Annotated in this window: 191 protein-coding genes, 1 tRNA gene, 2 rRNA genes and 3 pseudogenes (2 of these 197 only partly in view); 109 read left to right on the top strand and 88 right to left on the bottom strand. The window is 60.4% G+C overall.

Annotation, left to right across the window (positions count from 1 at the left end):
* Positions 1-174, top strand: the final stretch of a protein-coding gene (locus IPK17_RS26690) for a TetR/AcrR family transcriptional regulator (protein WP_343420738.1). Its footprint begins 444 nt before the window's first position; 174 of the gene's 618 nt are visible here — the last part of the coding sequence; its start codon lies beyond the left edge, outside the window; it ends in the stop codon at positions 172-174.
* Between the two features lie 130 nt (positions 175-304).
* Here IPK17_RS26690 and IPK17_RS26685 read toward each other — a convergent pair whose 3' ends face one another.
* From IPK17_RS26685 to IPK17_RS26660, 6 genes are all read right to left on the bottom strand, one after another.
* Positions 305-1,531, bottom strand: a complete 1,227-nt coding sequence (locus IPK17_RS26685) for a rhodanese-like domain-containing protein (protein WP_343420737.1) — start codon at positions 1,529-1,531, stop codon at positions 305-307.
* Between the two features lie 10 nt (positions 1,532-1,541).
* Entirely contained in the window at positions 1,542-2,111 is a 570-nt protein-coding gene (locus IPK17_RS26680) for a YeeE/YedE thiosulfate transporter family protein (protein ID WP_343420736.1), read from the bottom strand.
* A gap of 47 nt (positions 2,112-2,158) precedes the next feature.
* Complete coding sequence (locus IPK17_RS26675; RefSeq protein WP_343420735.1) at positions 2,159-4,612, bottom strand: cytochrome b/b6 domain-containing protein; 2,454 nt, start codon at positions 4,610-4,612, stop codon at positions 2,159-2,161.
* Positions 4,609-6,039, bottom strand: a complete 1,431-nt coding sequence (locus tag IPK17_RS26670; RefSeq protein WP_343420734.1) for a tetrathionate reductase family octaheme c-type cytochrome — start codon at positions 6,037-6,039, stop codon at positions 4,609-4,611. Before IPK17_RS26670 ends, IPK17_RS26675 begins: the two co-directional genes overlap by 4 nt.
* Positions 6,040-6,043: 4 nt before the next feature.
* A complete protein-coding gene (locus tag IPK17_RS26665) occupies positions 6,044-6,397 on the bottom strand; it encodes an ArsR/SmtB family transcription factor (protein WP_343420733.1) in 354 nt (117 codons plus the stop codon).
* Between the two features lie 115 nt (positions 6,398-6,512).
* On the bottom strand, positions 6,513-7,436 hold the full coding sequence (locus IPK17_RS26660) for a LysR family transcriptional regulator (RefSeq protein WP_343420732.1): 924 nt from the start codon (positions 7,434-7,436) through the stop codon (positions 6,513-6,515).
* 165 nt (positions 7,437-7,601) lie between these two features.
* Between IPK17_RS26660 and IPK17_RS26655 the strand changes: the two genes are divergently transcribed.
* Positions 7,602-10,106: a U32 family peptidase gene (locus IPK17_RS26655; RefSeq protein ID WP_343420731.1), complete on the top strand. Its 2,505-nt coding sequence runs from the start codon at positions 7,602-7,604 to the stop codon at positions 10,104-10,106.
* A 44-nt stretch (positions 10,107-10,150) separates the two neighbouring features.
* Here the strand turns inward: IPK17_RS26655 and IPK17_RS26650 are convergent, their stop codons facing one another.
* Positions 10,151-11,017 carry a discoidin domain-containing protein gene (locus tag IPK17_RS26650; protein ID WP_343420730.1) on the bottom strand — a complete coding sequence of 289 codons (867 nt, stop codon included), beginning with the start codon at positions 11,015-11,017 and terminating at the stop codon, positions 10,151-10,153.
* A 148-nt stretch (positions 11,018-11,165) separates the two neighbouring features.
* Here IPK17_RS26650 and IPK17_RS26645 point away from each other — a divergent pair, with 148 nt between their 5' ends.
* Positions 11,166-12,986, top strand: a complete 1,821-nt coding sequence (locus IPK17_RS26645; RefSeq protein ID WP_343420729.1) for a sensor histidine kinase — start codon at positions 11,166-11,168, stop codon at positions 12,984-12,986.
* 78 nt (positions 12,987-13,064) lie between these two features.
* Complete coding sequence (locus IPK17_RS26640; RefSeq protein ID WP_343420728.1) at positions 13,065-14,861, top strand: histidine kinase N-terminal 7TM domain-containing protein; 1,797 nt, start codon at positions 13,065-13,067, stop codon at positions 14,859-14,861.
* A gap of 40 nt (positions 14,862-14,901) precedes the next feature.
* Here IPK17_RS26640 and IPK17_RS26635 read toward each other — a convergent pair whose 3' ends face one another.
* From IPK17_RS26635 to IPK17_RS26625, 3 genes are all read right to left on the bottom strand, one after another.
* On the bottom strand, positions 14,902-15,732 hold the full coding sequence (locus IPK17_RS26635) for an SDR family oxidoreductase (protein WP_343420727.1): 831 nt from the start codon (positions 15,730-15,732) through the stop codon (positions 14,902-14,904).
* A gap of 70 nt (positions 15,733-15,802) precedes the next feature.
* Positions 15,803-16,846: an alanine racemase gene (locus IPK17_RS26630; RefSeq protein WP_343420726.1), complete on the bottom strand. Its 1,044-nt coding sequence runs from the start codon at positions 16,844-16,846 to the stop codon at positions 15,803-15,805.
* Positions 16,847-16,906: 60 nt separating this feature from the next.
* Positions 16,907-17,767 carry an alpha/beta fold hydrolase gene (locus IPK17_RS26625; protein WP_343420725.1) on the bottom strand — a complete coding sequence of 287 codons (861 nt, stop codon included), beginning with the start codon at positions 17,765-17,767 and terminating at the stop codon, positions 16,907-16,909.
* A 130-nt stretch (positions 17,768-17,897) separates the two neighbouring features.
* On the opposite strand from IPK17_RS26625, the gene IPK17_RS26620 reads away from it, so the two are divergent.
* On the top strand, positions 17,898-18,914 hold the full coding sequence (locus IPK17_RS26620) for a YihY/virulence factor BrkB family protein (RefSeq protein WP_343420724.1): 1,017 nt from the start codon (positions 17,898-17,900) through the stop codon (positions 18,912-18,914).
* A 335-nt stretch (positions 18,915-19,249) separates the two neighbouring features.
* Here the strand turns inward: IPK17_RS26620 and IPK17_RS26615 are convergent, their stop codons facing one another.
* A complete protein-coding gene (locus tag IPK17_RS26615; RefSeq protein WP_343420723.1) occupies positions 19,250-21,160 on the bottom strand; it encodes a glycoside hydrolase family 3 protein in 1,911 nt (636 codons plus the stop codon).
* Positions 21,161-21,550: 390 nt separating this feature from the next.
* Between IPK17_RS26615 and IPK17_RS26610 the strand changes: the two genes are divergently transcribed.
* The 7 genes from IPK17_RS26610 to mnhG all read left to right on the top strand — a co-directional run bounded on the left by IPK17_RS26610 (position 21,551) and on the right by mnhG (position 28,885).
* Positions 21,551-23,017: an ammonium transporter gene (locus tag IPK17_RS26610; protein ID WP_343420722.1), complete on the top strand. Its 1,467-nt coding sequence runs from the start codon at positions 21,551-21,553 to the stop codon at positions 23,015-23,017.
* 85 nt (positions 23,018-23,102) lie between these two features.
* Complete coding sequence (gene mbhE, locus IPK17_RS26605) at positions 23,103-25,925, top strand: hydrogen gas-evolving membrane-bound hydrogenase subunit E (RefSeq protein ID WP_343420721.1); 2,823 nt, start codon at positions 23,103-23,105, stop codon at positions 25,923-25,925.
* Positions 25,922-26,260 carry a sodium:proton antiporter gene (locus IPK17_RS26600; RefSeq protein ID WP_343420720.1) on the top strand — a complete coding sequence of 113 codons (339 nt, stop codon included), beginning with the start codon at positions 25,922-25,924 and terminating at the stop codon, positions 26,258-26,260. The genes mbhE and IPK17_RS26600 overlap by 4 nt, the downstream gene beginning before the upstream one ends.
* A gap of 6 nt (positions 26,261-26,266) precedes the next feature.
* A complete protein-coding gene (locus tag IPK17_RS26595; RefSeq protein WP_343420719.1) occupies positions 26,267-27,757 on the top strand; it encodes a complex I subunit 5 family protein in 1,491 nt (496 codons plus the stop codon).
* Positions 27,758-27,760: 3 nt separating this feature from the next.
* Positions 27,761-28,261, top strand: coding sequence for a Na+/H+ antiporter subunit E (locus tag IPK17_RS26590; protein WP_343420718.1), 501 nt, complete (start codon positions 27,761-27,763; stop codon positions 28,259-28,261).
* Positions 28,254-28,529: an MrpF/PhaF family protein gene (locus tag IPK17_RS26585; protein WP_343420717.1), complete on the top strand. Its 276-nt coding sequence runs from the start codon at positions 28,254-28,256 to the stop codon at positions 28,527-28,529. Before IPK17_RS26590 ends, IPK17_RS26585 begins: the two co-directional genes overlap by 8 nt.
* Entirely contained in the window at positions 28,529-28,885 is a 357-nt protein-coding gene (mnhG, locus tag IPK17_RS26580; RefSeq protein WP_343420716.1) for a monovalent cation/H(+) antiporter subunit G, read from the top strand. The genes IPK17_RS26585 and mnhG overlap by 1 nt, the downstream gene beginning before the upstream one ends.
* Positions 28,886-28,954: 69 nt before the next feature.
* Here mnhG and IPK17_RS26575 read toward each other — a convergent pair whose 3' ends face one another.
* The 3 genes from IPK17_RS26575 to lysA form a co-directional block, all read right to left on the bottom strand.
* Positions 28,955-29,875, bottom strand: a complete 921-nt coding sequence (locus IPK17_RS26575; protein WP_343420715.1) for a carbohydrate kinase family protein — start codon at positions 29,873-29,875, stop codon at positions 28,955-28,957.
* The gene (locus IPK17_RS26570; protein WP_343420714.1) at positions 29,872-31,236 is read right to left on the bottom strand and encodes a family 4 glycosyl hydrolase; all 1,365 of its coding nucleotides are present in this window, start codon (positions 31,234-31,236) and stop codon (positions 29,872-29,874) included. Before IPK17_RS26570 ends, IPK17_RS26575 begins: the two co-directional genes overlap by 4 nt.
* A gap of 91 nt (positions 31,237-31,327) precedes the next feature.
* Positions 31,328-32,584, bottom strand: coding sequence for a diaminopimelate decarboxylase (lysA, locus tag IPK17_RS26565; protein WP_343420713.1), 1,257 nt, complete (start codon positions 32,582-32,584; stop codon positions 31,328-31,330).
* Between the two features lie 113 nt (positions 32,585-32,697).
* On the opposite strand from lysA, the gene IPK17_RS26560 reads away from it, so the two are divergent.
* The 5 genes from IPK17_RS26560 (at position 32,698) to IPK17_RS26540 (ending at position 36,965) form a co-directional block, all read left to right on the top strand.
* Complete coding sequence (locus IPK17_RS26560; RefSeq protein WP_343420712.1) at positions 32,698-33,303, top strand: VOC family protein; 606 nt, start codon at positions 32,698-32,700, stop codon at positions 33,301-33,303.
* Positions 33,304-33,359: 56 nt separating this feature from the next.
* Positions 33,360-34,352: an L-glyceraldehyde 3-phosphate reductase gene (gene mgrA, locus IPK17_RS26555; RefSeq protein ID WP_343420711.1), complete on the top strand. Its 993-nt coding sequence runs from the start codon at positions 33,360-33,362 to the stop codon at positions 34,350-34,352.
* Positions 34,353-34,486: 134 nt separating this feature from the next.
* Entirely contained in the window at positions 34,487-34,675 is a 189-nt protein-coding gene (locus tag IPK17_RS26550; protein WP_343420710.1) for a Nif11 family protein, read from the top strand.
* A gap of 116 nt (positions 34,676-34,791) precedes the next feature.
* A complete protein-coding gene (locus tag IPK17_RS26545) occupies positions 34,792-35,799 on the top strand; it encodes an SRPBCC family protein (RefSeq protein WP_343420709.1) in 1,008 nt (335 codons plus the stop codon).
* Complete coding sequence (locus IPK17_RS26540) at positions 35,796-36,965, top strand: zinc-dependent alcohol dehydrogenase (protein ID WP_343420708.1); 1,170 nt, start codon at positions 35,796-35,798, stop codon at positions 36,963-36,965. The genes IPK17_RS26545 and IPK17_RS26540 overlap by 4 nt, the downstream gene beginning before the upstream one ends.
* 122 nt (positions 36,966-37,087) lie before the next feature.
* Here IPK17_RS26540 and IPK17_RS26535 read toward each other — a convergent pair whose 3' ends face one another.
* Entirely contained in the window at positions 37,088-38,149 is a 1,062-nt protein-coding gene (locus IPK17_RS26535; protein ID WP_343420707.1) for a response regulator, read from the bottom strand.
* Between the two features lie 81 nt (positions 38,150-38,230).
* Here IPK17_RS26535 and IPK17_RS26530 point away from each other — a divergent pair, with 81 nt between their 5' ends.
* The 6 genes and pseudogenes from IPK17_RS26530 to IPK17_RS26505 form a co-directional block, all read left to right on the top strand.
* Positions 38,231-39,319 carry a sugar ABC transporter substrate-binding protein gene (locus tag IPK17_RS26530; RefSeq protein WP_343420706.1) on the top strand — a complete coding sequence of 363 codons (1,089 nt, stop codon included), beginning with the start codon at positions 38,231-38,233 and terminating at the stop codon, positions 39,317-39,319.
* Entirely contained in the window at positions 39,312-40,544 is a 1,233-nt protein-coding gene (locus IPK17_RS26525; RefSeq protein ID WP_343420705.1) for a sugar ABC transporter permease, read from the top strand. The genes IPK17_RS26530 and IPK17_RS26525 overlap by 8 nt, the downstream gene beginning before the upstream one ends.
* 42 nt (positions 40,545-40,586) lie before the next feature.
* Positions 40,587-42,197 carry an ATP-binding cassette domain-containing protein gene (locus tag IPK17_RS26520; protein WP_343420704.1) on the top strand — a complete coding sequence of 537 codons (1,611 nt, stop codon included), beginning with the start codon at positions 40,587-40,589 and terminating at the stop codon, positions 42,195-42,197.
* 13 nt (positions 42,198-42,210) lie between these two features.
* Positions 42,211-43,335: a M24 family metallopeptidase gene (locus IPK17_RS26515; RefSeq protein WP_343420703.1), complete on the top strand. Its 1,125-nt coding sequence runs from the start codon at positions 42,211-42,213 to the stop codon at positions 43,333-43,335.
* 8 nt (positions 43,336-43,343) lie between these two features.
* Positions 43,344-44,303 carry an NAD-dependent epimerase/dehydratase family protein gene (locus tag IPK17_RS26510; RefSeq protein WP_343420702.1) on the top strand — a complete coding sequence of 320 codons (960 nt, stop codon included), beginning with the start codon at positions 43,344-43,346 and terminating at the stop codon, positions 44,301-44,303.
* A 15-nt stretch (positions 44,304-44,318) separates the two neighbouring features.
* Positions 44,319-46,286: pseudogene (locus tag IPK17_RS26505) on the top strand (YjhG/YagF family D-xylonate dehydratase); the annotation flags it as partial.
* A 21-nt stretch (positions 46,287-46,307) separates the two neighbouring features.
* On the opposite strand, the gene IPK17_RS26500 reads toward IPK17_RS26505, so the two are convergent.
* Together IPK17_RS26500 and IPK17_RS26495 are read right to left on the bottom strand one after the other, a co-directional pair.
* On the bottom strand, positions 46,308-47,117 hold the full coding sequence (locus IPK17_RS26500; protein WP_343420701.1) for an SDR family NAD(P)-dependent oxidoreductase: 810 nt from the start codon (positions 47,115-47,117) through the stop codon (positions 46,308-46,310).
* Positions 47,118-47,138: 21 nt separating this feature from the next.
* Positions 47,139-48,977: an ArnT family glycosyltransferase gene (locus tag IPK17_RS26495; protein WP_343420700.1), complete on the bottom strand. Its 1,839-nt coding sequence runs from the start codon at positions 48,975-48,977 to the stop codon at positions 47,139-47,141.
* Between the two features lie 146 nt (positions 48,978-49,123).
* On the opposite strand from IPK17_RS26495, the gene IPK17_RS26490 reads away from it, so the two are divergent.
* Positions 49,124-49,606: a hypothetical protein gene (locus IPK17_RS26490; RefSeq protein WP_343420699.1), complete on the top strand. Its 483-nt coding sequence runs from the start codon at positions 49,124-49,126 to the stop codon at positions 49,604-49,606.
* A gap of 13 nt (positions 49,607-49,619) precedes the next feature.
* Positions 49,620-51,527 (top strand): D-apionate lactonase family protein, encoded by a 1,908-nt coding sequence (locus IPK17_RS26485; RefSeq protein ID WP_343420698.1) that lies wholly within the window; start codon positions 49,620-49,622, stop codon positions 51,525-51,527.
* Between the two features lie 75 nt (positions 51,528-51,602).
* On the opposite strand, the gene IPK17_RS26480 is transcribed toward IPK17_RS26485, so the two are convergent.
* The 3 genes from IPK17_RS26480 to IPK17_RS26470 all read right to left on the bottom strand — a co-directional run bounded on the left by IPK17_RS26480 (position 51,603) and on the right by IPK17_RS26470 (position 55,588).
* Positions 51,603-53,396 (bottom strand): glycoside hydrolase family 3 protein, encoded by a 1,794-nt coding sequence (locus IPK17_RS26480; RefSeq protein WP_343420697.1) that lies wholly within the window; start codon positions 53,394-53,396, stop codon positions 51,603-51,605.
* Between the two features lie 120 nt (positions 53,397-53,516).
* The gene (gene ansA / locus IPK17_RS26475; protein WP_343420696.1) at positions 53,517-54,545 is read right to left on the bottom strand and encodes an asparaginase; all 1,029 of its coding nucleotides are present in this window, start codon (positions 54,543-54,545) and stop codon (positions 53,517-53,519) included.
* Positions 54,542-55,588 (bottom strand): LacI family DNA-binding transcriptional regulator, encoded by a 1,047-nt coding sequence (locus IPK17_RS26470; RefSeq protein WP_343420695.1) that lies wholly within the window; start codon positions 55,586-55,588, stop codon positions 54,542-54,544. The genes ansA and IPK17_RS26470 overlap by 4 nt, the downstream gene beginning before the upstream one ends.
* Before the next feature lie 260 nt (positions 55,589-55,848).
* On the opposite strand from IPK17_RS26470, the gene IPK17_RS26465 reads away from it, so the two are divergent.
* The 6 genes from IPK17_RS26465 to IPK17_RS26440 all read left to right on the top strand — a co-directional run bounded on the left by IPK17_RS26465 (position 55,849) and on the right by IPK17_RS26440 (position 63,206).
* Positions 55,849-56,922 carry a LacI family DNA-binding transcriptional regulator gene (locus IPK17_RS26465; protein WP_343420694.1) on the top strand — a complete coding sequence of 358 codons (1,074 nt, stop codon included), beginning with the start codon at positions 55,849-55,851 and terminating at the stop codon, positions 56,920-56,922.
* A gap of 56 nt (positions 56,923-56,978) precedes the next feature.
* Positions 56,979-58,364, top strand: a complete 1,386-nt coding sequence (locus IPK17_RS26460; protein WP_343420693.1) for an ABC transporter substrate-binding protein — start codon at positions 56,979-56,981, stop codon at positions 58,362-58,364.
* A gap of 144 nt (positions 58,365-58,508) precedes the next feature.
* A complete protein-coding gene (locus IPK17_RS26455; protein ID WP_343420692.1) occupies positions 58,509-59,477 on the top strand; it encodes a carbohydrate ABC transporter permease in 969 nt (322 codons plus the stop codon).
* Between the two features lie 62 nt (positions 59,478-59,539).
* The gene (locus IPK17_RS26450; protein ID WP_343420691.1) at positions 59,540-60,565 is read left to right on the top strand and encodes a carbohydrate ABC transporter permease; all 1,026 of its coding nucleotides are present in this window, start codon (positions 59,540-59,542) and stop codon (positions 60,563-60,565) included.
* Position 60,566: 1 nt separating this feature from the next.
* On the top strand, positions 60,567-61,901 hold the full coding sequence (locus tag IPK17_RS26445) for a hypothetical protein (protein ID WP_343420690.1): 1,335 nt from the start codon (positions 60,567-60,569) through the stop codon (positions 61,899-61,901).
* Positions 61,902-61,988: 87 nt separating this feature from the next.
* Complete coding sequence (locus tag IPK17_RS26440; protein ID WP_343420689.1) at positions 61,989-63,206, top strand: mannosyltransferase family protein; 1,218 nt, start codon at positions 61,989-61,991, stop codon at positions 63,204-63,206.
* Between the two features lie 223 nt (positions 63,207-63,429).
* Here the strand turns inward: IPK17_RS26440 and IPK17_RS26435 are convergent, their stop codons facing one another.
* The 3 genes from IPK17_RS26435 to IPK17_RS26425 all read right to left on the bottom strand — a co-directional run bounded on the left by IPK17_RS26435 (position 63,430) and on the right by IPK17_RS26425 (position 69,340).
* Positions 63,430-64,329 carry a hypothetical protein gene (locus IPK17_RS26435; protein ID WP_343420688.1) on the bottom strand — a complete coding sequence of 300 codons (900 nt, stop codon included), beginning with the start codon at positions 64,327-64,329 and terminating at the stop codon, positions 63,430-63,432.
* A complete protein-coding gene (locus IPK17_RS26430; protein ID WP_343420687.1) occupies positions 64,330-66,834 on the bottom strand; it encodes a glycoside hydrolase family 9 protein in 2,505 nt (834 codons plus the stop codon).
* Between the two features lie 70 nt (positions 66,835-66,904).
* Complete coding sequence (locus tag IPK17_RS26425; protein WP_343420686.1) at positions 66,905-69,340, bottom strand: glycoside hydrolase family 94 protein; 2,436 nt, start codon at positions 69,338-69,340, stop codon at positions 66,905-66,907.
* 250 nt (positions 69,341-69,590) lie between these two features.
* Between IPK17_RS26425 and IPK17_RS26420 the strand changes: the two genes are divergently transcribed.
* Both IPK17_RS26420 and IPK17_RS26415 read left to right on the top strand, forming a co-directional pair.
* Positions 69,591-70,910 carry a glycosyltransferase 87 family protein gene (locus IPK17_RS26420; protein ID WP_343420685.1) on the top strand — a complete coding sequence of 440 codons (1,320 nt, stop codon included), beginning with the start codon at positions 69,591-69,593 and terminating at the stop codon, positions 70,908-70,910.
* A gap of 14 nt (positions 70,911-70,924) precedes the next feature.
* Positions 70,925-72,184 (top strand): putative hexosyltransferase, encoded by a 1,260-nt coding sequence (locus IPK17_RS26415; protein ID WP_343420684.1) that lies wholly within the window; start codon positions 70,925-70,927, stop codon positions 72,182-72,184.
* 83 nt (positions 72,185-72,267) lie between these two features.
* On the opposite strand, the gene IPK17_RS26410 is transcribed toward IPK17_RS26415, so the two are convergent.
* The 5 genes from IPK17_RS26410 to IPK17_RS26390 all read right to left on the bottom strand — a co-directional run bounded on the left by IPK17_RS26410 (position 72,268) and on the right by IPK17_RS26390 (position 78,539).
* Positions 72,268-75,525, bottom strand: a complete 3,258-nt coding sequence (locus tag IPK17_RS26410; protein ID WP_343420683.1) for a tetratricopeptide repeat protein — start codon at positions 75,523-75,525, stop codon at positions 72,268-72,270.
* 103 nt (positions 75,526-75,628) lie between these two features.
* Positions 75,629-75,820: a hypothetical protein gene (locus IPK17_RS26405; protein ID WP_343420682.1), complete on the bottom strand. Its 192-nt coding sequence runs from the start codon at positions 75,818-75,820 to the stop codon at positions 75,629-75,631.
* 11 nt (positions 75,821-75,831) lie between these two features.
* Positions 75,832-76,329 (bottom strand): hypothetical protein, encoded by a 498-nt coding sequence (locus IPK17_RS26400; RefSeq protein WP_343420681.1) that lies wholly within the window; start codon positions 76,327-76,329, stop codon positions 75,832-75,834.
* A gap of 371 nt (positions 76,330-76,700) precedes the next feature.
* Positions 76,701-77,801: a Gfo/Idh/MocA family protein gene (locus tag IPK17_RS26395; protein ID WP_343420680.1), complete on the bottom strand. Its 1,101-nt coding sequence runs from the start codon at positions 77,799-77,801 to the stop codon at positions 76,701-76,703.
* Between the two features lie 9 nt (positions 77,802-77,810).
* Positions 77,811-78,539, bottom strand: coding sequence for a sugar phosphate isomerase/epimerase family protein (locus IPK17_RS26390; RefSeq protein WP_343420679.1), 729 nt, complete (start codon positions 78,537-78,539; stop codon positions 77,811-77,813).
* A gap of 272 nt (positions 78,540-78,811) precedes the next feature.
* Here IPK17_RS26390 and IPK17_RS26385 point away from each other — a divergent pair, with 272 nt between their 5' ends.
* The 13 genes and pseudogenes from IPK17_RS26385 (at position 78,812) to IPK17_RS26325 (ending at position 94,165) form a co-directional block, all read left to right on the top strand.
* Entirely contained in the window at positions 78,812-79,723 is a 912-nt protein-coding gene (locus IPK17_RS26385) for a DUF3179 domain-containing (seleno)protein (protein ID WP_343420678.1), read from the top strand.
* Between the two features lie 30 nt (positions 79,724-79,753).
* Positions 79,754-80,248 (top strand): annotated as a pseudogene (locus IPK17_RS26380) (ankyrin repeat domain-containing protein); the annotation flags it as partial.
* Between the two features lie 38 nt (positions 80,249-80,286).
* The gene (locus IPK17_RS26375; protein ID WP_343420677.1) at positions 80,287-81,465 is read left to right on the top strand and encodes a WD40 repeat domain-containing protein; all 1,179 of its coding nucleotides are present in this window, start codon (positions 80,287-80,289) and stop codon (positions 81,463-81,465) included.
* Between the two features lie 249 nt (positions 81,466-81,714).
* The gene (locus IPK17_RS26370; protein ID WP_343420676.1) at positions 81,715-82,170 is read left to right on the top strand and encodes a MarR family winged helix-turn-helix transcriptional regulator; all 456 of its coding nucleotides are present in this window, start codon (positions 81,715-81,717) and stop codon (positions 82,168-82,170) included.
* A gap of 90 nt (positions 82,171-82,260) precedes the next feature.
* A complete protein-coding gene (locus tag IPK17_RS26365) occupies positions 82,261-83,253 on the top strand; it encodes an ATP-binding cassette domain-containing protein (protein ID WP_343420675.1) in 993 nt (330 codons plus the stop codon).
* A 25-nt stretch (positions 83,254-83,278) separates the two neighbouring features.
* Positions 83,279-84,118: an ABC transporter permease gene (locus IPK17_RS26360; RefSeq protein WP_343420674.1), complete on the top strand. Its 840-nt coding sequence runs from the start codon at positions 83,279-83,281 to the stop codon at positions 84,116-84,118.
* A 147-nt stretch (positions 84,119-84,265) separates the two neighbouring features.
* On the top strand, positions 84,266-86,947 hold the full coding sequence (locus tag IPK17_RS26355; RefSeq protein ID WP_343420673.1) for a hypothetical protein: 2,682 nt from the start codon (positions 84,266-84,268) through the stop codon (positions 86,945-86,947).
* A gap of 171 nt (positions 86,948-87,118) precedes the next feature.
* Positions 87,119-88,459 (top strand): L-fucose/L-arabinose isomerase family protein, encoded by a 1,341-nt coding sequence (locus tag IPK17_RS26350; RefSeq protein ID WP_343420672.1) that lies wholly within the window; start codon positions 87,119-87,121, stop codon positions 88,457-88,459.
* 51 nt (positions 88,460-88,510) lie between these two features.
* Positions 88,511-89,794, top strand: coding sequence for an ABC transporter substrate-binding protein (locus IPK17_RS26345; protein ID WP_343420671.1), 1,284 nt, complete (start codon positions 88,511-88,513; stop codon positions 89,792-89,794).
* Between the two features lie 72 nt (positions 89,795-89,866).
* The gene (locus IPK17_RS26340; RefSeq protein WP_343420670.1) at positions 89,867-90,922 is read left to right on the top strand and encodes a carbohydrate ABC transporter permease; all 1,056 of its coding nucleotides are present in this window, start codon (positions 89,867-89,869) and stop codon (positions 90,920-90,922) included.
* A gap of 12 nt (positions 90,923-90,934) precedes the next feature.
* Positions 90,935-91,987, top strand: a complete 1,053-nt coding sequence (locus IPK17_RS26335) for a carbohydrate ABC transporter permease (protein ID WP_343420669.1) — start codon at positions 90,935-90,937, stop codon at positions 91,985-91,987.
* 13 nt (positions 91,988-92,000) lie between these two features.
* Complete coding sequence (locus tag IPK17_RS26330) at positions 92,001-92,666, top strand: transaldolase family protein (RefSeq protein ID WP_343420668.1); 666 nt, start codon at positions 92,001-92,003, stop codon at positions 92,664-92,666.
* A gap of 65 nt (positions 92,667-92,731) precedes the next feature.
* Positions 92,732-94,165, top strand: coding sequence for a family 4 glycosyl hydrolase (locus IPK17_RS26325; RefSeq protein WP_343420667.1), 1,434 nt, complete (start codon positions 92,732-92,734; stop codon positions 94,163-94,165).
* Between the two features lie 117 nt (positions 94,166-94,282).
* On the opposite strand, the gene IPK17_RS26320 is transcribed toward IPK17_RS26325, so the two are convergent.
* Entirely contained in the window at positions 94,283-95,761 is a 1,479-nt protein-coding gene (locus IPK17_RS26320) for an NAD-dependent succinate-semialdehyde dehydrogenase (protein ID WP_343420666.1), read from the bottom strand.
* A gap of 112 nt (positions 95,762-95,873) precedes the next feature.
* On the opposite strand from IPK17_RS26320, the gene IPK17_RS26315 reads away from it, so the two are divergent.
* The 4 genes from IPK17_RS26315 to IPK17_RS26300 all read left to right on the top strand — a co-directional run bounded on the left by IPK17_RS26315 (position 95,874) and on the right by IPK17_RS26300 (position 100,216).
* Positions 95,874-97,142: a lactate racemase domain-containing protein gene (locus IPK17_RS26315; RefSeq protein ID WP_343420665.1), complete on the top strand. Its 1,269-nt coding sequence runs from the start codon at positions 95,874-95,876 to the stop codon at positions 97,140-97,142.
* 239 nt (positions 97,143-97,381) lie between these two features.
* Positions 97,382-98,770, top strand: coding sequence for a TIM-barrel domain-containing protein (locus IPK17_RS26310; RefSeq protein ID WP_343420664.1), 1,389 nt, complete (start codon positions 97,382-97,384; stop codon positions 98,768-98,770).
* Positions 98,676-99,506, top strand: coding sequence for a TIM-barrel domain-containing protein (locus IPK17_RS26305; protein WP_343420663.1), 831 nt, complete (start codon positions 98,676-98,678; stop codon positions 99,504-99,506). Before IPK17_RS26310 ends, IPK17_RS26305 begins: the two co-directional genes overlap by 95 nt.
* On the top strand, positions 99,503-100,216 hold the full coding sequence (locus tag IPK17_RS26300) for a sulfite exporter TauE/SafE family protein (protein ID WP_343420662.1): 714 nt from the start codon (positions 99,503-99,505) through the stop codon (positions 100,214-100,216). Before IPK17_RS26305 ends, IPK17_RS26300 begins: the two co-directional genes overlap by 4 nt.
* A 4-nt stretch (positions 100,217-100,220) precedes the next feature.
* Here IPK17_RS26300 and IPK17_RS26295 read toward each other — a convergent pair whose 3' ends face one another.
* Entirely contained in the window at positions 100,221-100,841 is a 621-nt protein-coding gene (locus IPK17_RS26295) for a LuxR C-terminal-related transcriptional regulator (RefSeq protein ID WP_343420661.1), read from the bottom strand.
* Positions 100,842-101,050: 209 nt separating this feature from the next.
* Between IPK17_RS26295 and IPK17_RS26290 the strand changes: the two genes are divergently transcribed.
* The 7 genes from IPK17_RS26290 to IPK17_RS26260 all read left to right on the top strand — a co-directional run bounded on the left by IPK17_RS26290 (position 101,051) and on the right by IPK17_RS26260 (position 107,584).
* On the top strand, positions 101,051-102,082 hold the full coding sequence (locus tag IPK17_RS26290) for a poly(R)-hydroxyalkanoic acid synthase subunit PhaE (RefSeq protein WP_343420660.1): 1,032 nt from the start codon (positions 101,051-101,053) through the stop codon (positions 102,080-102,082).
* Positions 102,079-103,176 (top strand): class III poly(R)-hydroxyalkanoic acid synthase subunit PhaC, encoded by a 1,098-nt coding sequence (gene phaC / locus IPK17_RS26285; RefSeq protein ID WP_343420659.1) that lies wholly within the window; start codon positions 102,079-102,081, stop codon positions 103,174-103,176. Before IPK17_RS26290 ends, phaC begins: the two co-directional genes overlap by 4 nt.
* A 2-nt stretch (positions 103,177-103,178) precedes the next feature.
* Positions 103,179-104,705, top strand: coding sequence for a class I adenylate-forming enzyme family protein (locus tag IPK17_RS26280; protein WP_343420658.1), 1,527 nt, complete (start codon positions 103,179-103,181; stop codon positions 104,703-104,705).
* Between the two features lie 73 nt (positions 104,706-104,778).
* Positions 104,779-106,029 carry an MFS transporter gene (locus IPK17_RS26275; RefSeq protein WP_343420657.1) on the top strand — a complete coding sequence of 417 codons (1,251 nt, stop codon included), beginning with the start codon at positions 104,779-104,781 and terminating at the stop codon, positions 106,027-106,029.
* Between the two features lie 219 nt (positions 106,030-106,248).
* Positions 106,249-106,707: a response regulator gene (locus tag IPK17_RS26270; protein ID WP_343420656.1), complete on the top strand. Its 459-nt coding sequence runs from the start codon at positions 106,249-106,251 to the stop codon at positions 106,705-106,707.
* 3 nt (positions 106,708-106,710) lie between these two features.
* The gene (locus IPK17_RS26265; RefSeq protein WP_343420655.1) at positions 106,711-107,193 is read left to right on the top strand and encodes a type II toxin-antitoxin system death-on-curing family toxin; all 483 of its coding nucleotides are present in this window, start codon (positions 106,711-106,713) and stop codon (positions 107,191-107,193) included.
* Positions 107,174-107,584, top strand: coding sequence for a type II toxin-antitoxin system death-on-curing family toxin (locus IPK17_RS26260; protein ID WP_343420654.1), 411 nt, complete (start codon positions 107,174-107,176; stop codon positions 107,582-107,584). Before IPK17_RS26265 ends, IPK17_RS26260 begins: the two co-directional genes overlap by 20 nt.
* On the opposite strand, the gene moaA is transcribed toward IPK17_RS26260, so the two are convergent.
* Positions 107,581-108,591, bottom strand: coding sequence for a GTP 3',8-cyclase MoaA (moaA, locus tag IPK17_RS26255; RefSeq protein ID WP_343420653.1), 1,011 nt, complete (start codon positions 108,589-108,591; stop codon positions 107,581-107,583). The two genes, IPK17_RS26260 and moaA, sit on opposite strands and share 4 nt — an antisense overlap.
* Positions 108,592-108,836: 245 nt before the next feature.
* On the opposite strand from moaA, the gene IPK17_RS26250 reads away from it, so the two are divergent.
* Genes IPK17_RS26250 through IPK17_RS26240 form a run of 3 tightly spaced genes read left to right on the top strand, consistent with a single transcriptional unit; the run spans position 108,837 to position 112,992 of the window.
* Positions 108,837-109,781, top strand: a complete 945-nt coding sequence (locus tag IPK17_RS26250; RefSeq protein ID WP_343420652.1) for a FecR domain-containing protein — start codon at positions 108,837-108,839, stop codon at positions 109,779-109,781.
* The gene (locus IPK17_RS26245) at positions 109,781-112,033 is read left to right on the top strand and encodes a CHASE2 domain-containing protein (RefSeq protein ID WP_343420651.1); all 2,253 of its coding nucleotides are present in this window, start codon (positions 109,781-109,783) and stop codon (positions 112,031-112,033) included. Before IPK17_RS26250 ends, IPK17_RS26245 begins: the two co-directional genes overlap by 1 nt.
* On the top strand, positions 112,030-112,992 hold the full coding sequence (locus IPK17_RS26240; protein ID WP_343420650.1) for an SH3 domain-containing protein: 963 nt from the start codon (positions 112,030-112,032) through the stop codon (positions 112,990-112,992). Before IPK17_RS26245 ends, IPK17_RS26240 begins: the two co-directional genes overlap by 4 nt.
* On the opposite strand, the gene IPK17_RS26235 is transcribed toward IPK17_RS26240, so the two are convergent.
* Complete coding sequence (locus IPK17_RS26235; RefSeq protein WP_343420649.1) at positions 112,989-113,966, bottom strand: Rieske (2Fe-2S) protein; 978 nt, start codon at positions 113,964-113,966, stop codon at positions 112,989-112,991. The two genes, IPK17_RS26240 and IPK17_RS26235, sit on opposite strands and share 4 nt — an antisense overlap.
* 163 nt (positions 113,967-114,129) lie before the next feature.
* On the opposite strand from IPK17_RS26235, the gene IPK17_RS26230 reads away from it, so the two are divergent.
* On the top strand, positions 114,130-114,351 hold the full coding sequence (locus IPK17_RS26230; RefSeq protein WP_343420648.1) for a hypothetical protein: 222 nt from the start codon (positions 114,130-114,132) through the stop codon (positions 114,349-114,351).
* Positions 114,348-115,001, top strand: coding sequence for a response regulator (locus IPK17_RS26225; protein WP_343420647.1), 654 nt, complete (start codon positions 114,348-114,350; stop codon positions 114,999-115,001). The genes IPK17_RS26230 and IPK17_RS26225 overlap by 4 nt, the downstream gene beginning before the upstream one ends.
* Before the next feature lie 47 nt (positions 115,002-115,048).
* On the opposite strand, the gene IPK17_RS26220 is transcribed toward IPK17_RS26225, so the two are convergent.
* The 8 genes from IPK17_RS26220 to IPK17_RS26185 all read right to left on the bottom strand — a co-directional run bounded on the left by IPK17_RS26220 (position 115,049) and on the right by IPK17_RS26185 (position 124,608).
* Positions 115,049-116,137, bottom strand: a complete 1,089-nt coding sequence (locus tag IPK17_RS26220; protein WP_343420646.1) for a YeiH family protein — start codon at positions 116,135-116,137, stop codon at positions 115,049-115,051.
* Positions 116,138-116,146: 9 nt separating this feature from the next.
* Positions 116,147-116,272, bottom strand: a complete 126-nt coding sequence (locus tag IPK17_RS26215; RefSeq protein WP_343420645.1) for a hypothetical protein — start codon at positions 116,270-116,272, stop codon at positions 116,147-116,149.
* Positions 116,273-116,364: 92 nt separating this feature from the next.
* On the bottom strand, positions 116,365-117,252 hold the full coding sequence (locus IPK17_RS26210; RefSeq protein WP_343420644.1) for a LysR family transcriptional regulator: 888 nt from the start codon (positions 117,250-117,252) through the stop codon (positions 116,365-116,367).
* A gap of 77 nt (positions 117,253-117,329) precedes the next feature.
* The gene (locus IPK17_RS26205; protein WP_343420643.1) at positions 117,330-119,783 is read right to left on the bottom strand and encodes an alpha-ketoacid dehydrogenase subunit alpha/beta; all 2,454 of its coding nucleotides are present in this window, start codon (positions 119,781-119,783) and stop codon (positions 117,330-117,332) included.
* 2 nt (positions 119,784-119,785) lie between these two features.
* Complete coding sequence (locus IPK17_RS26200) at positions 119,786-121,126, bottom strand: dihydrolipoyl dehydrogenase family protein (RefSeq protein WP_343420642.1); 1,341 nt, start codon at positions 121,124-121,126, stop codon at positions 119,786-119,788.
* 10 nt (positions 121,127-121,136) lie between these two features.
* Positions 121,137-122,411, bottom strand: coding sequence for a dihydrolipoamide acetyltransferase family protein (locus tag IPK17_RS26195; protein WP_343420641.1), 1,275 nt, complete (start codon positions 122,409-122,411; stop codon positions 121,137-121,139).
* Positions 122,412-122,414: 3 nt separating this feature from the next.
* Entirely contained in the window at positions 122,415-122,840 is a 426-nt protein-coding gene (locus tag IPK17_RS26190) for an RbsD/FucU family protein (protein WP_343420640.1), read from the bottom strand.
* Between the two features lie 127 nt (positions 122,841-122,967).
* On the bottom strand, positions 122,968-124,608 hold the full coding sequence (locus tag IPK17_RS26185) for a fucose isomerase (RefSeq protein ID WP_343420639.1): 1,641 nt from the start codon (positions 124,606-124,608) through the stop codon (positions 122,968-122,970).
* Positions 124,609-125,057: 449 nt separating this feature from the next.
* Here IPK17_RS26185 and IPK17_RS26180 point away from each other — a divergent pair.
* Positions 125,058-126,544, top strand: a 16S ribosomal RNA gene (locus IPK17_RS26180).
* Positions 126,545-126,748: 204 nt separating this feature from the next.
* Positions 126,749-129,507: ribosomal RNA gene (locus tag IPK17_RS26175) — 23S ribosomal RNA — on the top strand.
* Together the 16S and 23S rRNA genes form the textbook arrangement of a ribosomal RNA operon.
* A gap of 335 nt (positions 129,508-129,842) precedes the next feature.
* Here IPK17_RS26175 and IPK17_RS26170 read toward each other — a convergent pair.
* The 8 genes from IPK17_RS26170 to IPK17_RS26135 form a co-directional block, all read right to left on the bottom strand.
* Complete coding sequence (locus tag IPK17_RS26170) at positions 129,843-130,082, bottom strand: ChaB family protein (RefSeq protein ID WP_343420638.1); 240 nt, start codon at positions 130,080-130,082, stop codon at positions 129,843-129,845.
* 68 nt (positions 130,083-130,150) lie between these two features.
* The gene (locus IPK17_RS26165) at positions 130,151-133,189 is read right to left on the bottom strand and encodes an alpha-mannosidase (RefSeq protein WP_343420637.1); all 3,039 of its coding nucleotides are present in this window, start codon (positions 133,187-133,189) and stop codon (positions 130,151-130,153) included.
* A gap of 163 nt (positions 133,190-133,352) precedes the next feature.
* Positions 133,353-134,207, bottom strand: coding sequence for an ABC transporter ATP-binding protein (locus IPK17_RS26160; protein WP_343420636.1), 855 nt, complete (start codon positions 134,205-134,207; stop codon positions 133,353-133,355).
* A gap of 12 nt (positions 134,208-134,219) precedes the next feature.
* A complete protein-coding gene (locus IPK17_RS26155) occupies positions 134,220-135,125 on the bottom strand; it encodes a hypothetical protein (protein WP_343420635.1) in 906 nt (301 codons plus the stop codon).
* Positions 135,122-135,805, bottom strand: a complete 684-nt coding sequence (locus tag IPK17_RS26150) for a hypothetical protein (protein WP_343420634.1) — start codon at positions 135,803-135,805, stop codon at positions 135,122-135,124. The genes IPK17_RS26155 and IPK17_RS26150 overlap by 4 nt, the downstream gene beginning before the upstream one ends.
* A 13-nt stretch (positions 135,806-135,818) precedes the next feature.
* Positions 135,819-136,592, bottom strand: a complete 774-nt coding sequence (locus IPK17_RS26145; protein WP_343420633.1) for a hypothetical protein — start codon at positions 136,590-136,592, stop codon at positions 135,819-135,821.
* Entirely contained in the window at positions 136,579-137,118 is a 540-nt protein-coding gene (locus IPK17_RS26140) for an RNA polymerase sigma factor (protein ID WP_343420632.1), read from the bottom strand. The genes IPK17_RS26145 and IPK17_RS26140 overlap by 14 nt, the downstream gene beginning before the upstream one ends.
* A gap of 49 nt (positions 137,119-137,167) precedes the next feature.
* A complete protein-coding gene (locus IPK17_RS26135; protein WP_343420631.1) occupies positions 137,168-140,704 on the bottom strand; it encodes a serine/threonine-protein kinase in 3,537 nt (1,178 codons plus the stop codon).
* Positions 140,705-140,806: 102 nt separating this feature from the next.
* Between IPK17_RS26135 and chrA the strand changes: the two genes are divergently transcribed.
* Positions 140,807-141,922 carry a chromate efflux transporter gene (gene chrA / locus IPK17_RS26130; protein ID WP_343420630.1) on the top strand — a complete coding sequence of 372 codons (1,116 nt, stop codon included), beginning with the start codon at positions 140,807-140,809 and terminating at the stop codon, positions 141,920-141,922.
* 2 nt (positions 141,923-141,924) lie between these two features.
* On the opposite strand, the gene IPK17_RS26125 is transcribed toward chrA, so the two are convergent.
* Positions 141,925-142,959 carry a 4Fe-4S binding protein gene (locus tag IPK17_RS26125; protein WP_343420629.1) on the bottom strand — a complete coding sequence of 345 codons (1,035 nt, stop codon included), beginning with the start codon at positions 142,957-142,959 and terminating at the stop codon, positions 141,925-141,927.
* Positions 142,960-143,117: 158 nt separating this feature from the next.
* Here IPK17_RS26125 and IPK17_RS26120 point away from each other — a divergent pair, with 158 nt between their 5' ends.
* On the top strand, positions 143,118-144,209 hold the full coding sequence (locus tag IPK17_RS26120; protein WP_343420628.1) for a L,D-transpeptidase: 1,092 nt from the start codon (positions 143,118-143,120) through the stop codon (positions 144,207-144,209).
* Between the two features lie 66 nt (positions 144,210-144,275).
* On the opposite strand, the gene IPK17_RS26115 is transcribed toward IPK17_RS26120, so the two are convergent.
* From IPK17_RS26115 to IPK17_RS26095, 5 genes are read right to left on the bottom strand one after another with little or no spacing between them, the layout of a single operon-like run.
* A complete protein-coding gene (locus tag IPK17_RS26115; protein ID WP_343420627.1) occupies positions 144,276-144,992 on the bottom strand; it encodes a class I SAM-dependent methyltransferase in 717 nt (238 codons plus the stop codon).
* Entirely contained in the window at positions 144,992-145,948 is a 957-nt protein-coding gene (locus IPK17_RS26110; RefSeq protein WP_343420626.1) for an asparaginase, read from the bottom strand. Before IPK17_RS26110 ends, IPK17_RS26115 begins: the two co-directional genes overlap by 1 nt.
* A complete protein-coding gene (locus IPK17_RS26105) occupies positions 145,945-147,066 on the bottom strand; it encodes a DegT/DnrJ/EryC1/StrS family aminotransferase (RefSeq protein ID WP_343420625.1) in 1,122 nt (373 codons plus the stop codon). Before IPK17_RS26105 ends, IPK17_RS26110 begins: the two co-directional genes overlap by 4 nt.
* A 43-nt stretch (positions 147,067-147,109) precedes the next feature.
* Complete coding sequence (locus tag IPK17_RS26100) at positions 147,110-148,879, bottom strand: ABC transporter ATP-binding protein (RefSeq protein ID WP_343420624.1); 1,770 nt, start codon at positions 148,877-148,879, stop codon at positions 147,110-147,112.
* A gap of 2 nt (positions 148,880-148,881) precedes the next feature.
* On the bottom strand, positions 148,882-150,738 hold the full coding sequence (locus IPK17_RS26095; protein ID WP_343420623.1) for an ABC transporter ATP-binding protein: 1,857 nt from the start codon (positions 150,736-150,738) through the stop codon (positions 148,882-148,884).
* A gap of 150 nt (positions 150,739-150,888) precedes the next feature.
* Here IPK17_RS26095 and IPK17_RS26090 point away from each other — a divergent pair, with 150 nt between their 5' ends.
* On the top strand, positions 150,889-152,262 hold the full coding sequence (locus IPK17_RS26090) for an ATP-binding protein (protein WP_343420622.1): 1,374 nt from the start codon (positions 150,889-150,891) through the stop codon (positions 152,260-152,262).
* Here IPK17_RS26090 and recJ read toward each other — a convergent pair.
* From recJ to IPK17_RS26065, 5 genes are read right to left on the bottom strand one after another with little or no spacing between them, the layout of a single operon-like run.
* Positions 152,259-154,508, bottom strand: coding sequence for a single-stranded-DNA-specific exonuclease RecJ (gene recJ, locus IPK17_RS26085; protein WP_343420621.1), 2,250 nt, complete (start codon positions 154,506-154,508; stop codon positions 152,259-152,261). The two genes, IPK17_RS26090 and recJ, sit on opposite strands and share 4 nt — an antisense overlap.
* Entirely contained in the window at positions 154,505-154,972 is a 468-nt protein-coding gene (locus IPK17_RS26080; RefSeq protein WP_343420620.1) for an NUDIX domain-containing protein, read from the bottom strand. The genes recJ and IPK17_RS26080 overlap by 4 nt, the downstream gene beginning before the upstream one ends.
* A gap of 8 nt (positions 154,973-154,980) precedes the next feature.
* Positions 154,981-155,808 (bottom strand): PD-(D/E)XK nuclease family protein, encoded by an 828-nt coding sequence (locus IPK17_RS26075; protein WP_343420619.1) that lies wholly within the window; start codon positions 155,806-155,808, stop codon positions 154,981-154,983.
* Entirely contained in the window at positions 155,805-158,057 is a 2,253-nt protein-coding gene (locus tag IPK17_RS26070; RefSeq protein WP_343420618.1) for an ATP-dependent helicase, read from the bottom strand. Before IPK17_RS26070 ends, IPK17_RS26075 begins: the two co-directional genes overlap by 4 nt.
* The gene (locus IPK17_RS26065) at positions 158,044-160,272 is read right to left on the bottom strand and encodes a UvrD-helicase domain-containing protein (RefSeq protein WP_343420617.1); all 2,229 of its coding nucleotides are present in this window, start codon (positions 160,270-160,272) and stop codon (positions 158,044-158,046) included. The genes IPK17_RS26070 and IPK17_RS26065 overlap by 14 nt, the downstream gene beginning before the upstream one ends.
* 147 nt (positions 160,273-160,419) lie before the next feature.
* Here IPK17_RS26065 and IPK17_RS26060 point away from each other — a divergent pair, with 147 nt between their 5' ends.
* From IPK17_RS26060 to murI, 12 genes are all read left to right on the top strand, one after another.
* The gene (locus tag IPK17_RS26060) at positions 160,420-161,289 is read left to right on the top strand and encodes an RNA polymerase sigma factor (protein WP_343420616.1); all 870 of its coding nucleotides are present in this window, start codon (positions 160,420-160,422) and stop codon (positions 161,287-161,289) included.
* Positions 161,192-162,073 carry a pentapeptide repeat-containing protein gene (locus IPK17_RS26055; protein ID WP_343421510.1) on the top strand — a complete coding sequence of 294 codons (882 nt, stop codon included), beginning with the start codon at positions 161,192-161,194 and terminating at the stop codon, positions 162,071-162,073. Before IPK17_RS26060 ends, IPK17_RS26055 begins: the two co-directional genes overlap by 98 nt.
* 81 nt (positions 162,074-162,154) lie before the next feature.
* Positions 162,155-163,417 (top strand): MFS transporter, encoded by a 1,263-nt coding sequence (locus IPK17_RS26050; protein WP_343420615.1) that lies wholly within the window; start codon positions 162,155-162,157, stop codon positions 163,415-163,417.
* An 87-nt stretch (positions 163,418-163,504) separates the two neighbouring features.
* Positions 163,505-163,834 (top strand): hypothetical protein, encoded by a 330-nt coding sequence (locus tag IPK17_RS26045; protein WP_343420614.1) that lies wholly within the window; start codon positions 163,505-163,507, stop codon positions 163,832-163,834.
* Between the two features lie 6 nt (positions 163,835-163,840).
* Positions 163,841-164,662 carry an undecaprenyl-diphosphate phosphatase gene (locus tag IPK17_RS26040; protein WP_343420613.1) on the top strand — a complete coding sequence of 274 codons (822 nt, stop codon included), beginning with the start codon at positions 163,841-163,843 and terminating at the stop codon, positions 164,660-164,662.
* Positions 164,663-164,797: 135 nt separating this feature from the next.
* A complete protein-coding gene (locus tag IPK17_RS26035; RefSeq protein WP_343420612.1) occupies positions 164,798-166,699 on the top strand; it encodes a sensor histidine kinase in 1,902 nt (633 codons plus the stop codon).
* Positions 166,700-166,706: 7 nt separating this feature from the next.
* Positions 166,707-167,831 (top strand): hybrid sensor histidine kinase/response regulator, encoded by a 1,125-nt coding sequence (locus tag IPK17_RS26030; RefSeq protein WP_343420611.1) that lies wholly within the window; start codon positions 166,707-166,709, stop codon positions 167,829-167,831.
* A gap of 190 nt (positions 167,832-168,021) precedes the next feature.
* Positions 168,022-168,852, top strand: a complete 831-nt coding sequence (locus IPK17_RS26025) for a LysM peptidoglycan-binding domain-containing protein (RefSeq protein WP_343420610.1) — start codon at positions 168,022-168,024, stop codon at positions 168,850-168,852.
* 2 nt (positions 168,853-168,854) lie between these two features.
* Positions 168,855-169,385: an NUDIX domain-containing protein gene (locus IPK17_RS26020; protein ID WP_343420609.1), complete on the top strand. Its 531-nt coding sequence runs from the start codon at positions 168,855-168,857 to the stop codon at positions 169,383-169,385.
* Positions 169,386-169,455: 70 nt separating this feature from the next.
* The gene (gene rplS, locus IPK17_RS26015; RefSeq protein ID WP_502749067.1) at positions 169,456-169,827 is read left to right on the top strand and encodes a 50S ribosomal protein L19; all 372 of its coding nucleotides are present in this window, start codon (positions 169,456-169,458) and stop codon (positions 169,825-169,827) included.
* Between the two features lie 3 nt (positions 169,828-169,830).
* Positions 169,831-170,574 carry a gamma-glutamyl-gamma-aminobutyrate hydrolase family protein gene (locus IPK17_RS26010; RefSeq protein WP_343420607.1) on the top strand — a complete coding sequence of 248 codons (744 nt, stop codon included), beginning with the start codon at positions 169,831-169,833 and terminating at the stop codon, positions 170,572-170,574.
* Between the two features lie 11 nt (positions 170,575-170,585).
* Complete coding sequence (gene murI / locus IPK17_RS26005) at positions 170,586-171,377, top strand: glutamate racemase (RefSeq protein WP_343420606.1); 792 nt, start codon at positions 170,586-170,588, stop codon at positions 171,375-171,377.
* Here murI and IPK17_RS26000 read toward each other — a convergent pair.
* Together IPK17_RS26000 and IPK17_RS25995 are read right to left on the bottom strand one after the other, a co-directional pair.
* Positions 171,372-173,609: an ATP-binding protein gene (locus tag IPK17_RS26000; RefSeq protein WP_343420605.1), complete on the bottom strand. Its 2,238-nt coding sequence runs from the start codon at positions 173,607-173,609 to the stop codon at positions 171,372-171,374. The two genes, murI and IPK17_RS26000, sit on opposite strands and share 6 nt — an antisense overlap.
* Positions 173,610-173,628: 19 nt before the next feature.
* Positions 173,629-175,002 carry an ATP-binding protein gene (locus IPK17_RS25995; protein WP_343420604.1) on the bottom strand — a complete coding sequence of 458 codons (1,374 nt, stop codon included), beginning with the start codon at positions 175,000-175,002 and terminating at the stop codon, positions 173,629-173,631.
* A gap of 159 nt (positions 175,003-175,161) precedes the next feature.
* Between IPK17_RS25995 and IPK17_RS25990 the strand changes: the two genes are divergently transcribed.
* Genes IPK17_RS25990 through IPK17_RS25980 form a run of 3 tightly spaced genes read left to right on the top strand, consistent with a single transcriptional unit; the run spans position 175,162 to position 177,366 of the window.
* On the top strand, positions 175,162-176,187 hold the full coding sequence (locus IPK17_RS25990; RefSeq protein ID WP_343420603.1) for a radical SAM protein: 1,026 nt from the start codon (positions 175,162-175,164) through the stop codon (positions 176,185-176,187).
* A complete protein-coding gene (locus IPK17_RS25985; protein ID WP_343420602.1) occupies positions 176,184-176,771 on the top strand; it encodes a hypothetical protein in 588 nt (195 codons plus the stop codon). The genes IPK17_RS25990 and IPK17_RS25985 overlap by 4 nt, the downstream gene beginning before the upstream one ends.
* Positions 176,722-177,366 (top strand): class I SAM-dependent methyltransferase, encoded by a 645-nt coding sequence (locus IPK17_RS25980; protein WP_343420601.1) that lies wholly within the window; start codon positions 176,722-176,724, stop codon positions 177,364-177,366. Before IPK17_RS25985 ends, IPK17_RS25980 begins: the two co-directional genes overlap by 50 nt.
* Here the strand turns inward: IPK17_RS25980 and IPK17_RS25975 are convergent.
* From IPK17_RS25975 to IPK17_RS25960, 4 genes and pseudogenes are all read right to left on the bottom strand, one after another.
* A complete protein-coding gene (locus IPK17_RS25975) occupies positions 177,356-177,577 on the bottom strand; it encodes a hypothetical protein (protein WP_343420600.1) in 222 nt (73 codons plus the stop codon). The genes IPK17_RS25980 and IPK17_RS25975 overlap by 11 nt on opposite strands.
* Before the next feature lie 173 nt (positions 177,578-177,750).
* Positions 177,751-179,463 (bottom strand): annotated as a pseudogene (locus IPK17_RS25970) (glutamine--tRNA ligase/YqeY domain fusion protein).
* 263 nt (positions 179,464-179,726) lie between these two features.
* Positions 179,727-180,539 carry a c-type cytochrome gene (locus IPK17_RS25965; protein WP_343420599.1) on the bottom strand — a complete coding sequence of 271 codons (813 nt, stop codon included), beginning with the start codon at positions 180,537-180,539 and terminating at the stop codon, positions 179,727-179,729.
* A gap of 61 nt (positions 180,540-180,600) precedes the next feature.
* Positions 180,601-182,103: an alkaline phosphatase PhoX gene (locus IPK17_RS25960; RefSeq protein WP_343420598.1), complete on the bottom strand. Its 1,503-nt coding sequence runs from the start codon at positions 182,101-182,103 to the stop codon at positions 180,601-180,603.
* A gap of 408 nt (positions 182,104-182,511) precedes the next feature.
* Between IPK17_RS25960 and IPK17_RS25955 the strand changes: the two genes are divergently transcribed.
* From IPK17_RS25955 to IPK17_RS25840, 24 genes are all read left to right on the top strand, one after another.
* Positions 182,512-183,153, top strand: coding sequence for a response regulator (locus IPK17_RS25955; protein WP_343420597.1), 642 nt, complete (start codon positions 182,512-182,514; stop codon positions 183,151-183,153).
* Positions 183,154-183,177: 24 nt separating this feature from the next.
* Complete coding sequence (locus tag IPK17_RS25950) at positions 183,178-186,042, top strand: GAF domain-containing sensor histidine kinase (protein ID WP_343420596.1); 2,865 nt, start codon at positions 183,178-183,180, stop codon at positions 186,040-186,042.
* Between the two features lie 96 nt (positions 186,043-186,138).
* Complete coding sequence (locus IPK17_RS25945) at positions 186,139-187,017, top strand: DUF6438 domain-containing protein (protein ID WP_343420595.1); 879 nt, start codon at positions 186,139-186,141, stop codon at positions 187,015-187,017.
* Positions 187,018-187,204: 187 nt separating this feature from the next.
* Positions 187,205-188,971 (top strand): ABC transporter substrate-binding protein, encoded by a 1,767-nt coding sequence (locus IPK17_RS25940; protein ID WP_343420594.1) that lies wholly within the window; start codon positions 187,205-187,207, stop codon positions 188,969-188,971.
* A gap of 109 nt (positions 188,972-189,080) precedes the next feature.
* Positions 189,081-190,181, top strand: a complete 1,101-nt coding sequence (locus IPK17_RS25935) for an ABC transporter permease (protein ID WP_343420593.1) — start codon at positions 189,081-189,083, stop codon at positions 190,179-190,181.
* A 2-nt stretch (positions 190,182-190,183) separates the two neighbouring features.
* Positions 190,184-191,365, top strand: coding sequence for an ABC transporter permease (locus IPK17_RS25930; protein ID WP_343420592.1), 1,182 nt, complete (start codon positions 190,184-190,186; stop codon positions 191,363-191,365).
* 1 nt (position 191,366) lies between these two features.
* A complete protein-coding gene (locus tag IPK17_RS25925; protein WP_343420591.1) occupies positions 191,367-192,383 on the top strand; it encodes an ABC transporter ATP-binding protein in 1,017 nt (338 codons plus the stop codon).
* Positions 192,380-193,423 (top strand): ABC transporter ATP-binding protein, encoded by a 1,044-nt coding sequence (locus IPK17_RS25920; RefSeq protein WP_343420590.1) that lies wholly within the window; start codon positions 192,380-192,382, stop codon positions 193,421-193,423. Before IPK17_RS25925 ends, IPK17_RS25920 begins: the two co-directional genes overlap by 4 nt.
* Positions 193,405-193,599, top strand: a complete 195-nt coding sequence (locus IPK17_RS25915; protein WP_343420589.1) for a hypothetical protein — start codon at positions 193,405-193,407, stop codon at positions 193,597-193,599. The genes IPK17_RS25920 and IPK17_RS25915 overlap by 19 nt, the downstream gene beginning before the upstream one ends.
* Positions 193,600-193,640: 41 nt before the next feature.
* Positions 193,641-195,170: a beta-N-acetylhexosaminidase gene (nagZ, locus tag IPK17_RS25910; RefSeq protein ID WP_343420588.1), complete on the top strand. Its 1,530-nt coding sequence runs from the start codon at positions 193,641-193,643 to the stop codon at positions 195,168-195,170.
* The gene (locus IPK17_RS25905) at positions 195,167-196,303 is read left to right on the top strand and encodes an exo-beta-N-acetylmuramidase NamZ family protein (protein WP_343420587.1); all 1,137 of its coding nucleotides are present in this window, start codon (positions 195,167-195,169) and stop codon (positions 196,301-196,303) included. Before nagZ ends, IPK17_RS25905 begins: the two co-directional genes overlap by 4 nt.
* Positions 196,304-196,555: 252 nt before the next feature.
* Positions 196,556-197,263 (top strand): ferritin family protein, encoded by a 708-nt coding sequence (locus IPK17_RS25900; protein WP_343420586.1) that lies wholly within the window; start codon positions 196,556-196,558, stop codon positions 197,261-197,263.
* Between the two features lie 171 nt (positions 197,264-197,434).
* A complete protein-coding gene (locus tag IPK17_RS25895) occupies positions 197,435-198,307 on the top strand; it encodes a hypothetical protein (RefSeq protein WP_343420585.1) in 873 nt (290 codons plus the stop codon).
* Positions 198,308-198,330: 23 nt separating this feature from the next.
* Positions 198,331-199,731 carry a cytochrome b N-terminal domain-containing protein gene (locus tag IPK17_RS25890; protein ID WP_343420584.1) on the top strand — a complete coding sequence of 467 codons (1,401 nt, stop codon included), beginning with the start codon at positions 198,331-198,333 and terminating at the stop codon, positions 199,729-199,731.
* On the top strand, positions 199,731-200,222 hold the full coding sequence (locus IPK17_RS25885; protein WP_343420583.1) for a QcrA and Rieske domain-containing protein: 492 nt from the start codon (positions 199,731-199,733) through the stop codon (positions 200,220-200,222). Before IPK17_RS25890 ends, IPK17_RS25885 begins: the two co-directional genes overlap by 1 nt.
* Positions 200,219-201,280, top strand: coding sequence for a c-type cytochrome (locus IPK17_RS25880; RefSeq protein ID WP_343420582.1), 1,062 nt, complete (start codon positions 200,219-200,221; stop codon positions 201,278-201,280). Before IPK17_RS25885 ends, IPK17_RS25880 begins: the two co-directional genes overlap by 4 nt.
* 30 nt (positions 201,281-201,310) lie before the next feature.
* Positions 201,311-201,997 (top strand): response regulator transcription factor, encoded by a 687-nt coding sequence (locus tag IPK17_RS25875; protein WP_343420581.1) that lies wholly within the window; start codon positions 201,311-201,313, stop codon positions 201,995-201,997.
* Between the two features lies 1 nt (position 201,998).
* Positions 201,999-203,411 carry a sensor histidine kinase gene (locus IPK17_RS25870; protein ID WP_343420580.1) on the top strand — a complete coding sequence of 471 codons (1,413 nt, stop codon included), beginning with the start codon at positions 201,999-202,001 and terminating at the stop codon, positions 203,409-203,411.
* A 76-nt stretch (positions 203,412-203,487) separates the two neighbouring features.
* Complete coding sequence (locus tag IPK17_RS25865) at positions 203,488-203,886, top strand: hypothetical protein (RefSeq protein WP_343420579.1); 399 nt, start codon at positions 203,488-203,490, stop codon at positions 203,884-203,886.
* On the top strand, positions 203,883-204,821 hold the full coding sequence (locus IPK17_RS25860; RefSeq protein ID WP_343420578.1) for an FAD:protein FMN transferase: 939 nt from the start codon (positions 203,883-203,885) through the stop codon (positions 204,819-204,821). Before IPK17_RS25865 ends, IPK17_RS25860 begins: the two co-directional genes overlap by 4 nt.
* Complete coding sequence (locus tag IPK17_RS25855) at positions 204,818-205,933, top strand: SH3 domain-containing protein (protein ID WP_343420577.1); 1,116 nt, start codon at positions 204,818-204,820, stop codon at positions 205,931-205,933. The genes IPK17_RS25860 and IPK17_RS25855 overlap by 4 nt, the downstream gene beginning before the upstream one ends.
* Positions 205,934-206,000: 67 nt before the next feature.
* Positions 206,001-206,462, top strand: coding sequence for a heme-binding domain-containing protein (locus IPK17_RS25850; protein ID WP_343420576.1), 462 nt, complete (start codon positions 206,001-206,003; stop codon positions 206,460-206,462).
* A 59-nt stretch (positions 206,463-206,521) separates the two neighbouring features.
* Positions 206,522-207,217 (top strand): hypothetical protein, encoded by a 696-nt coding sequence (locus IPK17_RS25845; protein WP_343420575.1) that lies wholly within the window; start codon positions 206,522-206,524, stop codon positions 207,215-207,217.
* Positions 207,218-207,311: 94 nt separating this feature from the next.
* The gene (locus IPK17_RS25840; RefSeq protein ID WP_343420574.1) at positions 207,312-208,211 is read left to right on the top strand and encodes a cation diffusion facilitator family transporter; all 900 of its coding nucleotides are present in this window, start codon (positions 207,312-207,314) and stop codon (positions 208,209-208,211) included.
* Here the strand turns inward: IPK17_RS25840 and IPK17_RS40720 are convergent.
* The 9 genes from IPK17_RS40720 to IPK17_RS25800 form a co-directional block, all read right to left on the bottom strand.
* Positions 208,141-208,461, bottom strand: a complete 321-nt coding sequence (locus IPK17_RS40720; protein WP_350341657.1) for an ATP-binding protein — start codon at positions 208,459-208,461, stop codon at positions 208,141-208,143. The two genes, IPK17_RS25840 and IPK17_RS40720, sit on opposite strands and share 71 nt — an antisense overlap.
* Complete coding sequence (locus tag IPK17_RS25835; RefSeq protein WP_343420573.1) at positions 208,458-209,621, bottom strand: sensor histidine kinase; 1,164 nt, start codon at positions 209,619-209,621, stop codon at positions 208,458-208,460. Before IPK17_RS25835 ends, IPK17_RS40720 begins: the two co-directional genes overlap by 4 nt.
* Before the next feature lie 5 nt (positions 209,622-209,626).
* A complete protein-coding gene (locus tag IPK17_RS25830) occupies positions 209,627-210,322 on the bottom strand; it encodes a response regulator transcription factor (protein ID WP_343420572.1) in 696 nt (231 codons plus the stop codon).
* A 94-nt stretch (positions 210,323-210,416) separates the two neighbouring features.
* Positions 210,417-211,088 (bottom strand): MIP family channel protein, encoded by a 672-nt coding sequence (locus tag IPK17_RS25825; RefSeq protein WP_343420571.1) that lies wholly within the window; start codon positions 211,086-211,088, stop codon positions 210,417-210,419.
* Positions 211,088-211,825, bottom strand: a complete 738-nt coding sequence (locus IPK17_RS25820; RefSeq protein ID WP_343420570.1) for a metallophosphoesterase family protein — start codon at positions 211,823-211,825, stop codon at positions 211,088-211,090. The genes IPK17_RS25825 and IPK17_RS25820 overlap by 1 nt, the downstream gene beginning before the upstream one ends.
* A gap of 14 nt (positions 211,826-211,839) precedes the next feature.
* Positions 211,840-212,592, bottom strand: coding sequence for a metalloregulator ArsR/SmtB family transcription factor (locus tag IPK17_RS25815; protein ID WP_343420569.1), 753 nt, complete (start codon positions 212,590-212,592; stop codon positions 211,840-211,842).
* On the bottom strand, positions 212,589-213,029 hold the full coding sequence (locus IPK17_RS25810) for an arsenate reductase ArsC (RefSeq protein ID WP_343420568.1): 441 nt from the start codon (positions 213,027-213,029) through the stop codon (positions 212,589-212,591). Before IPK17_RS25810 ends, IPK17_RS25815 begins: the two co-directional genes overlap by 4 nt.
* A 169-nt stretch (positions 213,030-213,198) precedes the next feature.
* Entirely contained in the window at positions 213,199-214,308 is a 1,110-nt protein-coding gene (locus IPK17_RS25805; protein WP_343420567.1) for a flavin-containing monooxygenase, read from the bottom strand.
* Positions 214,309-214,373: 65 nt separating this feature from the next.
* Positions 214,374-214,700, bottom strand: a complete 327-nt coding sequence (locus tag IPK17_RS25800) for an ArsR/SmtB family transcription factor (RefSeq protein ID WP_343420566.1) — start codon at positions 214,698-214,700, stop codon at positions 214,374-214,376.
* Between the two features lie 152 nt (positions 214,701-214,852).
* Here IPK17_RS25800 and IPK17_RS25795 point away from each other — a divergent pair, with 152 nt between their 5' ends.
* The 3 genes from IPK17_RS25795 (at position 214,853) to IPK17_RS25785 (ending at position 217,679) form a co-directional block, all read left to right on the top strand.
* Positions 214,853-215,626 (top strand): FAD-dependent oxidoreductase, encoded by a 774-nt coding sequence (locus IPK17_RS25795; RefSeq protein ID WP_343420565.1) that lies wholly within the window; start codon positions 214,853-214,855, stop codon positions 215,624-215,626.
* On the top strand, positions 215,542-216,321 hold the full coding sequence (locus tag IPK17_RS25790) for an NAD(P)/FAD-dependent oxidoreductase (RefSeq protein WP_343420564.1): 780 nt from the start codon (positions 215,542-215,544) through the stop codon (positions 216,319-216,321). The genes IPK17_RS25795 and IPK17_RS25790 overlap by 85 nt, the downstream gene beginning before the upstream one ends.
* A gap of 95 nt (positions 216,322-216,416) precedes the next feature.
* On the top strand, positions 216,417-217,679 hold the full coding sequence (locus IPK17_RS25785; RefSeq protein WP_343420563.1) for an MFS transporter: 1,263 nt from the start codon (positions 216,417-216,419) through the stop codon (positions 217,677-217,679).
* Here the strand turns inward: IPK17_RS25785 and IPK17_RS25780 are convergent.
* The 14 genes from IPK17_RS25780 to IPK17_RS25715 all read right to left on the bottom strand — a co-directional run.
* A complete protein-coding gene (locus tag IPK17_RS25780; RefSeq protein WP_343420562.1) occupies positions 217,663-218,715 on the bottom strand; it encodes a permease in 1,053 nt (350 codons plus the stop codon). The genes IPK17_RS25785 and IPK17_RS25780 overlap by 17 nt on opposite strands.
* A 30-nt stretch (positions 218,716-218,745) precedes the next feature.
* Positions 218,746-219,000, bottom strand: a complete 255-nt coding sequence (locus IPK17_RS25775) for a thioredoxin family protein (RefSeq protein ID WP_343420561.1) — start codon at positions 218,998-219,000, stop codon at positions 218,746-218,748.
* Positions 219,001-219,008: 8 nt separating this feature from the next.
* Positions 219,009-219,347: an ArsR/SmtB family transcription factor gene (locus IPK17_RS25770; RefSeq protein ID WP_343420560.1), complete on the bottom strand. Its 339-nt coding sequence runs from the start codon at positions 219,345-219,347 to the stop codon at positions 219,009-219,011.
* Positions 219,348-220,281: 934 nt separating this feature from the next.
* A tRNA-Gln gene (locus IPK17_RS25765) sits at positions 220,282-220,352 on the bottom strand.
* Between the two features lie 37 nt (positions 220,353-220,389).
* Positions 220,390-222,063 (bottom strand): glutamate--tRNA ligase, encoded by a 1,674-nt coding sequence (locus tag IPK17_RS25760; protein ID WP_343420559.1) that lies wholly within the window; start codon positions 222,061-222,063, stop codon positions 220,390-220,392.
* Between the two features lie 13 nt (positions 222,064-222,076).
* A complete protein-coding gene (locus tag IPK17_RS25755; RefSeq protein WP_343420558.1) occupies positions 222,077-223,180 on the bottom strand; it encodes an FtsW/RodA/SpoVE family cell cycle protein in 1,104 nt (367 codons plus the stop codon).
* 73 nt (positions 223,181-223,253) lie between these two features.
* Entirely contained in the window at positions 223,254-223,571 is a 318-nt protein-coding gene (gene minE, locus IPK17_RS25750) for a cell division topological specificity factor MinE (protein ID WP_343420557.1), read from the bottom strand.
* 2 nt (positions 223,572-223,573) lie between these two features.
* A complete protein-coding gene (gene minD / locus IPK17_RS25745) occupies positions 223,574-224,371 on the bottom strand; it encodes a septum site-determining protein MinD (protein WP_343420556.1) in 798 nt (265 codons plus the stop codon).
* A 23-nt stretch (positions 224,372-224,394) separates the two neighbouring features.
* Entirely contained in the window at positions 224,395-225,078 is a 684-nt protein-coding gene (minC, locus tag IPK17_RS25740) for a septum site-determining protein MinC (RefSeq protein ID WP_343420555.1), read from the bottom strand.
* Positions 225,079-225,136: 58 nt separating this feature from the next.
* Positions 225,137-226,282: a hypothetical protein gene (locus IPK17_RS25735; protein ID WP_343420554.1), complete on the bottom strand. Its 1,146-nt coding sequence runs from the start codon at positions 226,280-226,282 to the stop codon at positions 225,137-225,139.
* Positions 226,279-228,567 (bottom strand): penicillin-binding protein 2, encoded by a 2,289-nt coding sequence (locus tag IPK17_RS25730; RefSeq protein WP_343420553.1) that lies wholly within the window; start codon positions 228,565-228,567, stop codon positions 226,279-226,281. Before IPK17_RS25730 ends, IPK17_RS25735 begins: the two co-directional genes overlap by 4 nt.
* Positions 228,568-228,580: 13 nt before the next feature.
* Complete coding sequence (gene mreD, locus IPK17_RS25725) at positions 228,581-229,078, bottom strand: rod shape-determining protein MreD (RefSeq protein ID WP_343420552.1); 498 nt, start codon at positions 229,076-229,078, stop codon at positions 228,581-228,583.
* Positions 229,075-229,941 (bottom strand): rod shape-determining protein MreC, encoded by an 867-nt coding sequence (gene mreC, locus IPK17_RS25720; RefSeq protein ID WP_343420551.1) that lies wholly within the window; start codon positions 229,939-229,941, stop codon positions 229,075-229,077. Before mreC ends, mreD begins: the two co-directional genes overlap by 4 nt.
* Before the next feature lie 12 nt (positions 229,942-229,953).
* A protein-coding gene (locus tag IPK17_RS25715; RefSeq protein ID WP_343420550.1) for a rod shape-determining protein crosses the window boundary here: on the bottom strand, positions 229,954-230,686 show its 3' portion. It continues 329 nt past the right edge of the window; the window shows 733 of its 1,062 coding nt (coding positions 330-1,062); its start codon lies off the right edge, out of view; its stop codon occupies positions 229,954-229,956.

Here is a 230,686-nt window from a genome sequence, read left to right as displayed (position 1 = left end):
GCGCGACCGAACATGCGACCGGAAGATCTGCGCAAGTACAGTCTCGTGTGCATGGTGATCATGAAGGGGCTGTTGGGGCTGGCGCACCATTCGAGCGAACTGACGCTCGACGAGGTGTTCGAGGAATTGGAAGCCGTGTATCTGCGCTATTTGACACCACTGATGGGGGAGTAGGGCAACCTCCCCCCGTTTCGCTGCGCTCAACTGCCCCTCTCCAGAGGGCGAGGGGCAAGAATGCGCGCTTGATGTCCCTCTCCCCACGGAGAGGGACGGCTTGCGCAGGAAGCAGGGTGAGGTGAGGCTTTTAGCCGCAGCCGCCGCTGGCCGGCCCGCGTTTGATCGACAGCACAACGTGTTCTTCGTAGGTCAGGTCAAAGCGATCCGCGTGTGGTGACGCCGCCACGTGATTATCGCCGTAAGCCATCGCGAATTGAAAGTCGAGTTGATCGTCGGCAGCGAGGGCGGCATCGGCGCTGGGGAAAGCGTTTTCGCCGAACACCGTGATCCAGTTGTTGACGCCACCATCAAGAATGTAGACGTTGACGACACTCTCCGCGAGCAGATATTTCCACGCTTCGGTCGCTTCCGCTTCATCATTGCTCATAACGAACACGACCGCGTTCTGGGGTAGGGCATGGAATTCCTCAACGATGGTGCTGAGTTGATCATAGGGTACATTGCGCGCGTCACGGATGTGGAACAAGTTGTAGTCCGATTCGGAGCGCACATCGACCAGCATGGTGACGATCTCGTGATCTGCCATGTAGTGCAGGACTTCAGCCGGATGTGCATAGACGGCGCGGGAGTCGAGCTGCGGTTGTTTATCCGCCGCGATGCGATTCCAGCGGTCGGCGTTGGTGGGCTGACCAATGACGAGCACGACGACCGCCAGTGCGATGCCGCCGCCCGCCAGACCAATGCGCCAGCGCGGCTGCTTCTGCGTCTGCTTACCGATGACACGCTCGGCATACTCCGAGGCGACGAACGCCAGCAGTGCCATGATCATCACTGCGAGCACGATCACGCCGGTGTCCGTGCCGAAGAAGTCCATGAGCGTAATGCGCCCCATGTAGGTTGAGTACCAGAATTCCTCGAAGTAGCCGACCGTCTCGCCGAACAGGAAGATGCCGAAGAACGCACCGAGCGCGAACAAAATGCCATCGATCTTGAGTGTCGCGGCGCTGACGAGTGACGTGCCCGGGCAGAAGCCGCCGAGGATGAAGCCCACGCCCATGATCAAGCCGCCGACGATGCCGGGAACGAGATACGTTTCGTTGACATACACAAGGTTGTAGTCGAGCAGGCCGAGGCCGCTGGCGAGGAAGACCAGCACCATCGCCGTGATGATGCCCGTGAACATCACCTTGAGCACGGTCAGGTCCTTAAAGTAGAACTGCGCCGCCAGCTTGGACGAAACGGCGAAGCCCGCCATTTCCAGCACCGCGCCAAATGCGAAGCCGATCAGCAGATAGACGAGGAAGTACTGCGGTGAGCCGAGTAACTGCGGCAGATTCAGTGGGAAAGGTGCCATGATTGCCTCCTCAATTCCACAGCTTGCGGACGAAATAAGCGAGCATATACGCGCCGCCGAACACGGCGAACATGAACACCCAACTGCCGAGCGACAAGACCGAACCGCCGCTCAAGGCTTGGCCGCTGGTGCAGCCGCGCGCCATGCGCGCGCCGTAGCCCATGAGTGCGCCGCCGATGAACGCCATGATCCAGCGGGTACGGGTGGAGGTATTTGGCCCTTTGACCGTCTCCAGTTTGACGCGCCCGTTGAGGAAACCGCTCACGAAACCGCCGATGATCGTGCCGAAGGTGACGAACACGACCCAGCTTTCGAGCGGATTGCGGCCGCCGCCAGCCATCGAGATCAGGTAGGGTGTGCGGTCGATGTGCGCGGGAAAGAACCAATCTTCAAACAAGACGGTGATGCGGTTCATGCCGCCCGACGCGCCCAGACCGTTCCCCGTGAAGAAGAACGCCGCAAATAAGACCAAACCGAGCAGGACGCCCGCTGCATACGGGTGCATGTAGGGACGTGCCGCCCGCGCCGATTTCGTTTTGGTGGGAACTGCGAGTTTTTCTGCTGAACTGTAAGTTGCCATCAGGATTAGCCTTTGTGGGGACGCTCACCTGAGCGTCCCCGGATAATCTAGGACTCAGAGTGCTGTGGGTGGGTTTCGACGTCGTCGTAACCCATGATCATGGCCTGAATGTTCGCCAGCGGCGTGTGTCCGGTCGTGGTCATGTAGACATGCACGATCACAAAGGTCACCAGCAGCCACGCGATCAACGTGTGGAAGGGCGCGAGCACGGGCAGTCCGCCGAGCGCCGTGGCGATCTGCGGGAACTGCTGAATGCCCCACATCAGGACGCCCGTAAGGATTTGCAGCGGCAGGAGCACATTCAGCAGACCAAAGTACGTCAACTGCTGGATGGGGTTCATCTTCTGGTCGCGCCGCTTCTCAAACGGATGTGGGTCGCCGCGGAAGATACCGCGCAGGTAGAACACGGCCTGTTCCATCATGTGATCGAAGAAGCCGTAGGGGCGCGGGATGAACTGCTTGATTTCGCCGCTCACCAGATGGTAGAAGAACGCGAGCGCCGCATTGATCACCAGCAGCAGCGCGAACAGGTTGTGCACGTCGACCATCCACGCGAAGTTGAACAGGCTGAACATGTCCGGCTTGTGGACGACCAACCCGGTGAAGGTCAGGCCGAAGATCACGAACGTTTGCAGCCAATGCCACTGACGTTCGTACATGCTGTACATGTACACGTGCTTCAGCGCGGGTTCGGCATGTGTGGCCTGCCGCCGTCCGACGATCACGCGCAGACCGGCATGCACGAGCACACCAACCGATGCGCCGAGCACGATCAACACGCCGAGCAGATCGATGATTTGCACGCTGTCGCGCCCGAAAATATAGAGTGTGGCCGCGGGCGTCTGCGTTGCTGGTTGGAACAGCAGTATGCCGTCGCTGGTCTGGCTGATCGAACCATTCCAGTTCACAGTTTCGCTGCTGACGAACGTCGGTTGGACGCCGCCCGGCGCGCGGTTGCTCAGCGGGAGGGCCGCGACGATCCGCGAGTCTTGGCTGTGGCAGGTCTGGCAGTCGCGGGTCGCCCATTCGCCGCCGATCACATCGTGGTGGATGGCGTAAGGGACGACTTCGCCGACAATGCGCGGATCGGTGAGGCCCTGCGCCGTCAGTCGTTCGGCGATCAGATTGAGCTTGGAATCTTTGTCGAGCGTGAGTTCGGTGTCGCTCAGCGTACCGTCGCCGTCCGCGTCGAACGCCGTCAGTACGTCGGCGGCATAGGCAGCCCCGTCAAAGTAGGCCGCGCGCAGCGCCTCGTCAGTCACCGCTTGCGCGTCATCTCCGGCCACCCAGTAGTAGACCGTGACGAGGTTGTAAGGCGAAAGCTGCTGTGAGCCGTCCGCGTCGATCTGCTGGAGCAGCACGGGCTGATACCCGGTAACCAGCGTCGAGACGGTATTCGCCGCGACCGGACCGAGGCCGCCTTCCACGCCGCGGTATTGATCGACGGGCGAACCGTCGGCGTGCATGACGGTTGCGTCGCGTACTGCGAGCGCCGGAGCGTACAGCGTCGGAACATGGCAGGTTTCGCAGGCGAGCGCTTCCGTGTGCTGCGACCAGTAGGGCAGCCACGCATGGGAACTTTCGGCATCGTGACAGGTGCTGCACGAGCGCATCGTGTCCGTCCCCGCCGCGAATTCGTGTGACGGGCGTTCGATGTATTCGCCAAGGTCGGCGCGGCGCGGGTCAAACACGAGATGTTCTGGCGCTGTGCTGCTGTTCGTCTGCACGTAGATTGGGTTGTTGACCGAATAGTGACAGTCAACACAGTTAAGCACGCGTTCGGCATGGACATCCCACGGACGCGTGAGATCGCTGCGCCCGCTGATATTGCCGCCGCCGTTCGAAATGCGCTGCGGTGAGACGACTTGCCCGGTGGTGAACGTGCGCCACTGGGATGCATCGGCAGCGGCGGGGACGAGTGGCGTTTGGTTGTCGAGATGCACTTGCCCGTGACATGCGCCGCAGTTGTCGCTGCGCGGGTCTTGTATTGTGACGAATTCCGGCTTGAGCAGACCAGCGGCGTCGAAAGCGTCAGCATTGTAGCGGTATACGCCATCTGTCAGCGTGACGATGCCGTTTCCGGCCAGGGTCGCTGTGTTCGCCCAATCAGCTTGTCCGCTGGCGAGCGCGCCCAAGCGAGCGTCGTTATTCGGGTCTGGCATGTGGCAGAGGAAGCAGTCCATTTCGACATCGGTCGAGACCAGTTCCGCGGGCGGGAGCACCCCAGAGACGACGCGCCCACCATCGCCATGCAGCGTGTGGCTCGTGATGTAGGCGACATCATGGCAGGTGCCGCACGTTTGCAGCGTCGAAATGGCCGCGTCGCTCACGCTGACATTAGTACCTGTCGCATCGAGCAGCGCGAAGGTCGGGTGCATCGGGGCGGGTTCGGGCGTTGCCGCGACCGGGACAGGCGTCACTTCGGCTTCCTGCGCCAGTACAGCCGCCGCCGTGAAGCACAGCGCGGCAACGAGAATCAGGGAGATAACGGTGCGTTTCATTGCGTGCGTCCTCCCCAGACCATCGGGTCGCCGGGGTAGCCGAGGGCTTCCCAGTCGAGACGGCCATTTTCGCCGTGACAATCGGTGCAGGTCAGTGCGTTGGCGGCGGGCTGCACCATGTGCGTCTGCATCCAGTACATCGCCGTATAGGCGAAGCCATACTCGCCGCTGTAATCCAACCCGGCGGTTTCCGCGCCGATTTCCAACGCCGACTCCCAATCGAAGGTTGTCCAATAGCCCGTTTCGCCCACCGTGTTGGGCTGGAGTAGGATGTTGTTGACGGTATCGTAGGGCTGATAAGCGTAGTGAATCTTGAACGGATAGATCAGCGCGCTCAGGTCGTTCAGTTCACCGAGCGGTAGATTGATGTTGGTGACTTCGTTCGGATTCATTTCATCGCCGAGCAAGTAGCGATTCAGGTTGCCGTTGAACCACGCATACTGCGGCTCGTAGTTGTTGGTGTAGACGAACTCGCCCTTGATGCGCAGATATTCGTGCGGGTCTTCTTCGCGGCCTGCTTGTCCCGCCTGTGACCAATCCCATTCGACTTTGGTTGGGTCGACGAGCGCTGTAGCCGGGATATGACAGGTTTGGCAGGCGACCGTATCGAGATGCTCATTGATGCGGGCGTCTTCGTGCAGATCGCTTGCATGGCAATCGGTGCACGCGACGCTGTTCTCGCTGTCAACGCTCACGCCGAGCGAGCGCCCGCTGATCACGTGATCCTCGGTCTGGTGGCAGTCGACGCACAGGAAGTCATAGCGCCCCATGTGCACGTCGACGCTTTCGGGAGGGAAGTAGAGGCTTTCGTCAAGATCGCCATGCTTCACGCCGTTGCCGCCGCCGCCGTCGAAGTGGCAGCCGCCGCAGTTTTCACGGGTAGGCGTGCCGACATGACCCGCGACGTAGGTCAAATCGACCCCTTCCGCGACCTGACCGGAAGAACCTTTGACGTACGAGCCGGTCTGATCATGGCAGACCAGGCAGTCGACGTTTTCGACGTTGGTGAAGTCGTAGTTGGCATCTGACCACCCGTAACCGGCATGGCAGCGCGTGCAGCCTGTCCAGTTGGATTGCACGCCAATGCAGAAGTTGTTGAGCAGGTTGGCTTTGCCGATGCGGATGAGTTCGTCGCTGCCATTGACCGAAACCGGGTCGCCCAACCATTCAAAGTGAGCCGTATGCGCAACCTGATCGCCGGCCTCCTCATGGCACGTCAAGCACGCGCGGGTGACATCGCTGCCGGTCTCGTAGGTGCCAGCCATCAGCGTTGTGTGATCGGTGTGGGCGACGGAACGATCCGGGACGTAATCCCACGGATCAGCGGAAACAACCGGGGTATCGAGGGTAAACAAGAGGAGTGGGACGCCGATTATCAGCAGCGTGATACCCAACCCGACGAGCCAGATATATTTTGAATCGCGCATAGGGTTACTCCGGAGTAGGGGCAGTCTCCAGACTATTCGCTTGTCGGGCGACGATAGTGCGGAGGATGGCACGCATAGAGTCGATGACGTTGATCATGTCCGGGACGGCGAGGTGATAGATGACGGTGGTACCGTCGCGGGTGCTGGCGACGACACCGCTTTCGCGCAGCACCGCCAGATGGCGCGAAATGGTCGGCTGTGGGGCATTGAGCAGTTCGGCAAGTTTCCCGACGCTGCACGGCATGTGCGACAGAGCGTACATGATTTGCAGGCGTTTAGGGTCGCCCACCGCGCGGCACAGCTTGGCGTGGAGCAAGTCGATTTCTTCAAATGGAATGTTTATGGATGGTTCGTTCATTCGCATATCCGAATATAAGAGTATGCTTTGAGTCTATTGCGTGTATTTTCACAAGGGGGAGGACAAATGACAGGGGTGTCGTATGATATGTGTCATATTATGGTGTGACTGTTAACTATTGTGGTTTGAGCGCCGCGCTGAGACTCGGATAGTCCGTGGTGAGAAAGTTGATGAAAGCGCGGACAATCGGCGAAAAACGGACGTCGCGATCCCACACCAGCTTGATCTCGCGGACGAAGGGGCGCCCCGCGACGGGAACCGCATGCAGGGTGCGCGCATCGATTTCATTCTGCACAACATAAGCGGGCAGTACGGCGACACACGTCCCCGCCGCGACCGCGCGCTTGATCGATTCGAGATTATCGAACTCCGCGCCGATCAGCGGTTCGATGTTCAGCCGCTTCAGCGTCCGCTCCAACCAGATGCGCGATTGGCTGTTCTGCTGGCGCGTAATGAATGACTGCGCGCGCAAATCCGCCGGGGTTATCTGCTGGGTCTGCCAGAACGGATGCTTGCTGCCGACGACGATCTGCTGTTCGACCTGACTCATGATGAGATGTTCAAGGCGGGGCGGGGTGAGGTCGTCGAGCTCGCCTTCGATGATGCCGAGATCGACGCGGTGATTGAGCACATCACCGACGACCTGCGCGGTCACGCCCGTGTTGAGCGCGACGGTCAAATGGGGGAAGCGCGCGCGAAAACCCTGCACCCACAGCGGCGCGAGGTACACGCCGATGCCGGGCGTCGCGCCTAGGCTGATTTTGCCCGAGGCCAACTGCTGCACGTTGGTGAGCGCGTTTTCCGCCTGCGCGATCAGGTCAAAGATTTGCCGGGTGTACTCGGTGAGAATTTCGCCGCTCGGGGTGAGGCGGACGCCGCGCCATTCGCGTTCAAACAGCGCCTGCCCGAGGCTCGCTTCCAGCTCCTTGATCTGCTGGCTGACCGCTGACTGCGTAATATACAGGCGTTCCGCGGCGGCGCTGAAGCTGCCCTCTTGAGCGACGACAAAGAACACGCGGAGTTTGTGCAGGTCAAGCATGGAGGATCCTCAAAGCCATAAGCGCAGCTTATCCCTATTGTAAGCGAGAATGGGGCTAACTTTCAAAGACCGCGCCCGACTCTCATCTTAGTTTGCTAGAGATTCGTCCGGCGGTATGCGATAATGCCCCTAACGATCAGCACCCTCTAGACAAGTTGTAGGCGTATGCGCATCAAACCAGAAATTATGAGTCCGGTTGGCTACTATCCGCAGCTTTATGCCGCCATCGAAGCTGGGGCGGATGCGGTGTACTTTGGGCTCAAGCACTTCACCGCGCGGGCGAAGGTGGGCTTCACGCTGGATGAACTGCCCGACGTGATGCGCGCGCTGCATCAGCGCGGCGTGAAGGGCTACGTGACGTTCAACACGCTGGTGTTTGATTATGAACTGCGCGACGCGGTCGAGGCGCTGGAACAGATCGCCGAGGCGGGCGCCGACGCCATCATCGTGCAGGATGTGGGCATCGCGCAGCTTGCGCATCAGATCGCGCCGCACATGGATGTGCACGGCAGCACGCAGATGAGCATCACCAGCGCGGAAGGCGTGGCGCTGGCGCAGCGCTTCGGTGTGAGCCGGGTCGTACTGGCGCGCGAACTGTCGCTCAAAGACATTCGTGCCATCCGCGAACAGACCGACCTCGAACTGGAAATTTTCGTACATGGGGCGCTGTGTGTGTCCTATTCCGGGCAATGCTTCTCGTCGGAAGCTTGGGGCGGACGCAGCGCCAACCGCGGTCAATGCGCGCAGGCCTGCCGCCTCCCCTATGAACTGATGGTCGATGATCAGCTCAAACCGCTCGGCGATGCGCGCTATTTGCTCTCGCCGGGTGACCTGTACGCGCTGCACCAGGTTCCCGAAATTGTCGAGATTGGTATCTCGACGCTGAAGATTGAGGGGCGCTACAAAGATGAGAACTACGTCGCGCTGACGACCAACGCTTACCGCCGCGCCGTCGATGCGGCGTGGGATAACCTGCCGAGTCCGATCACGCCGCAAGACGAACTGACGTTGGAGCAGGTCTATTCCCGTGGGTTAGGTGCGTACTTCATCAGCGGCACAAATCACCAGCAGGTCGTCAAAGCGCGATCGCCTCGGCATCGCGGCGTGCTGGCGGGGCGGGTCAAGCAAGTGCTGAGCGACCGTGTGCGGATCGAGCCGACGGGCATTCAAGCCGACGCGCCGCTCAAAGCGGGCGATGGCATCGTGTTCGATGCGGCAGACTGGCGCAGCCCGCAGGAAGCTGAAGAAGGCGGACGCCTCTATGCTGTCCAACCTGCAGGCAATCTGCTCGAACTGGAGTTTCGCAACGGCGCGGTGAACTTTACGCGCATTCAGGTCGGCGATTGGGTCTGGCGCTCGCATGACAGCAGCGTCGACAAGGCGGCGAAGGTTTTCACGCAGCCGAGCGCGCCCGTCAGCAAGCAGGCGTTGAACGTGCAGGTGATCGCTCGCGAAGGTGAACCGCTGACACTGACGTGGACGCTCGCTAAACAGCCGCACATCAGCGTGACCGTGCACTCTGGCGATCCGCTGGGGCGCGCCAACCAGCGTGGCGTGACGCCCGAATACCTGCATCAGCAGTTGGGCCGCTTAGGGACGACGCCATACCAATTAGCCGAACTCACGGCGGAGGTGAACGGCAATCCGTTCATCCCGAGTTCGCTGCTCAACCATCTGCGTCAGGACGCGGTTGAACAGTTGACCCAACTGCAGGCGCAGCCGAAATCGGGCGTGATCGCACTGCCCGAGGCTGTGCTGAACGGCGCGCTCAACGCGGTGACGCGCCACGAAACGCCCGCCACCGCGCCGCAGATTCATCTGCTGGTGCGCACACCCGAACAGCTCGAAGCGGCCATCGCCGCGCGTCCGGCCAGCATCACGCTCGACTATCTCGAACTCTACGGCTTGCGTCCGTCGGTGGATCGCATTAAGGAAGCGGGGATCACGGCCCGGGTAGCCAGTCCGCGCGTACTCAAGCCGCAGGAACAGCGTATCGTCAACTTTTTGCTGCGGCTCGACTGTCAGCTATTGGTGCGCTCTGGCGGTCTGCTCGAAGCCCTGCATGGGCGGCATCAGCACGCGCTGATCGGCGACTTCAGCCTGAATGTGGCGAATCAGCTCACGGCAGACACGTATTTCAAACTTGGCGTGGAGACGATCACGCCGACGCACGACCTGAACGCTGACCAGATGTGCACGTTGGCGCGCGAGATCGGCGGCAGTCGCTTTGAAGTGATCGCCTACCAGCATTTGCCCGTTTTCCACACCGAACACTGCGTGTTCTGCCGCTTCCTCTCGAACGGGACGAGCTATCAGGACTGCGGCCACCCGTGCGAACAGCACAAGGTCGCCCTGCGCGACGCGCAGGGACGCTTGCATCCGGTCATGGCGGATGTAGGCTGTCGCAATACGGTGTTCGGGGCGGAGGCGCAGGTTGCCAGTCGCCACCTTGATGACCTGCGAGCGAGCGGCATTGTGCACTATCGGCTCGAATTCGTGCACGAGTCGGCAGATGATGTGTTCAAGGTCGCGGCAGCCTTCGGCGACTACTTCGCGCATCGCATCAGCGCCGCCGATCTGGATCGGCGTCTTGAGAAGGTCGCGCCGCAGGGCACGACCGAAGGCTCGCTGTTTGTGCCGGATAACTACGGGTATATCCCGCTGTTGTAGATCCGCGTAGGGGCAAGGCGCGCCGTGCCCCTACCTAAGTCAAACTACTCCCCGAGGGGTGTTCCGTACACGCCGAATTCGACCGCCCCGGTGTTGCCGCCGTTGCTCTCGACCACATCAAAGCGCAGTGTTTCCGCCTCAAAATCGACCTCAAACGCATACGCTTGGTTGGCGTCCGGCACATCGAACGGCCCGTAGACGGTGCCATCGTCGGCGGTTATGGTGAAGCTGAAGACCTGCGCGGTGTTGTTCGACATGGTGCGCGTCCAGTACTCAATCCGCTCGATGTGGGATCGCTGCCCGAGGCGAATTTCAAACCACGCGTTGCTGCCGTCTCCCTGCGACGACCAGGCCGAATTGCTGCTGCCGTCGAATGCGCTCAGGATCCCCCACGCGAATTCCGGCGCGGCGCCGCCGAACGCGCTGCTGTAGCCGATGATCTCCGCGCCGAGTTCGGGCGACGCGAGGTTCGTCACTTCGACGATTTGCTGCACGGGCGTCGTGAACGTCTGCACGTCCGAAACGTAAATCACGCCCGCTGCGTCCACACCCTGCACGCGGAAATAGTAGGTCGTTTCCGGTTCCAGTCCGCTCAACAGCGGCTGGTGGTCAGTGTGCGCTCCGCCGTTCATATCCATATCCACAGCCAGCGACCCAAACTCGGGCGTCGTCCCATAGATGATGCTGCAGGCGACGGGGACGCTCGTCGTGATGGGCAGCGTGGCTGTGCCATCAGCGGCGAAATTGGTCACTGTGAGCTCGCCGTCGAGGATGTCGGTAACGGGGCGGACGGTAACGCCGCTCTGATCTTCCGGTGCAGGCAGGGTATCCTGCGCGCTCAGCGCGACCACGAACAGCAGATTCAAGGTCAGGAGAGCGGTCAGGCAAACTAAGCGGATGATTTTGTTCACGAGGAATACCTTCGTCTATTCAGTGTTGGCCGCCGATTATACTGGCATGCGGGCTGTCGCTGCACGGCGATACGTTTACTGAGCGGCGCTTTGTCCTATGCTATCCTTGAATTTACAGGGATTTCCGCCGGAACGATGAAGGATCAGCATGCAGTACTCCATCTACGCTCTCGTGATTTTTGCCGCCGCCGCCTTTGCCGGATGGTTAGCCTATCCGATCTGGTCGCGCCGTCCCGGTGTCGGGGTCCATGCCTTCGTCGTGATGACCTTAGGGATCGCGCTGTGGACGGCGGCTACCGCCCTTGAAATCACGCTCACCAGCGCGGATGGCAAGATGCTGGCGACGCATCTGATCTATATCGGCTTGACGGCCGTTATTCCGAGCTGGCTGATTTTCGCCATGCAGTACACCGGGCATGACCGCTGGATCACGCCGCGCCGCCTGCTGCTGTTCCTCATCGAGCCCGTGCTGTTGCAAATCGTGATCGCCACCAACGACGTGCATCACTTGTTCTGGACGCAGCGCACGTTGGAGACGGTGAACAATCTGATCGTCTTCGACTTCCATCTAGGTTCGCTGTTCTGGTTCCACGCCATCTATTCGTATGCGCTGCTGCTCGTCGGCGCGGCGCTGCTGGTGCGCGCGCTGGTCCGTTCACCGCAGTTGTATCAGGGACAGGTCGCGTATCTGCTGGTCGCCAGCCTGACGCCGTGGGTCGCCAACTTCATTTATCTGACGGGTCTTAGCCCGCTGCCCGATTATGTTGACATCACCCCGATTGCCTTTGTGATCACCATTGCCGCGACCGGGTGGAGCCTGTACCGCTTCCGCCTGATGGATGTGGTCCCCGTGGCGCGCGACACGATCATCGACACGATGGAAGACGCCATCCTCGTGCTGGATCGACTGGGGCGGGTTCTGGACATAAACCGGGCGGCGCTGCGCCTGTTCAACCGGGCCAGCACGACCGAGGCAATTGGCCGCCTGGTCAGCGAACTCATGCCGCAGCAGGCCGCGCTGATCGCGCAGTTCCGCGCCGTCGCGGAGGCGAACACCGAAATCACCGTCACCTTCGACAACGTGACGCGCTTCTACAACCTGCGCATCACGCCGCTGCGCAATCGTCAGCAGGAACTGAGCGGCCGCGTGGTCGTCCTGCACGACATCACCACGCTCAAGGCTACCAACGAGCAGTTGAAACGAGCGAGCGAACAGGCAGAAGCGGCGAATCGGCTGAAGAGCGAGTTTCTGGCGACCATGTCGCACGAACTGCGGACGCCGCTCAACGCCATCATTGGTTATACGGAAATCCAGTTGATGGGTATTGGCGGTCAATTGAATCCCGCGCAAACCGACTATAGCAACCGCGTACTCGTGAATGCGCGGCAGCTCCTGCTGATGATCAACAGCATTCTGGATCTCTCCAAAATCGAAGCGGGGCACGTGGTCCTCAGCCGCCAAGCCTTTGGCGTGCGCGATTGGCTGATGGATGTCGTGCGGCAGGTGGCCATTCTCGGTGATAGTCAGCAGTTGGATTTCAGTTCGAGTTTGGACCCCGCGCTGCCGGAACGGCTCGTCGGTGATCCGGATGCGCTGCGCCGCGTGGTCGTCAATTTGCTGGCGAACGCGTTCAAGTTCACACCGTCCGGTTCGGTCAAACTGGCGCTCAGCCGACCTGATGATCAGCACTGGAGTGTAGCGGTCACCGATACGGGCATCGGCATTGCCGAAGATCGGATCGAGCATATCTTCGATGCGTTCTATCAGGTGGATACCAGCCTGACGCGCGAGTTCGGCGGCACGGGCTTAGGATTGGCGATCGTGCAGCGCCTAGTCGACAAGATGGACGGACGCATTGAGGTGCAGAGCACCGTCAATGTGGGCAGCACCTTCACCGTCACCTTGCCGATCCTGCCCGCCCCGGCACCCAAGGTGGCGCATAGTTCGCGCGATTCTATTCCTCAATAACTTATGGTTCAGGCGCGTAAATTGCAGGGATGATATGCTACAAGCAGATAAGTCTGTGGTTGGCGCAGAAGGTTGAGCATGCAATTCTCAATATTCGCAGTGGTGACATTTGCCGCGGCCGCCTTCACCATCTGGCTCACAAACGCCATTTGGTCCCGACGTCCCGGCGTCGGTGTGGTCGCGTTTACGATCATTGGCATTGGTACGACCGTGTGGACGCTGTTTTCGGGTCTGGAACTGCTCCTCACAGACTACCTGACCAAGATGATTTCCGTCCAGATCATGTATGTCGGCATCGTCATGGTGATGCCCGCGTGGCTGGTGTTCTGTCTTCAATATACCGGGCGTGAGCAGTGGAGCACCCGGAAGCGGCTGCTGCTGTTCTTGATCGAGCCGATCTTAGTCATTGTGCTCCTGCTGACCAACGACCTGCATCATCTGTTTTACGCCAGTACGGACTGGTATATGGCGGATGGTTTGCGCTTGCTCGATTACAGTTATGGCCCGGCCTTCTGGGTGCACACGGTCTACTCATACGTGCTGCTGCTGACGGGTGCGGGACTGCTGTTGCAGGCGTTTATGCGCTCACCGCATCTCTATCGCGGTCAGATTCGCCTGATGCTGCTCGCCATCGTCGCGCCGTGGGCGGCCAACGCGACCTATATCGGTGGGTTCAGCCCGTTCCCCGACTACTTTGATCTGACGCCGTTGGCCTTTGTGGTCACGGGCGCGGCCATCGGGTGGAGCCTCTACCGCTTCCGCCTGATGGATGTGCTCCCGGTGGCGCGCGGCACAATTATCGACAATATGAATGACGCGATTATCGTGCTGGACGGGCGCAGTCGCGTGCTGGACATCAACCAGTCGGCGCTCAAGCTGCTCAACCTGTCGTCACCAGATGGGACAATTGGCAAACCAGCGGCTGAAGTCTTGGTGACACAAGCGGCGCTTGCTGACCAATTTCGCGAGACACAGGAGATCGATACCGAAGTTACAGCCGAGGTGGCCGGGCAGAAGCGCACCTTTAACCTGCGGATTACGCCGCTGCGCAATCGTCAGCAAGAGCTGACCGGGCGCGTGGTGACGCTCCACGATGTAACGACCTTCAAAGAGGCGAACGAACAACTCCGTTATGCCCGCGAAAAAGCCGAAGAAGCGAATCGCTTGAAGAGCGAATTTCTGGCCACTATGTCGCATGAACTGCGCACGCCGCTCAATGCGATCATCGGCTATACGGAAATTCAACTACTCGGTATGGTCGGCGAACTTAACCCGACCCAGCAGGACTACCAGAAGCGCGTGATGGTCAACGCGCACCAACTGCTGCAGATGATCAACAGTGTGCTGGATTTGTCCAAACTGGAAGCGGGTCATATCCATGCTGTGGATAAGTCCTTTGGCTTGAATGACTGGATCGATGATGTGATGGAGCAGATCGCCGTGTTGGGCGAAAATAAGCGCCTGGGCTTCGACTCCGAGATCGACCCGAAACTGCCCGAACGGGTGGTCGGCGACGCCGATTTGCTGCGGCAGGTGATCGTCAATCTGCTCTCGAATGCGTTTAAGTTCACCAAAGCGGGCAACGTGACGCTTGCCGTGTGTCGGGATGACGACCATCACTGGAGTATTCGCGTCTCGGACACGGGGATCGGCATTGCAGCGGACAAACTGCCGTATATCTTTGACGAGTTTTATCAGGTGGACAGCGGAGCGACCCGTGAGTACGGCGGGACGGGGTTGGGGCTGGCGATTGTCAAGCGCCTCGTCAAGACGATGACAGGTGACATTTCGGTCAGGAGCATCGTCGGCGAAGGCAGCACCTTCACCGTGACGCTGCCGCTCAAACCGCAGATCACGCCCGCGCCGCAGATGTAAACGTTACGCCCATGCCCGTCGACCGGACATGGGCGCTTTCTCAAATCCCGCTGAAGGCGTTGAAACCGCCATCCACCATAATCACGGTGCCGTTGACGAAGCGCGCGCCGGGGCTGCACAGCCAGATCAACGCGCCAATCAGGTCTTCAGGATTGCCGAAGCGCCCGGCCGGCGTGTGGTCGATGATCTTCTGACCGCGCGCGGTCAGTGTGTTATCCGGGTTGAGCAGCAGGGCACGGTTCTGGTCGCCGATGAAAAACCCCGGCGCAATCGCATTCACCCGCAGCCCTTCGCCAAACTTTGACGCCAGCTCGACAGCCATCCAGCGTGTGAAGTTGTCGATGCCCGCTTTGCCCGCGGAATAGGCAGGTGAGCGCGTGAGCGCCCGCTGCGCGTTCATCGACGAAATGTTGACGACACAGCCCGCTTTTTGCTGCGCCATAACTTCACCCAACACCATGGACGGAATGACCGTGCCAATCAAGTTCAGGTCGATCACGTGGCGCATGGCCTCCAGCGACATATCGAAGATGCTCTTGTCTGGTGGGACGGTGGCAGCGGGTGTCGTCCCACCCGCCGCGTTGAGCAGAATGTCGATTTTGCCCCATTCGGCGGTCACCTGGTCGCGCAGGGCTTCCATCTGCGCGGTGTCCATCACGTCGCCAGGCGCGGCGATGGCCTTGCCCCCAGCCGCGCGAATGGACGCGGCGACTTCTTCGGCTTTCTCCTGCCGCCGCCCGACGATGGCGATCTGCGCGCCCGCCTGCGCCAGTCCGCGCGCCATCATGCCGCCGAGCACGCCCGTGCCCCCGGTCACGACGGCGGTTTTGCCCTCTAGACTGAACAAGTCCTGTAGGAATTGAGAAGTCATATGCGTGCTGACTTTCTATAAGGTCGAACCTGTGCTTAAGTATAGACGCGCCGTCGGCCTCCGGCGATCTCTACCAGACTTTGCCGCGCGCCGCCACGTCCCACACGACCTCGACTTGGTCGCCGCGCACCCCGTACAACTGATTGTGCAGGTTGCTCACGACGCACGTGTGCACGGGAATGACGTGCACGCGTTCGCCGACGACGGGGCGTTCGACACATTGGCTGAGGTCAACGTGCGCGTGTTCTTCACTCAACTGGTAGATGCGCGCCTCCGGGTATTCGACGATGTAGCCGTGCGTGTCTTTGACGCGATCCGCCGCCAATGTCTTGCTGCCCGCATCGAGGATCATGCGGTCGGGTGAGGGGCGGCTGACCACAGTCGCGGCGATATGCATGGCGCAGTCGTCAATCGTCGTCCAGCCTTTGTGCACGCTGCTCATGTCATTGAAGAGATACGTGCCCACGCGGATTTCGGTCAGCTCCGGCACTTGGTCGGCTTGCAGGAATGCACCGTAGCCGCCCCCGCTCACGGTCTCTACGCCGATGCCCGCTTGATGCAGACGCAGCAGCACTTCCTGAATCGCCGGGCGATTGCTGGCGGTGCTCGGATAGACGAGGAGCCCCGCAAAGTGCAGGTGATCGTCATCGTCGATCTTCTTGGCGAGCATGACGATCTCGTCCACGGGCGCGCCCGTGCGTTGAATGTCCGTCGCCAGATCGACCATCACGCGGATGCGAATATCAAGCGCGGCGGCGGCATCTGAGAGGCCTGCAATCGTGATCGGATGATCGGCGGAGACGGTCACGCGGTTGTAGAGCGCAAGATCGGCGAGACGAGCGGTCTTCTTCTCGCCGACGATATTGTACGGGATCTGAATGTCGTTGATGCCCGCCTCGGCGAAAACCTGCGCTTCGGTCACTTTCTGGCAGGCGATGCCGACGGCGCCTGCTTCGATCTGCATTTTGGCGATATCCGGGATTTTGTGCGTTTTGATGTGCGGGCGAAACGCGATCCCGAGTTCGTTACAGCGGTCTTGCATGCGCCGGATGTTGTTTTCCATCCGGTCGAGGTTGATGAGGACGCTGGGCGTCTCCAAATCAGTGACGTGCATGGTGTCTCCAAACGTGCATCCCCGCTCCGCATGGAACGGGGATGAGGGGCAAGGTACGGCTTATTGCGCTTCGTTCAGCAGCCAGTCGAGGATGACGCGGTTGAATTCTTCGGTGTTTTCCCACATGGCGAAGTGGCCGACGCCACCCATCAGGTACAGGTCGGAATTCGGGACGAGCTGTGTCATTTCGAGGTCATGCTCGACGTAGATCGCTTCTTCCTGCATGCCGTCGATAAACAGCGTCGGCGTGGTGATGCCCTGCATCTGTTCGACCGTGTAGTTCGGTTCGGTCGCCCACATGTTGCTGATGTTGTTCAAGAAGGTTTCGAAGTTATCTGGGTTGGGGGAAAGCAGGGTATAGTCGCCCGCCGCCATTTCGATGTAGGCGTTGAAGCGTTCGCTTTCGCCGACATCGGCGCGTACGCCCGACGGGTTGTAGTTCGCGCCATAGGCGACCAGCTTGGTCAGACGTTCCGGGTGATTGATGGCGATGTCGAGGCCGATGATGCCGCCATCGCTCCAGCCGACCAGTGCGAACCGCTCCACGCCGAGCGTGTCAGCGAGCGCCAGCACATCTGACGCCATCAACGCATAGCCGATCTGCTGGTCCGACATGGTTGAGCGCCCGTGGCCGCGGCTGTCGGCGGTGATCACATAAAAGTGCTCGGTGAAGGCGGGAATCTGGTTCACGAAATAGTCGGCGTTGCCGAGACCGCCATGCAGCAGCATGAGCGCCGGATTCGCCGGGTCACCGTAGGTCGCATAGTACATTTCGATATCGTTGACCGCCGCCATACCCGCTTCGGTCGGCGTGGGCAGTTCCGGTGCCGCGTCCTGTGCAAACACGCCGCCGACCAGCGCCATGCACAGCAGCACCAAAGCTAACAAGGCAGCACGCTTCGTCCAGACCCGCATCTTCATGGAGTTTCTCCTCAAGCTGTTGTCAAATGTAATAGGACACTTTGAATGTAACACGAATCTGCGGGTTAAGGGCATGGGTCACACTGACTCTGTCTATAATGAGTAAAAGTCAAGCTTCGGGACGCCCAAAATGATTAAACAGACACTGTTCTTACTCAAGGAGACGGTCAAAGAGTGGAATGACGACGGCGCGACGCATATTGCCGCGGCGCTCGCCTATTACGCGATCTTTTCGCTGTCGCCGCTGTTGATTCTTGTGGCGCTGCTGCTTGGTCTGGTGATGGATCAGCGGGCGGCGGCGTCCAGTCTCGTGCAAAACATCGAACTCACGCTGGGACAGCAGGCCGCTCAACTGATCGGTACGCTGCTGGAGAACCGTACCACTACCAGCGATGTGGTCGGATCGCTGGTGTGGCTGGGGATCATGATCTGGGGCGCATCCGGCTTGTTTGCGCAGTTGCAGACGGCGCTCAACAAAATCTGGGAGGTCAAGGCGCGTCCGGGGCGGTCGCCGCTGACGCTCGTCAAAACGCGGTTGCAGTCGTTTGCAGTTGTGGTGCTGGCCGCGGTGACGCTGCTCGGCACGACCGTGCTCAACGCGGCGCTCAACAGCAGCCTCGAACGCATGCAGCCCGTGGAGTATCTCGTTCTCGAAGTGGGCGGCACACGTGACGCGGAACTCGGCGGGACAGCGCCGCTCGCGGTGATCATCGCTGTGCGCGCGGCGCAGTTTGTCCTCAGCCTCGCCGTGATCACGTTTTTGGTCGGACTGGTGTATCAGGTGCTGCCGGATGTGGAAATCCACTGGCGGGATGTGATCGTCGGGGCAGCCTTCACCGGGGTGCTGCTGTATCTCGGTCAGTTCGCCGTCGGGCTGTACTTGTCACGCGCGAACGTCGGTTCGGTGTTCGGCGCGGCGGGATCGCTGACGGTGATCCTTGTGTGGATCTACTATACGGCGCAGATTCTGCTGTTTGGCGCGGAATTCACCGAAGTGTGGGCACGCTATCACGGTGGGCACATCCAACCAGATGGCGATGCCGTTTGGGAAAACGAGTACAAAGCCAAACGCGAAGCCGAGCGGGGACGTAAACTGCCCGCCGAAGCGTCGAGCAATCCAGCGAGCAGTGATGGCTATTTGCAGTAAGGCGTACAGGGTTATGCCTGCGAGCGCACCGATTGGTGCAAGTGCAGCGCGGAATTGAGCTTGAAGTAGATTGTTGGGTTGGATTTTGAGTTTTGCGGACGCGATTATGCAGTTTAACTTATGAAGGCGGAGTACCGACCCACCCGGCCCCTCCCCGAATTCCCAGCAAACGTCTTTTCTCCCCTCTCTCCGCTTGCGTGGGAGAGGGGTTATCCGTATCGTTTTCTTAAACTGCATCATTGCGTCCGCTGTTCCCAAACACACTTCACACTATTCTTCGTACTGCCCGGTGCGCCGTGCCCTACATAGAGCAGATCGCGCCTAGGGTGTGCCAACTAGCTTGCTGCACACTCTACAGCGAGATCGAGCCATTCGGACGTGTTGTTCTCGTAGGTCAGGCCGTAGCCGTACGGGAACAGCGGCGCGTCACAGCCTTCCGTGGGCAGGTTCGCGAAGTCGAACGGCAGTTGATCCGCTGAGCGCAGCCATGTGAACGGCAGTGTCCCCGTGAACGGCACTGCGCCGAAGAGGACATCCGCAACCCCCGCGCCTTCCGTGCCGGGCAGCCACGCGGCGACCACGGCGTCGGCCAGATTCAACGGTTCGGTGATGACGAGCGGTCGACCCGACACAACGATCACGATCAGCTTTTCGCTCTGTTCGCGCACGCGCTCAATGGTGGTGCGGTCGCCGCGTGAGAGGGCGAGGTAGGCGTTATCGCCTTCCCATTCGGCGTACGGTTCTTCTCCGACAATCACGATGCCGTAGTCGGCCATGGCTGGGTTCCCCGCCGCGTCGTGAATGCTCTCGAAGCGGCCTAACCGCTCAAAGGCGATGTGCGTATCTGTTCCGGCGACGGCAGTAATCCCCTCAAGAATGGTCGTGCCGATGGTGATGTCCCCCATGCCGCCTTGCCATTCGATGGTCCAACCGCCGGACTGAATGCCGATGTCATCGGCGGCGCTTCCGGCGACGAAAATCGTCGTGGCGTCGGCAGCAAGCGGCAGCGCGTCCTCATTCTTGAGCAGCACCAGCGATTCGCTCACGGCCTGCCGCGCCAGCGCACGGTGTTCTGCCGAACCGACCACATCGAGGGCCGCGCCATCACCCGTCACCCGATCAAACAGGCCGACGGCGAACTTGGCGCGCAGAATGCGGCGTACAGCATCGTCAATGCGCTCCTGTGGCACATCGCCCGCTTCGACCGCCCGCGTCAGCGTGGTGATGAAACGGCGGTAGTCCTGCGGCACCATGTTCATGTCCACGCCCGCGTTGATCGAGGCGACGACCGCCTGATAGTAATCCGCGTTCACGAGGTCAATTCCCTGCCAATCGGAGACGACAAAGCCCGTGAAGCCGAGTTCGCCCTTGAGCACGTCGGTGATCAGGTACTCGTGCGCATGCATCGGGACGCCGTTCCAACTGCTGAAGGACACCATCAGCGTGAGCGCCCCGCTGTCGACAGCTTCGATGTAGGGCGGCAGGTACAGTTCGCGCAGTGTGGCTTCGTCGACCTGCGTGTCGCCGCGATCCATGTTGTTCGGGCCGAAGCTCGACGTGCCCCACGTCGTACCGCCATCGCCGAGATAGTGCTTGGGCGTCGCCAGCACCATGAGCGGATCGCCTTGCAGCCCGTTCATAAAGGCGAGGCCGAGGTCGGTCACCAGTTCGGTGTTTTCGCCAAACGACTCATAGGTGCGCCCCCAGCGAATGTCCTGCACGGGGGCGAGGACGGGCGCGTAGTTCCAGTAGATACCTGTTGCCATCAACTCGGCGGCGGTCGCCGCGCCAATCTGTTCGACCAATTCGGCGTTCCGCGCTGCGCCGAGGCCGATGTTATGCGGGAAGATGGTCGCGCCGCGCACGTTATTGTGCCCGTGCACCGCGTCTACGCCGTAGATGATCGGGATGCCGAGGCGCGTGTCGAGCGCGGCATCCTGAAAGGCTGTGACCATCTGCAGCCACGCCTCCGGCGTATTCGGATTGGGGTAGCCACCGCCGCCGCTCAGCACGCCGCCAATGAAATAGTCGAACACCGCCTGCGGGTTGAGACTGTTCTTTTCGACCAGCGTCATCTGGCCGATCTTTTCGGCGAGCGTCATGCGCGCTAGCAGATCCTCGACGCGCGTCTCAATGGGTTGGGTGGGGTCGCGGTAGAGTTCATCCTGAGCCAGAACGCTCGTCGTAAGGAGGAGGAGGGCACAGAGATTGAGGAGAAAAACGAACAGACGCACCTGCTTGTTCATACGTCAATTCCTTAGGATATGAGGAAATATTCGCTAAAGGAGTGTTCCTGTGGGAACGCTCCCAATTTGCTGATTAGCTTACCACGTCTGGGCGAATTCGGGAATGAACAAACAGCGTATTTTGATCTAATTTTGACTTTGGTGAATCTGTATTTATGCAAAATGCCTAGATTGATTCGCATGTTTCGCTGGCAGATTTTGCCCGTTAGTGATTATTTACCAATTTATCGGCGTTTTTGGCGATCAAAAGAAGGTCAAAGCCAGACGAATTAATCAAAAGTGACAACAAGTTTCTGGCAAACCTTATTCACTTTTAGCTAAAGATGCTTATCACATATTCAGTACACTGCCTCGCATCGGACCAAACTTCCATCAATCGGGGGATGACTCATGTTTAAGCGGAATCGTATCTGGCGACAACTACTTATTATGGGCGTGGCGACGCTGGTGTTGGCCGTCTTCGGCATGCACCGGACGTTTGCACAGGGGGAAGTGACAACCCCGACGATGGAAGATATCACTAGTATCAAGATTGGCATCGATACCGCGTGGGTGATGCTGACCGGGTTCCTCGTGTTCTTCATGCAGCTCGGCTTCGCTATTCTGGAAACTGGCATGATCCGCCAGACGGCGGCGGTCAACGGTCTGCTCGAAAACTTCCTCGAAGCGGGCGTCGGCGCACTGGTTTGGTGGTTGGTCGGCTTCGGCCTCGCCTTCGGCGCGGATAACGGCAGCGGCCTGTTCGGCACGACGCTGTTTGCGCCGGGCATTGAACTGGCCGACACCATTTTCTACGGCAACATCAGCACGCTGACCATGTTCTTCTTCCAGTTCGCCTTCGCCGCGACCGCCAGCACCATCACGACGGGCGCGATGGCCGAACGCACGGATTTCGTCGGCAACCTAATCTACACTGTTATCGTGACTGCGATCATCTACCCGGTCGTGGTGCACTGGGTGTGGGGCGGTGGTTGGCTGTTCCAGCAGGGCTTCTTCGACTTCGCGGGCAGCAACGTTGTACACACCGTCGGCGGTGTGATCGCCATCATCGGCGCGTGGATGCTCGGTCCGCGCAAGGGTAAGGTGTGGGGCAAGGCCATTCCGCCGCACAATCTCGGTCTGGCGCTCACCGGCACGATGATCCTGTGGGTCGGTTGGTACGGCTTCAACCCCGGTTCGACGCTCGGCGCGGTCGGTGTGGGCGGCACGATTGGTATCGTCGTCCTCAACACGACGCTCGGCGGTGGCATCGGTTCGCTCTCCGCAATGTTCTTCCAGTACTTCCGCACCGGCAAGTGGGATCTCACCGCGACCCTGAATGGTTCGCTCGCGGGTCTCGTCGCTGTGACCGCTGGTTGCGCGTTCGTCAGCCCGCTCTCGGCCATCATCATCGGTGGCGTTGCCGGTATCATCCTGCTCCTGTGGGGTGACCTGCTCGAAAAGATCAAGGTTGATGATGCGGTTGGCGCGTCGTCCGTCCATCTCGCTTGCGGTGTGTGGGGCATCCTCGCGCTCGGCCTGTTCGCCGAACCCACGCTCACGCCCTTCGCGGCCAATGTCAAGGCGGGTTTCGGCGGTCTGCTCGTGGCTGGCGGCAGCGCGGACATCCTGATCACGCAGATCATCGGTTCGGCTGCCACAATTGCATGGGTGGGCGTGACTTCTGTCCTCATGTTCGGCGCGCTCAAGGCGGTCAAGCGCCTCCGCGTCAACCCGAAGGCGGAAGCCGATGGCAACACGATCGACAACTACGAACATGGTCAGTCGATTTGGCCGGACATCCTCCCCCTGCCCGGCGACTCGCCCGTGACCGCGAGCGTTGTCTCAGGGGCGAAGGCTCCGGCGGCTGGCGACTAGGTCAGCGCAATCTGTGATGACTTGACTGTACAGGAGAAGGGACGACTCCCTTCTCCTGTATGCCATTCTAGGGAGTAACACCAGCTTGAAAGCAACCCTTAGCGGCGAAACTTCAGCCACACCCGACCGTATTGCGAAAACACCCCTCGCTTGGATCGTTTCCGCGCTCACCGCGCTCCTGTTCCTCTATTTGTTCTCGTATCTGCCGACGATCACCGCCAGCGGCGCCATCCAATGGAGCGTCCCCTGGGTTCCCGACCTCGGCCTCACGCTCGCACTGTACCTCGATGGGCTGGCGCTTCTGTTTGCGCTCATCATCGTCGGCATCGGCGCGGTCGTCGCGCTCTATGCGGGCTACTACCTTGACAGTTCGCGCGAACTCAACCGCTTCTACGGGCTGCTGTTCGCGTTTATGGCGTCGATGCTGGCACTGGTTGTCGCGGGCAACGTCTTGACGTTGTTCATCGCTTGGGAACTGACGAGCATCATCTCCTTTCTGCTGATCAGCTTTCACGGCGACGAGTCGGAGGCGGCGCGGGCTGGTGCGCTGCGGGCGCTGATCATCACGGGCGGCGGTGGGCTGGCGCTCCTCGCCGGACTAGCGCTCATGAGTGCCGCCGCGGGTACGACTGACCTCAGCCAGATCCTGAGCGGATCGGCCTTACAGGATCATCCGTGGTACAGCGCCTTCACAGTGCTGATCTTCTTGGGCTGCTTTAGCAAAAGCGCCCAATTCCCGCTGCATTTCTGGCTGCCCGGCGCGATGTCTGCGCCGTCACCCGCCAGCGCCTACCTGCATTCGGCGACGATGGTCAAGGCGGGCATTTACCTGCTGCTGCGTCTGTCACCCGCGCTCAGTGGGACGCCGCTCTGGGATAACGGCTTGATGATCGTGGGGCTGGCGACGCTGCTGATCGGCGCGGCCCTCGCACTGCGGCAGTATGATCTGAAAGGCGCGCTCGCTTATTCAACCGTGAGCCAATTGGGGGTGCTGGTCGCGCTGATCGGCCTCCCGCATGGGGCAGGGCTGGAAGCGGCCTTGATCGGCATCCTGGCGCACAGCCTGTACAAAGCGACCCTGTTCCTCACGGCGGGCGCGATTGATCACTCGGCGGGCACGCGCGACCTGCGCCAGCTCGGCGGGTTAGCCTCGGCGCTGCCCGGCTGGGCGGTCGTCGCGGCGCTGGCAGGCTTGTCGATGGCGGGGATTCCGCCGCTGCTCGGCTTTGTCGCCAAGGAAGTCCTGCTCGATACGCTGCTGGAAACGCCGCTCGCGCTCATCGTCGTGGTCGCCAGCGCGGCGCTCACCGTGACGATGGCGCTGATCTTCGTGTGGGATGTCTTCCTCGGCAAGCCGCGCGCGGCACAGCACGTGCACGAACCCGCATGGGGACTTCTGGTCGGCCCCGCGGTGCTGGCGGGCGGTGCGTTGATCGCCGGGTTGGGTCTTGATTGGCTCATCAACCCGCTGATTTCCCCGGCGCTTGAACACGAGGCGCATCTGGCGTTGTGGCATGGTTTCAACACGCCGTTTCTGCTCAGCCTGACCGCGATTGCGCTCGGCGTCGGTGTGTTCGCGTTCCGCCACCGTTGGCGCGCATGGTCGGTCAATCTGCCCAATGCATCGGAAGGCTACACCGCGGCAGTCGGCGCGGTTGAGAAGGTCGGTGATCTGGTACTGCGCACGCAGCACGGTCGACTGCGCCATTACCTGTTCGTGATCCTCGGCGCGGTGACGCTGCTGCAGTTGAGCGCCGGGTTCTCGCATGTGACCGGGTTCGAACTGCAATGTGATGGCGAAAACGATCTGCTGCGCGGTCTGCTGCTCTTCCTCGCCCTAGGCACGATGATCGGCAGCATCTTCATCAAACGGCACATGATGGCGGCGCTGGTGCTTGGCGTGGCGGGTTACAGCGTCGGCGGTTTGTTCCTGCTGGAACCCGCGCCGGATGTGGCGCTCGTGCAGTTTATGGTCGAGACATTGGGTACGGTGCTCATCATCATCATGTTGAGCAAGATCAATGCGCCACAGCGCGAAGCCGCCATGAACGACCTGTGGAAGCAATCGCGGCTGACGCTGTATCGCGATATCGCGCTCTCAGCGTTGATCGGGGTGGGGGTCGCCCTATTCTGCGTCGCGGCGATCAACAACCGCGCCATCGCGCAGACGATCACCACGTGGCATCTCGAAAACGCCGTGCCGCTGCTCGGCTTTTCCGATGTGGTCGGCGCGATTGTGACCGATTTCCGCGGTATGGACACGATCATCGAAATCACGGTGTTCAGCGTGGCGGCGCTTGGCGTGCTCACGCTGCTGGCCAAACCGAGTCCCGGCGGTGTTATCCCCAAGCGTATCAGCGCGGCGCGACCGAGTCCGCGTCTGCGCATCTTCAAATTAGGGGCGGCGCCAGACGAACCAGTCGATGTGCAGCATGCACAAGACGATGAGGGAGAGGACTTGGCGTTTGAGTCACGCTTCTCGACTCCGCTCACGCGCACAATTGCCCAATTGGTGCTGCCTTTCGCGATTATCGTGGCGTTGTCGCAGTTGTTTTATGGTGGCGAAGCGCCTGGTGACGGCTTCACCGCGGGCGTGATCAGCGGCCTCGGCGTGACCCTGTGGTACGTTGTCTTCGGCTACCGCGAGTCCCAACGGCGCTTGGGGTGGCTCAAGCCGCGCTACCTGATCGGCGCGGGACTGATCCTCGTGATTGTCAACGCGGCCTCGCCCATGCTCTCCGGCCTCGCGTTTGCGGCGCATGTCAACTTTGACCAAATTCACCTGCCCGCAGATTTGCACTTATCCACAACGTTTCTGTACGAGACTGGCATATTCTTAACCGTATTGGGATGTACGAGTACGGTGATGGAAGCTATCACGTATCCGAAGGAAATTGAACCGCTATGAACGTGATTTTTGCACTGGCTACCGGGTTGATGTTCGCCATTGGCGTCTTTCAACTGCTGCGCCGTGACATGATCAAGGCGGCGATGGGCTTCTACATCCTGTTCACCGCGATCAACCTGTTCTTTTTCGCCGTCGGCGCGTTCAATGGTCAGGTACCCGCCTATGCGGGCAACCTCAGCGAAGGTACGCCGAGCGACCCGCTGGTACAGGCGCTCATCCTCACGGCCATCGTCATCAGCTTCGGTTCGTACGCCATCCTGCTCGGCTTGATCGCGACCTCGGCGCGCCGCTACAAGACTGCCGACCTCGATACGCTCGACAACCTGAAGGGCTAGGGCGACGTGACTCCGAACAACCCACTCGTCCTCACCCCGATCTTCTTCCCGCTGTTCGCCGCGGCGCTGTGCGTCTTCTTCGCGCACTTCCGCCGCGTACAGCGCATCATCGGTGTGAGCGCGACCATCCTCGCGTGGTTGGGCAGTCTGTCGGTGCTGGCGCTCAACTGGGTCGATGGTCTGCAGCTCTACCGTCTCGGCGGTTACATGCCCCCCTATGGGATCGTGCTCGCTCCCGACATGCTCTCCGCGATTTTCACGGCGATGGCCTCAACCGTCGTCATGGGCGGCGCGATCTATATTCTGGGCTGCCGCGATAAGTGTGTGAGCTATCCGGCGTTCATGCCGTTGTACTTGTGCATGGCGGCGGGTCTGCATGGTGCATTTTACACAGGTGACATTTTCACGCTGTTCGTCTTTCAGGAACTGATGATCATGTCGTCGGTGGTGCTGGTGGGCATCTCCGACAATCGCCTCGGCGTGGAAGCGGCCATCAAGTACCTGCTGATCAGCGCGATGGGTTCGCTGTTTCTGCTGCTCGGCATCGGCGCGATCTACGCCTCGTTCGGCACGCTGACGCTGGCTGACATCGCCCGCCTGCTCGAAGGCGGCGACCGTCCGCTCCTCGCGCAGACCGCCGCCGTCATGCTGATGTGCGCCTTCCTGCTCAAGAGCGCGGTCTTCCCGTTCCACTTCTGGCAGCCAGATTTCCACACCGCCGCGCCGACGCCTGTGCATGCGGTGCTGTCGTCGGTGGTCGTGAAGGTCGGCGTGTACGGCCTCATCCGCTTGACCATGCTGATGTTCATCGCGGAAGCACCGCTCGTGCGGACGCTGCTCCTCGTGCTCGGCATCATCGGCATCTTCTTTGGCAGCCTCGGCGCGCTCCGCACCTACGATGCGAAGCGCATGCTCGCGTATTCCACGTTCGGGCAAATCGGCTTCATCCTGCTGGGGATTGGCTGGGGTACACCGCTCGCCTTGATCGGTGCGATTGTCTACGCGGTCAACCACGCGTTCATCAAGTCGTCGCTGCTGATGATCACCGGGGCGCTGGCCAGTCGCATGCCGAACAAGTCGGCCAAGCTGGTCGATATCGGCGGGGCAGGGCGCAGTTTCAAATTGATGGGCGGGCTGTATCTGCTCGGCGGGCTGGCGCTCGCGGGCGTGCCCCCGATGAACGGCTTCATCAGCAAACTCGCGATTATTCGCGGCGGCATTGATGCGCAAAGCTGGCTTTTGCTCGGTCTTGCCATCGCCGCGGGCCTGATCACGTTGATGTATGTGGTGCGCACATGGCAGCACGTGTTCCAGCGCAACCCGGCAGATCAACTGCACCTGAAACCCTACGGCGATAGTCTGGTCGCCCCGGTGCTGCTGGTCGGTTTATGTGTGTTGTTCGGCTTGTTCGCGGTGCCGGTGGTGCAGGCCGCGACCATTGCCGTGACGCGGTTGAGTGACCCTCAGAGTTACATCCGTGCGGTGTTAGGAGGCTGAATCATGTTGGCGACGCTCTTGCTGGCTGTTCCCCTGGCGGGAATTTGGATGGTTGTGACCTCAAACCTGTCCCTCGAAAGTTTTTTCGTCGGTGCGGTGCTTGGGATTGCGATCCAACTGCTGCTGCGCACCGAACGCAAGACCGTCGAGGTGAAGCGTCTGCCCGATCAACTGATGGCGCTGGTCGTCTATGTGGTGACGCTGGCGCGTGATGTCATCCTGTGCAGCATCGGCGTGGCTCGCCTTGTGTTAAGCCCCAATATGCCAATCAACCCCGGCATTCTCGCCGTCCCGACGCAGGATGCGCACGAAAATGATGCGATTGCCGCGTTCAGCGCGCATGGCATTACGCTGACCCCCGGCGAACTCGTCATGGACTTTGAAGGCGGCCACACAATGTTCGTGCACTGCCTCGACGTGCATGCCTCGGCACAGAGCGCGCCCGATCAGCAGACGGCGCGTCTCAAGCTGCTGCGCCGCATCATGGGAGCCGCGCATGAGTAGTGTTGTGTCGTTGGGCGTGCATGGCGCGCTGGTCGCGCTGATTCTGCTCCTGATCCCTTGCATTTACCGCTTGTGGAAAGGGCCGAGCGCCGCCGAACGTTTGCAGGTGATCGACACGATCACCACCCTTTTGATCGGGATCATCGTCGTGCTTGCGGTTATTCGCGGCGATGTGATGTTTGTCGATATTGCAATTGCTCTCGCGGCGTTCGGCTTCATTGGGACGCTGGCAGTGGCGCGGTACATCTCGGAGAAAAGGACCTTCTGATGGAAATTCTCGGCTTGATCATCCTCTGGATCGGCATTGGCTTCAGTGCAGTAGGCATTCTCGGCCTGCTGCGTCTGCCCGATATGTACACTCGTTTGCACGCGTCCGGCAAAGTCTCGACCGTCGGGCTGATCGCGCTGCTGCTCGGCGCAGCTCTCCTCATGCCGTCGACGCTCTTGAAAGTCGTCGCACTGGCGCTGTTCGCCATGCTGACGCTGCCCGTGAGCACGCATGCAATTGCGCTGGCTGGCTACCGTTCCGGCGTGCGTATGAGCTGGTTTGTGCGTGATGACCTGAAGCACCGCGAAACGGTCATCGACGCCGTCGAACTCGCTGAAGAACGCTCCGCCGCCTAAATTCGTAGACTCATCAGGGCTGCACCTCAGCCGCTAGCCAGAAGCCGCTGAGGTGCATAAGTCCCTGCGTTAATCCGCGTATTGCCCCAACGCCGTTTCCACCGCTTCCCGACATGGCGCGCTCTGCGCCCCGCCGTAACCAAGCGTTGACAGCCCACCGCACACGTTCCCCTGCCGCAGACAGCCGATGCCATCGCAACCCGTGAGATGCGCCGCGAGATAGCCCGCGTTGAAGGCATCGCCCGCGCCCGTGGTATCCAACGGCGTGACCGGGAGGGCGGGTACATGATAATTCCCCGTCTTATCCCACAGCCACGCGCCGTTCGCCCCATCTTTTACGACCAGTTGGGTTACGAAATCACGCAGTCTAAACGCCGCTTCTTCGAGCGTGGCCGTTTCGGTGAGGCGCTGTGCCTCGGACGCGTTCGGCATGAACAGATCGATCTGCTGAAGTGTTTCGCGCACCAATGGCGAATCGAGCCTGTGCGGGCGGTGCTGGCAGTCCATCGCGATCTGAATGCCGCGCGCGCGCCATTCGGCAAATAGTGCGGGTAGGCGCGCGTCCAGCGTCAAACCGGGGAAATGGATCAGGCGCGGCTGCACTTGCTCGACCGCCTTCTGTAACTGCGGAATCGTATCCACGCGGGGGTCGTTGTAGGTGAGGAAGGCGCGATCCTGCGGGTAGGACATGGCGACGGTGATGCGCCGGAACGGTTCATCCCGCCGCACGACCAGCGACAGATCGATGCCGCGCTCGGTCAGCCATTCGGCGATCAGGCGGCTGGCGAAATCAGTGCCGAACACGCCGACCCAGCCCGTCGTCAATCCGAGATTGCGCAGACCCATCATCGTGTTAATTGCGCCGCCGCCGGGCACGAGCTGCATATCCTTCGCGTAAATCTCCGACCCCAGTGTGGGCAGTTCCGGCATCCCTGTGAAGATCAGATCACAGTAGTAATTTCCGGTGAGCAGCACATCGACGTGATTCACTGCCACTCCCCGACGAGATCGCGATGGGCTTCGAGGAAGGCGCTGACCAGCTTTTCTGCCAGCGGATACGAGCCGATCAGCGGATGGACGGCGAGGGCTTCGACCGCGAGTTCTTTCGATCGGGCGAGAATGGCGCGCGCGGCGAAGCGTTCGTACTGCTTGACAATGCGCATGAGCAGGTACTGCGGTTCAGGCACGGCACCGATCTTGACCGGGCGCACACCTGCCGCGTCAATCCAACAGCTCACCTCGACGACATCATCGTCCTGCAAGCCGTCAATCGTCCCGTTGTTGGGCACGTTCAACCCGGTATAGAGCGGGGTATTGGTTGCAATCGCCTCGACGCAGCCCAGCGCAACCGCGGCGTAACCCTCATCATCCTGCTCGATGGGTTCGAGTGTGGGGCGGGGCGCGTCGTGCCGGGCGTGTGCCATGTAGGTTGCACCGCGCTGTCCCATGACCGTCTGCCAGATGAGGATCGCCTCGTGCGGGTCGGTGGCCGCCGCTAACTGGCGCAGCAGGTCGTTGGTCAGGCGTTCGACTTCCTCACCGCGCGTTTCCGGCTTTTTGAGCAGCGCGGCCAGCGCTTCGTCGCGGTGATAGAAGTAGTGCAGATACTCGTTGAGGAACGAGCCAAGCCAGCGGCGCAGTCCGGGCGCGAACATCGACATGTGCGTGGAGGCGACAAATTGCTCGTTATTGAGCAGGCCGGGCAGTACTTCTTCGCCCGTGCCGCCATGCCCGTCGATTTGTACCGAGCGCGTCCACGACAGGTGATTCAGCCCGTAGACCTCGTGATACACGCGGCGGAGCGGAACACCAAGGTAGCGGCTGGCGGCGTGCTGCGCGCCATTCGCGCTGTCGCAAATGCCGATCACGCGCTCAATGCCCGCGTAGTGCAGCCCCTGCGCGACCAGTCCCGCCGGATTGGTGAAGTTGTACAACCACGCGTTCGGCGCGCCGATCTCTGCGATTAGGTGCGCATAGTCAAGAATGGCGGGCAGGCTGCGCATCGCCATGGCAAAGCCGCCCGCGCCCGTCGTTTCCTGACCGAGTACGCCGTGCTGAAAGGCGATCCGCTCGTCCAGCGCGCGGCCATGTTCCAGACCGGGGCGAATTGACGTGATGACGTGCTGCGCGCCGCGTACTGCTTCCCGCGCGTCGGTCGTGAACATCAGCTTGAACGGCGCATTGAACTGCCGCGCGAGCGTTTCGCACAGGCCGCCCATCAGTCGGAGCTTATCCGGCGCGTTGTCCATCAACCACACTTCATGCAAATCGAGCTTGGCCGCGCGGCGCACGAGGGAGGGAATCAAGCGGGGCGTGCGGACGCTGCCTCCGCCAATAATCGCGAGTTTCATGATCTATCCGATCGCTACATCAACCGGGCGGTGCTTATAACTCTCCCATGAGCGGATTACAAGAGACGCGGTCAGACATGTCCGGAGGGCTTTACAGTCGCACGCTATCTGCCGGGAAGTTGAGTGTGGCGAAGTAATCATCGACCGTTTCGGCGCGGCGAATCCGCTTGATTGAGCCATCGGCGCAGAGCAGCAGTTCCTGCGGGCGCAAGCGTCCATTATAGTTGAACCCCATCGCGTGACCGTGCGCCCCGGTATCATGGATGACGAGCAGGTCACCCGGTTCGACCTGTGGCAGGTCGCGCTGCACGGCGAATTTGTCGTTGTTCTCGCACAGCGACCCGACGACGTCGACGGTTTCGGTCGGCTGATTGGACTTGCCATGCACATGGATGTGATGATACGCGCCATACATGCCGGGGCGCATCAACGCCGACATGCTGGCATCCACACCCACATACGTGCGATAGGTTTCTTTGCGGTTGATGACGCGGGTGACGAGCACACCATGACCGCCGGTCATGTAGCGCCCGCTCTCCATGTAGAGACGCGGTGTATACCCGTGCTTGCCGCGGAACGCGGCGAACAGCGCCGTGATTTCGGTGCTGAGCGCCGCAAGTTCGAGCGGCTGATCCTCGGGGCGGTAGGGGAGGCCGAAACCGCCGCCAATGTTGATAAATTCGAAGCGCACGCCGAGCGCCGCGCTCAGCGACTCGATCAGTTCGAGCAGCATAGCGGCGGTTTGCACTAGATAGGCATAGTTGCGCTCGTTGGAGATGATCATCGTGTGCAGGCCAAAACGCTGAATACCCATGTCCCGCGCGTGCTGGTAGGCGGGAAGTAACTGCTCGTGCTTGATGCCGAACTTGGCCTCAAGCGGGTTGCCGATGATCGCGTTGCCCGTGCGCCGCGCGCCGGGGTTGTAGCGGAAGCAGATCAATTCGGGCGCAGCGGGTAAGTTATCCAGCAGACCGATGCTATCCAGGTTGAGGATGCAGCCACCCTGATCAAACGCGGCGGTGAATTCGGCGGCGCTCGTATTGTTCGATGTGAACATGATGTCCTCGTTCCATGCGCCCACACCCCGGCTGAGAATGAGTTCAGGGACGGAACTGCAATCGAAGCCGAAGCCGAGATCCCGCATGATGCTCAAAATCGCCGGGTTGGGCAGCGCCTTGACCGCGAAGTATTCGCGAAAGCTGTCGATCGCGGCGAAAGCTGCCTTGAGTGCCGCTCCCGTCTCCCGAATGCCGATCTCATCGTACAAGTGAAAGGGCGTGCCGAAGTGAGCGGCGATCTCCGGTAAAATCGGCGCAAGACGCTGATCAAAGGCGGGCGACATGGGCATAACAGTCAATCCTTCACACGGGGTAAGCGTCCCCATTGTCGCTCATTTGCCGCTCACTGTGCAGGTTCAAAATAGGGTTAGAAATCGACAGCAAACAGACTAAGGGTATGACCATGAAGAAAATTCAGACGCAGGGCGTCCACCATATCACCATGATCGGGGCAGATCGCCAGACGAGTATCGACTTCTGGGAAGGCGTCATGGGCATGCCGTTCATTTTCGAGCAGCCGAATCTCGACGTGCCCGCCGAAAGTCACTTGTACTTCGACCCCGGCGATGGGCGGCTAATCACGGTGTTCACCAACGAGAACCGCAAGCCGGATGCGTCGCGTAACCCGGAAGGCATCGGTAACCTGCATCATCTGGCCTTCAGCGTGTCCCGCGCCACCTACACGCAGATCGTCAAGCGGCTGGACGAGCGCGGCATCAGCCATACCGGATTTGTCGACCGCGGTTTTATGGACTCGATCTACTTCCGTGATCCCCTCGGTCAGTTGATCGAGTGCGCGTGTTACAAGTTCGAGCCGCCGTCCGGGACGACGCATGCGCAGGTCTTATTCGAAGCGCACAAGCTGCGCGTCGCCCGCGGCGACCATCACATCGCGGATGAGCATCTGGCCGATGCAATCGAACTGCTGCTGCAGCGCCAGCAGGGTACGCTCTCAACGGACACCACGCCGAAAGACCCGTACACCGAAAAGCCGCCCGTGTGGGATTAGCCGCTCGACTCGCGCTACACTCGACGCGGTGCTTCACTCTATGGATAGGAGCTGTCATGGCTTATCAAGCCGTTAAAGAGCGTTATGATCACATGCAGTACCGCCGCACGGGACGCTGGGGTTTGAAGCTCCCTGCCGTGTCGCTCGGTCTGTGGCATAACTTCGGTGGCGTGGATTCACTCGAAACCGCGCGCGCCCTGATTCACCGCTCGTTTGACCTCGGCATCACGCATTTTGACCTCGCCAACAACTATGGGCCGCCGCCCGGTTCAGCAGAAGAGAACTTTGGGCGCATCCTTGCGCAGGATTTGCGGCCGTATCGCGACGAATTGATCATCTCGTCGAAGGCGGGCTATCACATGTGGGCAGGGCCGTACGGCGACTGGGGATCGCGCAAGTACCTGATCGCCAGCCTCGACCAGAGCCTCAAGCGCATGGGGTTGGAGTACGTCGACATCTTCTACAGTCACCGGATGGACCCGAACACGCCGCTCGACGAAACCATGGGCGCGCTCGATCATCTGGTGCGGCAGGGTAAGGCGCTGTATGTGGGTATCTCCAACTACAGCGCGGAGAAAACCCGCGAGGCCGCGCAGATTTTGCACCAGCTCGGCACGCCGTGCCTGATCCATCAGCCGCGCTATCACATGTTTGACCGCTGGGTTGAGCCGGATTTGCTGCGCGTGCTCGGCGAAGAGGGGATCGGCTGTATTGTGTTCTCGCCGCTGGCACAGGGCTTACTGACAGATCGCTATCTACATGAGATTCCTGAGGGATCGCGGGCGTCGAAGGCGCATGGTTTCCTGCGTCCCGCCCATATCACCGACGAAAAACTCGCCAAAGTCCGCCGGTTGCATGATCTGGCGTTGGCGCGCGGCCAATCACTGGCGCAGATGGCGGTCGCGTGGGTGCTGCGCCATCCGGGCATGACCTCGGCGCTGATCGGCGCGAGCAGCGTCCAGCAGGTCGAAGCTAACGTCGCCGCGCTCAACAACCTGAGCTTCAGCGACGACGAACTCGCGCAGATTGAGGCGATTCTCGCGGGTTAACGAGTCCGTGTGGGAGGCGGGGCAGCGACCTCGCCTCCGGTGTATGAATTTCATGCAAAATTACGTTGACGGGATCGGGCTTCGCCCGTACGATGCAGCTATCGTAAATTAGTGTTTGGGTTGAGGATAAAACGATGTCGCTAGCGGATGCCCGCCAGTTTGTAACCGAAGTCGAAGTGAACCCCGACCTGCGGGCGTGGGTCGCCGCTGCGCACTGGGACATGGCGGTCGTGTTTGACGCGGCGGCGCAACTCAACCTCTCGTTTACGGAAGACGAGTTGAGCACGGCGCTGGATCAACTGTGGGGCATCCTCGGCGAATAAAGCCCATACGGGTCATTGGGGGTAGCAAAGAGTAATCGGCAAGTTACTTTACGCGACTTGTAATAATCCTTATGCTTACTGTTCAGTTCGTACAGTCAAGCAAAGGACGACGGCGAATGACCACCCTCGATACGCAGCGGCGCACGGTGCCTGAGGCACAATTCCAGCGCCTGCTTCCCCCACCCGATGAAATGGAACGCAGCCCCGCCGAAGTGACAGATCAGCGGCTCGGTTGGCTGCTCGGTGTGCTGAGTATCGCCCTCGGCGTGACGAATCTCGCCGTGCCCCGTGAAGTGGCTCGCTTTATCGGCGTGCGCGACGACCTCCAGACACAGACGGCTCTGCGCGTGGTTGGCGCGCGCGAAATCGCCGCCGGAATCGGGCTGTTCCGCCAGCCGAAGCCTTCGGGTTGGGCCTGGGCGCGCGTCATGGGCGACGCGATGGATCTCACCTTGTTGAGTAATGCCACCCCACGGCGGCGCGGTGATTGGGCGCGCAACCGCGCGGCGGCGCTCGCCTTGCTCGGTATCACCGTGCTCGACCTGTACAGCGCGGTCCGCCTGAGCCGTGAGACGATCGCGGATGTGGCGCAGCCGCAGTATATCCGCGTCAAGAAGAGCATCACCATTAACCGCCCGGTCAACGAGGTCTACGCTTTCTGGCACAATTTCGAGAATCTGCCGCGCTTCATGAGCCATTTGGAGGAGGTCCATGTCACCGGGATCAACCGCTCGCACTGGAAGGCGAAAGCGCCAGCCGGTCGTTCGGTCGAGTGGAATGCTGAAGTCACGCAGGATGTGCCCAACGAGCGCATCTCGTGGCGATCACTGGACGATGCCGACATTCCCAATTCGGGCACGGTCGAATTTCGCTTCGCCCCCGGCGACCGCGGCACGGAAGTGCATGTCGAACTGTACTACCAGTCGCCCGCGGGCAAAGTCGGAGTGACGCTGGCCAAAATGTTTGGCGAAGAGCCGGGCATTCAGGTGGCCGATGATCTGCGCGCCTTGAAACAGGTATTGGAGACCGGAGAAGTGCTGGCCGCCGACGGTGCGGAACTCGGTAAACGCTTTGCGCAGCGTCCCGCGCAGCCCCGTAAAGATGAATCTGAAGGTGACCGATGAAGGCGGTGAGTTGGCAGGGCCGACAGTCTGTTCAAGTGGACACGGTGCCCGATCCGCAAATCCTCAATGACCGCGATGCAATTGTGAAGATCACTTCGACCGCCATCTGCGGGTCGGATTTGCACCTGTATAACGGCTTCGTTCCCGGCATGATCAAGGGCGATATCCTCGGTCATGAGTTCATGGGCGAGGTGGTGGAGGTCGGACGCGGGGTCGGCAATCTGAAAGTTGGCGACCGGGTCGTCGTGCCGTTCCCGATCGCGTGTGGGAACTGTACGGCGTGTCAGGCGGAAGCCTACTCGCTTTGCGAGAACTCGAACCCAAACGCATGGATGGTTGAACCGATCTGGGGACATGCGACGGCGGGATTTTTCGGCTACTCGCATCTGGCGGGCGGCTACGCGGGCGGTCAAGCCGAGTTTGCGCGCGTGCCGTTTGCGGATGTCGGGCCGCTCAAAGTGCCGAGCAATCTCACCGACGAACAGGTGCTGTTCCTTTCCGACATCTTCCCGACCGGGTACATGGGGGCCGAGATGTGCAACATCCAGCGCGGCGATGTGATCGCCGTGTGGGGCGCGGGGCCAGTCGGGCAGTTTGCCGCCAAGAGCGCGCTTATGCTCGGCGCAGAGCGGGTGATCGTGATCGACCGCTTCGAAGACCGCTTGCGCATGGCGCGGGAGAAAGTCGGCGCGGAGACGATCCACTATGAGCAGGCCAATGTGCTCGAAGCGCTCAAAGAGCTGACGGGCGGGCGCGGGCCGGACTCCGTGATCGATGCGGTGGGCATGGAGGCGCATGGTCACGGGCCGTTGTACGCGTATGACAAGGTCGCGCAGACGACCAAGATGACGACGGATCGCCCGGTGGCACTGCGCGAGGCGATTCTCGCCTGTAAGAACGGCGGCACCGTCTCGGTGATCGGCGTGTACAGCGGCATCATCGACAAGTTCCCGATGGGCGCGGTCATGAACCGCTCGCTGACGATCAAGACCGGGCAGACGCACGTCCATCGGTATATGCGCCCGCTGCTCGACCGGATCGAGCGCGGCGAAATCGATCCGAGCTTTGTCGTCACGCACACCATGCGCCTCGACGATGCGGCGCTGGGTTACGATAAGTTCCTCAATAAAGAGGATGGCTGTGTGAAAGTCGTGCTCAAGCCGTAAACTATAGACACCTCAACCCAAGAATCTGATGGTTCCTTGCCCTTCTCCCAATGGAGAGGGGCAGTTGAGCGCAGAGAAACGGGGTGAGGTCGCTGTTGCCTCGGGCAATACTTCCCCTGCAACTACGCATACATATTCACATCTTCGAGGATTTGGCGCAGCGCCGCGCTGTCGAGGTTCTTCTTGTCAAGGAAGGCTGATGCGCCCGCCGCCAGCCCTTCGCGATGAAATTCGCTGTCCGGGTAGGCGCTGAACAGCAGAATGCGCGAGGTCGGCGAAATCTTGGTCACCCGCTGCACGCACTGAATGCCGTTCTCATCGCCGAGCACCACGTCGATGAGGATGAGGCGCGGGCGATGCTGCCCGGCCAACTGCACCGCGCGCCCGGTGTTATCGGCTTCCAGAATCTGCACCTGATCGTTGATCGACAACACCATGCGTGAGAGTTGTTGACGGTAACGCTCGTTATCGTCCACAATCAGCATGGTCTGTTTGCTGCGCGGTATGAAGCGGGTATCGGGCGCAGGCGGGAGCGTCGACGGGCTGAGGCCGAGCAGTTCCGGGTGCTGAATGATGTAGTTGACCGCTTCCAACCGACTGCGCACATCAAGCAAACGGTATAATCCGGTCAGGTGGTTTTCGACGGTTTTGATGCTCAGGTCGAGCTGCGCGGCGATGTGATAATTGTCCAGCCCTTTATAGAGCAGATGCAGCATTTCGCGCTGGCGTCCGGTGAGCTTGGGCAGTTCCGCCTCGACAACGGGCGGCGGCGCTTGATCGAGGCGTTCGAGCAGACGGCTGGAGACCCAGCGCTCGCCTGCCATGACGCGTTGAATGGCGAGGCGTAAATCGCTGAGCGGCTGATCTTTGAGGTGATAGCCGTTGGCGCCGAGCTGGAGCAGCCCCTGAACATAGATGTCGTCATCATACGCGCTGACGATGAGGATTTTCATGGCTGGGAACTGTTTGCGAATCTCCTTGACGGCGGCAAACGGTTCAAAGCTGGGCATCGTCACGTCGATGAGCAGGCAGTCGGCGCTGAACTGGCGGAGCGCGGCGAACAGCGTCGGGCCGGAATCGACCTCGGCGATGATGGTGAAGTCGGTGCTGCCGCTCAGGGCATTGCGAATGCCCGCGCGCACGATTGCGTGATCATCCGCTAAAATCAGAGTTGTTTTCGCCATAAAGCGTGCCAATAGCATAATTTTGACGCCTGATTCAAGCATAACATAGCACGCTAGACCAATCAAACGCGGGGAACACCCATGAAGCTTATCCAACGCTGGCTCGGACTGTTCACGCTCACGCTGCTGATGAGCACCACAGCGGTGACCGCGCAAACGGCCATTGATATCGCCGTGCTCCTGCCGGACAGCACGAGTTCCGCGCGCTGGGAGCATGACGACCGCCGCTTCCTGACGGCGGCCTTTGAGGCCGCCAATGTCACCTACTCAATTGTGAATGCGGAAGGGGATCGGCAGACGCAGATCGCGCAGGCCGAACAGGCAATCACCAATGGCGCGCGGGTGCTGCTCTTCGTCAATCTGGACGGGGGGAGCGGCGCGGCGATCATCGCGAAGGCGCATGAGGCGGGCGTGCTAGTCATCGACTATGACCGCCTGACGACGCAGGGCGAAGGCGCGGATTACTATGTCAGCTTTGACAGCGTGGAAGTCGGGCGGTTGATTGGCGAAGGGTTGATCGCGGCGGTGGAAACGGCGCAACCCACCGGGTCGATCAGCGCCGTGCCGAAGATCGCGATTTTGAATGGTTCCCCGACCGACAACAACGCCCGCTTGCTGGCTGAGGGCTATCATGCGGTGCTGCGTCCGCTGTTCGAGGCGGGGACATGGGAACTCGCCGCCGAACAGGATGTGCCGGACTGGGACAATCAGCAGGCATTGATCATCTTCGAGCAGATGCAAACGAATAATCCGGACATCGACGCGGCGATAGCCGCCAATGACGGCTTGGCGCAGGCGATGATCGCCGCGCGCATGAACGCCGGGCTGCCGTTCATCCCCCTCACCGGACAGGATGCGACCGTCGGTGGGATCCAGAATGTGCTGGCAGGACGGCAAAGCCTGACGGTTTACAAGCCGATTGAGGTGGTGGCAGAAGCAGCAGCGGCGCTGGCGGTGGCGCTGGTGCGCGGCGACAACCCCAACAGTCTGATCAACGGGACGACGATGGTGGGGACGAGCGAAATCCCCTCGGTGCTGCTGCACGTGATCACAGTTACATCGAACAATGTTGCTGCTACGGTGATCGCCGATGGCTTCCGCACATGGGCCGAAGTGTGCGTTGGCGAATTCGTGCCTTTCTGCCCGGCGGAGGCGCGCCCCAATGGTTGAACAGACCCAGTTGCCAAGCGCGCCGACTCTGTTCGGCGGCGTGATCAACTTTGGGCGCGGCTATGTGCGGCGCTTGTCTTCGGGTGATCTCGGCGGACTGCCGATCTTCGTCGGCCTCATCATCATGACCATCATCTTTCAGGCGCAGAATGGGAACTTCCTCACGCCGCGCAACATGGTCAACCTGATTTTGCAGATGGCGGGTACCACCATGATCGCCTATGGCATGGTGTTCGTGCTGCTGCTCGGCGAAATCGACCTGTCCGTCGGTTATGTGAGCGCGGTCGGCGGGGTGACGGTCGCCATTCTGCTGAGCGACGCGAACGCGGGCTGGACGTGGCCGCTGGCGATTCCGCTGGCGCTGCTCATCACAGCGGGCATCGGCCTGCTGCAAGGACTGATCATCACGTTGTTTCGCGTGCCGTCGTTCATCGTCACGCTGGCGGGGCTGCTGGCCTGGAATGGGGTCGTGCTGCGCCTCGTTGGGCGTGGCGGCACGGTGATCATTCAGGATCCATTTGTGGTCGGCATTGCCAATTCCTACCTGCCGCCGGAGACGCTGTGGGGCTGGGTGGTCGTCGTGATCTTCGTGCTCGGCTACGCCGCGACGCAAACTGTGCAGTACCTGACGCGGCGCACGCGCGGGTTGAGCACGCGCCCCCTCCCGGTGATCGCCGCGCAGATCGTGCTGCTCGGTGGGTTGGGCGCGGTGGTGGTCGCCGTGTGCAATCAGGATCGCGGGCTGCCGGTGGTCGGCGTTCTGCTGCTGATCACGGGCGTGCTGCTCACGCTGCTGGCCAAGAACACGCGCTTTGGTCGCTTTGTGTATGCGGTCGGCGGAAATGCGGAAGCGGCGCGGCGCGCCGGCCTGAATGTCAACCGCATCCGCGTGACCGTGTTTGTGCTGGCGAGCATGCTGGCGGGGTTGGGCGGCATTATCCTCGCGTCACGCTTGCGTTCGGTCGATACGCGGGCGGGCAGCGGCAACCTGCTGCTGAATGTGGTCGCCGCCGCGGTGATTGGCGGGACGAGCCTGTTCGGCGGACGTGGGCGGGTGTCGAGCGCCATCTGGGGCGCGCTGATCATCGCCAGCCTCGAAAATGGCATGGGGTTGCTCAACGTGGAGGCGGGCGACAAGTACATCATCACGGGGATTGTGCTGCTCCTCGCGGTGATCATCGATTCACTTTCACGGCGGCGACAGCAGCAGTCCGGGCTGGCTTGAGGTACAATGACACCGTCCGTTAGTTACTGATTTTTGGCGAATATGCAGCCTGTTTTACAGGTCACTCAACTCACTAAACGTTTTGGCACGCTGGAAGTCCTGCGCAGCATTTCCTTTGCGGTGGAACGCGGTGCGGTCGTCGGCCTCGCCGGGCTGAGCGGGTCGGGCAAGTCGGTGATCGCGCAGATCCTCGCCGGGTTGATTCCGCCGACGAGCGGCAGCGTGACCTGCGTCGGACGACCGATCTCGTCGGCGGTGATGGCACAGCGGCTGGGCATCGAAGTCATCCACCAGAACCCCATTCTGGTCGACAATCTCGATATCACGACCAACATCTTCCTCGGTCATGAAGTGTACTGGCAGGGGGTCGGACGGTGGCTGCGGATTCCGCATCACGCGCGCATGGACGAGATCGCGCACGGCGTGCTCGACGATCTCGGGGTGGAGTTTCCCTCGCTCGAAGAACTCGTGGTTAACGTGACCGCCGAACAGCGGCAGATGATCGCCATCGCGCGGGCGATTGTGCGCGACGCCCCGGTGATCATCATCGACGAGCCGACCGTGCTGCTCAGCTTCAACTATCAGCAGCGGCTGCTCTCGCTGGTGCAGCGCTGGCATCAGGCGGGCAAGACGATCATCTTCAGCAGCACCAATCTCGATCATTTGTCGGCCATTACGGACCGCGTGTTCGTGCTGCGCGAAGGTCAGCTCGTTGGGGAGTACAACACTGATCAGATGACACGCGAACAGGTGGTCGCAGGCATGGTCGGTCAGCTTGATCAAGTGCCGCGCATCACACCCGTGATCTGGGCGCTGGACAGCTATTACCGCGCGCGCGAAAAGGTCGACCAACTGTATCGCCAGACGCGCTTGCTGGAACGTAACCTCGTCGCGCAGGGAACAATCAATCAGGACTTGCTGACGCAGCTCACCGAACAGGTCAAGTCGCTGGATCGGGCGAACGTGGCCTTGCAGGACGCGCAGCGCCGTCTGCTGACCGAACGCGAGGAAGAGCGGCGGCATCTGGCGCGCGAACTACACGATCAAGTGATTCAGGATCTGCTCACGGCCAACTACCAGATCGAAGAAATTACGTCGATGGTGGAGACATCGCTCCTCGTGCAGGAGCGGCTCGGCGATGTGCGCGAATCAATTCGCGATATGATCGACGCTATCCGGCAGATTTGCGGCAATCTGCGCCCGCCCACCATCGACAGCCTCGGCTTGTCGGCGGCGCTCCAGTCGTATGTGCGGACGTGGGCAAAGCGCACCGGGATCACGGCGGATTTGCAGTTGACGCCGCAGATTGGCCGCCTGCCGGAAGCCACCGAACTATCGATCTTCCGTATCGTGCAGGAGAGCCTGAACAACGTCTACCGCCATTCCGAGGCAACGCGGGTCGAAATTCACCTTGAACACACGTCGCCGCGCACGCTGATGATCTCGATTGCTGACGACGGCAAGGGGCTCGCGCATAACTTTGACCTCGCCGAAGCGTCCGCCAGCGGCCACTACGGGCTGCTCGGCATCAGCGAGCGGGTAGCGCTGCTGAGTGGTCATCTGCGCCTGCAGAACTGGCAGAATGGCGGCATGCTGCTGCAAGTCGAAATACCGCATCCGCGAGTGGAAATGAACCTGGATACAGCTACCTGAAAAGGATGAATCGATGACCTATGATCGTGAACGCGACGCGCGGTTACGGGCGAGCATGGCGGATGCGGGGTTGGATGCCGTGCTGGCGTATCGCGTCGAAGAAGTGCTGCTGACGACGGGCGAGTGTCCGTATCTGGGCGTTACGCTGTGCCTGTACCCGCGTGTGGGTACGCCCATCGTGTACACCATGCCGACCGAACCGCCTGACCTGATGCCGCCGCACGTCGAGAAGCGTCTGTACCCCAACCGTGACGAACTGCGCGAGCTGATCGCCGCCGATGTGCGCGCACTCGGCCTGGAAAAAGTCGGCTATTCGCAGGAGATGGGGCTGCACGCGCTCGGTGGGTGGATTCCCGAGGGCGGCCCGTTTGCGACGCCGCACATCGCCGCGCTGCTCGGCGCGGTCGGCACGCCGAAGGATTTCTTCGTCGCGCAGTTCATGCACAAGACCGAATACGACATCCAGAAGCTGCTGCTGACCAACCAGATTGCTGCCATCGGCATTCGGCGCTTCTTCGAACTCTTGGAGCCGGGGCGCACCGAAGCAGATATCGCGTCGCGGGTCGAAGCGTCGATTCACCGCATGACGGGCAAGCTCGGGTGTAAGGTGGCGCGGGGCTGGGCGGCGGTGCAGGCTGCGCACAATACGTTCAATGCGGGCGGGGCGAGCCGCTCCTCCGGCTATACGCTCAAATATGGCGACATTGTGCTGCTCGAACTCGGCACGATGGTCGATGGTTACTACAGCGATTTGACGCGCACGCGCGTGATCGGCACGCCGACGCCGGAGCAGACCGCCTTAATTGCGGCGGCACGGACAGCGCAGCGCGCGGCGCTCGACTCGATTCGCGCTGGTGTGGCGTATGCGACGGTCGACGCGGCGGCGCATGCCTCAATGGATGTCAGCGGTTTTGGCGCAGGCTTCACCCATGTCACCGGGCATCACGTCGGTTTCCGCTATCACGACTATGGCCCGACCCTGAATTCGGCCACATCTGCGATTTTGGAAGCGGGCAACTGCCTGACCGTTGAGCCGGGCGCGTATGGCGCGCAGTTCAACGGCGGCTGCCGCTTTGAAGATAACGTCGCCGTCACCGTCGATGGCTTCCGCTTTTTGTCACCCTACGAACTCATCTAGGAGCAGCCATGTCCAACTCAGTCTACCTCGTCACCGGATCCATGGGCTTCATCGGCGCATGGACACTGTATCACCTCGTCAAGCAGGGCAAGACGGCGGTCAGCTATGACCTGAGCGAGCGCCGGGATCGTGTGAACTTGCTGCTCACACCCGAAGAACAGGCGGCGATCCGCTTTGTCACGGGGGACCTGACCAATACGGAACACGTCATCCAGACGCTGACCGAGCACAAGGTCACGCACATCATTCACTTAGGGGCGCTGCAAGTGCCGCTGGTGCGGGCCAACCCGATTGTTGGCGCACAGGTCAATGTAGTCGGTACGGCGAATCTGCTGGACGGCGCGAAGCGGCTCGGCATCCCGCACATCGTGTACGCCTCGTCAATCGCCGTCTACGGCGCGGTCGACAAGTACCCGCCGGGACTGATTCAACTGGATGCGCCGCTCGACCCGCACACGTTGTACGGCGTGTACAAGCAGGCGAACGAACTGGCGGCGCGGGTGTACTGGGAAGAATACAAGCTGACATCGACGGCGCTGCGCCCATATACGGTCTATGGGGTGGGGCGCGACCAAGGGCTGACCAGTGAGCCGACCAAGGCGATGCTGGCCGTCGCGGCGGGCAAGCCGTACCACCTGACCTTTGGCGGCGTGTGCCAGTACCAACTGGGGTCGGATGTGGCGCAGCAGTTCATCGCCGCGGCGGAGAACCCACTGGGCGGGGCGTATGTGTTCAATCTCGGCGGCACGCCGACGCACATGCGCGAAATTGTGGACTTGATCAAGCAAGCGCGCCCAGCCGCCGAGGTGACGTTTGACGACAAACAGCTTCCGTTCCCGCAGGGCTTCGACGATGCGCCGCTGCGTCAACACTTCGCTACGGTCTACGAAACGCCGCTGGCCGCTGGTATCCGCGCGACGATTGAACATTTTGAACGGTGCTTGGCCGATGGTCGGCTCCAAGCCTAACAGGAAAATCTGCACATGACACAACCCACACTGGACATGATTCTCGGCGGCGCTTTTGCCGACACCCGAACCAAAGGCGAAGGCGCGGCGGGCGCGCTGCCTCTCACCGCGGAGATGCTGCTGAATGAGCCGAGCGGCAACCTGTTCGGATTGACGCAGGCCACGGCGATGGGCTGGAATCCCGAAGAGGTCGGGCATGACCAGTATGTGATCGTCAGCACGCACGGCGGGCTGCGGGCGGAAGATGGCAGCGCCGTCGCGCTCGGTTTGCACACCGGGCACTGGGAAGTCAATCTGCTGGTGCGCGAAGCGGCCAAAACGTTCAAAGCGAACGAAGCGGTGCCTTTCGCCATGTACGTGACCGATCCATGTGATGGACGGTCGCAGGGCACCGATGGCATGATGGACAGCCTCGCGTACCGTAACGATGGGGCACTCGTCGCCCGCCGCTTGATTCGCTCGCTGCCCACGCGCGATGGCGTGATGGGCATCGGCACATGTGACAAAGGTTTGCCCGCCATGATGCTGGCGCTGGCCGGGTTTGGTAACATGCCGGGGATCATTGTGCCGGGTGGGGTGACGCTGCCCGCGATTGATGCCGAGGACGCGGGGCAAATCCAGACGATTGGCGCTCGCTTCGCGCAGGGCATCATCAGCCTCGATTACGCGCAGACGATGGGCTGCCGCGCGTGTGGATCAGGCGGCGGGGGCTGCCAGTTTCTTGGCACGGCGGCCACCTCGCAGGTGGTCGCGGAAGGCTTTGGCTTGACGCTGCCGCACAGCGCGTTGAGTCCATCTGGCGAACCGATCTGGCTGGATATGGCGCGGCGGTCAGCGTTGGCCTTGCTGCGGCTTAAAGCGAATCGTCAGTTGCTCGGCCACATTTTGACCGCGCGTTCGCTCGAGAATGCCATGCTCGTGCATGCCGCCTTCGGTGGTTCGACCAATCTGTTACTCCACATCCCGGCAATTGCGCAGCAGGCCGGCCTGCGTCCGCCCACCGTCGAGGATTGGCAGCGGATCAACGCCAGCACGCCGCGTCTCGTCGACGCGCTCCCGAACGGGCCGCGCAACTTCCCAACGGTGCAGGTCTTCATGGCGGGCGGCGTGCCGGAAGTCATGCTGCATTTGCGGCGCATGGGTCTGCTCAACACTGATGTACTCACGGTCAGCGGGGAAAAGCTCGACGCCGTGCTTGACTGGTGGGAGGCGAGTGAACGACGGCAGGTGGTGCGCGCGCAGTTGGCCGCGGCTGATCAGGTTGACCCGGATCAGATCATTATGGATGCTGACACCGCACGGCGGAATGGCTTGACGAGTACGGTGATCTTCCCGGTGGGCAACCTCGCGCCGCAGGGATCGGTCGTCAAGGCAACCAGCATCGACCCGCGCCGGGTCGACGCGGATCAGGTTTTCCGGCATCGCGGGACGGCGCGCGTGTTCACATCGGAGCCGGCGGCGATTCAGGCAGTCAAGGCGCGGATCGTGCAGCCCGGCGACATCATGGTGCTAATCGGCTTGGGGCCGCTCGGCACGGGCATGGTCGAAACTGCGCAGATCACATCAGCGCTCAAATATCTGGACTGGGGCAAGTACGTCTCGCTGCTCACCGATGGCCGCTTCTCCGGCTTTTCGACCGGGGCGTGCATCGGGCATGTGGGGCCGGAAGCGCTGGCGGGCGGCGCGATTGGCAAGGTACGCGACGGCGATACCATCGAGATTGTATTGGATCGGCGCGACCTGACCGGGTCGGTTCAGTTGGTCGCTACACCCGAACACGGCGAACTCACGCCGGAAGCCGGGGCGCTGGTCTTGGCTTTACGTCCGACGCACCCCGATCTGCGCCCACACCCGCGCCTACCGGATGACACACGCTTATGGGCGGCGCTGCAAGCCGTGAGCGGCGGCACGTGGGCGGGCTGCATCTATGACGTGGATCGCATCATCGAGGTGCTGCAAGCAGGGGTGGCGGCGCTGGCGAGGTCAAACCGCACCGCCGACGCCTCAGGCGTAATCCTGCTTATCGGGCAGCGTGGGGTGATCATCGGGCAGTGGGCTGCGCAGCGACCAGCCGCCGTCCACGACCAGATTGTGCCCGTTGATCTGTCGCGCTTCCGGCGAGGCAAGGAACAACGCCGCCGCGACGACATCCTCGACGTAGCCGACGCGCCCGGTCACGGTGACCTCCGCCCAGTTGCGCTCATAGTCGGGGTCTTCGCGCACCACGCGCTCGGTCAGCGTCGCGCCGGGCGTGATCGCATTCACGGTGATGCCGTAGCCGCCTAACTCCAACGCCAGCGATTTCGCCAACATTTGAATCGCGGCTTTGGTCAGGCTGTAAATGCTGAAGTTGGGGAAAGCCACCTGCCCGACAATCGACGAGGTGAGCAGGATGCGTCCCGGTCGCCCCGCCGTGATCATCTGTTTAGCGGCGGCTTGCGCGGTGAAATACGTGCCGCGCAGGTTGACGGCCAGCAGGCGGTCGAATACCTCAGGTGTGGCTTCGAGGAAGGGCATGTAGCGCGTGATACCCGCGTTCGCCAAGACAATATCCAGGCCGCCGCGCTGCTGGGCAAAGGCGTCGATGAGCGCGGCATTGGCGGTCACGTCGCCGACATCGCCGGGGTAGGCGGTCACGCGCGGCGCGCCAACTTCCTGATTGATCGCGGTTGCGGCGTTCTCCGCGAGCGCGGCATCGTAATCGTTGAGCGCGACGTAGGCGCCCGCCAGCGCGAACGCCCGGCAGACGCCATAGCCAATTCCCTGACCCGCACCCGTAATAAAGACACTTTTACCTTCAAACTGTCCCATCATTTGGCCTCTGTGCTGCAAACCTCAGTGTGTGCGCCGATAGATTACAGCAGTCGAGAGGGCATCGTCAAAATCTACGGCGATGTCGTAGTGCGCGCTGAACCACCCGGATGCGAGCAGCGGCGCGAACGTCTGATCGTAGGAGACGGGATACGCCGGGTCGACGATCACATATTTGGGTGCAAAAGCTGCCCAGACCGCTTCCGCGTTTGGAAAACGGGCGGCATTTTCCGGCGACAGGTAATCGGCCAGCAAGTGGCTGGCAAAGGGATAGTCGTTCAGCCAGAAATAGTAGTAGAGGTCGCCTGCGACCGAATACTCGACCGGGACATGATCGAGCATCCACTCGACGGCGATAGGCGTGGTCGGCTGAATCCGTTCGCGGTTGAGCACCGCTTCCACCGGACGGGTGGCGGTCATGCCCAGAATGGGAATCAGGATCATGGTGAAGCTGACGAGCTGGCCGCGTTTGAACGGCAGCCCGGCGTGCACTTCACCGGGCTGCACTGAGAGGGCGCCGATAATGAGCCCATAGATCGGGGTGAGCGGAATCAACCCGTAGATCAATTGGTCGTCGACGAGCAGCGCCAGCAGTCCGTGACCGATCAGCAGCGTCGTGAGCAGCTGCGTATCGCGCAGGTGCCGCCGCCGCGCCGCCGCAATGACGCTGATGGTGAGGAGCAGCAGCTCAAACACGGAGGCAAGGCCGATGCTGACGATGCTCCCGGCAAACGTGAGTGCCCAGTCGACGGGATCGCGGTCAGCGCTCAAGAGACGCGCCCAGACGCTGTTCCAGCCCGCCATGTCGTTGGCGAGAGCTTGCACCACCAGCACAACCGAAGCGCTGATTAGCAAGCCGCTGGCATACCAGAGCGCGTTCGCATCCCAGCGGCGGCGCTGAACCATGCCCGGTACGTACAACCCGACGAGCAGCGCCGCGCCATAGGCCGCCGCGTGATAATCGGCGTAGATCCCTAAGCCGATCATTAGACCAGCGAGCACGTGCAGCGGGCGCGCACCGCGTTTGATGGCTTCGGTGTACAGCCAGAGCGAGCACGCGACCACGACGGCCAGTCCGACATCATGGCGAATGCGCGCCGCTGCGGCTAAAACCGCGCTGGCAAACAGCGTCACCGTGGTCATGAGGGCGACGCGCATCCCGTAGAGGTTGCGTGCGGCCGCGCCGCTGAAGATGATGACCGGGAAGATGAGCAGGAAGCTCAGCACGCGCCCCTGCCACAAGCCGATGCCGAACAGGTCGATCCACGCGGCATGCAGCCAAAAGAAGCGCGGGAACACGTGGTAAGCGTCGCCAAAACCCAACAGCGTGGGGTCGCCATAGCGCCCGGTCTTGAGCCAGTACGCTGACCAGGCGGTCATCCACGGCTCGTCTTGAATATCGACAGCCGGATAAGTCGCCAAGCCATACAGCCGGATCAACGTCAGCAGAATCAGCACGATTAGTGTGCCCAGATACCACAACTGACGGTTCCGGGGTGGGCTGGCTGTGTCAAACAGCGACTGGTAGATCACGCCGCTGGTGAAGACGAAGGTCAACAAGGTGTGCGTTTGCAGCAAGTGCGCGTTGGGGTCGGGCGGAACGGGCACCAAGGCGAGGATCAGCAAGCCGACGGTTGTGGCCGTTGTGTAGAGATTGTGGGCAGTGTCGCCCAGGAGCAGCGGCACAGGGTCGAAGGCCCGCCAGAGAGCGAACAATGCCGACGCAAACGCCACGACGATGCTGATCGACAGTCTGAGGCGCAGATCCACCGGGCTGGTATTCAGCGCGAACAGGAGGTGACCCATTAAGGTCGCATTGAGGGCGATGATGCCCACCCATACGATTGGTCGAAAACGCTGCAAAGGCGGGTACTCCTCAGGTAGGCACGCGACAGTGCTGGCCGCCAGGTGATTGACGTCGGACGGCGCAAGTGTATAACTGATCCGGCGGAAAAGAAAAATGATCCGCGGCGCGCTCACACCACCGGGTAAGCGTAGGTATCCGGACTTTGAGGATCGGACTGCTTGGACTTGATCATCAGGTAATCGGAGTGTTCCTCAAAGATCACGACATGCGTCTCGTTGACCGGGAAAATGATACCTTCCTGCGGGCCGAGCTTGAACTCGTCCCGCGCGCCCGTCGCTACATCGATGGTCTTGACTGTCGCGCTGCCGCTGACCAGACAGAAGAATACGAGCGTCTCTTTGTGCTAGTGCTGACCCATGGCCGCGCCGGGGTTCATCGTGCCGCCGACAATCGATTCCCACGTGCCCTGATTCAAAATCTCGTGGAGCGTACCACGGGCGTCCGTGCGAGTGAAAGTTGGCTTGAGGATCTCATGCGTCAGGGCAGCGGTCTACCTTCGGGTTATGGACAGGGTCAGGTGCGCCGTCCATTGCAGCGCGAGTGCCGGGTAATTCGTCAATCGCACGGTCGATTCGTCCATGCTCGCGCGGGAACGCGCTATACTCCTGCGCGAGAGACTTGTTGACAGGAGAAGTTACATGCTGCCGGTTATTTACGATGGCACGGGGCAAGCGCAGGCCGAACGCTTCACGCTTAGGGCGGGCAAACTGAGTCTAGTGTATGAGGCGGGGCTGATCCGGTACGTCAGCGCGGGCAATCGTGAGATTTTGCGCGGCGTGTATGCGGCCGTGCGCGACCAGAATTGGGACACGATTCCCGGTGTGCTGCGTGATGTGAGCGTCGACGCGCAAGCGGATTCGTTCCACGTGCGCTTCACGAGCGAACATCAGCAGGGCGAACTGCATTTCGTGTGGCACGGCGAGATCGTCGGGACTGCGGACAGCACAATCCGCTTCACATTTGCTGGCACGGCCCAGTCGACTTTGCAGACCAACCGGACCGGGTTCTGCATTCTGCATCCGATGACGCTGGGCGGGCAAGCCTGCGTGATCGAACATGCCGACGGTTCCATTGAAACGGGTGTGTTCCCCGATAAAGTTGCGCCGGTGCCGCCGTACAGCAACATTCGCACGATCCGCCATGCAGTGCTGCCGGGCGTCGACGCGGAAGTCCGCATGGAAGGCGACCTGTATGAACTGGAAGATCAGCGCAACTGGAGCGACGCCTCATACAAGACTTACTGCACGCTCCATCAGCAGCCGCAGCCGGTCACGCTGGTCGCTGGGGCGACGATCAACCAGAGTGTCACGATTCGGCTGCTCGGCGACCCGGCGGATGTGCCACTGGTCAAGCAGGGGAACATCCTCACGATCAACCCGGCGCAGCGCCTGAAGATCCCGTTCATCGGGTTGGGCATGGCATCCCATGACGAACCGCTGACCGAACGCGAATACGAACGCCTCGCCGCGTTGTATCTCGGTCACTTCCGCCACGAGCTGTATTTCACCGACGACATGGAGGATCGCCTGTATGAGGCGGTTGAAGATGCGAATGTGCTGGAAATCGACCTTGAAGTGGGCGCACACTTCGGCGAAAACCTGCGCGCGGAACTGGCGCGGCTGAACAAAGCGCTTGAAGATCTCGACCACGGCGACCTCTATATTCTGGTGCGGCGGCACGGCGAAGGGGCAACTAACCCGGAAACGTTCAAGCTGGTGCAGGAAGCACTTGACGACCTGCAGAGCGTGTTTCTGGTCGCGGGCACGGACGACAATTTTGAGACTTTGAACGTCGAACGCTGGCCAGCGGGACTGGCGGAACGCGCGTGGTACACCTCAACGCCGCAGGTGCACGCCTTCGACAACTCGACCATGATCGAGACGTTCCCGGCGATGGCGAGCGTGGCGGCATTCGCCCGCGAGATCACAGGCGCGGCGGTTATGGTCAGCCCGATCACGCTCAAGCCGCGGTGGGATCGCGCGGTGGTGCGCGAGATGCTGGCCGCGGGCAAGCTGCCCGGAGATGTTGACGTGCGGCAAACGTCGCTGTTCGGCGCGGGCTGGGTCGTCGGCGTGATCGGCGCGCTGGCGCGGGGCGGCGCGGAGAGCGCGACCTTCTTCGAGACGACCGGGGTCTACGGCGTAATGGAGAGCGACTACGGCACACCCTTCGCTGACCAATTCCCATCGCATCCGGGCCGGGTGTACCCGATGTGGCATGTATTCGCGGATGTGGGCGAATTTATGGAGGGGCGCGTGCTGGCCAGTGACTCGAGTCAGCCGCTGGTGTTCAATGGGCTGGCGCTGCGTGAAGGCTCACGCTATCGCGTGCTCGTCGCCAATCACACGGTGGAGCCGCAGGCGGTGACTATCATCGGGTTGGATGGTCGCTGGTCGTTGAAAGCGCTCGATGAAACGACCGCCGAGTCCGCGCTGAGCGATCCCGAAGGGTACCGTGACAGCGCCGGACAGGTCGTCGAGGCGGAAGATGGTCGCCTGGTAATCGAACTGCGACCCTATGCCATCGCGCGGTTGGATAAGGTGTAGAGGGGGTCAGAGTGGGGCGAAATTGGTCGGGCGCACATGCCCCAAACGGCACACATCGCTGCCCCTACTCGACTTTCAGGCTTTGTACTCGCTGGCGGTTGTCAGACCGTAGCCAAACGGGAACAGCGGCCCATCCGGGTGACTCAGCAGCGTCTTGCGCGGCAGTTGATCGGCGCTGCGCAGCCATGTATAGCCAAGCTTGCCCGTGATCGGCGTATCCCCGAACAGCGCGTCGACCACACCGTGCGCTTCGGAACCGGGGAGCCATGCCGCAACCACCGCGTCGGCGACATCGAGGATCGTGTTGATAATGAGCGGGCGACCGGAGAGCAGGACGACCACCAACTGGTCGACTTCGGAACGCACGCGCTGCACGACAGCGATATCGACGGGATCGAGCGTCAGGTCGCCGTTATCGCCCCAGCCTTCGGCGTAGGGCGTCTCGCCGATCACGACGAGGCCGACCTGCGCGCGGCGGGCGAACTCGCCCGTGTCGCTGAACTGCACGCTGCCATCGACGGCCGCCTGCACCCCTTCGAGGATGCTCGTGCCGATGGTCGACTTGCCGAGCTTCCCCTGCCATTCAATCGTCCAGCCGCCGCACTGCAGGCCGATGTTGTCCGCGCCACGTCCGGCGACCGCAACATGCGCGCCCTTTGAGATCGGCAGCACGCCATCGTTCTTGAGCAGCACCATCGACTTCTGCGCCGCCGTGCGGGCGATGGCGCGGTGCGCCGCCGATCCGAACGTCTCCATCAATTCGGGGCGACCGAGCGGGTGCTCGAAGATGCCGAGCCAGTACTTCGCGCGTAAAATCCGGCGCACGGCATCGTCAATGCGCTCCATGCTCACATCGCCCACCTCGACCGCTTTGGTCAGCGCGGCGATGAAATTACGGAAGTCGTACGGCACCATGATCATATCGACGCCCGCATTGACCGATTCGACGACGCAGGTGTAGAAATCTTCACTGATCTGGTAAATCGCCGCCCAGTCGGAGATGAGGAAGCCGCCGAAGCCGAGTTCGCCCTTCAGCACGTCCGTCAGCCAGTAGTGGTGGGCGTGCATCTTGAGCCCGTGGTAGCTGTTGAACGACACCATGATGTTGACTGCGCCCGCCGCAATCGCCTTGATGTACGGCGCGAGGTGGATGGCACGGAAGGTCGCTTCGTCGTCGCGTGCGTCGCCTTGATCGATGCTGTAGGTATCTTTTGGTGCCTGCCAGTCATTCGCGACCCAGTCCGGCTTGATCGACGTGCCCCACGTCGTGCCACCGTCGCCGATGTAATGCTTGACGGACGCCATGACGCGCGCCGCCGGATCCTGCAGTCCTTGTAAGTAAGCAATCGCGAGTTCGCTCACGACCCCGGTGTCTTCGCTGTAGCCTTCGTAAGCGCGACCCCAGCGGTAATCCTGGGGGACAGAGACCGCGGGGGCGAAATTCCAGTGTACGCCCACGGCCAGCAGTTCACGCGCTGTCGCCTGCCCGATCTGCCGGATGATATCGGGGTCGCGGGTTGCGCCGAGGCCGACATTGTGCGGGAAAATGGTCGCGCCATAGGCATTCGAGTGGCCGTGCACCGCGTCTACGCCGTAGATCAGGGGAATGCGTAGGCGCGTGGTCAGCGCGGCTTCGAGATAGCCGTGCACCATATCGCGCCACGTCGCGGCGGAGTTCGGATCGGGGTTGCCGCCGCCGCCGCTCAAAATCGAGCCGATGAAGTATTCGGCGGCTTCGGCGGGTGTGATGCTGTTCTTCTCGATCTGCGTCATCTGCCCGATCTTTTCGGCCAGCGTCATCTGCGCAAGCAGACCGTCGATGTCATGTTCTCGGTTGAAGTGCGTGGCAAGAGATGTGGACTGAACCATGCTGTTCCTTTGCGGTATAACGGATCTGTTCCGGGTAGCACACGCAGGTGCGTGATCGGCGTGCATGCGGGACGATAATCAAGCAGAAGTGTACGAACGCCGACATTGTACACCACACGATCAACGTTTGGGCGGGGTGAGCTCGCCCCGGAGACTCATTTCCATCAGCGTTCGCACGGTATTTCCCTCATAGCCGAGCCCAAACAACGTGTACAGCTTGGTCAGCGCGGATTCGGCGGTCATGTCATAGCCATTGATCACACCGCAGGCTTTGAGCGCGCTCCCGGTCGCATACGCATCGAGATCGACGGTACCGTAGAGACATTGGGTGCAGCTCACCACGACCACGCCGCGATTCACCGCCGCTTTGATCGCGTCAAGAAATGCCTGATCTTTGTCGGGGGCATTGCCTGCGCCGAACGTTTCCAGAATCACGCCTTGAATCGGCGGCTGGAGCAGGTTTTTGACCACGTCCACCGAAATGCCGGGGAACAGGCGAATCTGCCCGACCTGCGGCTGCGAGGTCAACCGCGCGAAGCGAAATGGTTCGGCGGGGTGGGGCAGTACATGTGTCGGGTCGATACTGGTGTCCACGCCCACCGTACCGAGCGGCGGATAATTGGGTGAATCGAAAGCGTTGAAGCCGCTGGCGTTGACTTTCACTGTGCGGTTGCCACGAAACAACTTCGTGTTGAAGTACAGGCAGACCTCGGGAATCGCGTAGCTGCTGGCGATGAGCAGTGAATCGATCAGGTTGGGGCGCGCGTCATTGCGCATTTCGACCAGCGGAATTTGCGAGCCAGTGACGATCACCGTTTTGCCGAGATTCTGCAGGAGGAACGAGAGCGCCGACGCCGTGTAGGCCATCGTGTCGGTGCCGTGCAGCACGACAAAACCGTCGTATTGATCGTAGTGGTCGGTGATGTCCTGCGCGATCTCGACCCAATCGGCGGGCGTCATGTTGGAGGAGTCGAGCAGGGGCGTGTACTCGTGAATGACGAACCGCGGCATGCGCTCGTCCTGTAGTTCCGGCATCGCCTCCATCTGCTGGCGTAGGTAACCTGCAGCGGGTTGGTAGCCGCTCGGCGTTTTGACCATGCCGATCGTGCCGCCAACATAGGCGATATAGACCGACTTCGCGCTGGTCATCGCTGAACTCGCACGAGGGGGCGGACGGTTTCACGCGGGATGAGCGTCGTTCCGATCAGCGTGGTGAGTGGTGCGCGATCCGGCGTTTCCGCGCGGTCACGTAGGAAGCGCACGGCCAGTTTCCCCATCAGGATCTTGTCGACGCGCATTGTCGTGATCGCCGGGCTGAACTGCGTGGCGAGGTCGATGTCGTCGAAGCCGATGACCGAGAGTTCGTGGGGCACATCGCGCCCCGTATGCCGCGCCGCCAGCATGACGCCGACCGCGACCTCATCGTTACACGCGAAGATTGCCGTGATCTCCGGCGCGCGCTGGAGTAGGGCGCAGGCCGCCTCATAGGCACTGTCGCGGTTGAGCTCGCTGTCTTCGATGTACACATCCGGAATGCGGTGATGCTTGAGCGCGCGGAGATAACCTTTGCGGCGCTCACGAATGCTCGGGTAGGCGTCGGCGGAACTGCCGACGAGCCCGATCTTGGTGTGCCCCTGTTTGATCAGATATTTGACGGCCGTGTACGCGCCGGTGATGTTGTCGGTCACCACGCTGTCAAAGCGACTGCCGGGCGCATAGGCATCGACCAGTACGACCGGGATCTCGAATTTGCGCCCGATCTGGTGAATAGTGTCTTCGAGGAACGTGCCGACCATCAGCACGCCATCGACCTGATTGTCGAGCAGCATCGGCGGCAGGTTAACCGGGCGACTCACTTTGTCCACGCTGATGTTCGCCATCATCAGGCTGAGGTTGTAGCGCTGGCATTCGCGTTCAATGCCCGCCAACACGTACGAATAGAACGGGTTGATCGTCATGGTCACGCCGTCGTCGACTTTCCCGATAGCGCCGACGACGGACAAACTCGGCGTGACGACCGGGGCAGCCGTGCGCACCTGCATGCGATAACCCAGCGCAGCGGCGGCTTCAATTACGCGCGTACGCGCTTCATCGGAAACGTTCCCACGATTGTTCAAGGCGTTCGACGCAGTGCCCAGCGAGACTCCGGCGAGTTTGGCGACATCACGTAAGGTGGGTTTTTCGCTGAACATTCTGCATTTCCCTAACAAGGCGGGGTAAAACCAATTATCTGCGCACTTTATGCTTCTATCTTACCGCGTTATGAAAAATGAACAAGATTGAACAATACCCGACTTGTACATTGAACAAGTTCAGGTTAAAATGAAATTCGTGGTGAACAAACCCGATCAAAATTGGGGTCTTGCATTTTGGGAACGTTCTCAGTTATACTGGGCGAAATTGAACAATACTGAACTTTGTAGCAACTAATCGCATTGTTCTAGGAAAAGCCATGTCCGGGCGAATTAGTATTCACGACATCGCCAAAGCCGCAGACGTTTCGCGCTCGACCGTATCCCGAGTTGTCAATCACGATGTGAATGTCAGCCCGGAGACCCGTGCTCGGGTGCTCGAAGTCATCGAACGCCTGCAATACACCCCGAATCACGCGGCGCGCGCCCTCGTTAAGCAGCGTTCGCAGGTGATCGGCGTCGTGATGCCCGGTACCGCGAATGTTTTCTTCGGGGATAACTCGTATTTCCCCATGCTCCTGCAAGGGATTGTCGAAGCGGGCAATCACCACGACCAGAATTTACTGCTGTGTCTCGGTAATGTGGGCGAACCGCGCGAACACTTCAGCCAGCGGATTTTGCGCAATCGCATTGGCGATGGCTACATCATCGCGTCGATTGAAAACGACGATCCGCTGATTGATCACCTTGTGCAATCTGCACCAAATTTTGTCATGGTCGAACGCCCACAGCGGTACGCCGATGTCATCAGTTCGGTGACGGTCGATAACGTGCACGCGGGGCAGGTCGCGACCGAACACCTGATCAGCCTCGGCTACAAGCGGATTGCGCACATCAGCGGGCAGTTGAGCATCGCTGACGGTCAGGATCGGTTGGAAGGGTATCGTAGGGCGCTCGCCGTGGCGAACATCCCCTACGACCCGGATCTCGTCTATGTGTCGCAGTTTACGTATGAGGCGGGTGTCGAAGCGATGCGGGCGCTGCTGCACCATCAGCCGGACGCCGTGTTCGCTGCCTGCGATGCTTCGGCGCGCGGTGCGATTGCCGCCGTCCAGCAGGCTGGGCTGCGCGTACCCGAAGACATCGGCATCGTCGGCTTTGACGATCTCGATGTGGCGACCAAGACAACCCCACACCTCACGACCATTCAGCAGCCGGTTCAGCAGAAGGGCGCTGCCGCCGTTGAGCTCCTGCTCGACCTGATCAGCGGTAAGAAAGTCAGCCCCCAGCAAATCGTGCTCCCTTCCAAGCTCGTCATCCGCGAATCCTGCGGTGCGAAGATACGTAAGGCAATATCGGCAAAGGAGGTGCAGTCCCCATCGGTATTCACCTAACCCTTATCCGTTCAATTGCGTTTCAAGCTTTTGTATATGCTAGAGGGAAATTCACAATGTCCAAGAAGCTTTTTGTCGTTATGCTGCTGGCCCTCCTGCTCGTCGGAGCAGTGATGCCCGCCGCGGCTCAGGAACCCGTTACGATTACGTGGTTCGTCGGTTTGGGTACTGGTACGAATTCGGAACAGATCGAAGTTCAGAATCAGGTCGTGGCGGACTTCAATGCGTCGCACGATGACATCGAACTGGTGATCAACATCGCCGCCAGCAACGAAACCTCGCGCGACACCCTCAGCACCCTCATTGCTGCGGGCACCCCGCCGGATATCGTTGGCCCCGTCGGCGTTGCCGGTTCCAACTCGTTTGCCGATCAGTGGGCGACGAACATCGATCAGTTGGCGGCGGATGCTGGTTTCGACACCACCGTGTTTGACCCCGCGTTGATCGACCTGTACCGCACCCCCGAAGGCACGCTGAGCGGTCTGCCGTTCGCCGTGTATCCCGCCGTCACGTACTACAACATCGACCTGTTCGACGAAGCTGGCCTGAACTACCCGCCGGCCGAATTCGGCGCGCCGTATGTGATGCCCGATGGCACCGAAGTCGCGTGGGACTACAACACCGTTGCCGAAATCGCCAAGATTCTGACGGTGGACGCCAATGGTAACGACGCGACGATGGAAGGTTTCGACCCCGCCGCGATTGAACAGTACGGCATGAACTTCCAGTGGGCGCGTCTCCGCCTGATCTGGACGAACCTGCAGCCGTCCGACCAGTACTACAATGCGGAAACCAACAGCATCAGCGTTCCGGAAGAATGGACGCAGGCGACGCAGTGGTATTGGGACCGGATTTGGGCCGACCACACCGCGCCGAACGCTACCGCCGCGGCCAGTGAAGTTCTGCAGCCCAGCGGTTTCGCCTCGGGCAACCTCGGTATGGCGATTGTGCCCCTGTGGTACACCTGCTGCCTCGACAACTCGGTTGGCAACTTCACGTGGGATATCGCCCCGGTTCCGGCCTCGTTTGACGGCGAACAGCACGTCGCGATGGATGCCGACACGTTCCGTCTGGTCGCCGCCTCGGCGCACCCCGCGGAAGCTTTCGAAGTTCTGCGTTACCTCGTGACCGACGCCGCCCCGGCGCTCGCCAGCGTGTACGGTGCCTTCCCGGCGCTGCCCGCGGCTCAGCCGACCTGGGTTGAAACCATCAGCGCTCGTTACCCGATGGGCGTGAACTGGGACGTCGCGGCTGCCAGCCTCGCGTACTCGAACCCCGGCCCGATGCACCACGAATCGAACGTCCCGAACTACACGGCCGTCTATGACCGTGAATTCGCCCTCCTGTCGCTGATCGAAGGCGATACGGGTGCGGACATGGACATCGCCGCTGAACTCGAAACGTTCGCGACGGACGCGACCGCTATCGTTCAGGGTCAGTAAGCACCACTTCGTACTACCTTGGGGGAGGGAGCAATCCCTCTCCCAGTCTGTGTAATTGATCCAACTTGCTCGCAATAATGCTTATAACCTGTTTAAAACTACTTAGATTTATCAACCCGCTCAGGCAGTGTTGGAGAACAACTAATGGCAACAACTAATCAATCGATTTCAGCATCGCCAGTCGGGTTGTCGACGGCGCGCAAGAAATCAGGCGGACTCGAACGCCAGCAGCGCGTGTGGGGCTGGATTTTCCTCTCCCCGTGGATCGTCGGTTTCCTGCTGTTCACCGCTATCCCCATCATCGTCTCGCTTTTCTTCACCTTCACCGACTTTACGCTGACGAGTTCCGAACCGATGCGGTTTGTCGGCTTGGAGAACTGGCAGCGGTTGTTCACCGACCCGATTGCCATGACGGCGCTCGGCGTGACCCTGCGCTTCGCCTTGATCGCGGTACCGTTCGGCATCATCATCCCCTTAGGGATGGCCGCACTGCTCAACACCAAGAGCCTGTGGGGCAAAACCTTCTGGCGGCCGCTGTTCTACATGCCGTACGTTGTCCCCGCGATTTCCAGCATCTTTGTGTGGCAGAGCTTCCTCAACGGCGATACCGGCTGGCTGAACCGTCTGCTGCGTGATTTTCTCGGCGTGGTCGAACCGCCGAACTGGGTGCAGGATGCGAACTGGATTTTGCCGGCGTTCATGCTGGTCGGCGTGTGGGGCGTCGGTAACGCGATGCTGACCATGCTGGCGACGATGCAGGGCGTGCCGACCGAACTCTACGAAGCGGCTGACGTGGACGGCGCGAATCCGCTGGTTAAGTTCCTGCGCATCACGCTGCCGATGATTTCCCCGGTCATTCTGTACAATCTGGTGTTGAGCGTCATCGGTTTGATGCAGTACTTCACGGTACCGTATGTCATGACGCGTGGTACGGGCAATCCTGGTAACTCAGCGCTGTTCTTCAACATGTATCTGTATAAGACAGCCTTCCAGAATGCCAACATGGGCTACGGCGCGACTCAGGCCTGGTTCATCTTTATCATCGCCCTGGTTTTGACGGTGGTGCTCTTCGGGACTTCAAACCGTTGGGTGTACTACGCGAGTGGAGACTAATACAAATGGCTGCGGTAACCTATTCCAAATCGGTAAACACATCCCCCTGGTATAGTTTCCAGTTGAAGAAATTTGGCGTGGGCGCGCTGATCTTCCTGATCGCCTGCTCGGTCGCCTTCATCTACCTGCTGCCGTTCGGTCAAATGCTGACGACTGCGTTCAAGAGCGCGGAACAAATCGTCGGCAACACCGATGGCCTCATCTTCCCGATGTCTCCGCGCACCTTCACCTATGAAGGCGAAGCGTATCCGATTGTCAAAGTGCCGGATGAAAACGGCGTCATGCGTGAATTGGCACTGGTCGACAAGGGGCGCCAGAGCAGCGGTTTCATTGACCCGGCGAATCCCGATGGTGGGATCATCGAATGGCAGGGCAGTTGGCGCACGCTGGAAACGGTCTATGAACTGATCCCGCATCCGGAGAATTTCCCGGAAGCGTGGGATCTGATCGACTTCCCGCGCGTGTTCTTCAACACAGCGTTCATCGCCATTACCGGGATGATCGGCACGCTGCTGTCGAGCATCTGCGTGGCTTACGCCTTCGCGCGCTTCCCCATCCCCGGCAAGAACATCTACTTCATCATCCTGATTGGGACGATCATTCTGCCCGGGCAGGTGACGCTCATCCCGACGTATGCCTTCTTCGCCAGCATCGGCTGGACGGGCTCGTGGCTGCCGCTCATCATCCCGCACTTCTTCTCGAATGCCTATAACGTCTTCCTGCTGCGCCAGTTCTTCCTCACGCTGCCGCGCGAACTCGACGAAGCCGCGATGATCGACGGTGCTGGCCCGTTCCGCATCCTGCGCAGCGTGATCATCCCGCAGTCGTGGCCGGCGATCCTTTCGGTTGGTCTGTTCCACTTCATCTTCGCGTGGAATGACTACTTTGGCCCGCTGCTCTACACGCTCGGTAAGTCGGACCTGTGGCCGATTTCGATTGCGGTGCAGCAGTTCAACTTCCAGTACGGCCCACGTCCGGAGCTCATTCAGGCGACCTCGCTCATGGCGATGGTGCTGCCCCTGCTGATCTTCGTGTTCGCGCAGAAGGTCTTCATGCGCGGCGTGGTCGTGACGGGCGTCGAAAAGTAACATGCGCCGACTGTTCCTCCTGTTAGTTCTCCTCCTGTGCGGCGTGCAGATCGCCGCCGCGCAGGACGGGGCGGATTTGCAGGTCGATGCATCCGCCTCCCGCGGCCCGATCAGCCCGTACGTGTACGGCTCCAACATGAACCTGTACAGCATCATCCCGCAGAGTTTGATGGATGAAGCCCAGATGATGGGCATCAACTTCATGCGCTTTGGCGGCGGCGACACCGATCGTATGGACATGCGCACGACGATCATGGATCTGTTTGTGCTGCAAATGCGCCAGTTGGGCGCGGAGCCGCTGTGGAGCGTTCGGCTGCTCGACGGCACGCCCGAAGCCGCCGCGGAATGGGTGCGTTACGCCAATATCGAAAAAGGCTACAACATCCGCTACTGGAGCATCGGCAACGAACCGAATCTGTTCGTCGCGCTGATGGGCGCGGAGACCTACACGGTCGACGACCTGAGTACCCAGTGGCGCGCAATTGCCGAAGCCATGCTGGAAGTCGATCCGACGATTCAGTTCGTTGGGCCGGATATCACGCAGTACGTGCCGCTGAGCATCGACGGCAATAATATCACCTTTGACTTGCGCAGCGGTACGCCGTTAGACGCCGAAGGCAATGACTGGCTGATCCCGTTCCTCGAAGCAAACGGCGATCTGCTGGCGTATGTCGGTCTGCATCGCTATCCGTGGCCGGGCAATGGCGGCGGTGATGGCGCGACCATCGACGGTCTGCGCACGCAGCCGCAGGAATGGGATGTCGTCATCCCGAACCTGCGCACGATCATCCGCAATGCGGCGGGGCGTGACATTCCGATTGCGATTGCGGAGATCAACTCGAATTCGGCGAACAGCGTCGGCGGCCCCGCCAGCCTTGACTCGCACTTCAACGCCCTCTGGTTGGCCGATACGCTCGGTCGGATGATCAACAACCAAGTTGAAATGGTCACCTACTGGGACATGCAGGGCGGTGCCGGACGTGGGTGGGGCCTGTTGAGCAGCTACAACGTGCGCCCGACTGGCTATACGTATATGATGTACGCCCGCTTCGGCACAGAACTGCTGGCCGCGCAGTCCAACGACCCGCTGGTGACTGTGTACGCAGCGCAGCGGGACGACGGCGCGGTGACGGTGATGGTCGTGAACCTCGGCGACGACGAAGCGACCAAGACGCTCTCGGTCAGCGGGTTTGCGGCGGGTGCAGAGGCGGAAGTCTGGCGCTTTGATCAGGACACGGACGCCGAGCAAATTGAGTCGGTGGCTTTCAGCGACGGTATGAGCGTGACCGTCCCCGGTCAGTCGCTGACGCTGTACGTCATTCCACCTGCGAACTAAATCTCAAGTCAACCGGGCGGGGTTCGCCTCGCCCGGCGCGGGACACCTTTCCTCACCGCTTTTGTACCTGGAGCACTACACAACATTATGAATCGGCGCACGTTACGCACCATCGTATTGATCTGGTTGGTTTGGAGCATCGTGCTGATTGGCTATATGCAGATCGTGCAGATGCGCTATGAGCCAGACCGCCCGGATACGTCGCTGCAATGGACGGGCGATTGGACGAACCGCAACAGTCAGCGCGGCAAAGACTACTTGCTCGAACCGTTCCTCAATACCCAGGTCTCGTGGGACAGCGAGTATTATCTGTCGGTTGCGACGGTCGGCTATGATGATCCTGAGATCGCCTTGGTCGAAACGCCGCACGGTGATTACAGCACGAGCTATGCCTTCTTCCCCCTCTACCCGATACTGATCAAAGCGGTGCGCCTGCCGTTTGCGCTGCTCGGCATGACGCCGATTGCTGCGTCAGTCGCCGCCGGGGTGCTCATCTCGCTGCTCGGCACGCTGGCGGGCATGATCGCACTCTACGACATCGTGCGCGAGGAACTCGGCGAGCAGGGCGGGCTGCGGACGATCTTCTACCTGCTGATCTTCCCGACCTCGATGTTCTTCGCGGTGGTCTACACCGAAGGGTTATTCATTGGCTTGGCGTTCGGCAGCCTAGCGCTGATGCGGCGCAAACAATTTGTGCTGGCAGCAGTTTTGGCCGCGTTGGCGACGTGGACGCGCTCGATTGGCGCGGTGCTCGTGCTGCCCATGCTGATCGCGTGGGTGTTGGCCTACCGGCAAACGGCGGAGTCACTGGACAAGCGGAAGCTGTTGTTTCAACTCCCGGTGCTGGCACTTCCGGTTATCGCCTATGGATTATGGCGGTTAGTCTACGGTGTGCAGTTCGATGCCGTTGAGGAATTCTGGTTTGGCAACCGCCTGCTCGATATCCCGCTCACGCTGCAATTTTGGGGCGGCATCCTCGAACGGGCACAGACCAATGAGCAAACATTGGTCGTGGTCGCGCTGCAAATTGTTGCGACGTTCCTGTGTCTTGTCAGCATTGTTGTCTGCCTGCGCCGTTACCCGGAGCTCGCGGTGTTCGGTTTCCTCGCGCTGCTCGTGCCCTTCACGGCGGGTGGGACGAGCACACAAAGCACGCTGCGCTATGTGCTGGTCGTGCCGACGCTGTGGGTGATGCTTGGCCGTTGGGGACGCAGCACGAGCTTCGACCGCGGGTGGACGGTCGCCAGCGTGCTGCTGCTGGCGATGCAGGCGTACCTGTTCAGCTACGATATGTGGGTGGCGTAAAAGAAAGCCTCACCCCCAACCCCTCTCCCACGGGAGAGGGGAGACTATTGATTTGTGTTGGGGCTAGGTTTGCTGATAGCTCAGTAGAATGACATGCAGGCTAGGAGCAGCGGACGCCCCGTTGGGCGTCCCTACAAGCTACATTCGTTTCGTAGGGACGCAATTCATTGCGTCCGCCGGTTGGTAGTCCTGACACCACCCGTGAGAATGGGCCAGCAGCGGCTTAAGCATTCACGACGGGCAGCACGCAGCGATCAATTGCATCGTCGCTGGCGACTTCCGGCACATCTTTGACCAGCGTCCAGCGTTCGACGTGTTCGACGCTGGCGGTTGGTGCTAACGTGACGAGCGGGCTGAGCGTCTCCAGCTCCAGCATAAAGTCATTCGCGAAGACCTCAACATTGCTGCCCAAATCCGGGTAGACCGCGTCGGCTGCATACTCAAATTGCTTAATGAACAGGTGATCGGCATTGGTATAGGCGATCCACCCGCTCGGCACGGCTGCGCCCAGCTTAAGCGGCGTCGAAACGTTGGGATTGTGAGCAATGCGGATGTATTTGCGCCCAAAGCCGAAGCGCGGATCGGAGAGATCGACGTACGGCCAGATAGCCAGCGTCGCCGTGGGCAGCAGATCTTCAGGGTGCGAACCGCGTGGTGGCAGCGGAATCACTGCCGTACCACTCGGATTCATTACCGAGAGCGCCCAGACCGCCAGTTCGACGCCCCACAGGTTGTGGTTGATGAGGCGATGCGTCAGCTGGACGCGGTTTGAGGCGGGCGTGAGCCGGACGTCGATCTGCTTCTCGATTCCCGCCGCGTCGGTTGGCTGGATGATGCGCACGAAGTCGCCGTGATCCTCGACGCTGATCGGCGCGTTGTCCGGCACGGTCGTACGTCCGGCAGCTTCCGGCGCATGCCACAGGCGATGCCCCCCGTACAACTGCCACGCTGACCGATCCGCCGGGAGGGCCAGCGGATCGGCTTGATAGAACTCATTGCGGTCGCCGATGAAGCCGAAGTGGATGATGCGCGGCCCCACGTCTCCGGTGATGATCAATTCCAGTACGCCATTGGCGAGACGATAGCAGTTCAGCCCACTGTAGTTCAGCCGCTCAATATACATCTAGTCTTCTCGCAGCTGCAGATAGGCGGCCACCCACACCAGCGGTGCATTCCAGTTGATCGTCACTTCGTTGGTTGACCACGAGCCGATGACGTCGAGGTAGCGTTTCGCCGCGCCGACCGTGTTCAGGTTGGCCGCCAGCGCATCGGGATCGCTCGGATTTCCATTTGGTCCGCCGGCGACGACGCCAGGCGGCGGCGCGGGAAACTCACCTTGATTCGCCCAGAAACGGTGATGCGGATGCTGGAGCGACCGCACGCCGTAGCCGGAGATGAAACTGAAGCCAAGCGCGTTGCGCCCGAGCAGATAATCCATGCTCTCGGTCACGCCGTGCAGGTAGCGCGCTTCACCGGTGAAATCGTGCGCCAGCGCCAGAATGATCGCGTTGTTGAGCACATCGGAATTCGAGCCCCACGCATAGCCATTGGCGCCGAGCGACACGCGATAGCCTTCACCCTCGATGACGCTCAGGTAGCGGTCGGCCGTCTGCAAGATTTGCCCGCGCAGCGTGACGATCTCATTCGTGGTGAGCTGATTCGGCACCATCGCCAGCGAGATCGTGCCGAGCGCCGCCGTACTGCCCCACGTCATCGATGACGCGCCGCCGCTCGCCGTGGGAAAGGCACTGTAGTAGGGCGAGGTGCGGATGAACTGGCGATATTGGGCTTCCCCGGTCGTGATAAACAGTTCCGCCGCTGCCCAGTAGAACTCGTCGCTGACGTCGGTGTCGTCGTAGTTGCCACCGCCCGCGCCGGGGACGTTACCCGCGAGCATGATCGGGTTGTCGTTAGCGGCCTGCCACGCGGTCTGGGCGACGCTGAGGCAGCGTGCCGAAAATTCCGCGTCAAGGTCGCGCCAGATGCGCGCGCACTGCGCGGCGGTTGCGGCCACGTTCAACGTTGCGGCAGTCGACGGCGGGAACAGGTAACGTCCGCCGCTGGCATTGGCGAAGGCGCTGTTGTTGTCGTACTCGGTTGGTGGCATGAAGGGGATGCCGGACCATTCGCGGTCGTGCAGCTTGTGATGCACCATGCCCGCCAGCGGCTGACCCTCTGGCACTTGCATAGCCATGAGGAATTCCATCTCCCAGCGCGCCTCATCGAGCAGATCGGACACGCCGCTGCCGCTCTCCGGGATGTTCAGCGATTGATCGGGGAAGGCGTTCGGCAAGCGTTCGTACAGGTTGAGCAGTGTCCACAGCGAGATGCCGCCGTTGACGACATACTTGCCGTAGTCGCCCGCGTCATACCACCCACCGCGCCCGTTGAGCGTGTAATCGCAGCCATCCCACTGAACACCCTGCGGATCGGTACCGCGCCAGCAGGTGACTGCATCATCCGTCAGGTGTCCGGCAGGGCGTGCCCAGAGGTCGCCCGCGTGCTCCGCATCCAGTTCGATGCCGCTGCGATTGAGATAGAAGTAGCGTGCTGCATCAAACGGGAGCTGGGTGTACAGTTCATCTGCGACGATCTGGAACGGTTCGCTGGTCGTGGTGTCGATCGTGAGGACATACGTGCCCGGCGTCGTCACTGCTGAGAAATCGACCGTTTGCACATAGTCGCCGGAGGCGGCATCCAGACGACCGGGGGAGGTGAATCCGGCGGCGACCTGTTCGTCCGTGTCGACATTGCGCAGCACCCAGACTGTGCCGTTTGTGCCGGGGCCGGCGAACATCGCGAATTTAGGGGCGCTGGCGTAATAGCCGATCTGGTTCAGACTCACATAGCGCTGCGGCGCGACCACAACAGGTTCGGGGCGTTCACTTGCCATAGGGATATCCGTTCTGCCTACTTCGAAAAAGAGCCCACTGCCAAACAGGCTGGGGTTGTTATATGAGTTGTCGTTCGTATCGGCCAATGACCAAATCAGCTTGACGTTGCGATCCTGCTCAGTCGCGCCGTTCATGTGCGCCTGAAAGCCGATTTCGCGACCATGTTCCGGCGTGAAATACGCACTGAGGGGCACGGCGGCTTCGATGCCGTAACCCGTTTCGGTCGCGAAGACGAATGCCTGCACCTGACTGGCCGCGCTGTTCGATCCGGTCACCCTGATGGCGGTTGGGTCGGTGTTGCCGATGTCACCCGGATTGAGGTTGATTTGGAACATGCCGCTGCCATAGACCTCGGCATAGCGGTCATCGGAGAGGTTGAGGTAAAACTCCAGCGAATCCTCGTTCCAGTAGTTCGCCTCGTGCTGCCCGGTGATGATGTTGTCATCGACGGTCGTCATACCGATGTAGAAGTTCTCCGCATCCGCGGCGACTGCAAAGGTGAACGACGCATTTTGCAGTGGATCCGGGGAGGTTTGCGTGCCGCGGTCGACCGTGACTTGCGGTACGCCCGCCCAATCGTCGAGATTCCCATCCAGAGTGATCGCCACCGGAAAGGCGATATACACGACTTCGCCCGTGATTTCGGCGGGAGCGAGCGCATCTTGAGCGGTGAGCGGTGCGCTCAGCGTGAGGCTGAGCAACAGAAAAACGAGCATAATCAAAGCGCGTTTCATTCAATCGACTCCAGAAATAGTTTTCGAAGCGGTGGGGCAGGCACGCCGCGCGTCCCTGCCCACACTCTATTTAGTTCAGCGTCACCGAGACCTGGCACGCGGCGCGGTCGGTGATCAGTGGAATAATGCTGCCTTCGACGGGAGTGCCATCGACGGCGAGCGCGACGGTGTTGCCCGGCCCCGCACGGCGCACGGTGATATGATAGGTCACGCCGCGATACTTGCGTGTGGCGGTGAAACCTGACCACGCCGTCGGCACCACGGGCGCAATCTGCAAACCTTCAAATGTCGGGCGGATGCCGAGAATCCATTGGGTGATGGCCGCATAGTTCCATGCCGCCGTCCCGGTCAGCCAGGAGTTCTTGGCTTCGCCGTGCGTCGGCGCGTCCTTCCCGGCGATCATCTGCGCGTAGACGTACGGTTCGCAGCGGTGCAGCTCGCTGATGGCTTCACGCGCCGACGGGTTGATGCGCGTGTAGTAGTCGTGCGCGTTGTTGCCGGAGCCAACAATTGCTTCCGCGATCATGATCCACGGGTTGGTGTGGCAGAAGATGCCCGCGTTCTCTTTGTAGCCGGGGGGATACGACGAAATCTCGCCGAGTTCGACATGGTAGGTCGCATAGGCGGGCTGCTGCAAGATGATGCCATGCGGCGTCGCGAGGCGGGCGCGCACCGAGTCGAGTGCTTGCGCGGCGCGGCCATCGTCCAACCCCATGCCCGCCATGATGCATATGCCCTGCGGTTCGATGAAGATTTGCCCTTCTGCGCACTCCGCCGAACCGACTTTTTCGCCGAAGTGGTTGTAAGCGCGCATGAACCACGCACCATCCCACCCGTGTTCCTTGACGACCTCATCCATTTTGACCGCAGAGTCGCGATAGCTGGCGGCGGTGTCCCCACGACCGAAGTGATCTTCAAGATCCGCCATCTCTTTGGCCGCAATGCCGTACAACCCGGCGATGAAGATCGATTCCGCGACCGCGCCGTCTTTGTTGGTGGTCGTCTGGAAAGATTCGCCCGGTTCTTCGGAGAAGGTGTTGAGGTTGAGGCAGTCGTTCCAGTCGGCGCGCCCGATGAGCGGCAGACCGTGCGGGCCGAGCCGATCCAGCGTGTACTGCATACTGCGGCGCATATGTTCGTAGAGCGGCTGCTCGGTGCCCGGCTGATTGTCAAATGGGACGGGTTCGTCGAGGATCGCCCAGTCGCCGCTCTCCTTGATGTAGGCGGCGACGCCGAGCACGAGCCACAGCGGGTCGTCGTTGAAGTTGCTGCCGACCGCGTTGTTGCCGCGCTTGGTGAGCGGTTGGTACTGGTGGTACGCGCCGCCATTCTCAAACTGCGTGGAGGCGATGTCGAGGATGCGTTCTTTCGCGCGTTCCGGGATCATGTGCACGAAGCCGAGCAGATCCTGATTCGAGTCACGGAAGCCCATGCCGCGCCCAATGCCGCTCTCGTAGCCGGACGCCGAGCGCGACATGTTGAACGTCACCATGCATTGATAGGCGTTCCAGATGTTGACCATGCGATTAGTATGTTCGTCGGGCGTTGACACTTGCAGCACGCCGAGCAGACCATCCCAGTACTGGCGCAGCGTCTCGAAGGCCGCGTCAATGTTCGCGCTGTCCAGATAATGCGCGATGATCGGTTTGACGGTCACCTTGTTGATGACGCCAGGCGCTTCAAATTTGGCGTCGCGGGGATTCTCCTGATAGCCGAGGATGAAATTGATCGACTGGGTTTCGCCCGGTGCGAGCTTGAGCTTGACGTGATGCGAACCAATCGGTGCCCAGCCATGCGCAACCGAGTTCTTCGATTCACCCGCCTCCACAACGAGCGGTTGGTCAAACCCGCGATACACGCCGAGGAATTCGTCGCGCGAGGTGTCAAATCCGGCCAGCGGGGCAGAGCAGGCGAAGTAGGCGAAATGATCGCGGCGTTCGCGGTATTCGGTCTTGTGGTAGATCACGCCGTTTTCGATTTCGACTTCGCCGATGCTGAAGTTGCGCTGGAAGTTGGTCATGTCGTCGTTGGCGTCCCACAGGCAGAACTCCACGAACGAGAACAACGACAGTTCCGCCGCCTTGACGCGGTGATTGGTCACCTTGACCTGCCACACTTCCAGGTTCGATCCCTGCGGCACGAAGTAGCGCACCTGCGCCGTCACGTCGCGGTAGGTCGATTGAATGGTGGTGTAGCCGATGCCATGACGGCAGGTGTAATCGTCAAGCGCGGTCAGCGTAGGCTGCCACGTCGGTGACCAGTATTCGCCCGTCGCGCTGTCACGCAGATACAGGTAGCGCCCGCCAATGTCACGCGGGGCATTGTTGTAGCGATAGCGAGTCAGGCGGCGGAGGCGGGCGTCGCGGTAAAACGAATAGCCACCCGCAGTGTTCGAGATGATGCCAAAGTAAGCTTCATTGCCAAGATAATTCAGCCACGGCAGAGGCGTATCCGGCCGGGTGATCACGTACTCACGCTGTTGGTCGTCAAAATAGCCAAAACGCATGTTTATAGTCCTTGGTGATTAGCTCAAATCACTATTGGGAACGTTTTCATAACTCATTTTGACTCGTTTCCTCCCTCATTGTCAACAATTTCAATTCCTGTTGCAGTAAACGTTTCAAGGGCGGTTGGGCAGACTGGATATAAGCAGTCGCTTAATCTCGGACGGGATCGCTGAGGTAAAAATCGGGAATTCGGGCATAATAAGCGCGGTTTAGTTTGCGCAAGCACGGTCATGTGCTTCAGGAGACGGTTTGGCTGCCTTACAACGCTCTCAACGTTCGCCGCGCTGGTGGCTGCCCGCGGTGGCCGTCGTCGTGCTCGCTTTTTTTGTTCGGCTGCCCACGCTTTCGACCATGGCCTTTGAGCCGGATTTGCGCCATTTCGCCGAGTGGATGCGCGTGATGGATATGCGCGGCTTGTGGGAGTTCTACAAGTCGTCGTACCGTTTCGACGAAACGGATCGCCTCTACCCGCCGCTGTCGACGCTGAGTTTTGCCGCCTTGATCGAAGTGAACGGTGGAACCGCGCCGAACCCGCGTTTTGCCATGCGTGATCCAAACTTCATCGTGCAGTTGAAAGTGTTTCCAGTCGCGTGTGAGCTGCTGCTGATCGGCGCAGTTGCGCTCTGGCTGAGTGACCGCCCGCGCCTGCGTTGGACAATTCCCATCGCCTTGGCGGTCGCGCCCGGCATCGTGGCGACGACGGGGTGGTGGGGTCAGTACGACGCGCCGTTCACGGCGTTCGTGGTGCTGGCGCTGCTTGCGCTCAACCGTGACCGTCCACTGTGGGCGTGGATTTTGTTTGCCATCGCCGCCTTGATCAAGCAGCCGGCGGCGGTCGTCGCGCCGATTCTGCTGGTCGTCACGTTCCGGCGCTACGGCTGGCGGCGCACGCTGATCAGCGGGGTAGTCAGCGCGGCGGTGTTCCTGTTGGTGACCCTGCCGTTCGCGTTGGAGAGCGGTTGGGAAGACGCGCTCGCGCCGTACTTGCACGCGAGCGACGCGTTCCCGTATTTCTCCAACAACGCCTACAATTTCTGGCACGCACTGGCGTCGATTGACAAGGGCGGGCTGATGCTGTTCCGTGAACCGGCGTACGCCGACGCGCAACTCTGGATCGGCGGCCTGTCGTACAAAGCTGCCGGGCTGATCCTATTCGGCACGTTCGTCCTGCTGATCATGGTGCTGTGCTGGCGTCAAGCCCACCAGAAGCGGGAATTCGTGTGGGCGGCGGCACTCTTCTACGGCTTCTTCATCCTACCGACGCAGGTGCACGAACGCTACCTGTTTCCCGCCGCCGTGCTGCTCATCATTGCCATTGCGCAGGATCGCCGGGTGCTTCCGGCGGCCATTGCTGCCAGCGTTACTTATGCTTACAACATTTTTGCCGTCACCAGCTTCGACGATTTGTCGCGTACTTTCCTCGCCCCTGCCAACTTTGCGCTCCCCATCGCCTTGCTCAACGTGGTGACGTTCGGTTTGCTCGTGCGTTGGGCGGTCGTTGACGGTGTCGAGCAGGCGGCTCCCTCACTGGCGGCTCCTGCCGCCGTCGCGTCTCCCCACGCGATCTAGAGGAATGAGTATCTATGATCGTAAGTCAAGGTCAGGACTGGCCTCGTCTTTGGCTGCGTGCTGCCCGGGAACAGATCGCGCAGCTTGCCCGGAGTCGGGCGCTGCGCGTTTCGCTCGGCGTGTTTCTGACGCTCCGCCTCCTGACGCTGGTCGCCGCGCTGCTGATGGCGCGGGACATGTCGGCGGCGCGCCCGGATCTGCTGCGCTTTAACCTGCTCACGCTGGAAGGTAACCCGAGCGGCATCACGTACTACGCCTCGCTGCCTGCACATGCGCCCTTTGCCCAGGTCGTTGAGCCGTGGCGGCGCTATGACACTGCATGGTATATCCTGATCGCCATGCAGGGCTATTTCCCGGATACGCGAATTGTGTTCCCGCCGTTGTATCCAGCGCTGACTCGCTTCGTAGAGTTGTTCTGCGGCGGCAATTTCGTGCTGGCAGCGCTGATCGTGAGTAACGTCTTCTGCGCCGCCGCCTTCTACCTGTTTTACCGTCTCACCGCGTGGGAATGGGGGGATCGCGTGGCCACGCGCGCGCTGATTTTGCTGGCGGCATTCCCGACGGGGTTCTACCTTGTCGCAGGCTACACCGAACCGCTGTTTTTGACGTTCACGCTCGGCGCGTTTCTGGCGGCGCTGGATCGGCGTTGGTGGCTGGCAGGTGGCCTGGCGTTTCTCGCTTCGCTCACACGGTTACAGGGAGTCGTGCTGTGTCTGCCGCTCGGATGGATTGCCTATGTCCAGTGTCGCGAAGTCGGGCGGCGCGCGCTGATCGACCGTCTGCCCGCGCTGATCGGCGCACCATTGGGCACGCTGGCGTTCGTCGCCTTCATCACGTACGGGCAGTTGGGCAGCATGGAGCAAGCCTATGCCGAGGGGTGGAAGCTGGCTTCACATCTACCTTGGGACTCGGTGATCACGTATATGCAGCGGCTGTTCACCGGTATTACGGCGGCGCACGAACACAACAATGCCTTCACGCTGCTGCTGATGGCCGCGCTCGGCGTGGTCGTGCTGCTGCGCTTCCAGCGGGCGTATGCGCTCTATGTGTGGTCGACGTTAGCGGTGATTCTCGTACGCTACCACTTCGGCGAGGGGCTGGAAGGCGCGCAGTTCGAAAGCGCGATCCGCTATGTGCTGCTGCTGTTCCCATGCTTCGCCGCTGGCGCGCTCATCCTCCAGCGCCCGCGTGCCTTCTGGCTGACGGTAGCGGTGATGGCGCTCATGCAGGTGTACCTGCTTAACGACTTTGTGCATTGGGTGTGGGTGGCGTAATCAAAACCGGGACGATCCATGGTGTGATCGTCCCGGTTGCTTGCCTATGCTCAAGGGGACGGTTTGCCGTCCCCTGACCTGCCTTAGCGCAGCGTTTCCTGCAGCGCGAGGGCTTCCGGGGCGGCATCTTCCCCTGCCTCACTCAGATACGTGCGCAAGTTGACGAGTGCTTCTTCGTCATTGCCCTGCGCGTGGAACAGTTCGGCGAGACCGTAGTACGAGTAGATTTCGCCGAGTTCAATTGCGGCGCGGAAATCTGCTTCCGCGTTGACGTAGTCTTCGAGGCCGAGGTACGCCCACGCCCGGCTGTCAAGCGCGCTGGAATTGTCCGGGTTCAGGTCGAGCGCCGTGTTCAATTCTTCGAGCGCTTCGCGGTAGCGCCGCTGCTGCACCAGACCCCAACCGACGCCGTTGTGGTAGTCGGAGTTATCGGGCGCGAGGTCGACCAGGATGCGGTACTGATCGGTGTATTTCTTCCAGTCTCCGAGGCGGACGCCAAACACGTACGCCCGGTTCTGAATTGCGGCTTCGTAGTTCGGCGCCAGCTCGACGGCTGCGTCAAAGTCTGCGAGCGCGAGATCATACTCGCCGAGCAGGTCATAGGTCAGCCCGCGCACGTTGTACACCCACGCCGTATCCGTCGCGCCGAACTGAAGCGCGTTGTTGAAATCGCTCAGGGCTTCGTCGTTGGAGCCGAGGAAGTAGTAGGCGTAGCCGCGGAAGAAGTAGGCATCCCCGTTTTCCGGGTCGATTTCCAACGCGGTGGTGTAGAGCGCGACGGCCGTATCCCACTCCTCAGCGTTAACTGCCGCTTGAGCTTGTTCGAGCAGCGCGGTGATGTCCGTCGTGGGCTCTTCGCTAATGCTGACTTCGCCAGTCCCCAAACCAACGAGTTCAACGGCGTCGATTTCATTCCAGCCTTGGCCGATAGTCTGGTCAAGGTTGACGATCACGCCGCTCACGAGCGCCGTGATGCCGTCGACATTTACGGTGAACACGCCGGGGCATGGGGTGTTGCCGGGCGGGTCGGCACTGTTGTGCAGGTCAATGATATCGCCGTCGACGGTGATCACCTGCACGCTGGTGATCGAGCCGGGGCCGAGCGTCTGATAAATGTTGATCTGGGTCGGGACGACAGCCTGCGCGTAATTCAGCGTCAGCGAGTCGACGCCGCGCGAGTCGGAGGACGCCCACGCCGTACGGATGTCGGCGCATTCGGTGGTATCCGGCGCGCCGGACGCCTGCATCGCGCTCCACGCGTCGGCGGTGTATTCGGTGGTCGCCGTCGCGCTGACCGCCCACTGGCGCAGTTCGTCACCCGTCGTGACCGGCGGTGGCGTCGGCTCAACGATGGCGGTCGCGTCCGCTTCAATCAGCAGGGTGTAGTCGCCGTCGCAGGCGACGAAGCAGGTCGCCACGAGGACGTATTCGCCCGTGACGGGCAGGGTGAGATCCGCGATGCGCGAATTGCGCACGCCAAAATCGGCATCCTGCGAGTCGTCGTTCTCGGCAAGTTCGGCACCGTCCACGGCAAAAGCGTCGGCGGTGTACAGGAAGATGCGCGGGTCAAGCTCGTTGACATCTTCGGCCACCATTGTAATGGTGACGAGATCGCCCGCCGCGCCGGCAAAGCGCCATGCGACATCGCGGTTGGTTCGGTTGATCGTTCCGGTGACCGCTTCGTTGTAGACGAGCACGTCATCACCCGTCAGCACGGGCGGTAGCTCGGTGGGCGGCACAGGAGTCGGCGTGACCTGCTGAACCGGGAGATCGCTGTTGAGCGGCGTCAGCGTATACGAGCCGTCGCCGCGCACCGTCAGCGTGTAGGCGCCTGTCGCGGTGCCGCTGAAGCTGGTCACTTCGATCACCCACGTCCCCGTCTCGGTCACTTCAAAACTCGCAATCCGCGAGTTAAGGTTGCCGAAGTTCGAGTCGCCGGAGTCGTCATTTTCGATGGTGGCGTCGCGCCCACGTTCAAAATCATCGGGTGCATACAGCCGGAGGAGGGTATCGAACGCATTAAGGTCGGCGGCGACCTCGATGGTCACCAGTTCACCTTCGGTCAAATCGATGGCGAACTGCTGGGCGGGCGCGCGGTCGGTCAAACTGCCGCTGAGGGTCGCGGCGACTGGTAGCGGCTCAGGCGCTTCGACCCCACCCGCGTTCAGGTTGTATTCGCCGTCACCACGCACGGTCAGCGTGAATGCGCCCGTCGCGGTACCGCTGAAGCTGGTCACTTCGATCACCCACATGCCAGTTTCATTCACGCGGAAGTCTTCAATGCGCGAGTTCAGACTGCCAAAATCGGAGTCGCCGGAGTCGTCGTTCTGCACCTCGAATCGCCGACCACGTTCGAAATCACCGGGGGCATACAACCGCACCAGCGTATCGAAGTCTGGCGAGGACACTTCAATGGTCACGCGGTCGCCGTCGGTCAATTCGACCGTGAACGGCTGCGCCGCCGCACTGCGGGTGAGGCTGCCGTCGACGCTGGAGCCGCCCGTGTCACCGGGGCGGGGCGTCGGCGCCGGCAGATCGCCAAGCGGGGCGAGCACATACGTCTCATCGCCGCGCACCGTGAGCGTAAAGGTGCCGGTTGCGGTGCCGCTGAAGCTGGTCACTTCGATCACCCACGTACCGGATTCACTCACGCGGAAGTCTTCGATGCGCGAATTGAGGTTGCCAAAGTCGATATCGCCGGAGTCGTCATTTTCGACGGTGGCGTCGCGCCCACTTTCGAAGTCGCCGGGGGCATACAGGCGCAGGAGGGTGTCGAACGAGTTGTTTTCCGACGCCACTTCAATGGTGACGCGGTCACCTTCAGTCAATTCGACGGTGAACGACTGCGCAGTCGCGCCGCGGACGAGGTCGCCAACGATGCTGCTGCCGCCGACTGCAACGGGGGTTTCGGTTTCGCGCGGCGCAATCGGCTGATCGCCGAGCGGGACGATGCTGTAGCTGCCACTGCCGCTCACGGTGATTGTGTACGTCCCCGTACCGATGCGGGCGAAGCTGCTGGCTTCAATCACCCACGTGCCTGACTCGGTCACGGCAAAGTCTTCGATGCGGGAATTGCGGACGCCGAAGTCTGCATCCAGCGAGTCGTCGTTTTCGATGGTTGCGGTGCGGCTGCGCTCGAAGTCGCCGGGCGCGTACAAGCGCACAATCGTGTCGAAATCGTCGCTGTCGGCGACCATTTCGACGGTGATGACATCGCCTTCGGCCAGTTCGACGGCAAACTGCTGCTGCGGCTCAGCGGTCGTGAGTTCACCCGTGATGCTCGCGCCGCCGACCGCGATCTGCGGTGGCTGTGTGGCGGTCGGCGTTGGATCTTGAGCCACAGGTGGTGCTCCGCCAGCCAATGGGACAAGATTGTATGTGCTTTCGCTGCCACGGATGGTGAGGGTAAATTGACCTGTCGCACTGCCGTTGAAACTGCCCGCGCTATAACCCATTCACCCGATTCAGGTGACGTTGAAGTCCGCGATCCGTGAATTCAAGGTTGCCGAAACTCGGCATCCCCAGCGTCGTCGTTGTCCACGTAGGGGTGACGCCCCGACTGTAGATGCCGGGCGCATACAGGCGCAAATAGGTATCGAGGCTGGTTTCCGCCGCGGCCAGTTCGATGGTTACCATGTCGCCTTCGTTCAGGTCGACGCTGTAGTAGTAGCGCTTGGTCGTCCGTCGTCAGCACCTTCGACCGTCGTGCCGCCCACCGCCGCCGGACGCGGCGTCGCGGTCGGGGCACTGACGGTGCCGGACACAATCGAATTGATGATGAGATCGTATTCCGCCTGATAATCGGTCAGTTGGTCGCCAGTCTGGATGGCAACAACGACCAGACCGGACGGCGAGTCATAGACTGCGACGGCGGCTTCAATCCCTTGCAGACGCATCTGCACGTCTTGAATCTCTACATAGACGAAGGGGAAATCGTTGAGCGTTCCTTCTTGAATTTCGCCGTTTACGTCGCCCTGTTCCAGGAGGGTATCCACGATTGCACGCGGTGTTGTCGCGTCCTCCAGCCCCGGCATAAGCTGCGCTATGGCGGTTGGCGAATAGATCGCCAGCGCGACCAGCCCATCGTCACTCACGTCGTCACTCTGGTCAATGTCGAGCGCGGCGGTGGTGTTGCCCACCAACACAAAGCCGTCGTCCTCGCGCAGTACCCAGGAATCTGGATATTCAAAAGCTAAAGAACCATCAGGAAAGGTATAACTGAGAGTGTCACCTTGAGCGAGGACGGCCCCCGTCATCAGGAGTGTCAATAACCAGACACCCAATACTAAGTACAGTTTACGTCGTTGCATTATGCCTCCGTTGAGCTGCCGTCGAGACCGTCACGACTCGTGCGGGCAGCACGCTGGTAAAGGATAGCGGTGTAGCTATAGCATAAACGCAAATTGCGGCATTGGTATTCGACTAAAGTTGGAGAGTGGAGAGAAAGTCTTAATTATTGGGGGGAAAGTACCCAGAGTGCGCCCGGAGACGCACTCTGATACGACATAAATGAAAACTAGGGCATTTCCAGCACGCGCGGCGGCAAGCCGACGGGCAGCGCTTCCGGCCGTTCGACCGTGCTCTGCAGCGTGACATACGAACCGCTCTCGAACGCCTTGCTGAACGCGTGCATGATTTCCAGCACGTGATAGGCAAGATCGCCGCTGGCGCGGTGCGGACGTCCATCACGGATGCCGTAGGCCATATCCGCCAAACCGATGCCACGTGCCCAGTCTTCGCGGTGCTCGACGGGCATCACTTCCCAGTCGTGCTTTTCCGGTACGAACAGCTTGACCTGGCGGGGATCGTAGCCGTTGGGGTCGGGGATGGCGATGCTGCCCACCGAACCGTAGATTTCCATCTGCGGCAGGCGATGCCCCCACACGTCAAAGCTGGTGATCAGCGTAGCCAGCGCGCCCGACGCGAATTCCAGCGTGCCGGTGTAGTGGGTCGGCACATTGACCGGGAGCGTGCGCCCACTGGCGGTCGTGCGGGTGGGGAACGACGCGCGCGCCGCGCCGCTCACGCGGACCACTGGTCCGAGCAGCGTCACCAAGCAGGTGACGTAGTACGGACCCATGTCGAACATGGGGCCACCGCCGGGCGCGTAGAAGAAATCAGGATTCGGATGCCAGCGTTCCGGTCCGTGACCGAGCATGAAGCCGACCGCCGCGACCGGATCGCCAATTGCGCCTTCGTCGATCAGCTTGCGGGCGGCCTGATGCTGGCCGAACAGGAACGTATCCGGCGCGCAGCCCACGCGCAAACCCTTGGCGGCGGCGGTGTCGATGATGGCTTTGCCGTCGCTGAGGCTGATGGCCAGCGGCTTTTCGGTATAGATGTGTTTGCCCGCGTTCAACGCTTTCAGGCTGACTTCCGCGTGCACGGCGGGAATCGTCAGGTTGACGACGATGTCGACGTTCGGGTCGGCGAGCAAATCATCCACTGAACAGGCTGTTGGGATGTTGTTCTCGGCGGCGACTTTCCGCGCCTTGTCGAGATCGATGTCGGCGACCGCGACCAGATCGAGGATGTCGAAGGCGCGGCAGCCTTTGATATACGCGGGGCTGATGTTGCCCACGCCGATGAGACCGACTTTATAAGTTTTGTTCGCCATGATTATGTCCTAGAGGTTGCTGAGGTAACGGAAACTCTTGTCAACTGCGGCCAGCGGGTCGCCGTCCACGCGGTCGGCTTCCACAATGTGATATTCGGCGGGGAAAGCCGCGAAAATCTCCCGGAAATTCATCACGCCATCGCCGACGGCGGTCATCGGCTGGCCGACGACACACGGGCCATCCTTGACGTGCATCAACTGCGCGGCCTGGGGGCCGAGCGCCTGCAAGACTTCGATTACGTTGGCGCCGCCCGTTTGCACCCAATAAGTATCGACTTCAAACAGCACAGTCGGCGCGACCAGTTCCTTCAGGCGCAGCAGCGGCAGCGAACCATCGGGCAGGCGGCGCAGTTCGAAATCGTGATTGTGGTAGGCGAGGCTCAGACCATTTTCACGGGCGACCGCATCGGCGGTATTGAGCTGGTCGGCGAGCTGTTGAATGCGATCCAGCGCTTCGAAGTTCTCCGCGGCGATCCACGGGAAGACGATCGTCTTCGCGCCCAACGCGCCAATGGTATCGAGCACTTTCTGCTGGTTGTCTCCGAGCGGCAGGGGCGAATGCGCGCTGGTGACCTTCAGCCCCAGTTCATCAAACAAGGCTTTCGCTTTGGCGGGCGACTCCCCATAGACGCCTGCCGTTTCCACCGCCGGATAGCCATACGCGGCAATCTGGCGAATTGTGCCCTCGAAATTAGCCGAGAGCGCATCCCGTACCGTATAAAGTTGAAGCGCAATCATGAGATATTGTTCCTCTGTCTATCAATTGGGAGATCAAGCGCCCAGCGGCGACCCTGCAATCGCTCCCACACAACCTATTGAAGATAACCGTTTTCTGCGCGGCTGACTACCCCATTATGAGTAGTTATGAAAAATAGCGCGGCCGCTGCCACAGTGATGATAAGCTACAACGAATACACCATAGTTGAGCCAAGATGATGACGATGACGACTAAGTTTGACCCTGCGCGCCTGGTGCAATTGGACTTTAATGGGCCATCGCAACGGTTCGCCATGACGGAGCTGCAGCCGCTCGCGGCAGCGCTCGCCGCGCACGTCCTGACCGAGGCGACCTCCGTGCTCTATACACAGCAAGGCGACCAGATTTACGTGTTTCGGACGTCGCACTTTTCGCTATACAACGTCATGCAGGGGGTGATCGATGGTCAGCCGTGGATGGCGACCTTCTGCGCGGTGTGCAACGCCGGGATGAGCTTTTCACCTGTCGTGAATGGCCAGACGCTCGAATTTTATGGGGTTGGTTACTATGATGCGATGACGCTGCTGGCGGATCGGCAGACTGGGTCGTACTGGGATCACCTGACGGGTGAATGTCTGTATGGCCAGTACGTGGGGACGACACTGCCGCAGTTGACGACGATGACTCACTCGACGGCGGGGCAGGTGATCAAGCAGACCCCGGACGCCCAGTTCGTCGTGACCGCGTTGACTCCCGACAAGGTCCAGTTCGAAGCCTTCGCGGAAGCGCTGCGTGTCGCGCCGGAGCCGCAGTGGTTCCCACAGATTATGAGCACGCTCGATGCGGAAGATAAGCGCTTGCCGCGTTTTGAAATGGGACTCGGCGTGTGGGCGCCCGGAGCGGCGCGCTTCTACCCGTTCACGACCCTGCACGCTAACGACAATATCGTGTTCGACGAGTTCGCGGGTCAGCGGCTGCTGGTCTACGTTGACCCGGAGACGACTAATCCGCTGGCGCTGTTCACCGACGCGACGAGCGGCGTGTGGCGGCACGATGTGCTCGTGCTCAACAACGGTCAGACCTTGCACAATGGGGTTTTACAGCAGCGCGGGGACCTTATTCCGATTAGTCGCCCCCTTCAGTTGTTCCAACGCTGGTACAGCTTTGCAATCACGTTTCCCGACTGCGAGGTCTACCCGACCTACCTGCGCGCAAAATCAGGCTAAACTAGAGTCGATAGTGAATTTGGGTGCACACGAGGAGAGCGTATGACGGCCTTGATGAAAGCGGTGAAGGCGAACAATCCGGTGCAGGTCAAGCAGTTGATTGCGCAGGGCGTGAATGTGAACGAGACGGATACGGGCGGCGATGCACCGTTGGTCATGGCGGCCTATCTCGGCTACACCGACGTCACGCGGTTGCTGCTGGAAGCGGGCGCGGATGTGGGCGCGCTTGACCCCGGCATGAAGGCGACCGCGTTGCACGCGGCGTCGTATGCGGGGCGCGTGGAACCCGCCAAACTGCTCATCCAGTACGGCATCGAGATCGACCGGCAGGGACCCTACAACGGCTATACCGCGCTGCATGATGCGATCTGGCAGAACAATGTCGAAGTGGCGCGTGTGCTGATCGACGCGGGGGCGAACCTACACATCAAGAATCATGACGGGCAGACGCCACTGGATTTCGCCAAAGCGAAGCGTCACAACGAAATCGTTAAGTTGATCGAGCAGAAGCTCGGCCACGGATAAGCTTGTCTCACGTCTTGTGTCAAAACATGAATCGTGTGATGAATCAACGATTTTCCCTGCATGGTTGGTACACGAATATGGTCAAAACGTATAGGATTCGCACGCTCATCTTGACTCTCGTGCTCTGCGGTCTACTGGTGGGCACAGGTCAGGCTCAAGAAAACTTGCCAATACGCAACCGACCGCCGCTGGCGGTGCTGGACGTGCAATACAGCCCGGATGGGCCATATCTCGCGCTCGTCTACGCCGATGGGCGGCTGGAAGTGCTGGACGCTTCCAGCCAGCGCATCATTCTGGAAGATATGGTAGAGCTTCCCAACCCCTTGCTGAGAGCCAAAGTCGATTGGTCGCCAACCGGGGATCGGCTCGCCGCAGGTATCGGCTCGCAGGTTTACATCTGGGATGTCCAGAATAGGCGACTGCTGCAGACTGTGGAAGCAGGCGGGGCTGAGTCATTAGTCTATTTCGAAGACGGGGCATATGTTCCGGAAGGATTCGTAAGCCTGCAATGGGACAGTACGGGCGCGCTGTTGCTGGCGAAAAGCGTAAGTTCTCGCTTCACCGTTTGGTCAATCGAGCACCAAGCCTTCATCGTTGATCGGGTATTTGGGAACAACCCTGTACCGATAGTATGGTTGGTCGATGATCGGCGTATTTCTAATGGCCAGAGTGTGTTTGATATCCTCAATCAAAGCCGAGTGTTTGTTGGACTTGACGCGCAGCGTCTTCCGGGAGTTTTGAGTAATTGCGGACCATTTTCTGCAATCGACATCAACAGAGACAGAACTTGGATAGTTCAGGCGACCATCTACGACTGTATCATCATCCGCGACGCCGCCACTGGTAGCGAGATTGCTGGCTACCAAATTTCAGGGCTCATTTCACTATACGAGAATGGTATGACGCTTGCAGAACACATGAACCCAATTTGGGATGTAAGTTGGTCGCCGGATGACCGAGCAATCGTTGCCGTCGATAGCTCGGGTGCTGTACGCGTTGTGGATGTTGCAACAGGTAACGTGACCCTGATTGCGCAGCACGACGGCCCCCTGTATGCCGTTGATTGGGCGGATGATAACTCAGCGATTGCTTATGGTGGAAACACGCAGGCAGAGGAGACTGTTTTTGCGGCTGTGAGCGTGACAGAGGTCGAACAACTCATGGCAAGTACAGCCCGTCCAGCAGAATTTGCCATTACTCCAGCAGCCGATCGCTAAACTAAAGGGGCACAATCAAGATGGTGCCCCTTTTCAGGACTCTACCCCATTGTCCCCGACTCGTCTGAGTCCAAGGGCGCAGTGCAGAAGTAATGGCCTCAGCCAACTGGCGCATAGTCTTTCCCCAACATTGAGCGCACATGAGAAAAGTGAGTGGTTTTCACCAACCGCTCATCAAAACCTCTTGCTTCCAAAAACTGTTTTGCATATGATGAGCCTGTCTATTGATTAGGACTTCGAACTATTCGTATGGCGAAGCGTTCATCCATTGAACTAGCGCACCAAACTATCGGCATTGTCCCCTTCGTGATGCGTTTCATGTCGGCGGACTTGCGGAACTCGAAGTATGGCGCGCTGGCAGGGCATGTCTCCATTCTGGGTATGTTGGAACAGCGCCCGTACACGATGAAGGAATTGGCCGAAACGCACATGGTCAGTTCTCCGACGATGTCCAGCACCGTCACCACGCTTGAAGAACGCGGGTGGCTGACCCGCGAACGGAGTGTTGATGATCGGCGCGTCGTTTGGGTGACCATCACGACGGACGGCCAAGCGGCGTTGGACGACATGCGCGGGCAAACCGCCGAGAAGATCGCTGATGTTCTCGACGCGCTGTCCGAAGACGATCAAGCGAAACTAGCGGATGGCTTGAGGTTACTCCTCGGCGCGTTCGCGGCAAGCATCGAAGACTCGCATTCACTGTAAATCAGAGTACCGGTAGTTATGATGGCCGACGCATATCGCGGTCCGGCAGGCTTAATGTTGTCTAGTGCAGAACGATAGAGGGATCACAGTATGGCTAACGGGGAAATTATCGTCGAGCAGTTGGTGAAGCGGTATGGCGATTTCATGGCTGTCGATGGCGTCTCATTCAAGGTCGACTCCGGCGAAATCTTCGGCTTTCTCGGCCCGAACGGCGCGGGAAAATCGACCACGGTCAAGATGTTAACGACGCTGGCGCTGCCCAGTGGTGGGCGCGCCACGGTCGGCGGTTACGATGTTGAAAAAGAAGCGCAGGATGTGCGCCGGGTGTCTGGTGTGGCTCTGCAGGAAATTGGCCTCGACCCGCTGCTTAAATCGATGGAACTGCTGACCATTCAGGCGCAGTTGTTCGGTGAAAGCCGCAAGGGTGCTCGTGAGCGCGCCGTCGAACTGCTGGAACTGGTCAAGCTGTCGGATGTGACGGATCGCCCGGTCGGCAAGTACAGCGGTGGTATGCGCCGCCGTCTCGACCTCGCGCTGGCGCTGGTGCACCGTCCGGACGTGCTGTTCCTCGATGAGCCGACGACCGGTCTCGACCCAGCCAGCCGCCGCGATGTGTGGAATGAAGTGCGCCGCCTGAATCGCGAATATGGCATGACTATCTTCCTGACCACCCAATACCTCGAAGAGGCCGACGAACTGGCGGATCGTGTCGCCATCATCGACCGTGGGCAAATTCGCGTTGAAGGTCAACCACAGGCGCTCAAGGCCGCGCTTGGTGGCGAATCGATTAACGTGACCTTTAAGGAAGTCGACGACGTCGAATCGGCGAAGGACGAGCTCACCGAAATGTTCGACCGCGTGCAGGTGGATCGCAAGACGCTGCGTCTGTATCGCAATGGTGCGGCGCAAATCGTGCCGACCGTTATGAACCGCCTGAGCGCGCGCAACCTCGACCCGATTGCGCTCACCTTGACCACGCCCACGCTCGACGATGTGTTCCTGCAGGTGACTGGCCAGCGCTTCGAAATGGATGACAAGCCCGCCGTTAAGCCCACCAACCGCCGCCAGAAGAAGACCGCCTAGTTTTATCGGAATGGAGAACTGAGACATGACTGCGATTTCTAACCCCACAACGACCAGCGCCGTCGGCGCTTTACGCCGGACTCGTTCCGCCACCAGCGCGCCGTTCCTGACGCAGGTGAGCATGATGATGTGGCGTACGCTCATCACGAACATTCGCGTGCCGGCCGTCATCCTGCCGCCGCTGATCATCAGCGTGTTCTTCCTGTTCGTCTATGAAGCGTCCCTGAGCGGCGCGGCGAACTTCTTCCTGCGCGGCCAGAGCTATCTCGGCTTCATCCTGCCGCTGTCAGTGGTGAGCGCGGCGCTCTCCGGCGCGGGCGTCGCTGGGCAAAGCATCGTCCGCGACATCGAGAATGGCTACTTCGATAAGCTGATGCTCACGCCCGTCAGCCGTGTGGCGGTTGTCCTCGGCCCGATGGTTGCAGGTGCGATCCTGCTCGGCGTGCAGACTTCGCTCCTGATCGTCATCGCGCTGGTGATGGGGCTGGAACCCGCGACGGGCCTGCCCGGCATCCTCGGTGTGCTCGGTTTCTCGATGCTGCTGGGTCTGGCGTTCTCCGGTTTCACCATCGGCGTGGCGCTCCGTTCTGGCAGCGCCGGTGCGACGCAGGGCGCTGGCTTCCTGTTCTTCCCGCTCTCTTTCCTCACGGCGACGTTTGTGCCGCTCAGCCTGCTCACGGGCTGGATCAAGGTGGCGGCGACTTACAACCCCATCACCTACATCCTCGAAGCGATGCGCGGCATCATCAATACGGGGTGGGACACGGAAATCCTGCTGCGCGGCCTCGGCGCGATTGCGCTGATGGCGGTGGTGCTCTACGCGTTCGCCTTCAGCAGCCTCAAGGCGCGTACCAAGCGTAAGTAGTCGGCGTGTTTGCCTGAGCATGTGGTCGGGGTATGGTGTCGCCATATCCCGACTTTTTGTTGGCGCTGGTTGTCGCCTGTCGCATCTCGCCACGGTGCGCCGTATAATTTCGCCGTAGACTGAATTTATTGCATAGGATGTTGTTATATGGCGACCGAAAATTATGCGCGTTATCCCCTCGATCCTGATGGTTCAATCCGCCACTGGTTGACTTGTGGCCCGGTCACCACGCCGATTCTGGACACCCTCAACCGTGTCATCCAGCAGGATGGATCGCCGTTTGGGGACGGTCGACGCTGGGTGTTGAATTATTGGGCATGGTCGGGCGCGTCGAAGAAGGTGAAGCGGCGGGTGTATGGCGCGCTGCCCTCGTTCACATGGACACCAGATGCACCGCCTACCCTGCATGCTGAAGGCATCGGCGGGAAGCGCTGGCAGTACAAAACTGCCGAAGAAGATCAAGTTATCGACTTCAGCCTGTTCAACTTTTCGCCCACGCTCATGCAAGGTTGGACGTTCGCGCTAGTTGAGGCGGATACCGTCCGAACTGTCCGCGCCGAGCTGATCACGATTGGCCCCGCGCGCCTGTACGTGAACGGTGCGCTGGTGGAGCATTACGCCGACGAGTTCAGCTATGTGGAAGTGCAGCGCATCCCGGTGACGCTCACGCTCAACGCCGGGTTGAACGAAGTCTATGTGCAGGGCGACATGCTCGGTTGGCGTGAAGCCCGCCTAGCCATTGGTCTGCGCCTCCTCGATGCTCCTGCGCTCCAGATCTGCATCCCGATTGGGGGCATCCCCGCCGAACAATGGCACACCGCCGAAGATGGACTCAACAACCTTCTGGTCAAGCAGTTCGCCTTCATCAACCTGCCAGGTCATATCTGGCTCGACGACAAGGCCGCTGCGCCCTTTAGCTTCGACGCGAAGATCGAACTGCCGATTCCGGAAAACGTGTTCGCGCAGTTGGCGCGCGTCAAGCGACCACAGGGATCAGCGCGCCTGACACTTCAGCCCGGCGAACGCGCCGAACTGCCGATCTTGACCGAAGTCACCGCCGGGATGTCGGGCATGCCGGGTGAGAACAGTCTTGGCTTAACCCTGTCTCCCGCTGATGGCACGCCGCTCGCCATTCACCGCGAAATCTGGGCGGGCAAGAACGCCTTCAGCCGCGCCCCCTACGGTGATTACGACTCACGGCGGCGCGAAGCGCTCGAACATCTCGCCGCCATGCCCTACGATATCCCGGCGGCGATGGCCGCGCTTGAACTCGGTAAGGTCGAGCGCGTGTCGTCCGAAGCGGTCGCGCTGGCCTGCCATTTCATGGAAAATCGCTACGATTGTGCCGACTTCTACGCCATCGGTTTGTTGGCGCTCCTCTACCGCTTCCCGCACGCGCTAAAACCGGAGGATCGCCAGCGCATTGAGACGGCTTTCCACAACTTCAAGTACTGGATAGACGAGCCGGGCCTCGACGCGATGTGCTATTTCACCGAGAATCACCAGATTCTCTTCCACGTCGCAGCGTATCTGGCGGGACAGCGCGCGCCGGAGCAGGTGTTTGCCAACAGCGGGTGGACGGGGCGCCAGCAGATGAACCGCGCGCGCGGGCGTATCGAACGCTGGATTCTCACGCGGCTGCGTGGCAACTTCTCCGAATGGGACTCGAATGCCTATATGACGCTGGATGCCTTCGCGATGCTGGCACTGGTCGACTATGCTGATAGTCCGCGTTTGCGTGACATGGGCACGGCGCTGCTGCACAAGATTTTCTTCTTGCTCGCGTGCCAATCGTATCGCGGGGTGCATGGCAGCACGCACGGTCGCTGCTATGTGACCGGACTCAAGTCAGCCCGGGTGGAAAACACGTCGAGCCTCGGACGTATCGCCTGGGGCATGGGTATTTTTAACGGTGAAACGCGCGCCACCGGGCTGCTCGCGCTCGCACGCAATTACCGTGTGCCGGAGGTGATCCAGCGCATTGGCGCAGATGTGATCAGCACGGTCTACACCGAGTCTCGTTCCCGTGAACAGTTCCGCCCGCAGTTCGACATGCGCGGCGACGAGTGGGACGTGCGCACCATCACCTACAAATCGCCGGACGTGATGCTTTCGGCGGCGGTGCAGCACCGGGCGGGCGAATTCGGCATTCAGGAGCATTTGTGGCAGGCGACGCTCAGCCCGGAGGCGAGCGTGTTCACCACGTATCCCGGCAACAGTCAGGAACATGGCAACGCGCGCCCCAACTTCTGGGCGGGGTCGGTGCGCCTGCCGCATGTCGAGATGTGGGGGCGCACGGTGATGTGCCTGTACCACGTCGATCCGCAAGTTGGCCTCGGCTTCACGCATGCCTATTTCCCGACGCAGGCCTTTGACGAGTGGCGAATCCTTGGACAATGGGCGTTTGCCCGCGTAGGTGAGGGGTATGTCGCGCTGTGGGGTGACAGCGATTTGCGCCTGACGGAACGCGGTCGCCATGCGTATCAGGAACTGCGCAGCACAGGCGCGGGTGAAGCGTGGATCAGCTATGTGGGGCGCAAAGCGGGGCTGTTTCCCGGTGGTTTTGACGAGTTCTGCCGCGCGATCTTGCAGGCCAAGCAGCCCGTGGGCGATCGCGACTCGCTCGCGTGGCAGGATCCCGCGCACGAGGAACTGACGATGACGTGCCGCTGGCAAGCGGTCTCGACTGTCCACGGTGAAGCCTATCGGTATCCCGAAGTGCACTACCGTAACCTGTACACGCTCACGCCGATGGATGCCGACATCATGACGATCACCCACGATGGCGAGGCGCTTACGCTGGACTTGCGGAATGGCGGGGTGCTCTAGAGCGGGTGTGTCGGGTCGCAGTGAGCGGGTTCCGATACGGCTAACTTTAATCATCCCTTAACAGCTTTTCCCAGGGATTACCCGGGCAAAGGCGTGCTTATCGCTTGCGCATCTTCACGTCCTAAGACATAATCCGCTGATGATTTTCAGTAATTATTGTGAAAAGAGCTTATGGGTAAACTCGGTTTCATTTCGATCATCCGCACGACGTTTGATGTTCCTCTCGCCGAAGAGATGACGCAGCGCGCGCGGGCGGCACTCACTGCCGCTGGCCACACCCTTCTTGGACAAGCTGAAGCCGTTACGACCCTTGAACAGGCCGCCGCCGCCGCGGAAGACCTCGCTGCGCTGCAACCCGATTTGCTGATCGTCTTTCAGGCGACCTTTGCCGACAGCACGATGGTCATGGCGCTCGTACACACCGTCGATGCGCCGCTGCTGTTGTGGGCAGTGCCCGAAGAGCACACAGGCGGACGCTTACGCCTCAATTCACTGTGCGGCATCAACCTCGGTGGGCACGCGCTGACCCGCGCGCGCTATCGCTATGGCACGATCTACGCCGCCCCCGAAGATCCGGCGGCACTCAGCAAGGTTGAGCGGTACACCCGAGCGGCGGTCGCCCGACGTGAACTGCGCACGGCACGGATCGGACGCGTGGGTGAAAACCCGGCGGGCTTTGACACCTGCCTGATGGATGTCGTCGACCTCAAGGCGCGTTTTGGCGTCGATATTGTGCAGATCGACCTGCAAAATGAGGCGTTTGTCGAGGCGCGCGCCGCCGATCCTGAGCTCGTGCAGGCCGCGGCGGATCGGCTCGCGACCCGCGTCACCGGACTTGGCGAACTTGATCAAACGGCCGTCAAAGGCACGCTCGGCGCCTATGTCACACTGCAAGACCGCGCCCGCCGCGATAACCTGAGCGGCTACGCGGTGCGCTGCTGGCCGGAATTCTTCACTGAACTCGGCTGCGCGGCCTGTGGCGCCATGTCCATGCTGAATGATGAGCAAACCCCGTCGAGCTGCGAAGCCGACGTCAACGGCACGATCACGAGCCTGATGCTGCAAGCTTTGAGCGGTGAACCCGCGTTCGGCAGCGATGTCGTCTCGCTGGACCAAGAGCGGGATGCGTTGGTCTTGTGGCACTGTGGCCTTGCGCCGCTCTCGATGGCGGACACCGAAGGCGACGAAGCGCCCGGAACGACGATTCACAGTAACCGTAAGCTGCCACTGCTCATGCAGTTCCCGCTCAAGCCCGGCATTGTGACCATCGCCCGCCTCAGCGAAGCGACCGGCGAATACCGACTGGTCGTCGGGCGCGGCGAGGTGGTGCGCGCGCCCCGCGCTTTCTCTGGCACGACGGGCTTAGTGCGCGTTGACGGCGGTTCGCAGCACGCATTGGATACGATTCTCACCGAAGGACTAGAACATCACATCTCAATCACCTATGGCGACTACACCGCAGAATTAGTGATTTTGGCGAATATGCTGGGCTTGCCAGTTCTACAACTGTAAACCGCAGTTGTTTCTGGATCGTTGTTGCAATTTATTGAGGAGTTGTTACCCATGAAGAAGTTTGGAGTACTTGTAGTTTTGGCGCTCCTGATCGTTGGAGTGCTGGGCGTGCAGGCGCAGGACGTTGTTGAGCTGCGTATCGCATGGTACGACGACGGCAACGAAGGCACCGTGCTGCGCGACTTGCTGGATCGGTTCGAAGCCGAGAACCCGGATATCAAGGTGATCGTGGATACTGTTCCCTACCAGACCATCCTCGATCAACTGCCGCTGCAGGTCGAAGCCGGTGAAGCGCCCGACATGGCGCGTGTGACGGCGGGCGAACGCTATCGTGGTTTCTACCTCGATCTGCGTCCGTACGTGGCCGACCCGGCCTACTGGGATGCGAGCTTCCCGGCGGCCGTTCTTCAGTGGCTGCGCGAACCCGGTGAGGAAAGCGACGCCCTGTATGGCTTCCCGAATCAGTTCACGGTGACCGGGCCGTTCATCAATCGCACCCTGTTCGAACAGGCGGGTGTGGACGTGCCGAGCGACAGCAGCGATGCCGTCACCTGGCAAGAGTGGACGGACGCCGCCGCCGCCGTCGCGGAAGCGACGGGCGTGAACGCCATCGCCATTGACCGCAGCGGTCACCGTGTGGCTGGCCCCGCGTTCAGCTCTGGCGCGACCTTCTTCGCCGAAGATGGCACCGTCACGATTGACACCCCCGGCTTCCGCACCTTCGCGCAGCTCCTGCTCGACTGGCACACCAACAGCCTGACCCCCGCGGAAATCTGGGTCGGTTCGGGTGGCACGTATGCAGCGGGCGCGCCGTTCTTCATCAGCGGCGAACTGGCGGTCTATATGTCCGGTAGCTGGCAAATTAGCAACTTCGCTACGAATATCGGCGACGCGTTTGACTGGGAAGCAGTGCCAAACCCGACGGGTGAGGGCGGCAGCACGGGCATGCCCGGTGGTACGGCGTTCGTCGCGTTCGCACAGACCGAACACCCCGAAGAAGTCGCGCGCGTCATGGATTATCTGGCAAGCGCGGATGTGTACCGTGAATTCTCAGAACGGACGCTGTTCATCCCTGCTCACCAGAATCTCGGTGAACTGAATTACCAGACCGAACTGCCCGCCGCGCAGCAGTCGCTGCAGGTGTTCGCTGCCGAAGCGCTCAAACTGAGCGATCAGGCATATCGGCTCCAGTATGAGGGGCAGGCGTTCGCGATCAACAACCCGATTCGCGACCGGTTGACGCAGGCCATTACGGGCGAACTGACGCTGGACGACGCAATTGCGCGCATTCAGGAAGATGTGGATGCAGCGCTGGCAGCGGCGGCGGCTAGCTAAGATCACCCAGTGGGGCAAGGGTTGCGCCTTGCCCCACTCCTCTCACCGCCCTCCAAGTTCAGGATAGAGCGTATGGCTTCAACTGCCCGCGCATCCGACCGCCGACCGCACCGGCCCGGGTTTTCACTGCGCACACTCTTCAGTCCGATCACATGGCTGCTCGGTCAGCTGTATCAGGTCATCATCAACGTGGTCGACTTCCTCATGCACCCGCTGCAAAACGCGGTGGGCGTGCGCGGCATGGCCTATATTTTTGTGCTGCCCAACTTATTGATTTTTGCGATCTTCATCCTCCTCCCCATGCTGCTCAACTTTTACTATGCCTTTACGGGTGGGACGAATTTGTTCCCCGAACAGCGCCCGTATGTGGGGTTGGAGAATCTGAATACGCTGTTCACCTGCGGCAATTTCCTTGACCCGAATACCTGCCGCGCCGATATCTTCTGGCGTGCCATGATGAACACGGGCGGCTATGTGGTCGCGCAGGTGGCTTTGACGATTTTACTTTCGCTCATCTCCGCGCTGGCACTCAACAAAGGGATGATCGGGCGCGGGTTTTTTCGCAGCGCCTTCTTCTATCCCGTGCTGCTCTCGCCCGTCGTCGTGGCGCTCATCTGGAAATGGATTTTGCAGCAGGATGGCCTGCTCAACGCGCTGATCGTCGGTTTAGGCGGTGATCGCCAACCATTCCTGCTCACTGCGCAGTGGGCACAGGCGTGGGTCGTCGTGATCAGCGTGTGGGCGCAGATGGGCTTCTACACGCTGATTCTGCTGGCGGGTGTACAGGCCATCCCCGGCGAACTGTACGAGGCGGCGTCGATTGACGGTGCGAACCCGTGGCAGTCGTTCCGCAGTATCACGCTGCCCATGCTCATGCCGACCATGTTCGTCGTGGTCGTGCTCTCGCTGATCCGGGCGGTGCAAATCTTCGATCAGGTGTTTGCGTTTACGGGTGGCGGTCCCGGCACTGCGACCACTTACATGGTGCAGTACATCTACACGATTGGCTTTGCCAACCAGCAGAACCAGTATGGTTTAGCATCGGCGGCCTCGCTGGTGATGGCCTTCATCTTGCTGCTGCTCACCGCCGTGCAATTGTGGCTTGGTCGCCGCAGCGAAGCGACGTAAGGGGAAACTTTGATGAGAATGGTGCTCGATTACCTCACCAACACCCGCGGACGCAAGCGCCTGAGCTACAGCGATTTGCTGACGTATCTCTACCTCATGCTCGGCACGTTGATGATGTTCGGTCCGGTCGTGTGGCTGGTGCTGTCGTCATTCAAGTCGCAGACTGAGATTCTGAGCTTTCCGCCGCGCTTGCTGCCGTACCAGCAGGAAACGGTGACTGTCGATGGTTACGCCGATCCGTTGGCGCTCTACAACGTCACCATGGAGGATGGCACGACGCGTCAGCTCGCGCAGGTGCGCCGCGTGGGCATTGAAGCCCAGATGGTCGACCCGGCCAACCCGACTGAAGTGATTCGCGTGCCCATCGCCAACCGCACACCGATAGAATATGTGTATTTCGGGTTGGAGAACTATCAGGCCGGGATCACCAGCTTCGATTTTGCCCGCTATCTGTGGAACAGCGTGATCGTCACCGTAGTGGCGACATTCCTAACCTTGCTGATCAACAGTATGGCGGCGTTTGCGTTGAGCAAGTATCAATTCCGTGGGCGGGACACGATCATGTTTATGACGATTGGCACGTTGATGGTGCCGCTGTCCGTCATATTGATCCCCGTTTTCCTCGTGATCACGCGCATTGGTTGGAATAATAACCTGTTGGGAGTGATCATCCCCGCGGCGGCGACCCCGACCGGCGTGTTCCTGCTGCGCCAGTACATGCTGACCATCCCGGACGAGCTGATCGACTCGGCGCGCATCGATGGGGCGAGCGAGTGGCGCATCTATTTGCAGATCATCCTGCCGTTGGCGCGCCCGGCGCTCGCCGTGCTGACGATTTTCTCAGTCATGTGGCGCTGGAACGATTTCCTGTGGCCGCTCATCGTGTTGAGCCGCAACGAGTTGTTTACGCTGCAAATTGGGCTGCGGTCGTTCCAGGGGGAACTCAACGTGCAGTGGAATCTGGTGCTGGCGATGACGGTGCTCACGCTGCTGCCGATCACGCTGGTGTTCGCTTTCTTGCAGAAGTACATCACGAGTGGGATTGCCACCACCGGGATGAAATAGGGGAGTAGGTCAAGTGAAATTCTTTCTCGACAGCGCAATTACCGACGAAATTCGCTACGCGATTGACATGTGGGATATTGACGGGGTAACGACGAATCCGCGCCATGTGCAGGCGTCGGGCAAGCCGTTCATGCGCGTGATTCAGGAGATCGGCGAGATGTTCGCCGGAACGGATAAACCTGTCTCCGTGCAGACCAACCCGCACAACCACAGCGATTATCAGGCGATTGTAGACGAGGGGCGCAAGCTGGCCAAGCTGTCACCGAACTTCGTGATCAAGATGCCGTGCACCGAGCATGGCTTTAAGGCGTGCAAAGTCCTCAAAGAGGAGGGGATCCGCGCCAATCTGACGCTGTGTTTCTCGCCCGTGCAGGGTTTGCAGGCCATGCGGATGGGCGCGCATCTCGTGTCGCCGTTCATTGCGTGGAAAGAGGGTAATGGCGAAGACACGGATGTCTTCATCCAAGACCTCGTATCGATCCGCAACAACGCCTTCTACGAGACGGAAATCCTCGTGGCGGCAGTGCGCAATGGCCGCCAGATTGCCTTTGCGGGCGCGATTGGCGCGGATATCGTCACGACCAGCTTTGATGTGTACAAAGAAGCCTTCGCCCACCCCTATACCGATCTCGGTCTGGGGCGCTTTCAGGGCTTCTGGGACAAGACCCCTTACGAATAATCCTCCAGTACTCGTTACGTCGAGGCGCACGCCCGTGCGCCTCTTTGATGATAGGACACTCCAAAATGGCTGTTAAACTTCCAAAAATTGTCATGATCGGCGCGGGCAGCGCCATTTTCGGTTTGGGCGCGCTGGCGCGCATTATGGGCTCGTCGCGGCTGCGCGGGTCGGAACTCGCGCTCGTAGACACCAACGAAGAGGGCTTGCGCACGATGGTCGCGCTGGCCAACAAGATGAATCAGGCGTGGGACGCGGGCATGACCATCACCAGTTCGACCGAGCGCACTGAAGTGATGGCGGGCGCAGATTTCGTCATCGTGTCGATTCAGGTGGGGCAACGCGAAAAAGTCTGGGAGATGGACTGGCAGATTCCGCTGCGGCATGGCGTGCGTCAGCCCTACGCCGAGAATGGCGGCCCCGGCGCGTTCTCGCACACCGCGCGCAACCTCCCGCCGATTGTCGAGATCGCCCGCGACATGGAACGCTTGTGCCCGAACGCGTGGTATTTCAACCTGACCAATCCCCTCATTCGCCTGAGCTACGCGGTACACCGTTACACCAACGTCAAGGTGCTCGGCCTGTGCCACCAACTGCTGTGGGGCTACGCGATGGCGGCGGCCATTCTCGCGGATCGCTGGGACATCCCGATTCCCGAGCACTTCCACGTTCACACCGATGCCGACAACATGCCGAATTTCATCCCGGTGGCGATGGCGGCGCTCGAACACCTCGACATCAAGGCGGCGGGGATCAATCACTTCTCGTGGGTGTACGACATCCGCGATAAGCACACGGGCGAAGACCTATACCCGCTTCTGCGCGAACGCTGGCTGCACAGCTATCGCAAAGACTTTGAGCCGCTTTCGCGCGAAATCTTCCAGATCTTCGGCATGATGCCGACGGCGGGGGACAGCCACATGTGCGAATACCTCAACGTGGTCAGCGATCCGATCACCAAGCCGTGGGACAAGTACGAGCTGAAGCTGCAAAGTTGGGAAGGCAACCGCCGCCGCCGCGCCGCCCGTTGGGAACTGGCACATGCGATAGTTGACGGCAAGATGGACGTGAATGAACTCAAGAACCTGCGCCGCTTCTCGATTCTCGAAGAACCCGTTCCGGAGATCATCGAGGCGCTGGTCTACAACGACAACTACTACGCCCACCAGTTGAATATTCCCAACAACGGCGGTCTGATCCCGAACCTGCCCGCCGATGCGATCATCGAAGTCCCCGGCGTGATCTCCGGCATGGGCATTCAAGGCTTGAACTTCCCGGCGCTGCCCGAAGGGATTGCCGAGCTGTGCCGCCGTGAGCTGAATCGCAGCAAGATCGTGGTCGAAGCCGCGGCGACGGGGGACCGGGATCTCGCGCTGCAAGCGCTGTTCCTCGATCCGATGGTCACCGATATCGATCAGGCACGGGCGATTCTCGACGATATTCTGAAGGATTTCGCAGAGTATCTGCCGCAGTTCCACCGGGATAAAGAATTTGTAGTATAGACGACGAAGTTGTGTGTTTGTGTGTAGGGGCAGACCTATGTGTCTGCCCGTTCGTCGAGGGCGCACACACAGGTGCGCCCCTACATGTGTTCAGGAAATCGTCTAGCAAAATAGTGGCTACAACCCCAGCGACAGGTACTTGACTTCGAGATACTCGTCAATGCCGACCGCGCCGCCTTCGCGACCTAAACCGCTCTGCTTGACCCCGCCGAAAGGTGCTTGGGCAACGGACGGCAGCGCGTCGTTCGCGCCGATGATGCCGAATTCCAGCTTTTCGGCGACGCGCATGACGCGGCTGACATCGCGCGTATAGAAGTAGCTCGCCAAGCCGAACGGTGTACCGTTAGCTTGGGCGAGCACTTCGTCTTCGGTGTCAAACGGGATGAGCGGCGCGACCGGGCCGAACGTCTCTTCCTGCGCGACCAGCATATCCGACGAGGCATTGCGGATGACGGTGGGCGTCCAGAACGTACCTGACGGGTTTTCCGGGTAGGGCAGACCACCAAGCATGATGTCCGCGCCGTGCGCCTTCGCGTCGGAGACATGACGCTCGATCTTCTCCCGCGCGGGTAGGTCGATCAGCGGCCCGATCACCGTGTCCGGCAGCAGACCGTTGCCGACCTTCATCGCCGATGTCTTGGCGGCGAACAGATCGGCGAACTGGTCGTAAATGCCGCGCTGCACGAAAATGCGGTTGGCGCACACGCAGGTTTGCCCGGCGTTGCGGAACTTCGAGGCGATCGCGCCTGTCACCGCGGCGGACAAATCCGCGTCGTCGAACACGATGAACGGCGCGTTGCCGCCAAGTTCCAGCGACATGCGTTTGACGGTCGCCGCCGAGTTGCGAATCAGGATTTTGCCGACTTCAGTCGACCCGGTGAACGAGACTTTGCGCACGCGGTCGTCCGCGAAGATCGTATCCGAGAAGGGAAGGGGGTCGCTGGCGGCGAGGATGTTGACGACACCTGCTGGGAAGCCGACTTCCTGGAAGATGCGCCCGAGTTCAAGCGCGCTGAGCGGCGTTTGCTCGGCGGGCTTGCAGATCGCAGTGCAGCCCGCGGCGAGTGCCGGGCCAAGCTTGCGCGTGAGCATGGCTGCCGGGAAGTTCCACGGCGTGATCAGCGCCACGACGCCAACCGCCTGCCGGAAGACGAAAATGCGCTTGTTCGGCGCGGAATTGTGGACGATATCTCCGTAGATGCGTTCAGCTTCACCCGCGAACCACGTCAGGAAGCTGGCGGCATACGCGATCTCGCCGCGCGATTCCGTCATCGGCTTGCCTTGCTCCAGCGTCATGATCGTCGCCAAGCGTTCACGGCGTTCCAGCATGAGCGCAGCGGCTTTCCGCAGCAGATCCGCGCGGGTGGCGGCGGGCGTCGCCATCCAACCGGGGAGCGCGGCATACGCGGCATCGACAGCAGCCAGTGTGTCACTCGCGCCCGCATCGGGGACGCTGAGCAGGAGGTCGCCCGTCGCCGGGTTGGTCACGTCGAAGACTTTGCCGTTCGCCGCCGCGCGAAATTCGCCGTTGATCAAATTGCCGTACTGGACCCCATCGAGCATCTGATGGGTGATTTGAGCCAAATCAAGCTGCATTTTGCACTCCTGAATAAGGATTCGTTCCGGTGTTATAATCGGGACTTTAGGCATAAGTTTAGCGCAAGTTGCAAGGCATAAACATGACGAGGCTATTACAGTGGGTGCCCCCATGGTGATCGCGCAGCAGGCTGCGCCGGGGCAGGTGCTGACGAATGTCGTCATCCGCGAAACGGTGTATGCCGGGTTGGCCGGCAAGTTCACAGGCGCGAAGGTGCTGGCACTGATCCCCGACCACACGCGGACGATTCCGCTGCCCACGCTGTTCCCGCTGATCGTCGATGCGCTGCGCGACACCCGCCAGCTTGACTTCATGGTCGCGCTCGGCACGCACTTGCCGATGACTGATGACGCCATTCACCACCTGCTCGGCATCACTGCCGGCCAGCGCGCCACCCTGTACAAGCATATCGGCCTGCTCAATCACGACTGGCAGAACCCCGATGCGCTCGTAGAGATTGGTACTATCACGCAGGATCAGGTTAAGGCGCTGGCCGGGGACGTGTGGCATCCGTCGCTCGGCGGTGACGTACCGATCCGCATCAACCGCCGCATCCGCGACTATGACCGTATCCTCATCATCGGACCGACCTTTCCGCACGAAGTCATTGGCTTCTCCGGTGGCGCGAAATACCTGTTCCCCGGCATTTCCGGCGCGGAGATGATCAATGTGACGCACTGGCTCGGCGCATTGATGACGATCCTCAACATCATCGGCATCAAAGACACGCCGGTGCGCCGGATGGTCCATGCGGCGGCGGCGCTCGTGCCCACGCCGATCACGCTGCTGAGTCTGGTGGTCGTCAGCCACGGCGAGCAGAAAGACGCGCTCGCGGGGCTGTTTATTGGCGATCACGAGAGTGCGTGGTCAGCCGCCGCCGATCTGTCGTCGGAGCGGCACATCACGTGGCTGGACCAGCCGTTGGATCGCGTGCTGTCGTATCCGCACACCATGTACGATGAGTTGTGGACGGCGGCCAAAGCCATGTACAAGCTCGACCCGGCGGTGCGCGACGGCGGCGAGATCATTGTGTATGCGCCGCATTTGGCGACGGTCAGCCATGTGCATGGCCAGTCCATCTTTGAGGCGGGCTATCACGTGCGCGACTACTACCTGCAACAGTGGGAGCGGTTCAAGCACATTCCGCTTGGTGTGCTGGCGCACGGCACGCATCTACGCGGCAGCGGCACTTTTGTGAATGGGCTCGAGCATGGGCGCATCCAGGTGACGCTGGCGACCGCCATCTCGCGGGCTGACACGGAACGGTTGTCGCTCGGCTACGCTGACCTAGCGAGCATCGACCCGCGCGATTTCGAAGGCGCTGGTCAGCTCTATGTGCCCAAGTCGGGCGAAATGCTGTACCGGGTACGGCCAACGTAAGAACAGCGCCCGCGCTGTCTGTTCACCGAGGATAAGGCGTGAAGGTGGTTAAGAACCCCTCACCCCCAACCCCTCTCCCACGCAAGCGGGGAGAGGGGCGGAATTGCGAGCAGTGTTGTCTCCCCTCCCTGAATTCGGGGAGGGGCCGGGGGTGGGGTCGGAGTCTGACCAATACACCATGCCTCGTCCCGACTTATACCGACCTTTCTATTCAAACCTACCTAGCGATTTGGATACTTATGCGCCTCACAACGGTTCACAAAGTTACCCCGACCACCAACCCGCTCGAATTCATCGGCGAACGCGGCGAACGCTTGATCCTCAACGTCATCGATCACCATATCATCCGCGTGCGCCTCTATCCGGAAGGTCAGCCGCGCCTTGACCGCACATGGATGATCGGCGCGCACGGCGAATTTCCGCGTGAGGGGCTGCATCGCGACGCGATCCCGTCGCTGCCACTCGATCAACTCTCCATTCACCGTGATGGCGATACGGCTACGCTCAAAACGGATGCGCTGAAGGTCGTCATCCACCTCGACGATCTGCGCCTCGAATGGTTTAGGACGACGGGTGAACGCTTCGCCGCCGATCACAAAGGCCGGGCGTACACCTATGACCGCACCGGGCGCGCGATCTATCACTACATGGAGCGGCGGAGCGACGAGCATTATTACGGCTTTGGGGAAACGGCAGGCCCGCTCGACAAATACGGACAGCGCATCACGCTCAAACCGCTCGACGCCGCCGATTACAACGCCGAAACGGGTGATCCGCTGTACAAGCATTATCCGCTTTACATCACCAACCAACCGGAGCGCGGCCACGTCTACGGCCTGATCTACGACAATCTCGCCATCACGACGTTTGACATGGGCAAGGAACTGGACGCCTTCTGGGGCAGCTATCACTACTACAGCGCGCAGGATGGCGACCTTGACTACTACCTGATCCATGGGCGAAACATCCCAGAAATCACGCGGACGTTTGCGCGGCTGACGGGTTACCCGGCACCCTTCCCGGACTGGTCGCTCGGCTATCTCGGCTCGACCATGAAATACACCGAAGCCCCCGATGCGCAGGAACAGCTCAAGGAATTTGTCGATAAGTGTCAGGAATTCGACATCCCGTGCAGTATGTTCCACCTGTCGTCCGGCTACAGCACCGATCCGGAAGGGCGGCGCAATGTCTTCACATGGAATCGCTCGCGCGTACCCGATCCCGCCGCGATGACCACGTATTTCCACGATGCAGGGATCAAGGTGGCGGCGAACATCAAGCCGCACCTGCTGACCACGCACCCCAATTTTGAGGAAGTGAGACAGATTGGCGGTTTTATCAAGGACCCGGACACGGGCGGACCGGCGCTGACCATGATGTGGAGTGCGGGCGACGGCGAGAGCGCGTACGGCGCGTACATCGACTTCACCAGCGAGGCGGGCTACAACTGGTGGAAGGCGAAAGTCACCGAGCAGCTTCTCGCCTACGGCGTCGACGCGATGTGGAACGACAACAACGAATTCGGCCTGTGGGATGACGACGCAATCTGTGACGGGTTTCGGTCAGCCATTTCGCCTCGGCTTAGGTCGCCCGCTGCAGACGCTGCTCATGGCGCGGGCGTCCTATGAGGCGATTCAGGAATACAAACCCGACGAAACCCCATTCGTGCTCACGCGCTCGGCCTGCCCCGGCGTGCAGCGTTACGCGCAGACGTGGTCGGGTGACAACTACACCTCGTGGCACACGCTCAAATGGAATATCCCCATGGGCACAGGCATGAGCCTGTCCGGTTTTCCCAACGTCGGGCACGATGTCGGCGGGTTTCACGGGCCGCTCCCCGATCCGGAATTGTTCCTTCGTTGGGTACAGGCGGGCATCTTCATGCCGCGCTTCGCCATTCACTCGTGGAAGGCAGGCGGGAACGTCAACGAGCCGTGGATGTATCCCGAAGTACTGCCGGGCATCCGCAAGGCGATCAAACTGCGCTACCAGCTCATCCCGTATCTCAATTCGTTGATGCAGGCGAGCGCCGCCAGCGGTCAACCGTACGTCACCCCGGTGCTGCTGGAAGACTTGAGCGCCGACGCGCTAAACGCGAATTTCGAATATCTGCTGGGCGACGAACTGCTCATCGCCCCCGTTTACGAGCCGGAAGCACGGACACGGCGGATTTATTTGCCGTGCAATCATTATTGGCGGGACCTCTATACCGGCGAATGGCACAGCGGCGGGCAGACCATCGACGTGCCTGCGCCTCTGGAGTACATCCCCGTGTTTGCACGGGGACCCGAGATAATTTATGAACGTCCGTCCCTCACCGACTTTGAGCGCCGCTGGAACATCGACTTCAAAGGTGCGGTGTGAGCGCACTCGTCATCGCCGTCATCGTCTACTTCGCGATTCTCACGCAGGCGATCAGCGGGTCGGGCTTGGCGCTGGTCGCCATGCCGCTGCTGATCGGCGTGCTGCCCACGCTGGAAGCGGCCACGCTCGTCTCCCTCATGTCGATCACCACGCAGGTGATCATGCTGATGCGCTACTACCGCGCACTGACCTTTCATGGCCTGTGGCGCTTGGTCGCCGGCGCGCTCGTTGGCATTCCGATTGGCATCCTCGCGCTCTCGCACCTTGACCAGCGGCTTATTCTCACCGTGTTGGGCATCATCCTGATCGGGTATTCGCTCTACGGCCTGTTCGCGCCCAAAATCCCGCCGATCAAGAACGCGAACTGGGCCTATGCCTTCGGTTTAATCTCCGGGCTGCTGCACGGCGCTTACAACACCGGCGGCCCGCCGTATGTGATCTACGGCGTGAGCCAGCAGTGGTCGCCGCCGCAGTTCAAGTGCAATCTGCAGGTTCTGTTGATGGTCAACACTTCGAGCGTGGTGGTCGCGCACATTGCCGCCGGGCATGTGACGGTCGATGTGCTCGGTAATTACCTGATCGCACTGCCGATGATTCTGCTCGGCGCGTTCACGGGGTTCATTCTGGATCGCTACATTGATGACAAGGTATTCCGCAAAATCGTGCTGGTCGTGCTGCTGGTGATCGGCGTGAAGATGCTGCTGCCGTGAGCGGCTATTCGAACGAGGAGCGGTGCTTGAAGAACCAGATCGTCGCCTCGGTGCGGTTGTTCACGCCGAGTTTGGCGAAAATGCTCTTGATGTGAAAGCCGACCGTGTTGCGGCTGATGACCAACTGCTCGGAGATCTCCGAATTGGTCAGGCCGGAGGCGATGCACGAAAGGACTTCCAGTTCGCGCTGCGAGAGTTCATCTTTCTTGGCGGGCTGTTTGAACAGGGGCTGCGCGATCTTCGGGTAGATCAATTGGCCCTGCGCCACCTGCCGGATGGAGTCGAGAATCTGGCGGAAGGGCTGCGACTTGAAGACGTAGCCTTCCGCGCCGCGCTGCATGGCCGAGCGGATCTCGTGGATGTCTTCGCAGCCGCTGAGGATAAGCACGCGCGCGGTCACATTGCGCCGCCGCAGTTCGTCGAGCACGAGCAGACCGGGGTCGGGCATGAGCAGGTCGAGCACGATCACATCGACGCGTAGGCTGGCGACGAGCGCGAGCAGGGCGGCACGCGTGTCCGCCGTACCGGCGACCACGATGTCAGGGGTGTGGGCGAGAAGTTGGGCAAAGCCTTCTAAGAATACGGGGTGGTCGTCCATCAGGGCGACATAAATCTTCTCGTCCATAAGCCTAACTGTTTTTGACCCTACATCTTTGGGTGGGCATGCCGCTACCTGAATGCGGGTTGCTGCGGTTGGTATCGCGCCGTATGCTCAAAATCAGCGATTTGTGTGTTTGATACCAATGTCAATATAGCTTAGACTAGCCACGTTTGCCAGCAGATGGTATCACTGAGGGCAGCGTGACCTTTTAGACTTATTCAGGAACAAATAGTATGGATTGGCAGGCGCAGAACGCCGCGCTCTTGAAGATTTGGGGAGACGCGCAGACGCAGATGTTCGATGCGTGGGGACGCATCGCGCAGCAGGCTCAAGCTCCCTTTTACCGCAACACTTCCCCATTTGCGTCGGCCATGCTTGACGCCTCGACCGACGCAATTCGGCAGGGGATTCGCGCCATGGCCTTTGACGCTGATCCCACTGCCCGCGAGGCCGCCGAAAAGTTGTTTATCAGCCAGACGAGCGTCGTCCGCTTGCTGGAGATGACACTGCGCATCTGGGGCAGTCTGCTCCCCGTGCTCGAAGCGGGCGGTGACTGGCACTTTGCCCTCCGTGAACAGATGAACTGGGTGAAGACGCAGACGCTGCAGGCGGCGACGCAGGGCCTGCACACCGCCGGGACGTATCAGCAGTTGTGGACGGCCTTTCTCGAAGACAGCCAATCGTTTGGCAAACCGTGGATGGAAGATCGCGAGAAGGTCGCCAACGGGAATGGCGCGTCCGGCGAGATGGCGTGGGAAGCGTACCAGAAAACGTTCGGCGAGCTGGTGACGCTGCCGACGGCGCTCTGGACGCGCGACATTGACGACGGCCTACGCCTTGCCTTTGCCGCCTGGATTGACATGCAGCAGGCGCTCTATGACTACAATGCCATCCTCTCGGAGACGTGGTGCGCCGCCTTCGAACAGTTCATGTTTGATCTGGTGCGCCTCCTCGAATCAGGTGAAATGCTGGAAAGTGTGCGCGATCTGCTCAATCGGTGGAGCGCAGTCGCCGATAACAGCTTCAAGCAGTCCTTCCTGACCGAGAACTACATTCGCGTGCAGTCGCGGCTCGTGCAAACGATCATCGAGTACCGCAAGCGCCAGCAGGCCGTCAACGAACGCTTCATGCAGATGTTTGACCTGCCGACGCGCACCGAGATCGACGAGGCGCACCGCCGCATCCACGAACTGCGCAAAGAAATGCGCGAACTCAAACGCGAGTTAGCCGCGCTCAAGGCGCAGTTGAAGGGAGCCGCCGAATGATCCCCGAATTCCCACTCGCGCTGTCCTCCGAACAGATCGCCGCTGAATTGGTCGAGATGAGCCGCCGCGCCGCTGACGGGGTACGCGCGCTCAGTCAAGTTCGCACCGAGGACGTGCTGGTTGGCATCACGCCGAAAACCGCCGTGTATCATGATGACCTAGTGACGCTCTTCCGCTACACGCCGCGCGTCGCCGCGCCGATGCAACCCCCGGTGCTCATCACCTACGCGCTGGTCAACCGACCATACATGATCGATTTGCAGGAGGATCGCTCGCTGGTGCGCGGGCTGCTCGACCTTGGCCTCGACGTGTATCTCATCGACTGGGGCTACCCGCAGCGCAACGACCGCTGGCTGTCGCTGGACGATTACATCAACGGCTACATGAACGACTGCGTTGACTACCTGCGGCAGTCGCTCAAGATTGAGCAGATCAACCTGATCGGAATCTGTCAGGGCGGCACATTCAGCCTGTGCTATACCGCGCTTAACCCGCACAAGATCGCCAACCTGATCACGATGGTCGCTCCGGTCGATTGCCACGTCGCGGACGGGCTGCTCAACCTGTGGATGGGCGCGAGCGGCAGCATGCCGACGATTCAGCCGGAGAAGATGGTCGAGGCGCTCGGCAACATCCCCGGCGATGTGATGAATTTCGGCTTTTTGATGCTCAAACCGTTCGAACTGGGGCTCCAAAAATACCTGTCGCTGCTGGACACGCTGGACGACACGGCCCATTCGACCAACTTTCTCCGCATGGAAAAGTGGATTTTCGACAGCCCCGATCAGGCGGGGGCGGCGTGGGCAGAATTTGTGCGCCACTTCTACATCGAAAACGGGCTGATTAAGGGGCAGATCGCGATTGGTGAGCAGCGTGTCGACCTTCAGCAGATCACGATGCCCGTGCTGAACGTGTACGCCGAGAAAGATCATCTGGTGCCGCCGAAGTCGAGTCAGGCGCTGGCGCGAGCAGTGACCAGTACTGACTATACCGAAGTCTCATTTCCGGTCGGGCATATCGGCATGTATGTGAGCGCGCGCGTGCAGCAGCAGCTTCCGCAGGCCATTGTTGACTGGCTCAAGGCGAGGAACTAACCGTGAATCTGGCCGTTATCCTCAATCGCCATGCCTTGTATCGACCGAATCACCTCGCCGTGATCTATGGCGAGCAGCGCTTCACCTATGCCGAGTTCAACCGCTGCGTCAATCGCTTGGCGCATGGGCTGCTGCGCGCGGGCATCGCGAAAGGCGACAAGATCGCGACGATTCTGCCGAACACGCTCGAACTGCTGGAAGTCTACTGGGCGGCGGCGAAGATCGGCGTGGTCGTCGTGCCTTTGAGCAATCTGCTGCGCGGGCAGGGCTTGGCGCGCCTGCTCAATGACGCAGATACGGCGCTGGTGGTGACGGAGCGCGCGTTTGTCGAGCATCTCGACCCGCTGCGGGGTGATCTGCCGCAGATTCAGCCGGATCGCTATTTCCTGATCGATGCCGAGGATGTGCCCGGTTATTCGCCATACCGCGCGCTGGTGACGGATGTGCCGGATACCAACCCGACGGGCATCGAGATTCACCCGGATGATCCGTATAACATCATCTACAGCAGCGGGACGACTGGCCTGCCCAAAGGCATTGTGCTGACCCACCGCATTCGCGTGTTGTACGGGTTGGTCTTCGGCGCGGCGTACCGCATTGCGCCGGAGAGCGTTGTGCTCCATACGGGGTCGATCATCTTCAATGGCTCCTTCCTCACGCTGATGCCCGCCTTCTACATGGGCGCAACCTACATTCTGCATCATCACTTTGAGGTCGGATCAACCCTGCGTACTATTCAGCGCGAACGGGTGACGCACATCAAACTGGTGCCGTCGCAGATTGTGCAGCTTCTGCAATCCTCGAGCTTCAACGAGGAAACGCTCGGCTCACTGGAGATGCTCGGTTCGGTCGGCGCGCCGTTGCACCTGCCGCACAAAGAGCTGCTGCAAGCCAAGCTGCCCGGTCGCTTGATCGAGCTCTACGGTCTGACCGAAGGTTTCATGACGATCCTCGACAAATACGATTTAAGTCGCAAGCTCAATTCGGTGGGTGTGCCGCCGCCGATGATGGAACTGCGCATCGTGGATGATCAGGGCGTGGATGTGCCGCCGGGCACAGTGGGCGAAATCGTCGGCAATGGCCCGCTGCTGATGGCGGGCTATTACAAACGCCCCGACCTGACCGAGCAGGCGATCCGCAACGGGTGGCTGTTCAGCGGTGACTTAGGCTACGTCGACGAAGACGGTTTTCTGTATCTGGTGGATCGCAAAAAAGACCTAATCATCTCTGGCGGCGTCAACGTGTATCCGCGTGATATTGAAGAGATCATCTTGCAGCATGCGGCGGTCGCCGAGGCCGCGGTGATCGGCGTGCCCGACGACAAGTGGGGCGAATGCCCGGTCGCGCTGGTACGCCTGAAAGGGGAGATCGCGCCTGCCGCGCTCCGGGAGTGGATCAACGCGAGGGTCGAGGCGCGTTTTCAACGGGTGCGCGAGGTGCTTGTGCTGGACGAATTCCCCCGCAATGCGGCGGGCAAGACGCTCAAACGGGTGATGCGCGACGAGTATCTGAGCGCGCACGCCGAATGAGTCCATTACGGTTGCGCGGACGGCTGAAATCCGCTTAAGATGGCCTTCGTCACAACCTACTGAGGACTTTCATATGAGCATCAAGCGGCTGCCCATTCACTACGGCTGGATCATTGTTGGCGTTACTTTTTTCACCCTCCTGTTTGCCGCGGGCGTCCGCACGATTCCGAGCGTGATCATCAAACCTCTCGAAGCGGAATTCGGCTGGGATCGGACTACGGTGTCATTCGCGGTGGCGCTGAGCCTGTTTGCGTATGGCTTTGGTGGGCCGATTGCAGGGGCGTTGGTGGATCGCTTTGGGCCGCGCCGCGTGATGGCGTCTGGCTTAGGGCTGATTACTCTCGGCCTCATCCCGATTATGTCGATGGCCAACATCTGGGTGTTCAACCTGTTCTGGGGGCTGGTCGTCGGCATTGGCACGGGCATGATCGCCAACGTGCTCGGTGCAACGGTCGCGAACCGCTGGTTCAACACGCGCCGCGGCCTCGTGCTCGGGTTGATGGGGGCATCGGCGGCGGCAGGGCAGTTGATTTTCGTGCCCGGGGCAATTGCGCTGGCGACGAATTCCGGATGGCGCGCCGTGATTGGCACGATTGCCGTCGGCGTCGGCGTGTTGATCGTCCCGGTGGTGCTGTTCATGCGCGACCGTCCGTCCGATGTGGGACTTGAACCAGTGGGCGGTAAAGCCGTCACGTCCACCGGAGCGGCGGTCGTCGAAGCGTCGACGCCGCTGCGCGAAGCGATCAGAACGCGCGATTTCTGGCTGCTGGCGCTGAGCTTCTTCGTGTGCGGCTACACCACCAATGGCTTGATCGGCACACACTTGCTGCCACATACGGTGGAACACGGTTTCATCGAAGTGGAAACCGCGGCGGCGCTCAGTTTGATGGGGCTGATGAACATCGTCGGCACGCTGGCTTCGGGCTGGCTGACCGACCGCTACGATAACCGCAAGCTGCTGGCCACTTACTACGGGCTGCGCGCGCTCTCGCTGGCGGCGCTGCCGTTCATCATCGAAATCCGTGACCTGTATATCTTTGCGCTGATCTACGGGTTGGACTGGGTAGCGACCGTGCCGCCCACGGTCAACCTGACGGCGCGCCGCTTTGGGCGCGCTTCACTCGGCTCGATCTACGGCTGGATCTTCTGTTCACACATGATCGGCGCGGGGATCGCGGCGCAAGCGGGCGGCATCTTCCGGGATGTGCTCGGCGACTACCACCTCATTTTCCTGTCGGCGGCAATTTTCGGCTTCATCGCCGCGGGGCTGTCGCTCAGTATCTCGACGCGCCGCGCTGCTGCACCTATGCCAGTAAGTACATAGTTAATTATCGATAAATTGTGCGACATTCGGATGGCTTGGGCGTTATTAGAGTTGTCCACGCTGTAACGCCTCAATCCTGCATGACTCTTGCATCCTACCCATTTGGACTAGCCGAAAAGGTTAATCGAAAGACGGAGCATAAACCCGCCGTTTGCGTATTTCCAACCTTGGCGGAAAATTCTATACTGGATGCACTAATCTGAACTACTCAGGTGCGTTATGTCCTTACAATCTGATGTGAGTTCCGCACATCCGCGGGCGTTGGCGCTCAATGCGTCCAGCAGCGCGATTCGTGTGCTGGTTGTGGACGATCATCACCTCGTTCGGGAAGGCTACGTCTTCTTTCTCAGCCACTGCCCGGATATTGAGGTTGTGGACGAAGCGCGCAATGGCCTTGAAGCGATTGCGACCTGCCGCCGTACGCAGCCCGACGTCGTGTTGATGGATGTGGTCATGCCGCTCATGGATGGCATTCAGGCCACCCGCGCGATCCTCATGAACCAACCGCAGGTCAATATCATCGCGCTGACCGGATTCAACGACGAGGAACTGGCCGCCGAGGCGCTGCAGGCGGGCGCTGTGACCTGCCTGAGCAAGCAGACGGATCTCCGAAGCCTGTTGGAAGTCATCCGGTCTGCCGCGCAGATCAAACGCGTTCAGCCGACTGATCCGCAGTAAGCTATGCGGTATCTCTCGCTCTCCGAACTCATCTACATCAACGGCACGATCCTCAAAAATCCGCAGATCACCAGCGGGAAGCGGCATGTGCGCGACATCGATCTGCTGCAGGCAGCGGTGCTGCGTCCCGCGGCCAGCGCCTTTGGCAAGGACGCCTACCCGACGCTGCGCGAGAAAACCGCGGCGCTGCTGCATTCCATCGCGCGCAATCACCCGTTCACCGATGGCAACAAGCGCACGGCGACGGTGGGCGCAGTCTTTATGCTGGCGGTGAATGGTGAGCGGGTGGTCTGGGAGCCGACGGCGGCGCTGACCACGATTTTGCAGATCGCCGAAGGGGAGCTTGATGTGCCAGAGATCGCCGAGTGGTTACCATTAGAGGCGCAATCCCCCACGCTGCTGCCCGATGCTGACGCCGATATGCGCCATATCGCCCGAATCATTGAGGAACAGCGGTGGCTGCTGAATGAACTTGAGCGACGCTAGACCGGTGGTGTATCTGACCGCCTCCGATATTTATAACATCAACGACACGGTCACCGAAGGTCACACCTTTGTGCGAGATATCAATTTGCTGAATTCGGCGGTGCAGCGCCCCAAGCTGGTGCTGTTCGGCGAGGCGCAGTTCCCCACGCTGGTCGACAAAGCGGCCAGTCTGGTGCAATCACTGGCGTATCATCATCTGTTTGCTGATGGCAACAAGCGCACGGCCATGTACGCGCTGATCCTGTTTCTGGAGAAGAACGGGTATCAACTGGAATGGGATAACGCCGAACAGTACGCTTTCATTCTGGAAATCGCGCAGGGCAAACACGATATCCCCGCCATTGCCGCGTGGCTCGCGCCGCGCATTCAGCCGCACACCGCGACCGATTAGCCGCCGATGTAGTACATCTCGACCTTCTTGTCAGCCGCCGTCTGTTCGGTGCGAATCTCCGAGTAGCGGTCGGTGCGCTTCTTCCAGACGCCGGCCAGGATGGCGGACAGTTCCTCATCGGTTGCCCCTGCGCGCATTGGGTCGCGCAGGCTGACCCCGCGCAGCGCAAACAGACAGGTGTAAATGCTCCCATCCGCCGACAACCGCAGACGCGTACATGTGCCGCAGAAGGGCTGTGTCACCGAGGCGATCACGCCGATTTCCCCGCCGCCGTCGCGGTAGCGATGCCGTTCGGCCACCTCGCCGAAGTAGTTGCTCTCCAACGGTTCGAGCGGCAGTTCGGCGTCAATGCGCTGAATGATCTCTTTGGCAGGCACCACCTGATCCAGCTTCCAGCCGTTGCGCGTGCCCACGTCCATGAATTCGATGAAGCGCAGAATGTAGCCGTGATCTTTGCAGAAGCGCGCGAGGTCGACGATGGTGTGGTCGTTGACACCACGCTGCACCACCGCGTTAATCTTGATCGGCGTCATTCCGGCGCGTTCCGCCGCGCGAATGCCCGCCAGCACGGGCGCGACATCCGCCTTGCCGCCGTTCATCCGCCGGAACACGTCATTGTCGAGGCTGTCGAGGCTGACCGTGACGCGTGCCAACCCCGCGTCTTTGAGCGGTTGCGCGACGGCTTCCAGCAGTGACCCGTTGGTCGTCATCGCGACATCTTCGACCCCGTCAATGTGGGTGAGTTGTTCGACCAGCTCCACGATATCCCGGCGCACGAGCGGTTCGCCGCCCGTGATGCGCAGTTTGACGACGCCGAGGCCGACGGCGATCCGCGCCAAGCGCGTAATCTCCTCGTAACGGAGGATTTGCTCATGCGGGGTGAACTCAAATTTCTCGTGATACACGTCGGCGGGCATACAGTACGCACAGCGGAAATTGCAACGGTCGGTCACGGAGATGCGCAGATCACGCAGCGGACGTTTAAATTGATCAACAGGTTGGGTCATGCCAATCTATCCAGTAAACCCTAGTCAGATAGCAAATAATCCTGCACTTTTGTTCGCATATTCGCTCTTATCATGCGCCTAAACTGGCCTTTTCGTCAAGCACCACCTAGAACCACCGTCGATCCTCCTAGCGAGCCTGATAAAAAATTGTTACAATAGTTTCAGCGATATTCAGACTTACTGCGTTAACCGACCCGGTTGCCGTTGGCACCACCGCATCATAACTCTAAAGGACATCAACGGGCATGAAAAGACTAGTCGTCGCATTCTTTATTCTCAGCGTAGGCATCTTTCCTTTGCTCATTCACGCACAGAATGAACTCGCCGCAACACTCGAAGTCCTCAATGCTGGGGTGGAAGTGCAGCGCGTGAACACCCTGAACTGGATTCCGGTGAGTGTTGAAGCTATCGTCGGTGTGGGCGACCGCATTCGCACCGATGCCACCGGACGCGCCCGCATCACGTTCTTCGCTGATGGGGTGGATACCGAACTGCTGCCCGATACTGTCTACCGGATTCAGCAGTTTTCCGGCGATGATACCCAGTTCACCATTCAAGCTGAAGTGCTGCTCGGGCAGACGATCCAGCGGTTGACCCGTTTGCTGGACGCCGGGTCGAGCTACGACATCACCACGCCGACCATGACGCTGGCGGCCCGCGGGACGGCCTTTGCGATCCGCGTCGAAGAGGGTGGCCGCGCCGCGATGATCGTGACCGAAGGTACGGTGAATGCCGCGAAAGACGCCGCTGCTGCCGATGTTCCGCCAGAATTTGGCATCCGCGCGGACGCTGAACTCAGCGATGTGGTGCGCGCCGCCACGTTCGCCGAACTCGACGCTGCGATTGATGGCTGCACGGCCAGCGTTAGCACCGGGGATGATGTGAGCATCAATGTGCGCGTTGGCGCCAGCACGGATTTCCCCCGCGTTGGCACGATTGATGCGCGTGAGATCGATCGCTTCATGGGCGTGACGGAAGCGGGCGCGTGGTATCGCATCAACTTCCGCGGCGGCTTTGGCTGGATCTTGTCTTCTAGCGCAGAGATCGTCGGGCAATGCGCTGGGCTGCGGGTGTTCCCCGACAACTTTGGGCCGGAAGATACGTCGTTGTACGAGTCTGTCGGCGACCCGGTGGAGCGCGAAGCGCTCACGCTCCCTGTCATCACACCTGAGGCGACCGCGAATCCGTAATGGGGAAGCGTGTTCGAATTGGACTGCTCATCGGCGGGATCAGCGCGCTGCTGGTCCTGCTGTTCTGGTGGGGTGACTTGTTTGATCGGCTGCGCTTGCAGCTGAACGATGTCTATTTTCTCGACGCCCCGGTCACTGATCAGGTGATGCTGATCGCCATTGACGATGACAGCCTCGATGCCTATGGCCGCACGCCGGTCGAATGGTCGCGCGGCGTCTTTGCGGACCTCGTTGACATCCTCGGCGCGGCGCAGGCGCGGGTCGTCGCCTTTGACATCCTGTTTGCGCAATCCACGCCCGCTGATGCGGAGTTTGCCGCCGCCATGCGCACAGCGCGAACGGGGGAAGGCCGCACGCGCTTCATCATGCCGCTGGTCGGCGTTGAGCAGATTGAAGCCAGCGTGCCCGGCAGCCTCCGCTTCGCTGAAGTGCTGCGCCCGACTGAGACGCTTGCCGCTGAAGTTGACTACTTTGGGTTTGTGAACGCTGCCGCCGATGTCGATGAGACGGTGCGCCGCCAACCTTCGCACATCTATGCGGGGGCGGAAAATGGGTATTCCTTCGGTTTGACCGCGTTTCTAGCCTATCTGCGCATTCCCGCCGCTGCTTTTGGGCAGGTGGTGACGCTGCAGGGGCAAACGCTCACCATTGCCAATGAGCACGCGATTCCGGTAGATGCGCGCGGTTTCTGGCGGCAAAACTTCTTCACTCCGTCGAATAGTGCGGATCGCGGTATTCGCACGGTTTCATTCCACGAGGTGATCGATGGCACGGTCGATCCGGCGATCTTCGCCGATAAGGTTGTAATGGTCGGCCTGATGAACAGCGTCAATGCCCCGGACGAACGCCCAACGCCGCTGTCAGTCTCGTTAGCCGGGGTCGAGATTCACGCGCACGCCGTCGAAACCCTCATTCAGGGTATTCCACTTTACGAGCAGAGTACTGCCTCGAAGGCGCTGACGATTGTCGCGTTCAGCTTGCTGGCGGGCATCATTTACGCGCATCTGCGCTGGTACCTGATGCTGCTCGTCATGGTCAAGCTGCTGGTGGTGTGGCTCGTGTTCGCCTTCGTCACCTTCCTGACCTCGCACTGGCTGCTTAACCTGTATGACCCCATTGTCGCAATTATTCTGCCCGTGCTAGGCAGCATCGGCTGGCAAATCACGACGGAGATCAACCGCCGGCGCAGTGCCGAGCACTGGTTGGCGATCATCCAGCGGCAGAAAGAACTGCTGGAGACGGTGATCGGCGGTTCCCCGACGGGGATCGCCGTGCTGGATCGCTATGGCAGCCTGAACAGCGCGAACCACGCCTTCGACACGACCTTTGATCTCACCAAAGCGCAGCGAACGGACAAGCACTTCAGCCAGGTGCTGCAGGCGGTCGAGGTAGAGACGGAGGCGGCGCAGAAGCTGGCCAGCGGTCTGCGCGGGACGACGCCCTTCCACTTCGAATTCAAGCACAAGGGGAAGACGCTGATGGTCGATGCGGCGATTCTGCCGTCCGACGAACGCTGGGTGGTGGTTTTCCATGATGTGTCCGATCTCGCGGAGCTGAGTGAAATCAAGACCCATATGATTCGCATGCTGTCGCATGACCTCAAAAATCCGCTGGCCACGGTGATTGGCTTCAGCGAACTGCTCATCAACCCGGTGAGCGGCGAACCACTGCGCGAGACGCAGAAACGCTTTGTCGAGAACATCCGCCGCTCGGCGGGGTCGATGCTGATGATCATCAACGAGACGCTGAGCATGGAACAGCTCCGTTCTGGGCGCATGCGCAAGAAGCCCGTGGAACTGGCTGAGGTGATTCAGCAGGTGGTCAAGACGCAGCAAATCGAAATTGAGCAGCATCGCCACAACGTGCAGGTGATGCTCGAACCCGAACTGCCGCCCATCCTCGGCGATACCTTCCAGATCAGTCAGGCGCTCACCAATCTGGTCAGCAATGCGGTGAAGTACACGCCCGATGGCGGCAAAATTCAGGTGCGCTTGACGCGGGATGGGGCGTGCGCTCAGGTCGAAATTGAGGATAACGGCTACGGTATGAGCGAAGCCGCGCAGACCAATTTGTTCAAGGAGTTCTTTCGCGCCGATGCGACGGCTCACATTCGCGGGACCGGCTTAGGCTTGAGTCTCGTCAAAGCGATCACTGAAGCGCACGGCGGACAGGTGAAAGTGGTCAGCACGGAAGGACAGGGCAGCGTCTTCACGCTCATCCTGCCGCTGGCCGTAGAGGGAGTGAACGCATGAGACGGTGGCTGTTCGGGGTGCTGCTTGGCCTGATCGTCGTGACGGGGGTGAGCGCGCAGTCCCCGTATTCGGCGGTGCTGCGCATCATGAACACAGGCGTAGAACTGCGCCGCCTCAATACTGAGGCGTGGTTAGCGACGCGGCAGAACGCCGAGATGCCCTTCGGCGCGGGCGATGTCATTCGGATCAACAACCGGGGGCGCGCCCTGCTCACCTTCTGGGATGATCAGGGACACAGCGCGGAAATGATGGTGCTTCCGTACAGCACAGTCGAGATCATGCAGTTTGAGGTCGACGCGGGGACGCTGCGCCTGCAGCTCCGGTTTGCAGGGCAAGCGGGCGTGCAGCTCGGTGAGGGCGTGCGCTTTGCCGCCTTTGACATCGAGACCGATCACGGGCATGTGACCCAAGCCGCGCAGCACTTCGCGGTGCAGGCGAACGACAGCGCGACGCGCGTCATTGTCGCGGTTGGCGCGGCGGAAGTCACGGGCGCGGGGCAGATAGTCACTGTTGCGAGTGGGGAAGGCGTGCGCGTTCGCGACACGGCGATCCAGTCCTCGACGGCGCTGACGTATCCCATGAACTTCGCCAAGCTGGACAGCGCGCTCGATAGCTGCGCCGGCGTCGCCAATTCCACACTTTATCCGTCCGTCAATATCCGGCAGGGTCCCGGCGACGGCTATGACATCATCGGCGAGTTCATCAATGGTGATCCGGTTGAGATTCTCGGCACGACGCCGTTGGGCGACCGCTACCGCGTGCGCTTTTTGAGCGCTTTTGGTTGGGTCGTCGCCGACGGCATCGAAGCGACCTGCCCGGATTTGCCCGTCTTCCCCTATGAGACGCTGGAACAGGTCTACGGGGTGATTGGCTTCACCGACGCAGACCTGCGCCTCTTGGAACCGTTCTTCGGGCTGCGGCGTGATGACTACCTGTTCTATCCGCTGCCGACTAATTAGCTGGTGACGCCGCTCGCTTCGGGGTTCGGGGCGGGCAGGCGCACCTCGATTTGCGTATTGTGCACCCGCACTTCGTAGCGCGGCTCAGAGTAAGTCGACGGCCCGTGCACCACCTGCCCGGTGCGCATGTCAAAGACTGAGTCGTGCCACGGGCAGGTCACGCAGCCCTCCTCAAACTTGCCTTTTTCGAGCGGTCCGCCCGCATGGGCACACACCGCGCCCATCGCATAAATCTGCCCATCGTAGTGATAGAGCAGCACCGGATAGCCGCCCGCGCTCACGCGGCGCGATTGGCCGGGGCTGAGATCGTCGGCGTTCAGGACGGGCGTCCAGTGATGGGGCGCGTCTGGCATCGGCGCGTGATTCACCCCGACGCGCTTGTGGTAGGACATTTCGCCCCCGAGCCACGCCGAGGCCAGCAGTCCCGCGAAGCCCATCAGCGCCAGGCGCACGCCCCGCGCCTGCTGACCATTCGCCCGGGCGCGCAGCGACAGGACGTACAGCAGCAAGGCCGCGCTGTTGACGAGACCGTGCAGCGTGCCATAGGCGACGGCATCACGCTTGATGGCCGAGAAGTCGGTGAGACCGGCGAGGGCGGTCGGGACGGCGGAGATAGTGCCAATGGTCGTCAGCGTATTCGCCGTGGCGCGATGCCGCTTGCCCAGCGGCAGGAGCGACAGCACGTCAAACAGCGCCCCGAACAGCCACGCGCCGATGGTGACATCGGTCAGCAGGGGGTGCAGTGGATGCCCCAGCCATTTTCCATGCAGTACATCCGCGAGACGGCGCGTTGGTTCCCCGCCATCGAGAATCGCCTGATGTAAGGCTGATTTGATGTCTGTTCCCGCGCGTTGAAGTTCGGGCAGGGAGTCGATGAGCGGATCAACAACTTCGTGCAGATTGATTGGTGCAGGCGGCTCACCGCTGACTTGCAGGGATTGTTTCCGGCTCTTCGCTCGGCGTGTTCCGTTCATCCGTTACTCGCTCTCTCTAACTTTGACTGGCTTTATTATAACTGTAATTGTGATGGCGCAGGTGGTCAGGTGCTCACTGTCGAAGATTAGCCCTCAGACCCATTTTCAATATATAACGAAACACATAACATAGCGACGTAAGTTGATTTGAAATGTTAGTGCGATGGAAGAGCTGCCGAACATCAGGAAGATTGCGGTGCTCAAGGCGACGCCCGCGCGGCGCGCGGACTACCCGGACGCCGACACCACGATGCTGGATCCGCCGCAAGATCGCTGTCAGCCCGCGGTGAGTTTTGTCAATGACGTGCAGGTGGATGAGGTGTTAGCCGCCGCGTTCGATCTGTCGGAAGCCACAAAACGGTTTGGAAGACAAGGAAAGCCATGACGTTCGAAAAACGAATTCGTGTCCTGATCGCGGATGATCACACGGTGATGCGCTGCGGGTTGGTGGCCTTTGTCCAGCGCTGTCCCGATTTGGAACTGGTGGGTGAGGCGGAGAACGGGCGCGATGCCGTCGAGCTGGCGCTCAAGCTGCATCCCGATGTTGTACTGATGGATATGATGATGCCCATCATGGATGGGGTGACAGCGACGCGTCACATTCGCCGTAGGCGCCCGCGCACGCAGGTGTTGGCGCTCACTAACTTCCTGAGCGCGGACATGCTCGTGCGCGCCCTGAACGCGGGCGCCATTGGCTATCTGCTCAAGACCATCGGCGCAGAGGAATTGGCGACGGCTGTGCGCAATGCCTACCAGCACAAGGCGACGTTTGCGCCCGAAGCAGAAGCGCAGTTGGTGGTCGGGGTGCAAAATCCGCATCTGTGCGTGCTGACTGGACGCGAACGTGAAGTGCTCAGCCTAATGGCACGCGGTTTGAACAACGCGCAGATCGCCGAGCAGTTGACGATCAGCTTATGGACGGTCAAGAAGCATGTGAGCAACATCTTCGCTAAGCTCAAGACGACCAACCGCGCCGAAGTGATTGCGTTTGCGTATCAGCATCGGCTGCTGCCCGACTGCGGACGCTACCAGTAGGGCAATGGGTCGATGTCTCCTCTCGACCCGGCCCTAGTCTCCTGAACTTACGCGGCGGGCGGAAAGAGCACACCGAAGATCACATAGGCGACGAGCAGTGCGAGCACCGTATTGAACACGGTCGCGCCGATGTAGACCGCCAGCGGTCGCCAGCCGGCTTTACGGACTTCGGCGATCGAGAAATCGAGCCCGATGCTGATGAACGCCAGCGTGAACAGCCACTGCATGGCGTTGTTCATCGCGCTGACCGAGGCGGGCGTGAACGCGCCGACCGTCACGAGGATGCTCACGAGCGCGAACCCCAGCACAAATTTGGGGAAGCGCTGCCAGATCAGCGCCGGGCTTGGCTTTTCCGCCTCCCGGTTGACGACACTCGCGAAGTACATGGCCAGCGCGAACGCCACAAAACCAATCAACACGTTTTGCGCCGATTTAACCACCGTCGCCACGCTCTGCGCCTGCTCCGCGTAGATCGTACCCGCGCCGACGACGGCGGCGGTGGTGTCGATGTTGCCGCCAAACCACGCGCCCGCGACGGTGGGCGAAAGCTGCAGCGCGTCCGCGATGACCGGCATGAGCACCATCAAGGGCAGCGCGATCAGGATCACCAGCGCGGTGATGTAGGTGACTTCTTCTTTCTTCGCTTGCACCGAACCGGCAGCGGCGATGGCCGCGGAGACGCCGCAGATCGACACCGCGGACGCCATGATTGCTTTGAGCGTCTCCGGGAGTTTGAGCCGCCCGCCCAACCACCACGTGAAGAAAAACACGCTGACCACCATGATCAGCGCTTGCAGCAAGCCGCCGACGCCGAGCTTGAGCAGGTCGCCAAGGCTGATGCGCGCCCCGAGCAGGATGAGGCCGATCTTCAGGTAAAACTCGGTGCGAATTGCCGGGCGCACGAACTGATACTGCCCGATAGTGCGCAGGACGAAATTGGCGATCAAACCGATGATGACCGCCGTGAGCGGATATTCCAGCGGGTTGCGCGCGAAACCGTTCGCTTTGAACTGGCTGCCGATCCATTTGTCGAGCTCGGCGACCAGCAGCGTGAGGACGATGAGGAGGATCGTGCCGACGATGAATCCGCCGCGGCGGTTGGTAGTCGTAGGGGTGGAGAGCGTGGCTGTGGTCATGATTCGTTCCTACGGCGCGAGCAGATTGAACAGCGGGTAAGGGATAGTGATGGCAGTGACGGCGATCAGTAAGACGAGCAGCAAGCCGATAATCGTGGCCAGCCAATCTTCTGATAGACGAATGGGTGGTTTCATGACAGACCCCTTTGGACAACACAACCAATTAACTCTTAAAACCCTAAAGTGATTAGGTTAGTCACAAGAAAGACACTGGCGTATGCCAAATGTCATGTTTTTTTGAGGATAGAGACAAACCCCTGCGTGGCCTTGTTGAGCGTGCCGCGTTTTCGTTGGGCGATCAGATAGTTGTAGCTGTCGTCCGCGCCCTCCAGCGGAATCGCCTTGAGTGTGCCCGCCGCGGTCTCCCGGGCGATAGCGATTCCCTGCACCAGCGCGATGCCGAGACCCAATTCTACGCTGCGCTTGATCGCTTCGGTTTCACCGAGGATGATGACCGAGTCACCGCGCAGGCTGTCGGCGCCGAGCAGCCGCGACACGCGCGTATGCAGCGCGGAGCCGGGTTCACGCGTGAGGAAGATGCGGTCGCGCAGCACATCCAGACCAATGGCGGGCTGTGCGGCGAGCTCGTCGCCCGGTGCGACGATCACCACCAGGCGGTCGGGCATGAAGGCTTCGACGATCACATCCTGATGGTCGACGGGCGAGCCGACGAGACCGAGATCGATGTCACCGCGGATGAGCATGTCGAGCAAATCGGTGGTGTTGCGAATCGTCAGGCGAATGTGGTGGTTCGGGTATACTTTGCGGTACCGGCTGAGCACGTCCGGCAGGAGGTAGGTCGCCAGCGTCGGTCCAACGCCCAGTTTGAGCGTTTGCACCGCGATGCCCGCCGCGACATGCACGGCGTTGACCGTTTCATCGGCCAGAGACAACAGCTTTTCACCCTGATCGAACAGTACTTTCCCCGCTTCGGTGAGGCGCAGGCTGCGCGTGCTGCGTTCGATCAGCGGCGTGCCGAGCACCTGCTCCAGCACGGCGATCTGCTGGCTGACCGTCGGTTGGGTCATGTGCAGTTGTTCCGCCGCCCGTGTGAAGCTGCCCAGCCGCGCCACGGTCACAAACAGATGAATTTTGTGCAGATCCGGTATATTCATCGCACTTCAATCATTGAAGAGACATTAACTTCTGTCTCAATTAGATTATATTCTTGATGTTACCTTAATACTGGATATTATATCCCTAAACGATTCCGGCGTAGGTATTCCAGTGTGGTCTGAGTGGTCGTGACTTCGTGTCCCGGCAGCGGGAAGATGTGCTCGTGGATCGCGTCCAACAGCCATTCCTTCTGCGGAAAGAACGCTTCTTCCAGTTCGGCAGGTGGCGTAATCCAGTTGCGCGCGCCGACCACGACCACCGGCGCGTCCAGATCGCTGAAGGTGGCCTGCGTAATCGTCGACGCCATTGTGTGCAGGAAGGAGCCGCGCTCGGTGGCATCGGATGCCAGCACGACTTTACCCGTTTTGCGCACCGATTCCAGAATGCGCTCATAATTCAGCGGATTGATGAAGCGCGCATCGATCACTTCTGCCGACAGATTGTACTTGGTTTGCAGGTCGTTGGCCGCATCCAACGCGCGGTAGAGCGTCGCGCCGAGCGTAACGATGGTGAGATCCGTGCCGGGCCGCCGCACCGCGGGTTCGCCGAGCGGTACCTCGTAGTAGTCAAGCGGGACGCCGCCGGGGACCAGCATTTCCGGTTCGCTGTACAGCCGCTGACTCTCGAAGAATACAACCGGGTCTGTGCCGCGCAGCGCGAGGTTGAGCATGCCTTTCGCGTCGTAGGCCGTCGCGGGGAACATGACTTTCAAACCGGGGATGTGCGCCACCAGCGATGACCAGTCCTGCGAATGCTGCGCCCCGTATTTGGAGCCGACGGACACGCGCAGCACGAGCGGCATTGCCAGCAGCCCGCCAGACATGCCGATCCACTTGGACATCTGGTTGAAGACTTCATCGCCCGCGCGACCCATGAAATCGCAGTACATGAGTTCAGCGACCACCCGCCCGCCGCTCAGGGCATAGCCGACTGCCGTGCCGACAATCGCGCCCTCGCTGATCGACGTGTTGAACAGGCGGTGATAGGGCAGGCATTCGGTGAGGCCGCGGTACACGCCGAACGCGCCGCCCCAATCGCGATTCTCTTCCCCATAGGCGATCATCGTCGGGTCGATGTAGAAGCGGTGCATCATCGCTTCGTAGAGCGCTTCGGCATACGTCAGGCACTTGAGTTTGGGCATTGCTTTGCCGTCCGCGTCCAGCCCAAAGCGGAACTTCGCCCGCGTGACTTCGAGGCGGCTTTGCTCGGCGGGGAGCAGCACTTCCGGCGCGCCGTCGGCCATGCGGTCGCGCATCTGGTTGGCAAACATGAACTTCCCGATTGTGTCAACGTGCGTGTTGACGCGCGGCGACAGCTCCGGCGCGATGGCCGCCTTCAGCACCCGTTCCATCCGGCGCGTCGCGTCATCCAACAGGGCGTCAAGCTGCGCCGCGTCGGCGTGACCGTTCGTGATCAGGTATTCACGGTAGGTGACCAGTGGATCGAACGTGCGCCACAGTTCGATTTCGTCGCGCTCGCGATATGACGAGGCATCTGAGGGCGAATGTCCGGAGAAGCGATACGTCACCGTGTCCAGCAGGACCGGGCCGCGCCCCGCCAGCAGGAGCGCTTTCTTGCGCTCAATGGCATCGGCGACCGCCAGCGGATTGAAGCCGTCGATTCGTTCGGCGTGCATCGCTTCCCCGTTCACGCCCCAACCGACGCGCGCCAGCACGCCCAGACCCATCGTTTCGCCAACGGGTTGGCCGCCCATCCCATAGAAGTTGTTCAGGAAGTGGAACAACATCGGCGGCGCGCCGCCCAAGCCCCACAGCGTGCGATATTGATCCATCGCCGCGAACATCATGGCTTCCCACACCGGGCCGCAGCCCATTGATGCTTCGCCGATGTTGGCCAGCACGATCCCCGGTTGGCGGTTGACCAGCTTGAAGAGCGCTGCGCCCGTCGCGATGTCCGCCGAACCGCCGACGATGGCGTTATTTGGCATGACGCCGAACGGCGGGAAGAAGGCGTGCATCGAGCCGCCCATACCGCGGTTGAAACCCGTCGCCCGCCCGAAGATTTCGGCGAGCGTCCCGTACAGTGTGTAATCGACCGCGCGATCCGGCAGCGATGTGTGCTCGAAAGCTGAGACCACGCGGAGCGCCGCGCCGTCCATGTAGCCCTGCATGATCGCTTCCAGCGCCGCTTCGTCGAGCTTACGGATGGCGACGAATGACTTGGCGAGGATTTCGCCGTGGCTGCGATGTGAGCCGAAGATCAGATCGCTCACGTCGAGGTGGTACGCCATGCCCACGACCGCCGACTCCTGTCCAATGGAGAGATGCGCTGGGCCGCGGTGGTTGTACTCGATGCCGTGATAGCTGCCTTCGCGCTTGATCTTGTCAAGCATGGTCTCGAACTCGCGGATCAGCAGCATATCGCGGTAGATGTTGACGAGATTGGCCGAGCCGTACTTGGCGCGTTCCGCCGCCGGGTCAGCCACATACGCGTTGATCGGAATGATCGGCGCGGTCAGCTCGGCAGACTGGCGGACCACCTTGGGGTCAATCAGCAGGGATTTGGGCATGGTTAACGCAGCTCGTAGAGGGTATCGCGGAGCACTTCCGATAAGGTGGGATGCGCAAAAATCATCTGCTGCACGTCCTGCACCCGGAACTCATCTTCGAGCATGGCCGCCGCGCCGACCACGATCGACGAACATTCTCCGCCGTACAGATGTACGCCGAGCACGACGTTCGTTCGCTGATCGACGACGATCTTGCACAGGCCGCGCTGCTGGTCGTTCTCGATGAGATAGCTGGCGTTGGCGGTCAGCGGCAAGCGGGCGACGCGAACCGGAATGCCGCGCGCTTTCGCAGTGGCTTCCGTCAGGCCGACAGCCGCGATCTCCGGGTAGGTGTGCAGCGAGAAGGGCACGGTATCGATGCGGAAACGGTCGGGCGTGCCGAACATATGATTGACGGCCACCTGCGCCATACGCGCGGCGCTGTGCGCCCACATGGAGATGCCCGTCACATCACCGATGGCGTACACACCGGGGAGGTTGGTGCGCATATACTCGTCCACATGGATGTGGGTGTCATAGTCGATGCCCGCTTCTTCCAACCCCAAGCCGGCGACGTTGGGCGCGCGCTCGCCGCAGATCAGCACCAGATCCGCGGGGATGTCGTGCATCCGGTTGTCGTCCGTGATGCGCACATACTTCTCGGTGATGCTTTTCACCTGCGCGCTGAAATGAAAATCGATCGCGTTTAAGTCGCGCAGCAGCAGCGACCGAATCTCCTCGTCGATGTCCGGCAGGAGTCCGGGTTGCTCAGTGATGAGCGTGACTTTGCTGCCCGCTAGTGTGTAGATCGCTGCAAGGTTGAGCGCAATCGGTGTGCCGCCGAGGATGACGAGCGCGGACGGCAGCGTGTCATGGTCGAACAATTCGGTCGGCGTGACGACGTGCGCTAGGTCGATGCCGGGCAGTGTCGGAATGACCGGAGACGCGCCCGAGGCGATGAGGATGCGCTCGGCCGTGTAGGTCACATCCCCGGCGCGCACGGCTTTCCGTGCGATCAGCCGCGCATCCGCTTCCAGAATCACGCCGCCGCGCCGCTCGATCTGTTGGCGCACGCCGTCGCGCAGTTGCGCAACGATGCGTCCCTTGCGCGCGATCACTTCGCGCATGTCGAAGCGCACACTGTCGACATGCACGCCGAAGCGATCCGTCTCCTGCAGTTGGCGATAGATTTTGGCCGATTGGTACAGCGTTTTCGCCGGGATGCAGCCCCGGTTGATGCACACGCCGCCCAACTGGGCTTTTTCGATGAGCAGCACACGTTTGCCCGCCGCGCCGGCGCGTTCGGCGGCGGTATAGCCGCCCGCACCTGCCCCAATGATGATTAAGTCAAAGTGTGAATTCATGGTGCGGCCTCTAGAACGCGAGCAGTAAATCAAATTGGGCAAAATTGCGCGATAGTGCTTGTAAGAAACGCGCGGCGGGTGCGCCATCGACCGCGCGATGATCAATCGTCAGTGACAGATGCAGATACGGAATGAACTGCACTTCGGCATCCATCTGCATCGGCTTCAGATCGATTTTGCCGACGCCGAGAATCGCCACCTGCGGCGGATTCAGGATGGGCGTGAAGGTTTCGATCCCAAAGCTGCCGAGATTCGTCACGGTGAATGTGCCGCCGTTGAGATCGTTGCTGGTGAGCTTGCCCGCTGACTCAATCAGCCGTTTCGACTCGCGTGCCAGCGCGTGCAGTGACAGTCGATCCGCGCCGTGAATGACGGGCACGAGCAAACCGCGCGGCGAATCGACGGCAAAGCCGAGATTGACGTTCGCAGACTGGGTGATCGCGTCTTCCGACAGCGTCGCATTCAGGTCAGGAAACGTGCGCAGCGTGCGGGCGACCGCGAACAGAATCAAATCGTTAAGGCCGATGTCGCTGAGTTCGAGCGACCCAGCGCTGGCTTTGAGGCGAGCGCGATAGGCTTGCAGCGCGCGGGCATCCGCGGACGCGGTCAGCGTGAGCTGCGCGGTCGTCTGCAGCGAAGCGAGCATGCGCTCGGCGGTCACTTTGCGCACGCCACGCAGCGGAATAACCGTGGCATGGTCAGTGGTTGTGAGGAGTGGTGTTAGCGCTTGCGTTTCAGGCTCAACGGCGGGCGGTGGTGCGATAGTCTCACCCGCTGACGCCGCGAGCACGTCTTCACTTGTGATGCGTCCGCCGAGCCCGGTGCCGTTCGGCGGAATGGGCATACCCGATTCGATCAGGGCGCGCGCCGCCGGGGTGAGCCGGGGGAGCGTCGCGGCGAGCACATCACGCTCTATGATGCGGCCTTGCGCGCCCGAGCCGATCCGCGTTGACAGATCGACGCCGTTTTGGGCGGCGCGTTTGCGGGCGCGCGGAGATGCGGCGAGCGTGTCGGCGGCCGGGATGGGTGGGGCGGCGGGGTGTTCGCCCGCCTGCCCAATCACGGCAATCGGTGTTTTGACGGGGACTTCATCCCCGGCTTGATAGTAGGTTTCCAGCAGGATGCCAGCAGCGCTGCTTTCAATTTCGAGGACGGCTTTGTCCGTCTCGATGTCGAGCAGAATCTCACCTTTGGCGACCGGTTCGCCGATGTTTTTGCGCCAGCGGTAGATGATGCACGTTTCGACGCTGTTGCCTTGCTGCGGCATCACGACCGTAGACGCCATCGATTACACCGCGGGCGGGGGCACAACCCCGATCGTGAGCAGAATGTTGGCGTAAATGCGCTGTTCGCCCGTGGCGATCACCAGCGAGACATCCGAGCCGCGCGCCATATCGTAGAACTCAAAGCGACCGAGCTTTTGCAGTTCTGTCCCCGGCAGCAGCTTGCGAAATTCGGTGAAAATCGCCTGATCGGAACCGTCAGGCGGGGTCATGACGTGCGCCGCTTCAATCGGAATCGCCGTGACGAGCCCTTCGAGCACCTGCGTTGCCGTCAGAATGCCGGGCATGAAGTTGAGGTAGACACGTTCGGCGGCGGGATTGGCGCGGGTGATGAACGGGTAGTTGCCATCGGCGATGAGGATAGTGCTGCCATGACCGGAGGCGCCGAGAACCTGAAGAATCGTCGGGTGCAGTAACTGCGTTTTCAGCATGATGGTCTCTCAAAAAGTTGAAGTTGTGCTCTGTAATCGTTGCCACAGCCTGATTATCAGAGCGTTAAGGTTGACTGTCAAGCAACTTAACCGGGAGCGCGGACACACCGCACTCCCGGTACCAATCCTAACCGACCTGCACCGAACCACACAGGTGCACGTGCAGACCCATCGCTGCGAACATGGCTGCTTTCGCCGCCAGCGCCTTATCCGCGTCAGCGGGCGAGGGCGCGTAGACCACGTTCAGGTGATTCGCCTTGTGACGCCCCATCATCTGCTCGCGATTCACGCCGTGCAGCACCGCGTGCATAATGGGCCACTGGGGGGTCGTCAGATTCCAGCGGCGCTCGGTTTCCTCGCGCGGCAGTTCAATCACGGTGCCGCGACCAATATCGACGTGCAGCGCGTTGTTCATGGTGTAAACACGGCTCCACACGATTTCGCCGGGCTGGCTGACGCCCTTGAGCGTGCCGCCGCCCAAGCGGAAATACATGCTCGGCTGGCGTTCGCTTACCGCGCCCGCATAGCCATCGATGAAGTGCGAGGCTGGGGCTGCGCCCGAAATCAGGAACACCCACACGTATTGATCGCCGTAGGGATCGCCCCAGCGCAGGTCGTGCAATGTCGTCGACGGGTCGTAGCCCATCGCCGACCATACGCGGTTAGTCACCAGGGCATCGAGACCTGCGCCTTCGTCCACTTCATTGAAGTGCGGCAGCGCCTTGCCCGCGTACAGTTCTTTCCCGGTCTGCGCATCATAGACGGGGGGACGATCCGGGTTGTTGAGCAGGCCTTCGACCAGATCGGAGGCAGGAACGAGGTCTTTCAAGCCCTGCTGATACTGGATGCCGATGGCGTCACAGCCAAATTCATCCGCGATGCGCACGGCAGCGATGTACATCTTGCACTGTTCGTGGATCTGCGCGTTAGTCAGTTCGGTTTCTTCGTTCGTCCCGGTGACGAATTTGACGCCGCGCGCATCCAACCACGCACGGATGGCCTGTGCTTCCACATCACTGACGAGGCGCATGCCCGCGACCAACGCCGACTGGCTGAGCCGTTCCTTATAGACGCCGGTGGGATTGAGCAGTTCGTCATCGATGATGGCGTTGTACATGCCCATGCAGCCTTCGTCGAAGATGCCCATAATCGCTTTTTCGCGCTGGAGCTGCTCGGCGAGCTTGCGCCCGAGTTCGGCTTCCGCAGCGGGCAGGGCGGCGGCATTCAGGTCGCGGACGTGGCTGGCGTCGTGCGTGATTTCGCCGGTTTGCAGCCACTGACGAATGCCGTTGAGGAAATACTCGTCGGTGAAGTCTTCGCTCCAGAGCGTGCTGTACTTGATGCCAGCCTTGGTCAGCGAGCCGTTGAGGTTGAGCATGCCGACCAGCCCCGGCCATTCGCCGCTCCAGTTGGCGACAGTCAGAATGGGGCCGCGGTGGCTGCGCAGGCCGGCCAGCACATGGTGACTGTACTGCCACACGGCTTCCGCGACAATCAGCTTGGCATTCGGGTCAATCGACTTGAACACGTCCATGCCCATACGCTGGTTGCTGATGAAACCATGCTTTTCGGCGGGGTCGTAGGGGTGCCCGCGCTTGACGGTGATGCCTTCGCGCGCGAACGCGGCGATCACCGTGGCTTCCATCCCGGCCTGCGCCGCCCAGCATTTTTGATTCGCAGACAGGCGCAGGTCGCCGCTGGCGATGAGGATCGCCTCGTTCGCAGCGACCGGTTCATAGCTGGTAATTTGGGGGAACTGATAGGCCATAAAAAGTGACTCCTTTAAAGTAAGCTCCCTTTAACTTCGGTGATTGTAACGCTTTTCCGGGGGATCAGCAGGCGGATTGCCAGAATCGTCCGTAGTCTGCGGGTGACGACAAGTCGCAGTGTTGGATTGAGGGGAAATCAGCCTTGACTGAGCGTTGGTTTCCAGTATAATTCCTGAACTTCTGACTTCTGGATGCGCGGGCAGCAGCCCGCAGACCCCAATCATCCGATTACAACTCAAATAGTCAGGACCCGGCATCGATGACGGTTACCGGACCATCGAGCCGTGTTTTTTGTCGCGTGGTGTGTCGATACGTTCGAGCACTAGGCGAAAAACGGCCTTGACGACGAGCGAAGTTGGAGTATAATTCTCAAACAAGTAAGCGACTTGCAAATAAGTCGCCGAACGCACCTTAACAACAGAAAAGTGCGACAGAAAGAGCCAAAACAATAACGGAGAGTTTGATCCTGGCTCAGGATGAACGCTGGCGGCGTGCTTAACACATGCAAGTCGAACGATCGCAAGATAGTGGCGCACGGGTGAGGAACACGTAGCTAACCTGCCTTTGGGTCTGGGATAACGTCGCGAAAGTGACGCTAAGACCGGATAAGCTCCCGGGTTGTAGAGACCAGAGAGAAAAGGGGCAAGACGCCCGAAGAGGGGGCTGCGGCGCATCAGCTAGTTGGTGGGGTAAAGGCTTACCAAGGCAACGACGCGTAAGGGGTCTGAGAGGATGATCCCTCACACTGGGACTGAGACACGGCCCAGACTCCTACGGGAGGCAGCAGTGAGGAATATTGCACAATGGGGGCAACCCTGATGCAGCGACGCCGCGTGGGTGATGACGGCCTTCGGGTTGTAAAGCCCTTTTGCCACTGACGAGAACGGACGGTAGGTGGCGAATAAGCCTCGGCTAACTACGTGCCAGCAGCCGCGGTAAAACGTAGGAGGCGAGCGTTATCCGGAGTTACTGGGCGTAAAGCGTGCGCAGGCGGTGCCATAAGTCAGGTGTGAAAGGTTCCGGCTCAACCGGGAAAACGCGCTTGAGACTGTGGGACTAGAGTGGGATAGAGGGACGTGGAATTCCGGGTGGAGCGGTGAAATGTGTAGAGATCCGGAGGAACACCAGAGGCGCAAGCGGCGTCCTGGGTCCCAACTGACGCTGAGGCACGAAAGCTTGGGGAGCGAACGGGATTAGAGACCCCGGTAGTCCAAGCCGTAAACGATGCAGACTCGGTGTCCACTCTCGCAAGGGAGGGGGCGCCACAGCTAACGCGATAAGTCTGCCGCCTGGGGAGTACGGTCGCAAGACTAAAACTCAAAGGAATTGACGGGGGCCCGCACAAGCAGCGGAGCGTGTGGTTTAATTCGAGGCTACACGAAGAACCTTACCCGGGTTTGACATAGGCGTAGTAGCGAGCCGAAAGGTGAGCGACCGCAAGGAGCGTCTACAGGTGCTGCATGGCTGTCGTCAGCTCGTGTCGTGAGATGTTCGGTTAAGTCCGAAAACGAGCGCAACCCCCGGGGTCAGTTACACGTGTCTGGCCCGACTGCCTGCGAGAAGCAGGAGGAAGGTGGGGATGACGTCAAGTCAGCATGGCCTTTATATCCGGGGCTACACACACGCTACAATGGTCGGTACAGTGGGTTGCGAGACCGCGAGGTGGAGCCAATCCCCCAAAGCCGATCGTAGTTCGGATTGCAGGCTGCAACTCGCCTGCATGAAGCCGGAGTTGCTAGTAACCGCGTATCAGCCACGGCGCGGTGAATACGTTCCCGGGCCTTGTACACACCGCCCGTCACGTCATGGGAGCTGGTCATGCCTGAAGTCGGAGAGCCAACCTTACGGGGGCAACCGCCGAAGGCAGGGCGGGTGACTGGGACGAAGTCGTAACAAGGTAGCTGTACCGGAAGGTGCGGCTGGATCACCTCCTTTCTGAGAAACAAACGGGCTGACGCCGAGAGGCAAAGCCCAAAGCAACACCTTTGAACACGAACCTTCGTGTTGAAGGCTCTTTCTGTCCACTTTTCTGCTGTTAAGTCCAGCAGAGCGCGATCACCCTGATCGCAAACGCACCTTAACAACTGAAATTGTCATAGCGCATCAATCACAAAAGTATCAGTATCCGTGCAACACAGGTTCAAAGCGGATAAGAGCATACGGGGGATGCCTTGGCGTCAAGTGCCGATGAAGGACGTGGTACACTGCGAAAAGCGTGGATGAGGCGTGTGCAGCCGTAATAATCCACGATGTCCGAATGGGGGAAACCCGGCAGGCGTGAGCCTGTCACCCCGCGAGGGGAGGGAACCGGGCGAACTGAAACATCTCAGTAGCCCGAGGAAAAGAGAAGGATTCTGCGAGTAGTGGCGAGCGAAAGCGGAAGAGCCCAAACCAGCGCAAGCTGGGGTTGTAGGACCTCTATCAGCAACCGAAACTGAACCGAACGGCTTGGGAAAGCCGACCAGAGGGGGTGAGAGTCCCGTAGGTGAAGGGGACGGTTGTGGGGGGTATCCTGAGTACCACAAGGCACGCTAACCTGGTGGGAAGCTGGGACGACCACGTTCCAAGGCTAAATACACTTGACGACCGATAGCGCAAGAGTACAGTGATGGAAAGGTGAAAAGAACCCCGGCGAGGGGAGTGAAAGAGATCTGAAACCGTATGCTTACAGACGGTCAGAGGGGGTAACCCCTGATGGCGTGCCTATTGGAGAATGAGCCCGCGAGTCAATAGCTGTGGCCAGCTTAAGGGAGTGACACCCGGAGGCGAAGCGAAAGCGAGTCTGAATAGGGCGATTAGTGGCAGTTATTGGACACGAAACCAGACGAGCTAACCATGTGCAGGGTGAAAGTCCGGTGACACGGACGGGAGGCCCGAACTCACGTTTATTGCAAAAAACGGGGATGACATGTGGTTAGGGGTGAAATGCCAAACGAGTTTGGAGATAGCTTGTTCTCTCCGGAAATAACTTTAGGGTTAGCGTGTGGTGATGACGACCGGAGGTAGAGCACTGAATGGGCTAGGGGGCTGTGAGCTTACCGAACCCAATCAAACTGCGAATGCCGGTCGGTGAGCCATGCAGTCGGACGACTGGAGATGAGTTCAGCCGTCGAGAGGGGAAAGAACCCAGACCCCCGGTTAAGGTCCTGAAGTTCATGCTCAGTGGGAAACGATGTGGTCGTGTTGAGACAGCCAGGAGGTTGGCTTAGAAGCAGCCATCCTTGAAAGAGTGCGTAACAGCTCACTGGTCGAACGCGACTGCGCGGAAAATGGAACGGGGCTGTAAGCATGACACCGAAACCAGGGACTTGCGTAAGCAAGTGGTAGGAGAGCGTCCCCACAGCGGTGAAGTCGCACGGGCAACGTGCGGTGGAGTGGTGGGGAGTGAGAATGCGGGCATGAGTAGCGAGAACGTTGTGAGAACCAACGTCGCCGGTAGTCTAAGGTTTCCGACGGAAGGTCAGTCCACGTCGGGTGAGTCGAGCCTAAGCCGAGGCTGGAAAGCGTAGGCGATGGACAGCAGGTCAAAATTCCTGCACCAGTATGTGGAGCGAAGCAGCACATCGCTTGAAGGTAGCCGTTAGCGGGTGGATGTTAACGGATGCTGGATGGGGGTCAAGAAAAGACTGCGGAGCGGTGAAGCATACTGACCGTACCCCCAAACCGACACAGGTAGACGAGTAGAGGATACTAAGGCGAACGGGAGAACCTCTGTTAAGGAACTCGGCAAAATAGCCCTGTAACTTCGGGAGAAAGGGCGCCCCCTGCAAGGGGTCGCAGTGAAAGGGCTCTACCGACTGTTTACCAAAAACACAGGTCTGTGCTAACGCGCAAGCGGACGTATACGGGCTGACGCCTGCCCAGTGCCGGAAGGTTAAGAGGAGCGGTGCAAGCTGCGAATTGAAGCCCCGGTGAACGGCGGCCGTAACTATAACGGTCCTAAGGTAGCGAAATTCCTTGTCGGGTAAGTTCCGACCCGCACGAAAGGCGTAACGAGTGGAGCGCTGTCTCAACAGGGGACCCGGCGAAATTGAAGTACGTGTGAAGATGCGCGTGACCCGCAGCAGGACAAAAAGACCCCGTGGAGCTTTACTGTAGCCTGTCATTGCGTTAGGACTGCGTTTGTGTAGGATAGCTGGGAGAGGGAGAAGCTGGGTCGCTAGGCTCGGTGGACCCGACGGTGAAATACCAGCCTGACGTGGTTTTGACCCTAACCCTTCGGGGGACAGTGGCAGGTGGGCAGTTTGACTGGGGCGGTCGCCTCCTAAAAGGTAACGGAGGCGTTCAAAGGTTGGCTCAGGCTGAATGGAAACCAGCCAGTGAGTGCAAAGGCACAAGCCAGCTTGACTGCGAGGCCAACGCGCCGAGCAGAGACGAAAGTCGGACTTAGTGATCCTACGACTCCGAGTGGAAGGGTCGTAGCTACCGGATAAAAGCTACCCCGGGGATAACAGGCTAGTCTTGTCCAAGAGTTCACATCGACGACAAGGCTCGGCACCTCGATGTCGGCTCATCGCATCCTGGGGCTGGATAAGGTCCCAAGGGTTGGGCTGTTCGCCCATTAAAGCGGTACGTGAGCTGGGTTCAGACCGTCGTGAGACAGGTCGGTCTCTATCCGCTGTGGGCGTCGGGAGTTTGAGAGGATCTGCCCCTAGTACGAGAGGACCGGGGTGGACGGAGCGCTTGTGTGTCGGTTGTCGTGCCAACGGCACAGCCGAGTAGCAATCTCCGGAGCAGATAACCGCTGAAAGCATCTAAGTGGGAAACTGACCTCAAGATGAGACTCCCCATCGCGAAAGCGAGTAAGACCCCAGGTAGACGACCTGGTTGATAGGCGGGAGGTGGAAGCGCAGTAATGTGTGGAGCTGACCCGTACTAATGGTCGAGGGCTTTGAGTTCTGTATTGCGCGGATACAGGTACTTTTGAACGCTGTGACAATTTCAGTTGTGACTTAACAAAGCGCGTGAGCTAACTTGCTCACGCGCTTTTTGTTTCTTTCGCCAGTATCATTTTAGATTCATAGTATCAGGTAATAGCGAGATGTCCCCTTCTAAATCCAGAAGGGGATGCCAAATCGAGCAGATATTCGAGTGACGACACAGTGTCCGAAACATAAACTCCAGGTGCTGTTTCCTTCCTAAAAATCGCATTTACATCATGTAGCATTGGAAATCCTCAAGAAACCTTCCTCTGGAAGCGCGTAAGTGACAAACTTGCGCGCTTCCTATTTAATTAATCGTCCGTACGTAGACGCCACTTGCCCGACTTCTCGTCTTTCTGATACTTTCGTTTGACCGCCGCCCACGCGACCTGATGTGCGGTTTCTTCGCGGGTATCATCGCCGCGCCGCTCACTCGGCTGGTCGTACTGCTCCCACGCGCTGTTGAACGCCGCGAGGTAAATCTCCTGCGCGTGTTCGGGCACGTTATCGCGCACGCTCTCCGGCAAGTCGTTGATCGTCTGATAAGGCATGTTTCAACCCTCCAATCCACTGGTGTAATGCAAAACGTAATCGCGGATTAGAGGGTTGTCAAGGTAGCCTAACGGCTGAGCTTGAGCGTGATCACCTGGAACGGCGTGAATTCCAGATCGATCACACCATCAACAATCTCCAGTTCGGCGATCTCCTCTTCGAGCAGGTTGCACAGCGCGACGCGACGCACGGGCAAGCCTAAGCCGAGCAGAGCCGTCCCGCGGAAGCCTTCCGGTTCATACAGGCGCATGATAAGGTCGTCGGAATCTTCCGCCTTCTTGAGCGCATCCACGATCAGTTCGGCGTTCTCCACCTCGAAGAACGACTCGCGCAGGTGCTGCGTGCTCCCGCGCACGATCAGTGGAATGTTGAAGGCCAGCGCTTCGCCGATGACCTCGCTGTAATCGACCGAGTGCTGGTGGACGTAGAGCGCGCACTTGAACTCGTGCTGGCCCATGTCCGCCACCGGATCGGGGTACTTGGGCGAGCGCAGCAGTGACAGCGCGATCACGTTCTCGTGAATGCGGTAGCCGTACTTGCAGTCGTTGAGCAGGGCGACGCCGAAACCGGGTTCGGAGAGGTCTGCCCAGCGGTGTGCCGGGACTTCAAAGCGCGCGAGGTCATAGGGTGTGTTGTAGTGCGTGGGGCGCTTCACGATGCCGTGCTGCATCTCATAGGTGGCGTTTTCGGCGCGCACATCGACCGGGAATTCGAGGCGCAGCATTTTGTGCGACTCGTGCCAATCGACCTCGTGCGCGAATTCGAGGATTTGCCCGGTGCTTGTGAGCGATACCGTCTGCGTGATGTGGCTGCGCGCGGTCGCGTAGGTGAAGCGCAGGGCGGCGCGCAGCTTGCCCGTTTCGATCAGCTCGACTGAGGTTGCCGCGAGGGGCGCGCTCTTCTTCTCCTGATGGAACACGTCGACATCCCACGCATCCCAGTTGACCGGATCATCGTCGTAGAGCACGAACTGGTTGCCGCCCTCGCCGACGATGGCGTCGCGTTCGATGAGGTGCGAGTACAGGCTGATCAAGCGGCCATCAGCGCGGAAGGTGGCGCGCAGTGTGCTGTTTTCGAGGACGAACAGGTCGCCCTCCTGATAACCGCTGGCTTCCCAGACTTCCTCGGGCAGTTGATAGCTGGCGAACCCGAACGGCTGCGCTTCGACCAGCACCAAGCCCTTACCATCTGCCGCGGTCTGAAGGCTGTCGACCATATCGGCTTCGACCACTTCCTGACGGCGGATGCCGGTGGTATTGACCACGCCAATGGTGCACTTGCCGGACGGATCACAGGGCGGGAGGAGCGCGTCGAGCGCTGCCTGCCGCAATTTTTCACCACTGGCAAACAGATCGGCGTACTGCACGGTCGAGTCTTCGTAAACGGCGGTGATCGACGAGCCGGGCAGAATATCATGGAACTGGTTGAGGAGCAGCAGCTTCCACAGACGATCAATTTCGGCTTGCGGATAGACGTAACCCGTCTGCCACGAGGCGATAGCGGACAGCATTTCCACATCGCGGAGGAGTAGTTCGGCTTTGCGATTGTTCCGTTTGTTGCGCGCCTGCGAGGTGAACGTCCCGCGATGCAGTTCGAAGTAGAGTTCGCCGACCCACTTGGTATAGCGATCCCAGCGTTCCTCGGCCTTCTTGAAGAACTCGATGGGCGCGGTCTGCTTGACGCGCGGCACGCCGTCGACGTCCTGCATGCGGTCGAGCCGTTCCAGCATATCCTCGGTGGGGCCGCCGCCGCCATCGCCAAAGCCGAAGAGATACATGCTTTCCCGCGCGCGTTCGTGATCTTTGAAGTTCTTCAGGCCGAACAGCATATCATGGGCGGTGCACACGCCGTTGTAGGTGTCGCTCGGCGGGAAATGGGTCAGCACCTGACTGCCGTCCTGACCTTCCCAGATGAACGTCGAGCGATTCGGCTTGTTGAACTGGTTCCACGAGAGCTTTTGCGTGAGGAAGTACTTGATGCCGGAGCCACGCATGATCTGCGGCAGGGCGGCCGGGTAGCCGAAGGTGTCGGGCAGCCAGAATTCCGCGCAGCGCTCGCCAAACTCCTGCTCAAAGAAGCGCTGACCGTAGAGGAATTGGCGGATGTGCGCTTCACCAGAGGGGATGTTGCCATCCTGCTCGATCCACGTGCCGCCGACCGGAATGATCCGCTTGGCGGCGACGGCGGCTTTGACCCGCTCGTAGAGTTCGGGGCGCTCCTCTTTGAGCCATGCATACTGCTGCGCCTGTGAGAACACATAGACGAAATCGGGGTATTGGTCGATGTTCTGCAGCGCATTCGTCACACTGCGCACGACTTTGCGCTTGGTCTCGGCGAGCGGCCACAACCACGCCGTATCAATGTGGGCGTGCCCAAGCGCGTACACCTGATGCTGCGAATCGCCGTTCTTCTCGCTGAGAAAGGTCTGCGCCAGCGCACGTGCCTTCGGCCACGTCGAACGATCATTGAGGTCGATGGCGTTGACCATCTCATTGGCGACATCGAGCGCTTGCAAGCCGCGCGCGCTGTCCGGGAGATTGTGCGCAATGTCGACGATGACGAACATATCCCAGTACAGATCCCATGCCTCGCGGTCGAACAAGGCGATCTCCGCCTGGCGGAGCAGACCGACCGAGTGGAACGGGTCGTCTACTGCGCCGAACAGCGTGTTCACCGCCACTTCGATATACAGCGTGCCCGTTTCACCGCCGGTCGCGGTTGGCGTGAGGCGGTAGCGCACGCGCCGCGGCTTAATCTCGCCCCAGTTGTCGTTCGTGCCGATCAGACCCTGCTGTGGCTGCCCATCAATCCAGATGCAGCCTTCGCAGGAAGCGTCCCAGATCAGATAGACCTCGCCGCCGCGCCAGTCTTCGGGAATTGTGTATTCCACTTTCACCCAGTGCGTCGACCACAGCGGTGCGAATTGATCGCCCACAGCCACCGGATGATAATCGCCCTGCAGCGCCTGCGCGAAAGCAATGCGATCCGGCGCGGCGTAACTGGTGAGTTTGGGCGCCTGCTTGGCAGGATAAAGCTTCCCGCCAAGCCGGGTGTCATCCAAAAAGAGTTTGACCCGGCGGCGCGTAAGTTCGAAATGTTTTTCCATGAGTAACCTTTTGAGCTAGGACGTCTCGCGCGGGGAATTTTACTGCATAACGCGCCGAAAGGGTGAAGTGTTGTCGAATGGAATCTTAGCAGCGGCTCGGTTGGGTGCCCGCCGCTGCCTTACCTAAGTTTGAGCGCGTTGAGAATGGCCGCTAGCGGTGTTTTCACCCACCAACCTGCATCAGCCACATGTAACCATCTTCAAGCGTTGGCTCGGCGGGCAAAGCGTCGCCGCCGGGATGGCCAAGCACACGATACTGCACGCCGTGCTGCAAATGCAGCGTCGATACGACCGTGAGGTCGTCACCGGGACGCCGCCCGCTGAACGTCCACACGTGACCGCGCGCGCGGTCGATCAGGTCGGCTGGTGCGCCGCGAAACACGACGGTGCCGCCGCGCATGACCGCCAGATCATTGCAGCTCTGGCTGATGTCTTCGACGATGTGCGTCGACAGGATGATGGTGCGCTCCAGCGCCATGTCCGCCAGCAGGTTGCGGAAGCGCACGCGCTCTTCCGGGTCGAGCCCGGCGGTCGGTTCGTCGACGATGAGCAGGCGTGGATTGCCGAGCAGCGCCTGCGCGATGCCGATGCGGCGCTTCATGCCGCCCGAATACGTTTTGAGGCGGCGCTTGGCCTCCGCCGTGAGGCGCACTTTTTCCAGCAGTTCCTCGGTCTGGTGCTGGCGTTCGCGCGTATCGGTTATGCCCTTGAGAATCGCCATATAGTCGAGGAATTCGTAAGCAGTCAGGTTCGGGTAGAGGCCAAGTTCCTGCGGCAGATAACCGAGGTTCATCTTCAGCGCGTGGCGACCGTTATACGTAGCAAGATCGTGCCCGAAGGCCGTCACGCGGCCCGCTGATGGGCGCAGCAGCCCGGCGAGGATGCGCATGAGCGTCGTTTTGCCTGCGCCATTTGGCCCCACCAAGCCGAACATGCCCGTAGCGACGGTCAGCGTGAGGTTGGACAGGGCTTTCACCCCACCACGATAGGTCTTGCTCAGGTTTTCGATTTCAATCATGGCATTCTTCTCCTAACGCGCTTCACGCAGACGGGCATAACCCCACGCAGCGAGCCAAACGAGCGCGCCTATCATCAGTAAGCTGCTCAGCATGCCCGCCGCATCGGCCAGTACCACACTGCGATAGTTGGGATCGGTGAGATAGGTATCCATCAGGCCGAGGCCGTAGACAGGATAGATCAGGCGTCCCAGACTCCCCAGCGTCATCGCCGCCGCGAAATACAGATACACGCCGATCGGGATGAGCAGCAGCGCCGCGAGCAAACCGGAGCGGCGGCTGCCCGCCCACGATGTGAAGAGGACGACGACCGCGGCGGCGAACAGGGTCAACGGGATGACCAGACCGATCCACAGGAGCAGCAGCGGGCGCACATCATATGGGCCGTACAACAGGTAGAGCACAAGCTGATACAGCACCAGACACAGACTAATTCCGGCCAGCAGCCCGCTCCATACCGACAGCACTTTGCCACCGAGATAAGTTCGGCGGTGCAGCGGGGACGCATCGAGCAGTTCGCGCACGCGGTACTGACGATCCAGCGGAATCGTATCGCTGAGGAGCGGAATGATGCCAATCACCATCACCATGAGTGCGGGCAGCAGCACGTAAATACCGCGCAGACTGTTCTCCGCAAGGTCAAGATTGATGCCGATCAGCCACGGGGGCAGCGCCTGCGCCGCCTCCGCATCTAACGGTTGTTCGCTCAGGCTACCATCGTCAGCGCGGGAGATCACGGTTGTGATCCCGTTTTCCACCCGCACTTCAATTACGCCGCTGTCAATCGGCGAGGATACCTCACCGACCAGCACGCCGATGAATAACAACGCCGCGAGGAAGAACAGGATCAGGATCGGCAGCGACCTGCGCCGCCAGCTCATGAGCAGTTCGTAATAGATGATGCCCCGCAGCTGAGTCATAGTGCCACCGCCTGATTAGTTCCGAGCATGCGCTCACTGTCCCGCATGAGGTTCACCGTCAGCAGGAAGGTCACGAGGCCGATCAGCGAGACGATTAGCCGATTCGCCAGATACCGTTCTGGCGTCACATCCCACGGCTGGACGTAAAACATCACCCAGGCCATGAAGTCGTACTTCGGCAGCAGCACCGATTGGCCCACGGCCATTGCACCGCACAACATGACGGCTGCGAACGCCCCGTTGCTGGCTTTACGCGTGCTCACGCTGATCCAAGCGCCGATGCCGATCATGCAGAGTGACGGCGGCAGCCAGCGGATCAGCGTCTGCACGAGCGATTCGGCGTTGGGCAGACTCGTCACAACGAGCGAGGCGGTCAGCGCGATCACACTGTAGATGAGCGCCAGCGCCGCCACCCGTTCGAACAGCACGTACACGAGCGGTCGCGGTTTCGCCAAGATCAGTTCCAGCGGCGGCTCATCGTCCGGGGCGAACAGCAGCGCCGCCTGCACGCCGACGAAGAGTGGGAGCACCACTTCCAGCGCGTTGAAACGCAGAAACGCGATGCGCAGACCGCCGAGACTGGTCAAAATTGCCCCGAAGATGATGCCCGCCGCCAAGATGGGGAGGAACCAGCCGACGGCGCGCCAACCGCGCCGCCACGCGAATTGCCAGAGGGTCACAGCGCGACTCCTTTCAGGCCGACCAGCGCTGCTCACGGTCGGCAAGCCATAAAGCGAGGAGAATGGCCACGGCTCCGGCGAGGAACATGACCGGGTACAAATCCGCCCGCAGTAGATCGGGCAAGCTGCGCAGCGCGGGCAGCGCGATCTCTGCGCGTCGAGCGACCTGTGAGCACCACAGCGCGAAGCACGCGAGCACGCTCACGAGCGGGTCGAAGACGAGTACGCTCAGCAGGAAGGCCAGCGCCGAGAGCGCGGTCATGGGCGCCAGCCACGCCAGAATCAGCGGCGTGAGTGAGAGTTCAGCGTGGACGGTGGCGAGCGCCAGACTACTGGCGAGGCCGAGGCCGAGGTTAAAGCTGTACAGCAGTGCCAGCCGCGCGAGCAGGATGATATGCGGTGACACTGGCGTCGAAAGCTGGAGTTCTAACGGTGGGTCGTTGTCCACGCCATAGAGAAACGCGACGCCCACCGCGGCGACCAGCGGTGCGACCAGCACGAACGGGAGATCGCCGGCGCTGATACTCGGCTGGTAGAGCGTCGCGGTCACCAGCACGCCGAGCGCCACAATCAATGCCGAGGCGCTCCACGTCAGGGGGTGAACGAGGCGGAACTGCGCGCGCAGAATCAGCCGTGCCCAACGGACATTGAAGCGCACCGTGGGCCGCAGTGGCGTGAGTGGGATGGCCTGCAAGCGCCGCACGAGTTCGGCTTGCGCGGCGCGGTCTACCGTCGGCGCTGGCCAGCCATCAAGGAACGCGCGAATATCGTGATCAGGTGGTTTCATAGGTCTTCAGCTTTTCGCGTAGGCGGACAACGCCGTTCGAGAGGCGGGATTTCACGGTGCCGAGGGGGATGTGGAGCGCGTCGGCAATTTCAGCCAGCGTGAGCCCTTGGTAATAGGCAAGGATGATGACCTCGCGGTGCAGGTCGGGTAGGCTAGCCAGCGCAGTGATCACGGTCTGCTCCTCATCCTGCGCGCTGATCAGGTCGTCAGGCACCTCCGCGCTCGGCAGGTCGTCCGGATCGTCGCTGTGCGTGCGGCGCTGGTCGGCGCTGGCGTAGTAGTTGCGGGCGATGTTGGTCGCGATGGCGTACAGCCACGGTTTGAAGGGGCGTGGGTACGCATAGGTGTGGATGCCGCGCAGCACGCGCAAAAACGTCTCCTGCACAAGGTCTTCGGCCAGCGCGTGGTCACCATACGTCAAACGGTAGGCGTAGCCGATGAGCGCGCCATAGTGCCGTTCTACCAGCGGCGTGAGCGCGGACCGGTGACCGTGTTTCAGTTGTTCCGCCAGTTGTTCATCGTCCACGCGGTTGCCCTCTTGTCTATTCCCTTATACAAGGGTTAGGCCAGAAAGTTCACGACACGGGCAGATACAGGTAATTTTCGGCGAGGGCAGCGAGTTCGGCGTTGAGATTGAGTTCTGCTCCATTGGCGAGCTGCTGTTCGAATCGAGCCGCGCCGAGGCGCTGTTTCAGGATAGGGCGCAGTCGGACGAGCAGCAAGCGGTTTTCATGGGTGAGCGCGGGCTGCGCCAAAAGGAGACCTTTCCAGCGCGCGGCGGTCTCCGGCTGATTGAAATGGATCGCCAGGATGGCCGCGGCGACGAGCACGCTCATGCTGGGCAGCGGCAGCCCAACCGCCAGCGTGAGTTCGATGGCCTGCGCCAGATACCTCTGCGCTCGCCCATACTCCAAGTGGTTGGCATGCACCATCGCCAGCGCCGCCCGAGCATAAATCATACCTCGTCGATCATTGAGCACTTCAAAGTGTTCCACGCTCTCGCGCAAGCGGTCAACGGCCAGCTCGAACTCCTCGCGCAGATAAGCCACCAGTCCAAGATCCCGCAGCGTCCGACCCACCCAGCGGCGGTTCCCCGGTCTCTGGAAGAACGCCAGACTCTGCGATAACAGGCCCTCCGCTTGCGGATAGTCACCGAGCAGGGTGTAGTTCGCCGCCAGACTGCAATTGGTCACGGCGAGGCCGTCGCGGTCGTTGATCGCACCGCGCACGGTGAGGCTGTCCTGTATGAGCGCCTCGGCCTGCCGGAGGTCGCCTTGCCGCAGGTGCAGAGCCGCGTGGGTGGTCAGCGCGAGGCCGAGGTTTCTCCACTGACCCATTTCGCGGAATATGCGCACCGCTTCGGCAACGCGGAGCTGTGCGCTCCGGAAACGGCCTTGATCGGCGTCGAGCTGACCGAGATTATGCAGGAGGAGCCCCATGCGCACCCGGTCGCCGAGATGCTCGGCGAGGGCTAAGCCCTGTTCCCACAGCGTGCGCGCATCGCCGACCTGAGCCTGCTGGTCGGCGAGGATGCCCAGCGCGTTGAGAATGCCGACAACTTCTGGTTGTAGGTCGAGATCGTGATACAGCTTGAGGCTGGCTTTGAACTTGTGCGACGCGTCGACGAGCTCGCCACGATACAGGTGAACCTGCGCCAGCAGCTGCAGACAGCGCGCACTTTGGGCGCCCGCGTCGATCTCCTGACTGAGCCGCAGACCCGCTTCTGCATAGGTGACCGCGGGCATGAGTAAGGTCTGCGACAAACTCACTTCCGCCAAGCCGATCAAGCTTGCACTGAGCGCGGCTGTATCAGCGAGTGCTTCGGCCAGCTCCACGCTGGTCTCGTAGTAGTTGGCAGCGGCGGCGGGCTGCGCCTGCCGGGACAGCAGGTCACCAAACAGTTGGAGCGCCCGCAGCTCGGCGCGATCACTGTCAGGTACCTTGTTTAACGCAATGAGATCGAGCGCCCGCCACAACCGACTTTGCGCCACCGAATATTTTCCGGTGAAGCGCACTGCTTGCGTCGCGGTCAGGAGGATGTATGCGACTTCCTTCGCCGGATCACCTGCGCGCTGCCAGTGATCGAGGAGTGTCTCGGCGTACGCGAGATAGCTCGGCACGTCGGCATAGATGTCTTCGAGCGCCAAGGCGATTTCGCGGTGCAGCGATGGTAGCTCGTCACCGAGGTCGCGGATCAACCGTTCGCGCAGTTTATCATGCGCAAAGCGCCAGCTTTCGTCACGATATTCCAGGATGGCGGCATCCGCGCATGCGCTCAACCAGGCGAGCAGCGTGTGTCCGCCGAGCAGATCGGCCTGCGTGTTGAGCAGATCGAGCATCCGCAGGTCGAGCCAGCGCCCAGCAACCGCGGCGCGCTTGAGCAGCGCCGTGCCCCAGTCGGGCGCGCGCCCTAAGCGGTGGCTGACAATCGTCTCGACGCCGCCCACGAAGACCTGAGCGGGCAGGGTCACTTCACCGATTCGGCTGAGCCCGCCGGCATGCTCCGCCAGCGCTCGCATGACTTCGATCAGAAAGTAGATGTTGCCTTCGGTCTCGTGTTCCAGGAGATCGAGCACATCATCGCGGCGGCCCACTGACCCGATCATCGAGACTGACAGCGCGGCGATCTGCTCGCTGTTCAGGCGGTCGAGCACGATGAGCGGCGCGTCGGGGAATTCCTGCGCGAGGGTCGGGCGCTCTTCCGGGCGGTATGAGGCGACCACCAGCAGGGAGGTGTTGGGCAGGCTGGCCTGCAGGGCTGTGAGGGGTAGCAGACTTTCGACCGCCCAGTGCAGATCTTCGAGTACGAGCAGGGTGGGGCGTTGCTGCCGCTGGAACAGCCGCACAATCGTTTCGATCAAGCGCTGCCGCGCCGATTCACTGCTCACAATTGGAGCATCGGGGATGGGTCGATTGAGCAGTGTGTGGATATCCGGCACCAGCGGCTTGATCGTCGCCGCTTCCAGATCGTCGACGGGCGTCGCGAGCAGGAGCTGCCGCAGGGGTTCGCGCCATAACTGGTACGGGAGACCTCCGTTCTCGATGCCGTGTCCGCGCAAGACCGTGACGCCGCGAATCAGCGCGCGGGTCTGCAATTCGTCGACCAGCCGCGATTTGCCCAGCCCGGATTCACCGCGGATAAGCCACAGGCCGCCTGTGCCCGTGCTCGCCTGCTGCAGCGCGTCGCTCAGAGTTTGGAGTTCGGCGCTGCGCCCCACGAAGCGCGCCGCTTGCAGCAAACTTTCCCGGGTGGCGCTGTCTTCCGCTTGCAGCGGTTGGCCAAGCGCCGCGCGCAGATCCGAGATAACCTCACCGGCATCGCTGTAGCGGTCATAGGGGTGTTTCTCAAGCAGGCGTTCGATGATGCGCATCAGGGCGGGCGGCAGATTCACGCCGGTGAAATCGGGTTGGCTGTAGAGAATATCGTGTACGAGCGTGTCGATGTTCTCGATGCAGAATGGGTGGTAGCCCACAAAAAGCTGGTAGGCCAACACGCCGACCGCATGCAGATCGACCCCGACGGTCAGATACGGCGCCTGATCGTTGACGGAACTCAAGAGCACTTCCGGCGCCATGTAGGGTAGGGTGCCTAACGCATCGCGCACTTCCCCCGGTGGAACCGACAGGCCAAAGTCCAGCACCTTAACGCTGGGCGCGCCGGTCTGCGGATGGCGTTCGACGAGCACATTGCTCGGTTTCAGATCCCGGTGCACAATACCGTGACGATGGATGTACATCAGGGCGCGCAGCAACTGTACCAGCAGGTCGGCTTTGTCACCCAGTTCCAACCCACTCCCCGCTTTGAGGATGGAGCGGCCTCCCTGGATCAGTTCCATCGTAAAATAAGGCACATGATCCTGCGTAAAGCCGTAATCCAAGACGCTGATGATGTTTGGATGCCGGAGCGCTGCCAGCGCTTGAAATTCGCGCGCGAGCTCAAGCTGAGTATCGGCGTCCAGTAGGCTGGCCTGCCGTCGGGATTGGGTCGCCGAGTAGACGCGTTTGAGCGCGACTTGGCGACCAGAGAGGCGGTCGAGGGCGCGATAGACGATGCCCATCCCACCTTCACCGAGTAACCCCTGCAGGATATAGCGTTGGTTGATAGTTTCCATGTAACTGGGCGGCTCCGGCGGATGTTGAAGGTTACAATGTGCCCATGACTAGCGTAATACAGTGTTGGTTAATAGCCCATTGAGATTTGCAAAGGAGCGGCCTTGACCGCATCGGCACCACGATTACTCGAACTGGCGGGGATCTTCCTACGCCTCGGTGTGACCGCTTTTGGCGGTCCGGCGGCGCATATTGGTATGTTTCACGATGAGTTCGTCAAGCGGCGCGGTTGGCTCACCGACGAACACTTTCTCGATCTGCTTGGCGCGTCCAATCTCATCCCCGGCCCGAGCTCGACCGAGATGACCATGCATATCGGCTATGTGCGAGCCGGGTGGCGTGGGCTACTGGTCGCCGGCGCGTGTTTCATTCTGCCCGCCGCGGCGATCGTGATTGTGCTCGGGTGGCTGTACCAGTCCTACGGGACGACTCCCGCCGTTGATGGCTTGCTCTATGGCATCAAGCCCGTCGTGATCGCTGTCATCGGGCAGGCGATTTGGAGTTTGGGGCGTAAAGCGTTTAAGTCGGGTCTGCTGGCGGGAGTCGGCGTGGCGGTGCTCGTGCTGAACTTGCTGGGGCTGAATGAGATCGCGCTGCTGCTGGGCGCGGCGGTATTCGTGATGCTGGTGCACAACCTGCGGCGCGTACCGACCGCTGCGATCTTCTGGCTGCCGCTGGCCCAGATCATTCCGGTGACCCTAAACGAGCTGTTCCTGACGTTCCTCAAGATTGGCGCGGTGATCTACGGCAGCGGCTATGTGCTGCTGGCCTTTCTGCGCACTGACTTCATCGAGCGTTTGGGCTGGCTGACGGATCGGCAGCTCCTGGACGCGGTGGCGATTGGGCAATTCACGCCGGGGCCGCTCTTCACGACGGCGACGTTCATCGGCTACGAACTGCTGGGCGTGCCCGGTGCGATTGTGGCGACGCTCGGCATATTTCTGCCGGGCTTCATCCTCGTGCTGATCACGAACCCGTTCATTCCAAGAATGCGCCAATCGCGGTGGACGGCGGCGCTGCTGGATGGGGTCAACGCGGCGGCGATCGGACTCATGGCGGCGGTCACGTTGGAAATCGCGCGCGCCGCGCTGATCGATCCGCTGACGATCGCGCTGACGGTGGTCGCTGCCGTGCTGTTGATTCGCTACAAGGTCAATTCAACGTGGCTAATCCTCGGCGGCGGTGTGATCGGGTTGGCGGCCCGCTTGCTCGGCGGTTGAACTCACTCTACGGGAAGTGTCGGCAGGTTGTCTTTGAAGCGCAGCAGTCGCCCGAACTTGATCCCGCGCAGCCAGTCGACATCGGCGTGCCGTTTGCGGACGCGCAGCTTTTCCGGGCCGCTGTCGTGCTTCAGCGACAGGCTCAGCGCATCTTTGGGGCACACATTGATGCAGTTCATGCACAGCGTGCATTCGGTCGACGTCACGCGCTGCCCGATGGTCACGTACTGCGGAATTTGGATATCCATTGGGCAGATCAGCGCGCAGGCGTGGCAGTCGTTGCACTTGGCGGCATCCCCGGTGATGCGTAGGAGTGCGCGGCTCGAACTCAGCTTGAGCGGCACGTTGATCGGGCACACGTATTTGCAGAAGGCGCGGTTATCCTTGAGGACGACGGCGATCAGGATGCCGGAGAGGATATACAGCCCCGCGCTGACGAGAAACCACAGCAAACCGCTCACCCCATTCGCACCATCACGATAGCCGTAACCAAACCAGAAAAGCAATACAAGCCCCAAACTGATGGCGAAATGGGCATAGCGCAGCCACCCCCAGCGACCGTGTAAACGTCCTTTACTGCGGCGGTAGGGCAGTTGGTCGAACAGCGCGGCGAACCAGCACGCCCACCCGCACCACACGCGACCGAACAGCAGCGGCCCGGCGATCTTCGCCAGCGTATAGTGCAGCACGGCGGGATGTGTCAGCGTGAGCAGAGCGCCGAAGAACAGGCCTTCGATTTGCATGTTGCCGCGCCCGGAGAAGACCGTCATGCTGAACAGGATCGCGCCCATCAGGAAGATGATGAGGCGGCGCACCGCGTTGCGCTGCTTGCGCGGCGCGACTACGTATAACGTGATGGCCAGCGCTTCCGAGATGATGAGGTCGATCACGATGAAGGTGGGCAGGTAATCGCGGAAAGCGAGACTGCCAACCGCGAAGACGAGAATCCAGATGAAGAGTGCTGGGCGGAGGTCGAGTCGTTTGGTTTGCGGGGCGCGGGTGGTCATGTACGAGGCTTCTTTCACTACTTCGGTCATTGTAGTCCGCATTCAGCGCGTTGAGAGTCACCAAATACCCATGATTTTTGGAGGAGAGAACCCCACCTGCACAAACCACCGTTTCCCGTACGCCCCTTTACAAACGAGCGCGGCCTCTGTAGAGTTTTGGACGCTTTCGTTTGGTTAGAGGTCCGGATATGAGACGACTTTTACTGCTATTGCTGGTCCTCTTGGTGCTTGTCCCGGCGGCGTCCGCGCAAACGCTCGAATTTGACCCGACGGTGTGCGCCGAATACGACGATGGCGGCGAACTCGGCGCAGATTGCCTCGCGATGATCGAAGCGTTCCCTCGTCCGCCGCATGTCGAGGCAATTGACCTCGACGCGTACACGCTCGACACCTACAGCTTCTGGCGCATCGGCCCGGATGCTACGCCGACTTATGCGGCGGCGGGTGGTGAAGCGAACGGCGAAATTCCGGCGGGCTTCAATTTCGTCCGCGCGATTGACCTCAGCGTCGAGGGGTGGATGCAGATCGAAGATGGACGCTGGATTGACCGCGACTTGGCACGCTGGACGCAGCCTTCATACTTCACAGGCGTCACGATTGACGATGGGCTGGAATACCCGTTCGCGTGGGTGCTGGATCTCAGCCGCATCTATACGTCGGAATATCCCGGCGGGCCGTATTCGACCGCCACCAATCGCTGGATTGACCGCTACGAACGCGTCAACATCTTCTCGGTCGCGTATGACGATGAAGGCTGGCGCTGGTACATGATCGGGCCAAACCAGTGGGTCGAACAGCGGTTTGTCGCCAAAGCGCAGCGCACCGAACGCCCGGAAGGCGTTGCCGAAGATGCCAAGTGGATCGCTGTTGACCTGTACGAGCAGACACTCGTCGCTTACGAAGGCGATACGCCCGTGTTCGCGACGCTCGTATCGACTGGGCTGGAAGGCTTTGAGACGAACGAAGGGCTGTTCGATGTCTGGGCGAGCTTGCCCGCCGATGCGATGGCCGGGGCGACGGGCGCGCCGAGCGCCTATGCGCTGCAAAGCGTGCCGTGGGTGATGTATTTTGACAACAGTATCAGCCTGCATGGAACATACTGGCATGACCTGTTCGGCTACCGACAGAGCCATGGCTGCGTTAACCTGACGGTGAGCGATGCGCGTTGGGTGTTCACGTGGATGCACGGCGGCTCTGACTGGGAAGTCACCCGCGATGCCAGCGTACCGGTGTACGTGTACAGTTCGGGCGAATACGGGGTGACGGCGACAGGTCTGTAACTCGACCGCGTTGGGCAAGACTCGCGGGACGCTCAAGCGAGCGTCCCGTTTTGATTCTCTGGGCGGCTACCGTTTCTGGTAAATGCCGACCAGATGCACGCGGCTTCTGGGGTTGAAGCGGTCGATCAGCGCTTCGATCACGATGCTCACGCGGAACAGGATTTCGTTGAAGGCCAGATACGACGGGTCGCTGATGTGATCGAAGCGCACGGGGCGCAGCGCCGTGCCGCGCACTGCCGCGTCAATGTCCCGCTGCGAGTTGGCGCGGTAGTAGGTCGGGTTGATGAAATGCTCGTCGCGCGCATAGATCGCATGGACGATCCGCTGACTGATCGCGCTGGGCACGAGGCGGCGCAGCCACACGGCATAGTTGCCCTTGTTCGGCGTGATGAACATAACGCGGCCGCCCGGTTTCAGCACGCGGCTGAACTCGCTGAACACCGCCGCCGGATCGGGTAAATGTTCCAGCACCCATGAGCACGTGATCAGCGTGAACGAGTTGTCGGCAAAGGGGAGCGCGCTCAGGTCGGCTTCAACCGCCTCCGGGATTTCGAGCTGCTCGGCGAAGGCGGACACGTAGCGATCCACGCCCGTCACCCGGCGCGCACGCCCCACCATGCCTTTGACCAACCCGCCCGGGCCGCAGCCGGCATCGAGCAGCAAAGTATCCGCGTCGACGAGGTTGTCGAGCAGTTCGTCGTAGATTTCCAACGCGGGACGATAACCCGCTTTGATCTGTTTATAGCGGGCGCGCATGCGCTCCTGCCGGTCAAGCGTATACATCAGATGACTACTTTCAGTTCACCCGCGTTGGCTCCCGTGTGAATCGGGATCGCGGTCGGGTAGGCGGCGCGTAAGCGATCGTGTTCTTCAGGTGACAAGTGGCCGTAGCGCGCCAGAACTTCGCCGAGCACGGGCATGAGCGCGCGCGTCGACCCATCGCTGATCTTGAGCGCGAGGCCGATGCCTGCTTCCGGGATGCACAGGGCAAACAGGCCTTCGGATCCATCTTTGGCGACGATGCGCCCGCCTGTCACCTGCATGAGCGTCGTATCCATGCGGCGTTGGCCGCTCATCAGCACCGGGTGAGCACGCATGGCGTCCGGGATACGCGGGATGGCGCTCAGGCGAGCGAACGCCAGCGCGACCGCGTAGAGCGACAGGCCGAAGGTCGGCACGCTGCACCCGTCGAGGGCGACCGCGATGCGCGTCGATCCGGTTGCCTGACCCAGATACTCGCGGATGGCGATTTGCAGCGGGTGCTCCGCGTGTTCGTACGCTTCGATGTCCCAACCCATGGCGCGGCAGATGGCGAGCATGCCCGTGTGTTTGCCGGAACACGGGTGATGCAGCGCGGTTGGTTTCTCACCCCGGTTCGCCAGCGCTTCGGCGGCTTTGCGATCCAGCGGCGCGGAGACACCACAGTGCAGGTCAGCCACGGATGCGCCAATGCGTTCCAGTACGCCGCGCATCAGCGCGACCTGCTCGGCCGTGCCGCCGTGTGAACCGCACATCACCGCCAGTTCTTCCTGCGTGATGGCGAAGCGTTCTGCTGTACCCGATTCGACCACATACCCGGCTTGAAACGGCTTGGCGATGGAACGCAGCCACACGGGCTGAATCGGCTCGCCGAGCGCGTGGATCAGCTTGCCAGATTGGCCGAAGATGGCAAGGCTGCCGCGGTGCACCGATTCGATGTGGTCACCGCGCATGACATGGAGGAGTTCAACGTCGTTCATAGCCTCTGCTCGTTTCGGTAGTCGAGAATCGCGTCGATGATGCGCTCAGGCGGGTCGCCGGGCCACGTGAGCGGCAGATTGAGAATACACTCCGCGAAGTGATCGGCGTGCGGGGTAGGCGGTTGCGCGACCTTCGGACACAGCGCGTGCGCCATCGCTTGCAGCGATGGATACCAGCGCGTCACGTCCAAGCGCCGCGCCTGCAGTTCGTCGAATAGGTCGCCGCGGACTTCTGGCGGCACGAGCAGCGGATAGCGCCACAGCACGGTATCGTCGGCGCGGGGAAGAGTGCGCCATGTACCGCTGACTAGTCGATCATACTCGTTTGCTCGAAGTTGCCGCCGCACGCTGCTGAAATCGGAGGCAGGGCTGCTGCTCAAGAACGTGGACAGCCGCTGATACACATCGACAAAGCCCTGTGACGGTGCATTATAAAGAGTAATGTTACGGTAGATTTGGAATAATGTGGGATAAAGGCTCGAAATTGGGATATTTTCGGTCTCAAACTGGTGGGTCGCCCAGTAGATCGTCAGCCACTGCTTTTCCAACTCGGCCAGATGATCAGCGTACAGCGGCAGCGGCTCCACGTGGCGTTTAATCTCGGCGGTGAGCTCTGCGTCGCTGCACAGCAATGCACCGCGATAACCCACATCGACCAGTTTGCCCGAACCGAAACTGAAGATCGAGGCGTCACCCCAACTGCCGACGCGGCTGTCGGGCATAATCATGGCTTGCGCCGCATCTTCGATGACTTTAGCACCGTGCTCGGTCGCCCACGCGCAGATCTCAGCCATCGGCGCGGGCAGTCCGTACAGGTGACAGGGAATGACGGCAGTGGGTCGCTCAATGCCTGCCGCGCTGAGGGTCTCGGGCGTAATCATCCCGGTAGCGGGGTCAACATCGACGAGGATGGGGCGGTTCCCGCTGAGCAGCACCGCCCACAGGACGATATAGCAGGTATTGGCGGGGATGAGCACGGGCTGATCCGTGAAGCCCCAAGCTTTCAAAGCCGCCCAGATCGCCGTCGCGCCCCGTCCCGTGAAAATGACGTGGTCACGCGCTGTGGCGGCGCGGAAGCGGTCGGCGACCCGCTGGCGGTTTCTCTGACGGTATCCCATACTATTAATGATAGCTGAGACTGAGCACGGCGGGCAAGCGCGCCTAGATCATCGTGTACATGCCCGCGTACGCGCCGTTCTTGGCCAGCAACTCTAAATGCGAACCCTGTTCGATGATGCGCCCGTGATCCATCACGACGATCAGATCCGAATTGACAATCGTGCTCAAACGGTGCGCGATCACAAAGCTGGTGCGGCCTTCCAGCAGGCGGGCGAGCGCAGTCTGGATCAGTTTTTCCGTCTGCGTGTCGATGTTGCTGGTCGCCTCGTCGAGTATCAGGATGCGCGGGTCGGCGAGCAGGGCGCGCGCGAAGGCCAGCAGTTGTTTTTGCCCTTGCGAGAGCAGCGATCCGCCCTCGCGGACTTCGGTGTGATAACCTTTTTCCAGCGCGCTGATGAAATCGTGCGCGCCGACGGCTTGCGCCGCTTCGATGACTTCCTCATCGGTGGCGTTGAGCCGCCCATAGCGGATGTTGTCCATCACCGTGCCGGAGAACAGATACGTTTCCTGCAGCACCACACCCATTTGACTGCGCAGGCTGGTCTGCGCTACGTTGCGCACGTCCACGCCGTCGATCTTGACCGTGCCATCGACTACATCGTGGAAACGCATGATCAGCTTGATCATGGTCGACTTGCCCGCGCCGGTATGCCCGACCAGCGCGACGGTCGTCCCGGCGGGAACGTCGAGTGAGACATCGTGCAGTACCGGAGCGTCTTCGTCTTCGGTGTCATAGCGGAAGTTGACATGGTCGAACTGCACCGCGCCGGTGATGCGCGGCAGTGTGTCCGCGCCCGGTTGATCACTGATTTCGATAGGGCGGTCGAGCAGGTGGAACAGCTTGTCGCCCGCCGCCATCACCGATTGGAACAGGTTGTAACGCTGCGCCAACTGGCGGATCGGCTGGAAGAACTGGTCGATGTAGAGCACAAAGGTCAGCAGCGTGAAGATTGAAAGCTGCTGCTGCAAGACGAGCGTACCGCCGACATAAATCATCAGCCCGGTGGCTACGCCGCCGATGAGTTCGATGCTGGGGAAGAACAACGAGGCGACCAGGGTCGCGCGCAGGTTGGCCGCGCGGTTGCGCTCGTTGAACGTCGTGTTGAAGCGGTCGAGGTTATGCGCCTGCCGGTTGAACGCCTGCGTCACACGTACGCCGTTGAAGGCTTCGGCGAGTTCCGCATTCAGCTTGGAGTTCGTTTCCACCACCCGTAAATAAGTGGTGCGGGCGTACACGCGCCACACGTTGGCGACGAACGCCAGCACGACCAGTACCGCAAAGGCGACGAACGTCAGCGGCAGGTTGATCAGCAGCATGGTGATGACCACGCCGATCAGCGAGAGCAGGTCGCGGAAGGTGCCGACGACCGCCCAGGTGATCGCTTCGCGCAGGGTGTTCACATCGTTGATGATGCGGGCAATCAGGCGCCCTGTTTCGTACTTGGCGAAAAACGAGATCGACAGATGCTGGATGTGGCTGAACAGGTCATCGCGCAAATCCTGAATCGCGCGCTGCCCGGCCTGCGCCATGAGCGTGATCTGGATGCGGAAGGCGAGCGCGCCGATCCCTTGCGTCGCCAGATAACCGAATACGCCGAGGCCGACGACGCTCAGGTTCTGGGTGTGCACCCCCTGATCGACCGCCCACCCGATGATCGGCGGGCCGACGACGTTCGCGACCGCGCTGATCAGTGAGGCGAACAGCGCCCAGTAGATGCGCGTCTTGTTCGGCGTGAGGTAGTGCGCCAGACGTTTGGTGGTTTGCCAGTCAAAATCGAGACGATCTTTTTCGTCGGTGGTAATGGCCGTCATCGTCAGTCTCCCGTCGCTTCGTCGGCAATGGCGCGGCGGTACTCGTCCGTCGACCGCTTATCAATTTCAATCGGAACGCGCAATTTGCTGAAGTCGGCCAGCTCCTGCCGCACCCGTTCCTGATCCGCCAACTGCAGGCGGTAGATTTCGGCGTAATGCCCGTTGATCGCCAGTAGTTCGTCGTGCGTGCCGCGTTCAAGGATTGCGCCATCCTTGAGCACAAGGATCTGGTTGGCTTTCTGCACGCTGCTGATGCGCTGCGCGATGATGAACGTGGTGCGCCCCTGCATGATCGTTTCCAGCGCCTGCTGAATGTGGCGCTCGGTGCGCGTATCCACACTGCTGGTTGAGTCGTCGAGGATGAGGATGCGCGGGTTGATGAGCAGGGCGCGCGCGATGGCCACCCGCTGCTTTTGCCCGCCAGAGAGTGTCACGCCGCGTTCCCCGATCAGCGTGTCATAGCCTTCGGGAAATTCGCTGATGAACGGGTGGACATTGGCCGCCTTCGCCGCCGCGATGATCTGCTCATTGGTGGCATCCGGGTTGCCGTAGGCGATGTTCTCGCGCACGGTGGCCGAAAACAGCAGTGACTGCTGTAGGACGAAACCGATGTGTTGGCGCAAGTCGCTGAGCGGCATATCGCGTACGTCCACACCGTCAATGCTCACACAGCCGTCGGAGACATCATAGAAGCGCGGGATGAGGTTGACGAGCGTCGACTTGCCTGAGCCTGTCTGCCCGATCAAGCCGATGATTTCGCCGGGACGCGCTTCGAGATCGATGCTGCGCAGCGTTGGCTTGGTCGCGCCCTCGTGCGTGAAGCTTACGTTCTTGAACTGCACATGCCCGCGCAGCTCTGGCATCGGCCTGGCATTCGGGCGCGTCGTGACCTTCTCTTCAGCATCCATGATTTCAAACACGCGCCGCCCGCTGCTCAAGCCTTGTGTGACCAGCAGAATCACGAAGCCGAGAAAGCGAATCGGCATGGCGAGCAGCAGCACGTACGCGTTGAAGGCGACGACGATGCCGACCGTCACGCCGCCGAAACCGGTCTGTTCCATCCAGCCGCCAAAGAACAAGACCAGCGCGGTCGAGAAGGCGATGATGAAAGTGCTTAGGGGGATATAGGTGCCCCATTTGGTGACCAGCTTGATCTGGTCGTAGTAAAGTTCCTGATTTTCGCGGGCGAACTTCTGGATCTCGTACTGCTCGCGGGCGAAGGCGCGCACGACTTCCGCGCCGAGCGCCGTCTCTTGGATGAAATTGCCGAGCGTTTGCAGGCGATCCATGATTTTGCGCCATGCCGGGTCAACGGCGTTGGCGAACCCGCGCGAGAAGAAGGCCAGCGGAATGAGCGGAATCATCGCTAGCAGTGCCAGCGCCGGGCTGGTCGCCAGCATGATCGCGCCCGCGAACACGATCAGCAGGAGCGTGTTCAGCCCATCGATTAGCCCGTAGGCGAAGAAGCGCTGCATTTCGGCGACATCGCTGATGGCGCGCGTGATGAGCGTGCCCGTCTGCGAGGTGTCGTGGTAGGTGAACGACTGGTTCTGCACCTTGTCGTAGATTTCGTTGCGCAGGTCAAAGGCGATAAAGTGTGACATACGTTCGCCAAAATAGCGGTAGACAAACCCGGCGATACCCCGCAGTACGCCTAAGCCAATCACGAGCCCGCCCGCCGCCAGCATATAGCTGCTGTCGCCGCGGCTGACGCCGATATCGATCACATCGCGGAGCAGGGTAGGGATGGCAATCGACAGGGCGGTGCTGCTCAACACCCCGATGAGCGCGATGATGGCCCAGCCCCAATACGGGCGCAGATAACGCAGCATGCGCCTCAAAACGGTCAAACTACTCAAAACAGAACTCCTCGTCGGACAAACATCAGCAGCTTAAGATAATCCCGTTGCTAATGGAAGATTGAATCCAATCCGGCCTGATTGGTCTTAAGTTGGAGGACAGATTGCTGCGGAACAGGTATCATAATTAGAGCACAGAGGGGTATGGGAATGGCTGAATACTTACGGCGTATGCCGCTGTTTGCCGCATTCAGTGACGAACAGCTTGGTGATCTGCAAAGTCAGGGCAAAGTGATCGATGCTGAGCCGGGCGACTACCTGTTTCATGAAGGGGACGCGGCCAAGGGGCTCTTCCTCGTGCTGCAAGGTGGGCTGGAGATCCTCAAGAAGTCGGGTGCGCAGGATGTGCTGATCGCACATATCCCGATCGGTGAATTTGTCGGCGAAATGTCGCTGCTCACCGGGCAGCCCCACAGTGCGGCGGCGCGCGTCATCCAGAAGAGCCAGCTTCTGCAATTTGATCCGAGTCTTTTCAGTTCGGCGCGCAGTTCGCCGATCGTGCGCCTGCTGCTTACGACGATGGCGCGGCGCATGCGCAATACCGAAGCGGCCATCCGCAAGCACGAACGGCTGTCCTCGCTTGGCAAATTAGCCTCGGGTTTGGCGTCCGAACTTGGCGGACCTGCCTCCGCCAGCCTGAACGCCGCGCGCTACCTGCCTAAGGCCCTCGATGTATCACAGGCACTGTCGATGCGGATTGGTCACATGGACTTAGAACCGCCGCAGATCAGCTATTTGAACACGCTACAGCGCCAGTTGATCACCCGGACTCCCGTGCCGCTCTCGCCGGAGATGCGCGCCGAATGCGAACAGCAGTTGGCAGTGTGGTTCGACGAGCACGAGGGCGGCGATGTCAAGAGCGCGGTCTCGGAGTTCGTCGCCGCCGGGTTGGATGTCGCCAAAATGGACGAGGTATTGGCGCAGGTGGGTATGAGCCGGATGTCGGCGGTGCTGCACTGGCTCGACGCCATGGTGAATGTGGTGACGCTCTCCCGGTCGCTCATCAGCTCGTCGGCGCGTATCTCTGAACTGATCAACTCGGTCAAGGCGTACACCTACATGGATCAGTCGCCCATGCAGGAAATTGACATTCACGAGGGCTTGGAAAACACGCTGATCATGCTGCGCCACCGCCTCGCCGAGACGCAGATTGTGCGCGAGTATGACCGGCATCTGCCACGCATCGTCGTGCGCGGCAGCGAGATTAACCAGGTGTGGACGCACCTCATCGACAACGCGATCACAGCGACGAATGCCTGCGGCCTGCTGACGCTGCGTACGTCGCGCGAAGACGAATGGCTGGTGGTCGAAATTGCGGATAACGGCTGCGGTATTCCGCGCGCCATGCAGGATCAACTGTTCCAGCCGATGTTCGCCAACCAGACCAGCGACCCCACGAAGGGGCTCGGGCTGGAAACCGTACAGCGCATCGTCGTCGAGCGGCATCGCGGCCAAGTGCGCTTTGCCTCAATTCCCGGCGACACACGCTTTCAGGTGTATCTGCCGCTCAAAGCGACTCGCTAGAACAGGTGCCGCGCGGTGGCGCGGCGAAAGTGAGCGCGATAAGCGGCAGCTTCCGTGAGCAAGCGCGTCATCCGCTCGGTCTGCGCTGGATCGGCGGTGCCATTCTGCCGACTACCGCCGAGCGTGACCTCGTCACCAGACTTCTCCGTGATTGAGACCACACCCATTGACTCCACCCATTCGAGCGCGGCGCGGATGGTCGCTTCGCGGTGCGCCATGAGCGCGGCGAATGTCGGAACATGCACCACGCCGGCTTTCGCCGTGAGCGCGTGCTTGACCAAGCCGAGGAAGCGGCGTAGAAACTTCTCTTGATCGTCAAGTTCAGGATCGTGATCCATTAGGTAGATCACTTGCGGCTCGACGATTTTGACGGCTGCCGCCAGCACTTCAGGACTCGGCGGGATCGTCCACACCGCCAAGGCTGATCCGCGTCCCAACTTGAGGCGCGAAAATTCCGGCTCACCTAACACTTGCAGATCTGCGTGTTCGGCGCGGAGTTGATCCAATGTGATCGCACGATCACCGCGGTGATCCACGATCTGGAAGGGCAGACCCGCGACTTCGACCGCGCCTTCGGTCAGGCGCCAGTCAATCCACTCGATTTGCAGTTGGCGTTCACCTTTGTAATCGGTCATGCGCGGCACAAACGCCACGTCGAAGCGACCGACGGGGAGGGGCTGCCCACCACCATTCCACCAGATCAGCCGTGCCGCAGTGCCCGCACGATCTTCAACCGTCAGGCGCAGATGATCGCCCCCACGTCCGATGGACGTCTGGCCCTTGAGCGCGAGATCGCGCACGGCGAAGGTCGGCGCGGGGTTGCCAGCGCCGAACGGGGCGAGACGTTCGACCGCCGCCACGAACTCCGGCGTGATCTGTTCCAAAGGAACGTAGCCTTCAATCGTCAGCGTGGGCGTGGTGGCCACGTGACCGAGCGTTTTGCTCACTGTGCGCGCTAGGGCGCGCCGCAGGTCGGGGATGCGTTCCGGGGTAAGACTCAGCCCCGCCGCCATAGTGTGCCCGCCGAACGTCAGCAGCAGATCGCGGTGTTCTGTCAGCGCCTCGGTGATGTCAATGCCGGCCACGGAGCGCGCTGAACCGCGCGCAGGCTGACCCGGCGGGGTGGTCAGTAGAATCACCGGGCGGTTGTAGTCCTCAGCCAGCCGATTCGCCACGATGCCGATAATGCCGCCCGTCCACTGCGGGTGATGCAGCACGAGCACGCTGGAATCCAGCAGCGACCGATCGCGCTCAAGCTGGGCCTGAGCTGCGCCATAGATCTGCTCCACTTGCAGTTTGCGTTCGGCGTTGTAGCCTTCGATTTGCACGGCCAGCGTGCGCGCGAGTTCGGTATCCGTCGTCGTCAGGAAGTCGACGGCGAGATTCGCATCGCCCAGCCGACCGAGCGCATTGAGACGCGGCGCAATCGCAAACCCGATCTGCTCCTCGGTGAGGCGTCCCGCTTCCAACTTCGCGTGTTCGAACAACAGGCGCAGGCCAAGACGTTCGGTATGGCGCAGCTGCTCCAATCCGCGCTGGAGCAGGTAGCGCGCATCGTTGACCAGGAGCGCGACATCCGCCACCAGTCCGAGCGCGACCAGATCGAGCAGATCGCGGCGTTCGTCGCCCGCCAGTGCGCGGATCAGTTGGTAGGCTGTGCCCACGCCGGGCAGCGTATGTAAGCGGTGATCAGCGGGCAGGCGCTGCGGGTTAATGGCGGCAAAGGCGCGCGGCAGTTCGGGCGGCAAATGGTGATGGTCGGTGATGATCACGTCGACACCACGGCTTTGCGCATAGTCAACAGCTTCATGAGCGGAGATGCCCGTGTCGCAGGTGATGATCAACGTAACGCCCATATCGAGCAACCGCGTCAGACTTGGAATGTGCACGCCGTGACCTTCGCTCTGGCGCGAAGGAATGTAGTAACTCACTTCGGCGTGCAGGCCACGCAGGGCGGACACGAGCAGCGCCGTCGAAGTTTGGCCGTCGACATCAAAATCACCCCAGACGGCGATCTTCTCTTGACGGTTGATGGCCGTATACAACCGTTCAACCGCGCGTTCCATGCCCCGCAGGTCGACCGCTGACGCCGGACGGTAGCGGTCGGGGTCGAGATACTCGCGCGCAGCGCCGGTAGTTTCCATGCCCCGCCGAACAAGCAGCTCGCCGATGATCGGCGGATGGCCGACCAACTGCGCCAGCTCGTCGGGCACGGTGACAGGCGCGGGCTCCAGCCAGGTTTTCATCGGATGAACGTCACGCTTTGATCGGCGAGCGCATCAACGATCCGTTCGCGATGATGTTCCATTAGCGCCAGTTCGGCGATCTCCGCGGGCGCGAAGTAGCCGAATTCGCTGACTTCGTGATTGAGTGTTAGTTGGCCGCCCGTGACTTCGACGGCGAACATCAGACCGATGATCTGGAAGCGATTGCCGTCCGCGTATTGGATCACGCGGTTGGGCGACGAGTACACGCCGATCAACCGCTCAACGCGCACCTGCAAGCCGGTTTCTTCCCACACTTCGCGGATACACGCTTCTTCGACGGTTTCGCCGGGGTCGACGCCGCCGCCGGGCAAGCACCACAGCCCGTTATCCGTGCGCCGCGTGAGCAGAATTTCGGTTTTGTCGTTATTCCAGATGAGCGCCGCGCATCCCGTACGAATTTGCGCGGTCTTGGCGATGCGGTCGCCGTTGATGATGCGGGCCATGCGGTCTCCTAGAATTCGATTTCGGCAATCTGATCGAGGCTGAGGCCGAGAATTGTCGGCGCGGCCTCCGGTTCATCGTTTACCTGTTCGCGGAAGTCGCCCGCTTTTGCGCCGCGCTGATCGAGCGAGCGGTAGGTGCAGAATTTGCACTTATTCACGTCCGGCGTTAGCGCGAAATCGGCGTCGGTCGCGCGCGAGAGGATGTCGGCGGCTAGGCGTTCCAGATACGCCCCATCTTCAGCCATTTTCGCCGCGCTGTAGTCGAAGACGATGGGCTGATCCGGAAACTCAGTGAACCAGTACTGCATGCTGATCGTATCCGGCGGGATGCGCAGTTTGCTGTAGAGATGCGCTCCCGCCTGCGCCAGCACATAGGGATAGACGATGGTCTGCAAACGGTGCGCCAGCGTGTCGCGCTTAGGGTGACGGAGCGCCGTCTTCCAATCGACGATCACGTTGCGTTCGCCTACGGCGATCAGGTCGTATTTGGCGACCAGTCGATAGCCCGCCAGCGGCACAGAGAGCGTGATTTCCGGGTAGCGGGGTTCGGGCAAATCCTTCAGGCCGCGCGCGCGGAAATTCTCCCACCAGCCGTAGACGCGATCATCGTCAATCGTCGCGGCGATGGCGTCCGGTTCGATGCCGAGCACCGCCTGATGCGCCAGTCGGTGGAACTGATCGCCCTGCTGCATGTGCAGTTCAAAGTCGCGGAGCGGGGCGCTCTGCGGGGCGGGATACTGCAAGTCGAGCACGTAGCGGTAGTAGAAGCGGCGCGGGCAGTCGACGAAATCCTGCAAATTGCTCTGGCTAAACTGGAAATGGGGCGGCAGTTTCACTTGGAACGCTCCTCCAGGTACGCTTGCAGCGCGGCGAAGGGCACGGCCATCTGCTGATCGCCCTGCTGCCCGGTATTCCACGTCATGACCAACTCGCGGCGCGCGCGAGTGATGCCGACATACAGCAGACGCAGACGTTCGGCGGCGTAATCGACGCGCGCGTCGGCAGTGGCGACGCCTTCGCGGTAGGGGAGGTTGTGCGCCAGCGCGATCAACTGCCCCAGCGCCTCCGCTTCGAGGTTCAGCCCTTCGCGAATGAAGCGTTTCTCCGACATGAACTGATCGCCGGGGAGGGCGGACGGGAAGTCGTAGGTGTTGACCGAGAGCAGATAGACGCGATCCCATTCCAGCCCCTTGGCCGCATGCATGGTCGCCACGGTGACTTTGCCTTTGTGCGCTTCGGGGTCGAAGCCGCGATCCGCATCGTCCACGCCGAGGAAGCGGCGTTCGTTGCGCGCGATGACGGCGAGTTCTTCGGTGTATTCTGGCAGGCGGGCGGCGGGGTGGGATTCGGCGTAACCCGCCAGCAGCACGGCCATGCTGTGCGCAATCGCCAGATCCGCCGCGCTCTGGAACAGGTCTTGGGCGAGAATCAGGATCAACTGGTCGATGGGCAGGATGACCGCTTCCTGCCAGCGGCGGACGATGCCGCGAAACTCGGTCAGCAGCGCGCCGATCTCTGGGTCGGCTTCGATCAGCTTGGCGACATTTTCGTCGTCGGCCAGCCAGTCGCGCCCCAACTGCGGCGTGATGAAATCTTCCACGCGGGGACACTTGCGCAGTGCCTTGACCGTGTTTTCGAGCCGCGCGGCCAGCGCATCGTCGTCACGGTCGGCGCGCCGCCACACCTGATACACCCGCGCCAACAGACGTACATCGCCGGGGTTGCTCAGGTATTGCAGGATGTTGCCGACCGCGCCCGCCGCTTCACGCGTCGAGGTGGTCGAACGCAGGAGTTCGACGTATTCGATCTGCGGTTCACGCTCCCGTTTGAGCGCGTCCACGATATCGAAGCCGCGTTTGTTGCGTGGCACGAGGATTGCCGCCGTCTGATCGGGGTGGGCGGGCAGCCACTGGCGGATCGAGTCGACTACGGCGCGCAACTCTTCGGCAGGCGGCAGCGCGGCGGGGTAGAGCACGACCTTCGATTGGTCGGCAGGCGGGTTGGGCTGCGGGTCGCCGGGCGGCGCGGGCTGGATTAGCGGCGGGAGCAGCGGATCGCGGTCGCGCACGTCAGCGTTGGGATGTTTGTCCATCGTCCAGGTGATCAAGTGGTTTGCCAGTTCAATGATCGGCAGCGCCGAGCGCCCGGAGTTCGGCAGTTCGCGCGGCGACACACCCGGTTCGCGCAGAAAGTCGCGCAGATATTCTGGCTTGGCGGTCGTGAATGTCTCGTAGATCGACTGGTTGGGGTCGCCGACGCGCACCCAATTGCCATCTTTGCCCGCTAACTGGCGGATGATGAGTTCCTGCAAGCGACTGCTGTCCTGCGCCTCATCTTCGAGAATGTAGCGCCAGCGGCGGCGCAGGCGCGCCAGAAATGTGTCGTCCAGTTCCAGCGCCAGCAGCGCCAAGCGGATCAAATCCTGAAAGTCGACCGCGCCGCGCATATTGAGGCCGCGCTGGTAGCTCACATAAATGCTGTAGCCCATCTCCGCGAGCGGCAGCGGCTGTTTGTACAGATCGAGGCGGCGGCGAATCTCGTCGGGCGACAGGCGTTCATCTTTCGCCTGCCGGACGAAGGCGCGCGCGATGTCGGTGACGAGCGGCGTCCAGCGTTCGCGCGTGACCCACTCGCGGCGGTTGTCTTCGAGATCGCCGGCGAGGAACTGACCCGCCGCTTCGGGATGCAGTTTGACCCACGTCAGCGCGGCGTCCTGCAGTACGGTGTCAGCTTCGCGCTCATCGATGATCTGGAAATCGTCGGCGAGGCCGACTAAACCGGGACGCTCACGGACGATGTCATTGCACAGGCCGTGCAGCGTGCGCACGCGGTAGCCGACGTTGGGCAGCAAGCCACGCTCACGCACAAACGCGCCGATCTGCCGGGCGAAGTTGTCGACGGCTGAATTGACGAGTGTGACGATCAGCACTTCCTCGTCGTCTTCCAACTGTTCAGCGATTAGCTTGGCGGCGAGGGCGGAGAGCGTCTTGGTCTTGCCGCTGCCGGGCACAGCAGACACGCCCATTTTCCCGCTCGTATACGCGAGGACTTCCGCCTGTTTCGGGCGCGGTTTAAACGTCGCCATGCGCTTGATCCCTTCCCAGGCGGCGCAGCATGCGTTGAATCGCCTGCAGCAGTTCGCCTTGACTCTCGTAACCGTTCTCGCTGAGCTGGCTCAAACCGAGATAGATCGTCCCGCGGCAGCGCCGGATCAAGCCGATCATCAGGCGGTAGAGCGTCTCGCGGCGGATGCCCACTTCCTGCTCATCCGTCCATTTGTCGCCGGGCTTCCACCAGCGGCTGAGCACATACGGATGTGTGAGCGGTTGGTACAGCCGCTCGAACCAGCCGCGATTGCCAATATCCAGCCAGAACTGCACAGTGGCCGGCTGGTTGTTCATCAGGAACGTGTAGGCGGGCGCGATCAGCACGCTGTCTTCGGCGTTGGTCTGCCAGCGGCGGACATACTGCGCGGCGATCAACCCCCCGCTCACCATTTCGATGTATTCCGCGCCGGATGGCTTGCCCGCCGGAATGATGCCACCTAATGAGCGGCGGAAACTGCGCGCGGAATCGATCAGGTTGGTCGTGACACGCGCGGCTTCGAAGTCACCGTACATGCCGAAGCCGATCTGCGACAGCACTTCCCCGAAGATGAGGCTGAAGAAGTGATCGAGTTCGATCTCGGGGATGGGCGGCGCTTCAGCCTCGGCTTTCTTCTTACGGCGGCGCTTGGGCGTGTCGGGTGGCGGTGGGGGCGGTGGTTCCGGGACAGGATGATCCGCGATATAACCCTCGATCCACAGGCGCAGCGCATCGTAGCGTTCGCCGATCAGATAGCTGACGCGCTCCTGCACTTCAATCGGCAGCACTTCGAACGGCGCGAGGCCGGACTTGCTTTCGACGTGTGGATAGGCGGCCTCAGCCAAGAGCTGCGCACGTACGAGGTCCAGCGTCTTGCCCGCGTCCATTGAACTGATCGACAACATGAGCGCGTAGGCGACATCAAAGCGCGTCGGCTTGAGGTTCCACTGCGGATGCGCCAACTGTGCCAGCGTGAGCAGACAGCGCGCGGCGGGTTCTTCCCGCAACGCGCGTGATGGTCGATGTGACCGGGCGGCGATACCCAGACCTTCTAACCGCGTTATGAGCGAGAAGCGCAGCGCGTCGGAGAGGAACGGCGCCAGCACGACGATTTCGCCGGGCGGGATCTGCTTCTCGGTGACCAGATAGCGGATTTCGTCGGCGATCCAGTTGAGCATCTCCGGGTAGTAGCGGTGATCGCGGTATTCGAGCGCAGCGCGCGGATCAACGTCGGTTTTCAGGTAGTCATCGGGCTGCATCTGCCGCGCGAACTCATTGGCGAGCGCGTCCAATTCCGGCGTGTTGACGAACGACTCGCTGAATTGGATGTACTCGTCCGCCTGCTGCGTGAAGCTGAAGCGGGCGTGTTCCGGGTCGGCGCCTAAAAAGCTGCGAAAGCCGCCGTTCGTGTCGTAGAGGATGAGCGCCGAGTCGGCGTCGGGCAGCCAATCGACCAGCATGTCGATGAAGGCCGGGTTTTCTTCCTCGGCGTTATCGACGATCAGGTGAGCGTAGCGCGCGAGCAGGTATTCGCGCACCTGCCGCACCTCCCATAGCTGCCGGAACGATTCGATCTGCAGCGAAAAATCGAGCAGGCTGTGATCAATGCAGTAGCGGCGGAAGAGTTCGGCGCATTCCTGCACCTGATCGAACGTCTTGAATTGCGCGCTCTCACCGAGCCAGGCATCATTCAACCGCTGGCTGATCTCGGTGTACGGGAAGCCGACGACCGCCGCCTTGTTGAGGTTATCGAGGATCTGGCTGTAGAGGCGGTTGCGGTCGATGGTGATAGCGTCGAAGTAGCCGTGTTCCAGAATGAGCGGATCGACGATGCGCGCCATGATGTACTGCGCAGTTTCCAGCGTGAGGATCGTCGGCTGCTGGTCGGGCATAAACCCAATTTTCGGCGCAGCCAGTGACCAGAACAACTGCACGGTTTCGACGGCTAAGGCGCTCAACGTGGTGACGGTCACCTGACCGCCGGGCGGCAAATCGGCTTGGCGCAGCGCATCCACGTACGGATATTCGAGCGCGCGCTGCGGCACAATCACAAGGATCTCGTTCGCAGGCACACCCGACTCAAGCAGGAAGAGCAGACGATGAATACCGACCGTCGTTTTGCCACTGCCTGCCGCGCCTTCGAGGAACACTGACCCGCTGATCGGGCGTTCCACGACGGCCAACTGCTCAGATTTGAGATTTGTTTTTTCGACCATATATTCTAAATTCTACCTCAAAATCGACATTTTTGGTAGATGGAAGTGCGCCGAAAAGCCGGATTCCGCTCCCTTGATTAAAGCACTTTGCGCGAATTTTGAACACTTTTGCGCGGGCATCCGTAAATCCCTGTAGACAGGGGAGTGATGACCGTGACAGAAGCTGAACTACTGAAGCTGGCTCAAGAGGGCGACTACGACGCCTTTGAGGCGCTCTACACTGCCTTAGAGCCGGGGCTGGCGCGGTTTGTTCGGCGCTTGATCGGGGATGGGTACGAAGCGCAGGATGTCGTGCAGGACACGCTGATGTCCCTGTACGTGAACCTCGTGAAGATCGACCCACCCGAAAAGCTCCGCCCATATGTGTTCCGCATTGCGCGCAACCGCTGTTACGACATTCTGCGGCGGCAGGGACGTTTCGAACAGGTGTCGATTGACGCCGACGAGGATGACGGGATGAATGTACGCGTGTCGTTCCAACTGGCGGACGACCGCGCGCAGCTGCCCGAAGAAGTATCGCACTGGCTGCTGCTGCATCTGGAAGTCACCGAGGCGATTGAACGCCTGCCGGAACTTCAGCGTCAGGCGCTCATCCTCTACGCCGAAGAAGAGCTGTCGTACGCGGAAATCGCCGAAGTCATGAACGTGAGTATGGGCACGGTCAAATCACGCATCTTTCACGCCAAGCAAACGCTTCGCCGTCTGTTACGGCCGGCAACGCTCGAAGCGATTGAAGACGAAATTGACGATGTACCTGTCGCCGCATTAGTGAAAAAGCGGGATACCCCCGCAGGAGAGGAAGTTGATCATGGACGAAACGAAGATTCAGAAGCTTCAGCAGTATCTGCAGGCGCTGAAGGCGCTGCAGCGGTCGGTGGAACGCGCGGTGCAGATGGACGTGTTTCAGGGGACGGGGCGGATGGCCGTCAAACAGTACAGCGGAATTCAGCGCAAAGTCGCCGAGCTGTATCCCGACGACTTTTACGTGACGGACACGCTGACGCTGGAGCTCGATGAAGAGATCGCGGAGCGCCATATGCTCAGTCAGGTGCAGTTGGCCGCTGGGCAGATGGTCATCTACCTGGAAGGCCTGCTGCGCGAGCAGAATGCAGGCGGACGCGGCTTTGAGTTCCGCGGCGATCTCAATATCGACCGCGGCGACTGGCGCGGCATCGGGCGCGAAATTCAAGAACAGATGATGCGGCTGACGCGCGAGACCATTCAGCGAGCCGTATCGAACATCGACGTGGACGTGCAGACCAACCGCGGTGAAAACTACCGCGATGCCAACCTCGAAGGCGCGACGCTGGACGGTGCGAACTTCAGCGGCCGCAACCTGCGCGGCGCGAATATGACCGGGGTTCACGCCCATATGGGCAACTTCAGCGGGGCGAACCTGAAGGATGCGTTGCTCGAGGGCGCGGATTTCGAGGGATCGAACTTCAGCGGCGCGAACCTCAAGAACGTGAACGCGACCGGGGCGCGGTTTGCGAACTGCAATCTCACCGGGGCGAACTTCCGCGATGCCGTCCTTGAGGGGGCAAACTTCACGGGCGCGCGAATTGACGGCGCGAACCTCGTGGGGGCGATCCTCGAAGGCGCGACGCTGCCCAATGGCGAAGAATACCAGCGTGAATCGGATCTCAACCGCTACCATGCCTCGCATTCGGAGTCGGGGCGGCGTATCCGCATCGAAATCGATACGGAGGATGACGACGAAAAGCCGAAGCGTCAGCCGCCGGAACCGCCGGTGCCTCCGGTTCCGCCCGTGCCGCCGGTGCCGCCGCACGACCGCTTCTAAACACCTGTACGGGTTGACAGTTCCCGTCACGCTGTCCTTGCGGTATGCTGATAGCCTCATCAGCCCGCAAGGACAGTTTTTATGAGCCGCTACCTCCAGTTACTGCGCGAAAATCCGCATTTCACCCGCCTATGGTTGTCTCAAGTGATCAGCATGACGGGCGACTGGTTCAACACCGTCGTCCTGTTTGCGCTGGTCGCCGCGTACAGTCCCGGCCGGGAAGGAGTGGCAGTCAGCTTGTTTGTGCTGGCGCGCGTGGTACCGCCCATGCTGATCAGCCCGATCACCGGCGTGTTGGTGGATCGGCTGAATCGCAAGCGCCTGCTGATCTGGAGCAACGTACTGCGGGTGTTCGTCGTCGCCGCGCTGCTGATTACCACACAGGGGCCGGAATGGCTGTGGCTGATCTATGTGCTGACGGTGGTGCAGTTCGCGATCTCGGCGGTGTTTGAACCCGCGCAGTCGGCCTTGCTGCCGATGCTCGTGCCGCCACAGGATTTGATTGTGGCGAACACCTTGGTGAGCATCACGTGGTCGTCGATGCTGGCGATTGGCGCGGTGATCGGCGGGGTGGTGGCGACCGTGCTTGGCGCGTATGCCGCTTTGATCTTCGATGCGTTGTCCTTTGCCGTCGCCGCGTGGTTGGTGCTGCCGATTGTGCCGCGCGTGATCGCCGTGGTGCAGGAGCACGCGCACACAGCGGATACGAGTTTCCGGGATGGCCTGCGCTTTTTGCGGAGCAGGCCGCAGTCGGCCATGCTGCTGCTGGCCAAGTTCGGCATGAGCCTTGGCAACGTCGACACGTTGGTCGCCATCTATGCGACGCAGATCTTTGTATATGGAGAAGGCGGCGGTCTCGGCCTCGGCCTCATGTACAGCGCGTTCGGGGTGGGCGCGGTGATCGGCCCGCTGATCTTCAACCGCTTCAACGACGGGTCAATTAAGGTGATGCGCCGCCTGATGCTCGTCGCGTTTTTCGGCGCGGTCGCCGGGTGGTTGACGCTCGGTTCGGCCTCCACGTTCGTGCTGCTGTGCCTTGGCTTGTTCATCCGCGCGGTGTGCGGTTCGACCAATTGGACATACAGCACGATTGCGCTGCAAAAGACCGTGCCCAACTTGTACCTCGGGCGGGTGTTCTCGCTCGATATGGCCGGTTTTTACTTGGCGACGGTCATCAGTACCGTGGCGCACGGCTGGTTGATCGACGCCGTGGGCAGCGCGAACGTGCGCTTGATCGCGTTGGGCACCGGCGTGGTCGCGCTGATTCCGGCGCTGATTTGGCTGCTGCTCACACGGCACTTCGAGCAGCGTGAACTAGAGCCCGCAACCGCTGCGGCTGACTGATGCGGAAATCCGAACCTTAATTTGATTCTTTTGCCGTTAGGCGTAGAGTTGAGGAAAACACAAACTATAGTTTTATGGAGTAAAGTTGTGGATACCCTCACTACTACCCGCACTGATGATGTTCGCCGCATTTACCGCCATTGGAGCCACCGCTCGGAACGCTACAGCGGCGGTGATACCCTCACCACAGCCATCGAGAGTGGTTGGCGCATTAAAGGCGTAATCTTCCGGCAGGAGTTTTGGCTCTCCGGAGTGCGCCGTGTGTGCCTGTTCCATATCGATCTGGAACGGGATGGCGAAGATGCCAAAATGCTGGTCATTCACAATCCGTACGTCATACGCTATATTCGTGAACTCGGGGCGCAGGTTGTGCAAATCAATCAACGCCGCCAAACGGATTTTGACCGCTGGTCGTGAGAGCCTATGCTAATTGACCTTCTGAAAGTCGTCGTTCTCGGTATTGTTGAAGGGATCACGGAGTTTCTGCCCGTATCCTCCACCGGACACCTGATCGTCGCCACTGCGCTCCTCCGCCCGAACTTCAGCGAAGCGTTGGAGGGCACATTTGAAATCTTCATCCAGCTCGGCGCAGTGATCGCGGTGGTCTTCTATTACCGGCGGGACTTGATTCAGCAGGTCATGACCGTGCACAAGGATGCCGGTGTGCGCCGCCTGTGGTTAGCCATCGTCATCAGTGCGATTCCAGCCGCGCTGGTCGGCTTTCTCTTCCGCGACTTCATCAAAGACGTGCTCTTTCACCCGCTGACGGTTGCCATTTCGCTGATCGTCGGCGGGATATTGTTCATCGTGCTCGAACGCTGGTTCGCGAACCGTCCCACGCCGACCACGACCGCGGTCACGGCGATTACGTGGCGGCAGGCGGCGGTGATCGGCGGGCTGCAGGCGCTCTCGCTCATCCCCGGCGTTTCACGCGCGGCCACTTCGATCTTCGGCGGCATGTTGACCGGGCTGGATCGGCAAACAGCGACCCGCTTCTCCTTCTATCTGGCCATCCCGATTCTCGGCGGCGCAACCATCGTCGACCTGCTGCTCAGCCTCGACGAAATCAGCGGTAACGACGTGATCTTCCTCGCGGTCGGCGCGTTGGTCTCCGGGTTGGTGGCCTTCCTCGCTATCAGTTGGCTCCTGCGTTTCATCGCCCGGCGCGACTTCACCGCGTTCGGCATTTACCGCATCTTAGCGGGCAGCGTGATTTTGATCTTGATCGCACTTTCCTTAATTTAGTCTGAAGTATTACAACCTTTAGACTTGTCACTTCAATTTCGCTTTATACTCGAAACATAAGCAGAAGTGGTTCCGCCGAGCAAAGGATGTCATCAGGCTGTGCCACACCTACCAACAGGGTATCTGGATTCCCGCATGGCAGACAGACTTCGTGGCAACCACGATCCGTATATCAGCTCTCAACAGACTGTTCGGCTGAAACGGCGTGCACGTCCGAGCCAAGCATCTGGTGAGGCGCTGCCTCTGCCGGCTGAGGTCGAGGAGGAGCTGCGGTTTGCGCGCGGTGTCTACGCGACGACGGCTTTGCTCACCCGCGTGCTGGATCCTGAACTCACGCTCAAATCTCTGCTTGAAAAGGCGCTCGCGGCCATTGATCACGACCGCGGCACGATCAGTGTTTTTTTTGGTCATGAAGCGCGCATCGTTACCGTATGTGGCTATACCCCGGAACAAACAGCGGCGCTTCAGGGATTCCGGTTGTCAACCAGTGGCCGCTCAATTCAGGAGAGCATGACCAATCGGATGCCGATCATCGTGCCCGACACGCGGACACAGCCCGATTGGGTGTTTGCGCCCGGTCTGGAATGGCTGCGTTCGCATCTCAGCGTGCCGATTGTGGCGCATGATCTCGTGATCGGGCATCTGGGCATCGACTCGGATCAGCCGAAGGCCTTCAGCGCCAAGTATGTGGAGCGCCTGCGGGTCTTCGCGGACTTTGCGGCCGTCACCCTGGAGAACTCACAGCTGTACGATGAGCTGATGCGCGACGCAGTCGAGAATCAGTCGCTGCATCGGGCGACCGCCTTTCTCTTCAAGGTGAACCTGTTCACCGCGGACAACCTGCTCGAGGTTGGCGAAGAGATCGTGCGGGCGGTCGTGGTGGAGTTCGGCGCGGTCGACTGTGGTTTGATGCTGCTCGATGCCGAGACCGGCCACCTGACGCGGCTTGCCCGCGCGGGGGAGTTTCAGGTGCAGGCGAATCAGTCGCTGCATATCAACGGGCATGGCCTCGTGCCGCGTGCCCTGCGCACGGGCGACATGGTCTATGCGCCGGATGTCACCAGCGACACCCACTATGCGCCGAACAACCCGCTGACCCGCTGCGAGTTGGTCGTTCCGCTGCGGACCGCGAAGGGTGTGATCGGCGTGCTGGACTTGCAGAGCGCCGACGTCGATGCTTTCAATGACTCCGACCGCCGCTTGCTGACGGCGTTTGCCGAACGGGTCGCCGTCGTCATCGAGAATATCATCCTGTACAACCAGGTTCGCGAGCACGCCGATAACCTTGAACGGCGCGTCGCCCAGCGCACGCGGGAGCTGAATCGCGCCTTGGAACGCGAACGCGAGCTCAGCGACCTCAAGTCCCGGTTTATCGCCCGAGTGTCGCATGAGTTCCGGACGCCGCTCGCGGTGATGAATACGGCGAGCGACCTGCTCATGAACTACGGTGATCGCATGAATGACGATCAACGGACGGAAAAGCTGACCCGGATTCGCAATGAAGTCAACAGCCTGACGCTGATGCTCGACGATATTCTGACGATCAGCGTGAACGGGGATGACGGCAAGGCCACGTTCCGCCCGGACATGTTTGACCTGAAGCATCTGGCGGGCGAAGCGGTTCGGTCGCTGCGCGGAGGCGCGGGGGCTGACCATGACCTGCACTATGAGTATTCCGGACAGGCGTACCTGTATGCTGACCCCATTTGGATTCGCCGCATCATCCAAAATCTGCTCTCAAATGCGGTGAAGTATTCCGAGCCCGGTAGCCCGATTTTTCTAGTGATCAACTGTACTGAACACGAGACCGTTATCCGTGTCCAGGATCAGGGGATAGGTATCCCCGAAATGGATCAACCCCATCTGTTCGACGTGTTCCACCGCGCCGTCAACGTTGACAATGTAAGCGGAACCGGTCTAGGGTTGGCGATTGTTCGGCAAGGGGTAGAATTGCATGGCGGCGAAATAACCTACTCCACGAAACTCGGCACGGGTACCACCTTCGTTATTACGCTTCCACATAAGTCTACGAGATGATGAAGTGATGAAAAAAATTCTAGTCGTTGAGGATGCACAGTCCCTCCGGAAAGACATCGTCGAGATGTTGGGCTTCGAAGGTTTCGAAGCGATTGGGGCCGAAAATGGCCTAGTAGGTGTTGATCGTGCCCGGCAGGTTCTGCCGGATCTGATTATCTGCGACATCATGATGCCGGGTCTGGATGGTTATGGGGTGCTCGAAGAGCTGCGCAAGGACACCCTGACCTCAACAATCCCGTTCATCTTCCTGACCGCCCGCACGGATCGGGTCGATGTGCGGCAGGGGATGGAACTCGGCGCCGATGACTTTCTGACCAAACCGTTCCATGCGGCGGAGCTGCTCGCCACCGTGCGTACGCGGCTGAAGAAGCAGGAAGACCACGACCAAAAGACCAAAGTGGAAGTCAGCAAGGTCACGAACAACATCATGATCGCGCTGCCGCATGAACTGCGCACGCCGCTGAACATCATCCTCGGCTTCTCTGACCTCATGATGATGGACGCACCGAACATGGACTCGGATCGGATCGCGGATATGGCGCGGCTGATCAACAATGGTGCGCTGCGCCTGCTGCGCGTAATTGAAAACTTCCTGCTGTACGCGCAGATCGAAGTAGTGCTCACCGACCGCAACCAGATCGACGAATACCGCAAGCATTACAGCATCTATCCGCACCTGTCGATTGCGCGCAACGCCAAGCATCAGGCGACACCCGCGGGGCGCGTCGACGACTTGCAGTTGGAATTGGATGAAGTTGATGCCGTCAGCCTGTCAGAAGAACTCCTGAAGAAGATCATCGAGGAGTTGATCGATAACGCCTGCAAGTTCTCCAACGAACATTCGGCGATTGTCGTCAAAGGCAAAGTCGAGGGTGATTTCTATGTGGTGAGCGTCTCCAACACGGGGCGCGCTATGACGCCGGAACAGATCGCGAAAATCGGCGCGTACATGCAGTTTGAACGCCGCATCTACGAACAGCAGGGCACAGGTCTGGGGCTGGTCATCTCCAAACGCCTGATCGAAATGCATGGTGGTTCGTTCAACATCGAAAGCGTGCCTGACGAATCGATCACGGTCCAGATTCGGATGCCGATCAAGTATGATGCCCCAGCGCTCGACAAAGGGGAGTGACGCTCGCGTTGTCCTTTAGAAGAACTCCGCTATAATAACTAAGTATAGGACCGCGTTGCGCCTGTGAGGGGGAATTTCATTCATGCGAGCAGATTGGACGCATAAGGGCTTGTTAATCCTGTCCCTTCTAATTGTCATATTTGCGTCGGGCTGTTTCCAGTCTGCTGGTGGGGCGCTGGAAGCGACCAGCGTGGCTCAGTCGGCACCGACTTTTACGCCGACGGCGAGTGAAACCCCAACCGAAACGCCGACGCCGTTCCCCAGCCTGACGCCCACCGAAGATCAGTCGATCATCGTGCTGACGCGCGTCGTCACGGCGACCGCGACGCCGACGGTTCCGGGCGGCACCGAAGTCGCGGATGTGGCGCTGCAGGATATCGTCGCGGAAACATCCACGGCCATTTTCCTGACCTCGAATGCGCAGTTCCAGCCGCTGCAGGCCGCCACGACGGAAGTCCCGCCCGTGGTTGACCCGCTGCTGCTCTCGGCGACGGCGATCATTCGTAGTTCGACGGAGACGGCGGCCGCGCCGCTCACGCAGACCGCGCAGGCGCTGCTCGGCATCACGCCGACTTCAGCCTTTTTCCCGACGGCGACTACCGCCGGCGTGACCGCCCCTGCGGTCGTCCCCTCCGGCGCAGATTGTGTGCACGAAGTGCGCGCGACCGATCGCAACCTGTTCCGCATCGGCCTGAACTATGGTGTGACCTACCAGACGCTGGCGACCTATAACAACCTCGTCAACCCGAACCTGATCTACATTGGACAACGGTTGGTGATCCCCGGCTGCGGCACCACGGGCAATATCCCCCCGGCGACCTCCACGGCGACGACGACGGGCGGTGGTGTGCCGGTGACGCCGATCCCCGGTGGCGGCGCGGGTACGTATATCGTGCAGGACGGCGACACGCTGTTTGGCCTCTCGCAGCAGTGGGGCCGCCGTGTGATGGATATTGCCGCAGTCAACGGCATCACCAACGTCAATCTGATCTATATCGGGCAGACGCTGGTCATCCCGTAACCATGCAGGAAACGGTCCTCAACTCTGAAGAAATCTACCGCGGGCGCGTCATCCAGCTGTCAGTGCTGGATGTGCGCCTGCCCAATGGCAAGACCTCGCGCCGCGAACTGATTAAGCACCCGGGTGCCGTGGCGATCATCGCGCTGGATGCGGCGAACAACGTGCTGCTCGTGCGGCAGTTTCGCATGGCGGCGGATCGTGTGATGATGGAAATCCCGGCGGGCACGCTCGAACCGGGCGAAGATCCGCTGGTGTGCGCCGAACGTGAACTGCAAGAAGAGACCGGGTACCGCCCCGGCAAGCTGGAAGCGTTCGGCGGCATTTACGTCGCGCCCGGTTACACCTCTGAGTTCATCCACCATTTCATCGCCACCGATCTGACTGAATCACGCTTGGAGATGGACGATGACGAGTTCATCGAAGCCTCGTTTGTGCCCATGACGGAAGCGTTGGCGATGATCGAGCGCGGCGAGATTATTGACGGCAAAAGTATCAGCGGTCTGTTGAAGGTGGCGCGGCGTTTGGGGCTGTGACCCTTGTGAGAGACGGTTCGCCCCTGTATAATGCGACTTGATTTTGAATGCGTACGCCCCTCCGAGTTGGATGAGCGTACTTTTTTTGACGAGGAAGCCCGTGAACGAGTTATTGAAAGCACTGGAAGCCCCGGATCGTGGGCATCCCCAGTTTGGCCCCGGCGACACCGTGAAAGTGTACGTCAAGGTGGTTGAAGGCGACCGCGAACGTACCCAGATGTTTCAGGGTGTCGTGATCCGCTACCGTGGTGGTGGCAATGATGCCAACTTCACCGTCCGCCGTATCGCGACGCACGGGATTGGCGTGGAACGTACGTTCCTGCTCAAGAGCCCCCGCGTCGAAAAGATCGAAGTGACCCGTAAGGCGAAAGTGCGCCGCGCGCAGCTCTACTACCTGCGCGATGTTCGTGGCAAGGCGGCACGCCTGAAGGAAAAGCGCTAGGCCGTGCGTCCGCTCATCGGGATTACTGCTTCAGACGTCTATGCGGAACGGGGCAAGCTGTATCATCGAGCGTATGCGCTGAATGCGTTTGCGATCGCGGATGCTGGCGGCTTGCCCGTCTACATTCCACCGGGACTCGAACTCTCTCTCCTGCGTGAGCTGTATGAACGCCTTGATGCGGTGCTGCTGCCCGGCGGGCCGGATGTTGATCCGGTTGAATACGGGCAGGAACGCCACCCGCAGACCAAAATCATCGATGCGCCGCGCGACGCGCTCGAACTGACGCTCGCGCGCTGGACGGTCGAAGATGACCGCCCGCTGTTCGGCATCTGCCGCGGTCATCAGGTGATGAATGTCGCGCTGGGCGGCACGTTGGTGCAGGATATCCCGTCGCAGGTCGAAACAACCCTGACGCATGACCTGCCAGACGAATATCCGCGCAGCACCCGCCTGCATACGGTTGACATCAAGCCGGAAAGCCGGCTTGCTTCGATTCTGGGGACGACGCAGGTCGTGGTGAACAGCCTGCATCACCAATCCACCGAAATCGCGGCGCCGGGCGTGGACTTCACCGCGTTCGCTCCGGATGGTGTGGTCGAAGCGCTGGAAATCCCCGACAAGCAGTTCGTCTTAAGCGTGCAGTGGCATCCCGAAGACCTGTATGAGGACGACGGCATGATGAAGCGCCTGTTCACGGAGTTCGTCAACGCTGCGCGTGAAAGTGCTGCCCGCCAGTCCCAGCGTTAACTGACGCGTGAATGACCGTGCCTGAAACCTCGGCAAGTAAGCGCATCGGAGTGTTTGACTCTGGTGTTGGCGGGTTGTCCGTGCTGCGTGAAATTCACGGACACCTGCCCAATATCCCCACCATCTACTATGCTGACCAAGCCCATTTGCCCTATGGCATGCGGACACCCGAAGATGTGCGCCAGCTTGTCGATCTGGCCGCTGAGTTCCTGATCGCGCATGGCGCGCGCGTGCTCGTCATCGCGTGTCACACGGCCAGCGCCGCCAGCCTGCACGACCTGCGCGCGCGGCATCGCGACATCCCGATTGTCGGCATGGAACCGGCTGTGAAACCTGCGGCGGAGCGCACGCAGACGGGTGTGATCGGCGTGCTGACCACGCGGGTGACTGCCCAAAGTGAGTTGTATCGCAAGGTGGTGGATCGCTTCGCGCGCGGCGTACAGGTCATCACCCAGCCCGCGCCGGAACTGGTCACGATGGTGGAGCAGGGTACGCAGGACACGCCCGAAGGCGAGGCCATTCTGCGGCGCTACCTGGCCCCGCTGGAAGCCGCCCATGCCGATTATCTGGTGCTGGCCTGTACGCACTTCCCATTTTTGGCCGACAAACTGCAGGCGCTGACGGACATCGCGCTGATTGACCCGGGCGCGGCGGTTGCGCGGCAGGTTACGCGCGTGCTGCCCGCCGACGTGGTGCCTGCCGACGCCGCTCACCTCTACTACACGACCGGTGATCCGGCGCAGTTTCAGCGGTCGCTCAACCGGTTGCTGGGCATCGACGCTCCGGTGCAGCAGGCGCTATGAGGTGTGCACGATGGTTGGGTCTTTGGAGACCGCTTCCGGAATCTGGAACGGCATGACGCGGCGTGCGTCTTCAGGCGGCACCACGGGCAGGCGAATGAAGAATGTCGTGCCGGGGTACGTCTGCATGTTATGACCGGGGCTTTCCGCCCAGATCTTACCGCCATGCCCCTCGATCACACCTTGCGCGATAGTCAAGCCTAAGCCGGGACCCGCGCCCATGAATTTATACGTCCCCGTCGAATGCAGGCCGGGGTCATAGGCGCGGTAGAACTTGCGGAAGATCAGCTCGAGATTCTCTTTTTCGATCCCTACGCCCGTATCTTTGATGGTAATCAGCACATAGTCCTGTTCGCCGGGCGCTTGCGCAGGTTCGAGCATGGCGGTGATGTCGATCTTGCCACCATCCGGCGTGAATTTGATCGCGTTGACGACGATATTGCGGAAGGCTTGCACCAGACGCTGCAGATCCGCCTGCACGATAGGGAGACCGCGCATGCCGCGCGCCGCCAGCGTCTGCTTACGCTGCTTGATAGCGTCGGTGAGCGGCTCAATAGCCATGCGCATGACGCTTTCCAGCGAGGTTTGCGTGAAGTGCAGATTCATCGCGTTGACATCGAGCTGGCTGACGTCGAGCATGGCGGCGATCAGTTCTTCCATGCGTTCGGTGGCCTTACGCAGATTGGAGACCAGCCCGGCCATCTTGTCCTGTTCGAGCGCGCCGCCTTCGTTGAGCGCGTCCATGATATCGGTGTAACCGCGAATCTGCGCCAGCGGCGTGCGCAGTTCGTGGCTGGCAATGGTTACGAAATCGGTTTTGACCTCGTCGAGCCGCTCCATCTGCTCCTTGGCATCTTCGAGGCTCGAATTCAGCGTTTGCATGCCCTGATTCAGCTTGCGTAGATCGGCGACGAGGCGGGCATTGCGCAGTACCGTTCCCGTCTGGCTGGCCATCGTCGTGAGCAGTTGGAAATCATGCACGGTGAACGGCGCATCGCTGAGTTTAGCTCCGCACGCCAGTACCCCGATCAACGTTTGGTCCATCAGGATCGGCGCGTAGGCACTCAGCCCGCTCTCGCGGAAGAAGGCGATCTCCGGCAGGTCTTTGAAACGCGGGTTGAATTCGAGATCAAACTGCGACAGAGAACTTCCTTCGACCGCGAAATGCTGGTACAGGCTGCCGCTTTTGGTCAGGGAGGCGCGCCCTGACCGATCCAGTAGGGCGGGCAGCAGCATGAGCTCGGCGGTGTCACCTGTTTCATTGACGAGGATGAGCGCCGACCGGCGCACGCGCAGCAGTTCGTTGAGCGCCTGTGTCGCCGCTTCGACCAATGCATTCAATTCGACGGCGTTGGCGATCTGCTGCGTGTAGCGCCGCGGGATCATTGTCGTATCGGTTTTGAACGACCCGCGCAGGGTCAGACCGATGAGCGTCTCCGCCAACTGGCGGATCGGCAGGTAGAGAATCGCAGCGGCGAGCGCGATGAGCGCTAAGACGAGCGCGGTCGGGTTGGCGTCGATGCCATCAGCGACGATCAACGCGCCGAAGATGACCAGTGTGGTGATGAGCAGCAGAATCATGATGCGGATGGTCGAGGTGAGTTCACGGCGGATGTCGAGCACGCGGTAGTTCATCTGCGCGTAGGCCGCCCCGAGCGTGCCAAACAGCAGCACAAAGCTCCCCGGAGCTCCCAGTGCGTTCGCTCCGGTGCCAACCAGGAAGATGCCGATCATGAAATAGGCCGAATTGATACCCCAGAAGAGGGCGCGGTTGGCGACTTCGGGTAGGCGCGCCACATAAAACTTATAGAAAGCCGACGCGATCAAGATGATGCCGCCGAGCGCGAAACCGCCGAGCATAAATAACGCACTCACCGGATAGGGCGGGGCGAACGCGCTCAAGACCCAGCTCGGCGTGTTGCCCAGCAGCGCCACGCTGCCGATCAGCGTGAACAGCCAGAGCACACCAAAAATCGTCCAGAGGCGCGGCACCCGGTTGGCCATGTCGCGCATGCTCAGCGCGCCATAGGTAAACAGGGTCAGCGCTTGCATAAACAGTGCCAGCGATGAGAATTCGGGATAGAGCGTCGCGGCGACGAGCGCGGAAAAGAGAATGGTCAGCGCCAGCCATGGCAAGCCGACCCGAACCCGCTGCCGCCGAATCATCAAAAAGCCGACCACGACAATATGCGCGATCAGGCACACGAGCACTAATGTGCTGGTCACTGAATTCATTCGGGCTTCCCCCAAACGATTACTTGAGGATGTAGTACGTGCCTTTTTTCGAGCCGACCTTCAGCAGGATTTCGCGCTCAACCATATCCGCCAGGTCGAGGCGCAGCGTTTCCGCCGACACCCCCTGACACAGGGAACGGTATTCACGGTTGGTGATCGAGCCATGATCGCGGATGTATTGCAGCGCTCTAGCCTGCCGGTGATTGGTGTTGCGCACCCATTCCGGCACAACTTGACGCTCTCGAGAGTTGAACAGGGTGACGGCGAAACTGTACGGACGGGCGTCGAAGTTGGGCGGCAGATGGCCGGACTGTTCCATGACTTCCATCATCCGGTCAATGCCCAGCCCGAGCTCTTCGATGTAACCCCACTGGAACAGGCCGTTGACGATGCGCGGGTTGCGGCTGAAGTGCTCGTCGACGATGTTTTCGACGGTGATGAAACCGGGCAGGCCGCCGGGGGAGATCACTTCAAGGCGATCTGAATACATGCGAATTTCGATGCGCCGCCCTTTGAGACGGTAGTCGCGGTGGCAGATGGCATTGACGATAGCTTCACGTACGGCAAACTGCGGATATTCGGTCGTCTCTTCGCGTTCCAGCCCTTTGACGACCGCGCTCACGGCCATCTCACTCCAGATGAGGTTCCACGCTGATTCGATCAGGCGGGGGAGCGGTCCGGTTAGTTCTTCGCGGCGGGTGTACCCGGCGAGGCCGTTTTCGCCGCGCGGCGTTTTGCCGACGAACTTGGCAAACACGACGCCGCTCTGTGGCAGCCAGTGCTGCGGATATTCGCTGAAGAGGAGAATACCGCTCACGGTCGGGCGGTCGGCGGTGTCAATCGCGCCGATTTCGCGCAGCAAATCGTCGGTCTTGCCGTTGAAGGGGCGCTTGGTGCGTTCCGCGCGTTTGGCGATGTACTCCTCGATCATTTTTTTGCTGAGATCGTCTTTGGTTGCGCCGGGGACTGGTTCGCTTTCATAGTCACCCGTCGACTTGGCGCTCGCAAGCTTGAGAATCTCCTGCCCGCCAAGCGGTCGATTAACTTGATCATCGCGGATGAGCACGCGGCCATCGCTCAGGGCATGCAGTTCAATACTGCGCGGCACCCGCAGCGCGTAGACTGTGCCGTTATCTTCCGCTTCAACCGGTTCCCAGTTCCCTGTGACGATTGAGGGGCTGCACAAGCTGTCCGCCTCTTTGAGCGCTTTCGGCAGGGCTTCGCTCTCAATCTTCACGCCTGCGTCGCCGTTGTGCTTGAGTCCCACCACCAGCGTCCCGCCTTCGGTATTCGCAAAGGCGACGAGCGTCTCGGCGATTAACTTGGCATCCGGGATTTCGATGAAGGCTAAACGTGGACCAGGTCCATTCTTGAGAAAATCGGGATTTAGCATAAGAAGACTCGGTGGGCGGCTAGACGTAGTTCATTTTAGCACGTTTTGGGGATCGGCAAAGGGACGCTTCAGTCCCAGCTTAGTGCGGAGGGTCGACAGCCTGTTTTCAATTTCTAAGACAGTGATGATCTCGCGCCGCGGAGTGTTATACTGGAAGGCATGGGCGCGAAGCATTTACTCAACCTGACCGGAGATCACCTCCGGACACTGCCAATCGTGATTCTATATTTGACCGATGGCTGTAACAGCCGCTGCGTCATGTGCGATATCTGGCGCAACCCCCGCCGCAATATGTCTATGGAACTCGTCGATACGATCGCCGCCGATCTCAAACGCCTGGCTGTTAAATGGGTGGTGCTGAGCGGTGGCGAAGCGATGCAGCATCCCCAGTGGCCGGAGATTGCGCGGCGGCTGCGGGCGGAAGGCGTGCGCGTCATCCTGCTCACCAACGGGCTGATGCTGCGCCGCCAGATCGATGAAGTCTTGGCGAGCGTCGACGAAGTCGTCGTCAGCCTAGATTCCGGAACGGCCGCCACCTACGCCGCCATTCGCGGCGTGGACGCGTTTGACCTCGTACTGGATGGCATTCGCGCCGTTCGCGCGGGCGGGTTGCCCGTCACCACGCGCACCACCGTGCAACGCGCGAACTACGCCGAAATCCCCCTGATCATCGAAGTGACCAAATCCGCCGATGTCAATACGATCAGCTTTCTGACCGTGGATGTCAGCAACCCGCATGCCTTCGGATCACGCCTCATCCCTGTCGAACAGCAACTGCCGCCGACCGCGCTGCTGCCGGACGATGTGCTGCATCTGGAACGCCTACTGGCGGAGATCGAAGTACGCTTCGCTGAAGATTTCGCCAGTCACCGCATCGCTGAGTCGCCGGACAAGCTGCGGCAGATGATCGCTTATTTCCGCGCGCTGTACGATGAAACGGCTCGGTCTCCTGTTGTCCGCTGCAATGCGCCCCATCTCTCCACGGTCATCGAAGTTGATGGGTCGCTGCGCCCATGTTACTTCCTGCCGACCATGGGCAGCCTGAAGATCGACGCCTTGCCACAGGCCATCAATGGGGCGGAAGCGATCGCACTGCGCCGGGCATACCGGAAGGGCGAACGACCCGAGTGTGAGCGTTGTGTGTGTCCGTTGTACAAAGGGGGGCGAGCGCTGCTCCAATTATGATTTATCTTGTGCTGATCACGTTGGCGAGTTTCGCCTATTTCGGGCGGAACGTCCTCATTCTGATGGGCTGGATGAAAGCGCCCTTGCTGCGTAAACTGGAACAGTACGGCGTGGTCGATGACAGCTACACTGTGATGCCGGAACTGCTGATGAGCTTTGTGCTGCTGCTCTTTGGCGTTACGAGCCTGATCATCGAAAGCTTTTTCCGGTCTGTGCTGCCGGTTGTGATGGTAGCGCTGATCTATCTCATCGCGTGGCTGATGCTGCGTTCTCGGCGCTTCGCGCAGCAGTTCCCATTTCTGTTCATGGCGCTGCCGCTGTGGTATGCCAATTTGCGGGAACGGACAACGCGCGAGGAACGCCGCCGGATCGCGTGGCGCTGGCTGTATTTGCCCGCGCGCACCCGCCTGGCCTACAGCGCCAATGATCACGCGTTTCAACTGTGGGCAGATCTAATAATCATCGGAACGGTTTCCCACACGGTCGAAGACAAAGAGACGACGGCGATTGCCGAGGGGAACTTAAGTGAGACCTATGTTACGTTTGCGCGGGTGGCTTCGGGGAAAACAGCGCCCACTGCCTAGCACGGCGGCCTATGCGCTGTGGGCAGCGAATTATCCACCGCACGCCCACAACCCGCTGATGGAACTGGAACAGCGGGCGGTCAGCGCCTTGCTGCCGCCGCTGACTGGCGCGCTCGTGCTCGATTTGGCGGGGGGAACGGGGCGTTATGGTCTGCTGGCGCAGGAACAGGGCGCGGCACGAATCATTTCACTCGACAACAGCCCGGATATGTTGGAACGCAATCCGCTCACAGGTCGGGTCTGTGCGACGACCGAGGCGCTTCCTCTGGCGGATGCATCCATTGATGTGATCGTGTGCGGTCTGGCGTTAGGACATTTGCCGGCGTTAGGCGCGTCCATCTGTGAGATTGGGCGCGTGCTGCGGCCGCACGGCGTGGCGCTGATCAGCGATGTGCACCCCTTTGTCGCCCTGAATGGCGCTGAGCGCACCTTCACTGGGACGGATGGCCGCGCCTATGCAGTTGAACATCATGTGCACCTGTACGAAGATTATGGACGCGCCGCGGCCGCCGCTGGCTTGCAGATCGATGCCGTCAGCGAACCGCGCTACGGCCAGTCGCCCGTGGTGATCGTGTACCGGATGGTTAAGCTTTAGATCGGCTCACGAGGATATAGACGCCAATAATCAGCGCAATGAGGGCGGGCGGAATGCACAGGGAGACCAGCAGGCGCGGCAGTGTCGCGACTCCCGCGCTGCCCATCAGCACCCATAGGGCAATGAAGGCGATGATTCCGACGACGGCCAAGATCGCCCCCGCAGTGGCGACGCGCGGCAAGTTGTTCCCGTTGAGCGGTGTGTTACTCATGACTATCCCCAAGTTCGAATTCGGCGCTGATTGTAGTCGCAAAGTGTGGGTAAAGACAGTGGAAAGTGGTCCGCAAACTGCAGCTGGTGTGGGGTAGATCGCGGGCTGAGCAATGCGCTCAGCCCGTGTCCGAAAGCTGGAAAAACAGGACGAGATCGAACTCACCCTTTGAACTAGTTGCTGCCTGCGCTCTTCTGGAGCTTCGTCCACTCATCCTTGAGCGTGACCGTGCGGTTGAAGACCAGCTTGTCCGGCGTCGAGTCGGTATCGACGGTGAAGTAGCCGAGGCGCTCGAACTGCACTTGCTTGCCGATCTCCGCACCCTTGATGCTCGGTTCGACGAACGCGCGCGCAATCACCTCTTCTGACTTCGGGTTGACGTAGTCGAGAAAGTCTTTGTTCTCGTCCATGTCCGCCGGATCGGGGATGGTCAGCAGATAGTCGTATAGGCGCACTTCGGCTTCGACCGCGTGCGCGGCGCTCACCCAGTGCATGGTCGCCTTAACCTTGCGACCATCGGGGGCATCGCCGCCACGGGTGGCCGGATCATATGTGCAGCGCAGTTCGACGATGTTACCGTCTGCATCCTTGATCACCTCGTCACACTTGATGAAGTAGGCCGCGCGCAGGCGCACCTCTTTCCCCGGTGACAGGCGGTAGAATTTCGGCGGCGGGTTTTCCATGAAGTCTTCCTGTTCGATGTAGAGCACGCGCGAGAAGGGGACTTTGCGCGTCCCTTCCGCCGGATTCTCCGGGTTGATCAGCGCTTCGAATTCCTCAACCTGAGCTTCGGGGTAATTCGTCAGCACCACTTTGAGCGGGCGCAGCACGCCCATCACGCGCGGGACGGTTTTGTTCAATTCCTGCCGGATGTAGTATTCCAGCATCTGCACATCGACCATGCCATTCGTCTTGGAGACGCCCGTCGCCTTGGCGAAATCGCGCAGCGCCTTGGGGGGCACGCCGCGCCGCCGTGCCGCCGATAGGGTAGGCATGCGGGGGTCGTCCCAACCGCGCACATGCTTCTCCTGCACGAGACGCAGCAGCTTGCGCTTGCTCATCACCGTGTAGGTGACGTTGAGACGGCCAAACTCGATTTGCTGTGGATGATGGATGCCGAGCTGATCGATGAACCAGTCGTAGAGCGGGCGGTGATCCTCAAATTCCAGCGTACAGATCGAGTGTGTGATGCCTTCAATCGAGTCGCTTTGGCCGTGCGCCCAGTCATACATCGGGTAAATGCACCATGCGTCACCCGTGCGCGGGTGTTCCGAGTGCAGAATGCGGTACAGCACCGGGTCACGCAGGTTGAGGTTTGGCGACGCCATGTCAATTTTGGCACGCAGCACCTTAGCGCCGTTCTTGAATTCGCCCGCGCGCATCCGGTGTGAATAGATCGAGGTTTTCCTCGATGGTGCGATTGCGGTAAGGGCTTTCGCGCCCCGGTTCCGTCAGTGTGCCGCGATGCTCGCGGATTTCATCGGCGGAGAGATCATCGACATAGGCGACGCCCTTCTTGATCAGCTCGACCGCCCATTGGTAGAGCTGTTCGAAGTAATCCGAGGCATAGCGCAGTTCTTCCCATTCAAAGCCGAGCCAGCGCACATCCTGATGATCGAGTCGATGTATTCCTGTTCCTCTTTGGTCGGGTTGGTGTCGTCAAAGCGGAGGTTGGTCTTGCCGCCATATTCATCCGCCAGTCCAAAGTTCAGCGTGATGGACTTAGCGTGACCAATGTGCAGATAGCCGTTCGGTTCCGGTGGGAAGCGCGTATAGACTTGCCCGCCGAAGCGCCCACTGGCGTTGTGCGCGTCCACGATCTCGCGGATAAAATCTTTCTTTCCCTCTAGGTTTTCGCTAGGGGCGTTACTGACGTCTGTTGTCATGCTGCATTCCCGTGCGTAAATGGTGTCACATCGTAATATTGTACCGCAACCACGCAAACGAGAAAGAGACTCGTTTGGCGTCCGACGGCGGCACGTTTGGGATAGCAGCTTAAGTAGGTTCTCGAAACAAATCCACGAACGGATGTAGGGGCGCACCTGTGTGTGCGCCCAAAACCGGGCAGACACATAGGTCTGCCCTACACGATGATTTTCGAGAAGGTGCTTTAGCCCTTCTAGACTTGGCTCAGCTTGAGCGTTACGACCTAATTTGCCGGAATCGCGGTATCGATACTTCGAATAAACTGGAATACGCCGTCAAGGTCTTCCGCGCTCAGCACCGCACCCCACGCTGGCATCACTGTATTGATCCGGCCATTGCGCAGCGTTTCCAGCAGTTCGTCATCAGTGTAGCCGCGCACTTGATCCGTGTGGAGACTCGGAATACCGGGCGCACCTTCTGCGTAGGCACCGTGACAACCGGAGCAGTAGAGTGCAAAAATCGCCTTGCCACGTTCAACGGGTGAGATGGGCGCGTTAGCCGCGGCCTGAAGCGCCACAGTGACCGATTCGTTGTATTCGACGACGAACTCGCCAACCAGCGGTTCGGAAAGCACCACCGGGCCAAAGTATTTCACCGCGCACTCTGTCGCAGTTATCTGCACGCGTGCCGTGTTGGAACTGATGAAAACCCCCTGAATGCCAGCTTCGGCCAATGAGGAGAACGTGACATTACACCCGTTTTGCTGGATTAAGTTCAGCGCGTTGGGCGGAATGTCCACCGGAGTGGGGTAGACGGACAGTGTACCCTGAACCGTCGCATCGGCGGCTACATCCATCCAGAGTTGGACTGGCGGGTAAGCGGGTAGGTTTGTGTGGAAGCTTGTCCACAGCCAACGCCCCGTTTGCGCGCTGGAAGCATCAATGGCGACGGCAGGCCCGAGCGTCGCAGTCGGTGGAGGTAGGGCGATGGCAGTCGCGGTGGCGTCGAGTTCCCACTGGGGCAGGGCAATTGTGCCGCAGGCGGTCAAGCCGCAAAGTGACACAACGAAGATGGCGCGAAACAGGTGCATGATCATGCGTTAGGCTCTCGACAAGACAAAAGTGGGACGAGGCCAGCGCCCCGTCCCACCGGATAGCTTAGCGATCCAGTTCGCGGATCGCGGCTTCGATGTCGGCGTCCGTCGCTGTGCCGAGTTCGATCCATTCGATCTGGAAGTAATGTTCCGCGCCAGTGCCGCCCATCTGCGTCACCTTGCCAGCATAGAGAGTCGCCGTCGACAGATCGCCAGCTTCGGCAGCCACCGAGCGGAATAGCATGACATTCGCGCCATCGTCCCCGTGGTAGACGGTCATTTCGTCAGCGGCAAATGTGCCGTTTTCGTGGCTGAAGCGACCCAAGGCGAAACGCTTGGTCACTTCGTCGTCCAGACCATCGGGTGACAGTTCGACGAGCCAGCCATAGTCATACGGATTGGCATCCGCGCCAACATACTCGCTCATGCCCGCCACATTGTTGAAGTCACTGGCAATGGGTTCGTATTCTTCCGAAGTCATACCGGTGTTCCATGGCGTTACGCTCGAACCGCAGTTCGTCCACGTGCCGTTGACGCCGCTGAAGTTGACCATCTGGCCATCAACCACTTCCCACCCGGTTTCTGACTTGATAAGGTATAAACGGCCCACGCCGCCCGGGATAGTTTCCATGTTGGTGTACAGCCAGCCTTCAGAGCCATCTTCGGCGGTCGGCAGCCACATATTGCCATCGGGATCATTGCTCACGAACATCAGCGAGCCTGTGACATCGTAAATGCCACCGAAGACGTCGCCACTGTAGCTGTTCGGAATGGGATCGCCCACGCGCGCGATGACCTGAATTTCACCCGCCGCCACGCCCGCCCGCAGCTGCGCGTCACCTTCCGGAACGGCGATCGGTTCAAAGTCGTCAGTATTGGCATTGAAACCGTTGACGACCATCACCACACCCGCGTTGTAGGGATACAGGTTGGTCGCGTCGGGGTGCTGCACGTTGAAGAAGACCGTACCGTCCGCGGCGATATAGACACCGGTCACTTCGCCGCCAGCGGGAACGTAGCCCCAGCGCTTGAGCGACTGATCAGCCGGGTTGTAAACCCAAATCATGTTATTGTGATGACGGCCACTATCTTCCCAAATCCACACGCGACCCATGGCATCGACACCGACACCATCTGGATTCGAGATGCTGTCCACATCACACCGGTTCGGGCCGTCATCGGTATTGTTCGGGCCACCGCCGATGACCAGCGGATGCAGTTCGCTCATGGTGTAGTCTTCGGCCAGGTCGGCGTAATAGACGATACCGCAGCGGTTCTCATCCACCGAGATTTCGCCCGTACCGTCGGTCATCGCGCCGGTGATGTCGCTCATGGCCATGTACAGGCGCATGTTCGTATTGTCAACGACAACCCATTCCATCTTGTTGAACTCGGCAGTCGCGCCGAGCGATGCGCCGTATGCGCGGCTTTCGAGGAAGGCTGCAAAAGGATGATCAAGTGGGATCATGTTGCCGGTGGCGTCTTGGGCGGCCACAGGCAGCACAAACGACAGAACGACGGTGGCGAACAGTAAGACGAGTGTGGACAGAATAATGCGTGACTTCATTCGTAAATCCCCCCATTTGGGCAACGACGTACAGATATGTGGCCTTTTTCAAGGCTGCCCAAAGCATAGAAGACGAAGTTTATGACAATTCCCCAGACGGATTAAGCGGACTTAATGGCGCAAGTACACATGATGTTCGTCATGATTGCACGTATGACATGCGGAGTTCACGTGGATTGCTTGCCGGTTGCGGGCGGGTGCGCGCCGTGATCTTCACCACGCGCGGCTGAACGCGTCGCCCGGCAGGCAGCGACTTAGGACAAATGTCGGAGGCGCGCCTGCGGGTTTGCAGTAAGATCGGGATCGGTCTAGGTCGAATGTCTGCTAGGAATGCGATGATCTGCGGACGACGAAAGGGTAGTCAGGGAATAGGATGGTTCTCAAACGTTCGGAACAAGGGAGAGCGAGATGCCTATTCGGATCGTAATTGCGGATGACCACGCTATTGTGCGTCAGGGGCTCCGCGTATTTCTCAGCGTTGACCCGGAACTGGAAGTCATCGGGGAGGCGGTCAACGGCAAGCAGGCGGTCGAATTGGCGCATCGACTGCAGCCGGATGTCGTGTTGATGGATTTGGTGATGCCCGTCCTTGGTGGGGTCGATGCGATCACCGCAATTCGCCGTGAACTGCCCGATGTCGAAGTGATCGCGCTCACCAGTGTGCTCGAAGATAATTCGGTCAGTGATGCCGTGCGTGCCGGGGCGATTGGCTATCTGCTCAAAGACACGGCGGCGGATGAGCTGACCAAGGCCATTAAGGCGGCGGCGGCGGGACAGGTGCAGCTCTCGCCGAAAGCTGCGCAGCGCTTGATGCGCGACATGCGCGCGCCGGAAAACCCGGACAGCCTCACCCAGCGCGAAACGGAAATCCTCAAGCTGATCGGACGAGGCTTGTCGAACAAAGAGATCGCGCTGGAACTGCAAATCGGTGAGAAGACGGTGCGTACGCATGTGAGCAATGTTCTGGGCAAGCTGAACGTGGTCAGCCGCACGCAAGCCGCACTGCATGCCGTCCGCATCGGGTTGGTCGATCTACCGGACTCGTCTTAGCATGAAAGTGGGAGATACTGCGGCGTGACTCAACCCATCCTACTGCCTCAGGAGATGGATTTTCTGTATCAAGCCTCGCAGCAGCTCATCATTGCCTCAACACCCTCAGAAATCCTGGAAGCTGTCAGCGGCTATGCCCGCGCCCAAGGTGCCATCGTCGGCTCGTTGGGGTATTTTGAGAATTTCCAGCCCGAATGGCTCGTAATCGTCGCCGAGTGGAAGCTCGATGCGGGTACGACCACCTTGATTGGCGAACGTCTCCGAGTGACGGATCGACGCTTGCTGCAAAAGAGCTTCGCCGAGCCGACCACGCCGCTGTTCGTCGAAGACCTGCTGAATTCGGAGCTGGTTGGCCCCGAAACACTGCTGTTGGTGGAACAGTTTGGTATTCGGGCGGTGGCGATACTGCCCCTATATGCCAATAGTCGCTGGATCGCCAATATCAGCTTCAGTTGGGGTGAACCGCATCACTTCAGTGACCATGACCTGCGCCTGTTCAGTGCGCTCCAGCAGTACGCCGCGTCGGCGGTCGCTACCATTCGCCTGTTCAAACAAACGCTGGATCGCGCCGTCGAATTGGAAATTGCCAAGCGCGAGATCGAGATCCTCTTTGACTTCTCCAGTCAACTGCTGGTGTCCGTCACGCCGCAGGAGGTGCTCGAAGCGGTCAGCGGCTATGTGCGCGATAACGGCGCGGCGAGCGGGCATCTGTTCTACGTCGATGAACTGGACAGCAGTTGGCTCGAACTGGTGGCTGAGTGGTCGTTGATCGAGTCGCAGGTGATGGGAATCGGCTGGCAGCTCTCCGTGCCGGATCGTAGCTTGCCGGAACGGTGGCTATCGCATCCTGAGCAGCCCACGCTGATCGCCGATGTCATGAGTTCCGAGCGGGCGAACAGCGCCAGTCGGGCGCTGCTGGCGCGTTTCGGGGTGCGCGCGTTTGTGGCGCTCCCCTTGATCAGCAAAGGACGCTGGATTGGCGTCATCTACTTCCTGTGGGATAGCCCGCACGAGTTCGACGCCCGCGACGAGCGCATTCTGACCGCACTGCAGCGCCAAACCGCGCCCGTGATCGACTCGCTGCGCCTACTGGATCAGACGCGGCGGCGCGCGCTCGAGCTGGAGCAGACGAATCAAGAACTGAATCTGCTGTATCGCGCTAGCGAGGTGATCAACAAAGCCAACAGCTACGCCGAGATCGTCGAAGCGGTCGCGTATTTTGACCCCGAAGCCGATGTGGTCACGCTCATGCTGTGGGAAAATCTCGACTGGGAAGCGGCAGACTTTCTGGAAGTCGTGGTCGTTTTTGACCGCACCGGGACCGGGGTGCTGCAATCTGGGGCGCGGTTGCCAAAAACGGATTTTCCCATCGCCCGGCACATGTTTGGTCAGCGGGTGTGGCTCTTCGAGGACGCTCACACCGATCCCCGCGTCGATGCGGTCACCGCCGCAAACTGGGGGCAGCTCAATATCCGCGCGTTTATGGGGCCAGCGTTGTACATTGGCGAATGCTGGCAGGGCGGCATCACGTTCCACAGCTCGCGTCCGCGCCACTACTCGCAGCGCGAAATCCGCCTGTTCGCCGCGATAGGCGATCTGGTCGTGGCTGCGGTGGAGCGCGTGCGCTTGCAGCAGGAAACGGAAGCAGCACGCCAGCAGGCGGAAGCATTGGCGCGCATCAACAGTGATCTGCTGGAGCAGACTCAACGCCGCGCCGCCGAACTGGAAGCGGCTAATCAGGAGATCGACCTGCTGTATCACATCGGCCAGACGATCAATTCTGCCAATACCTATACTGAACTGGTGCACGCCATGCTGGGCATTATCAGCGGTGCCATCATGGTCGGGTTGTACTTCTGGGAGGGGTGGGATTACGAGCGCGCCGCTCATGTCGAGCTTGTCGCTGGGACGGGGGAACTTGTCGTCTTGATCGGACAGAAAATTCCGCGCGAGGCGCTCGCCTACACCGGAAAATTGGCGCACGACTCCATGATTGTCATCGAAGATGTTGCCCGCGATGATCGTCTCGATGCGGCCACTGTTGCCCGGTATCTGGACCGCGGGCTGCAGGCGGTGATCAGCATCCGGCTCTATGTGCATGGTCGCTGGATTGGCGCCTTGACCTTTCAGAGCAGCGTGCCGCGATCCTTTTCTCTGCAGGAGCGCCGCCTTGTGTCCGGCGTTGGCGACTACATTCGCGGCGCGGTGGAGCGTATTCGCCTGCAGCAAGAGACGGAGGCCGCGCGGCAGGCGGCAGAACGGTTTGCGGTGCAGGCGCAGCAGTTGGCGGCGCTGGAAGAGCGCAATCGACTCGCCCGCGAACTCCATGACTCCGTGTCGCAGGTGCTGTACAGCATCAGCCTGTGGGGGCATTCCGCGCGCGCCTTTATCAAGAGCGATCCCTCACGTATTGGTGAATCGGTGAGCTACATCCTCTCGCTGGCCGAAGTGGGCCTCGCGGAAATGCGCACGTTGATCTTTGAACTGCGCCCGGAGTCGTTTGAAGAGGAAGGTTTAATCAGCGCGCTGACCAAACAGGCAGATGCGCTGCGAGCGCGCCACGGGATTCACATCACCACGGAGTTTTGTGCCGAACCGCCGTTGTCGTTGGCCACCAAATCTGACCTTTATCGCATCGCCCGGGAAGCGCTGCACAATGCTATTAAGCATGCGCAGCCGAGTCACATCCAGCTCTCGCTCGTTGAAAACGCTTCGGGCTATCGCCTGGAGATCCGCGACGACGGCTTGGGTTTTGACACCGGGCAGTCGTTCCCCGGGCATCTCGGGCTGAAGTCGATGCGCGAGCGGACGACCGCCCTCAACGGGACGCTGTCGATTGAAAGCGCTGTTGGCGCAGGGACTTGCATCACGCTCACCATTCAGCTCTAGTCTCCGCAGATCACGGTGGGAACTTTTCACCCATTGGGAACGTCCTACAAGTCGAGTAACACGCTAGGATTGTCTAGCTGAAAGGGTTAAACAGGTATGTCTAGCTTGCGCAGTTTTTCGATCTTCGCCGTCCTGCTGACGCTGGTCACAGCGCTCGCCGCACCGGTCGCGGCCCAAGACGGAGAGATCGCCGTTACGCTGGAGCGTGGGGTGTGCTTTGGCACGTGCCCGGCGTACAGCATCACGATTTACACGGACGGCACGGTCGTCTACAAGGGCGAGCGCTTTGTCGCCGCCGAAGGCACACGGACGCTCACGCTCGAACCGGAAGTGGTCGAGAAGCTGGTCGCAGAGATCACTGCCCTCGGCTATTTTGAGTGGGCTGACGAGTATACGGAAATGACCGTCACCGACTTGCCGACCGTCATCACCTCGGTCACGCAGAATGGCGAAACCAAGCAGATCACCCGCTATGCCGGGGATAGTTCAGCCCCGCTGGCGCTGCCCTATATTGAGGCATGGATTGATATCGTCACGACCAGCGCGCAGTGGACCGGCGTCGCGCCCCAGTTCGCGACACTGTCAGGCTTCAATACGCCTGTCATGACGCTCGAGCGTACGGCGTGCTTCGGTACCTGCCCGGTGTATGGCGTGGCGGTCTTTGCGGATGGCACTGTGGTCTATCTGGGGATGGATCATGTTGACCAGCTGGGTGTGCGCGTCGCTCAGGTTGAGCCGGATCAGGTTGAATTCCTCGCCATGCACACCGCGAATTCGGGCTACTTCGGTTGGCAGGATGAGTATCTCAACCAACTCATGACCGATCAATCGTATGTGTACACGTCCTTGACCTGGGATGATCAGTTCAAGGCGATCAACCGTTACGACGGTGACCCGAATGCGCCGGTCGGGTTGGTGTGGTTTGAGGAGGCGATTGACCGTCTCGCCAACGTGGAGCAGTGGGTCGCGGGCTAAAGCGTGGCGTTCACCGCTGATGTTGGTAGCAAACGAGCCTCTCCCAATCGGAGAGGCTCGTTTGTTAAGACGCCGTTTGTCAATGTTGACGAATTGCTTGCATAGGCGGTAACAAGGTGATAGAGTGAAATCGTGGTACAGTGTGGACTAGACCACGTATAGACTATTCTTGGTTGGAGAAAATCGCATGAAACGATTGCTTTTCGTGATCGCGCTGCTGATTTTCGCGCTCAGTCTCGTCGTTGCGCCCGCGGCCGCCCAAGACGCCCCCACGGGTACTTGGCTTGGGACGTGGCCCTATGTGGCTCCGGGAACTCATCACCTCAACAGTTATGCCAGCGGTGGTCTGAATGACAACCTCGGCGTCGTGTACCGTTCATACGTTGAACTGCCGCCCGCGTTCTACATGTGGGCGACCAATGAATATATGCCGCTGCTCGCGGAATCGTGGGGTTTCGTGGACGACAACACCGCCTACGAATACACAATCAAGGAAGGCGCGCTGTGGAGTGATGGCAGCCCGGTGACGTCGCAGGACGTGGTCGATACCTTCACGCTCGGCCGCATTCTCAACTGGACGCAGTGGAACTCGCTGACCAGCGTGGAAGCGGTCGATGAACGTACCGTGCGCTTCAATTTCACCGAAGGCGGCGCGTCGCTGAACATGGAACGCCTGCTGCTCAAGGAATACGTCACCGCCAGCGCCAACTACGGCGAACTTGCGGCGCAGGCCCGCGAAGTCATCGACTCCGGCGCAGCGTCGGACAGCGCGGAATGGCAGGCGGTTGGTACGGCTCTCGCCGAATTCCGCCCCGAAACCCTGATCGCCAGCGGTCCGTACACCTACGCGCTGTCGGATGTGGGCGAAGCCTTCATGACGCTGCACTGGCAGCCGAACAGCGTGTTCTCTGACTCGGTTCAGTTTGGTGACATCAAGTTGTGGGCGGGCGAAACCGAAGCCAGCACGCCTCTGGTTCTGAGCGGTGACGTGGCGCATGCGACGAACGTGTTCCCTCCGGCGACCATGCAGGCGTTCGCGGATGCGGGCATCAATCTGGTGAGCATGCCGCTCGGCTACGGCCCGGTGCTGCTGTTCAATCTGACCGTTGCGCCGTTCGACAACGTGCTCGTCCGTCAGGCGATGGCGTACGCCATCAACCGCGAACAGAACGCCCTGCTGACCAACGGCTTGGGCGCCACCGGTACGGTCTATATGGCGGGCATCCTCGATGGGCAAGCAGAGACTCTGCTCTCGCAGGAAACGCTGGACTCGCTGAATCGCTATGAATACAACCTCGAGATGGCGGCCAGCCTGATGGAACAGGCCGGTTACACTCTCAACGCCGACGGCAAGTGGGCGGATGCTTCCGGCGCGACGATCAGCGTCGAATACACCTTCCCGGCGGACTTCGCCGACTTCAGCGCGGCGGCGCGTGATGCGACGGCGCAGTTGAACGACTTTGGCTTCGACATCAGCGAACGCGCCCTGCCGTGGCAGGAATCGCGCGATGCGGTGCGCGCCGGCGACTTCCAACTGTCCGTGTGGAGCTGGGGCGCGGCCTCGCCGTTCGCTTACGGTCACTTCAACAACCCGTTGCGCCGCTGGACGAGCGCCACGCTGCCCGCCGATCAACCCGGCATCGGCATCGACCTCTCGGCGATGGAAGTTAACGGCGAGACGATTGACCTCAACAGCATGATCCTCCATGTGAGCGATGGTCTGGATGCGGCCGAGCAGATGGCCAACGCCGACACCCTGGCGAAGCTCATCAACGAGAATATGTGGTACATTCCGCTGAATATGGAACTGAGCGTTCAACCGATGAACACCACCTACATCAGTGGTCTGCCGGATCAGAGCGATCCCATCTGGCAAAACCCGAGTGGTGTGGACATTGGCACGATCTGGTTGGTTCTCAATGGCACGCTGGCCCCGACGGAGGCAGCGCAGTAAGTGAGTTTGCCCCGCGTCCCGTACAACGGGACGCGGGGTTGTTCGTCGGGGCGCAGCTTGCTGTGCCCCGACCGCCTCTCCGAAGTTAGTCTTCTTAAGGGACTCCGATTTGGCTTCCATTTCTGTACCGCCGACCACGTCCGCCGCTCCTGACATGCGTACCCAACTCACGTTTTTGCAACGCGCGCGCCGCGTGACGCAAAACTACTGGCTGCGCGTCATTGTGCAGGGGCTGGTCACGATCTGGGCGGTGACGACCTTCACGTTTTTCCTCATTCGCTTGATGCCGGGGAACCCGATCGATATCAAGATCGAAGAACTCATGCGGCGCAACACCATGACCTATGATGAAGCCTACCGCGCCGTCGCGACGATGTTCAGTTTCGACCCGGATCGCCCGGTTCTTTTACAGTATGCTGATTTCGTCGGCGGGCTGGTGCGCGGCGATCTCGGCGATTCACTGACGCGAGTGGGCGTGCCCGTTACCGACATCATCCTGTATTACCTCCCGTGGACGCTGTTCTGCGTCGGCACAGCGCTGATTGTGAGTTTCGCGCTCGGCATGCTGATGGGCTTGGCGATGGGGTACTGGCGTGGTAGTTGGTTCGACAACCTGATCACAACCTTCGCCTCGACGGTATCCGGCATTCCCGACTACATCATCGCGCTGCTCATCATCCTGATCTTTGGGGTGCAGTTGCAGTGGTTCCGTGTTGGCGCATCGCGTGGCGGCGTCGATCCGAGCATTACGCCGGGCTTCACGCTGGAATATATCGGCAGCATCCTGCAATATGCCTTCCTCCCCGTGCTGGTGTACGTGTTGTCGTCCGTTGGCACATGGACGCTCTCCATGAAGAGCAGCACGATCAGCACGTTGGGCGAAGATTACATTGCCGTGGCGAAGGCGCGCGGTCTCCCGGAAAGCCGAGTTCTGACGAGCTATATCGGACGCAATGCGATGCTTCCCCTGGTGACGCGCTTGGCGATCAGCGTCGGGTTTATGATCGGCGGCAGCATTATCATCGAAGATATGTTTCAGTACCCCGGCTTGGGGCGAAACCTGTTCCTCGCGATCTCCGGGCGCGATTATACGGTGATGCAGGGTATCTTCCTCGTCATCACCTGCGCGGTGGTGTTCTCTAACATCCTCGCCGATTTCGTCATCGGCTGGCTCGATCCGCGCGTGCGCGTGGCGAAGAAGGCGGATTAGCCATGATCGAAACGGTTGCTACGCCGCAGGGATTGATCATTGGCCTCGTGTGCGGGTTGGTGCCGCTGGCCGCGGGCGCGCGCTACCGTCAATGGCGCGCCGGGATTCTCGGCTTTGTCGCGTGTGCCCTCAGCGGCTTTGGCTGCGGTATCCTTGGCGGTCTGCCGATGATTGTGCTGAGTTACGCGGTCGTGCTGAGTTATGCGCATGTGAACCGGCAGGATCCGTTCACCTCGCGGGCGGCACTCTCCGAAATCACGTTTGAAGAAACGCGCCTCGAAAGTGTTCAGCGGCGCTTGGCGGGCTTGGGGCGCGGGATTCGTTCGTTCCTCGTCGCTTTGACGCGCAACCGTGCCGGCTTCCTCGGCTTCTGCGGGATTATGTTTTTCCTGCTCGTGTCGACCTTCGGACCTTTGTTCATCGAGTACGACGGCGCGACCCATACCGACCGCCGCCAGCCCGGCGCGCTGGCGCTGGTTGCGCCGCCGAGCTACGAGTTTCCGCTCGGGCTGGACTGGAAAGGGCGCGATGTGCTCTCGCACATGGTGTGGGGCGGGCAGCGCTTGATCTTCACGTCGATTGAAGCGGGCTTGCTGGCGACGGCTATAGCGGTCATCCTCGGCGCGGCGGCGGGCTTGCTCGGCGGGGTCGTCGATCAGGTCTTGGGGACGATTGCCAATTTCATCCTGACGATCCCGGCGTTTCCCCTGCTGATTGTGCTGGCCGCGTTGATTAATTTTGACAGCGATTTTATGCTGGCGGTGATCTTCGCCGTGCTCAATTGGCCAACACTGATGCGAGCAGTGCGCGCGCAGGTGTTGAGTCTGCGCGAGCGCGATTATGTGCAGGCGGCGTTTGCGCTCGATCTCGGGCTGTGGCACATCATCACGCGCGAAGTGTTCCCAAACATGGTCAGCTATGTCGCCGTGAACCTGATCTTCACCATCCGCGTCGCCATGTACTCGATTGTGGGGTTGGTCTTCCTCGGTCTGGTGCCGCTGCGTGAACCGGACTGGGCGGTGATGATCTTCACCGGGCGGCAGCAGGGCGTGTTGTTCCTGCCGCAGGCGGCGGGCATGCTGCTCTCGCCGATCATCGCGATTGCGCTGTTCCAATTGTCGCTGGTGCTGTTTACCCGTTCGCTCGAAGAAGTCTTCAATCCGCGTCTGCGCACGGGGTTATAACATGAGCGTTGTCCTCGACGTAAAAGACCTATCCATCAGCTATTTAGCGCAGCGCGGACGTGTGCGTGCCGTCAGTCACGTCTCCTTTCAACTGCACGAAGGCGAAACCCTCGCCTTGATCGGGGAGAGCGGCTGCGGTAAGTCGACGCTCAACCTCGGCCTGATTCGCCAGCTCCCCAAAACGGCCAGCATCGACAGCGGGCGCGTGAACTATACGTACCGGGACGGCAAGCAGATCGATGTGCTGAAGTTGAGCGACCGCCAGATGCGCCGCTACCTGTGGACAGAATGTTCGATGGTGTTTCAGGGCGCGCTCAATTCGCTCAACCCGGTGATTCGTATCCGCGATATGGTGAGTGATACGGCGGCGGCGCACGGTATGAGCGGGTCGGAAGCGCGTAAGCGGGCGCTCAAGCTGTTTGAGCAGGTGCGGCTCGACCCGGCGCGCGTCTACAACGCCTACCCGCACGAATTGAGCGGCGGTATGCGCCAGCGTGTGCTGCTCGCGCTGAGTCTCTTGCTGCGCCCACAAATTGTGATTATGGATGAGCCGACCACGGCGGTCGATATTCTCACGCAGCGGTCGATCCTCGAAGTGTTGAAGGTGCTGCGCGCCGAACTTAACTTCAGCGTGATCTTCATCAGTCACGATCTCGCGGTGGCGGCGGAAATTGCCGATACAGTTGCGACGATGTATGCGGGCGAAATCGTGGAAATCGGCGGGGTGAACGATGTGTTCTACCGGTCGCGCCATGCCTACACACTGAGTTTGCTCAATGCCGCGCCGCGTTTGAGCGCGAAAACCGAAGCACTCTCCAGCATTCCCGGCAGCCCGCCCGATTTGATCGAACCGCCGACCGGCTGCAAGTTTCATCCGCGCTGCGCCTTTGCAACTGATCGCTGCCAGGTCGATGTGCCGCCGCTGGTCGATTACGGAGCAGATCAATGGGCGGCGTGCCATGAAGCGGAACAGGTGATCGTGGCGGCAGAAGCGACGCGGAAGGTGGATACGCTGTGATCAATCGCAATGGGAAAGCCGACCTCAAGTTGAAGCCACCCGTCATCGAACTACGCGGCGTGTCCCGGTCGTTCGTCAAAGATCGCCAGAATATCCCCGTGCTCCAAGACATCAATCTGACAGTCGGCCAGCAAGAGATCATCTGCCTGGTCGGCGAAAGCGGCTGCGGCAAGACGACGACGGGCAAAATCATCTCCGGTTTGCTTGACCCGAGCGGCGGTGATCTGCTGATTGATGGGCGGACGCTGGAGGAGTACAACCCGAAAGAGCGTAAACTCATCCGGCGCGAGATGCAGATTGTGCATCAAGATCCGTTCGCTTCGCTCAACCCGGCGCACACCATCGGCGACATCCTCAGTTTTCCGCTGAAGCGCCATCGGATGGTCAACGGGGGGGCGGCACTGCGCCGCCGCATCTGGGAACTGCTCACGATGGTCGATCTGACGCCGCCGGGGGATATTGTCGGCAAATACCCGCATCAGTTGAGCGGTGGGCAGCGACAGCGGGTGAGCATCGCCCGCGCCTTGACCGTGCAGCCGCGCCTGATCGTCGCGGATGAAGCGGTGAGCATGGTCGATGTGAGCATCCGCATCAGCTTGTTGAAGATGCTGCACGATTTACGCGACCGTCTGGGGCTCTCCATCGTGTTCATTACGCATGATCTGGCGCTGGCGAAGTATTTCGCGTGGGATGGACGCATCGCGGTGATGTATCTGGGGCGGATTGTCGAAATTGGGCGGACGCCGGATGTGATCGCTAACCCCGCGCACCCCTACACCCGGGCGCTGCTGGCTGCCGTGCCGGAAGCCGACCCCGACCTGACGCGCCACAAGCAGGCACTGCGCTTGCGCTCGGATGATATTCCCAGCCTGACGGCGATTCCGCGCGGCTGCGCATTTCATCCGCGCTGCCCATATTTCGTGCCGGGCGTGTGCGATGTCGATGTGCCGCCGCTGCAGCCCGCGCCGGATCACCCACAGGCCGTGGCGTGCATCCCCTTACAGCAGGGAAAACTTGAACTATGGCAGCCGACGCCCTAGGCGGCTTTTTGCGGCTCGGTTTTATGATTGGCGGCTGTGGGCTGGTCATGACCTTCGTTCAGCCGCGCGAAAGTCCACAGTTCGTTTTGAGCGTGTGCAGCGCTGCGCTGGGGCTTGTCTTGGTGGTCGGCACCATCGTTGTGATGCGCCGGCTCAAAAGTGACGATCAACCCTAAGCAAACGGCGCGACTGAATACAACATAACTAGGAATAAGGCATGGTAAGCACCGAAGTCTTGGTCGGACAAATGATGGGCGTCGGCTTTGAAGGGCTGACCCCGCCCGATTATCTGCTGGAATGGCTGCGCGCCGGGCGCGTGGGCACGGTGATCCTGTTCGCGCGCAATATCAGCACGCCGCAGCAGGTTGCCGCCATGACGCGCGCGCTGCATGAAGCTGCGACCTACGGCGTAATCATCAGCATTGATCAGGAAGGTGGCACGGTCACGCGCCTGCGGGAAGGCTTCACTGAGTTTCCGTCGGCGATGGCATTGTCGAGCGCTCGCAATGGCGAAGCGCTGGCCGAAGACGTAGGCACCGCGATTGCGGAAGAACTACGCGCGCTTGGCATCGGCTGGAACTACGCCCCGGTCGTCGATTTGCTCTACAACCTCGACAACCCGTCGCTGAGCACGCGCTCGTATGGTCGTGATCCGGAACAGGTCGCGGTGATGGCGTCGGCGTTTGCGCGCGGGGTGCAGCGGGGTGGGGCGGCGGCGTGTGCCAAACATTTTCCGGGTTTGGGCAACACGGCTGTTGACACGCATGTTGACTTGCCCACTCTCGCGACACCCTTGGAGCATGTGCTGGCTTTCGACTTGATCCCCTACCGCGCGGTGATCGGCGCGGGCATCGCCTCGATCATGGCAACCCACACGATTTACACCGCGCTCGATCCGGATTACCCGGCGACGCTGTCGCCCATCGTCGCGAAGCGGTTGCTGCGGGAAGAACTGCACTTTGACGGTGTGATCTCGACCGATTGCATGGAAATGGGCGCTATCACCCGGCACTATGGCGCGGGCGAATCGGCGGTGCTGGCAGCACTGGCGGGCATGGATTCGATCCTGTTTTCGCACACGCGCACTGTGCAGGAAGCCGCATATGCGGCGGTGCTCGACGCCGTTATTTCCGGGCGTGTGCCTACGGATCTTGTACTCGACGCTAACCGCCGCATGGCTGCGCTCAAAGCCCGGTTCAGCGCCCCGCCCGGTGATCTCGACGTGGTGCGGACGCCGGAACACCTGCGAACAGCAGCGGATGCGGCTCGAGCCGGGTTGTGTGTGGTCAAAGCCGGTGCTGCGCTCCCGGTGACGGGCAGCGTGGCACTGGTGGAGTTCGTCTCCACGCTGAACAGCGGGATAGAAGAAGCGGGCGGCTTGACCGGGCTCGGCAAGGCGCTCGCGGCGCGAATGCCGGACGCGCGCAGCATGACGCTCCCGCCCGGCACACCGCTCGATGCGGCGGAAACGCTGGTACGGGCTGCCGACACGGCGGTCATCGCGGTACGGTCGGCGCATCTGCGCCCGGAACTGATCGCGGCGGCGCAGCAGTTGATTGGCGCAGCGCGGCGGTCGGTCGTCATCTGTTTGCGCAGCCCGTATGACGCGGTAGTGCTCAGCGACGCCGATGCCATTCTGTGCACATTGGGCGACACAGTCCCGGCGCTTGAAGCGGCCGTTGCGGCACTGGCCGGTGACTTTCAGCCGACGAGCCAGCTGCCGTTTGAACTCAAGGCGGTCACATGACGGTACGGACGGGTATCGAAGGGTTGCGGGACGATGGTTTCGCGGCGTTGGCCGGAAAACGCGTTGGCTTGCTGGCGAACCCGAGCGCTGTGGATCGCGCATTGCGCTCGACGGTTGATATTCTGCGCGAACACGTTCATCTCGCGGCTTTGTTCAGCCCAGAACACGGTTTTGCCGCTTCCGCCGATCAAGAGAGCATCGAATCACACCTTGATCCGCGCACCGGAATTCCCGTGCACAGCCTGTACCGCAACTGGCAGTCGATCCAACCGACGCCCGCGATGCTCGCCGACATTGACGTGCTCGTGTGCGACCTGCAGGATATTGGCACGCGTTTTTATACCTATGCGTGGGCGGTGAGTCAGGTCTTGGAAGGGGCAGGCGCAGCGGGCGTTCCGGTCATGGTGCTGGATCGACCGAATCCGCTCGGCGGTCGTATTGATGGCCCGGTGCTCGACATACGGCTCGCCTCAGCGGTCGGACGCGCGCCGATTCCGATTCAGCATGGGCTAACACTTGGTGAACTCATGCGGTTGTTCAATACGCAGTGGAATCCCACTCCCGCGCAGTTAAGTGTGATTGAATGCCGTGGTTATCAGCACAGGTTGCGTTGGGAAGACACAGGCTTGCCCTTCGTGCCGACTTCGCCCGCAATGGCGCACCTCGACACGGTGTACCAATATCCGGGCGCGTGTCTGGTCGAGGGGACGAACCTGAGCGAGGGCCGTGGCACCGCCCTGCCATTCGAGATCGTCGGCGCGCCCTTTATCGACCCCTACCCGCTGATCGCCGAACTTGAAAAATCCGGCCTGCGCGGCGTTGCATTTCGCCCGCACAGCTTCCAGCCGTCGAGCAGCAAGTTCGCCGGCGAAGTCTGTCAGGGGATACAGGTGCATCGGTTGGATGATGATTTTCGCCCGCTGCCGGTGTGGATCAGTGTCATCAGCGCGATTCGGCATCGCTATCCCAATCAATTTGAATGGAACACGTCATTCTTCGATAAGCTCGCCGGAAATTCGACGCTGCGCCAGCAGATCGACGCGGGTGAGTCGGCGGATCAGATTGTCGACTCGTGGGGTGACGCTTTGGTCGCCTTTGACAGCCTGCGGCGTGCGGCGCTGCTTTACCCGTGAACGGACAGCCTGACCATTTCAGCGGGTGAGCAATGAAGGCTCACCTGCTCTGGATTCTGCTGCTCGACCCCGCTAGCGAATGGACTGACTCGCGTTTAGTGGACAGTCAGCTTGGCACGGGCGAAACGTTGTGCAAAATCAGCCGTGTGAGTGACGAATCGACATCACCCCGACACACGATACACATCATTTCTACACATCTTCGCTCTATCGTAGAGCCAACTTGAACGGAACTACACGGAGTGAAAAATCGTGAACGCAAAACGGATGGTTATCGTATTGGTCGTGCTGGCCGCCGTGCTGGCGCTCGGTTTGACGGCAGTATCGGCGCAAATGGGTAACGGTCGCGGTGGACAAGGCGGTAACGGTGCTGGTGCTGGCAATGGCAACCAGAATGCTCAGCAAACAGGAACGGGCAATCAACTGATGGAGCAGAACGCCGCGCAGAATGAGACCGGGCCGCTGGATGGGACGGGCAATCAGTTTGGTCAGCGTGGTGGCAACCCGGATGCTGGGATGAATGGTGGCGGTTTCATGCTCAACCTGCCGGATGGTGTGGTCGATCAACTGCCGGAAGACACGGTCGAGCTCATGCTCGATGGGTGGATGGACGAACAGCACGCCTATGCCGTCTACACGGCGGTGATCGCCCAGTTCGGCGACGTGCGCCCCTTCACCAACATTCTGAGCAGTGAAGCGCAGCACATCGCCGCGTGGGAAACGCTCTTCGAACGCTATGGCATTGCTGTGCCGGAAGTTCCCGGCTTCGATGTGCCTGCATTCGCCTCGCTCGCCGACGCCTGCGCGCTGGGTGCAGCGGCGGAAGTGGCCAACTTTGACCTGTATGACTCGATGCTGGCGGCGTTCGAAGCGTACCCGGATCTGACGTACGTCGCCGAAGCTCTGCGTGATGCCTCGGAATACATGCACCTGAGCGCTTTCGAGAACTGTGCCAGCTAACCGCACACAACCGCTCCAAGATGTCGGGACGAGGCTATGCCTCGTCCTTTTTGTTTCCGCTTGATGCTCATCCCCTACACAACCGCCACACGCGACCCACACAACCTCTACACAACTTCCCGGCATGCTTGGCACATTGAACACGAAACTTAGTGCACAAGGATGTCCATCATGGTCAAGAAACTCATCGTCGGACTGCTGCTCATCACCGTCATCGGGAGCGTGGGCGTTGCCCTGCTCAGTCAGCCGAGCGCGGTCACGCCAGATACAGCGGCTGCCACTCCGACGCATGTTCCACAAGGCGGACAAAATGGACAGGGTCGGCAGCCGGAAGTCACCCGCGAACCGGTCAATCAAGCGGTGAGCAGCGTCGGTGATGTGTGGAGCGGCAGCGGCACCATCCTCGAGCTCACGGCGGTCGGTATGACGCTGGAACTGGCAGACGGGGGCGACATCTTCATCGAACTGGGACCGGAAAGCTACTGGAGCGCACAGGGCGTGACGCTGCTGGCAGGCGCACAGGTCACCGTGGACGGCTTTTTCAACGGGACGGATTATCACGCGCGTGCGGTCACGACGAGCGGCGGCGCGGTGCTGACCGTGCGCGACGAAGCTGGATCGCCGCTGTGGTCAGGCGGCAACGGCGAGGGTTCAAACGGTGGTCAGGGCGAAGTGCAAATCCCGGCGGATCAATGGGTGACGGTCGAAGGCACAGTGACGGCACTCACCAACAACGGCTTGATCCTGCAAACGATGGACGGCGCGGCGCTCACCGTGTCGTTCGGGCGGGCGGATTTCTGGCAACAGCAGACGGTGACGTTTGCGGTTGGGGATGCGATCTCGATGCTCGGCTTCTGGCAGGGCGAGCAGTTCAGCCCCGGTCAGGTGACGAAGACGGCGACGGGCGAACGTATCCTGCTGCGTGACCCGAACGGTCGCCCGCTGTGGGCGGGGCCCGGTCGCGGTCAGGGCAACGGGAATGGTGGAAACGGCGGACAGGGAACGCACGTCACGCCGGAAGCTACCGCGATGCCTTCCGCCTAAACTGACAACCCGGAGACTTGATTATGACTGACAACCTCGATCCCCGACCTGAAGACCTGAAACAGCGCGTGTGGGAGTCCATCCAGCGGGATGAACTCCCGCCCAAAGATGATCGCGGGCGGATGCGCGTGGTGATGAACAACCTGATCCTGCATCTGCATCCGAGCAAAGTCGCCAAGCCGACGCTCAAATTCACCTATACATGGGGACTCGGTGGGCTGGCGCTGCTGCTGGTGGCGCTCCTCTCGCTCACAGGCGTGATGCTGATGTTTGTGTACACACCATCGCCGGAATTCGCCTATCAGGACATGCTCAACCTGCAAACCGAAGTCTGGTTCGGGCAGTTGATCCGCAATCTGCACCACTGGAGCGGCAACCTGCTCGTGATCGTGGCGTTTTTGCACCTGCTGCGCGTGTTCTTCACGGGCGGGTTCAAGACACCGCGTGAGTTCAACTGGATTTTAGGGGTTGGGCTGCTGCTGCTGGTCGTCGGCGCGAATTTCACCGGCTATCTGCTGCCTTGGGATCAACTGGCGTACTGGGCGGTGACGGTCGGCTCCAGTCTGTTGAGCTACGTTCCGCTGATCGGTGAGCCGCTGCGCAACTTCCTGCTCGGCGGACCGGAAGTCGGCGCGGCGACGCTCACCAACTTTTATGGGCTGCATGTGGCGATCATCCCGCTCACGTTGATGGGAATCGCATCGTTCCACATCTGGCGCGTGCGCAAAGATACGCTGACCATCCCACACAAGCTGGATGGCGCAGTCGATGGATCGAACGGCAATCAGGTTGAAAAGGTCACGACGCTGCCACATCTCGTCTCGCGTGAATTCGTGTTCGCACTGGTGATGACGGGCGCGATCCTGCTCTGGTCGGTGTGGGTGAATGCCCCGCTCGAAGCCGCCGCCAACCCGGATCACAGCCCTAACCCCGCCAAAGCCGCCTGGTATTTCATGGGCTTACAAGAACTCCTGCTGCATTTTCATCCCGTGTTCGGCGCGATCATCATCCCAGCGTTAGGGTTAGGGGCGCTGGTGCTGCTGCCGTATCAACGCTTTGACCTGAGTGCCGAGGGCGTGTGGTTCCGCTCCGCCAAAGGGCGGCGCATGGCGCTGGTGGGCGCGCTGACCGCGTTGATCGCCGTGCCCCTGCTGGTGATCTTCGATGAATACGGACTCGATCTGCCGGGAATGCTGCCCAGTCTGCCGACGCTCATCAGCAACGGCTGGATTCCGCTGGCGGCGCTGCTGCTGCTCGTGATCGGCTACTACGACGGTATGAAGCGGCTGTTCAAAGCGACAGCGTGTGAAACCCGGCAAAGTGTGTTCGTGCTGCTGGTCGTGTCGTTCATCGTGCTGACGGTGATTGGCGTGGCGTTTCGGGGTGAAGGTATGGCGTTGATGCTCCCGTGGGAGGTGCTGTGATGACGGACAAAAATGTTTCGCGCCGCGACTTTTTGAAGATCGCCTGGGGCGCGGCGGGCGCGCTGGCAGCCGCCGAAGCGGGCGGCGTGGTCTTGAGCTTCTTCGCGCCGCGTGTGGTCGAAGGTGAGTTCGGCGGGGTGATCGAAGCGGGCGCGGTCGAGTCGTTCCCACCCGGCAGCGTGACGCCGTTCACACAGGGACGCTTTTATCTGGTACGGATGCCTGACGGCGGTTTCGTGGCGCTCTACCGCAAGTGTACGCATCTGGGCTGCGCCGTCCCCTGGAATCCGGCGGAGGGCAAGTTCATTTGTCCATGTCACGGCTCGGAATTCGAGCAGGATGGGCAGTTGATCAACGCGCCCGCGCCGCGTCCGCTGGATCGCTTTGCCATTACGCTTGAAAACGAAATGGTCAAGGTCGATACCGGCACGCCGATCCAGCGCGATCACGCCAGCGATGCCGATCTGGTCTACGCGGAGGTGCAGCTATGACCCGACAAATGAGTTGGATCGCCCTCATCGGTACCTTCATGATCGCGGCGGCATTCGGGATCGCCGTGCTGCGCGAACCCGCACGGCAGGCAGAAGCGGCAGCGGCGCTTAACACGGCGCTGATCGCGGAAGGCACAGATGTCTATGCGGAAAACTGTGCAGCCTGTCATGGGGCGAACGGCGAAGGGATCGCCGCCTATCCGCCGCTCACGACGGCGGTCAGCATGGATGCGCAGATGATCTACAACACCATCGAGCGCGGGCGCTACAACACGGGGATGGCGGCGTTCGGCGTGGATGAAGGCGGCATCTTCACCGGGATGCAAATTCAAAGTCTCGTCACCATGCTCCAGGCCGACACATGGGATACCGTCGCCGCGCGTGTGGCGGAACTTGGCTTAACGCCGCCGCAGATCGTTGTCGCGGAGATTCCCGCCGAAACCATCGCGCTGGTTGAAACCTTGCCGGATGGTGCGCCCCTTTCAGTGGGCTTAACGGTCTACGCGGAGAACTGTGCGGCGTGTCACGGCGCGAACGGCGAAGGCTCGACGCTCGCGCCCGCGCTCAACACCGACGAACTGCGCGTTCGCCTCAGCGATGCGGACATCGCCCGTACCATCACGGATGGGGTGCCGGGGACGCTCATGTCGTCGTGGTCAAGCGCGCTGGACGCGGCGCAGCAGCAAGCCGTCGTGACGCTGATCGGCCGGTGGGGCGAACTCAACGCCGCCGGGGTCAGCTTGCCGACCATCGAAGCCGCGCCGCTCGACATGAGTCCGCAAGCAGTGGCGAATGGGCAGCGCTTGTTTGACCTGCTGTGTACGCAGTGTCACGGCATCGACGGCTACGGCTCACCGATTGCGCCCGCGCTGAATAATCAAACGTTCTTGAGTACGACTCCTGACGCGGCGATTCAGGCGATCATCGCGGGCGGTGTGATGGGCACGGTCATGCCCGCGTGGAGCGGCTACCTGACGGATGCCGACATCGCGGCGATCACGGCGTATCTACGCAGTTTGCAGCCGACCGCGCCGATTGTCGCACCTGCACAGCCGTGACTATAATCGCATGAACGAAAGGGCGATGACATGGCGCACAAGATTTTGGTCGCAGACGATGAAGCGGCGATCCTCGATACGGTACGCGCATATTTGATCGAAGCGGGGATGCAGGTCGTGACGGCGAAAAACGGACGGGAGGCGGTCTACGCCTTCCGTCACGAACAGCCTGCGCTCGTCATCCTCGATGTGATGATGCCGGAGATGGACGGATGGGAAGCGGCGCGGCTGATCCGCAAGGAGAGTCAGATACCACTGCTGTTCCTGACTGCCCGCGTCGATGACATCGAGCATGTGACCGGGCTGGAGATTGGCGCGGACGAGTACATTACCAAGCCGTTCAGCCCGCGTGTGCTGGTCGCGCATGTGCGGGCCCTACTCCGCCGCGTTTATGGGGATTTAGGTACGGTCGCTCCGGTGTGGCGTGCGGGTAATCTGGAAGTCAACAGCGAGACGCATACCGTCACCCGCGCCGGGGAGCGCATCGAACTCACGCCGACTGAATTTGAACTGCTGGCGGCACTCATCGCCCGACCGGGGCGCGTCTTCACCCGCGCGGAACTGCTCGACCGCTTGCAGGGGCAGAGTTTCGCCGCCTTCGAGCGCGCGATTGATGTGCATGTCAAGAATTTGCGCGCCAAGATCGAACCCGATCCGCGTGACCCGCAGTACATCGAAACCGTATTCGGCGTCGGCTATCGGATGCGAGAGGCATAGCATGTTCAATCGTCTATCCGTCCGGCTGTCGCTGGCGTTTCTGCTCTCCGCGTGGATTGGCATCGCGGCGATGGTCTTGGTCGTGCAGCGCACGCTCGACGCGGGCTTTCGCCAGTACGTCATCAGCCGTGAGAGCGAGATCAACCCGGAACAGGTGTCACGGTTGGAAGCGTATTATGCCGCGAACCGCACATGGGCGGGTGCGGAATCGCTCGTGAGCGGGCGCGGATCGGCGGGCGGCGCGGGGAATGGCGCGGGCAACGGTGCTGGCGGTGGCGAAACCGGACGCGGCGCAACCTTTTCCATCCTCGGTTTGGATCATACGATCCTCGTCTCCACCGATCCCGCGCTCGAAAGTACGACGGTTGATGCGGCGTTGCTGGCATCAGCATACCCGCTGACGGTGGATGATGTGCAAGTCGGCTGGCTGTACCGCGCATCGCCGGGAATCCAGGCGCTCGGCGCGGCAGAAGTTGCCTTCCTCAATGAGGCGAACCGCTGGCTGACCTTTGCCGGACTCGGCGCGACGGCGCTGGCGCTGCTCGTCGGTGTGATCCTCGCCTATTCGCTGGCGCGTCCGCTGCGCGAACTGACGACAGCGGCGCGTGATCTTTCCATTGGGCAGATGGGGCGGCGGGTGAATGTGCGCGGCACGGTCGAAGTGAACGCGCTGGCGGCGGAGTTCAACATTATGTCGCAAGCGCTGGCAGACGCCGAGGCACTTCGTCAGCGCATGGCAGCGGACGTGGCGCACGAACTCCGTACCCCGGTGAGCGTGCTGCGCGGACACCTCGAAGCGATGCTGGACGGCGTGTATCCGCTCGACAGCGCGCATATCGCGGTCGCCCATGATCAAACGATTCATCTGGCACGCTTGGTCGAAGATTTGCGCGTGCTGACGCTGGCGGAGGCGAAACGTCTGCCGCTTGAACGGACGAGGATCGACCCGGCGGCGCTGGTGAATCAGCTGCTTGAAGCGTTTGAACCCCTCATGATCGATGGAGAAGTTCGGCTAATCCGCAATATTAGCCCTGGGTTGCCCGTGTTCTATGGGGATGGGACGCGCATCCGTCAGGTGATCTCGAATCTGCTCACCAATGCGCTGCGCCATACGTCAACCGGAGGCGAAATCGCCGTCAGCGTGCAGCGCGAGAACGACTCGCTGTGCTTCAGCGTGGCGAATACCGGCAGTCACTTGAGCGACAGCGACGCGGCGCGCGTGTTTCAACCCTTCTGGCGAGCGAACGCGGCGCGTGAACGGGACAGCGGCGGCAGCGGACTCGGTTTGGCGATTAGCCGCGAGATCGTCGCGCTGCACGGCGGATCGATGACCGTCGAGAGCGGAGAGAACCGCGTGACGTTCGCGTTCACGCTGCCCATCGGCGCATTTAAGTCAGATTTAAGGGAACGTTGAGTGCGGGTTTAAACAAGGATGTGCCCAATCGCGTATCGTAGAGACAGTTATGACGATACAGCGGAGACATCCCAACATGGCAAATCCCGACCGCACTCGAAAACTCTTGGTGAGAAGTGCGCTCGTCACCAGCGCGACCATTGCGACCTTTGTTGGTGCGCAAAATCTGGCAATGCTCGATGCGACGCGCCTCGAAGCGCTGTTCACACCATCGCCGGAAGCCGCCATCGTCAACCCACTGCCGGAAGTCACGACGCCCGTTCCAGTGGTACGTGCAGCCCCCGATCTCGTCATCCAGCAGGCAGCGCCGAGCATCATCATTCTGCGCCGCGCGGGTCAATCCGGTGAAGCAGCAGCTAATCCGGTTGCCAGCAGTCCGGTGGTTATTCAACCGCCCGCCCCGGCGGAAGTCGCCGCGCCGGCTCCCGTCATCGTACAGCAGCCTGTCGTTCAATCCAGCCGTTCCAGCCGATGAAGCGCCTGTTTCATCTCGCCTGGCGGGCGATGGGCTGTGCCGTTTCCGTCCAGCTTGAAACGGAAGGTGATGGTCAGGCGATCTTAAGCGCCGTTCCCGCGCAAGTAGATAGCTTCGAAGATCGCCTATCCCGTTTCCGCCCGGAAAGCGAACTCATGCGGCTCAACGCCCGCGCCGGGAAATGGGTCAGTGTCAGCGAGGTGCTGTTCGCCAACCTGAGCGCCGCCAAACATGCTGCCCGCCTGACCGAGGGCGCATTCAACCCGCTGGTGCTGCCCGCATTGATCGCCAATGGCTACGACCAGACCTTCGATGCGCTGGCAGCTCCGGAAACGCACCACCCGGTTCCGGCTGCCGATTGGCGTGGGATCGAACTGCGCCCACAAACGCACGAAGTCCGCATCCCGGCAAACAGCGCCGTCGATCTCGGCGGCATTGCTAAAGGCTGGGCAGCGGAGCGGGTCGCAATCGATCTCGCCACCTCTGGCGCGTGCCTCGTCAACTTCGGCGGCGATCTGGTGGCGCGGGGCGCGCCGCAAGACCTCCCCGGTTGGGAAATGACTATCGCCGATCCGGGGAAAACAGTGCCGCTCGGCAGCCTGTGGCTGCAAGATGCCAGTCTCGTCACCAGCGGCGTTGATTTCCGCCGTTGGACGGCAGACGACGGCACTGTCCATCATCACATCATCGACCCGCGCACCGGGTGCTCCGCCGAGACGGACATTTTGACCGTTAGCGTCCACCATCCGAGCGCCGTTTCTGCTGAAGCCTACGCGAAAGCGGTGCTGCTGCGCGGCGCGGAAAACGGCTTGCATTGGCTTGATAGACGCTGGGATGCGTCCGGGCTGGTTGTCCGTCAGGACGGCGCAGTACTCGCTACAGCCCTGTTCTCATCTCGATTCTTATCTCACTCCGACCAAAGGATTACGCTATGAAACGTTTGTCCGTCTTCGCCTTGATCGTGCTCGCGCTGAGCTTATCGGCGGTGCTGCCTACACTCGCCCAATCCGATGCTAACCTCATCACACTCACCGATGCCAGTCCGGCAATTGATGTGGTCGTGACGCTGCCCGCCGATACGACCGGCACCATTGCGCTGGATTTCAGCGGCGCAGCGGTGCGCTTGTCTGATGCAACCGGTGCGGTCGTGTTTTCTGCTGCCGACGAACGCCTCCACGCACTCGAACTGAATATCGCGCCCAACAGCGGTTCGCATACCCTCACGGTTGAACGTCTGCCCGGTATCACCGAAGCCGTCGTGCGGGTATCATCGCTGCCCGAACTGACCCTCTATGGCACGACTGAACTCGTCTCCGGTCTGGCGGTCGGGTCCAATCAGGAAGTCTCGCTGCCGCTGAGCTCTGATCATCCCGGTGATTCCGTCAGCGTCACCGTTGCGGGCACGTCGGCTGGCATGCTGACGGCGACGTTCCCCGGCGTGGGCGCAACGACGCAGTTGGTTGATGCGACGGGTACGCTGGTAGTCGAGTCCGTCGGCGGCCATGTCGATGGGATCAGCCTGCTCGTTGATCCCGGCACGTACCAATTTACTCTAGTGAGCAGTGGTTTGTCGGCAGAAGCTGCGGCAGGGGTACGCCTTGTGTCTGCAAGTGATGTGGGCATTGTGGCGGTGGCTGCGCCGGTCAGCACGCCAGTCGTCGTCGCGGCGAACACGACCTGTACCGCCCTGGTCGCGGTGAGTTCAACCAATCTCCGCAGCGGCCCCGGCACCGGTTACACCGTCATCGGGTACGGCTACCGCGATCAGGTGTTCACGGTGGGTGGGCGTAACACAGAAGACAATTGGGTCTTGGTCGCCTTAGCCGGTGGTGCGTCGGCGTGGGTTTCGCGCAGCACCGTGCAAACCCAGGGCGATTGCGCTACTCTGACCGCTTTCAATATTCCCCTCCGTGATGCGCAGCCTGCACCGCTGGTGATCACCGGGTCAAGTCAATCATCTGGCAGTTACAGCGACGATGATGACGATGATCATGAGAATCACGAAGCGCACGAGGATGGTGAGCACGAAGAAGGCGACGACGATTAGTGTTCTCCGGTGTCTGCTCATAGGATGGGCAGACACCACAACTTACCCACAAGGATACTGAACCAATATGACCCACAAGACCAGCACTACACCTCGCCGCATCCCGAAAGCCCTCCTGGGGTTCATCGGGATCATCATCGTCCTCTTCGCCCTCTTGCAGTTGGTGCGCTTCGTCGTGCCGGAATTTCAACTGGATAACCCGCCCGTCACACAGCAAGTCGTGTGGAGTTCGCCGGAAGCGGAACAGTTGTGGAAGCAGGCGTGCGCCGACTGTCACTCAAACGAGACGGTCTACCCGTGGTACTCATACATCGCGCCGGTCGGTTGGCTGGTCGCACACGACGTACATGAAGGGCGTGATGAACTCAATATTTCGACCGACCGCCGGGTCGAGTGGGATGAAATGATCGAGAAGATCGAAGAAGGCGAAATGCCGCTGCCGATCTACCTGACCATGCACCCGGAAGCAAACCTGACCGCCGCGCAGCAAGAAACGCTGATGGCGGGCATTCGCGCGACTTTCCGCTAATTTGCCTCGTCACAATTCGGTGGGGGGGGACACCTTCCACCGTTAGGAGCAGTGCATTCATGAACAAAGACAAATCGACCAAACTGCTTGACATCATTATCCTAATCGCCAGCCTCATTGTGATCGGCGTCTCGGCGGTGTGGATGATCGACACGGGTGTATTCAACGTGACGCTGAGCGCAGACAGCAAACTGGCCTGGCATCTCGTCCGCTCATCAGGGATCGTCGCCTATGTATTGCTGATGGGATCGACCCTGTGGGGTTTGTTCATCAGCGCGCAGTTCGTTAAAGACTGGTCGCCGGGTGTCGTGTCGCTCACGCTGCACAGTACGATTTCATGGTTGTCGCTCGTACTTGGACTAATCCATGCGCTGCTGCTGCTGTTCGACGAGTATTTCGCCTATACGCTCGGCGATCTGTTTGTGCCGTTCACGGGACCGTATCGCCCGGAAGCAGTTGGTTTAGGGACACTGGCATTCTGGATTATCATCGTGGTGACGTTGAGTTTTCCGTTCAAGAAGCGGCTCGGTCATACGGTTTGGAAGAAGCTGCACTATGCCAGCTATGCCGCTTTCGGGCTGGTTTCGCTGCACGGATTGTTTGCAGGCACTGAAGGCACGAATATCGGCTTACGCTTGCTCATCGGAGCAGGTGTCTTGTTTGTCGTGCTGCTGCTCGGCATGCGCATGGGAAAAACCCAAGTCCAGCCCGCCGCAAAAGCGCGCGGAACGCATACTCTGAGCCAGTCGAAGTGAGCACGCCAGTTGTCGAAACGCTGCCTGCTTCGCAGTAGAATGGATGGTGGTGGCATTGAGCGCTTCGCCGCCAGCACCCGAAAGGTCACGCTTGATGACTCGCGCTTCTCTCACCCGTTATGCTTGGCTCTCAATTGCGGCGGCCCTGCTGACCATTGGTCTCAAGGGTTCGGCCTATCTGCTCTCCGGTTCGGTCGGCCTGCTGTCTGACGCGCTCGAATCGGGCGTCAACTTGATTGCGGCCGTCGTCGCCCTGGGCGCGCTTACGATTGCCGCCCGTCCCGCCGACGACGCTCACAACTTCGGTCATGACAAAGCAGAATATTTCTCCAGCGGGGTCGAAGGCGCGCTGATTCTCGTCGCCGCCTTCGGGATCGCATCAACCGCCATTGATCGTCTGCTCAACCCCGCGCCCTTGGACAATGTCGGCCTCGGGCTGATCGTTTCCGTGATCGCCTCTGTCGTCAATTTCGCAGTCGCGCGCGTCCTGCTGCGGGTCGGCAAACAGTATAAGTCGATTACGCTGGAAGCGGACTCGCATCACCTGATGACCGATGTCTGGACATCCGTCGCCGTGATTGTGGGCGTCGGCGCGGTCGCGCTCTCCGGGTGGATGTGGTTGGACGCAGTGATCGCGCTCCTCGTCGCTGCCAATATCATCCGGTCAGGGATTCAACTCCTGCGGCGTTCGATCAGCGGTTTGATGGACAGCGCCATCCCGCCGGAAACGCTGCAAGCCATCACCACGAGGCTCAACGAGTTCCAGTCACGCGGTATAAAATGGCACGCCCTACGCACCCGGCAGTCAGGCGCACGCTCATTCGTCGAGGCGCATATTCTGGTTCCCGGCGGATGGACGGTTCAAGCCGGGCACGACCTGTCCGAAGAAATTGAACAGGTAATACGTGGTATTGCAAATGACATCAGTGTGACGATCCATCTGGAACCGCTTGGCGATGCGGCAGGTGAGAACGACGGGCAGTCAACGGTTTGACAAGCGGGATCGTCGCCGTAAATATTGCGCCCTGTCCAGGGCCACGACTGACAGTCGTGATTTGTCCGCCGTAGTGCTCCAGGATCGCTTCGATGATGGACAGCCCTAGACCGTTCCCGTTGTATCTGCCCCGCACGGTGTCCGAGCGGTAAAAGCGCTCAAAGAGATGCCGCTGCTGTTCCTCACTAAAGCCGATGCCGGTATCGCTCACTTGAATCGTGACCATCTGAAGCGTGGACGCAACTGTCATCTGAATGCGTCCCTGTTCGGTGTATTGACAGCATTCGACAGGAGATTGTCAACGACGACACGTAGATCGTTGGGGCTCATGGGCAGTTCCGGCAAATCGGGATCGATCTGAGTGGCGAACTCCAGCTGCTTGGCTTCGGCTTCGATGCGCCAATGCCGAATGAGGTCATGCAGAATCGATGCGGTATCGGTCACGACACCATTCTGGGTGTGCCGCCCTTCGTCAATGCGTGCCAGCAGCAGCAGCGATGAGACGAGTTCCGCCATGTGATCAATCTCCTGCTGGATCTCGGTGAGATAGGTTTCGCGTTCAGCCTTTGGCAGTGTCTCATCGCTGAGTGCTTCGGCGCGCAGCTTGAGGGTCATCAGCGGCGTGCGCAGTTCGTGGGCAGCATTGCTGACAAAGTTCCGCTGCGTCTTCATCAACGTTTCAAGCTGTCCCGCCATAAAATTGAGCGTCTTGCCCAGCTGACCGATTTCGTCCTGCGTCGTGACTTGAATGCGCGTATCCAGCGCCCCCTGCGCCATGTTGAGCGCCGAATTGCGCAGATGCTGTACTGGGCGTGAAATCGTACTCGACACCCACATCGAGGCCGCAACCACGAGTACGAGCACGGGGAGGGTGGCTATCGCCAACTCCATGTACCGGCGGTTCACCTCGGCATAAGCGGGAGCCATGGGCTCGGACAAGACCAAATATCCGAGCGCCTCACCTTCATACCTGACCGACACGGCCAGATATAACGCCGCTTCCCCCACGTGATTCGGGCGAATGTCCGATCCAATTTGTACGCTGTCGGCTTCGACGAGTTCGGGGGACACTGGGACGCGATCCACCTGCTCGTAGCCGGTATTTGCCGTGTAACCAACGACCCGATAATTTCGGTCAAGAATGAGATAGTCGTGCCCCACTTCTTGTTGAAGGGCCGCCAACATGCGCCCGATGCCCCCTTCATCCTCGCCTTCTAGGTAGTGGCCTAAGGGTTCGGCAAAAGTCGCCGCAACCAGCAGGGCATCCGTTTCGAGATGATGCTGATAGAATTCCAGCGTCGCCGCTTCCAGTTGTCGTCCAGCGATGAGAAACTGCACCGTTCCGCCCACAAATGCGATTCCGATGAAGATCACCAGAATACGCTGGCGAATGGTCAGCCGGTTGAGCATAGCGGTTAACTCCCTTCCGGATCGGTAAACCGGTAGCCAACGCCGCGAATCGTTTGCAGATAAACCGGATTCGCTGGATCGGTTTCCAGTTTCGCCCGCAGCCAACTCATATGCACATCGAGCGTCCGGGTATCGCCGAGCCAGTCCGTCCCCCACACTTCATCGAATAAGCGGTCGCGCGTGACAATTTTGCCGAGATTGGTCATGAGCAGTGACAAAATCTCGAATTCTTTCTGGCGCAGAGTCAGTTCATGCCCGCTGCGCGTGACCGTATGCGCTTCAAGATCCAGCACAATCTCCCCGACCATGATGCGCTGCGGCAGCTGCTGCCCTTGATCGAGGCGCACCCGGCGCAGCATCGCCCGGACATGCGCTTCCAGTTCCTTGTAGCCAAACGGTTTCACCAGATAGTCATCTGCGCCAAGTTCCAAGCCTTTGATGCGATCGGTGCTGTCGTCGAGCGCGGTCAGCATGATGATTGGCATGGTGCTGTGCGCTCGGATCGCCTGACACACCTGCCAACCATCCAAGCCCGGCATCATCACGTCAAGCACTACCACGTCCGGTTTTTCGACCAGTGCCAAGCTCAATCCAGCATGACCGTCGTTGGCGACGGTCACCCGGTAGCCTCCGCGCTCAAACGAGGAGCGAAGGGGATCGGTCAATTTGCGTTCATCATCAATCAGGAGAATGTGTGTCATTGTGTGCGGCCCTATCCACTGCACACGATTCTACCGCTGATTGGAGAGATTTAAGGCAGATTTAAGCGAATCAACGGGGCAGTCCCGAAAGCCTCTAGGCTGTACTATACTGCATGGGTTCACGGATGAGTTGGTAGGCGAAGCCACCCAGTACCGTTCCAATGACCGGCGCGACGAGATATATCCACTGATTGTCCAGTACGCCCGCGATCAGCGCTGGACCTAGTGAGCGTGCCGGATTCATTGATGCCCCGCTGATTGGTCCACCCCACAATGCATCCAGCGCGACCGTGAAACCGATGGCGAGTGCGGCAGGTGTACCGACAGCTTTCGTGTCGGTGGCGACTGAGATAATGACGAACATCAGCACCGCACTGAGCAGAATTTCCAATCCGAAGGACTGCCCAATCGAACCGGAGGGGATTGTTGTGCCCAACGCTGCCAGATCGCCAATGAGCAAGCGCAGAGTCAGCGCACCCAAAACCGCCGCGAGGAGTTGGGCGACGACATAATAGACGACTTCACGCCACGGAAAATGGCGTGTCACCGCAAAGGCGATGGTCACTGCCGGGTTGAAGTGTGCGCCGGAAATATGCCCGGTTGCCGCTATCATCACGGTGATGATCAAGCCAAAGGTGAGCGCGATCCCGACATGCGTCAGTGCGCCAGTCTGCGCGTTTACCATGATCGCACCGCAGCCCGCTGTCACCAGTGCGAATGTACCAATGAATTCTGCGCCTGCGCGCCGCAGTAGGCTGCGCTCCATCAGCCAGATCCTTTGCGCAGCAGTTGAGCGAAATGATGTGGCATCCCACCCTCTTCGGGTGTCACCTCAATCGCCTGGGCGGCGCGTTCGACATCATAGGCGACCCGGATGAATTCCACTTGTACAGCACACCCGGTGATGGTGAGGGTGATATACCCCGCACGCGGATCATGGTCTTTCGGCTTGCCCACGCTGCCCGCGTTGATCACATGCCGTCCGCTCGGCAGCACCTTGTGATACGGCAGGTGCGTATGCCCGCAGACCAGCACATCTGCCTGCGCGGCATCCATAATCCGCTCAAAGGAGTCATCGGGACGATCTTCAAAGAGATACTCGTTGACCTTGCGCGGGCTGCCATGCACCAGCAGCACTTGGAGATCGCCTAACTGCAAGGGAATATGGGCAGGCAGATCGTGCAGAAACGCTTTGTTGTCCTCGGTGGTATGGGCGTTCGTCCACGCAATCGACAGCTCGCCGCGCCGCCGCTCGACATCGGTTTTGTACGCGCAGCCGCAGTCATCGCTGCTGCTGCCTACACCCTGATCGTAATTCCCCATCAGGGTTGGGATACCCCGTTGACGAATCAAGTTCACCACTTCGTTTGGGAATGTCCCATAGCCGACGAGATCGCCGAGGCAGTACAGCCGGGACAATCCGCGCGCTTCGATGTCCTGAAATACCGCTTCCAGCGCGGGCAGGTTACCGTGAATATCGCCAAAAATCGTGATTGCGTTCAAAAGCCCTCCGAGAGCTACTGCTGTGCCAAGGTGATGAGAAAATGCTCGATGCGGATTCGCAGACGCTGCGCGATCTGCATAAATGCTGCTTGGCGCTGTTCGGCATTGGGGATCGCCAGCGGATCGGAATAGCCCCAGTGGAGCTGCTGCCCATCACCGGGGAAGGTCGGGCGGTTTTCGCGCGCCTTATCACAAACCGTGATCACATAATCGAAGGGCTGTCCCTCGTATTCGCTCACGTGATGCACCGACTGCGCCCGAATATCAATGCCGAGGCTGTCCATTGTAAATATCGCATCCGGGTGCACCTGGGTGGGATGACTGCCCGCGCTGCAGGCGGTGATTTTCCTCTGGGAAAGCTCACGCAGCAGTCCTTGTGCCATTTGTGAGCGCGCACTGTTATGCGTACACACGACCAGAACGCGCGCGGCGGGCAGGTGATCGAGGTTGATCACGCGGCGCGGTTCGGACAACAGGGGATGCAGCGCACTGCCAGCCGCCAGATACAGATCGCGAAGCCGTTCGAGGTCGAGCGTGTAATACACATCCCGTCCATCGGCTTCACTGCGGCGCGTGGTGACGAGCGCCTCCTCACGCATCTTCTTGAGATGGTAGGACACGAGGTTCATCGGCTGCTGGAGCAGTGTGACGAGTTCGTTCACCTGATGATCGCCGCTGGCTAGTGCCTTAAGTATGCCCCAGCGCGCATCGTTCGCCAGCAGCTTGATGAAATCGGGCGATTGGTCAGCGTGTGCCAGCGGAGTCAAATGACACGCTCCGCTTCTTCGGTTTCCGCCAACCACAGCTTAATGCGCGCTTCAATTTGATCGCGGACTTCGCGGAAACGCGCCAGCTTCTCCTCATCGGTGCCGTCGGCCCGCGCCGGATCATCAAACAGCCAGCGATGAATGCGCTTGGCATCGGCGTTTATGCGAGGACAATCATCTTCTGCCTTGCGACAGACGATCACGGCGTCATCGAACGTCATTCGCCCCATATACTCTTTAATGTTTTTGGACTTCTGCCCGCTGACATCAATCCCAATTTCAGCCATCACCTGCACAGTCATGGGGTTCAAACCTTTGGCTTCCATGCCCGCGCTGTATGCTTCGTACTTATCACCCGCGAGCGTGCGCAGGAACGCTTCCGCCATCTGCGAGCGAGCGGAATTCCCCGTGCAGAGGAACAAAACACGCTTAGGCATCACATTTACTCCAATCTAGATTAGTTCAATTTAAATTGAAGTTTATTCGAGACATCGCAAGCGAGCAAGAGGAGTCATGTTAAGTTTTGGAGAAGGAGATTTAAAACAGACCGTGTGGTGTCGAGGAACACCACACGGCATAGACGGTTTCTTTTCAGCGCCAGCCCGTTCAGGCAGGCTGAAGACTGTCACAGCAGCGTCGTGCCTCGGTAGTAACCGGACGTTTGCAGTAGCGGCGCAGATCGCGGATCACATAGGCGGCATCAGCGCCACTGCCCCGCAGAGTCGCGGATGCGTGAGAACGCTGCCCTGAAATCCCGACATAGTACAATCCCGGAACGGTCGTGCTGACGCCGCCCGTGTGCAGCGCGTTCCCATTCTCATCGAGCGCGCCCAATGCTGCCAGGTAGGGGAAATTGGGGCGGAAACCGGTAGCGAAAATCACTGTGTCAAACTCGTCTGCTTGCCCATCTTCCCACTGAACACCGGTTTCGGTAAACCGCTCGAGTAAGGCGTGGTAGGTAGGGTTGCCCGATGCCAGCGCCGCTTGATAAACCCCCGTATCCAGAACCTCGGCTTTTTTGGTCTCGCCCGGATTCCAGCTTGGAAAAGCACGTTTCCACGTATCGATGCCGGTGACGCGAATCCAGAAGTGAACATCGCTCCCCCAGATGCGCTGCTGCCGGAACCGCACAGGATCGCGGCTTGTGAGCGTGACCCGGGCGGTCTGTGCCAGGTCAACGGCGATTTGCACCGCCGAGTTCCCCGCGCCAATCACCAAAACGCGCTGGTGTTTGAACGCGGTCGGGTTCTGGTAGGACGAGGAGTGCAGAATCTTCCCCTGATAGCGCTCTTGCCCCTCCAACTGTGGCAGGTGCGGGCGGCTGAAAGCGCCTGTTGCGGCGATGATGCTCCGCGCTGTGAGCGTTCCTTGCCCGTTCATGTGCACAATGAAGTTCACGCCCTGTCGTTCGATGCGTTTCACAAACGCATGAGTGCGAATGGGGAGGCGAAAGTGTTCTGCATAGGCGTGTAAGTAGTCCACGACTTCATCGCGGGTGGGATAGCGTTCAGGGTGACCGGGAAAACGCATCCCCGGCAGCGATGAGTAGCGTGCTGGCGAAAACAGCTTCAGGCTGTCGTAATAGCGTTTCCACGAACCAGTGGCTTCGTCACTGGCTTCAAGGATGAGAAAGCGCAGTCCAGCACGCTGCAGATGATAGCCGGCAGCTAGACCGGATTGCCCGCCACCAATCACAAGCGCATCATAGATTTCCATGTGTTTCCCTCCACAAAGATGTGACATATTGATAAGTATCGATACGTTGTGCCAAAAAAAGAGGTTTACTCGCCCGTGATCGGAATCTCGTCCACGGCGATCACCTTTTCCGCGTAATTCGGGGCGAAATTACGGATGAGCAGACCGCAGCACAGCGTAAACTGTTCCTGATTAAGGGTATAGTAGCGAAAACGTCCTTCTTCGCGGACGTACACCAAATCGGCCTCCTCCAACTTTTTCAGATGGTGGCTGACCGTCGGCTGATTCACTTTGCCGCCCATCTTCTCGACCAGATCATTCACATTGAGCCACACGCAGCACAAGTGACTCATGATCTCCTGACGAGTTTCATCGGCTATCGCTTTGGCAAACAGGACTTGGTTCGTGTTCATACAACTTATCATATCGATATTTGTCGATGTGTCAAGCGGGCACTTTGTCCCAGATAGTCTCGTCAAAGTTGACGTATTGACAAACATCGATATAAACCATAGACTGCTCACTATCAATAAATCGACAAACATCAATACGTTGGAGGTTAGAGATGAGCGCACTTCCTGTAGCGGTAATTGGCGCGGGTCCAGTTGGTCTAGCCGCCGCTGCCCACCTGATTGAACGCGGCGAAACGCCGCTGCTCTTCGAAGCTGGCGCGGAAGTCGGCGCGAGTATGCGTCAGTGGGCGCATGTGCGCATGTTCTCCCCGTGGGAATACACGGTGGACGGCGCGACGAAACGACTGCTCGAAGCGCATGGCTGGCAGATGCCGCCGAAAGACCAACTGCCGACCGGAGGTGACATGGTGGAGCAGTATCTTATGCCCTTCGCAGCGCTCCCCGAAATCACGCCGCACTTACATCTGAACGCGCGGGTGGTCGCAGTCAGCCGCCGCCATGTGGACAAGATGAAAGATGGTGGACGCGACACTGCCCCCTTCGTCCTGCAAGTCGAGTATGCCAGCGGCGAAGAAGCTTTGATTGAAGCCCGCGCCGTAATCGATGCATCGGGGACGTGGCAGCAGCCCAACCCGATGGGCGCGAATGGTTTACCCGCTGTAGGTGAGCGGCGTTACGCAGATCAGATCGCTTATGGCATTCCCGACATCCTCGGCAGCGCACAATCGCGGTATGCCAACAAGCGCGTCATGGTCGTCGGCAGTGGACATTCTGCCTTAAATGCCCTGCTCGAACTCGCAGCGCTTGGCAATCCGCGCCGAATACCGAGATCGTGTGGGCGATGCGCGGCGATAACCTGCGCCGGGTGTATGGCGGTGGAGAAGATGACGCGCTCCCGGCGCGTGGACAATTGGGAACGCGCCTGAAAGCAGCGGTCGATGCGCGCATTGTGCAAATCGTATCGCCCTTCCGCGTGCGGGAAGTTACAGCGAACGAAGGCGGACTGGATGTGATCGGGGAAACCGCTGAAGGTCTGCAAACCGTCCAGGTCGATGAAATCATTGTCGCGACCGGAGCACGTCCCCAGCTCGACATGCTGCGCGAACTGCGGCTCGATCTCGATCCAGCGCTCGAAAGCACTCGTCTGCTTGCTCCCATGATTGATCCCAACGTTCACTCGTGCGGCACGGTGCGCCCGCATGGCGAAGCCGAACTTCGCCAGCCGGAAAAGAATTTCTACATCGTCGGTATGAAGAGTTACGGGCGTGCCCCGACGTTCCTCTTGGCGACTGGCTATGAGCAGGTGCGTTCGGTCGTCGCGGCGCTCACGGGCGATTGGGAAGCCGCGCACGCTGTGCAGTTGAATCTGCCTGAAACCGGCGTATGCAGCACCGATCTCGTCGACGGCGGCTCGTGCTGCGCTCCGGAATCGACGGCATCTCCGATACTGGCGATCAACAGCATTCCGGTAGCGAGCATTCCACTCCAAGTTATCCCCGTCGCGCTGAACACCATCGCCCAAGCGACCATAACCAACCGGGATTGTGGCTGCGCGGACGACTGCTGTGGGGATGGCGTTCGTTCACAGACGTGTGCCTGCGACACCGCCTGCTGCTCGTAATGGTTTCGCGCTGAGGGACTCGCTTGTTTTACGGGTGATGGGCAGTTCTCCCATCACCCTTTGTGTTCTCCAAACTCAACCATCGGGATGATCGAATGCGTGCCGGCAAACCCGCGCCTTACTACGGTTGGTATCTCGCGATCACCTTAGCAGTGACCGAGACGATTTCATGGGGCATCATTTACTATTCGTTTTCTGTGTTTCTCGCGCCGATGGAGCAAGACCTCGGCTGGTCGCGCACCACGCTGACGGGTGGCTTTTCGCTGATGTGGCTGATAACAGGTGTGATGGCGTTTCCCGTCGGCACGTGGATCGACAAACATGGCGCGCGCGCGCTGATGACCGCCGGGTCGGTGGGCGCATCACTGCTGGTGATCCTGTGGTCACAGGTCACGACAGAGACGGCTTTCTATTTGATCTGGGCTGGCTTGGGGGTGTGTGCTGCCGCCGTTTTGTACGAACCCGCTTTTGCGGTCATCGCTCAGTGGTTTCACCGACGTAGAAGCACTGCTCTGGCAATTGTGACGTTTGCCGCAGGGCTGGCAAGCACGATCTTCCTGCCGCTGTCCGATGCGCTGCTGCGCGGGTTTGGCTGGCGCACGGCGGTACTGCTGCTCGGACTCTTCCTCGCCAGCATTACGATCCCGCTGCACGCGCTCCGGCTCCGTCGCCGTCCCGCTGACCTCGGCTTGCAACCGGATGGTGCATCACATACGGTCGACGCTTTGCCGTCCGCCTTGCGCGGCGTATCGCTGCGCGCTGCACTGCATGGGCGCGCCTTCTGGCTGTTCACGCTCGCGTTCGGCTTGATCTCGGTCTCTGCCGCCGCTATCCGGGTTCACTTCATCCCGTTCCTGATGGGATCGGGGATTGATTCCAGTACCGCCGCGTTTGCCACCGGTGCGATTGGGATCATGCAGGTCGTCGGGCGCATCATTTTTGCGCCCCTCGATCAACGCTTCTCCACCCGCAGCATCGTGATCGGCGTATTTGCGCTCCATATCGTGGCGTTGTCGATTCTGCTGTTTGGGCAGTCGATGATCCTGATCGGCGTGTTCATCCTGATCTTTGGTGCAGCGCAAGGTGCAGCGACGCTCTCACGACCATCCTTAATTGCCGAGCTATACGGCGTTTCACACTACGGGCGAATTTCGAGCATCATGGCGCTGTTTCTCACGCTCACGAGCACTGCCGCCCCCCTGATCGCTAGCCTGCTGTATGAAGGAGCAGACAGCTACACGCCTGTCCTGTGGATGGTCGTGATCTTTGCGGTCATAGCCACTGGCGTGGTGATCCTTGCCGGACGCGAAAGAGGGGGCACGCTGCGCGCGTCCACTACCGCTACACAACCAGGTTGAACAAATACCCGGTCAACACAATGCTGAGCGCGACCACGCCGACGAAGATGGCGATCAGGCGCGGTTTCAACACCTTCCGCAAGATGATCATTTCCGGCAGGCTGAGCGCGACCACAGCCATCATAAATGCTAGGGCGGTTCCCAGTGCTGCCCCTTTGCCCAACAGGGCACTGATGATCGGGATGACTCCCGCAGCATTGGAGTACAACGGAATGCCCAGCAATACCGCTGCTGGCACTGACCACCACGCGCGTTCGCGCATGATCCCCGTCAGCGCATCTTCCGGCACAAAACCGTGAATAAACGCGCCGATGCCGATCCCGATGATGACGAATAACCACACTTTTCCCACGATTTCACGGGTGCTGTCCGCCGCTTGTCCGAAGCGTTCTAGCCAACTCAGCTTTCGCTGCACGGCATCCGGCTGTACATGTTTTGCCCGGATCTCATAGACAAACGGTTCGACATAGCGCTCCAGCTTCAAGCGACCGAGGACTAACCCGGACACCACGCCGATGACGATGCCGGAGGCCAGATAGAGCAGAGCCACCTTCCAACCGAACAGCCCCAGCAGCATGACGAACGCGACCTCATTCATGATGGGTGAGGTGATGAGAAACGAGAAGGTAATGCCTAGCGGAATGCCTGCTTGCACGAAACCAATGAACAAGGGCACGGATGAGCACGAGCAGAACGGTGTAATTGCGCCGAAGACGGCAGCCATAACATTGCCGATACCCTCACCACGTCGTTCAACTAGCGAGCGCACCTTTTCGGTGTCGATGAAGGTCTGTACGAACGTGATCAGGAAGATCATGCCGGAGAGCAGCAGAAGAAGCTTTGGTACATCATAGATGAAGAAATTGAGTGCCTCGCCAAGCTGGCTGTCAGGGCTTAATCCAAGCAGCGAATACGTCAGCCAATCAGCGATGTGCTGCAGGTTGTTGTACAGCATGAGCCAAACGACCGCGACCACGCCTACAATGATAAAAGCGGGGCGATCATCGCGGCTCGTCACAATACGGGATAAGCGCATACGCATGATTTCCTTCTGACTTGGACAGTCTTATTCGGCAGATTGAAACTGAGACGCCCATTCGACAATCTGCTGCCGTTTCGGAATACGTCCTGCCGATTTGACCTGCTCATTCATCACCAGCCCCGGCGTACTCAGAATGCCATAGGCGGCGATGTCGGCATATTCCGTTATTTTTTCCAGCGTGTACGGGATGCCTTCTGCATCCAGCGCGGCGCGCGTTTCTGCCTCCAGACGTTTGCAGTTGGCACAGCCCGACCCTAAGACTTTCACTTGCAGCATCATGAATCCTTTCAGCGAATGCTTTCCACAGCGATCATCGAACAGAGCGGGCAGGTGCAACCCGCAAGTTTTTGGATGGGTGTAAACTCACGTTCAAACAGCAGGTCAAGCCAGCGGTGGAGCTGTGGATCAGCCAGACGATAGAAGACTTGCAGCCCATCCTTGCGGGTTTCGACCAGCCCTGCGTCGCGCAAGACCATCAACTGCTGCGAGATATACGCCTGCCGTCGATCGAGCGCTAGCTCAATGTGACAGACACACACTTCGCCGCCGCGCAGCATATCGAGGATTTGCAACCGGACGGGATGCGCCAGCCCTTTGAGCTTTTCCGCGAGTTCGCCGTAAATCACAGGAGCCCTTAACCTATATTCATGTTCTTGAATGTAGTTTATGCCTTATCAATCTAATGCAGCAGTGATGAACATCACATTCGAGAAGTGCAACCAGGCAGTCGGAGGGCGATCATACGGGTCGGTTCGTCCACTCAACGGCGGCGCTGCACTTCACTTCTCCTCTCCCGCGCTGTTTTTGAGGCGCGACTTCATTCGTAAAGTAGCACATCAGCCCACCAGCAACGCCGGTCGATATGGTGCATCGCTCCGGCTTCGACTCAGAGGGACGGATACAGGGAACCCCAATCCGCCTGTTGTGTACACCGAACAATCAGACTGGGGTTGAGAGGAGGTTGGGACTATGACTGACCGAACAATAACGCTGCGTTCTGATTTGGTTGAACGGCTGGAAGCACTAGCATCACATGAAGGAAAAACGCTTAACGAGGTCGTCGAGCAATTCCCTCAATGGCTATACACCGATCAGCGGTAACTGGGCTCTGGCAGTTGCAGAAGGTATAGAAGGGGCGGAAAGTGCGTCGCTTGATGGACCTGACGCCTCATCGAATAGCCGTAACCATTTCGAGAAACATCTTCGAGAACAGTGGTATGAATCTCATCACAACAGCGATTCTGATCGATGGTCTTAACTCAAATGATTTCGAATATGTATGATAAAGTATATTATATAAAAATAAGTATTGATTTTCGCGGATACGCAGGTTGTACTCGAACTATGTCCACGCAAGAAAAAAGCCCTTGAGAACCGTCTCAAGGGCCAATCTTCTCTCGGACTTCAGAACTTGGATTCGAATGCTGTGTACGTCAACTTGAGCTTAAATCTATAGGAACGTCTGCAATTAAGGAAAAAAGTACGGGGACAGGAGTCGAACATTGTTTGAGTAAGAAAAAAGCCCTTGAGAAAACTCTCAAGGGCTTTTCTTCGCGTGTGCTGAGGGACCTGGATTCGAACCAAGATTAATGGATCCAGAGTCCACTGTTCTACCATTGAACTATCCCTCATCAATGGGGCGTATTGTAGCATGCGCCCCTCAGGCGATCAAGGCTGATTCTCGCCTAATCGTGCCAGAATTTGATCGATTCGCTGATTAATCCGGCTTTGCCCCATGATCTTCAGGATTTCGTAAAGATCCGGCGTATTCGTGCGCCCCGTCAGAGCCGCGCGCACGACCATCATCACGTCGCCAAAGTGACCTTTGAAGCTCTCCGGATTCTTCTTGAACGTCTTGGCGTCGCGGGCAAAGCCGAGCGTTTCGCCGAGCGCGCGCATTCCATCCAGCCACGCTTCTTTGGTGGCACTCGCATCGAATTGGCGGACGCGCTCCAGAATCGCAGTGATCACTTCCTCCCCGTAAGCGGGTAAGGGGAGATTGACGGCGATGCTTTCGGCGTACAACTCGTCGAAGAAGAAACCGCATGCGCGGTCAATATCAGACCAGTTGACAATGTCCTTGCGCGGCGCTTGACCCGTACGTTCCAGATTGAATACGGCAATGCTGTACCCCGGATCGGCTTCGAGCAGCGTCCCCAAGCGCGGACTATACTGCTTCGCCCAGGCTAAGCCATACTCGTAGACCTGTTCCGCGCTGTAGGTGGCGATCACATCCTTGCTGATGTCGTTGAGTTTGACGAGATCGAACAGCGGCATGGACACGCCCATCGCATCCAGGTTGATCGGGAAATTCTGATACGATTGGCCGGGGTTTGCTTTGCTCCAGTCATAAAAGCCGGAGTTTGCGAGGTTGAGCAAGTACTCGCTCACGGCTCGCACTGGATAGCCCGCCTCATAGTAATACATCACATTCGCTTCCGGGTCTTTGCGCTTGCTGATCTTGCGCTTGGACGTGCCATCCATTTTGGCCATTGGCGCGACATGGGCGAAATCCGGCACGGGCAGGCCGAGGTATTCAAACGTCTGGATATGCAGCGGCGCGGACGACAGCCACTCATCGCCCCGGATGATCGGGTTGACGTGCATGAGCGTGTCGTCGATGACGTGCGCGAAGTGATAGGTCGGCAGGCTGTTCGACTTGAGCAGCACGCTGTCGAGATCATTGGCGGGCATGTCGATGTCACCTTTAATCACGTCCTTGAAGCGCACGCGCGCCTCGTTAGGGTAGGGTGCGCGGATGCGAATGACCGGACGTTCGCCCACGTCAATGCGCTCTTTGATCTGTTCAAACGTCGCGTTGCGCCAGACCGCCCAATCTCCATAGTAGCCGGGACGCGCGACTCCCTGCGCTTCTTGCGTTTTGCGCAGGCGGTCGAGCTCGTCCTCTGTGCAGAAGCACGGGTACGCTACGCCTTGTTCGACCATATATTTGGCGAACGTTTCATAAATCTCCACCCGCTGACTCTGAATGTAGGGGCCATACGCACCCCGTTCCACCAGCGGATCAACGCTCACGTAGCCTTCGTCGGGCGTGAGGGCATAGTTGATCAGGTTGATGATGATTTCTTCGACACTGCGCGGGATTTCCCGTTTTTTGTCCGTGTCCTCGATGCGCAGAAAGAAGATACCGCCGGTCTGGTGCGCCAACTGCCGGTTGACCAGCGCGGTCATCAGCGTGCCGATGTGCACGAAACCGGTGGGACTGGGCGCAATGCGCGTCACTTTTGCGCCGGAAGGCAGATCGCGCGGGGGAAACTGCGCGTAGTAGTCGGCTGGCGTTTTGGTGATGTGCGGAAACAGCAGGTCAGCTAACGCTTTCATGGCGATCCTTTAACTAGATGCGGCGGCGGCGCATAATGACGCTCTGCGCCAGTCCAATGCCCGCTAAGGTCGATAACAGTGACGTGCCGCCGGAACTGATGAAGGGCAGCGTTAACCCGGTCACGGGCATCAATGTGAGGTTCATGCCGATGGAAACCATCGTCTGGAAGAAGATGAAGGTGGCGACCCCATAACAGACGAGGCTGCCGAACGGATCAGGGGCTAACCGCGCGCCGCGCAGAATGCGGAAGATGACGAATCCGATCAGCCCCATGACGGTGACGCCGCCGACAAAGCCGAATTCCTCCGCGATCACCGCGAAGATGAAGTCGGTGTGGCGCACCCGCAGGAAACGCCCGGTGTTTTGCGGGCCTTGAGCGTAACCTTTGCCGAGCAGCCCCCCGGAACCAATGGTGATACGCGCTTGTAAGATGTTGTAATAAGCGTCGCGGTCGCTCTCTGGGAACAGGAACGAGGTGATGCGCTGGCGCTGGTAACCTTCCATCTGCGACCAGACCACGGGGATAGTGACCGGCGCGCTGATCGCCACGATCAGCAGAAAGGTGGCGATATGCTTGAGCCGCAAACCAGACGCCCACACCATCACGATCCACATCACGGCGAATACGATGGTCATGCCGAGGTCGGGCTGAATGAAGATCAGGGCGGTGGGGATGCCGATGTGAATGCCGGACTTGATGATGGTGCTCAGCTCGCCCATCTTCTCCCAATTTCGCGCGAGGAACATGCCCAGTGTGATGATGATGAGCACTTTGGCGATTTCTGAGGGCTGAATGCGGATGCCGATGTTGAGCCAGCTCTGCGCGCCGCCGTCACCTTCGACGCCGAAGAACTGCACCAGCAACAGCAGCACGATCATGAAGATGTACAGCCACTGGTGCAGACCGCCAAGCAGGCGATAGTCGAGCGTTGCCAGACCGAAGAGCACCAGCAAGCCGAGAATTGAAAAACGAATTTGATCGGGGACGCGATTGATGAGATCGGGGTCAATTGCGCCAAGAGTGGCGCTGCGGATCATCAAAATCCCGAAGACGGTCAGAATGATGGTTGCGCCGAGCAGCAGCCAGTCGAACTGACGCCAACTTCCCTGTGTCATGAAGCTGAGTCCAGACTATCTCCAACACTCCCCGCATTATAGAGGAGGAGCAGAGCATAGGGAAGGTTGGCGCTTAGAGATCGTCGTCGGTGAGGTCTAAATCGTCCTTTTCGACCCCTTCGTTGGTTTTCAAAAACGGGATTTCGGCGATGAGCAGGCTGTTGCGGTCCCGCTGCTGGAGGGCGATGTCGACGTGATCGTTGTCTATGGATACATATTTGGAGATGACAGCGAGGATCTCTTGCTTCATGGCGTCAAGCTTTTCAGGGGGCAGGTGGATGCGGTCATGGATCAGGACGAATTGCAGCCGCTCCTTGGCCATGTTGCCGCTTTTTTTGCTGCCGGGCGGAGTACTACGACCGAAAACTCGGTCAAATAAACTCGGCATCATCGTTACCCCCCTGCAAATAGACGCGCAATGCGTTTGAACAGTCCTTTGGACTCGGTCAAGGGCGTTAACGGGACATCTTCACCCATCAGCCGCCGGGCAATATTGCGGAAGGCCTCACCCGCCTTCGAATTATCATTCAGCGTAACCGGATTGCCGCTGTTTGACGATGGGATAACCATCTCATCTTCCGGCACGATGCCGATCAACTTGATCGCGAGCAAGTCGGTCACATCTTCCGGCGAGAGCATCTCGCCTTTGCGGATCATGTCCTGCTTGGCACGGTTGAGGATGAGCTGACCCGGGCCTTTGTTTTCGGCTTCCAGCAGACCGATGACGCGGTCAGCGTCGCGCACTGCCGAAACTTCCGGGTTGGTGACGATGAGTACCTCGTCGGCAGGGGCAACGGCGTTGCGGAAACCGCGTTCGATCCCAGCCGGGGAGTCGATCAGGATGAAATCGAACTCAGCGCGCAGCGTGTCGGTTAACTGTACCATGTCGGCGGGGCTGACCGCTGTCTTATCGCGCGTTTGCGCCGCGGGGATCAGGTACAGTTCGGGGAAGCTTTTATGCTTGATCATCGCCTGCCGCGGTTTGCAGCGGCCTTCGACCACATCGACGAGATCATACACAATGCGATTTTCCAGACCCATCACAATATCAAGGTTGCGCAGACCGATGTCCGCATCGATCATGACGACTTTCTTGTTCAACCTAGCCAGCGCAACGCCAATATTAGCGGTCGTGGTCGTTTTGCCGACGCCGCCCTTACCGGATGTGATGGTGACGACTTTGCCTCCCATGCGAACTTTTTCCTCTCGGTGTGTTAACCCCACGTGACAACCACAATCTGGCGGTCGCGAATGGATGCGATTTCAGGTTTCGGCTTGTGCCGTTTGTCTTTCGGCGGGATGCTGATGAGCCCCGCGATGCGAATTTGAGTCGGCGTCATGTCGAGCGCGCAGATGACCGCTGTTTCATCGCCTTCCGATCCCGCGTGGACGTTGCCGCGCAACCGGCCCCACACGATGACGTCACCCGCGGCGATAATCTCCGCGCCGGGGTTCACATCACCGTAGACGACGACATGTCCGTCGCTGTGGACGGTGCGCCCGGAGCGCAGCGTGCGGCGAATCATGACGCCGATGGTGCCGTCTTCTTCCGGGTTAAATGGGATGGCGTCCGGGTTTTCCGCTCCGGCGTTGGTCGTGATCAGATGGGCGCGCAGATCCAGCGCACTCGCGGCCTCGATCGATGTGGCGCTGTCGCTTTGCAGCGACCATAAGCTGATGTTGCGCCGTTCCAGCATCGCTTTGAGTGAACTGAGTTCGTCCTTGCGGACGGGACGCGCTCCCACGTCGAGCGTGACGCGCGCACCGCTGTAGAAGCTGCTTTGTTGATCGATGCGCGCCGCGAGGTCTTTGACAATAATCTGCCAATCCTCACTCTCGCTCACCGTGACGAGCAAGCCATCTTTCACACCCTTGATTGCTACTGTTTGCTCGCTCATGCGTCCCCGTTGCGACAGAGTTTCAAGATGAATGATAATACGATTTTGAAATTTTGCGCTAGATCGCGCCAACAATCCGTAACAACATGAACAGCGGCAGCAGCGTGAAGGCCGCCGCCGCGAACCAATTCGCCCGTGGTTGGTTCGTGAACCGGCTTTTGGTCAGCCACTGACCGAAGGTATAGACCGCGTAGGTCATCCATACGATTTGCACCATGAGCAGCGGCAGCATCAGCACCGGGCGGTCTTCGCCGAAATAACTGAGGCCAAACAGCGCATAGCTGCCAAAAGCAATCATCGTCACGACGCCGACGAACGGGTACCAGCGGGCAAAGCGCGCGAGCCCCAGAATGCCGAGCGCCAGCCCCGCCCAGGTGAACTGCTGAATGATGAGCTCTGACAGGCCGATCCAGCGCAGCGGTTCGCGCCAGCCATCCGCCACGAGGAAGGGGATGTGTCGCGCGCCGCTGTACACGATACGATCCGTCGTCAGGTTCCAGAAATAATCGGAATAGTAGGTGTTGATGATGCCCGTCACGCCGAAGATGACCAGCGCCAGCAGCGCAATCCAGAACACGGGCGCGAGCCGCTGCTTGGCGAGAAAGAAACCGAGCGCCGCCGCCGGGATCAGGAGCGTAAAGAGTGGATCGTTGAGGACGCCGAGCACCAGCAGCAGCAGCAGCCCGTAGCTGTGCTGCGGGCCGAACGTTCCCGGCAGCGGCGCGTCGGCGCGTGGGTTGCTGACGAGCAAGCCGTCGATTAGGAGAAAGAGCGACCACGCAGTGAGGAGCGTTGTCAGACGCAGTGACCGCGGCGTGCCGATGACCGAGAGGAACAGCGCCACGAACACCACGACGATAATCCCAATCCCGATCAATGGTTTGTGGCTGAAGCGCACAGCGATCACGCCAACAAGGGTCACCGCAACCAGCGCGGCCACAACTTCGAGCGCATTTAGGCTTTCCGCGCCGCCCGTTTGAATCCAGAACGAGGGGCTGAGCGCGAGCGCCAGCCCACCGATGACTGAGAGGGCTGGCCCCATGGAACGGAGCGCCAGCGCCATTCCCATGACGGCTAACGCCATGCCGGACGCGCGAATGAGCGGCGTCTGCCCGACGATCAGGAACACCAACCATGCCAGAAACGCAGCACTGAGCGCGGGCAGCCAGTCACGCAGCGATGGCAGGTGCGAGCGGTCGATCATGGAGTCTCCGGTATGGTGATTTCGGTGGGAGCGCCGCCTTCACGTTCATTCTGCAGGCGGAAATAGGCTTCCATCGTTTCGACGACAATTGGGAGGGCGACGGCCGAACCTTCGCCACCGTTATAGACAAATCCGATGATCAGGATCTCCGGGTTTTCATACGGTGCGTAGGCGGTGAACCAGGCGTGCGCTGGCCAGTTCCCCGGTCGACACAGACCGAGCGGGCGGGCGATTTCATCACAGTATTCGGCGGTGCCCGTCTTGCCCGCGACCATCACGTAGGGCAGGTTAGCGGTCTGCGCTGTGCCGTTGGTCACGGTGAAGCGCATGCCTTGCTGCACGATGCTGAAGTTTTCCGTCGTCACAAACGGTGGTCGGTAGCGGGCGTCAAAGCGGATGGGCGCGCAAAAACTGTCCGCGAAGTCATAGTTATCCGGCACGTTGACGATGTATTCGCGCCAGTCTGTCTCTAGTTCATCCTGAGCGACATTCACCTGTCCCGTATAGGTGGCGGGGTTGCAGCGAATGGGGTTGTAGAACTCGCTGTCCGGTTCACAGGTGCAGGCGAGGCTTTCCTCGCCGCGCATGATCATGTCTTCGACCAGCAGCAGTGTCACCGGCTGGTCGGGCGGTAGGTTGTCGATGTTGACAGTGCGGATGACTTCCGGCTCGAACGAATCCACGACTTCGCCGTCCGCATTGAACGTGTCGCGAATAATGGACGGACGGTAGAGCGTGCCGCCGTTGGCAATGGTCGCGACCGCGCTGGCAAGCTGGAGCGGCGTCACATTGATGTAACCCTGACCGAAGGCGGCGTTATAGGTGTCGCCCGTTGACCAGTTTTCGCCGTACAAGCGCCGCTTCCAGTCTTGATCCGGCATACGCCCGGCGTTCTCAAACGGCAGTTCGATGCCGAGCTTTGAGCCAATACCCATCGCCGTGGCATAGCGGAAGAGGTCGTTGATGCCGAGACCGCCGTCACGGAGCACCGCCGTCGAGTATTCCGGGTTGCCGCCGCCCACCTGATAGAAATACACGTCGCAGCTCTGGGCAATCGCGCCAATCATGTCGAGGTTGCCATGACCCGTACGCAACCAACACACAAAACGCTGGGCGGCGGCGCGGTCATTCGGCGCATAGCGGTTGGGCAGCAGGAGGTCGCCGGGATCGTTGAGGAACGTGCTGGGGTCGATCACGTCTTCCTGCAGCACGCCAAGCGCTGTGATCAGCTTCCACACGGAACCGGGCGGGTAGAGCGACTGCGTCGAGTGATTGACGAGCGGCGTGAGCGGGTCGGCGGCGACGTCGAGGTAATACTCCACGTCGATGTTACGGGCGAAGCGGGAATTGTCGTAGCTAGGGTAGCTGACCAGCGCGAGCACCTCACCCGTCTGCGGGTTCATGGCGATGACCACGCCCGTCTCGCTGACGATTTGCCCACGTTCAGCATTCAGCGCGGCGATCCGATTGCGCAGCGCCGTTTCGGCGGCTTGCTGCAGTTCTGAGTCGAGCGTCAGGCGCAGGCTGACGCCGGGCTGCGGCGGGACGTTCACGAGTGGGTCGCCGATGGGCTGGCCGACCACGTCGACTTCTCGCACGATGCGACCGCGCGTCCCGGCGAGCAGCTCTTCGAGATAAGCTTCTAAGCCCGCGTAGCCGATGCGGTCATAGGCGGGGTTGTAGCCCTGTTCCAGCAGTTCCAGTTCCTGTTCGGCGGGAATACGACCCATGTAGCCGATGATCTGCGCGGTGAGTTCGCCACTGGGGTACTCACGCACGGAGGCCGCTTCGACAGCCACGCCGGGCAGGCGGTAACTCTCTTCAAGAATTTGCATGGCGACGCGCTGACCCACATCCTGCGCGATCACGACGGGGCTGTACGGGCGGAAGCCTTCGCCTTCGGCGACTAGCTCTTCGATACTCCGCACATCCTGACCGCTGGCGATAGCGATGGCGCGCGTGGGCGGCACGCCCGTCAGCGCCGAGAGGCGGTTGTAGATGCGCAGGACTTCGTCTTCGTTGGCCGGCACGCTCGCCGGGATGATGGTCACGTTATAGGCAGGCACATTGACGGCCAGCGGTACATCATTGCGGTCGCGGATGACGCCGCGCGGCGCGGAGACGGGTAGTTCGCTCAAACGGTTTTCGTTGACCGCGGCCTGCGCGTCATCGTGTTCCGAGACTTGCAGTTGATACATGCGCACGCCGAACAAAACAAACACGGCGAAAACCATGCCTTGAAAAAAGGTCAGCCGCCAGCCTTGAAAAGGAGTCGGTCTTTGCATGGTGGACTCTCCACTAAGGACTCACGCGCCCTTCGCGTCGGGGTCGCAGCTTGCGCGACAGCCAGAACACGGGAAGCGCGAAGATCAGATTATAGGCGATGGTCGGGGCGACGACGTAGATCGAGTATTCGAAAAGGTTGATGCCAAAGCCTGAAAGAATCATGACGAAGGCGAACACCAGCTTATGCAGCATGGTTCCGCCGACCAGCAGCGCGACCACCAGCGGCAAGCTGATATTGACGAATTGGCGGCGCAGCGCATCGATAGCGAAGACAATCAGCAGCAAGCCGATCACCGATGTCCCGGTCGGCGCGGCAGAGAGCAGGTCGACGGCGATGCCTCCGGCAAACGCCCAGATCACGCCCGTTTCGAGCGGTGAATTGATCGCCCATGATAGGAAGAACAGAAACGCCAGATCCGGCGTGCCGCCGAAGATGCGGATCTGCGGGATGAAGGTCGCTTGCAGCACAGCGGCTAGAAAAACGATCGGGAGAGCGGCGTAATTGCTCAATTGCCCGTGCTTTCCTCAAACACCGAGAGGTCGGTCGGCTGGAAGTTGGTGACCACCAGCACGAATTCCAGCGTGTCGAAGTTGATCAGGCTGCGCACCTGCGCTTCCTGATACAGGCCACGTTCGGAGGGGCGCACGCTCGTCACCTGCCCGATCACGATATCGGGCGGGAAGTTACCGCCGAGCCCGGACGTCAGCACCAGATCGCCTTCGCGGACGGGCGCGTCCAGCCGGATCAGTTCCATGATGAGATTGCCCGACGCCAGACCAACGACGGAGCCTTCGACGCGGTTGGTCTGCATGCGCGCGCTGACGCGGCTGGTCGTTTCGGTGATGAGCATTACGCGCGCGGCGTTGGCGCTCACTTGAATAATCCGCCCGACCAAGCCCTGACCGGTCACGACGGGCATACCGACCGCGATGCCGTCACGCGTGCCGCGGTTGATGGCAATGGTACGCAGCCCGCCGCCCACATCCACACCGATCACATCGGCGGTCAGCGTTTCCTGATTCTGCGCGGTGTTGCGGTAATCGAGCAGGTTGGCAAGGCGACCGTAGTCACTCACAATTTCGCGCGCTTCGACCAGTTCCGTTTGATAGAGGGCGAGCGCTTCTTCGAGGTCGGCGATGCGCTGCTGGAGCGTTTGCACGTCACCAAAGCGGTTGATGTTGTCGGTGATCGCCAGTGCCGCCCGGTTGAACAGGCCCGAAACGGCGTTGAGCGGTGCGGAGACCAAGTCTTCCAGTGGGGAGAGGAGGCCGGTCTGACTGGCGATGATCAAGCCAACGGCGATGATCAGGGAGACGATCAGGAAAACGGATCGGTTCGAGCGCCAGCCACGGCGAAAATTGGTGCTGTTCATCTAGCCGCCTCGTTAGTGGCGCGTGCTCCCGCGCTCCAAACCGACCAGCAGCCGGCGCAGATTGTTGTAGTCTTCGAGGATGCGACCAGCGCCGCGCGCGACGCACGTCAGCGGGTCATCTGCGACCCAGCAGCGAATGTTGACTTCTTCCTGCATACGGTCGGAGAGGCCGCGCAGCAGACCGCCGCCGCCCGCCAGACAAATGCCGCTCTCCATCAGGTCGCCGACGAGTTCCGGCGGCGTATCGTCGAGCGCATCTTTGACCGTATCGACGATGATGCCGACGGAGCCAGAAATCGCATCGCGAATTTCAATCGAGCTGACTTCGACGACAGTCGGCAGCCCGGTCACCAGATGAATGCCCTTGACCGGACGAATATCTTCGCGGGGGAGGGGATAGGCCGAGCCAAGTTCCAGCTTCAGACGTTCCGCGGTAGGTTCGCCGATGAGCAGATTGTGTTTCTTGCGCATATACTGAACGATGTCTTCGTCCATCTCGTCGCCCGCCACGCGAATCGAGCGGCTGATGACGATGCCGCCGAGCGAGAACACGGCGACTTCGGTCGTGCCGCCGCCGATATCCACGACCATGCTGCCGCGTGTTTCCTGCACGGGTAAGCCCGCGCCGATGGCCGCTGCGACCGGTTCTTCGATCAAATGCACTTCACGCGCACCCGCGCTCACCGCCGCATCATAGACCGCGCGTTTTTCCACTTCGGTGACACCACTGGGGATGCCGACCACC

Source organism: Candidatus Flexifilum breve (assembly GCF_016713355.1).
The sequence above is the reverse complement of the archived record's forward strand: the minus strand, read 5'-3'. Positions and strand labels throughout refer to the sequence as shown.

Excerpts from the sequence above, each read along its gene's own strand:
- IPK17_RS26415 (WP_343420684.1), top strand. The coding sequence starts at position 70,925 with ATGATCGTAAGTCAAGGTCAGGACTGGCCTCGTCTTTGGCTGCGTGCT.
- IPK17_RS26295 (WP_343420661.1), bottom strand. The coding sequence starts at position 100,841 with ATGGACGAGAAGATTTATGTCGCCCTGATGGACGACCACCCCGTATTC.
- IPK17_RS26685 (WP_343420737.1), bottom strand. The coding sequence starts at position 1,531 with ATGGCACCTTTCCCACTGAATCTGCCGCAGTTACTCGGCTCACCGCAG.
- IPK17_RS26320 (WP_343420666.1), bottom strand. The coding sequence starts at position 95,761 with ATGCAGCTTGATTTGGCTCAAATCACCCATCAGATGCTCGATGGGGTC.
- IPK17_RS26535 (WP_343420707.1), bottom strand. The coding sequence starts at position 38,149 with ATGGCGAAAACAACTCTGATTTTAGCGGATGATCACGCAATCGTGCGC.
- IPK17_RS26210 (WP_343420644.1), bottom strand. The coding sequence starts at position 117,252 with ATGAATATACCGGATCTGCACAAAATTCATCTGTTTGTGACCGTGGCG.
- IPK17_RS25905 (WP_343420587.1), top strand. The coding sequence starts at position 195,167 with ATGACGGTACGGACGGGTATCGAAGGGTTGCGGGACGATGGTTTCGCG.
- IPK17_RS26050 (WP_343420615.1), top strand. The coding sequence starts at position 162,155 with ATGAGCCGCTACCTCCAGTTACTGCGCGAAAATCCGCATTTCACCCGC.
- IPK17_RS26445 (WP_343420690.1), top strand. The coding sequence starts at position 60,567 with ATGCGCCGACTGTTCCTCCTGTTAGTTCTCCTCCTGTGCGGCGTGCAG.
- lysA (WP_343420713.1), bottom strand. The coding sequence starts at position 32,584 with ATGCCCATGTCGCCCGCCTTTGATCAGCGTCTTGCGCCGATTTTACCG.
- IPK17_RS25925 (WP_343420591.1), top strand. The coding sequence starts at position 191,367 with ATGAGCGTTGTCCTCGACGTAAAAGACCTATCCATCAGCTATTTAGCG.
- IPK17_RS26000 (WP_343420605.1), bottom strand. The coding sequence starts at position 173,609 with ATGAATTCAGTGACCAGCACATTAGTGCTCGTGTGCCTGATCGCGCAT.
- IPK17_RS26610 (WP_343420722.1), top strand. The coding sequence starts at position 21,551 with ATGTTTAAGCGGAATCGTATCTGGCGACAACTACTTATTATGGGCGTG.
- IPK17_RS26225 (WP_343420647.1), top strand. The coding sequence starts at position 114,348 with ATGACGTTCGAAAAACGAATTCGTGTCCTGATCGCGGATGATCACACG.
- IPK17_RS26020 (WP_343420609.1), top strand. The coding sequence starts at position 168,855 with ATGCAGGAAACGGTCCTCAACTCTGAAGAAATCTACCGCGGGCGCGTC.
- IPK17_RS26115 (WP_343420627.1), bottom strand. The coding sequence starts at position 144,992 with ATGTATACGCTTGACCGGCAGGAGCGCATGCGCGCCCGCTATAAACAG.
- mgrA (WP_343420711.1), top strand. The coding sequence starts at position 33,360 with ATGGCTTATCAAGCCGTTAAAGAGCGTTATGATCACATGCAGTACCGC.
- IPK17_RS26305 (WP_343420663.1), top strand. The coding sequence starts at position 98,676 with ATGACGACGCAATCTGTGACGGGTTTCGGTCAGCCATTTCGCCTCGGC.
- IPK17_RS26455 (WP_343420692.1), top strand. The coding sequence starts at position 58,509 with ATGGCAACAACTAATCAATCGATTTCAGCATCGCCAGTCGGGTTGTCG.
- IPK17_RS26090 (WP_343420622.1), top strand. The coding sequence starts at position 150,889 with ATGGCTGAATACTTACGGCGTATGCCGCTGTTTGCCGCATTCAGTGAC.
- IPK17_RS25960 (WP_343420598.1), bottom strand. The coding sequence starts at position 182,103 with ATGAAGTCACGCATTATTCTGTCCACACTCGTCTTACTGTTCGCCACC.
- IPK17_RS26465 (WP_343420694.1), top strand. The coding sequence starts at position 55,849 with ATGTCCGGGCGAATTAGTATTCACGACATCGCCAAAGCCGCAGACGTT.
- IPK17_RS26520 (WP_343420704.1), top strand. The coding sequence starts at position 40,587 with ATGCAGCCTGTTTTACAGGTCACTCAACTCACTAAACGTTTTGGCACG.
- IPK17_RS26040 (WP_343420613.1), top strand. The coding sequence starts at position 163,841 with ATGCTAATTGACCTTCTGAAAGTCGTCGTTCTCGGTATTGTTGAAGGG.
- IPK17_RS26250 (WP_343420652.1), top strand. The coding sequence starts at position 108,837 with ATGAAAAGACTAGTCGTCGCATTCTTTATTCTCAGCGTAGGCATCTTT.
- IPK17_RS26385 (WP_343420678.1), top strand. The coding sequence starts at position 78,812 with ATGACGGAGCTGCAGCCGCTCGCGGCAGCGCTCGCCGCGCACGTCCTG.
- IPK17_RS26405 (WP_343420682.1), bottom strand. The coding sequence starts at position 75,820 with ATGGTAACCATCGAACTGGCCGCGGCGGAAACCAGCCTCGATACCTAT.
- IPK17_RS26105 (WP_343420625.1), bottom strand. The coding sequence starts at position 147,066 with ATGGGATACCGTCAGAGAAACCGCCAGCGGGTCGCCGACCGCTTCCGC.
- IPK17_RS26480 (WP_343420697.1), bottom strand. The coding sequence starts at position 53,396 with ATGGTTCAGTCCACATCTCTTGCCACGCACTTCAACCGAGAACATGAC.
- ansA (WP_343420696.1), bottom strand. The coding sequence starts at position 54,545 with ATGACCAGCGCGAAGTCGGTCTATATCGCCTATGTTGGCGGCACGATC.
- IPK17_RS25940 (WP_343420594.1), top strand. The coding sequence starts at position 187,205 with ATGAAACGATTGCTTTTCGTGATCGCGCTGCTGATTTTCGCGCTCAGT.
- IPK17_RS25780 (WP_343420562.1), bottom strand. The coding sequence starts at position 218,715 with ATGCGCTTATCCCGTATTGTGACGAGCCGCGATGATCGCCCCGCTTTT.
- IPK17_RS26615 (WP_343420723.1), bottom strand. The coding sequence starts at position 21,160 with ATGAACAAGCAGGTGCGTCTGTTCGTTTTTCTCCTCAATCTCTGTGCC.
- IPK17_RS26665 (WP_343420733.1), bottom strand. The coding sequence starts at position 6,397 with ATGAACGAACCATCCATAAACATTCCATTTGAAGAAATCGACTTGCTC.
- IPK17_RS26235 (WP_343420649.1), bottom strand. The coding sequence starts at position 113,966 with ATGAACGGAACACGCCGAGCGAAGAGCCGGAAACAATCCCTGCAAGTC.
- IPK17_RS26200 (WP_343420642.1), bottom strand. The coding sequence starts at position 121,126 with ATGAATTCACACTTTGACTTAATCATCATTGGGGCAGGTGCGGGCGGC.
- IPK17_RS26345 (WP_343420671.1), top strand. The coding sequence starts at position 88,511 with ATGAAGAAGTTTGGAGTACTTGTAGTTTTGGCGCTCCTGATCGTTGGA.
- IPK17_RS25755 (WP_343420558.1), bottom strand. The coding sequence starts at position 223,180 with ATGACACAGGGAAGTTGGCGTCAGTTCGACTGGCTGCTGCTCGGCGCA.
- IPK17_RS26635 (WP_343420727.1), bottom strand. The coding sequence starts at position 15,732 with ATGACTTCTCAATTCCTACAGGACTTGTTCAGTCTAGAGGGCAAAACC.
- IPK17_RS25835 (WP_343420573.1), bottom strand. The coding sequence starts at position 209,621 with ATGCTCAACCGGCTGACCATTCGCCAGCGTATTCTGGTGATCTTCATC.
- IPK17_RS26275 (WP_343420657.1), top strand. The coding sequence starts at position 104,779 with ATGAGCATCAAGCGGCTGCCCATTCACTACGGCTGGATCATTGTTGGC.
- IPK17_RS25795 (WP_343420565.1), top strand. The coding sequence starts at position 214,853 with ATGAGCGCACTTCCTGTAGCGGTAATTGGCGCGGGTCCAGTTGGTCTA.
- IPK17_RS26230 (WP_343420648.1), top strand. The coding sequence starts at position 114,130 with ATGGAAGAGCTGCCGAACATCAGGAAGATTGCGGTGCTCAAGGCGACG.
- IPK17_RS26530 (WP_343420706.1), top strand. The coding sequence starts at position 38,231 with ATGAAGCTTATCCAACGCTGGCTCGGACTGTTCACGCTCACGCTGCTG.
- IPK17_RS26600 (WP_343420720.1), top strand. The coding sequence starts at position 25,922 with ATGAACGTGATTTTTGCACTGGCTACCGGGTTGATGTTCGCCATTGGC.
- IPK17_RS26145 (WP_343420633.1), bottom strand. The coding sequence starts at position 136,592 with ATGAAACCACCTGATCACGATATTCGCGCGTTCCTTGATGGCTGGCCA.
- IPK17_RS26120 (WP_343420628.1), top strand. The coding sequence starts at position 143,118 with ATGAGACGACTTTTACTGCTATTGCTGGTCCTCTTGGTGCTTGTCCCG.
- IPK17_RS25735 (WP_343420554.1), bottom strand. The coding sequence starts at position 226,282 with ATGATCGACCGCTCGCACCTGCCATCGCTGCGTGACTGGCTGCCCGCG.
- IPK17_RS26260 (WP_343420654.1), top strand. The coding sequence starts at position 107,174 with ATGAACTTGAGCGACGCTAGACCGGTGGTGTATCTGACCGCCTCCGAT.
- IPK17_RS26110 (WP_343420626.1), bottom strand. The coding sequence starts at position 145,948 with ATGAACGACGTTGAACTCCTCCATGTCATGCGCGGTGACCACATCGAA.
- IPK17_RS26290 (WP_343420660.1), top strand. The coding sequence starts at position 101,051 with ATGGATTGGCAGGCGCAGAACGCCGCGCTCTTGAAGATTTGGGGAGAC.
- IPK17_RS25985 (WP_343420602.1), top strand. The coding sequence starts at position 176,184 with ATGATTTATCTTGTGCTGATCACGTTGGCGAGTTTCGCCTATTTCGGG.
- IPK17_RS25860 (WP_343420578.1), top strand. The coding sequence starts at position 203,883 with ATGAAGCGCCTGTTTCATCTCGCCTGGCGGGCGATGGGCTGTGCCGTT.
- IPK17_RS25760 (WP_343420559.1), bottom strand. The coding sequence starts at position 222,063 with ATGAAAGCGTTAGCTGACCTGCTGTTTCCGCACATCACCAAAACGCCA.
- IPK17_RS26590 (WP_343420718.1), top strand. The coding sequence starts at position 27,761 with ATGTTGGCGACGCTCTTGCTGGCTGTTCCCCTGGCGGGAATTTGGATG.
- IPK17_RS25830 (WP_343420572.1), bottom strand. The coding sequence starts at position 210,322 with ATGACACACATTCTCCTGATTGATGATGAACGCAAATTGACCGATCCC.
- IPK17_RS25810 (WP_343420568.1), bottom strand. The coding sequence starts at position 213,029 with ATGCCTAAGCGTGTTTTGTTCCTCTGCACGGGGAATTCCGCTCGCTCG.
- IPK17_RS26540 (WP_343420708.1), top strand. The coding sequence starts at position 35,796 with ATGAAGGCGGTGAGTTGGCAGGGCCGACAGTCTGTTCAAGTGGACACG.
- IPK17_RS26620 (WP_343420724.1), top strand. The coding sequence starts at position 17,898 with ATGATTAAACAGACACTGTTCTTACTCAAGGAGACGGTCAAAGAGTGG.
- IPK17_RS26560 (WP_343420712.1), top strand. The coding sequence starts at position 32,698 with ATGAAGAAAATTCAGACGCAGGGCGTCCACCATATCACCATGATCGGG.
- IPK17_RS26185 (WP_343420639.1), bottom strand. The coding sequence starts at position 124,608 with ATGGCCTATCAGTTCCCCCAAATTACCAGCTATGAACCGGTCGCTGCG.
- IPK17_RS25840 (WP_343420574.1), top strand. The coding sequence starts at position 207,312 with ATGACTCGCGCTTCTCTCACCCGTTATGCTTGGCTCTCAATTGCGGCG.
- IPK17_RS26395 (WP_343420680.1), bottom strand. The coding sequence starts at position 77,801 with ATGGCGAACAAAACTTATAAAGTCGGTCTCATCGGCGTGGGCAACATC.
- IPK17_RS26360 (WP_343420674.1), top strand. The coding sequence starts at position 83,279 with ATGACTGCGATTTCTAACCCCACAACGACCAGCGCCGTCGGCGCTTTA.
- IPK17_RS26435 (WP_343420688.1), bottom strand. The coding sequence starts at position 64,329 with ATGTATATTGAGCGGCTGAACTACAGTGGGCTGAACTGCTATCGTCTC.
- IPK17_RS26245 (WP_343420651.1), top strand. The coding sequence starts at position 109,781 with ATGGGGAAGCGTGTTCGAATTGGACTGCTCATCGGCGGGATCAGCGCG.
- IPK17_RS26350 (WP_343420672.1), top strand. The coding sequence starts at position 87,119 with ATGGGTAAACTCGGTTTCATTTCGATCATCCGCACGACGTTTGATGTT.
- IPK17_RS26370 (WP_343420676.1), top strand. The coding sequence starts at position 81,715 with ATGGCGAAGCGTTCATCCATTGAACTAGCGCACCAAACTATCGGCATT.
- IPK17_RS25825 (WP_343420571.1), bottom strand. The coding sequence starts at position 211,088 with ATGGAGCGCAGCCTACTGCGGCGCGCAGGCGCAGAATTCATTGGTACA.
- IPK17_RS25845 (WP_343420575.1), top strand. The coding sequence starts at position 206,522 with ATGAACAAAGACAAATCGACCAAACTGCTTGACATCATTATCCTAATC.
- IPK17_RS26265 (WP_343420655.1), top strand. The coding sequence starts at position 106,711 with ATGCGGTATCTCTCGCTCTCCGAACTCATCTACATCAACGGCACGATC.
- IPK17_RS26310 (WP_343420664.1), top strand. The coding sequence starts at position 97,382 with ATGCGCCTCACAACGGTTCACAAAGTTACCCCGACCACCAACCCGCTC.
- IPK17_RS25785 (WP_343420563.1), top strand. The coding sequence starts at position 216,417 with ATGCGTGCCGGCAAACCCGCGCCTTACTACGGTTGGTATCTCGCGATC.
- IPK17_RS26550 (WP_343420710.1), top strand. The coding sequence starts at position 34,487 with ATGTCGCTAGCGGATGCCCGCCAGTTTGTAACCGAAGTCGAAGTGAAC.
- IPK17_RS26640 (WP_343420728.1), top strand. The coding sequence starts at position 13,065 with ATGCAATTCTCAATATTCGCAGTGGTGACATTTGCCGCGGCCGCCTTC.
- minC (WP_343420555.1), bottom strand. The coding sequence starts at position 225,078 with ATGAGCGAGCAAACAGTAGCAATCAAGGGTGTGAAAGATGGCTTGCTC.
- IPK17_RS26135 (WP_343420631.1), bottom strand. The coding sequence starts at position 140,704 with ATGGAAACTATCAACCAACGCTATATCCTGCAGGGGTTACTCGGTGAA.
- IPK17_RS26165 (WP_343420637.1), bottom strand. The coding sequence starts at position 133,189 with ATGGAAAAACATTTCGAACTTACGCGCCGCCGGGTCAAACTCTTTTTG.
- IPK17_RS25915 (WP_343420589.1), top strand. The coding sequence starts at position 193,405 with ATGGCAGCCGACGCCCTAGGCGGCTTTTTGCGGCTCGGTTTTATGATT.
- IPK17_RS26335 (WP_343420669.1), top strand. The coding sequence starts at position 90,935 with ATGAGAATGGTGCTCGATTACCTCACCAACACCCGCGGACGCAAGCGC.
- IPK17_RS26670 (WP_343420734.1), bottom strand. The coding sequence starts at position 6,039 with ATGCGCGATTCAAAATATATCTGGCTCGTCGGGTTGGGTATCACGCTG.
- IPK17_RS26630 (WP_343420726.1), bottom strand. The coding sequence starts at position 16,846 with ATGCACGTCACTGATTTGGAGACGCCCAGCGTCCTCATCAACCTCGAC.
- IPK17_RS26645 (WP_343420729.1), top strand. The coding sequence starts at position 11,166 with ATGCAGTACTCCATCTACGCTCTCGTGATTTTTGCCGCCGCCGCCTTT.
- IPK17_RS26460 (WP_343420693.1), top strand. The coding sequence starts at position 56,979 with ATGTCCAAGAAGCTTTTTGTCGTTATGCTGCTGGCCCTCCTGCTCGTC.
- IPK17_RS26340 (WP_343420670.1), top strand. The coding sequence starts at position 89,867 with ATGGCTTCAACTGCCCGCGCATCCGACCGCCGACCGCACCGGCCCGGG.
- IPK17_RS26035 (WP_343420612.1), top strand. The coding sequence starts at position 164,798 with ATGGCAGACAGACTTCGTGGCAACCACGATCCGTATATCAGCTCTCAA.
- IPK17_RS25890 (WP_343420584.1), top strand. The coding sequence starts at position 198,331 with ATGACTGACAACCTCGATCCCCGACCTGAAGACCTGAAACAGCGCGTG.
- IPK17_RS26190 (WP_343420640.1), bottom strand. The coding sequence starts at position 122,840 with ATGCTGAAAACGCAGTTACTGCACCCGACGATTCTTCAGGTTCTCGGC.
- IPK17_RS25945 (WP_343420595.1), top strand. The coding sequence starts at position 186,139 with ATGTCTAGCTTGCGCAGTTTTTCGATCTTCGCCGTCCTGCTGACGCTG.
- IPK17_RS26220 (WP_343420646.1), bottom strand. The coding sequence starts at position 116,137 with ATGACCACAGCCACGCTCTCCACCCCTACGACTACCAACCGCCGCGGC.
- IPK17_RS26585 (WP_343420717.1), top strand. The coding sequence starts at position 28,254 with ATGAGTAGTGTTGTGTCGTTGGGCGTGCATGGCGCGCTGGTCGCGCTG.
- IPK17_RS26375 (WP_343420677.1), top strand. The coding sequence starts at position 80,287 with ATGAATCAACGATTTTCCCTGCATGGTTGGTACACGAATATGGTCAAA.
- IPK17_RS25895 (WP_343420585.1), top strand. The coding sequence starts at position 197,435 with ATGGTCAAGAAACTCATCGTCGGACTGCTGCTCATCACCGTCATCGGG.
- IPK17_RS26160 (WP_343420636.1), bottom strand. The coding sequence starts at position 134,207 with ATGATTGAAATCGAAAACCTGAGCAAGACCTATCGTGGTGGGGTGAAA.
- IPK17_RS26525 (WP_343420705.1), top strand. The coding sequence starts at position 39,312 with ATGGTTGAACAGACCCAGTTGCCAAGCGCGCCGACTCTGTTCGGCGGC.
- mnhG (WP_343420716.1), top strand. The coding sequence starts at position 28,529 with ATGGAAATTCTCGGCTTGATCATCCTCTGGATCGGCATTGGCTTCAGT.
- IPK17_RS26065 (WP_343420617.1), bottom strand. The coding sequence starts at position 160,272 with ATGGTCGAAAAAACAAATCTCAAATCTGAGCAGTTGGCCGTCGTGGAA.
- nagZ (WP_343420588.1), top strand. The coding sequence starts at position 193,641 with ATGGTAAGCACCGAAGTCTTGGTCGGACAAATGATGGGCGTCGGCTTT.
- IPK17_RS26470 (WP_343420695.1), bottom strand. The coding sequence starts at position 55,588 with ATGTTCAGCGAAAAACCCACCTTACGTGATGTCGCCAAACTCGCCGGA.
- IPK17_RS26155 (WP_343420635.1), bottom strand. The coding sequence starts at position 135,125 with ATGACTCAGCTGCGGGGCATCATCTATTACGAACTGCTCATGAGCTGG.
- IPK17_RS26655 (WP_343420731.1), top strand. The coding sequence starts at position 7,602 with ATGCGCATCAAACCAGAAATTATGAGTCCGGTTGGCTACTATCCGCAG.
- IPK17_RS25790 (WP_343420564.1), top strand. The coding sequence starts at position 215,542 with ATGCGCGGCGATAACCTGCGCCGGGTGTATGGCGGTGGAGAAGATGAC.
- IPK17_RS25930 (WP_343420592.1), top strand. The coding sequence starts at position 190,184 with ATGATCGAAACGGTTGCTACGCCGCAGGGATTGATCATTGGCCTCGTG.
- IPK17_RS25880 (WP_343420582.1), top strand. The coding sequence starts at position 200,219 with ATGACCCGACAAATGAGTTGGATCGCCCTCATCGGTACCTTCATGATC.
- IPK17_RS25990 (WP_343420603.1), top strand. The coding sequence starts at position 175,162 with ATGGGCGCGAAGCATTTACTCAACCTGACCGGAGATCACCTCCGGACA.
- IPK17_RS25980 (WP_343420601.1), top strand. The coding sequence starts at position 176,722 with ATGTTACGTTTGCGCGGGTGGCTTCGGGGAAAACAGCGCCCACTGCCT.
- IPK17_RS26315 (WP_343420665.1), top strand. The coding sequence starts at position 95,874 with ATGGTGATCGCGCAGCAGGCTGCGCCGGGGCAGGTGCTGACGAATGTC.
- IPK17_RS26485 (WP_343420698.1), top strand. The coding sequence starts at position 49,620 with ATGCTGCCGGTTATTTACGATGGCACGGGGCAAGCGCAGGCCGAACGC.
- IPK17_RS26545 (WP_343420709.1), top strand. The coding sequence starts at position 34,792 with ATGACCACCCTCGATACGCAGCGGCGCACGGTGCCTGAGGCACAATTC.
- moaA (WP_343420653.1), bottom strand. The coding sequence starts at position 108,591 with ATGACCCAACCTGTTGATCAATTTAAACGTCCGCTGCGTGATCTGCGC.
- IPK17_RS25855 (WP_343420577.1), top strand. The coding sequence starts at position 204,818 with ATGAAACGTTTGTCCGTCTTCGCCTTGATCGTGCTCGCGCTGAGCTTA.
- IPK17_RS26570 (WP_343420714.1), bottom strand. The coding sequence starts at position 31,236 with ATGAAACTCGCGATTATTGGCGGAGGCAGCGTCCGCACGCCCCGCTTG.
- IPK17_RS25850 (WP_343420576.1), top strand. The coding sequence starts at position 206,001 with ATGACCCACAAGACCAGCACTACACCTCGCCGCATCCCGAAAGCCCTC.
- IPK17_RS26660 (WP_343420732.1), bottom strand. The coding sequence starts at position 7,436 with ATGCTTGACCTGCACAAACTCCGCGTGTTCTTTGTCGTCGCTCAAGAG.
- IPK17_RS25775 (WP_343420561.1), bottom strand. The coding sequence starts at position 219,000 with ATGATGCTGCAAGTGAAAGTCTTAGGGTCGGGCTGTGCCAACTGCAAA.
- rplS (WP_502749067.1), top strand. The coding sequence starts at position 169,456 with ATGAGCGTACTTTTTTTGACGAGGAAGCCCGTGAACGAGTTATTGAAA.
- IPK17_RS25975 (WP_343420600.1), bottom strand. The coding sequence starts at position 177,577 with ATGAGTAACACACCGCTCAACGGGAACAACTTGCCGCGCGTCGCCACT.
- IPK17_RS26625 (WP_343420725.1), bottom strand. The coding sequence starts at position 17,767 with ATGAAGATGCGGGTCTGGACGAAGCGTGCTGCCTTGTTAGCTTTGGTG.
- IPK17_RS26215 (WP_343420645.1), bottom strand. The coding sequence starts at position 116,272 with ATGAAACCACCCATTCGTCTATCAGAAGATTGGCTGGCCACGATTATC.
- recJ (WP_343420621.1), bottom strand. The coding sequence starts at position 154,508 with ATGAAAACCTGGCTGGAGCCCGCGCCTGTCACCGTGCCCGACGAGCTG.
- IPK17_RS26060 (WP_343420616.1), top strand. The coding sequence starts at position 160,420 with ATGACCGTGACAGAAGCTGAACTACTGAAGCTGGCTCAAGAGGGCGAC.
- IPK17_RS25800 (WP_343420566.1), bottom strand. The coding sequence starts at position 214,700 with ATGAACACGAACCAAGTCCTGTTTGCCAAAGCGATAGCCGATGAAACT.
- murI (WP_343420606.1), top strand. The coding sequence starts at position 170,586 with ATGACCGTGCCTGAAACCTCGGCAAGTAAGCGCATCGGAGTGTTTGAC.
- IPK17_RS26080 (WP_343420620.1), bottom strand. The coding sequence starts at position 154,972 with ATGGCCCGCATCATCAACGGCGACCGCATCGCCAAGACCGCGCAAATT.
- IPK17_RS25865 (WP_343420579.1), top strand. The coding sequence starts at position 203,488 with ATGGCAAATCCCGACCGCACTCGAAAACTCTTGGTGAGAAGTGCGCTC.
- IPK17_RS26430 (WP_343420687.1), bottom strand. The coding sequence starts at position 66,834 with ATGAAACGCGCTTTGATTATGCTCGTTTTTCTGTTGCTCAGCCTCACG.
- IPK17_RS40720 (WP_350341657.1), bottom strand. The coding sequence starts at position 208,461 with ATGACAGTTGCGTCCACGCTTCAGATGGTCACGATTCAAGTGAGCGAT.
- IPK17_RS25885 (WP_343420583.1), top strand. The coding sequence starts at position 199,731 with ATGACGGACAAAAATGTTTCGCGCCGCGACTTTTTGAAGATCGCCTGG.
- IPK17_RS26100 (WP_343420624.1), bottom strand. The coding sequence starts at position 148,879 with ATGACGGCCATTACCACCGACGAAAAAGATCGTCTCGATTTTGACTGG.
- phaC (WP_343420659.1), top strand. The coding sequence starts at position 102,079 with ATGATCCCCGAATTCCCACTCGCGCTGTCCTCCGAACAGATCGCCGCT.
- IPK17_RS25995 (WP_343420604.1), bottom strand. The coding sequence starts at position 175,002 with ATGCTAAATCCCGATTTTCTCAAGAATGGACCTGGTCCACGTTTAGCC.
- IPK17_RS26510 (WP_343420702.1), top strand. The coding sequence starts at position 43,344 with ATGTCCAACTCAGTCTACCTCGTCACCGGATCCATGGGCTTCATCGGC.
- IPK17_RS26675 (WP_343420735.1), bottom strand. The coding sequence starts at position 4,612 with ATGAAACGCACCGTTATCTCCCTGATTCTCGTTGCCGCGCTGTGCTTC.
- IPK17_RS26240 (WP_343420650.1), top strand. The coding sequence starts at position 112,030 with ATGAGACGGTGGCTGTTCGGGGTGCTGCTTGGCCTGATCGTCGTGACG.
- IPK17_RS26270 (WP_343420656.1), top strand. The coding sequence starts at position 106,249 with ATGTCCTTACAATCTGATGTGAGTTCCGCACATCCGCGGGCGTTGGCG.
- minD (WP_343420556.1), bottom strand. The coding sequence starts at position 224,371 with ATGGGAGGCAAAGTCGTCACCATCACATCCGGTAAGGGCGGCGTCGGC.
- IPK17_RS26390 (WP_343420679.1), bottom strand. The coding sequence starts at position 78,539 with ATGATTGCGCTTCAACTTTATACGGTACGGGATGCGCTCTCGGCTAAT.
- IPK17_RS25965 (WP_343420599.1), bottom strand. The coding sequence starts at position 180,539 with ATGATCATGCACCTGTTTCGCGCCATCTTCGTTGTGTCACTTTGCGGC.
- IPK17_RS26355 (WP_343420673.1), top strand. The coding sequence starts at position 84,266 with ATGGCGACCGAAAATTATGCGCGTTATCCCCTCGATCCTGATGGTTCA.
- IPK17_RS26425 (WP_343420686.1), bottom strand. The coding sequence starts at position 69,340 with ATGCGTTTTGGCTATTTTGACGACCAACAGCGTGAGTACGTGATCACC.
- IPK17_RS25730 (WP_343420553.1), bottom strand. The coding sequence starts at position 228,567 with ATGCAAAGACCGACTCCTTTTCAAGGCTGGCGGCTGACCTTTTTTCAA.
- IPK17_RS26440 (WP_343420689.1), top strand. The coding sequence starts at position 61,989 with ATGAATCGGCGCACGTTACGCACCATCGTATTGATCTGGTTGGTTTGG.
- IPK17_RS26515 (WP_343420703.1), top strand. The coding sequence starts at position 42,211 with ATGACCTATGATCGTGAACGCGACGCGCGGTTACGGGCGAGCATGGCG.
- IPK17_RS26125 (WP_343420629.1), bottom strand. The coding sequence starts at position 142,959 with ATGACCGAAGTAGTGAAAGAAGCCTCGTACATGACCACCCGCGCCCCG.
- IPK17_RS26170 (WP_343420638.1), bottom strand. The coding sequence starts at position 130,082 with ATGCCTTATCAGACGATCAACGACTTGCCGGAGAGCGTGCGCGATAAC.
- IPK17_RS26030 (WP_343420611.1), top strand. The coding sequence starts at position 166,707 with ATGAAAAAAATTCTAGTCGTTGAGGATGCACAGTCCCTCCGGAAAGAC.
- mreC (WP_343420551.1), bottom strand. The coding sequence starts at position 229,941 with ATGAACAGCACCAATTTTCGCCGTGGCTGGCGCTCGAACCGATCCGTT.
- minE (WP_343420557.1), bottom strand. The coding sequence starts at position 223,571 with ATGATGCCGAGTTTATTTGACCGAGTTTTCGGTCGTAGTACTCCGCCC.
- IPK17_RS26325 (WP_343420667.1), top strand. The coding sequence starts at position 92,732 with ATGGCTGTTAAACTTCCAAAAATTGTCATGATCGGCGCGGGCAGCGCC.
- IPK17_RS26205 (WP_343420643.1), bottom strand. The coding sequence starts at position 119,783 with ATGCCCAAATCCCTGCTGATTGACCCCAAGGTGGTCCGCCAGTCTGCC.
- IPK17_RS26195 (WP_343420641.1), bottom strand. The coding sequence starts at position 122,411 with ATGGCGTCTACGGTCGTGATGCCGCAGCAAGGCAACAGCGTCGAAACG.
- IPK17_RS26365 (WP_343420675.1), top strand. The coding sequence starts at position 82,261 with ATGGCTAACGGGGAAATTATCGTCGAGCAGTTGGTGAAGCGGTATGGC.
- IPK17_RS25870 (WP_343420580.1), top strand. The coding sequence starts at position 201,999 with ATGTTCAATCGTCTATCCGTCCGGCTGTCGCTGGCGTTTCTGCTCTCC.
- IPK17_RS26680 (WP_343420736.1), bottom strand. The coding sequence starts at position 2,111 with ATGGCAACTTACAGTTCAGCAGAAAAACTCGCAGTTCCCACCAAAACG.
- IPK17_RS25875 (WP_343420581.1), top strand. The coding sequence starts at position 201,311 with ATGGCGCACAAGATTTTGGTCGCAGACGATGAAGCGGCGATCCTCGAT.
- IPK17_RS26070 (WP_343420618.1), bottom strand. The coding sequence starts at position 158,057 with ATGGCGACGTTTAAACCGCGCCCGAAACAGGCGGAAGTCCTCGCGTAT.
- IPK17_RS26055 (WP_343421510.1), top strand. The coding sequence starts at position 161,192 with ATGGCCGTCAAACAGTACAGCGGAATTCAGCGCAAAGTCGCCGAGCTG.
- IPK17_RS25955 (WP_343420597.1), top strand. The coding sequence starts at position 182,512 with ATGCCTATTCGGATCGTAATTGCGGATGACCACGCTATTGTGCGTCAG.
- IPK17_RS26500 (WP_343420701.1), bottom strand. The coding sequence starts at position 47,117 with ATGATGGGACAGTTTGAAGGTAAAAGTGTCTTTATTACGGGTGCGGGT.
- IPK17_RS25805 (WP_343420567.1), bottom strand. The coding sequence starts at position 214,308 with ATGGAAATCTATGATGCGCTTGTGATTGGTGGCGGGCAATCCGGTCTA.